This is a genomic window from Amycolatopsis sp. NPDC051371 (genome assembly GCF_040682155.1).
Taxonomy (GTDB): domain Bacteria; phylum Actinomycetota; class Actinomycetes; order Mycobacteriales; family Pseudonocardiaceae; genus Amycolatopsis.
In genome coordinates this window covers 56,678-218,857 of record NZ_JBFBAG010000011.1, presented here as the reverse complement: position 1 = coordinate 218,857, position 162,180 = coordinate 56,678, and the positions used below count along the sequence as shown (strand labels likewise).

165 protein-coding genes and 2 pseudogenes (1 of these 167 running past the window's edge) are annotated in these 162,180 nt (G+C 71.5%); 93 read left to right on the top strand and 74 right to left on the bottom strand.

All coding sequences use genetic code 11. From position 1 onward, the window contains the following. Positions 1-113: 113 nt before the first annotated feature. From AB0M59_RS16890 to AB0M59_RS16880, 3 genes are all read right to left on the bottom strand, one after another. Entirely contained in the window at positions 114-671 is a 558-nt protein-coding gene (locus tag AB0M59_RS16890; protein ID WP_364615474.1) for a TetR family transcriptional regulator, read from the bottom strand. Between the two features lie 2 nt (positions 672-673). After that, entirely contained in the window at positions 674-2,167 is a 1,494-nt protein-coding gene (locus AB0M59_RS16885; protein WP_364615471.1) for an MFS transporter, read from the bottom strand. 70 nt (positions 2,168-2,237) lie between these two features. Further along, positions 2,238-2,519, bottom strand: a complete 282-nt coding sequence (locus AB0M59_RS16880; protein ID WP_364615468.1) for a hypothetical protein — start codon at positions 2,517-2,519, stop codon at positions 2,238-2,240. A gap of 226 nt (positions 2,520-2,745) precedes the next feature. On the opposite strand from AB0M59_RS16880, the gene AB0M59_RS16875 reads away from it, so the two are divergent. Further along, positions 2,746-2,976, top strand: a complete 231-nt coding sequence (locus AB0M59_RS16875) for a hypothetical protein (RefSeq protein WP_364615465.1) — start codon at positions 2,746-2,748, stop codon at positions 2,974-2,976. 265 nt (positions 2,977-3,241) lie between these two features. Here the strand turns inward: AB0M59_RS16875 and AB0M59_RS16870 are convergent. Then, positions 3,242-4,410: pseudogene (locus AB0M59_RS16870) on the bottom strand (ROK family protein). Between the two features lie 207 nt (positions 4,411-4,617). On the opposite strand from AB0M59_RS16870, the gene AB0M59_RS16865 reads away from it, so the two are divergent. The 3 genes from AB0M59_RS16865 to AB0M59_RS16855 are packed head-to-tail and all read left to right on the top strand — an operon-like array spanning position 4,618 to position 9,742. Then, entirely contained in the window at positions 4,618-5,988 is a 1,371-nt protein-coding gene (locus AB0M59_RS16865; RefSeq protein ID WP_364615462.1) for an APC family permease, read from the top strand. Then, entirely contained in the window at positions 5,985-8,855 is a 2,871-nt protein-coding gene (locus AB0M59_RS16860) for a beta-mannosidase (RefSeq protein WP_364615459.1), read from the top strand. Before AB0M59_RS16865 ends, AB0M59_RS16860 begins: the two co-directional genes overlap by 4 nt. Continuing rightward, positions 8,852-9,742, top strand: a complete 891-nt coding sequence (locus tag AB0M59_RS16855; protein WP_364615456.1) for an ROK family protein — start codon at positions 8,852-8,854, stop codon at positions 9,740-9,742. Before AB0M59_RS16860 ends, AB0M59_RS16855 begins: the two co-directional genes overlap by 4 nt. 91 nt (positions 9,743-9,833) lie before the next feature. Here the strand turns inward: AB0M59_RS16855 and AB0M59_RS16850 are convergent, their stop codons facing one another. Both AB0M59_RS16850 and AB0M59_RS16845 read right to left on the bottom strand, forming a co-directional pair. Next, positions 9,834-11,045 (bottom strand): MFS transporter, encoded by a 1,212-nt coding sequence (locus AB0M59_RS16850; protein WP_364615453.1) that lies wholly within the window; start codon positions 11,043-11,045, stop codon positions 9,834-9,836. A gap of 77 nt (positions 11,046-11,122) precedes the next feature. Continuing rightward, positions 11,123-12,118, bottom strand: a complete 996-nt coding sequence (locus AB0M59_RS16845) for a LacI family DNA-binding transcriptional regulator (RefSeq protein WP_364615450.1) — start codon at positions 12,116-12,118, stop codon at positions 11,123-11,125. A gap of 238 nt (positions 12,119-12,356) precedes the next feature. Here AB0M59_RS16845 and AB0M59_RS16840 point away from each other — a divergent pair, with 238 nt between their 5' ends. Both AB0M59_RS16840 and AB0M59_RS16835 read left to right on the top strand, forming a co-directional pair. After that, positions 12,357-14,018 carry a peptide-N4-asparagine amidase gene (locus tag AB0M59_RS16840; RefSeq protein ID WP_364615447.1) on the top strand — a complete coding sequence of 554 codons (1,662 nt, stop codon included), beginning with the start codon at positions 12,357-12,359 and terminating at the stop codon, positions 14,016-14,018. Positions 14,019-14,071: 53 nt separating this feature from the next. After that, complete coding sequence (locus AB0M59_RS16835; protein ID WP_364615444.1) at positions 14,072-15,349, top strand: cytochrome P450; 1,278 nt, start codon at positions 14,072-14,074, stop codon at positions 15,347-15,349. 4 nt (positions 15,350-15,353) lie between these two features. Here the strand turns inward: AB0M59_RS16835 and AB0M59_RS16830 are convergent, their stop codons facing one another. The 3 genes from AB0M59_RS16830 to AB0M59_RS16820 all read right to left on the bottom strand — a co-directional run bounded on the left by AB0M59_RS16830 (position 15,354) and on the right by AB0M59_RS16820 (position 17,815). After that, positions 15,354-16,310 (bottom strand): DUF1152 domain-containing protein, encoded by a 957-nt coding sequence (locus AB0M59_RS16830; protein WP_364615441.1) that lies wholly within the window; start codon positions 16,308-16,310, stop codon positions 15,354-15,356. Between the two features lie 268 nt (positions 16,311-16,578). After that, positions 16,579-17,205 (bottom strand): alpha-ketoglutarate-dependent dioxygenase AlkB, encoded by a 627-nt coding sequence (locus AB0M59_RS16825; protein WP_364615438.1) that lies wholly within the window; start codon positions 17,203-17,205, stop codon positions 16,579-16,581. A 34-nt stretch (positions 17,206-17,239) separates the two neighbouring features. Then, positions 17,240-17,815: a dihydrofolate reductase family protein gene (locus AB0M59_RS16820; RefSeq protein WP_364615435.1), complete on the bottom strand. Its 576-nt coding sequence runs from the start codon at positions 17,813-17,815 to the stop codon at positions 17,240-17,242. A gap of 241 nt (positions 17,816-18,056) precedes the next feature. Here AB0M59_RS16820 and AB0M59_RS16815 point away from each other — a divergent pair, with 241 nt between their 5' ends. After that, a complete protein-coding gene (locus AB0M59_RS16815) occupies positions 18,057-18,635 on the top strand; it encodes a hypothetical protein (RefSeq protein ID WP_364615491.1) in 579 nt (192 codons plus the stop codon). A 17-nt stretch (positions 18,636-18,652) separates the two neighbouring features. Here AB0M59_RS16815 and AB0M59_RS16810 read toward each other — a convergent pair whose 3' ends face one another. Beyond that, positions 18,653-19,588: an RluA family pseudouridine synthase gene (locus tag AB0M59_RS16810; protein WP_364615432.1), complete on the bottom strand. Its 936-nt coding sequence runs from the start codon at positions 19,586-19,588 to the stop codon at positions 18,653-18,655. A gap of 16 nt (positions 19,589-19,604) precedes the next feature. Next, positions 19,605-19,997, bottom strand: coding sequence for a DUF5313 domain-containing protein (locus tag AB0M59_RS16805; protein ID WP_364615429.1), 393 nt, complete (start codon positions 19,995-19,997; stop codon positions 19,605-19,607). A 64-nt stretch (positions 19,998-20,061) separates the two neighbouring features. On the opposite strand from AB0M59_RS16805, the gene AB0M59_RS16800 reads away from it, so the two are divergent. The 3 genes from AB0M59_RS16800 to AB0M59_RS16790 all read left to right on the top strand — a co-directional run bounded on the left by AB0M59_RS16800 (position 20,062) and on the right by AB0M59_RS16790 (position 21,989). After that, complete coding sequence (locus AB0M59_RS16800; RefSeq protein ID WP_364615426.1) at positions 20,062-20,499, top strand: MarR family transcriptional regulator; 438 nt, start codon at positions 20,062-20,064, stop codon at positions 20,497-20,499. A gap of 35 nt (positions 20,500-20,534) precedes the next feature. Beyond that, a complete protein-coding gene (locus AB0M59_RS16795) occupies positions 20,535-21,416 on the top strand; it encodes a TIGR03854 family LLM class F420-dependent oxidoreductase (protein ID WP_364615423.1) in 882 nt (293 codons plus the stop codon). 96 nt (positions 21,417-21,512) lie between these two features. Next, positions 21,513-21,989, top strand: a complete 477-nt coding sequence (locus AB0M59_RS16790; RefSeq protein WP_364615420.1) for a hypothetical protein — start codon at positions 21,513-21,515, stop codon at positions 21,987-21,989. Positions 21,990-21,995: 6 nt separating this feature from the next. Here the strand turns inward: AB0M59_RS16790 and AB0M59_RS16785 are convergent, their stop codons facing one another. Next, on the bottom strand, positions 21,996-23,510 hold the full coding sequence (locus tag AB0M59_RS16785; RefSeq protein ID WP_364615417.1) for an MDR family MFS transporter: 1,515 nt from the start codon (positions 23,508-23,510) through the stop codon (positions 21,996-21,998). Between the two features lie 125 nt (positions 23,511-23,635). Between AB0M59_RS16785 and AB0M59_RS16780 the strand changes: the two genes are divergently transcribed. Further along, positions 23,636-24,817, top strand: coding sequence for a DUF1015 family protein (locus tag AB0M59_RS16780; RefSeq protein WP_364615414.1), 1,182 nt, complete (start codon positions 23,636-23,638; stop codon positions 24,815-24,817). Between the two features lie 21 nt (positions 24,818-24,838). Here AB0M59_RS16780 and AB0M59_RS16775 read toward each other — a convergent pair whose 3' ends face one another. Together AB0M59_RS16775 and AB0M59_RS16770 are read right to left on the bottom strand one after the other, a co-directional pair. Next, entirely contained in the window at positions 24,839-25,765 is a 927-nt protein-coding gene (locus AB0M59_RS16775) for a squalene cyclase (RefSeq protein WP_364615411.1), read from the bottom strand. After that, positions 25,765-26,271, bottom strand: a complete 507-nt coding sequence (locus AB0M59_RS16770; protein ID WP_364615408.1) for a DinB family protein — start codon at positions 26,269-26,271, stop codon at positions 25,765-25,767. Before AB0M59_RS16770 ends, AB0M59_RS16775 begins: the two co-directional genes overlap by 1 nt. 69 nt (positions 26,272-26,340) lie before the next feature. Here AB0M59_RS16770 and AB0M59_RS16765 point away from each other — a divergent pair, with 69 nt between their 5' ends. The 4 genes and pseudogenes from AB0M59_RS16765 to AB0M59_RS16750 all read left to right on the top strand — a co-directional run bounded on the left by AB0M59_RS16765 (position 26,341) and on the right by AB0M59_RS16750 (position 28,892). Next, positions 26,341-27,420, top strand: coding sequence for an ATP-dependent DNA ligase (locus AB0M59_RS16765; RefSeq protein WP_364615405.1), 1,080 nt, complete (start codon positions 26,341-26,343; stop codon positions 27,418-27,420). Then, positions 27,417-28,421 (top strand): non-homologous end-joining DNA ligase, encoded by a 1,005-nt coding sequence (gene ligD, locus AB0M59_RS16760; RefSeq protein WP_364615402.1) that lies wholly within the window; start codon positions 27,417-27,419, stop codon positions 28,419-28,421. The genes AB0M59_RS16765 and ligD (AB0M59_RS16760) overlap by 4 nt, the downstream gene beginning before the upstream one ends. Positions 28,422-28,482: 61 nt before the next feature. After that, positions 28,483-28,680 (top strand): annotated as a pseudogene (locus AB0M59_RS16755) (GNAT family N-acetyltransferase); the annotation flags it as partial. Positions 28,681-28,736: 56 nt separating this feature from the next. Continuing rightward, positions 28,737-28,892 (top strand): hypothetical protein, encoded by a 156-nt coding sequence (locus AB0M59_RS16750; RefSeq protein ID WP_364615494.1) that lies wholly within the window; start codon positions 28,737-28,739, stop codon positions 28,890-28,892. Here the strand turns inward: AB0M59_RS16750 and AB0M59_RS16745 are convergent. Together AB0M59_RS16745 and AB0M59_RS16740 are read right to left on the bottom strand one after the other, a co-directional pair. Continuing rightward, a complete protein-coding gene (locus AB0M59_RS16745; protein WP_364615399.1) occupies positions 28,889-29,170 on the bottom strand; it encodes a hypothetical protein in 282 nt (93 codons plus the stop codon). The genes AB0M59_RS16750 and AB0M59_RS16745 overlap by 4 nt on opposite strands. Positions 29,171-29,240: 70 nt before the next feature. Further along, positions 29,241-30,239: a GTP-binding protein gene (locus AB0M59_RS16740; protein ID WP_364615395.1), complete on the bottom strand. Its 999-nt coding sequence runs from the start codon at positions 30,237-30,239 to the stop codon at positions 29,241-29,243. A 406-nt stretch (positions 30,240-30,645) separates the two neighbouring features. Here AB0M59_RS16740 and AB0M59_RS16735 point away from each other — a divergent pair, with 406 nt between their 5' ends. The 3 genes from AB0M59_RS16735 (at position 30,646) to AB0M59_RS16725 (ending at position 33,787) form a co-directional block, all read left to right on the top strand. Continuing rightward, a complete protein-coding gene (locus tag AB0M59_RS16735; RefSeq protein ID WP_364615392.1) occupies positions 30,646-31,797 on the top strand; it encodes a nitric oxide synthase oxygenase in 1,152 nt (383 codons plus the stop codon). A 110-nt stretch (positions 31,798-31,907) separates the two neighbouring features. Next, the gene (locus AB0M59_RS16730) at positions 31,908-32,414 is read left to right on the top strand and encodes a flavodoxin domain-containing protein (protein WP_364615389.1); all 507 of its coding nucleotides are present in this window, start codon (positions 31,908-31,910) and stop codon (positions 32,412-32,414) included. A 77-nt stretch (positions 32,415-32,491) separates the two neighbouring features. Continuing rightward, entirely contained in the window at positions 32,492-33,787 is a 1,296-nt protein-coding gene (locus AB0M59_RS16725) for an MFS transporter (protein ID WP_364615381.1), read from the top strand. A gap of 1 nt (position 33,788) precedes the next feature. Here the strand turns inward: AB0M59_RS16725 and cpt are convergent, their stop codons facing one another. From cpt to AB0M59_RS16705, 4 genes are read right to left on the bottom strand one after another with little or no spacing between them, the layout of a single operon-like run. Next, on the bottom strand, positions 33,789-34,310 hold the full coding sequence (gene cpt, locus AB0M59_RS16720) for a chloramphenicol phosphotransferase CPT (protein ID WP_364615378.1): 522 nt from the start codon (positions 34,308-34,310) through the stop codon (positions 33,789-33,791). A 4-nt stretch (positions 34,311-34,314) separates the two neighbouring features. Beyond that, positions 34,315-34,827 carry an STAS domain-containing protein gene (locus tag AB0M59_RS16715; protein ID WP_364615375.1) on the bottom strand — a complete coding sequence of 171 codons (513 nt, stop codon included), beginning with the start codon at positions 34,825-34,827 and terminating at the stop codon, positions 34,315-34,317. 45 nt (positions 34,828-34,872) lie between these two features. Next, on the bottom strand, positions 34,873-35,532 hold the full coding sequence (locus AB0M59_RS16710; protein ID WP_364615372.1) for a response regulator transcription factor: 660 nt from the start codon (positions 35,530-35,532) through the stop codon (positions 34,873-34,875). Positions 35,533-35,541: 9 nt separating this feature from the next. Continuing rightward, positions 35,542-36,741, bottom strand: a complete 1,200-nt coding sequence (locus AB0M59_RS16705) for a histidine kinase (RefSeq protein ID WP_364615369.1) — start codon at positions 36,739-36,741, stop codon at positions 35,542-35,544. A gap of 157 nt (positions 36,742-36,898) precedes the next feature. On the opposite strand from AB0M59_RS16705, the gene AB0M59_RS16700 reads away from it, so the two are divergent. Next, entirely contained in the window at positions 36,899-37,507 is a 609-nt protein-coding gene (locus AB0M59_RS16700; RefSeq protein WP_364615366.1) for a DUF4190 domain-containing protein, read from the top strand. A gap of 86 nt (positions 37,508-37,593) precedes the next feature. Here AB0M59_RS16700 and AB0M59_RS16695 read toward each other — a convergent pair whose 3' ends face one another. After that, a complete protein-coding gene (locus AB0M59_RS16695) occupies positions 37,594-39,078 on the bottom strand; it encodes a sialidase family protein (protein ID WP_364615363.1) in 1,485 nt (494 codons plus the stop codon). A 118-nt stretch (positions 39,079-39,196) separates the two neighbouring features. Next, entirely contained in the window at positions 39,197-40,165 is a 969-nt protein-coding gene (locus AB0M59_RS16690) for a putative sulfate exporter family transporter (RefSeq protein WP_364615360.1), read from the bottom strand. 70 nt (positions 40,166-40,235) lie between these two features. On the opposite strand from AB0M59_RS16690, the gene AB0M59_RS16685 reads away from it, so the two are divergent. The 3 genes from AB0M59_RS16685 to AB0M59_RS16675 all read left to right on the top strand — a co-directional run bounded on the left by AB0M59_RS16685 (position 40,236) and on the right by AB0M59_RS16675 (position 43,385). Next, entirely contained in the window at positions 40,236-41,135 is a 900-nt protein-coding gene (locus AB0M59_RS16685; protein WP_364615358.1) for a LysR family transcriptional regulator, read from the top strand. Positions 41,136-41,224: 89 nt separating this feature from the next. Continuing rightward, complete coding sequence (locus AB0M59_RS16680; RefSeq protein ID WP_364615355.1) at positions 41,225-42,277, top strand: PadR family transcriptional regulator; 1,053 nt, start codon at positions 41,225-41,227, stop codon at positions 42,275-42,277. A gap of 70 nt (positions 42,278-42,347) precedes the next feature. Then, positions 42,348-43,385 (top strand): class I SAM-dependent methyltransferase, encoded by a 1,038-nt coding sequence (locus AB0M59_RS16675; RefSeq protein WP_364615352.1) that lies wholly within the window; start codon positions 42,348-42,350, stop codon positions 43,383-43,385. Between the two features lies 1 nt (position 43,386). Here the strand turns inward: AB0M59_RS16675 and AB0M59_RS16670 are convergent, their stop codons facing one another. Further along, positions 43,387-44,709 (bottom strand): M14 family zinc carboxypeptidase, encoded by a 1,323-nt coding sequence (locus AB0M59_RS16670; RefSeq protein ID WP_364615349.1) that lies wholly within the window; start codon positions 44,707-44,709, stop codon positions 43,387-43,389. A gap of 178 nt (positions 44,710-44,887) precedes the next feature. Between AB0M59_RS16670 and AB0M59_RS16665 the strand changes: the two genes are divergently transcribed. Next, on the top strand, positions 44,888-45,382 hold the full coding sequence (locus AB0M59_RS16665; protein ID WP_364615346.1) for a hypothetical protein: 495 nt from the start codon (positions 44,888-44,890) through the stop codon (positions 45,380-45,382). Between the two features lie 24 nt (positions 45,383-45,406). On the opposite strand, the gene AB0M59_RS16660 is transcribed toward AB0M59_RS16665, so the two are convergent. Both AB0M59_RS16660 and AB0M59_RS16655 read right to left on the bottom strand, forming a co-directional pair. Next, a complete protein-coding gene (locus tag AB0M59_RS16660) occupies positions 45,407-51,013 on the bottom strand; it encodes a biotin carboxylase N-terminal domain-containing protein (RefSeq protein WP_364615343.1) in 5,607 nt (1,868 codons plus the stop codon). A 273-nt stretch (positions 51,014-51,286) separates the two neighbouring features. Further along, a complete protein-coding gene (locus AB0M59_RS16655; RefSeq protein WP_364615340.1) occupies positions 51,287-51,526 on the bottom strand; it encodes a hypothetical protein in 240 nt (79 codons plus the stop codon). A gap of 114 nt (positions 51,527-51,640) precedes the next feature. Here AB0M59_RS16655 and AB0M59_RS16650 point away from each other — a divergent pair, with 114 nt between their 5' ends. From AB0M59_RS16650 to AB0M59_RS16640, 3 genes are all read left to right on the top strand, one after another. Continuing rightward, entirely contained in the window at positions 51,641-51,967 is a 327-nt protein-coding gene (locus AB0M59_RS16650) for a hypothetical protein (protein ID WP_364615337.1), read from the top strand. A gap of 85 nt (positions 51,968-52,052) precedes the next feature. Then, positions 52,053-53,588 carry a CehA/McbA family metallohydrolase gene (locus AB0M59_RS16645; RefSeq protein ID WP_364615334.1) on the top strand — a complete coding sequence of 512 codons (1,536 nt, stop codon included), beginning with the start codon at positions 52,053-52,055 and terminating at the stop codon, positions 53,586-53,588. 87 nt (positions 53,589-53,675) lie between these two features. Beyond that, positions 53,676-54,464, top strand: coding sequence for a hypothetical protein (locus AB0M59_RS16640; protein WP_364615331.1), 789 nt, complete (start codon positions 53,676-53,678; stop codon positions 54,462-54,464). A gap of 72 nt (positions 54,465-54,536) precedes the next feature. Here the strand turns inward: AB0M59_RS16640 and AB0M59_RS16635 are convergent, their stop codons facing one another. From AB0M59_RS16635 to AB0M59_RS16625, 3 genes are read right to left on the bottom strand one after another with little or no spacing between them, the layout of a single operon-like run. After that, positions 54,537-55,562, bottom strand: coding sequence for an NAD(P)-dependent alcohol dehydrogenase (locus AB0M59_RS16635; protein WP_364615328.1), 1,026 nt, complete (start codon positions 55,560-55,562; stop codon positions 54,537-54,539). Continuing rightward, the gene (locus AB0M59_RS16630; protein WP_364615325.1) at positions 55,559-56,233 is read right to left on the bottom strand and encodes an iron-sulfur cluster assembly protein; all 675 of its coding nucleotides are present in this window, start codon (positions 56,231-56,233) and stop codon (positions 55,559-55,561) included. The genes AB0M59_RS16635 and AB0M59_RS16630 overlap by 4 nt, the downstream gene beginning before the upstream one ends. Position 56,234: 1 nt before the next feature. After that, positions 56,235-57,248 carry an amidohydrolase family protein gene (locus tag AB0M59_RS16625; protein WP_364615322.1) on the bottom strand — a complete coding sequence of 338 codons (1,014 nt, stop codon included), beginning with the start codon at positions 57,246-57,248 and terminating at the stop codon, positions 56,235-56,237. A 161-nt stretch (positions 57,249-57,409) separates the two neighbouring features. Between AB0M59_RS16625 and AB0M59_RS16620 the strand changes: the two genes are divergently transcribed. Continuing rightward, on the top strand, positions 57,410-58,858 hold the full coding sequence (locus tag AB0M59_RS16620; protein WP_364615319.1) for a helix-turn-helix domain-containing protein: 1,449 nt from the start codon (positions 57,410-57,412) through the stop codon (positions 58,856-58,858). 7 nt (positions 58,859-58,865) lie between these two features. On the opposite strand, the gene AB0M59_RS16615 is transcribed toward AB0M59_RS16620, so the two are convergent. Further along, positions 58,866-60,071, bottom strand: a complete 1,206-nt coding sequence (locus tag AB0M59_RS16615) for an MFS transporter (RefSeq protein WP_364615317.1) — start codon at positions 60,069-60,071, stop codon at positions 58,866-58,868. An 81-nt stretch (positions 60,072-60,152) separates the two neighbouring features. On the opposite strand from AB0M59_RS16615, the gene AB0M59_RS16610 reads away from it, so the two are divergent. After that, positions 60,153-61,562: a PLP-dependent aminotransferase family protein gene (locus AB0M59_RS16610; RefSeq protein WP_364615314.1), complete on the top strand. Its 1,410-nt coding sequence runs from the start codon at positions 60,153-60,155 to the stop codon at positions 61,560-61,562. Here AB0M59_RS16610 and AB0M59_RS16605 read toward each other — a convergent pair. Together AB0M59_RS16605 and AB0M59_RS16600 are read right to left on the bottom strand one after the other, a co-directional pair. Then, positions 61,490-62,923: an MFS transporter gene (locus tag AB0M59_RS16605; RefSeq protein ID WP_364615311.1), complete on the bottom strand. Its 1,434-nt coding sequence runs from the start codon at positions 62,921-62,923 to the stop codon at positions 61,490-61,492. The genes AB0M59_RS16610 and AB0M59_RS16605 overlap by 73 nt on opposite strands. 147 nt (positions 62,924-63,070) lie before the next feature. Beyond that, positions 63,071-63,538, bottom strand: coding sequence for an SRPBCC family protein (locus tag AB0M59_RS16600; protein ID WP_364615308.1), 468 nt, complete (start codon positions 63,536-63,538; stop codon positions 63,071-63,073). A 160-nt stretch (positions 63,539-63,698) separates the two neighbouring features. Between AB0M59_RS16600 and AB0M59_RS16595 the strand changes: the two genes are divergently transcribed. Together AB0M59_RS16595 and AB0M59_RS16590 are read left to right on the top strand one after the other, a co-directional pair. Further along, positions 63,699-64,214 carry a bifunctional nuclease family protein gene (locus AB0M59_RS16595; protein WP_364615305.1) on the top strand — a complete coding sequence of 172 codons (516 nt, stop codon included), beginning with the start codon at positions 63,699-63,701 and terminating at the stop codon, positions 64,212-64,214. A gap of 37 nt (positions 64,215-64,251) precedes the next feature. Continuing rightward, positions 64,252-65,220 carry a sigma-70 family RNA polymerase sigma factor gene (locus tag AB0M59_RS16590; protein ID WP_364615302.1) on the top strand — a complete coding sequence of 323 codons (969 nt, stop codon included), beginning with the start codon at positions 64,252-64,254 and terminating at the stop codon, positions 65,218-65,220. Here AB0M59_RS16590 and AB0M59_RS16585 read toward each other — a convergent pair. Continuing rightward, on the bottom strand, positions 65,184-65,648 hold the full coding sequence (locus AB0M59_RS16585; protein WP_364615299.1) for a DUF2087 domain-containing protein: 465 nt from the start codon (positions 65,646-65,648) through the stop codon (positions 65,184-65,186). The two genes, AB0M59_RS16590 and AB0M59_RS16585, sit on opposite strands and share 37 nt — an antisense overlap. 79 nt (positions 65,649-65,727) lie before the next feature. Here AB0M59_RS16585 and AB0M59_RS16580 point away from each other — a divergent pair, with 79 nt between their 5' ends. Genes AB0M59_RS16580 through AB0M59_RS16545 form a run of 8 tightly spaced genes read left to right on the top strand, consistent with a single transcriptional unit; the run spans position 65,728 to position 73,962 of the window. After that, a complete protein-coding gene (locus AB0M59_RS16580; RefSeq protein ID WP_364615296.1) occupies positions 65,728-66,171 on the top strand; it encodes a MarR family transcriptional regulator in 444 nt (147 codons plus the stop codon). After that, the gene (locus tag AB0M59_RS16575; RefSeq protein WP_364615293.1) at positions 66,168-67,559 is read left to right on the top strand and encodes an MFS transporter; all 1,392 of its coding nucleotides are present in this window, start codon (positions 66,168-66,170) and stop codon (positions 67,557-67,559) included. The genes AB0M59_RS16580 and AB0M59_RS16575 overlap by 4 nt, the downstream gene beginning before the upstream one ends. Further along, a complete protein-coding gene (locus tag AB0M59_RS16570) occupies positions 67,552-68,154 on the top strand; it encodes a cysteine hydrolase (protein WP_364615290.1) in 603 nt (200 codons plus the stop codon). The genes AB0M59_RS16575 and AB0M59_RS16570 overlap by 8 nt, the downstream gene beginning before the upstream one ends. Positions 68,155-68,163: 9 nt before the next feature. Beyond that, positions 68,164-69,807, top strand: coding sequence for a fatty acyl-AMP ligase (locus tag AB0M59_RS16565; protein ID WP_364615287.1), 1,644 nt, complete (start codon positions 68,164-68,166; stop codon positions 69,805-69,807). Further along, positions 69,800-70,057 carry an acyl carrier protein gene (locus AB0M59_RS16560; protein WP_364371650.1) on the top strand — a complete coding sequence of 86 codons (258 nt, stop codon included), beginning with the start codon at positions 69,800-69,802 and terminating at the stop codon, positions 70,055-70,057. Before AB0M59_RS16565 ends, AB0M59_RS16560 begins: the two co-directional genes overlap by 8 nt. A gap of 1 nt (position 70,058) precedes the next feature. Next, positions 70,059-70,376 (top strand): hypothetical protein, encoded by a 318-nt coding sequence (locus tag AB0M59_RS16555; protein ID WP_364615284.1) that lies wholly within the window; start codon positions 70,059-70,061, stop codon positions 70,374-70,376. Further along, a complete protein-coding gene (locus tag AB0M59_RS16550) occupies positions 70,376-73,561 on the top strand; it encodes a WXG100 family type VII secretion target (RefSeq protein ID WP_364615281.1) in 3,186 nt (1,061 codons plus the stop codon). Before AB0M59_RS16555 ends, AB0M59_RS16550 begins: the two co-directional genes overlap by 1 nt. An 8-nt stretch (positions 73,562-73,569) precedes the next feature. After that, the gene (locus tag AB0M59_RS16545) at positions 73,570-73,962 is read left to right on the top strand and encodes a hypothetical protein (RefSeq protein ID WP_364615279.1); all 393 of its coding nucleotides are present in this window, start codon (positions 73,570-73,572) and stop codon (positions 73,960-73,962) included. A gap of 19 nt (positions 73,963-73,981) precedes the next feature. Here the strand turns inward: AB0M59_RS16545 and AB0M59_RS16540 are convergent, their stop codons facing one another. After that, positions 73,982-74,791, bottom strand: coding sequence for a methyltransferase domain-containing protein (locus AB0M59_RS16540; protein ID WP_364615277.1), 810 nt, complete (start codon positions 74,789-74,791; stop codon positions 73,982-73,984). A 26-nt stretch (positions 74,792-74,817) separates the two neighbouring features. Here AB0M59_RS16540 and AB0M59_RS16535 point away from each other — a divergent pair, with 26 nt between their 5' ends. The 6 genes from AB0M59_RS16535 (at position 74,818) to ligD (AB0M59_RS16510) (ending at position 79,213) form a co-directional block, all read left to right on the top strand. Continuing rightward, a complete protein-coding gene (locus AB0M59_RS16535) occupies positions 74,818-76,401 on the top strand; it encodes a glycoside hydrolase family 13 protein (protein ID WP_364615275.1) in 1,584 nt (527 codons plus the stop codon). 102 nt (positions 76,402-76,503) lie between these two features. Next, complete coding sequence (locus AB0M59_RS16530; RefSeq protein ID WP_364615273.1) at positions 76,504-76,692, top strand: hypothetical protein; 189 nt, start codon at positions 76,504-76,506, stop codon at positions 76,690-76,692. Continuing rightward, entirely contained in the window at positions 76,692-76,868 is a 177-nt protein-coding gene (locus AB0M59_RS16525; protein WP_364615272.1) for a hypothetical protein, read from the top strand. Before AB0M59_RS16530 ends, AB0M59_RS16525 begins: the two co-directional genes overlap by 1 nt. A 55-nt stretch (positions 76,869-76,923) precedes the next feature. Then, positions 76,924-77,478, top strand: coding sequence for a hemerythrin domain-containing protein (locus tag AB0M59_RS16520; RefSeq protein WP_364615270.1), 555 nt, complete (start codon positions 76,924-76,926; stop codon positions 77,476-77,478). 5 nt (positions 77,479-77,483) lie between these two features. Next, a complete protein-coding gene (locus AB0M59_RS16515; RefSeq protein WP_364615267.1) occupies positions 77,484-77,618 on the top strand; it encodes a hypothetical protein in 135 nt (44 codons plus the stop codon). Positions 77,619-77,635: 17 nt separating this feature from the next. Beyond that, positions 77,636-79,213 carry a non-homologous end-joining DNA ligase gene (gene ligD / locus AB0M59_RS16510; RefSeq protein ID WP_364615264.1) on the top strand — a complete coding sequence of 526 codons (1,578 nt, stop codon included), beginning with the start codon at positions 77,636-77,638 and terminating at the stop codon, positions 79,211-79,213. A gap of 41 nt (positions 79,214-79,254) precedes the next feature. Here the strand turns inward: ligD (AB0M59_RS16510) and AB0M59_RS16505 are convergent, their stop codons facing one another. Then, entirely contained in the window at positions 79,255-80,190 is a 936-nt protein-coding gene (locus AB0M59_RS16505) for a PfkB family carbohydrate kinase (protein ID WP_364615262.1), read from the bottom strand. 217 nt (positions 80,191-80,407) lie between these two features. On the opposite strand from AB0M59_RS16505, the gene AB0M59_RS16500 reads away from it, so the two are divergent. Together AB0M59_RS16500 and AB0M59_RS16495 are read left to right on the top strand one after the other, a co-directional pair. Beyond that, on the top strand, positions 80,408-81,178 hold the full coding sequence (locus AB0M59_RS16500) for an ANTAR domain-containing protein (protein ID WP_364615259.1): 771 nt from the start codon (positions 80,408-80,410) through the stop codon (positions 81,176-81,178). Positions 81,179-81,276: 98 nt separating this feature from the next. Beyond that, positions 81,277-81,672: an anti-sigma factor antagonist gene (locus AB0M59_RS16495; RefSeq protein WP_364615256.1), complete on the top strand. Its 396-nt coding sequence runs from the start codon at positions 81,277-81,279 to the stop codon at positions 81,670-81,672. A gap of 30 nt (positions 81,673-81,702) precedes the next feature. Here AB0M59_RS16495 and AB0M59_RS16490 read toward each other — a convergent pair whose 3' ends face one another. Both AB0M59_RS16490 and AB0M59_RS16485 read right to left on the bottom strand, forming a co-directional pair. Next, on the bottom strand, positions 81,703-83,112 hold the full coding sequence (locus tag AB0M59_RS16490; RefSeq protein ID WP_364615253.1) for a PP2C family protein-serine/threonine phosphatase: 1,410 nt from the start codon (positions 83,110-83,112) through the stop codon (positions 81,703-81,705). Positions 83,113-83,119: 7 nt separating this feature from the next. Continuing rightward, on the bottom strand, positions 83,120-83,851 hold the full coding sequence (locus tag AB0M59_RS16485; protein WP_364615250.1) for a GAF and ANTAR domain-containing protein: 732 nt from the start codon (positions 83,849-83,851) through the stop codon (positions 83,120-83,122). A gap of 111 nt (positions 83,852-83,962) precedes the next feature. On the opposite strand from AB0M59_RS16485, the gene AB0M59_RS16480 reads away from it, so the two are divergent. Next, a complete protein-coding gene (locus AB0M59_RS16480) occupies positions 83,963-84,706 on the top strand; it encodes a GAF and ANTAR domain-containing protein (RefSeq protein ID WP_364615247.1) in 744 nt (247 codons plus the stop codon). 33 nt (positions 84,707-84,739) lie between these two features. Here the strand turns inward: AB0M59_RS16480 and AB0M59_RS16475 are convergent, their stop codons facing one another. Beyond that, on the bottom strand, positions 84,740-85,735 hold the full coding sequence (locus tag AB0M59_RS16475; RefSeq protein WP_364615244.1) for a LacI family DNA-binding transcriptional regulator: 996 nt from the start codon (positions 85,733-85,735) through the stop codon (positions 84,740-84,742). A 199-nt stretch (positions 85,736-85,934) separates the two neighbouring features. On the opposite strand from AB0M59_RS16475, the gene AB0M59_RS16470 reads away from it, so the two are divergent. From AB0M59_RS16470 to AB0M59_RS16450, 5 genes are all read left to right on the top strand, one after another. Then, complete coding sequence (locus AB0M59_RS16470; RefSeq protein WP_364615241.1) at positions 85,935-86,108, top strand: hypothetical protein; 174 nt, start codon at positions 85,935-85,937, stop codon at positions 86,106-86,108. Between the two features lie 18 nt (positions 86,109-86,126). After that, a complete protein-coding gene (locus tag AB0M59_RS16465) occupies positions 86,127-86,324 on the top strand; it encodes a LuxR C-terminal-related transcriptional regulator (protein ID WP_364615238.1) in 198 nt (65 codons plus the stop codon). A 140-nt stretch (positions 86,325-86,464) separates the two neighbouring features. Continuing rightward, on the top strand, positions 86,465-89,161 hold the full coding sequence (locus AB0M59_RS16460) for a family 78 glycoside hydrolase catalytic domain (protein WP_364615235.1): 2,697 nt from the start codon (positions 86,465-86,467) through the stop codon (positions 89,159-89,161). Between the two features lie 25 nt (positions 89,162-89,186). After that, positions 89,187-90,803 carry a carboxylesterase family protein gene (locus AB0M59_RS16455; RefSeq protein ID WP_364615232.1) on the top strand — a complete coding sequence of 539 codons (1,617 nt, stop codon included), beginning with the start codon at positions 89,187-89,189 and terminating at the stop codon, positions 90,801-90,803. A gap of 24 nt (positions 90,804-90,827) precedes the next feature. Then, complete coding sequence (locus AB0M59_RS16450; protein ID WP_364615230.1) at positions 90,828-93,359, top strand: glycoside hydrolase family 3 C-terminal domain-containing protein; 2,532 nt, start codon at positions 90,828-90,830, stop codon at positions 93,357-93,359. Positions 93,360-93,452: 93 nt separating this feature from the next. Here the strand turns inward: AB0M59_RS16450 and AB0M59_RS16445 are convergent, their stop codons facing one another. Together AB0M59_RS16445 and AB0M59_RS16440 are read right to left on the bottom strand one after the other, a co-directional pair. After that, positions 93,453-96,434 (bottom strand): glycosyl hydrolase, encoded by a 2,982-nt coding sequence (locus AB0M59_RS16445; protein ID WP_364615227.1) that lies wholly within the window; start codon positions 96,432-96,434, stop codon positions 93,453-93,455. A gap of 45 nt (positions 96,435-96,479) precedes the next feature. Beyond that, positions 96,480-98,651 (bottom strand): alpha-L-rhamnosidase C-terminal domain-containing protein, encoded by a 2,172-nt coding sequence (locus AB0M59_RS16440; protein WP_364615224.1) that lies wholly within the window; start codon positions 98,649-98,651, stop codon positions 96,480-96,482. A gap of 273 nt (positions 98,652-98,924) precedes the next feature. Between AB0M59_RS16440 and AB0M59_RS16435 the strand changes: the two genes are divergently transcribed. The 6 genes from AB0M59_RS16435 to AB0M59_RS16410 all read left to right on the top strand — a co-directional run bounded on the left by AB0M59_RS16435 (position 98,925) and on the right by AB0M59_RS16410 (position 106,377). Continuing rightward, positions 98,925-99,962, top strand: a complete 1,038-nt coding sequence (locus AB0M59_RS16435; RefSeq protein ID WP_364615488.1) for a LacI family DNA-binding transcriptional regulator — start codon at positions 98,925-98,927, stop codon at positions 99,960-99,962. A gap of 166 nt (positions 99,963-100,128) precedes the next feature. Beyond that, complete coding sequence (locus AB0M59_RS16430; RefSeq protein ID WP_364615221.1) at positions 100,129-101,424, top strand: MFS transporter; 1,296 nt, start codon at positions 100,129-100,131, stop codon at positions 101,422-101,424. After that, the gene (locus tag AB0M59_RS16425) at positions 101,424-104,204 is read left to right on the top strand and encodes a family 78 glycoside hydrolase catalytic domain (protein WP_364615218.1); all 2,781 of its coding nucleotides are present in this window, start codon (positions 101,424-101,426) and stop codon (positions 104,202-104,204) included. Before AB0M59_RS16430 ends, AB0M59_RS16425 begins: the two co-directional genes overlap by 1 nt. Before the next feature lie 151 nt (positions 104,205-104,355). Continuing rightward, entirely contained in the window at positions 104,356-104,988 is a 633-nt protein-coding gene (locus tag AB0M59_RS16420; protein ID WP_364615216.1) for a histone deacetylase, read from the top strand. Positions 104,989-105,543: 555 nt separating this feature from the next. Further along, complete coding sequence (locus tag AB0M59_RS16415) at positions 105,544-105,903, top strand: AraC family transcriptional regulator (RefSeq protein ID WP_364615486.1); 360 nt, start codon at positions 105,544-105,546, stop codon at positions 105,901-105,903. 57 nt (positions 105,904-105,960) lie between these two features. Then, positions 105,961-106,377, top strand: coding sequence for a VOC family protein (locus tag AB0M59_RS16410; protein WP_364615213.1), 417 nt, complete (start codon positions 105,961-105,963; stop codon positions 106,375-106,377). Positions 106,378-106,392: 15 nt separating this feature from the next. On the opposite strand, the gene AB0M59_RS16405 is transcribed toward AB0M59_RS16410, so the two are convergent. Beyond that, on the bottom strand, positions 106,393-106,746 hold the full coding sequence (locus AB0M59_RS16405) for a hypothetical protein (RefSeq protein ID WP_364615210.1): 354 nt from the start codon (positions 106,744-106,746) through the stop codon (positions 106,393-106,395). Between the two features lie 74 nt (positions 106,747-106,820). Here AB0M59_RS16405 and AB0M59_RS16400 point away from each other — a divergent pair, with 74 nt between their 5' ends. The 7 genes from AB0M59_RS16400 (at position 106,821) to AB0M59_RS16370 (ending at position 111,557) form a co-directional block, all read left to right on the top strand. Next, positions 106,821-107,390: a DinB family protein gene (locus tag AB0M59_RS16400; protein ID WP_364615207.1), complete on the top strand. Its 570-nt coding sequence runs from the start codon at positions 106,821-106,823 to the stop codon at positions 107,388-107,390. Positions 107,391-107,581: 191 nt separating this feature from the next. Then, positions 107,582-108,505, top strand: a complete 924-nt coding sequence (gene ligD, locus AB0M59_RS16395; RefSeq protein WP_364615204.1) for a non-homologous end-joining DNA ligase — start codon at positions 107,582-107,584, stop codon at positions 108,503-108,505. Between the two features lie 248 nt (positions 108,506-108,753). Further along, entirely contained in the window at positions 108,754-109,158 is a 405-nt protein-coding gene (locus tag AB0M59_RS16390; protein ID WP_364615201.1) for an STAS domain-containing protein, read from the top strand. Between the two features lie 57 nt (positions 109,159-109,215). Next, the gene (locus tag AB0M59_RS16385; protein ID WP_364615198.1) at positions 109,216-109,635 is read left to right on the top strand and encodes a DUF6292 family protein; all 420 of its coding nucleotides are present in this window, start codon (positions 109,216-109,218) and stop codon (positions 109,633-109,635) included. A gap of 32 nt (positions 109,636-109,667) precedes the next feature. After that, the gene (gene ligD / locus AB0M59_RS16380) at positions 109,668-110,660 is read left to right on the top strand and encodes a non-homologous end-joining DNA ligase (RefSeq protein WP_364615195.1); all 993 of its coding nucleotides are present in this window, start codon (positions 109,668-109,670) and stop codon (positions 110,658-110,660) included. Continuing rightward, positions 110,657-111,121 carry a GNAT family N-acetyltransferase gene (locus AB0M59_RS16375; protein ID WP_364615192.1) on the top strand — a complete coding sequence of 155 codons (465 nt, stop codon included), beginning with the start codon at positions 110,657-110,659 and terminating at the stop codon, positions 111,119-111,121. Before ligD (AB0M59_RS16380) ends, AB0M59_RS16375 begins: the two co-directional genes overlap by 4 nt. 94 nt (positions 111,122-111,215) lie before the next feature. Then, the gene (locus AB0M59_RS16370) at positions 111,216-111,557 is read left to right on the top strand and encodes a DoxX family protein (protein WP_364615189.1); all 342 of its coding nucleotides are present in this window, start codon (positions 111,216-111,218) and stop codon (positions 111,555-111,557) included. Here AB0M59_RS16370 and AB0M59_RS16365 read toward each other — a convergent pair. Continuing rightward, positions 111,515-112,372, bottom strand: coding sequence for an alpha/beta hydrolase (locus tag AB0M59_RS16365; RefSeq protein ID WP_364615186.1), 858 nt, complete (start codon positions 112,370-112,372; stop codon positions 111,515-111,517). The two genes, AB0M59_RS16370 and AB0M59_RS16365, sit on opposite strands and share 43 nt — an antisense overlap. Beyond that, positions 112,369-113,391: an alpha/beta hydrolase-fold protein gene (locus tag AB0M59_RS16360; RefSeq protein WP_364615183.1), complete on the bottom strand. Its 1,023-nt coding sequence runs from the start codon at positions 113,389-113,391 to the stop codon at positions 112,369-112,371. The genes AB0M59_RS16365 and AB0M59_RS16360 overlap by 4 nt, the downstream gene beginning before the upstream one ends. Before the next feature lie 152 nt (positions 113,392-113,543). On the opposite strand from AB0M59_RS16360, the gene AB0M59_RS16355 reads away from it, so the two are divergent. From AB0M59_RS16355 to AB0M59_RS16345, 3 genes are read left to right on the top strand one after another with little or no spacing between them, the layout of a single operon-like run. Continuing rightward, on the top strand, positions 113,544-114,212 hold the full coding sequence (locus tag AB0M59_RS16355; protein ID WP_364615180.1) for a hypothetical protein: 669 nt from the start codon (positions 113,544-113,546) through the stop codon (positions 114,210-114,212). Continuing rightward, positions 114,212-114,757 carry a DUF6529 family protein gene (locus AB0M59_RS16350; RefSeq protein WP_364615177.1) on the top strand — a complete coding sequence of 182 codons (546 nt, stop codon included), beginning with the start codon at positions 114,212-114,214 and terminating at the stop codon, positions 114,755-114,757. Before AB0M59_RS16355 ends, AB0M59_RS16350 begins: the two co-directional genes overlap by 1 nt. Positions 114,758-114,767: 10 nt before the next feature. Then, the gene (locus AB0M59_RS16345) at positions 114,768-115,196 is read left to right on the top strand and encodes a Rieske (2Fe-2S) protein (protein ID WP_364615174.1); all 429 of its coding nucleotides are present in this window, start codon (positions 114,768-114,770) and stop codon (positions 115,194-115,196) included. A 192-nt stretch (positions 115,197-115,388) separates the two neighbouring features. Here the strand turns inward: AB0M59_RS16345 and AB0M59_RS16340 are convergent, their stop codons facing one another. Continuing rightward, positions 115,389-116,882, bottom strand: a complete 1,494-nt coding sequence (locus AB0M59_RS16340; protein ID WP_364615171.1) for a hypothetical protein — start codon at positions 116,880-116,882, stop codon at positions 115,389-115,391. A gap of 101 nt (positions 116,883-116,983) precedes the next feature. Here AB0M59_RS16340 and AB0M59_RS16335 point away from each other — a divergent pair, with 101 nt between their 5' ends. Further along, complete coding sequence (locus AB0M59_RS16335; RefSeq protein WP_364615168.1) at positions 116,984-117,433, top strand: DUF3291 domain-containing protein; 450 nt, start codon at positions 116,984-116,986, stop codon at positions 117,431-117,433. 40 nt (positions 117,434-117,473) lie between these two features. Beyond that, a complete protein-coding gene (locus tag AB0M59_RS16330) occupies positions 117,474-118,388 on the top strand; it encodes a DUF3800 domain-containing protein (protein WP_364615165.1) in 915 nt (304 codons plus the stop codon). Here AB0M59_RS16330 and AB0M59_RS16325 read toward each other — a convergent pair. Next, positions 118,378-119,814 carry a protein kinase gene (locus AB0M59_RS16325; RefSeq protein WP_364615162.1) on the bottom strand — a complete coding sequence of 479 codons (1,437 nt, stop codon included), beginning with the start codon at positions 119,812-119,814 and terminating at the stop codon, positions 118,378-118,380. The genes AB0M59_RS16330 and AB0M59_RS16325 overlap by 11 nt on opposite strands. Before the next feature lie 80 nt (positions 119,815-119,894). Between AB0M59_RS16325 and AB0M59_RS16320 the strand changes: the two genes are divergently transcribed. Beyond that, positions 119,895-120,797, top strand: coding sequence for a MarR family winged helix-turn-helix transcriptional regulator (locus tag AB0M59_RS16320; protein WP_364615159.1), 903 nt, complete (start codon positions 119,895-119,897; stop codon positions 120,795-120,797). Then, positions 120,797-121,702, top strand: coding sequence for an NAD-dependent protein deacetylase (locus AB0M59_RS16315; RefSeq protein WP_364615156.1), 906 nt, complete (start codon positions 120,797-120,799; stop codon positions 121,700-121,702). Before AB0M59_RS16320 ends, AB0M59_RS16315 begins: the two co-directional genes overlap by 1 nt. Here AB0M59_RS16315 and AB0M59_RS16310 read toward each other — a convergent pair. The 3 genes from AB0M59_RS16310 to AB0M59_RS16300 all read right to left on the bottom strand — a co-directional run bounded on the left by AB0M59_RS16310 (position 121,674) and on the right by AB0M59_RS16300 (position 123,829). Next, positions 121,674-122,240, bottom strand: coding sequence for a TIGR03086 family metal-binding protein (locus AB0M59_RS16310; protein ID WP_364615153.1), 567 nt, complete (start codon positions 122,238-122,240; stop codon positions 121,674-121,676). The two genes, AB0M59_RS16315 and AB0M59_RS16310, sit on opposite strands and share 29 nt — an antisense overlap. Positions 122,241-122,400: 160 nt before the next feature. Then, on the bottom strand, positions 122,401-122,856 hold the full coding sequence (locus AB0M59_RS16305) for a group II truncated hemoglobin (RefSeq protein WP_364615151.1): 456 nt from the start codon (positions 122,854-122,856) through the stop codon (positions 122,401-122,403). 40 nt (positions 122,857-122,896) lie between these two features. Next, positions 122,897-123,829: an NAD(P)/FAD-dependent oxidoreductase gene (locus tag AB0M59_RS16300; protein ID WP_364615148.1), complete on the bottom strand. Its 933-nt coding sequence runs from the start codon at positions 123,827-123,829 to the stop codon at positions 122,897-122,899. A gap of 77 nt (positions 123,830-123,906) precedes the next feature. Here AB0M59_RS16300 and AB0M59_RS16295 point away from each other — a divergent pair, with 77 nt between their 5' ends. After that, a complete protein-coding gene (locus tag AB0M59_RS16295; protein ID WP_364615146.1) occupies positions 123,907-124,491 on the top strand; it encodes an XRE family transcriptional regulator in 585 nt (194 codons plus the stop codon). On the opposite strand, the gene AB0M59_RS16290 is transcribed toward AB0M59_RS16295, so the two are convergent. After that, positions 124,436-125,068, bottom strand: coding sequence for a hypothetical protein (locus tag AB0M59_RS16290; protein ID WP_364615143.1), 633 nt, complete (start codon positions 125,066-125,068; stop codon positions 124,436-124,438). The two genes, AB0M59_RS16295 and AB0M59_RS16290, sit on opposite strands and share 56 nt — an antisense overlap. A gap of 107 nt (positions 125,069-125,175) precedes the next feature. Then, positions 125,176-125,937 (bottom strand): GntR family transcriptional regulator, encoded by a 762-nt coding sequence (locus tag AB0M59_RS16285; RefSeq protein ID WP_364615140.1) that lies wholly within the window; start codon positions 125,935-125,937, stop codon positions 125,176-125,178. 171 nt (positions 125,938-126,108) lie between these two features. Between AB0M59_RS16285 and AB0M59_RS16280 the strand changes: the two genes are divergently transcribed. Together AB0M59_RS16280 and AB0M59_RS16275 are read left to right on the top strand one after the other, a co-directional pair. Then, entirely contained in the window at positions 126,109-126,582 is a 474-nt protein-coding gene (locus AB0M59_RS16280; protein WP_364615137.1) for a hypothetical protein, read from the top strand. Positions 126,583-126,592: 10 nt separating this feature from the next. After that, positions 126,593-127,450 carry a hypothetical protein gene (locus tag AB0M59_RS16275; RefSeq protein ID WP_364615134.1) on the top strand — a complete coding sequence of 286 codons (858 nt, stop codon included), beginning with the start codon at positions 126,593-126,595 and terminating at the stop codon, positions 127,448-127,450. 3 nt (positions 127,451-127,453) lie between these two features. Here AB0M59_RS16275 and AB0M59_RS16270 read toward each other — a convergent pair whose 3' ends face one another. Next, positions 127,454-128,083: an LUD domain-containing protein gene (locus tag AB0M59_RS16270; RefSeq protein WP_364615131.1), complete on the bottom strand. Its 630-nt coding sequence runs from the start codon at positions 128,081-128,083 to the stop codon at positions 127,454-127,456. 115 nt (positions 128,084-128,198) lie between these two features. Between AB0M59_RS16270 and sigJ the strand changes: the two genes are divergently transcribed. Further along, positions 128,199-129,059: an RNA polymerase sigma factor SigJ gene (sigJ, locus tag AB0M59_RS16265; protein ID WP_364615128.1), complete on the top strand. Its 861-nt coding sequence runs from the start codon at positions 128,199-128,201 to the stop codon at positions 129,057-129,059. On the opposite strand, the gene AB0M59_RS16260 is transcribed toward sigJ, so the two are convergent. Both AB0M59_RS16260 and AB0M59_RS16255 read right to left on the bottom strand, forming a co-directional pair. After that, a complete protein-coding gene (locus tag AB0M59_RS16260; RefSeq protein WP_364615125.1) occupies positions 129,056-130,045 on the bottom strand; it encodes a sigma-70 family RNA polymerase sigma factor in 990 nt (329 codons plus the stop codon). The genes sigJ and AB0M59_RS16260 overlap by 4 nt on opposite strands. A gap of 21 nt (positions 130,046-130,066) precedes the next feature. Next, entirely contained in the window at positions 130,067-130,561 is a 495-nt protein-coding gene (locus tag AB0M59_RS16255; protein WP_364615122.1) for an N-acetyltransferase family protein, read from the bottom strand. A gap of 18 nt (positions 130,562-130,579) precedes the next feature. Here AB0M59_RS16255 and AB0M59_RS16250 point away from each other — a divergent pair, with 18 nt between their 5' ends. After that, positions 130,580-131,155, top strand: a complete 576-nt coding sequence (locus AB0M59_RS16250; RefSeq protein ID WP_364615119.1) for an XRE family transcriptional regulator — start codon at positions 130,580-130,582, stop codon at positions 131,153-131,155. On the opposite strand, the gene AB0M59_RS16245 is transcribed toward AB0M59_RS16250, so the two are convergent. Next, on the bottom strand, positions 131,149-131,829 hold the full coding sequence (locus AB0M59_RS16245) for a hypothetical protein (protein WP_364615116.1): 681 nt from the start codon (positions 131,827-131,829) through the stop codon (positions 131,149-131,151). The genes AB0M59_RS16250 and AB0M59_RS16245 overlap by 7 nt on opposite strands. Positions 131,830-132,152: 323 nt before the next feature. Between AB0M59_RS16245 and tuf the strand changes: the two genes are divergently transcribed. Together tuf and AB0M59_RS16235 are read left to right on the top strand one after the other, a co-directional pair. Continuing rightward, positions 132,153-133,340, top strand: coding sequence for an elongation factor Tu (gene tuf / locus AB0M59_RS16240; RefSeq protein WP_364615113.1), 1,188 nt, complete (start codon positions 132,153-132,155; stop codon positions 133,338-133,340). 139 nt (positions 133,341-133,479) lie between these two features. Continuing rightward, positions 133,480-135,024, top strand: a complete 1,545-nt coding sequence (locus AB0M59_RS16235; RefSeq protein WP_364615111.1) for a glycoside hydrolase family 28 protein — start codon at positions 133,480-133,482, stop codon at positions 135,022-135,024. 92 nt (positions 135,025-135,116) lie between these two features. Here the strand turns inward: AB0M59_RS16235 and AB0M59_RS16230 are convergent, their stop codons facing one another. After that, entirely contained in the window at positions 135,117-135,332 is a 216-nt protein-coding gene (locus AB0M59_RS16230; RefSeq protein WP_364615108.1) for a hypothetical protein, read from the bottom strand. A gap of 155 nt (positions 135,333-135,487) precedes the next feature. Here AB0M59_RS16230 and AB0M59_RS16225 point away from each other — a divergent pair, with 155 nt between their 5' ends. Continuing rightward, positions 135,488-136,387, top strand: a complete 900-nt coding sequence (locus tag AB0M59_RS16225; RefSeq protein WP_364615105.1) for an acetaldehyde dehydrogenase (acetylating) — start codon at positions 135,488-135,490, stop codon at positions 136,385-136,387. Further along, on the top strand, positions 136,384-137,409 hold the full coding sequence (gene dmpG / locus AB0M59_RS16220; RefSeq protein ID WP_364615102.1) for a 4-hydroxy-2-oxovalerate aldolase: 1,026 nt from the start codon (positions 136,384-136,386) through the stop codon (positions 137,407-137,409). The genes AB0M59_RS16225 and dmpG overlap by 4 nt, the downstream gene beginning before the upstream one ends. Before the next feature lie 267 nt (positions 137,410-137,676). Here the strand turns inward: dmpG and pip are convergent, their stop codons facing one another. After that, positions 137,677-138,612, bottom strand: coding sequence for a prolyl aminopeptidase (pip, locus tag AB0M59_RS16215; protein WP_364615099.1), 936 nt, complete (start codon positions 138,610-138,612; stop codon positions 137,677-137,679). Between the two features lie 123 nt (positions 138,613-138,735). On the opposite strand from pip, the gene AB0M59_RS16210 reads away from it, so the two are divergent. Continuing rightward, the gene (locus AB0M59_RS16210) at positions 138,736-139,755 is read left to right on the top strand and encodes a hypothetical protein (protein WP_364615097.1); all 1,020 of its coding nucleotides are present in this window, start codon (positions 138,736-138,738) and stop codon (positions 139,753-139,755) included. Between the two features lie 47 nt (positions 139,756-139,802). On the opposite strand, the gene AB0M59_RS16205 is transcribed toward AB0M59_RS16210, so the two are convergent. Then, positions 139,803-141,320, bottom strand: coding sequence for an FAD-dependent monooxygenase (locus AB0M59_RS16205; protein ID WP_364615094.1), 1,518 nt, complete (start codon positions 141,318-141,320; stop codon positions 139,803-139,805). A 65-nt stretch (positions 141,321-141,385) separates the two neighbouring features. Between AB0M59_RS16205 and AB0M59_RS16200 the strand changes: the two genes are divergently transcribed. Beyond that, the gene (locus AB0M59_RS16200; protein ID WP_364615091.1) at positions 141,386-142,018 is read left to right on the top strand and encodes a TetR family transcriptional regulator; all 633 of its coding nucleotides are present in this window, start codon (positions 141,386-141,388) and stop codon (positions 142,016-142,018) included. A 33-nt stretch (positions 142,019-142,051) separates the two neighbouring features. Here AB0M59_RS16200 and AB0M59_RS16195 read toward each other — a convergent pair whose 3' ends face one another. Together AB0M59_RS16195 and AB0M59_RS16190 are read right to left on the bottom strand one after the other, a co-directional pair. Further along, positions 142,052-142,981: a DMT family transporter gene (locus tag AB0M59_RS16195; RefSeq protein WP_364615089.1), complete on the bottom strand. Its 930-nt coding sequence runs from the start codon at positions 142,979-142,981 to the stop codon at positions 142,052-142,054. A 345-nt stretch (positions 142,982-143,326) separates the two neighbouring features. Further along, positions 143,327-144,208, bottom strand: coding sequence for a LysR family transcriptional regulator ArgP (locus AB0M59_RS16190; protein WP_364615086.1), 882 nt, complete (start codon positions 144,206-144,208; stop codon positions 143,327-143,329). A 66-nt stretch (positions 144,209-144,274) separates the two neighbouring features. Between AB0M59_RS16190 and AB0M59_RS16185 the strand changes: the two genes are divergently transcribed. Then, the gene (locus AB0M59_RS16185; protein ID WP_364615084.1) at positions 144,275-144,877 is read left to right on the top strand and encodes a LysE family transporter; all 603 of its coding nucleotides are present in this window, start codon (positions 144,275-144,277) and stop codon (positions 144,875-144,877) included. A 1-nt stretch (position 144,878) separates the two neighbouring features. Here the strand turns inward: AB0M59_RS16185 and AB0M59_RS16180 are convergent, their stop codons facing one another. From AB0M59_RS16180 to AB0M59_RS16140, 9 genes are all read right to left on the bottom strand, one after another. Further along, positions 144,879-145,367, bottom strand: coding sequence for a methylated-DNA--[protein]-cysteine S-methyltransferase (locus tag AB0M59_RS16180; RefSeq protein ID WP_364615081.1), 489 nt, complete (start codon positions 145,365-145,367; stop codon positions 144,879-144,881). Further along, positions 145,367-145,744, bottom strand: a complete 378-nt coding sequence (locus tag AB0M59_RS16175) for a hypothetical protein (RefSeq protein ID WP_364615078.1) — start codon at positions 145,742-145,744, stop codon at positions 145,367-145,369. Before AB0M59_RS16175 ends, AB0M59_RS16180 begins: the two co-directional genes overlap by 1 nt. Continuing rightward, positions 145,741-146,454 (bottom strand): 2OG-Fe(II) oxygenase, encoded by a 714-nt coding sequence (locus AB0M59_RS16170; RefSeq protein WP_364615075.1) that lies wholly within the window; start codon positions 146,452-146,454, stop codon positions 145,741-145,743. The genes AB0M59_RS16175 and AB0M59_RS16170 overlap by 4 nt, the downstream gene beginning before the upstream one ends. 149 nt (positions 146,455-146,603) lie before the next feature. After that, positions 146,604-147,197 carry a methylated-DNA--[protein]-cysteine S-methyltransferase gene (locus AB0M59_RS16165; RefSeq protein WP_364615072.1) on the bottom strand — a complete coding sequence of 198 codons (594 nt, stop codon included), beginning with the start codon at positions 147,195-147,197 and terminating at the stop codon, positions 146,604-146,606. Next, the gene (locus AB0M59_RS16160) at positions 147,194-147,670 is read right to left on the bottom strand and encodes a sigma-70 family RNA polymerase sigma factor (protein WP_364615069.1); all 477 of its coding nucleotides are present in this window, start codon (positions 147,668-147,670) and stop codon (positions 147,194-147,196) included. The genes AB0M59_RS16165 and AB0M59_RS16160 overlap by 4 nt, the downstream gene beginning before the upstream one ends. A 44-nt stretch (positions 147,671-147,714) precedes the next feature. Beyond that, positions 147,715-148,314, bottom strand: coding sequence for a hypothetical protein (locus AB0M59_RS16155; protein WP_364615066.1), 600 nt, complete (start codon positions 148,312-148,314; stop codon positions 147,715-147,717). Next, complete coding sequence (locus AB0M59_RS16150) at positions 148,242-148,682, bottom strand: hypothetical protein (RefSeq protein WP_364615063.1); 441 nt, start codon at positions 148,680-148,682, stop codon at positions 148,242-148,244. Before AB0M59_RS16150 ends, AB0M59_RS16155 begins: the two co-directional genes overlap by 73 nt. A 71-nt stretch (positions 148,683-148,753) precedes the next feature. After that, a complete protein-coding gene (locus AB0M59_RS16145; RefSeq protein ID WP_364615483.1) occupies positions 148,754-149,521 on the bottom strand; it encodes a putative protein N(5)-glutamine methyltransferase in 768 nt (255 codons plus the stop codon). A gap of 13 nt (positions 149,522-149,534) precedes the next feature. Further along, the gene (locus AB0M59_RS16140; RefSeq protein WP_364615060.1) at positions 149,535-150,032 is read right to left on the bottom strand and encodes a L,D-transpeptidase; all 498 of its coding nucleotides are present in this window, start codon (positions 150,030-150,032) and stop codon (positions 149,535-149,537) included. A 138-nt stretch (positions 150,033-150,170) separates the two neighbouring features. Here AB0M59_RS16140 and AB0M59_RS16135 point away from each other — a divergent pair, with 138 nt between their 5' ends. From AB0M59_RS16135 to AB0M59_RS16120, 4 genes are read left to right on the top strand one after another with little or no spacing between them, the layout of a single operon-like run. Further along, on the top strand, positions 150,171-150,887 hold the full coding sequence (locus tag AB0M59_RS16135; RefSeq protein ID WP_364615057.1) for a transglycosylase SLT domain-containing protein: 717 nt from the start codon (positions 150,171-150,173) through the stop codon (positions 150,885-150,887). 1 nt (position 150,888) lies between these two features. Beyond that, entirely contained in the window at positions 150,889-151,902 is a 1,014-nt protein-coding gene (locus AB0M59_RS16130; RefSeq protein ID WP_364615054.1) for a CHAP domain-containing protein, read from the top strand. Next, on the top strand, positions 151,899-152,153 hold the full coding sequence (locus tag AB0M59_RS16125) for a YbaB/EbfC family DNA-binding protein (protein WP_364615051.1): 255 nt from the start codon (positions 151,899-151,901) through the stop codon (positions 152,151-152,153). Before AB0M59_RS16130 ends, AB0M59_RS16125 begins: the two co-directional genes overlap by 4 nt. Beyond that, positions 152,150-152,563 carry a hypothetical protein gene (locus AB0M59_RS16120; RefSeq protein WP_364615048.1) on the top strand — a complete coding sequence of 138 codons (414 nt, stop codon included), beginning with the start codon at positions 152,150-152,152 and terminating at the stop codon, positions 152,561-152,563. The genes AB0M59_RS16125 and AB0M59_RS16120 overlap by 4 nt, the downstream gene beginning before the upstream one ends. 70 nt (positions 152,564-152,633) lie before the next feature. Here AB0M59_RS16120 and AB0M59_RS16115 read toward each other — a convergent pair whose 3' ends face one another. Beyond that, positions 152,634-153,407 (bottom strand): ESX secretion-associated protein EspG, encoded by a 774-nt coding sequence (locus AB0M59_RS16115; RefSeq protein ID WP_364615045.1) that lies wholly within the window; start codon positions 153,405-153,407, stop codon positions 152,634-152,636. Positions 153,408-153,455: 48 nt separating this feature from the next. Between AB0M59_RS16115 and AB0M59_RS16110 the strand changes: the two genes are divergently transcribed. Further along, positions 153,456-154,241 (top strand): helix-turn-helix transcriptional regulator, encoded by a 786-nt coding sequence (locus tag AB0M59_RS16110; protein ID WP_364615042.1) that lies wholly within the window; start codon positions 153,456-153,458, stop codon positions 154,239-154,241. On the opposite strand, the gene AB0M59_RS16105 is transcribed toward AB0M59_RS16110, so the two are convergent. Genes AB0M59_RS16105 through AB0M59_RS16085 form a run of 5 tightly spaced genes read right to left on the bottom strand, consistent with a single transcriptional unit; the run spans position 154,153 to position 157,353 of the window. Continuing rightward, positions 154,153-154,749 (bottom strand): hypothetical protein, encoded by a 597-nt coding sequence (locus AB0M59_RS16105; protein WP_364615039.1) that lies wholly within the window; start codon positions 154,747-154,749, stop codon positions 154,153-154,155. The genes AB0M59_RS16110 and AB0M59_RS16105 overlap by 89 nt on opposite strands. Next, positions 154,746-155,438 (bottom strand): hypothetical protein, encoded by a 693-nt coding sequence (locus tag AB0M59_RS16100; protein WP_364615036.1) that lies wholly within the window; start codon positions 155,436-155,438, stop codon positions 154,746-154,748. Before AB0M59_RS16100 ends, AB0M59_RS16105 begins: the two co-directional genes overlap by 4 nt. Then, positions 155,431-155,724, bottom strand: a complete 294-nt coding sequence (locus AB0M59_RS16095) for a type VII secretion target (RefSeq protein WP_364615033.1) — start codon at positions 155,722-155,724, stop codon at positions 155,431-155,433. The genes AB0M59_RS16100 and AB0M59_RS16095 overlap by 8 nt, the downstream gene beginning before the upstream one ends. Further along, entirely contained in the window at positions 155,721-156,893 is a 1,173-nt protein-coding gene (locus AB0M59_RS16090) for a PPE domain-containing protein (RefSeq protein ID WP_364615030.1), read from the bottom strand. The genes AB0M59_RS16095 and AB0M59_RS16090 overlap by 4 nt, the downstream gene beginning before the upstream one ends. Further along, positions 156,886-157,353 carry a hypothetical protein gene (locus AB0M59_RS16085; protein ID WP_364615027.1) on the bottom strand — a complete coding sequence of 156 codons (468 nt, stop codon included), beginning with the start codon at positions 157,351-157,353 and terminating at the stop codon, positions 156,886-156,888. The genes AB0M59_RS16090 and AB0M59_RS16085 overlap by 8 nt, the downstream gene beginning before the upstream one ends. A 125-nt stretch (positions 157,354-157,478) precedes the next feature. Between AB0M59_RS16085 and AB0M59_RS16080 the strand changes: the two genes are divergently transcribed. Further along, complete coding sequence (locus tag AB0M59_RS16080; protein WP_364615024.1) at positions 157,479-158,033, top strand: copper resistance CopC family protein; 555 nt, start codon at positions 157,479-157,481, stop codon at positions 158,031-158,033. A 1-nt stretch (position 158,034) separates the two neighbouring features. On the opposite strand, the gene AB0M59_RS16075 is transcribed toward AB0M59_RS16080, so the two are convergent. Next, on the bottom strand, positions 158,035-159,411 hold the full coding sequence (locus tag AB0M59_RS16075; protein WP_364615021.1) for an APC family permease: 1,377 nt from the start codon (positions 159,409-159,411) through the stop codon (positions 158,035-158,037). A gap of 171 nt (positions 159,412-159,582) precedes the next feature. Here AB0M59_RS16075 and AB0M59_RS16070 point away from each other — a divergent pair, with 171 nt between their 5' ends. The 3 genes from AB0M59_RS16070 to AB0M59_RS16060 all read left to right on the top strand — a co-directional run. After that, positions 159,583-160,077: an Lrp/AsnC family transcriptional regulator gene (locus AB0M59_RS16070; RefSeq protein WP_364615480.1), complete on the top strand. Its 495-nt coding sequence runs from the start codon at positions 159,583-159,585 to the stop codon at positions 160,075-160,077. Between the two features lie 117 nt (positions 160,078-160,194). Continuing rightward, on the top strand, positions 160,195-161,562 hold the full coding sequence (locus AB0M59_RS16065) for an aspartate aminotransferase family protein (protein ID WP_364615018.1): 1,368 nt from the start codon (positions 160,195-160,197) through the stop codon (positions 161,560-161,562). A gap of 262 nt (positions 161,563-161,824) precedes the next feature. Beyond that, a protein-coding gene (locus AB0M59_RS16060) for a cytochrome P450 (RefSeq protein WP_364615015.1) crosses the window boundary here: on the top strand, positions 161,825-162,180 show its 5' end (the start). It continues 847 nt past the right edge of the window; the window shows 356 of its 1,203 coding nt (coding positions 1-356); its start codon is at positions 161,825-161,827; its stop codon lies off the right edge, out of view.

Below are 162,180 nucleotides of genomic sequence, written 5' to 3'. Positions count from 1 at the left end.
TGGTCATGCTTCCGCCGCCGACGACAACACCAAGCCCGCCTCAGTCACTACAAACGCCGCGGCTACCCACTCACGTAACTGCCGTTGCAGTACTAGCCCGGAGCAGCGCCACATCAGGATTTCAATGTCAGCTCGATGAGCTGCTGTTCCAGCTTCCGCGCGGCCGCCACCTCGATGCCGACGCCCCACAGCGGCGCCGTGCTCGCCCCGTCGGCCGCGGCGACGACCAGGGTGACGACGTGGCCGGGGAGGCCGTCGTCGTGGAGGTCGCGGTCCCAGCGCTCCGCGTCCGCCCGGGCGAGCTCGGCGATCTCGGGGATCGAGATCAGCTGGGCGATCAGGGCGATGTTCTCCCGGATCGCGACCTCGTCCTGAGACGTGTCCAGCGACGCCCGGACGTACGCGCGGGTCAGCCGGCCCGGCGCGTTGTCTTCCGGATCCAGAGCCGCCAGTACCTCGGCGCGGTAGGTGTCCAGGAGGTCCTGCGCGAGGGTGCGGACCAGCGCGTCTTTGGCGGGGAAGTGGTACAGCAGCCCGCCTTTCGACACGCCGGCGGCTTTCGCGATGTCGTCGAGCGAGGCGGAGATCCCGCGGGTGCGGATGACCGTCCCGGCCGCGTCGAGCAGCGCCCGGCGCGTCTCTTCGGGGCTGCGGCCGGCTTTGCGGGGCATGCTCAGTCCTTTCCGGACGGAATCGTACGCCAGGCGATCACCGCGGCGACGGCGGTGATGGCCGCCGCCGCGAGCGACGTCACCTGCATGGCGCCGGTGAACGCTTCGCGCGCGGCGTGAGCGAGATCGGATGCCGGGTCGAGCACGTTCGCTGCCGCGGCGAGGGAGTCGCGCACTTCGCCGGGAACCGGGCCGGCCGGCAGGAAAGCGCGGTAGCCGACGGTGACCAGCGAGCCGAGGATCGCGATGCCCAGCGCCGCGCCGAGTTCGTAGGCGGTCTCGGAGATCGCCGACGCCGAGCCGGCCTTGTCCCGCGGGACGGCGGACAGCACGGAGTCGACGGTGATCGTCAGCGCGAACCCGACGCCGAGCCCGACCGGCACCAGGCTCAAGCCCAGCCACCAGTACTGCGGCGCTCGTTCGGCCACCGCGACCAGGGCGAGTCCCAGCGCGGCGACGGCGAGGGCCACCGCGACGGCCCGGCCCCGGCCGAGCCGGCCGACGACCACCCCGACCGCGGCCACGACGACGATCGAGGCCAGCGTCGCCGGCATCTCCGCGAACCCGGCCTGCAGCGGCGAGAAGCCGCGGACGAGCTGCAGGTACTGGGAGAAGAAGAACAGCAGGCCCATCAACGCGAACACCGCGATGAAGCTGGCGAGGACGGCGCCGCTGAACGCCCCGTTGCGGAACAGCGCGACGTCGATCAGCGGGCTTTCCGCGCGTCGCTGCCGGCGCACGAACCCGACGCCGGACACGACTCCGACGGCGGCCGCGACGGCCACCTGTGCGTCGATCCCCGAGCTGACGGCGTGCTTGACCGCGTAGACCAGCGGGACGATCGCGGCCATCGACAGGCCGGCCGAGAGCAGGTCGAAACGGCCCGGGCGCGGATCGCGCGACTCCGGCAGCAGGATCGCGCCCGCGATCAGGAAGACGACGACGATCGGCACGTTGATCAGGAACACCGAGCCCCACCAGTAGTGCTCCAGCAGCACCCCGCCGACGAGCGGGCCGAGCGCGATCCCGCCGCCGGACCCGGCCGACCAGATCGCGATGGCACGGGTGCGTTCGCGCGGGTCGGCGAACAGGGTGCGGATGAGCGAGAGCGTCGACGGCATGATCGTCGCGCCCGCGATCCCGAGCAGCAGGCGGGCCACGACGAGCGTGCCCGCGGTGGGGGAGAACGCGGCCAAGGCGGACGCCAGCCCGAACGCGGCGGTGCCGATGAGCAGCACCCGCTTGCGGCCGAACCGGTCGGCCAGGTTGCCCGCCGTGACCAGCAGGCCGGCCAGGGCGAGGGAGTAGACGTCGCCGATCCAGAGGATCTCGGTCGCGGTCGGCGCGAGCTCGCGGGTCAGCGACGGCACGGCGAGGTACAGCACGGTGCCGTCGATGGCGAGCAGCAGTACCGCGCCGACCAGCACGCCGAGCGCGGCCCAGCGGCGCCGGTGGCTCAACGGGGTGGGTCCCGAAGTCGGCAGGATGACGGTCATGACGCTTACTATACCGTCTGGACGGTACAGTAAGCGAGGTAGATCAGGTCACAGCGCGGGGCGCGTGTGGTCAGTCGTCGAGGTGCGCGGCGGGTCCCAAGGGTGAGGGGGTCAGCTCTTGCGCGAGGATGAGGTTCACGTGCACCGCGGCGTGCCCCAGTACCCGCCGCGTGGCGGCGAGCGCGGTCAAGGCCACGAGGACGCTCGTCCCGACGAGCAGGCCGCCGACGGTGTCGCCGGGAATCACGGCGGCGACGGAGGCGGCCACGAGAACGGGCGGCCACCAGCGGGCGGGGAGTGCGTGCCGCGGGCGCCGGACCCCGGCTCGCGCGCGTTGCCGATGCAGGGCCATGTCGCCTCCGATCCGCCGCCGGGTGGTCCTGCATCATGACTGACCGGCTCGTCCGGGTTACCGGGTATTCGCGTTCCGTACACGATCGCCCGAAATCTCCGTCGAACGGCCCAATCGTGCCTGCTGTGGGTGTCGGGGACCGGCGTGGACATCACCACATCGGGGCTCGAAGTCTGTTCGATCAAGTGTTAGCCCGAGGTGCTTAGGATGGAGGAAGGAGGTGGACATGACGTCGGAGGAGCTGATGATCGAGTTCGCCTTGACGCGCCTCGACCACCCGGACCTGGACCTCGAAGACCTGGCGGCGCTCGTGGTGCGCCGGGGTGGGCCCGAGCGGGTGCTGGAGTTCGCTTCGGAGAACTTGGCGGAGCGCGGGGAGCTGCGGGGCGCGCTGTTCCCGGCGGCGGTCGAGCACGTGCTGCGGGTGGTGCTCACGTTGCGCGGTCCTTCGGACTAGCTCGGGACCGCGCTGCTGGGGCAGGTGTTGCCTCCGACAGCTCTCTTTGCCGGGCGGGGCCACCGATCGGTCGGTCGCGGGCGGGAGTGACCGGTCGTTCTCCCGGTTGGCCAGCCTGAGCAGCTGTATACACATCGGCGGCAGGGCGACCGGTCGTTCTTCGCCTATCCAGCACGGCGGGAAACTTTCGGTCGGAGTGACCGATCGTTCTGCTAGATCCAGCCGCGCGGCGGCGCCCGCAGCGGGCGGGCGACCGGTCGTTGTCCTAAGTCCCGCCCACCGCGCGACGCAACCCGCGCCGGTCGAACACCAGCTCCCGAGCCGTCCCGAGCGCCGTCGCGATGGCCCCCGCCAGCACCGCATCCTCACCCAGCTGCCCGGCCACGATCTCTGGCACCACCGGCACGGTCGCGGCCAGCGCCTGACGCATCGGCGACGCCAGCAGGTCCGCATTACCCCCGATCCCGCCCCCGAGCACGATCAACCGCGGATCGAGCACCGCAGTGACCGCCGCGACCACGTAAGCCAGCTTCTCCGCTTCCTCCGCAACGACCCGAAGCGCCGCGAGTCCCCACCCCGGGCCAACCGGAACACGTCCTTCGCCGATCGCGCGGCCAATCCCAGTGCATGGGCCGCCTCGACCACCGCCTGGTCCGCGGCCGCCGTCTCCATCGGGCCCGGACGTCGGGCACCCGTCGCCGCCGGGAGTGGGCCGAAAGGCAAGTCCGCGATCTCGCCCGCCGCTCCGTGCGCTCCCCGGAACAGCCGCCCGTCGACCAACAGCCCCATGCCGATCCCCGTACCGACCGTCAGGCACACCAGCACGTCGACGCCCAGCGCCGCCCCGAGCGCGTGCTCGCCCACCGCGCACAGGTTCGCGTCGTTCTCCACCACGACGTCCGAACCCGCGCCGGCCAGCGCCGCGACGAGCTCGTGCAGCAACCCGCGCCGCTCCCAGCCCGGCAGGTTCGGCGCGCGGTGGACCGTCCCCGTCGCCGGGTCGGGGACGCCGGGCGTGCCGACCACCGTCGAGACGACGTCGTGCGGGGCCAGGCCGGCCGAAGCCACCGCCCGTTCGACGGATTCGCTTACGGTACGCACCAAAGCGCTCGCGGAACGGCACCGGTTGGGCTCGTCGAGCCGCGCCACGATGCTGCCTTCCAGGTCGGCCACGGCGAGCCGGATCACCCGCCGGCCGATGTCGACGCCGACGACGTGGCCCGCGTCCGGCGCCGCCCGGTAGACGACCGCCGCGCGGCCCGGGCCGGCCAGGCTGCGTCCAGTGGTCCGGACCAGTCCGTGCTGCTCGAGATCGAGGAGCGCCTGTCCCACCGTGGGTTTGGACAGCCCGGTCGCCGCCGCGATCTGCGGTCGCGTCGCTTCGCCCTGCCCGCGCAGCCGCTCCAGCACCAAGCGCTGGTTCAGCGCCCGCATGCTCGCCGGGGTTCCCACCTGCGGCCCGATTCGCCCCACGACGTCCCCATCTCCGATCCGCGTTGCCGCAAGTTTATCCACGGAACTCTTTCGACCTCGTCCGTTCTATGTTAAGAAACTTTACTAACTACTAGACGGAGGCACGTCGTGAGTTCACCCACTCGCTCAGGGGAGCCGCAACCCGCCCTTGAGCGCAAGATCGGCCCCATGCAGGCCACCGCGATCAACATGACCCAGATGTGCGGTATCGGCCCGTTCGTCACGATTCCCGCCATGGTCGCCACCATGGGCGGCCCGCAGGCGATGTTCGGCTGGATCATCGGGGCGATCGTCGCACTGGCCGACGGGCTCATCTGGGCCGAGCTCGGCGCCGCGATGCCGGGCGCCGGCGGCACCTACCTGTACCTGCGCGAAGCGTTCCAGTACCGCACCGGACGGCTGATGCCGTTCCTGTTCGTCTGGAGCGCGGTGCTGTTCATCCCGCTGATCATGTCCACGGGCATCATCGGCCTCGTCCAGTACCTCGGCTACCTGATCCCCGGCGTCACCGACGACGGCGGCACCACGGCGCTGGGCAAGATCATCGGCGTCGGTGTCACGCTTGTCATCGTGGCCGCGCTGTTTCGCAAGATCGGCCAGATCGGCAAGCTCACGACCGTGCTGTTCGTGGTCATGCTGATCGCGGTGCTCACGACGATCGTCGCGGCGTTCTCGCACTTCAGCGGCGCGCAGGCGTTCGCCTTCACCCCGGGCGCGTTCAGCTCGGCGGGCGAGGGCACGTTCTGGGGCGGCCTCGGCGCCGGCCTGATCATCGCGATCTACGACTACCTCGGCTACAACACGACGGCCTACCTCGGCGGCGAGGTCCGCTCGCCCGGCCGGACGATCCCGCGGTCGATCCTCTTCTCGATCGTCGGCATCATGAGCCTCTACTTCCTGCTGCAGGTCGGCGTGCTCGGCTCGGTTCCCCTGGAGGAGCTGAAGACCGCCACCTCGGTCGCCTCGACCGTGCTCGAGCAGGCGTGGGGCACCGCGACGGCGAAGGTCGTCACCGTCCTCATCGTCGTCGCGGCCATCGGCTCGGTGTTCGCCGGCCTGCTCGGCGGCTCCCGCGTGCCGTTCGAAGCCGCGCGCGACAAGGTGTTCCTGTCGATGTTCGGCAAGCTGCACCCGAAGCTGAACCTGCCGACCGCCGGCGTGCTCACCATGGGCGCGATCACCATCATCGGCTCGTTGTTCACGCTGACCGACGTCATCAACGCGGCCGTCGCCACCCTGGTCATCATCCAGTCGCTGGCCCAGGTCGCGGCGATCGTGACGCTGCGCCGTCGCCAGCCGAACCTGAAGCGGCCCTACCGGCAGTGGCTCTACCCGCTGCCGACGCTGCTCGCGCTGGTCGGCTGGGTCTACATCTACGTCTCCGCGACCTGGCTCTCCATCGGCCTCTCGCTGGGCTGGATCGCCGTCGGCGCGATCGCGTACCTGATCTACGCCAAGGCCGAGAAGACGTGGCCGTTCGGACCCAAGGAGATCAAGGAGGCCTTCGCCTCCACCGAGACCGAAGGGGCTCAGGCATGACGAAGAAGCTCGCGGCGATCGCCGCGCTGATCCTGGTGCCGGGGGTACTGAGCGTGACCGCGCCGGCCTCGGCGCAGGAGCCCGCGCAGCAGGAGATCTCGAAGCCGCACGGCTTGAGCACCATCGGCCTGCAGGGCTGGCAGGTGCTGACCACCGCGAACGTCAAGGACGGCGGCGACAAAGTTTCGACGCCCGGCTACGGCACGCGCGGCTGGCTGCCCGTCGAGCCGGACGACGCGGGCGCGCCCGGCACCGAGATCAACGCCCTGGTGCAGAACGGAAAGTGCCCGGACGTCTTCTACTCCGACAACATGCGCAAGTGCTTCGGGTACGTCGACAAGCTCGGCCCCGTCGTCACGAAGCCGTTCTCCGACCCGTGGTGGTACCGCGCCGACTTCACCCCGGACTTCAAGAACGGCCAGCACGCGAAGCTGACCATCCCGGGCATCGTCGGCGAGGGCGACGTCTGGGTGAACGGCAAGCTCGTCGCGACGAAGGACGTCGTGAGCGGCGCGTTCGCCGGGCACACGTTCGACGTCTCGAAGCTGGTGAAGCCGGGCAAGAACACCCTGGCGATCAAGGTCTACCCCAACGACCCGCTGAAGATGTACACGCTCGACCAAGTCGACTGGGGCCAGATCCCGCCGGACAACAACACCGGCATCCAGTTCCCGCCCACCCTGCAGGTGAGCGACGCGCTGACCGGCGACAACGCGCACGTCGTGCAGGACAACGCCGGCGATCTGTCCAGTTCGAAGCTGACCGTGAAGGTCGACGTCACCAACGACGCGGCGAGCCCGCAGACCGGCGACGTCGCCGCGACGATCACCGCGCCGTCGGGTGCGCCGACCGTCGTCCACCAGCGGGTGACGATCCCGGCGAACACCAAGCAGACCGTGGCGTTCGCGCCGGTGAAGATCAACCACCCGAAGATCTGGTGGCCGTACTCGATGGGTGACCAGCCGCTGTACACGCTGAGCACCGCGGTCTCGCAGGACGGCATGCTGTCGACGTCGTCCAAGAGCACCTTCGGCATCCGCACGGTGACCTCGCGCCTGGTCGGGAAGTCCGCGCCGCTGCCGGAGGGCGCGCGGCAGTTCACGATCAACGGCAAGGACTTCGTGTTCCGCGGCGGCGGCTTCGCGCCGGACCTGTTCCTGCGCTACGACTCCGCCGACACCGCGCACCAGATCGCGCTGATCAAGAACATGGGCCTGTCCGGCGTCCGGCTCGAGGGCCACGACATGCCGCAGGACTTCTACGACCAGGCCGACCGCGCCGGGCTGCTCGTCATCGGCGGGTTCCTGTGCTGTGACGCCTGGCAGCCCGAGGACGCCTCGACGTTGACCGAGCGCGACTACCGGATCATGCACGACTCGGCGTACACCATCGCGCAGATGGAGCGGAGCCACCCGAGCGTCTTCAACTACGGCTGGAGCGACAACGAGCCGGTGCCGCGCCAGGAGTCCGAGACGCTGAAGGCGTTCAAGGAAGCCGACTTCCAGGTGCCGGTGATCGCCTCGGCTGAGTACAAGAGCACGCCGACGCTCGGGCAGTCGGGGGAGAAGGAAGGCCCCTACGACTGGGTCCCGCCGTCCTACTGGTACGACACCTCGCACTTCGACGCGGACGACTCCTCGCGCACCAACGCGGGCGGTTCTTGGGGCTTCGCGAGCGAGCAGAGCGCCGGGCACACCGTGCCGACGCTCGACTCGATCAAGCGGTTCCTTTCGCCCGCCGAGCAGGCGAAGCTGTGGCAGGACCCGGCGTACAACCAGTACCACGCCAACTTCGAGCCGGGACACGGCGGTTACAAGTTCGGCACGCTGTACACGCTGGACCAGTCGATCACCCAGCGGTACGGGAAGTGGAACTCGCTGAAGTCCTATGTGGACCTGGCGAACATCGCGAACTACGAGAACACGCGCTCGCAGTTCGAGGCCTTCCTGCACCACTCGACGGACAAGGACAACCCGTCGACGGGCGTCGTCTACTGGCAGCTGAACAAGGGCTGGCCGACTCTGTTGTGGTCGCTCTACAACGACGACGGTGACCAGGCCGGCGCGTTCTTCGGCGCCAAGAAGGCGAACAAGCCGCTGCACGCGATCTACGGCTACGACAACGGTTCCGTGACCCTGGACAACCTCGGCGCGGGCACGCAGCACGGCCTTTCGGTGCAGGCCCGCGTCCTCGACACCGCGGGCAAGGTCATCGACGACCAGACCGCCGGCGGGATCTCCTTGGGCAGCCAGGGCGTCAAGACCGGCGTGCTCAAGCCGAAGGTGCCGGCCGAGACGAAGGCGCCGGCGCCCGCGCAGGTCTACTTCGTCGAGCTGCAGGTGAAGCAGGGCGGGAAGGTCGTCGACCGCAACGTCTACTGGCTCTCGACGCAGAAGGACGTCGTCGACTGGGGCAAGACGCTCGGCAACCCGCAGGCGACGCTGTCGCAGTACAGCAACCTGCAGGCCCTGCAGAACCTGCCGAAGTCGCAGATCGGCGCGGTCGCTTCGACGCGCTCGACCGGCGGCGACCTCGTCTCCACGGTGACCGTGACCAACACGTCGAAGACGCCGGGGGCGGCGTTCTTCCTGCGGGCCGACGTCCGCCGCGGCACGCCGGACGGGCACGAGGGGCCGGGCGACAACCAGCTCGCGAACGCGACCTGGGACGACAACGACATCACGCTCTGGCCGGGCCAGTCGCAGACGCTGACCGTCACGTACAAGGCGTCCGACCTGCGGGGCGCGGTGCCGGTGATCAGCGTCGACGGGTTCAACACCGGCCGGATCGTGGTGAAGGCGGCCGGCGGGTACGGCCACCACGGGGAAGCGGCCGTGGCGCCGCGGATCGAGGGGACTCGGGAGTGACAGAGGAACGGATTCTCGGCATCGACTTCGGCGGCACGAAGGTGGCGCTGGGGCTCGCCGACCGCGACGGGAACCTGCTGGCCACACGCCGGCTGGACACCGACGCGCAGGCGGGGGCCGATCAGGTGGTGGTGCGGGCGCTCGCCGGGGCCAGGAGCCTGCTGGCCGACACGGGCGCCGTCCCCGCCGCGATCGGTGTCGTCAGCCCGGGAATCGTGCTGCCGGACCGGATCCTGCTCGCGCCGAACGTGCCGGGCTGGGAGGAGCTGCACCTGGCCGAGCTGGTGGCGGCCGAGTTCCCGGCCGTGCCGATCTCGGTGGGGACCGACGCGAAGGCGGCGGCACTGGCGGAGTGGCGGTGGGGCGCGCTGGCCGGGGCCGACCCGGCGGTGTTCCTCTCCTTGGGGACGGGCATCGCGGCGGCGGTGCTGGTCGGCGGCCGGTTGCTGACCGGCGCCAACGGAGCTGCGGGCGAGATCGGGTACAACCTGCTCTCGCCGCAGGACACCGAGGGTTTCGCGAGCGGAGCGGCGCCGCTTGAAGAAGCCGTCGGTGGGCGTGGGCTGGGCGGCCGGGCGAGCAGTCTGCTCGGCCGCCCGGTCACCGCGGGCGAGCTGTTCGCACTGGCCAAGGAGAACGTCGAGGCGAAGGAACTGGTGACGGCGGCGCTCGACGAGCTGTCGATGCACGTGGCGAACCTGGCGATAGCGCTGGACCCGCAACGCATCGCGGTCGGCGGCGGGCTGGTGCGGTCGGCGGACGTGCTGCTGCCGGCGCTGGCGGACCGGCTGGCCCACGCGGTGCCGTTCCCGCCGGAGCTGGTGTCGGCGCGCTTCGACCAGGACGCGGCCCTGTTGGGGGCGGTGGCGCTGGCGCTGGGCGGGTGAGTCCTCCGGGTGGCGTGCCGGTGCCCCGACCCGGTGCGCCACCCGGGTTTCAAGCCGGGCTTCAACGCGTGTGGTGGGACGAAAGTGCCGTTCAGCCCGCGGCTTCGGCCATCGCCAGCTCGGTGCGGCGGAAGGCTTCCGGGGAGAGCTGGATCCACACGAGGATCGCGCTCAGGGCCTGGATCGCCGCGACCACCACCCAGACGCCCCGCAGGCTCCAGTGGGCCGCGACCAGGCCGCCGGTCAGCGCGCCCAGCGGGGTCAGGCCCCAGGCCAGCGCGCGGTGGCTGGTCAGCACCCGGCCGAGGAGCGGAGCCGGGGTGAAGCGCTGGCGGCTGGACTGCGAGCAGACGTTCCAGATCAGCACCATCGAAGTCAGGAAGACCAGCACCACGCCGATCAGCGGCGGCCACGGCGGCAGCACGGCCAGCAGCAGCGGCGCCACCGCGCCGAGGCTCTGCGCGCCCCGCATGGACCACGCGTACCCGAACCGGTCGACGATCTTCTGCACCACGAACGACGACGCCACCCAGCCGACCGCCAGGCAGGCGAGCAGCAGGCCGTAGCCGACCGAGCCGACGTGCAGGACCTGGGTCGCGTACAGCACGAACATCGAGTTGCCGGCGCTGGCGGCGAACGAGCCGAGCGCGACGTTGATCGTGATCGACCGCAGCAGCGGCGTCCGGACCAGGTGCGTGAGCCCGGCCGAGAGGTCCCGCAACGGGTGCGTGCGCGCGATGGTCCTCGACTCGGACGGGATGCGCCGCGCCATGAGGAGTGCGGCCAGCGCGCAGGCGGCCGCCAGCCACGCGGGCGCCCCGGCGCCGACGGCGATCAGGAAGCCGGTCAGCGGCGGCACGACGAACTGCACGACACCCCGGTCGATCACGGTGAGGCGCGCGTTGGCGTGGGCGAGCCGGTCCGGCTCGACGAGCTCGGGCACGAGCGCCCCGCTGGCGCCGTCCCCGAGCACCTGCGCGGAGGTGACGACGAAGGCGACGACGAGCAGCACGGGCAGGCTGAGCAGCCCGGCCGACGCGGCGGCGGCGAGCACGAGCGCGGCGCCGACCTGGACGGCGTAGGCCCAGGCCAGCACGGCGGTCCGCCGCACGCGGTCGATGAGCACGCCGGCGAAGAGGGAAAGCAGCAGCCATGGCGCCTGCCCGGCGATGCCGATCAGCGAGATCTCCCGCGGATCGGTGGTGATGGAGACGGCGAGCAGCGGAAGCGCGGCGAGCATCAGCCCTTCGGCGGAGGAACCGGACACCGCGACGGCCTGCAGCCGCACCCACCTGTTCGTCACGCGCTAAGCCCCATGAGCGGCAGTGTGCCGAAAAGTCGTAAGCAGGCCAAACTATTTTCGTGCGGTGCTGGTCACGCTCAGCGACGCACGCGGGTCGACTCGCGGACGACCAGTTCCGGGGTGAACACCACCGCTTGGTGCTCGACGGTCGTGTCGGCCGTCTCGTTCAGCAGCAGCTCCGCCGCCGTGCGGCCGAGGCGCTGGGCCGGCTGGCGGACCGACGTCAGCGGGACCGCCGCCGCGCCCGCGAACTCGATGTCGTCGTAGCCCACGATCGCCATCTCCTCCGGGATGCGCACGCCCGCGCCGACCATCGCCTGCAGCACCCCCAGGGCCAGCAGGTCGTTCGCGCAGAACACCGCCGTCGGGCGGGGGCTCGTGCCCAACAGGCGAGCGCCCGCGTCGCGCCCCGAGGAGACGTCGAGGCCGATCGCCTCGAGGACAGTCAGTTCGACGCCCGAACCCTCCAGCGCCGTGCGGAGGCCCTGCTCGCGGTCGCGGCACTGGGCGAGGATGGCGGGACCGTTGACGAACGCGATGCGGCGGTGGCCGGTCTCCAGGAGGTGGCGGGCCGCGAGCGCGCCGCCCGCGATGTCGTCCACCGCGACCGAGCTCGCCTCGGACGTCGGTGCCTTGCGGTCGACGAACACGTACGGCGTGCCGCTGCGGCGGAACGCGCGCAGGGCCTCCCCGGAGGTCGCGACCGGGCTCAGCAGCACACCGCGGACCCGCTGCTCGGCGAACATCGCCAGGTAGGACGCCTCGAGGTCGGACCGCTGGCCGCTGTTGCAGGTGATGATGTTGAGGCCCTCGGCGTGCGCGGCCTGTTCGGCGCCGCGGGCGACGTCGACGAAGAACGGGTTGCCGAGGTCGAGCACGAGCAGCCCCATGATCCGGCTGCGGCCGGCGCGCAGCTGGCGCGCCGACTCGTCGCGGACGTAGCCGAGCTCTTCGATCACCGACAGCACCCGGTTCCGGGTGGCCACCGCGACCACGTGCGGCCGGTTGACCACATTGGACACCGTGCCGATCGAGACGCCGGCCCGCTTGGCGACGTCCTTGATGCCGACCAAAGCACCCCCTCGCAGAGAAAGCGTGAGCCTACCACGGGTATGAAACGTTTCATCGCGCCTGGATCCCGCCGGGGCGGCGGTTTCCGCTCCACGAGGCCGCACAGGGTGGCACGTCACTCGGTCAGACCGGCGGCCACGGTGATCCGGGCGGCCCTGTCCGGTCCATGTCCACCCGTTCGTCGGATGATCGCGGCACTAGGCTCCGCAGCGGATGTGCCTGCCGTTGGGAGGAGTCCGGGTGCGGATCTTCACGATCGTCCTGTCCGTGGTGCTGACGTGGGTGCTCTCCGGGGCGATCGCCTCGGCCGCCCCCATTGTCGAGGGCAGCACCGACGATCCCGTGACGGCCGCGCCCGCGGTGACGCGGCCGGACACCCCGCACTGCACTGTCACGCTGGCCGACGCCTTCCGCTCCAACGCCGCCGACGGCACCCCGCAGTTCTACGAGGGCACGCTCACGCCGCCGAAGGCCTGCGCCGGGCCGTGGGCGAAGGTCGTGATGGACCAGACGGTCACCGTCGGCGGCCGCCAGTACGACCGGATCGGCGACCTGCGGATCGGCGAGACCGAGGTCTGGTGGGGGACGACCGAGGAGCCCAGCGGCGAGGGCACCCGCCCGATCACCTACCACTTCGACAAGGACCTGACGCCGTACGCCGCGCTGCTGCGCACGCCGCAGCCGTTCCACGGCGGCATCGAGAACTACAACTCGCCGATCTACACCGGCGTCTACGCGCAGACCGTGACGCTCACCTACTACCAGGCCGACCGGAAGCACCCCGCGCCCGCCACGGCCGACCACGTCGCCGGGTTCGGGCACGTCGACGCGACACCCGCGGCGCCCACCGTGCACTTCACCGCGAAGGACCTGCCGCGCAACATCACCCGCGCCTACCTCGAAGTCACCCTCGAAGGTCACGCCTGCGACGAGCAGTGGTTCGACGACGTCCCGGACGCGGTGTCGGCGAAGTACCCCGCGGCCGGGCTCTGCGGCAAGGGCCCGTACCGCGAAGCGAACTTCGCGCTCGACGGGACACCCGCCGGCAGCGCGTTCACCTTCCCGCACATCTACTCCGGCGGGATCGTGCCGCAGCTGTGGCGCCCGGTCGTCGCGATCGACACCTTCAGCCTGCAGGCCGAAACCTACGACATCACGCCGTTCGCGGGCCGGCTCGTCGACGGCGGGACTCATGACCTCTCCTTCTCCTTCCCGGACATCGGCGGCGAATTCACCGTCGTCCCGACGCTACTGCTCTACACCGACAAAAAAGCTACGCACACCTCCGGCGCCCTGACCCAGCACGACGTCGCGGCGGCGCCGGTGCGGCAGACGGCGGTGAAGGACATCGAGGACGGCGTGAACGTGACGGTGACGGCGAAGCGCCACGACGTCACCGCGGGCTACGTCGACACCTCCGCGGGGCGCGTGTACTCGCGTGTCGAGCGCACCCGCGACTACCGCAACAGCGACGACGTCACCGGCGGCGGCTTCACCCAGCACGTCGTGCAGGGCGACTCGGGGCAGCAGACCTCGACGTCCACTGTGGACGGACGGGTGCGCTCGGCCGCGCGGCACACCTGGTCCTACCCGCTGACCACCGACGCGACCGCGACCATCACCGACGACCAGAACCTGCGGATCTCCGGCTCGGCCGAGATGACGCAGACCCTCGGCGACCTCACCGGCGACGGCCGGCGGTGGTGGCCGGTCCGGGCTTCCACCGAGTGGCTGAGCTCGTCCGGCGTGCTGGCCCGCACGAACGGCGTCAACACCGAGGCCGACGGCCGTTCGCGCACCTCGTTCGCCGGTTCCGACGACCTCGGCCGGCCGTACTTCCACTACGTCGCGAGCGAGCACGGGCTGATCACCGAGAACCGGGAGCTCCCGCCGCGGAGGTGAAACAGCTCTCGCGGTGCCTCACCCGATCGGGCTAGTGCGGTACTGTCGGATCCATGGGGAGTCTCCGCTCACGGGTCCTGGGCTGGGTCGGGCGACGGTATCTCGCGCGCCAGTCCAAAAAGGGCTTCGACCTCGAGAAGATGTCGTCCTTCCTACCCGACGCGGCGCTGCAGCCGCTCAAGCGCGACGGCCTCGACCCGGTCGCCGAGATCGGTGCCATCCGGGCCGAGGCGCCGATCAGCAAGCTCGACCTGCCGTTCGGGATGAATGCCTGGCTCGTCACGGGTTACGACGAAGCGAAGGCCGTGCTCGGCAAGGTGACGGAGTTCTCCACCGACTTCGCCAACCTGGTGGGCAGCGCCGGGGTGACCGAGGACCAGAACCCGGGCGGCCTCGGCTTCGCGGACCCGCCGGTGCACACCCGGCTGCGCAAGCTGCTCACGCCGGAGTTCACCATGCGCCGGCTCAACCGGCTGATCCCGCGCATCGACGAGATCGTCACCGAGCAGCTCGACGCGATGGCCAAGACCGAGGGCCCGGTCGACCTGTGGCAGGCCTTCGCGCTGCCGATCCCGTCGCTGACCATCTGTGAGCTGCTCGGCGTGTCCTACGAGGACCGCGAGGACTTCCAGCGGCTGGGCACCGCGCGCTTCGACCTCTTCGGCGGCGCGAGCGCGTCGCTCGGCGCGATGTCGGAGTCGCTGACCTACCTGCTCGACATCGTGAAGAAGCAGCGCGAGGAGCCCGGCGACGGCCTGCTCGGCATGCTGATCAAGGAGCACGGTGACGAGATCTCCGACCGCGAGCTGGCCGGCCTCGCCGACGGCGTGCTCACCGGCGGCCTGGAGACCACGGCCAGCATGCTGGCGCTCGGCGCGCTGGTGCTGCTGCGCGACGAAAAGGCGTTCGAAGCGGTCCGCGGCGATGAGCAGTCCGTGCACAAGTTCGTCGAGGAACTGCTGCGGTACCTGACGGTGGTGCAGATGGCGTTCCCGCGGTTCGCCAAGGAGGACATGGAGATCGGCGGCGAGCGGATCTCCGAGGGCGACATCGTGCTGGTGTCGCTGTCGGCCGCGGACCGCGACCCGAAGCTGGGCGCGGACATGGAGAAGTTCGACGCCACCCGCGAGCCGACGTCGCACCTGGCTTTCAGCTACGGCATCCACCGCTGCATCGGCGCGGAACTGGCACGGATGGAGCTGCGCACGGCGTACCCGGCGCTGGTCCGCCGGTTCCCGAACCTGCGGCTCGCGGTGCCGGCGGACGAACTTTCGTTCCGCAAGGTGTCCATTGTGTACGGTCTGGACGAGCTGCCGGTGCTGGTGGACTGACGCCTCAGTGCGGGATGGCCCGCCGCGGCCGCCGTCGCACGCGGTCCCGATGGGCTTCGATGGCCAGGGCGACCTCGATGGCGGTGTCCGTGTCAGCCAGTTCGGCGAGGTAGCCGACGTTCGCGGCAAGGGTCGCGAGGTCGGCGGTGAAGTAGACGCCCATCAGCGGGTTCACGAACAGCTCGCTGCCTGCCGTGCGCGTGGTGAACTGCGCGTTCCCGAACTCGCCCCGCAGCGCGGCGGCGATCTGGCCCTGCACGATGCTCGGCCGGTCCGGGGTCGCGCGCTGCGCGTGCGCGACCGCATCCAGGTACGCCCGGGCTTCTGGTGAGGCCGACGGGATCGACAGCGCCCCGAGGTAGCCGCCTTCCCGGTCGAGGGCGGCGAGGTTCTCCAGGACGTGGGCGTGGCAGACGCCGTGGAAGGCGTCGATGCCGAAGCCGAGGCTCACGACGAGCCGGTCCACGCCCTTGAGCGCGGCGACCGCGGCGAGGCTGGCCATGTCCTCTTCGGGCGTGCCGAGGCCCGCTTCGTCGCCGCGCAGGAGGATGTCGGTGCCGCCGTCGACGAGCACGACGGTGTCCACGGCCAGGTGGGTTGTCAGGTAGCGGTATGCCTCGCGCAGCGGCCGGGCACCGGTGCGAGGGAAAGCGTGGACGACGGGTGGCCAGCCCTGGGTATCGAGCCACCGCGCGAGGGTCCGTTCGGGGAAGTAGGCGTCGTCGCCCGCGCTGCCGGGGCGCACGGTGGCGACGTCGGGGGAGAGCCAGTCGTCGAGGTCGAGCCGGTTCAGGTCGCTGAAGGCGAGGTTCGCCAGGTGGACTTCTTTGCCTTGCGCTCGGAGGGCGACGGCGAGGGGAAGTCCGGCGTAGACGTCGAAGCCGCCGCCCGCGCCGGCGATGAGGACCCGGCGGGCGGGCCTGAGCCGGGCGAAGAGGGGCGGTTCGGCGAGAGTGTGCACAGGACCATCCTACGGGGAGTTCGGAACGTCCTATGTGGACTGACCGCGCCGTCCCGTTCGCGAGACCACGCCGGGACTCGCGTGATCAAGGCCGTAACCAGCGTGATCGAGGCCGGAACTCGCGTGACTGAGGCCGGAACTCGCGTGATTGGAGGCGGAACTCGCCGATCCAGCGAGTTCCGCGCTCAATCACGCGAGTTCCGTCCCTGATCACGCGAGTTCCGTGCTCGAGCACGCGAGATCCGGCTCGGATCACGTGAATTCGGAGTCAGTTCACTCCGCGGGGCCGGAACTGGATGCTGATCCGCGGGCCGACCGGCTTGGCTGTCTTCGGGACGGAGTGTTCCCACGTGCGCTGGCAGCTTCCGCCCATCACCAGCAGGTCGCCGTGACCCAACGGGCGCGCCAGAGTCTTGCCTCCGCCGCCGCGGGGGCGCAGGGCCAGGTTGCGCGCCGCGCCGACCGAGAGGATCGCGATCATCGTGTCCTCGCGGGCTCCGCGGCCGATCCGGTCGCCGTGCCAGGCGACGCTGTCGCGGCCGTCGCGGTAGTAGCACAGGCCCGCCGTGCGGAACGGCTCGCGCAGCTCACGCAGGTAGTGCTTGCTCAGCGCGTCCCGCGCCGCGGCCAGCACGGCGTGGGGGAGCGGCACGTTCTCGCGGTAGTAGCTCAGCAGCCGCGGCACGGCGACGACGCGGTCGTACATCTTCCGCTTCTCCGCCTGCCACGGCACGCCCTCGACCAGCGCCGCGAACAGCTCGTCGGCACCTTCTAGCCAGCCCGGCTGGATGTCGACCCACGCGCCCGAGCCGAGATCGGTCCGCTCGGGCGCGAGTGGGCGCAGCGAAATCGAGCCCTGGGTGGCGAACAGTGAAGACTGGAGACCCGGGTTCATGGTCCCCAGCCTACACCAAGATCGAACACCTGTTCTAGTGAATGACGTCGTAGACGAGCTTCTGGATCCCGTTGCCGTAGGACTCGCTGTCGACGAGCTTCAGGGCCTGCTTGTCCTTGTCGGTCTCGCTGAACAGCCGCTTGCCCGCGCCGAGCAGCACCGGGAACACCAGCAGGTGGTAGCGGTCGACCAGGCCGGCGTCGGCGAGCGCGCGGTTCAGCGCCGCGCTGCCGTTGACGATGATCGGGCCGCCCTCGGTCTCCTTGAGCGCGGCGACGTCGTCGAGGGATCGGAGGATGGTCGTCTCGCCCCAGTTCGTCACCAGGTCGGACTCCTGGAGGGTGGTCGACACGACGTACTTCGGCATCGCGTTGTAGCCCGCGAACTCGACCGTCATGCCCGGCCACACCGGCGCGAACGCCTGGTAGCTGACCCGGCCGAGCAGCAGTGCCGTCGCCTCTTCCTGCTCGGCGCCCTTGATGGCGTAGGCGGCGGGGTCGAACTCGATGTCCTTGAAGGTCCAGCCGGAGTTGCGGTAGCCCGGCTCTCCGCCGGGTCCTTCGACGACGCCGTCGAGCGAGACGAACGAGGTGGAGATCAGGGTGCGCATGCGGGTGCTCCTAGGTCGATCTTGCGTGCTTCCACCAGTGTGTCGAACGACGTCGGCCGGATTCGACAGCGCCGCGCGGAAAACTTCCGACGCACTGCCCGGCGCGAAAGTGGGTCTTGCCCGTGGTCGCCCGGACTCGTACAGTCACTCCCACGCCGGACAAAGGTCTGAACCTGTGTCCGGTCACCGCCGCCTCGAGTGACACAGGAGGTTGACGGTGCGCAGACTTCGCGGCGCGGGCGTGCTCGCGGCGGTCGTGACGGGGCTCGCGGTCCTGGTCCCGAACGCGGACGCCCAGGTCGGCGGCGGGTCCTGGATCTCGGACTCGCCCAGCTTCAACACACAGGAAAAAGGGTGCGGCGACGTCTCCGGGCTCACCTTCAAGCTGACCTGCTCGTCGGCCAGCGGTGAGCAGCGGGCGGAACGCCGGTACACCACGTATTCCGGCGGCACCCACCAGTTCGAGGGTTCCTTCAAGATCACCAGCATGTCCGGCTCCCGGATCAGTCTCAAGCAGACGTTCCGGGACGGCTCGAGCGCCGGGCCGTACTTCCTGCTGGCCGTCGAGAAGGGCGGCCGGATGTACGCCGTCGAAGGCGGGGCGACGCTGGGCAGCGGCGCGACCGTCGGGACATCGGTGCGGGTCAACACGATCAACCAGGTCGGCAGCTCGCACAAGGTGTACCTCAACGGCTCGCTGAAGCAGACGATCTCGAGCCCGGGCGGCAGCTACTACGACAAGTTCGGCAGCTACCGCACGTCCAGCGGCGCGGGACCGATCACGGTGACGTGGAGCGGGATCAAATTCTGGCACAAGTAGCGGCCGGCGCCCCCGGTTCACGCCGGGGGCGCCGCCCACGCGTCGAGGCCGTCGTGGGCGGCCAGCCGCAGCCCGCTGGTGAACCGGCGGTGCGTCCCGGTGACCGGGTCGTCGAAGGCGAGGACGCGGGCCAGCAACTGCAGGGGTTTTGTGAAGTCGCCGAGGGGCTTCTCGCGCAGCTCGGGGTAGAAGTCGTCGCCCAGGATCGGGACGCCGAGGCCGCTCAGGTGCACGCGCAGCTGGTGCGTCCGCCCGGTCGAGGGCACCAGCCGGTACCGGCCCAGGCCGTCGCGGTGCCCGGCCAGCTCGACGTAGGTCTCGGCGTTCGGCTCGCCCGGCACCTCTTGCGCGGCCAGTACGCCGCGTTCCTTGACGATCCGGCTGCGCACGGTCCGCGGCAGTTCCAGCGCCGGGTCGTACGGCGCGATCGCCTCGTACTCCTTGTGGATCTTCCGGTCGCGGAAGAGCGTCTGGTACTTCCCGCGCAGCTCCGGCGTGATCACGAACATCACCAGCCCGGCGGTGACCCGGTCGAGGCGGTGCGCGGGGGAGAGGTGCGGCAGGTCGAGGTCGCGGCGCAGCCGCACGAGCGCCGTCTCGAGGATGTGCTGCCCGCGCGGGATGGTCGCCAGGAAGTGCGGCTTGTCGACGACCAGCAGGTGCTCGTCGCGGTGCACGACGCGGATGTCGAACGGCACCGGTACTTCGTCCGGCAGGTCGCGGTGGAACCAGATGAACGACCCGGGCGCGTACGGCTCGTCGACGCCGAGCGGGCCGTCGGCGCCGTGGATGCGTTCTTCGCGCAGCATCTGCTCGATCCGGTCCGGCGTCACCCGCGGGAGGCGGTCGACGAGATGCGCCAGCAGGGTCGGCCACTCGCCGTCGGGCAGTTTCAGCCGGGCGGGCTCCAGCCCGTGGCGGGGCGGAATCGGGGGCCGGAGCTTGCGTCTCATCGTCCCCCGACTGTAGCTAACCCTCCGACGGCGTCCGGTAGCGCGCGATGTAGCGGGCCGTCGCCTCGGCGTTCTTCGCCTCGGCCGCTTCGGCGCGGACGCGGCGGCCGGTGTGGTGCGGGAAGCCCTGCCGGCCGAGCCGGTGCTCGATGCTCTCCTCCATGTAGGCGCAGGAGTAGAAGTACGCGACGAGCGCCGCCATCAGCACCAGCGAGAGGCGCAGCCAGATCGAGCCGGGCAGCAGCAGCCACACCGCGCAGAGCGGCACGATGCCGACCGAGCGCTGGAGCACGTACCGGGCCCGCCAGTGCTTCGACGTCGCGTCGTGCAGGGCCCAGTCCTTGTAGCGGCCGGGCAGCTTGACGCCGATGGCGTAACCGAACCAGCGAAGTACACCAGGTCGTTCCATGAGGTCTAGAGTACACTAATAGTTAGTGTACTAATTGTCTCGTGGGCCACGTTAGGATCGCGCCATGATCGACCTGGGTGAGGACCCCCTGAAGCTCGACCGGCAGGTGTGTTTCGCGCTGTCGGTGGCTTCGCGCAGCGTGATCGCGATCTACCGGCCGCTGCTGGAGCCGTACGGCCTGACCCATCCGCAGTACCTGGTGATGCTGGCGCTGTGGGAGCGGTCGCCGCGGTCGGTGAAGGACCTGGGCGCGTCGCTGAGGCACGAGCCGGCGACGCTGTCCCCGCTGCTCAAGCGGCTGGAAGCGCTCGGCTACGTCACGCGCACCCGGAGCCGGTCCGACGAGCGCCAGCTGATCGTCGAGCTGACGAAATCCGGGCGGGCGTTGCGGGCCGAGGCCGAGAAGATCCCGTATCGCGTCGTCGAGACGCTGGGGATGGAGGTTTCCGAGCTGGAGGCGCTCCACGGCGTGCTGTCGCGGGTCATCGACGCCACGGCCTGAGGAATGCCCCGGTACCGGGCAGGGTTGAGCACGGTGTGCTGAAGATCAGGCTGGGCGTCGCGCCGGCGGCGGGGACCGGGCCGGCGGAGTTCGCCGGGCTCGCGGAACGGCTCGAGAGCGCCGGCGTCGACTCGCTGTGGCTGTCCGAGCTGGTGTACTCGCCCGAGGTCGACCCGATGATCGGCATGACGCACGCGCTGGCGCGGACGTCGAAGCTCAAGGTCGGCACGGGCGTCGCGATCCTGCCGGGGAGGCACCCGGTGCTGGTGGCGAAGCAGCTGCTGACGTTGGCGGGGTTGGCGCCGAAGCGGGTGCTGCCGGTGTTCGGGCTGCGCCCGGCGCGCCCGGCGGAGCACGACCTGTTCCCGGTGCCGGCCGGTCGGCGGGCGGCGGTGTTCGACGAGTCGCTCGTCTTGCTGCGGCGGTTGCTGGAGGAGGACAACGTCTCCTTCGACGGTTCTTTTTTCCAGGTATCCGACGTGTCTTTGGGGCCGCGCCCGGCGAAGCGCTTGGACGTGTGGTTGGGCGGCTCGGCTCCGGCGGCTTTGCGTCGGACGGGCCGGCTGGCTGACGGGTGGCTGGGGAGTTTCCACACGCCGTCGCAGGCGCGGGAGGCCGTTGTCGCGATCCAGGCCGCCGCGGCCGAGGCGGGGCGGGAAATCGAGGAAGACCACTTCGGGCTGAGCCTGGTGGTGGCCGATCGCGGCGTGCCTTCCGAGCTGGCGGCGATGGCGGCTCGGCGTAGTCCCGGGGTGCCGGTTTCGGAGTTGGTGGCGACCAGCTGGGCCGAGGCACGGCGGTTGGTGGAGCAGTACATCGAGGCGGGGCTGTCGAAGTTCGTCATCCGGCCGGGGCACGGGGATTTCGACGAGTTCCTGGAGAAGTTCCAGGCCGAGCTGGTACCGCTGCAGAACTGAGCCGTTCGGGTGAGCCGTGATCCCCGGCCTCAACCAGCGGCTGTACCCGCGCGTGTCCGCCGCGACCCCGATCGGACACCCGGAAGGACTCCCGCGATGCGTCGTTTCGCCCGGCTCGCGACCATCCTCGGCATCTCGGCGACAGTGGTGGCAGCGACCATCGGCACCGCTGATGCCAGGCCGGCCAGGTTCGCCGTCGCGGCTGTCCACTCGGCGGGCACGGGAGCCACGGCCGGGTCGCTGACGGGCACGATGAGCTGGTCGACCTCGCTGAAGTCCGTGACGTTGTCGAATGTCAAGCTGTTCGTCAAGGGCGGCGAATGCGTCAACTTCCAGCTCGACGGACGCCAGGGATCGGTCATCGTCGCCGGCATCAAGCGGTACCCGCCGAACGGCGGCAGCTACTGCCCGAGCGCGGACTACACGTGGTCGTTCGGGACGATCGGCCTCACGGCCGACAGCCCGGGTGGGATCGAGTACGTCGACTTCGACATCACCGACTACTGGCACGGTGTGCACGGCTGGGCCGTCTGCGACCGCGACGCCGCCGCCTGCTCCGGAGCCAACCACTGACGGGAGCTAGAACTCCAGCTGCTCCGCCTTCCGCGGCATGAGCAGCAACGCGACGACCGAGACCGCCGCCACCACCAGCAACCCGATGAACACGTAGTGCGTCGCCTCCGCCAAGGCCCCACGAACGAACGTCGCCACCGGTGAATCCGAGTGTCCGCCCAGCACCAGGCTCGTCGCGTCCACCGACGGTGGGAGCTTGCCCGCCACCTCCGCCGGCGGCGAAGCGAACCGCGAAGCCAGCGTCGCGTTGGCGATCGCGCCGAAGACCGCCGCTCCCACTGCGCTGCCCAGGGACCTGCTGAACAGGTTCGTCGCCGTCACCACACCGCGGCGGTCCCAGCCCACCACCGACTGGACCGCCACCAGCGTCGGGCTCGACGTCAAACCCAGGCCCAACCCCAGGACGAACGCCGCCAGCGCTGCCGCCCAGATCGACGATGACGCGTCCAGCAGGGCCACCAGGACGCCGCCGCCGACCACGAACACCGTGCCGATCAGTGCCGTGTCGCGGAAGCCGATGCGCAGGTAGATCTTGCCCGCCAGGGACGCCGAGAGCGGCCAGCCGACCGTCAGCGCCGCCACCGCGAACCCGGCCACCAGCGCGCCCGCGCCGAGCACGCCCTGTGCGTACGTCGGCAGGTACGACGTCAGGCCCATCAGGACCGCGCCGACCACCACCGCCAGCAGGTTGCCGCCCACCAGGATGCGCCGGGTGAACACCCACAGCGGCAGGACCGGTTCGGCGGCACGCTTCTCCACCAGGACGAACGCCACCAGCACCACCGCGCCCGTGACGAAGATCGCCACGCTCGGCACCGAGCCCCACGCCCACGCGACGCCGCCTTCGAGCAGGCCCAGGATCACCAGCGAGCAGCCGACCGTCAGCAGCGCCGCGCCCGTGTAGTCGACCTTGTGGGGCTTGCGCTCCACCCGCTCGGCGAAGTTGCGGAACAGCATCAGCGCGGCGATCGCACCCAGCGGCAGGTTGATGAAGAAGATCCACCGCCAGTCCAGGTACTCCGCGAACACGCCGCCGAGTGTCGGGCCGACCACCGACGCGATGCCCCAGACGCTCGCGACGTAACCCTGTACGCGGGCGCGTTCCTTCACCGTGTAGAGGTCGCCGATCACCGTCATCGACATCGGCTGGATCGCGCCCGCGCCGATGCCCTGCACCGCGCGCGCCGCGATCAGCACCGGCATGCTCCACGCGGCGCCGCACAGCACCGAGCCGACGAGGAACGCCGCGATCCCGAAGAACATCACCGGGCGGCGGCCGAGCACGTCGGCGAACTTGCCGTAGAGCGGGACGGTGACCGCCTGGGTGAGCAGGTAGACCGAGAACAGCCACGGGAACTGCGAAAACCCGCCGAGGTCGCGCACCACCGACGGGACGGCGGTCGCGATGATCGTGCTGTCCAGCGCGACCAGGGCGGTGCTCAGCATGACCGCGATCAGCACCGGGCCGCGCTCCGACCGGAAACCGACCCCCTTCACGCTGGTGGCGGGGGTGCTCGTCATCGGCGGGCTGCTCCTCGGGGCGGTCATGACCGGGGTCAACTACTTTGCAGTCCTAAGCATTCCATCCGGGGGCGCCGCACCCCAGCGAATTTCCGTCACAGTGCGCATCCCGGAAGATGGGTGGGATGAGCGACTGGATCCGGCCGATCGGCCAGGGGTGGGTGGTCCGCGACGCGGTGCCGGGCCCCGACGTCGACGAGTTCGCCGAGCCCGACCGCGTTGTCGCGGCGCTGGCCGCGCCCGGCGCCGCGGACAGCCTGCTGGCCGTGCAGCACCCGGCCCGCACGCCCGCGGCGCTGGCGAGCGGGCTCGACCTGGCCGCCGCGGTCCCGGTCGCGCGGGCCGTGCTCGAACGGCTCCGCAAGCGGTTCTACCGGCCGGTGCGGGAGTTCGTCGCGCCCTACCGGATCGAAGGGCCGGACGGCGTCGCGCTCGGCCTGCTGTGCCTGGTCGACCCGGCGGCGGTGACCGACGACGGCGCGGCGCGCGTCCGGCACACCGAGGACGTCTACGCCGACGTCGTGGCCGAGCGCGCGGCGGTGCTGGCCGGGCTGGGCTGCGCGACGAGCGCGGCGATGCTCGTCCCGGCGTCCGGCGGCGACGTGCTGACCGAGCAGGTCGAACGGGCCTGCGCCAGTCTCGGTTTGCCCGATCTGTCCACTTCGGACGCGGCCGGTCGGCGGCACGACCTGTGGGTGGTGCCGGCGGGGCCGTTGCAGAACCGGCTGCTGGCCGCGGTTGCCGGGGCCGATCTGCTGGTCGCCGACGGCAACCACCGGGTGGCCGCGGCCGCGGCGGCCGGGCACGGCGCGCTGCTGGCCCTGGTCACGGCGGGGCCGCAGCTGCGGATCGGCGCGATCGACCGGGTCCTGACGGGCACCGGGCTCGGCCCGGAGGACCTGGTGTCACGCTGGTGCGCGGCCGGCCTGGACGTCCGGTACGACGAGCACGCGGTGCCCGTCACGGGCGAGGTGGTGGTCCGCGCGGGTTCGGCGGTGCTGCGTATCCCGCTCCCGGAGCTGCCGGGGCCGGCACCGGTGATCGACCACGAGATCGTCGAACGGGTCCTGTTCGCCGAGGCGCTCGGGGTGGATCCGGACGGGCCGTGCGTGCTGCCGTTGCCCGCGGGCCGGCCGTTGCCCGCCGACGCGGACGCGGTGGTGCTGCTCGCGCCGGTGCGGTATTCGGACGTCCTCGCGGTGCACGCGGCCGGCCGGCGGATGCCGCGGAAGGCCACGTACTTCACGCCGAAGCCGCGGAGCGGGTTGGTGCTGGCGGAGCTCGAGCGGGTGGCGAGACTCGGCTGACCGGCGCGGCCTGAGCGTGAGTCAGCCCCGGGCGTCCCACCAGGTCAGGACCCGGGTCGCGATCAGCGTCAGCCACTTCGACGGCTCGCCCGGCGGGACGTCCACCTCGAACCACACCCGGCCGGTGTGCCGCTCGGTCTGGAGCCACGTCCCGTCCGGCTGCCGGGCCGCGCGGATCAGCTCGATCGCGTCCGCCATCCGCGGGTCGGGCCGGTCCGCGTCGCGGAAGTACGAAGCCGCGTTGAGCACGTCGTAGTACCACCGGATCGGGTACGAGAATTCGCCCACCCACGGCGCGATGGGCTCGCCCGTCGAAAGCCGCCGGAACAACCCGCGCTCCAGCAGGTACTCCTCGCCCGACAGCCGCGCCGCGCGGGTATCGGCCGTGCCTCCCGTGGCGGTTTCGAACGCGAGCAGGCCCTTGAGCGAGTTGAGCGTCGAGTGGACCGACGAGCGCGTCGCCCCCTCGATCCACTCGCAGTTCCAGCCGCCGTCGGGCAGCCGGTGCGAGACGAACCAGTCGGCGATCCCCGCGACGTCCGCGCCGAGCCACACCCCGTTCGCCAGCGTCCAGGCGTTGATGCAGCAGTCGACTTCGCCGTCCCAGTAGGGCAGGTTTTCGTACTCCCACTGGCTGTTTTCGGCCAGCAACGCGGCGGTTCCGCGCAACACCGACGCGTCCAACCCCCACTCGCGCAACGAGTTCAGCGTCCACGTCGTCGCCGTCCACGGCTGGGCTTCGCCGCCGTTGAAGCCCGCCGGGAAGAACGCGCCGCCCGCCCACTGGCCGTCGGGGTCCTGCAGTGCCAGCAGCCGCGCGCCGAAGCCTTGGGAGGCGACGCGCGCCCGCGTCGCCTCCCAAACGGACGGTGGCTCGCCCGCCAGGTCGCGCTCCACCTGCCAGCGCAGTGCCGGGTCGGAGTCGCGCAACCAGGCGAGCACGTCCATCAGGCCCCCGTGACGCCGTCGATGGCTTCGCGCAGGAAGTCGGCGTGGCCGTTGTGCCGCGCGTACTCGTGGATCATGTGCAGCATCACGAGGCGCAGCGAGACGTCCTCGCCCCAGCGCGCCTGGTGCCCGGTGACGTCCAGGGACTCGGCCGCCTCTTCGATCTTGCGCGACTGCTCCACTTCGGTCTGCCACGCTTCGAACGCTTCCGCGCGCGTCGAAGTGCTCGCGTCGTAGGCCGCCTGGAAGTCGCCCTCGGCCGACCACCGCAGCGGAACGTCCTCGGCGTTGATCACCCGCCGGAACCAGGTGCGCTCGACCTCCGCCATGTGCCTGACCAGGCCGAGCAGCGACAGCGTCGACGGCGGGCTCGACGCCCGGCGGAGGTCCTCGTCGGACAGTCCGTCGCACTTCATGGCGAGGGTGGCGCGGTGGAAGTCGAGGAACGTGCGCAGCATTTCGCGCTCGCCCCCGACCAGCGGCGGTTCGGGGCGTTCGGTAGTCACCGACAGTGTGTAACACACCGAGCAGTTTCCATAACAAGAGTGTCGGTGGGGTCAATTAGGATCCCCGGCGTGGACCTGCCCGTGATGCCGCCCGTCCGGCCGATGCTCGCGAAAGCCGTGCACGAGGTGCCCCGCACCCCGGGGCTGTTGTACGAGCCCAAGTGGGACGGCTTCCGCTGCGTCGTCTTCCGCGACGGCGACGAGATCGAGCTCGGCTCCCGCAACGACCGCCCGCTGACCCGGTACTTCCCGGAGCTGGTGGAGCTGCTGGCCGCCGCGCTGCCGCCCCGCTGCGTCGTGGACGGCGAGATCGTGCTGGTCACGCCCCAGGGGCTCGACTTCGAGGTGCTGCAGCTGCGGCTGCACCCGGCGGCGTCGCGCGTGCGCAAGCTCGCCGAGGAGACGCCCGCCAGCTTCATCGCCTTCGACCTGCTCGCCCTCGGCGACACCGACCTCACCGAGGCGCCCTTCCGCGAGCGGCGCAAGCAGCTCGAAAGCATCCTCCGCACCGAGGCCGAAGGCCTGCAGCGCGTCCACCTGACCCCGCTGAGCGAGGACCCCGACCAGGCCGAGGACTGGTTCACCCGGTTCGAGGGCGCGGGCTTCGACGGCGTCATGGCCAAGCCCGCCGACCTGCCGTACGAGCAGGACAAGCGCGTCATGCTGAAGGTCAAGCACGAGCGCACGGCCGACTGCGTCGTCACCGGGTTCCGCTGGCACAAGGACGGCGCCGGCGTCGGTTCCCTGCTGCTCGGCCTGTTCGACGACGAAGGCGTGCTGCACCACGTCGGCGTGGCCAGCAGCTTCACCAAGGCGCGGCGGGCCGAGCTGGTCGAGGAGCTGGCGCCGCTGCGGGAGAACGCGCTCGAGAACCACCCGTGGCGGTCCTGGGCCGAATACGAGCCCGAACCCGGTCGGCAACCCGGCGCGAACAGCCGCTGGGCGCCGCAGAAGGACCTGTCCTGGGAGGCGCTGCGCCCCGAGTGGGTGGCGGAGGTCCGCTACGAGCACCTGCAGGGCGGCCGGTTCCGCCACGGCGGGCGGCTGGTCCGGTTCCGGCCCGACCGCACACCGGAGTCGTGCACGTACGCCCAGCTCGACGAGGCGCCGCCCGCCGAGCTCGCGAAGCTGTTCGGGGAGGCGAGATGAGCGAGGCGATGCTGCTCGACGTCGACGGCGTCGAGGTCAAGATCAGCAGCCCGGACAAGGTCTACTTCCCGGAGCAGGGGCAGACGAAGCTCGAACTGGTCGAGTACTACCGGGCGGTCTCCGGGCCGCTGCTGGCCCGGCTCGGCGGGCGCCCGCTGCTGCTGGAGCGCTACCCGGACGGCGCCGGCGGCAAGAACTGGTTCCAGAAACGCGTGCCCAAGGGCGCGCCGTCGTGGCTGAGCACCACGGTCGTCTCGACGCCGAACGGCACGACGAGCGACGCCCTGGTCGCCAAGGACCTGGCCCACATCCTGTGGGCGGTGAACCTGGGCTGCCTCGGCTTCCACGTCTGGCCGTACCTCGCCGACACTCCGGAGGTCACCGACGAGCTGCGCGTCGACCTCGACCCGTCGCCCGGGATCGGGTTCGACGACCTGCGCGAGGCCGCGCTGCTGACCAGGGATTTCCTGGCCGAGCACGGCATCGAAGGGCACCTGAAGACGTCCGGCTCGCGGGGGCTGCACCTGTACGTGATGCTCGAGCCGCGCTGGGACAGCTTCCAGGTTCGGGCCGCGGCGGTCGCGCTCGCGCGGGCCCTGGAGCGGCGGCACCCGGAGAAGATCACCGCGCAGTGGTGGAAGGAAGAGCGCGGCTCGCGCGTGTTCGTCGACTTCAACCAGAACGCGCCGCACAAGACCGTGTTCGGCACGTGGTGCGTGCGGCCGCGGGTGGGCGGCCAGGTGTCCACGCCGATCGGGTGGGACGAGCTGGACGGCGTCGAGCCCGACGCGTTCACGCTGAGCACGGTGCCGGCCCGGGTCGCCGAGCGTGGCGATCCGTGGGCCGGGGCGGGGGAGCGGCCGCAGTCGATCGCGCCGCTGCTGGAGATGTCCGAAGTGGACATGAAGAACGGGCTGATGGACGCGCCGTGGCCGCCGGTGTACCCGAAGATGCCGAACGAGCCGCCCCGCGTCGCGCCGAGCCGGGCGAAGAAGGCGTGAGGTGGCCGAAGTGTCCACGGTCGCCGAATGCCCGGCCGACGACGGGTTCCTGCTCGCGCTGATGACGGCGATGACGGCCGAGCTGGTCGTGGTCTACGACTTGCCGCCGGACTCCCGCCCGCGCCCGCTGGACCCGGCGACCCGGTACCTGCTGGCCCGTGACGGCCCGCGGGCGATCGGGTGTTGCGCGGTGGAGCCGGTCGGGCCGGGCTTGTACGAGCTGAAACGGATGTTCGTCGCCCCGGACGCGCGCGGCACGGGCGTGTCGACGGCGCTGGTGGCGGAGTCCGAGCGGATCGCGCGGAGCGGGGGAGGGTGCGGCTGCGGCTGGAGACGGGTGTGCGCCAGCCGGCGGCGATGCGGCTGTACGAGCGGGCGGGGTACCGGCGCGTGCCGAACTTCCCGCCGTACGAGGACGATCCCGAGTCGGTTTGCTACGAAAAGCTCCTCGCGACACCCGAGACGAGCTAGAGCTCCAAGTCGAGACTGAGCTGACCGAGGTCGTCGCCGGTCGGGGCGACTCGGACGCCCACCGGCGGGGCGGGCAGCGTCGCGACGCACGCCGGGCAGGGTGCGACCTCGGACGTCGTCAAGTCCACCGGCTTCCAGCTGCGGGACTCCTTCTCGCCGCACGCCGAACGGCGGTAGCGGAGGTCGCCGGAGCGGGTCATCACGTGGGCCAACGGCACTTCTTCGGGCAGCACGCCGACCAGGTACCAGCGTGGTGCGCTCACCTCGGTGGTCGTCATGGCCGCCAGTCTCCGTCGCCGCCTCCGCGACCGGCGGGCATTTGCCGAACGTCGGCGTGGCGACCGGAAGTCAGGCCGGCAGGTACCGGGTGATGTACATCAGCCCGCGCTCGTCGACCGCCGACGGATCCGCAGCGACGCACCGTTCCAGGTCCGCCAGCACCGCGCCGGTGTCCAGACCCGCGCCGATCAGCACCAGCTCCGTGCGCCGGGGCGCGCCGGACAGCCACGCCGACCGCTCGAGCTGCACGAACCCGCCGACGGTGTGCAGGTGGAAGCGCTCATCGGCGGCGAAGTCCGCCTGGCCCTTCATCCGGTAGAGCCCGGCCGGCCGCCGCTCGAGGAACTCGACGAACGCGCGGGGGGCGAGCGGCGTCTCCGCGGTGAAGGTGACCGTCTCGTACCGGGCGTGCAGGTGCTCCGAGTGGTCGTCCTCGCGCAGGTCGTCGAAGGACAGCTGACCCACTCGCTCGCCGCGGGGCTCGGGGTCGAAGAACAGCCGCGGGTCGACGCGCCCGTGCGAGGTGACCAGCAGCGGACGGCCCGGCGCCAGTTCCTCGACGGTCGCGGTGACCTTGGCCAGCGCCTCGGCGGACACCCGGTCGGCCTTGTTCAGCACCACCAGGTCGGCCAGCCGCAGGTGGTCGGCCAGTTCGGGGTGCCGTTCGCGCGCGGCCTCGAACTCGGCGGCGTCCACGACCTCCGCGAGCCCGCCGTAGCGGATGTCCGGGTTCTCGCTGGCGATCATCAGCCGGATCAGGTCGCGTGGCTCGGCGATGCCGCTGGCCTCGACGACGATGACGTCGATCCCCGCCTCCGCGCTCGAGAGCCGGCCGAGCATCGCGTCGAGCCCGCTGCTGTCGACCGCGCAGCACAGACAGCCGTTGCCGAGCGAGACCATGGTGTCGACCTGCCCGGCGACGGCCAGCGCGTCGACGTTCACGCTGCCGAAGTCGTTGACCACGACGCCGACCCGGGCGCCCTCGCGGTTGGCGAGCAGGTGGTTGAGCAGCGTCGTCTTGCCCGCGCCGAGGAACCCGGCGACGAGGACCACGGGGATCTTGCGCACGAAACGACTCTAACGCCGCGCGCGGGCGCGTCGATACACGGGTGACCGCCGGCGGAGTAGGCCGTTCGCCGAATGCCCACGAGAAGACGCAGGCGGCGCGGCGGAAAAGGATCACCCCCTTTTCACTGTCCACAGTGATCGATTGACGGAAAATGCGCTCCGACATGTCCGGATAACGCTTGGTAGTAGCCAATTTCCAGTGTTTTCCCTGGCGAGGGTATTGGGTGGGACGTCGTTCACGTCCGGTGGATTGCGCCGGGGAAAACGTGGGGTACTCTCCCCGGCCTGGCCGGAGGTGCTGCTGCCGCAGTGACTTCCGGCCAGGCCTGTTGTCGGCGACCATCGGAGGAACGGTGAACCTTTCCGTCGGGATGCAGATCACGATTTCGGAGAGTGGGGTGACGTCGTGACGGTTACCCCCGAGCGGGTGACATCCGCGCTGCCGGTCTACCAGCGCGTCTCGGCGGAGCAAGTCGTCAATTCCGCGGAAGCGGAGGAATTCCTGGACCGGATGTTCGCCGAAGGCGCCGCCGAGGAAGGCGATCGCTTCGAGACGCGGCTGGCGGAGGTGCGCGCGGAAATCGCCGAAACGGGCACCTATCGGCACACCGCGGCCGAGCTGGCGTATGGTGCGCGCGTCGCGTGGCGCAACTCCGCCCGCTGCATCGGCCGGCTGTACTGGAACAGCCTCCGGATTCGAGACCGGCGCCGCGTCACCGATCCGGCCGCGATCGCCGGCGAGTGCGTCGCCCACCTCCGCCAGGCCACCCGCGGCGGCCGGATCCGGCCCACGATCACGGTGTTCGCCCCGGACGCGCCCGCCGAGCCCGGGCCGCGGATCCACAACGAGCAGCTGATCCGCTACGCCGGTTACCGCTTGGAAGACGGTTCGGTGCTCGGCGACCCGCGCTACGCGGAGTTCACCGAGCAGGTGCGAAGACTCGGGTGGCGGCCACCGGAGCGAAGAGGTTCCTTCGACGTGCTTCCGCTGATGGTCGAGGCCACTCCCGGCGATCAACGCCTTTACACGCTGCCCGCGGACGCCGTCCTGGAGGTCCCGCTGACCCACCCCGACCACCGCTGGTTCGCCGGGCTCGGGCTGCGCTGGCACGCCGTGCCGGCGATCAGCACCATGCCCTTGGAGATCGGCGGGGTCACCTACCCCGCCGCGCCGTTCAACGGCTGGTACCTCGGCTCCGAGATCGGCGCCCGGAACCTGGCCGACGAGCAGCGCTACGACCTGCTGCCGGTCATCGCCGAGCTGATGGGTCTGGACACCGCGTCCGAACGGACGTTGTGGCGCGACCGGGCGCTGGTCGAGCTGACGCTCGCGGTGCAGCACTCGTTCGACGCGGCCGGCGTGACGATGGCCGACCACCACACCGAGTCGCGGCGGTTCCTGGCCCACCTCGACCGCGAGGAACGGTCCGGCCGCCGGTGCCCGGCCGACTGGAGCTGGATCGTCCCGCCGCTGTCCGGCGGTCAGACCCCGGTCTTCCACCGGTACTACGACCCGCCGGATCCCGCGGAGCGACCGGCGTTCCTCTCACCGGACTGAGTCAGGCCGGGAGGGCCGGTGGCCACGGAGAGCAATGTGGGAGCGCCCGTATGGCGGATCGTGCCCGGCCCGCGGCGCAGTACCGCGCGGCAAGGCCGACAATGGGACGCATGACCGCAGTCCTCGTCGCCTACGCCGGGCGTCACGGCGGAACCCGGCAGATCGCCGAGGTCATCGCCGCCGAGCTCGGCGAAGCCGGCCTGAGCGTGGACGTGCGCGATGCCGCCGACGTCGCCAGCGTCGGCCACTACGCCGCGGTCGTCGTCGGCAGCGCCCTGTACTACCACCGGTGGCGGCCCGAGGCCGTCCGGTTGCTGGAACGCAACGCCCGGGCGCTCGCGGAGCGTCCGGTGTGGCTGTTCCACAGCGGACCGTGCGGCCCGGGCGCGGCCACCCACCAGGTCAGCCTGCCGGCGAACGTGGCGCTGCTCGCCGCGCGCATCGACGCGGAGCGCACCGCCACCTTCGGCGGCCGGCTGGACCCGGCGACCGTGCGCGGCCTGATCCCGCGGCTGATGGCGTCGGGGCAACGCGCGGGCGACTTCCGCGACTGGGACCGGATCAAGGCGTGGGCCCGCGACGTCGGCCGCCGCGTCCGCACGCGCGTCGCGCTCTGACTCTTGCCCGCGGCCGGTGGTGGGTGCTAGACCAGCCCTGAGGTCTTCCGGTGAAGAACCGACGGGACGGGGCAAACGTGACGGATCGGCAGGCGGGGCCCGGAGCAGGCAAGAAAGCGCTTACATCCGATCAGCGCAACGCGTTCCTCGCGGCGCTGCTCGGCTGGAGCATGGACTCGTTCGACTACTTCCTGGTCGTGTTCGTGCTGACGGACATCGCGAAGGACAAGTCGTTCGGCGCGACGGCGACGCAGCTGGCGTTCATCACCACGGCGACCCTGGTGATGCGCCCGGTCGGCGCTCTCCTGTTCGGCCTGTGGGCGGACCGGGTCGGCCGGCGGATCCCGCTGATCGCCGACGTCCTGCTGTATTCACTGGCCGGCCTGCTGTGCGCGTTCGCCCCGAACTTCACCGTGCTGCTGATCCTGCGGTTCGTCTACGGCGTCGGGATGGGCGGCGAATGGGGCCTCGGCGCGGCGCTCGCGATGGAGAAGATCCCGGTCGCCCGGCGCGGGTTCTTCTCCGGCCTGCTGCAGGTCGGCTATTCGATCGGGTACCTGCTCGCCGCGCTCGCGTACCTGCTGTTCCACTCGGCCCTCGGCCTCGAGTGGCGCTGGATCTTCGTGCTGAGCATCTTCCCGGCGCTGATCACGCTGCTGATCCGCGCGCGGGTGCGCGAGTCGGAGGTCTGGGAAGCGACCCGGGAGAAACTGAAGGTGACGCGGACGTCGGTCAAGGACGTCCTGCTCAACGCGAAGGTGATCCGCCGGTTCGGCTACCTCATCCTGCTGATGACGGCGTTCAACTGGATGAGCCACGGCACCCAGGACGTCTACCCGAGCTTCCTCAAGGCCCACGACAACGGCGGCGCCGGCCTCAGCGCGACGACGAGCACGTGGATCGCGGTGCTGTACAACGTCGGCGCGATCATCGGCGGCCTGACGTTCGGCACGCTCTCGGAACGCCTGGGCCGCCGCCGGACCATCGTGACGGCCGCCGTGCTGGGCCTGCCGGTGATCCCGATCTTCGCGTTCGACCACGGCGCGGGAATGCTGGCGCTGGGCTCGTTCCTGATGCAGATCATGGTGCAGGGCGCGTGGGGCGTGATCCCCGCGCACCTCACGGAGATGTCGCCGGACGCGATCCGCGGCTTCTACCCGGGCGTGACCTACCAGCTGGGCAACCTGCTCGCGGCGCTGAACCTCCCGATCCAGCAGGCGATCGCGGAGTCCCACGGGTACACCTCCGCTCTCTTGTGGACGGTGGTGCCCGGCCTGATCGCGGTCGCCGTCCTGACGGCGATCGGCAAGGAGGCCAAGGGGATCCGGTTCGGCGAGTCGGCGGTGGCGACGGCGCCGGCCGGCTCGAATTAGCTCACCGGACGCGGGCGGCGACGGCCTTCGCGCACGTCATCGGTTCGGCGTGCGTCGTGTCCACTTCGAGGTCGTATCGCACGCCCCGGTGGACGAGGCCGGCTTGCCGCGTCGCCAGCCCGATGATCCGGTCGCCGCGCGCGAGCTCCCGCGCCGCGGCCACGGCGACGTCGCACCGGACGCCGACCCAGAGCGCGTCCAGACCGTCGAGCGCGGTGAGCCACCGCCGCTGGGACGCGGCGCCGCCGAGGAAGACCTCGTCCACGACGATCCGCGCGCCCGCGCGGACCATCGCGGCGATCCCCGCTATCCACGCGGCTTCCAGCGCACGGAAGGCGCCACCGATGGTGACCTCGCCGTCCGTGGTGATCTCGATGCCCGCACCGGAGGCGGGCATTCCGGTGAGCAGGGTGTCGACGCCGAACGTGAGCCACGGATCGGGCAGGACCGCCTGCAGAGCGCGGGCGAGCGTGGTCTTCCCGGAGCTGGAGCCGCCGTTGAGGATGATCACCTGGGTCGGCACGAAGTCAGCGTAGTGTCTTCAGCCGTTTCAGGAGGTCGAGCCACTCGACGGCCTCGGCCGGCGTGGGGTGCAGCGGCAGCGCCTCGTCCAGCCCCACCGCGTCGATCGCCCGGCGCACCACCGCGGCGCACCCCGCGATCGCGAACGGGAGGTCGGCGACGCGGGCCTCCCCGGTCGCTTCGAGGAGCACCGCCAAGCCGCGGGCGGAGCAGTGGGCCACGCCGGTGAGGTCCAGGACCAGGCCCCGCGGCGCCAAGCCGATCTCCTCGGCGAGCCCGGAGCGCAGCCGCCGGCTGCCGGCCAGGTCGATGTCGCCTCGGACGGCCAAGACGGTGACCTCGGCGGTCGTCGTGACCACCATCGCCATCTCCGGCTCGCGCAGGCTCTCGTAGTGGCGGGCCATCAGGGCGTCGATGTCCAGGCCGGGGGGATAGGGCACCGCGTCGATTTCCCGGGCCCACGCGTGCAGCGCCGCCAGCACCTCGCGGTGCCGGGCGTCGTCCTCGGGCCAGACCATACCTGTTACATCGCTCGCGGGGCCCCGTCCGCAACACGACGCTGGTCACGGCGTGACGAGACCGGCCTCGTAGGCGAAAATCGTCAGCTGGACCCGGTTGCTCACGTCGAGCTTCGCGAACGTCCGGGTGATGTGCGTCTTCACCGTCGCCTCGCTCAGGAACAGCTCGGCCGCGATGTCCGCGTTCGGCTTGCCCTGCGCCACGGCCGTGACGATCTCGCGTTCCCGGTTGCTGAGCAGCTCCAGCTTCGCCTGGGCCCGGGCTCGCCGCGGGTTGGCCCGCGCCGCCACGAACTGGCCGATCAGCTGCTTCGTCGTCCGCGGCGACAGCATCGCGTCGCCGTTCGCGACCACCCGGACGGCCTCGATGATCTCCTGCGGCGAGCCCTCCTTGAGCAGGAATCCGCTGGCCCCGGCCGCGAGGGCTTCGAAGACGTACTCGTCGAGGTCGAACGTCGTCAGGATCAGCACCTTCGGCGCCCGCGGCTGCGCGAGCACCGCCGCGGTGGCGGTGAGGCCGTTCATCCGGCGCATCCGGATGTCCATGATCACGACGTCCGGCGCGTGCTGGGCGACCTGCTGGACGGCTTCGTCGCCGTCGCCCGCCTGCGCGACCACCTCCAGGTCGGAGGTGCTGCCGAGGATCATGGACAGCCCGGTGCGGACCAGCGGGTCGTCGTCGACGAGCAGTACGCGCACGCTCACCCGCCCAGCCTATTGCGCGGCCGGCACCCACGGCAGCGAGGCCCGAAGCACGAACGTCCGCTCGTCCACCGGGCCGGCGGCGAGGGTGCCGCCGAGCAGTGAGATCCGCTCGTTGACGCCGGTGAGCCCGGTGCCCGAGCCGGGCGACGGCACCGGGTGCGGCGGCAGCGCGTTGACGACCTCGATCAGCAACCCGGCGCCCGGGCCGCCGCGCACCGACACCTCCGCGGGCGTTCCCGGCGCGTGCCGCAGGACGTTGGTGAGCGCCTCCTGGAGGATCCGGTAGGCGGCCGTGCCGAGCGGGGCCGGTGCCGTCGCGGCCTGGTCGAGCAGGACGGTGACGTTGACGGCGAGGCCGGCCTGCCGGGCGCCGGTGACCAGGTCGGGGATGTCGGCGAGCATCGGCTGCGGTGGCTCCGCGGGCCCGCCGCCCGGCCGGTCCGCGAAACCCGATCCGCGCAGCACGCCGATCACCTGGCGCAGGTCGTCGAGTGACTGCCGGGCGGTGGTCCGCACGGTCTTGGCCGCCTCCGCCGTGTCCGGGGCGGTGCCACTGGTGACCTCGAGCGCGCCCGCCTGCAGCGAAAGCAGCGACAGCCGGTGCCCCAGGACGTCGTGCATCTCGCGGGCGATCCGCGCCTGCTCTTCGCGGCGCGCCACCTGGTCTCGCAAGGCTGCTTGCTCGGCGCTGCGCCGCCGCGTCTCGGTCAGGCTGTGCCGGACGATCCCGACGGTCAGCGGGATCGCCGTGTACACCGCCGCGGTGAGGATGATCCCGGTCAGCTCGGCACCGGTCGACCCGGTCGGGATCCAGGCCTCGGAGAGGGACAGCTCCGCGTCCCGGCCGACGTCGCGCCACACCGCCAGCCCGGTCGCGGCGAACACGAGTGTCGCCGCGCTCCAGCGCCACCAGCCGGTGAAGTACGTCGTGAGCGCGGCGAGGGCGATCAGCGCGGCCAGCGAGTCCGCGCGCAGCAGGAGCGGGGGCACGATCGCGATCCCGGTGACGACCAGCGGCCAGCGGTGCCGCCAGACGAGCATGACCGACGCGCCGAGCCCGAGGAACCAGCCGAGGAGCGCCCCCGCCGTCGGGTGGATGTCGTCGCTGCCGGCCACGCTGATCTCCAGCGACACGTTCGCGATCCCGCTCACCAGGCTCGCGGCGACCGCGAACACGGTGCACACCACGCCCAGCACGGACCGTCCCATGGGGGAAAGAGTACGGGCGGCCCCTTCAGCCGTTCCGCTGGTTCGCGCGGGCCGCGGTGACGACTTTCGTCGTACGGGGTCGAGGCCCGCGGACGACGCGCACCGGGCCGCGGCCCTGGTTTCCTGCTCGCCGTCAGCAGAGGCGAAAGGAACCCCGATGACCGATTACACCCCGATCCAGCAGTACCCGGCTCCGCAGGCCGCGCCGCCGCGCAACGGCCTCGGCACGGCCGGCTTCGTGCTCGGCTTGGTCGGGCTGGTGTTCTCGCCGATCCCGTTCGTCGGGGTCGTCGCCTGGCCGCTCGTGGTGCTCGGCCTGATTCTGTCCGCGGTCGGCGTCGCCCGGGTCCGCGCCGGGAAGGCCACCAACAAGGGGCTGTCGATCGCCGGCGTCGTCGTGTCGATCCTCGGTCTCGTGGTGAGCATCCTGTGGGTGCTGGTGATCGGCAAGGCCATCAGCGACGTCAACGACCAGGCCACCCAGCACCACACCGTGACCTACGAGGTGACCGGGGACGCGCCGTCGGTCACCGTCGTCTACAGCACGTTCGACCAGCACAGCATCCTGATCGACACCGAGCCGTCGGCGCCGGTGCCATGGACGAAGACCGTCGAGGCGACCGGGTTCCTCGAAGGCGCCCAGTTCGCCGCGACCACCGGTCCCGAGGGCGGCTCGATCACGTGCAAGGTCGTGGTCGACGGCAAGCAGACGAAGACGGCGACCGCGTCCGGCCCGGCCGCGGTCGCCGGCTGTACCGGCTTCTGAAACCCCCGCGCCGCCCGGACGAGGGGGCCGGACGGCGCGCGCGGAGGGTGGGACCCGGCCAGGGGGCGGGTCCCACCGTCGTGGGGTCAGCTGCAGTGCTCGAAGCCGCTTTCGTAGTTCACGCCGCCGGCGGAACCGCCCCACTTGACGCACTTGTCCGGCGCGGCGGCCGAGACCGGACCGGCGAAGTAGGAGAAGGCACCGGCGTCCGTGATCCGGGACGAGCCCTCTACCTCCAAGAAGGCGGCGGTCTGCGTGGCCGTGCCGGCCGACGCGCTCTTCATCGTGCTGACGCAGTTCTTGCCGTTGGCCGCGTTGTAGGACAGGTACGCCGTGCCCGCGGTGCCCAGCGGCTGCTGGTCGATCACGCTGTAGCCGCCACCGCAGGCCGGCGCGCCGAGCGCGTCGTCGGTGACCGTGGCGTAGCGGATCGTGTCGTTGGCGTGGAACTCCGGGCCGGCCTCGAACAGCACGCCGACCGACGACTGGGACAGCTGCACCATGTCCGAGTAGGCCGCGTCCTGGCCCCACACGAGCACGCTGCCGGCGGTGCCGGTCCAGTTGGCGCCTTCGTCGAACGACGAGTGGACCCGCAGCTCCTTGCGACGGTCGCAAGTGGACGGTGCGGCGAAGACGATCCGGTCGTACTTGCCGCCGGTGTCGGTGGCGCTCATCCGGGCCGTCGACCCCTCCACGGTCGGAGCGACGAGGTCGGTGGCGAAGGTGAACTTCGTGCTGAAGGTCGCAGCCCCGTCCGAGCTGATCGCGTACGCCCGGTTGTGCGTGCCGTCCAGCAGGCACTTGTTGCCGTCGTTCGCCTGGTTGCGCGCGGCCGCGTAGACCCGGCCGTCGGCGAGTTCGGTGACGCTGATCTCCTGCGGGTTCATGGTGCTCGCGGCGGGCTTGTCGGTGGCCCCGAGGTGCCAGGTGGAACCGTTGTCGTCGCTGTAGACCAGCGCCCCGATGTTCGAGTAGCTCATGCCGGCGACGAGCCGGCCCTTGTGCGCGCCGCGGGTGAGCACGATCCCGTGCGACGGCCCGGTCGCCAGCCAGCTCGGCGCCGCGGAGAAGCCGAGTTCGGTGGTCAGCACGCGGGGCGCGCTCCACGTCTTCCCGTTGTCCTCGCTGAGGGACACGCGCGGGACACGGCCGCAGTCGGGGTTCGTGTAGCACTGCATGGTCGAGAGCAGCACGACCCGGTTGCTGCCCGGGATGACGATCGGCGCCGGGTTGCCCTTGGTGTCCCCGTTGGCCTTGATGACGGTCTGCAGCGCGCTCCACGTCTTGCCGCCGTCGGTGGAGCGCTTCATGACGAGGTCGATGGCGCCGAGGTCGTTGCAGACGCTGGCACCGCCGTTGCGGCCTTCGGCGAAGGCGAGCAGCGCGCCGTCGTTCGCCTTGACGACGGTCGGGATGCGGTAGCAGTCGTGGCCCTCGGTGTTCTTGGTGAACACCAGCGTGCTGGCGACATCGGCCTGCGCGGTCGCGGTGCCGACGACCGCGGGTACGGCCAGGGCGGCGCACCCCAGCAGCCCGGCCAGCAAGCCTCCGGCGATCCGGGTGATCTTCACGGGTTTCTCCCTACCGATTCGTCCTACGTCCTACGTCTTGGCGACAGCGTCGACGTGGCCCGTACAAGACCCGTACAACCCGGCGTATAACGACGTACACGTTGCCGGGAGGGAAACGTCAGGTGAACGCGGCCAGGGCGCCGAACCCGGTCCCCAGCACGAGAAGCGTCGACAGGAGTCCCAGCAGCAGGGCCCGGCCGCCGCCGCGCAGCAGCGGTCCGAGCCGCACGGCGCAGCCGAGGCCGAACAGCGCGCCGGCGAGCAGGAGCGTCGAGGCGGTCTTCGCGACGTCGAGCGCGAACGCCGGGACGAGCCCGGTGCTGCGGACGGCGACCATCGCGAGGAACCCGAGGACGAACAGCGGCACGAGCGGCGCGTGGCCGCCGCGGCGGGTGCGTTCGGTGGCGCCGACGATCGCGACGACCGGCGCCAGCAAGACGACCCGGCTCAGCTTGACCACGATCGCGACGGCGACCGCGGCGGCCCCCGCCGGCCCGGCCGCCGCGATGACCTGGGCGACTTCGTGCACCGAGATCCCGGCCCAGGTACCGGTCCTGGTCGCGTCCAACCCGAGGACGTGGGCGAGCAGGGGGAGGACGCCGAGGGCGATGCTGCCGTAGCAGGTGACGAGCGCGACGGCGGTCGCCACGTCTTCGTCGTCGCGCTCGACCACGCCTTCCATCGCCGCGATCGCCGAGGCGCCGCAGATGGAGAAGCCGGTGGCGACGAGCAGGGCGAGGCCGCGCGGCACACGCACCAGCCGGCCGAGGCCGAGCGTGCCGAGGAACGTGACGGTGACCGTGAGGACCACCGCGGCGAGCGTGCCGGGGCCGAGCGCGAGGACGGTGGGGATGGCGAGCTGCAGGCCGAGCAGGACGACGCCCGCGCGCAGCAGGCTTTTCGTGATCCGGGCGACGGACTTCCGGTGCTCTTCGGTGAGGACCGGCGTGCTCCCGGCGACGATGCCCAGCACGACGGCGACGGTCAGGGCGCCCGCCACCGGCCAGACCGAGCTCAGCGCGTATGCCGCGGCGACGCCGAGCCCGGTGATCGCCAAGCCGGATGTCTTCGCCGCCGTCAGTGCCATGTTTGCAGGGTCGTCGCGTTCGCGCCTTCGCGGTAGCCGTCCGTGTGGAGGGAGGTCATAGACTAAAGCTATGACCGGACCGGACTTGGACTCGCTGCGCCTGCTGGTGCTCGTCGACGACCTCGGCAGCATCGGCCAGGCGGCCGGGGCGCTCGGCATCGCCCAGCCGTCGGCGAGCAAGCGGCTGTCCACTTTGGAAAGACAGTTGGGACTGTCCCTGGTGGACCGCACCCGGCGCGGCTCGGCGCTGACCCCGGACGGCCGGGTGATCGCGGGCTGGGCGCACCGCGTCCTGACCGAAGTGGACGGACTGCGCACGGGCGCGGAGGCGCTGCGGACCCAGCGCGGCGCGAAGCTGCGGGTCGCGGCGAGCATGACGCTGGCCGAGCACTTCGTGCCCGCGTGGATCGGCGAGGTGAAGCGGATCGAGCCGGACACCTACGTCGGACTCGAGGTGGTGAACTCCGAGCACGTCGCCGACCTGGTCGCGGGTGGCCGCGTGGACCTCGGGTTCGTCGAGTCGCCGGGCCCGTGGCCGGGCTTGTCCACGCGGCGGGTCGCGACGGACCGGCTCGTCGTGGTCGTTCCGGCCGGGCACCCGTGGGCGCGCCGTCGTCGTGCGCTGACAGCGGTCGAGCTGGCGACGACGCCGCTGGTGGTGCGAGAGCCGGGTTCCGGGACGCGCGAGACGGTCGAGGCGGCGTTGCGCCGGGCCGGCGCGGGGCCGGTGACGCCGTTGCTGGAGCTGGGATCGGCGTCGGCGGTGCGGAACGCGGTGATCGCCGGCGCCGGGCCGGCGGTGATCAGCGAGCTGGACGTGGTGCGCGAGGTGGCGGGCCGCCGGCTGGTGCCGGTCACGGTGGCCGGGGTCGAGCTCGGCCGGGTGCTGCGGGCGGTGTGGCCGGCGGGGCGGCGGTTGACGGGCCCGGCGGCGGAGCTGCTGACGCTGGCGACCAAATCGGGGGTCTGAGAGCTGCTCTCTTGTCCTGTGGGTTGCCGTCGATCGGACGGCGATATATCGTCGTAGTGTCGGCGATACGGCGAGTAGAGGAGACAGTCATGGAGATGAGCGCGGGAGCGGGCCGGATGTTCGGCGGTTTCGGGGGCGGCGTGTTCGGTGGGCACGGTTTCGGCGGTCACCACGCCCAGGGCGGCTTCGGTCGCCAGGGACCCGGTCACGTGGACCACGGGGCGGCGGGTGCAGGTGGTCGCGGGCATCCGGAGCACGGGGAGGGGCGGGGGCGCAGCGGTCCGGGGCAGCCGGATCTCCGGCACGGCGGTCCGGGGCACGGGCCCGGCCACCACGGCCTGCCGGGTCACGCCGACCCCGCGGACCTCGGCGGCTTCGGCCATCCGGAGCACGGCGGCCCTGGCCCGCTCGGCCATTTCGGGCCCCCGGACTTCGGCGGTTTCGGCCACCCCGGCCATGACCACGGCATGCCCGGTCACGAGGACTGGGAAGCCGGCCCCGAGCTGGCGCGCGGCGGGTTCCCGCCCCACCCGCCGCACCCACCCCAGCCGCCGGGCGCGCCGGGTGGGCCCGGTTTTCCCGGCTTCCCCGGTGGTCCCGGCTCGTTCGGCGGCCCCGGTGGCTGGGGTGGCGGGGCCGGGCCGTTCCAGCGGGTGCGGGAGTTCCGTGGCGGCGGACGCGGGCCGAGCCGTCCGGTGCGGCCGGCCGTGCTGGCGCTGCTCGCCGAGGAGCCGATGCACGGCTACCAGCTGATGCAGGAGATCCGCCGCCGCACGCACGACCGGTGGCGGCCGAGCCCGGGCTCGGTCTACCCGATCCTGCAGCAGCTGGAGGACGAAGGCCTGGTCCACACGGCCGAGACCGGCGGCCGCCGGGTCGCCGAGCTGACCGACGCCGGGCGGGAGCACGTCGCCGGGCGGGAAGCCGAGTTCGCCGCTCTCTGGGCCGAGCCCGAGGACGAGCCCGGTGCCGACCGGTTCGCCGCGCTCTGGAACGCGCTCGGGGAACTGTCCGGCGCGGCCGCCCAGGTCGGCTACAGCGGAACGGAAGCGCAGGTCGCCGAGGTCAAGAAGATCCTCGCCGACGCGCGCCGCCGCGTCTACGCGGTCCTGGCCGACGCCGGCCTGGAGGACGAGGACTGACCCGCACCTCACCCGCGCCCGGCGGATCGTCCACATCGGACGGTCCGCCCGGCGGGTAAACTCCGGCCGCATGGAGGAAAAGGACTTCGCGGCGCACCTGACCGCGACCATGACCGGCAGCGCGCTCACCATGCTGATCGGCGTCGGCCACCGCACCGGGCTGTTCGAGGCGGCCGCCCGCGGGCCCGCCACCAGCGCCGGGCTGGCCGAACGCGCCGGGCTGCACGAGCGGTACGTCCGCGAATGGCTCGGCGCGATGGTCACCGGCGGCATCTTCACCCTCGAGGCGGGCCAGTACACGTTCCCGCCCGAGCACGCGAAGTTCCTGCTCGGCGAAACGGCGTCGAACCTCATGCCGTCGCTGCTGACGCTGTCCGCCTTCACCGGCATCCTGCCCGACCTGGAACGCAGCTTCGCCGAGGGCGGCGGCGTCCCGCGGCCGGCGTACGGGCCCTACCTCGAAACTCTCGGCGCGAAGACCGGCGACAGCTGGAAGCACGTCTACCGCGAACAGCTCGTCGACGGCTTCTTCGGCGCGGTCCCCGGCCTGAAGGAGCGCCTCACCGCCGGGGCGCGCGTGCTCGATCTGGGTTGCGGCACCGGGAACGCCGTCGCCGTCGCCGCCCGTGCGTTCCCCGCCTCGCGGTTCACCGGCGTCGACATCAACGCGAGCGTCGTCGAGCAGGCGCGGGAGACCGCGAACGGGCTGCCGAACGCCGAGTTCGCCGTCGGGGACGCCGCGGAGCTGACCGCCGACCCGCCGTACGACGTCATCACCGCCTTCGACGCCGTCCACGACCAGGACCGTCCGGACGTCGTGCTGCGCCGGATCCGCGGCGCGCTGAAGGAAGACGGCCTGTTCTTCATGGTGGACACCAACTTCTCCAGCCACGTGGAGAACAACGTCGGCAACCCGCTGGCGGCGCTCTGCTACTCGATCAGCTTGATGTACTGCACGACGACGTCGCTCGCCGAGGGCGGCGCCGCGCTCGGCGCAATGTGGGGCACCGAGAGGGCGTCGGAAATGCTCGCGGACGCGGGGTTCGGGCACGTCGAGGTGCTCGATTCCCCGCGTCCGCAGAACTGCATCTACGTCTGCCGGCCGTGAGTCACTGCTGGTACGGCGCCGCCGCGGCCTTCGCGGCGGTGATGAGCGCGCCCTTGTTCTTCGGCCAGAACGTGCTGTCGACGCAGGTGTAGCGGGGCAGGAACCCGCCGCAGGTGCCGCTCGAGCCGCCGACCTCGAACGTCACGCTGGCGACGCCGAGTTCGCCGTAGGTGAAGTCGTCGGTGGTGCCGCTCGTGTCGTAGCCGACCGTCTCTTCGTTGGTGCCGACGAGGTAGCCGTTCGACGCCGCGTACTTCGCGCCGAGCTTGCGGTACTGCGCGTCGTTCGGCGAGGTCGACTGGGTGAAGCCCCAGGGGATGATGATGTCGTTGCCGTAGCTGTGCAGCGTGATCATCGTGCCCTTGGCCGTCGTGGGCGCCGGGTCGTTGTTGCCGGTGCCGCGCTGGTCCGGGAAGATCGAGCGGGCCAGCTTCTCCAGCGCCTGCGTCTCGGGCTCGGAGCCGGCGCTCACGCCCTGGTAGGTCTCGGAGCACGCCGAGTTGGAGTCGCCGCCCCACTTGAACGTGGAGTTGCGGTTGAGGTCGATACCGATGTTCGTGCCGGTGCAGCCGCCGCGGGTGTTGTTCGCGTTCTTGCGCTGCAGCTTCGGCGAGTTGCCGCCCGAGGCGACGATGTCGACGCCGTCGGGGTTGGAGATGGGCACCACCCACACCTCGGTGGTGTCCAAAATGGACTTCGCGGTGGCGTCGGTGGCGTAGCCGTCGGCGAGGTAGTCGATCCAGCGCCAGGCCAGCTCGCCGGTCGACAGCTCACGCGCGTGGATCTGGGCCATCAGGAAGAACTTCGGCTTCGTCGACGTCGTGGAGAGCGTGCAGTCGCCGGTCTGCTTCTTGGTGAGGCAGATGGCCTGGACGTCGTGGCCGCCCTGGCCCTTGGTCTTCTTCCACGACTGGCCGATCGTGTACTTCGTGGCCAGGTCGGGATGCGCGGCGGCGACGGCGGTGAGGTGGTTCTCGTGCGCGGTGACGGTGCGGTAACCGCCGTAGAAGGTGTCGGCCGCCAAGGAATTCGCCTGCGCGGGAAGTTCTTTGTAGACGGTGTCGAAGAACGAAGGCCGGTAACCGAGGGCCCGCAACCGGTTCGCGACGGCCTGCCCGCCGACGACGCTGACCGTGCCCGCATCACCTTCTTCGACGTCGAATCCGGCGTTCACGAGGGCTGCGGCCTGGGCGGCGGTCGCGGGGACGCGCCAGAACACGGGGGTGTCGGCGGCGGGCTGCGCGGCCGCGGTGCCGCCGAGCAGCGCGGACAGCACGACACCGGTCGCCGCCAGGGCGAGCCGGGACAGGGACCTTGACGCCATCGGGGGATCTCCTCACGGCCGCACGGATGGAGTTCCGGCCCGGGGCTCTCGGTCACCGGACCGGCACGCACAGTGTGTCGGTCCGGGACAAATCCGCCATACCCCCGAAAGTCGCGACTCTGTCACGGAGCCGGTGATCGAGACGACTCGACGGGTGTACCGGCAGTGAGGAGTGACGATGAGCTGGTCATCGGTGTCCGCCGTCGCGAGCGCCTGCATCGCGTTGGCCGCGGTGGTGTTGAACGCTGTTCTCTTCCGCATGGCCCGGGCGGCGGAGAAGGACCGGGCCCGGCAGCAGCGGATGCCCGTGCTCGTGTCGTTTCGCGATGACGACGGTTCGATCCGGGTGTCCAACGTCGGCTGGGGGCCCGCGACGAACGTGTTCTTCGCCAGCTGGGGCGGGAGCTGCTACTTCAACCCGCTCCACCTGACGCCGATCCCGGCGGGCGGTGCCGAAGTCATTCCCGCCGAATACGGGAACGTGAAGTCGGCCGAGGTGGGCCGCTTCGGGATGTCCTACACCGATCCGCTCGGAACGCCCTACTCGACGAAGATCAGCAACGAGGGATCGGAGGTCGTGCAAGCCCGGATACTCCCGGAGTGGCCGGGCTTGGCGATTCCCTATCCGGGATCGCTGCCCGGGCAAAAGAACTGGGGCCGGCCACCTCGGTGACCGGCCCCAGCTCCGAAAGCGAACCTACTTCTTCAAGCCGTGTTCGATGGCCTCGATGATGCGCGGCCGCAGCTCGGCGGTGCTGATGATCGCGTCCACCGAGCCGACCTCCACCGCTCGCTGGATGCTGTGCACCTTGTCGAACTCCGCCGCGATCTCGCTGACCTTCTCCGCGCGGACCGACGACTGGACCTCGGCCAGCTGGGCGCTCAACGCCGCCCGCGAAGGAGCGTCGGCCGCCGCCACCTGGGCATGCAGCTCCGTCACCCGCGGGTCGTTGGCCGTGCGCTTGGCGACCTCGCCGGCGAACACCACCGCCGCCGCCGGGGCGCCGCCCAGGACCGAGGCGAACGAGCCCTCGAGGGCCAGCACCGTCATGTTCGGGTTGAGAGCTTTGGAGAACACCACGAACGCGCCGCCGTGGTAGCGCGAGATCACGCAGAACACGATCGGGCCCTCGAAGTTGACGATCGCCCGGCCGATCTCCGCGCCGTACTCCAGCTGCAGCTTGCGCAGCGACTCCGGGGAGCCGTCGAATCCGGAGAGGTTCGCCAGCACGACCAGCGGCCGGTTGCCGGACGCCGCGTTGATCGCGCGTGCCGTCTTCTTCGACGACCGCGGGAACAGCGTGCCCGCGGTGTAGGTGTCCGGGCCGTCGGTGGGAGGGAAGCCGCGGCGCGGCACCGAGCGCGACTCGATGCCGACCAGGCAGACCGGGCGGCCGCCGATGTGCACGTCCTGCACCGCGGACGTGTCGGCGTCGGCCATGCCCGCCCAGCGCTCCAGCACCGGGTGGTCCTGGTCCGACAGCGCGCGCATCACCGTGCGGATGTCGAACGGCTTCTTGCGGTCCGGGTTGTGCTCGGCCGAGAAGATCTCGCCGACGGTGGTGAAGTCGCTGTCGACGATCGCGTGCGGGAACGGCGAGACGTCGCGGTCGACCGGGTCGTTCGTGCCCACCTTCCGCGGCCCGGCTTCGCCCGGCACGACGTAGGTGTGGTCGTAGTGCGACATCAGCACCGCGCGGGCGGCGGGCAGGTTCGGTGCCCAGTACTGCGCCTGGCCGTTCGGGCCCATGACGCGGTCGTAGCCGCCGATGCCGAAGTTGTCCTCGGCCGACACGCCGCCGGAGAAGTCCAGCGCTTGCTTGCCGGTGAGCACCATCGCCGAGTCCGGCGTCATGATCAGGACGCCCTTGGTGTGCATGAGCATCGTGGCTTCGGCGTTCCAGTACGGCTGGGCGCCGACGTTGATCCCGTTGACCACGATGTTGATCTCGCCGCCGTCCTGGGTGAACGTGACGATCCGCTTGAGCGCCGCGGCGACCCAGTCCATGTTCTCGGTGCCCGAGGACATCGAGATCCGCGCACCCGACGACAGCGCGAACCACTCCAGCGGCACCTGCATGCGCTCGGCCAGGTCGAGCGCCGCGATGACGCGCGAACACTCCGGCTCCGACAGCGCGCCCAGCGACTTCGTCGGGTCGCCGATCAGCACGACGCGGGTGACGCCCTCGGGGTGCCGCTCGGTCGGCGTCGTGACGACGCCCGCGACGATCGCCGCGCTGTTCTTGCCCTTCGGCCGGTCGACCGGCACCAGCGCGCCACCGCCCGAGGCACTCTTTCCCGCCGAGGGCGCATCGGCACTGTCGAGGTCGTGCTCGGCGAACGTGCCCTCCGGCCCGGAGAGCAGGCCGGTCAGCTCGTACGGGTAAACGGTTCCGCGCCGCGCCGCGCGCAGCACCTTCAGCCGGTAGTCGTCGAGCGGCTGCACCGGTTCCGTCGACGGCGGCCCGACGTGCAGCCGCGCGCCGTGCCCGGGGTCGAAGGCGATCCGGACGGCGAGCTCGGTCAGCTTGCCCGCGTCGGTGCGCCGGCGGGCCAGGAACTGGACCTCCTCCAGCCCGGCGCCGACCGACGTCGGCAGGATGCGCTGGACGAGCGTGTTCAGCTCTTCGGTGGTCAGCTCCGTCTGCGGCCAGACGTACATCATGATCCGGTTGGTGTCGAACCGCTTGTTCTGCGGCCGCTGCGCCTGGATGTTGCGGATCGCGTCGAGGCAGGCGGTGACGGCGTCCTCGAGCGCGGGCAGGGCGACCAGCCGGCCGTCGGCTTCGCGCAGGGGCGTGAGGTCGCGGACCTGGCCCATCGCGATCAGCCGCTCGTCGGCCGGGTTGCTCTTGGCCACGGCCTTGAAGAGGTAGATCTCCTCGTCCGCCGACGGCAGCCGGGTGAGGTCGAACTCGTGCAGGCGCTGCAGCTGCAGGCGCTGCGCGATCTGCGGGTGCAGGCCGCGGATCAGCCGGTCCTCGGTGAATCCCGCGCCGTCGCGGCGGAAGGTGAAGTGGTGGTGCATCACCGCGCCGCCGGTGCCGGCCACGGTCAGCACGACGCGCTGCACGCTCGCCGGCAGCGGGTGCTCGGCCAGCAGCGCGGCGAGCCGCTCCGCGGTCGCGTCCACGTCCGGCTGGTCTTCCCAGCGGACGTACAGGTCGGCGACGACGCCTTCGGTGGCCACCTCGCCGACCGCGCGGACGGCGTCGGGCAGGGCGGCGATGTCGACGGCGGTGGTGACCAGCGGCAGCACGCCGTCCGGCGTGTTCCTGATCCGGCCAGAAGTAGGCCGACCCCCGCTCGGCACGTCATCGTTGCTACGAAGCCATTCGGCCGTGGCTGTGGTCGGATCAGGAACGAGCGGCACAGTCAGCTCGGCGGTCAGCAGCCGGCAGCCGGCGACGTCGCGCACGGCGACGCCTGCCAGCCTGCGGTTGCCGTAGTAGCGGCGGGTCAGCACTTCCAGCAGCGGCGCGTGGTCGCGGCCGGGCCGCCCGATCCGCTGCCCGATCAGCCGGACGAGCGGCTGCGAACCGGTGATCATGGCCTGGATCCGCTCGGCGCGGTCCGCGGCGTCCGGGTGCTGGTCGAGGTAGCTCAGCTCGGTGCGGACGGCGGCGTACACCTCGGCGCGGTGGCGGCGCAGCAGCGGCTGGGCGAACCAGCGGAACACCACGCCGCGGGCGAGGTCGGACACCGCGGGGAAGCGCACCTGCGTGGCTTCGACCAGGTGCTCCAGGGTCAGCCCGGCGCGGTCGCTCAGCGACTCCGCCGGCGGGGCCCCGGCCAGCCACTGCCGCAGCAGCTCGGAGACGACGGCGACGTCGGCCGAAGTCCGTTGCTGCGCCAGGAAAATCCGGAAGACGGCGGACTCCAGCTCCGGTGTGCGCTCCAGGTCGGCGACGCCGTAGTGGGCGAGCACCTTGGCCAGCTTGGCCTGGAAGCCTTCGGTGACGCCCGCGCGCTCGACGTCAAGGCTCTGCAGGTAGCTGTGGAAGAACTCGCGCGGGCTGTGCACCGCGCCGTTCGGCACGGTGTCCTCGCCGCCCGGGGTGTTGCGGCTCAGCTCGGACAGGTCGGCGAAGACGGTGAGCAGCTCCAGCTCGCCTTCGACCGGCCGGCCGCCCAGCTCGGTCCGCGCCGCGACGTAGGCCGACAGGATGCGCTTGCGCTCCGACGGGTCGACGTCGAAACCGAGCAGCAGGCTGCGCAGGTCCTGCAGGCCGCGCTGAACGCGGTCCGCCGCGGAGACGTCGGCCGCCTCGGCCGGCAGCTCGATCTCGACGGTCTCGGTTTCCTCGGCGACCTCGTCCCCGGCGCCGTCGGCCAGTGGCTCCAGGCGCATCAGCGGCGCGCCGGTCTCGACCTGGCTGCCGACCGACACCGGGCATTCGCGGACGCGGGCGCGGAACGGCGCACGCAGCACCGTCTCCATCTTCATGCTCTCCAGCACGAGGATCGGCGCGTTCGCCTCGACCTCGTCGCCGACCGACAGCGGCGTCGCGACCACCAGCGCGGGCGCGGGGGAGCGGACGACGCCGCCTTCGTCGCGGCTGACGCGGTGGGTGACGCCGTCGACCTCGACGAGGTGGATCGGGCCGTGCGTGGCCGCCACCAGGCGGAACCGCTGCCCGTTGACCCGGATCCGGCCGCTGTGGGCGTCGAAGCGATCGATCTCGACGTCGGCGTGGTGCACGTCCGACGTCCCGGCCGAAACGCCGACGCGGAAGCGCTGCCGCCCGATGCGGGCGACGCTGACGCGGTAGCCGACGCCGCGGAGCTTGAGGTCGAGCGGGCGGCCGGTCTCGTGCTGGACCTGCGGGCGGCCGCCGTGCGCGGTGGCCAGCAGGCGCTGGACGGAAACCTCTTCCTCGTCCTCGTAGGCCTCGATGGCGGCCGCGGCGAGCGCGACCGCGGAGTGCCGGTGGGTGACCAGGCGGCCTTCGGCGCGGACGCGGTCGATCCAGCCGGTGTCGGCGCTGGCGTCGATGACCTCGGGCTGGTCGAGCAGGTCGAGTACGAAGCTCTTGTTGGTGGCGCCACCCTCGATGATCACGGTGGTCTCGGCCATCGCGCGGCGCAGGCGGCCGAGCGCCTCGTCGCGGTCGCGGCCGTAGGCGATGATCTTGGCGATCATCGAGTCGAAGTCGGCGGGGATGGTGTCGCCCTCGCTGACGCCGGTGTCGACGCGGATGCCGGGGCCGGCGGGCAGCGCCAGCCGCGCGATGCGGCCGGGGGAGGGAGCGAAGTCGCGATCGGGGTCCTCGGCGTTGAGCCGGGCTTCGACGGCGTGGCCGAGCTCGGCCGGCTGCTCGCCTTCGAGCTTCCCGCCGCCGGCGACGTGCAGCTGCAGCTTGACCAGGTCGGTGCCGGTGGTGATCTCGGTGATCGGGTGCTCGACCTGCAGGCGGGTGTTGACCTCGAGGAAGGCGAACAGCTTCTCGCCGGGGTGGTACAGGAACTCGACGGTGCACGCGCCGCGGTAGCCGACCTTGACCGCGAGCCGCTCGGCCGAGGTCTTCAGCTCGGCGGTCTGCGCCGGGTCGAGGACGGGGGAAGCCGACTCCTCGATGATCTTCTGGTTGCGCCGCTGCACCGAGCAGTCGCGGACGCCGAGCGCCCACGCCGTCGCGCCGTCGGAGATCACCTGGACCTCGACGTGCCGCGCGCCGGTGACCAGGCGCTCGAGGAACACGACGCCGGAGCCGAACGCGCGCAGGGCTTCCTGGCTGGTGCGCTCGTAGGCGTCGGCGAGGTCCTCGCCGGAGGCGACCATGCGGATGCCGCGCCCGCCGCCGCCCGCGGTGGCCTTGAGCATCAGCGGGTAGCCGATCCGGTCGCCGGCCGCCAGCGCGTCTTCGAGGGTGGCGACCTCGCCGCGGCTCCACGGCGCGACCGGGACGCCGACCTCTTCGGCGATCAGCTTCGCGCCGATCTTGTCGCCGAGCTTGCGCATCGCGTCGGCGCTCGGGCCGACGAAGGTGATGCCGATCTTCTCGCACAGCTCGGCGAAGGCCGGGTCCTCGGCGACGAAGCCCCAGCCGACCCACGCGGCGTCGGCCTTCGTCTCGACGAGGGTTTGCTCGAGCTTGGCGAGGTCGAGGTAGGGGCGGGCCGAGGCCGGACCGAGGTCGTAGGCCAGGTCGGCCTCACGGACGAAGGTGGCCGTGCGGTCCGCGTCGGTGTAGAGGGCGACCGTCTCGATCCGCGTCCCGGTTTCCGCCGACAGATCCCGGACGGCGTGGATGAGCCGCATCGCGGCCTCTCCGCGGTTGACGATGGCGACACGATTGAACACCGGCTGAGCCTCCCAAGTACCCACGCGCAGAAGGCGACGCACCTGTCCTGGGGCGTCGCCTGCACCTGTCTACACCTTGCTGGATTACCGCCGGGTAGACCAATGTCCGCCATGACGCATGCCGAGGCGGCTGCTTTGTGGGAACCCCACAAAAAGCGACCCGCGCCACACCGCGGGGGCCGGATTTCTCGCGAGGACTGCCACAAAGCACGGGCGCAGCCTACGGCGGGAACCAGTAGGGGAACATCCGGTGTCGCGGAGATAAGGGGTCGGTTAGGAGGCCAGCAGGACGTCCGCCTCGAGCACGTGGCTCAGCTCCCGTTGCTCCGCTTCCGACAGCGGGACGGCGGCGACGCTGCAGCGGCCGTCCGGGCCCGGGGCCGTCGTGATCGCCAGTACCGGCTGTCCGTCGATCTCGCGCAGGGTCACCCGGCCGCCGCAGGAGAGGTCCACGCTGATCCCGGGACGGTCGCGACGCCTGCCCAGCCACCGGCCGACGAAGTCGAAGGTCATCGCGGTCTCCCCTCGGAACGTGCACTCCCCTTGAAGCAGAGGTGTCCCTGGTTAATGCCCCGGATACATCGTGGTTACACCCGATCGGGGCGGAAAGTCGGCCATGATGGCCGGATGAAACTGGGGCAGCTGGCGTCGACCGCGCGGGACCTGTTCACCGCGAAGCTCGTCTACGGGGATCCGGTCGAGCGGGACGGGGTCGTCGTCATCCCCGCCGCGGCGGTGTTCGGTGGTGGCGGCGGGGGCGCCGGCGACACGGCCGTGGTGCCCGTCCGCGAAGGTGCCGGATTCGGGGTTTTCGCCCGGCCCGCCGGCGCCTTCGTCGTCCGCGAGGACACGGTGACCTGGGTGCCCGCCGTCGATCGCACCCGGCTCGGGCTCGCCGCAGCCGTCACTGTCGTCGCACTCGCCAAGATCCTTTCGCGGCGCGCCAAGTCCTGACCGACGCCGTAAGTTCACCGCCGGTTCTCGACGGCGTTCGCGTTCGCGGCCTAGCGTCGGGGCGTCTTTCGATGCGGAGGTACGCATGAGTTCTGGGGACTTCAGCCGGCGAACGCTGCTGCGCGCGAGCGGCGCGGCGGCGGCCGGCGCGGCTGGGGCGGCTGGGGCGGCCTTGGGGATGCTGCCCGGCGTCGCGTTCGCCGACCAGCCCGGCGACACCGGCAGCCAGACCCGGACCGTCACCGGCACCCTGGAACCGGACGTCCCGGACTGGTACTACCTGCCGGTCGACGTCCCGCGCGGGGTGCGGCAGATCGACGTCGTCTACTCCTACGACAAGCCCAAGGTGCCCGCCGGCACCCGCGGGAACGCCTGTGACATCGGCATGTTCGGCCCGGAAGGCCACGAACTGGGCAACGCCCGCGGCTTCCGCGGCTGGTCCGGCGGCTTCCGCGACCGGTTCTCGATCAGCGCGTCCGAGGCGACGCCCGGCTACCTCGCGGGCCCGATCAAGCCGGGCCGGTGGCACGTCATCCTCGGGCCGTACACCGTCGCGCCGCAGGGCTTGAACTACCGAGTGGACATCACGCTCACCTTCGGGCCGGACGCCGCGCCGTTCCAGCCGGACCCGGCGCCGGAGTCCGCGCCCGCCCGCGAGCGCGGCCGCGCCTGGTACCGCGGCGACGGCCACCTGCACACCGTCCACTCCGACGGCCGCCGCACCCCGGAGCAGCTGGTCGCCGACGCCCGCGCCGCCGGGCTCGACTTCATGATCTCCACCGACCACAACACGTCCAGCTCGCAACTGGTGTGGGGCCGGTACGCGACCGACGACCTGCTGATCCTCAACGGCGAAGAGGTGACGACGCGGTCCGGGCACTGGCCCGCGATCGGCCTGCCCGCCGGCACGTGGATCGACTGGCGCTACCGGGCGGCCGACGCGGCCGACTTCCGCCGCTTCACCGACCAGGTGCACCGCGCGGGCGGCCTGGTCACCGCGGCGCACCCGTTCGCCAACTGCTTCGGCTGCACCTACGAGTTCGCGTACGAGATCGCCGACCTGGTCGAGGTGTGGAACGGCCCGTGGACCCAGGACGACGAGGCGAGCGTCATCCACTGGGACGGCCTGTTGCGCGGCGGCCGGTTCATCCCGGCGATCGGCGACTCGGACGCGCACAACCCGGACCAGCGCGTCGCGCTCCCGCACACCGTCGTCCTCGCCGACCGGCTGCGTCGCAAGGAACTCCTGGCCGGGCTGAAAGCGGGGCAGTCGTGGCTGGCCGAGTCGTCGGCGGTCCAGCTGGACTTCACGGTCTCCGGCGGCGGGCGCACGGCGGGGATCGGCTCGCGGCTGCCGGCCGGCACGGGTACACCGGTGACGGTGCGCGCGGTGGTCGGCGGCGTGCCGGGGACCACCGTGACGTTCCTCGACCAGCTGGGGCCGGAGCACACGGAGACCATCGGTGACTCGGGGGCGGCCACGGTGACGTGGACGACCTACCCGCGTTACTCGCGGTGGGTCCGCGTCGAGGTCCGCCGCCCGTCCGGGGGCCCGAACACCACGCAGCCGAATGCCATGGTGGCGATGTCGAACCCGATCTTCCTCGGCGCCGGCGACTGAACCTCCGCCCGGTGCGCCGCGTCCTGCTTTTGGCAGACTGGTGCGAACGGGTGAAGGCGAGGCAGGGTGCGCGGGTGTGGCCTGAAGGTGGCCCTCTTCTTGGGGGCGGTCGTGGTGCTGACCGCGGGGGTCGTCGTGGCGGTGGTGCTGTCGCGCAGCCCGGTGAAGACGCCGGGCTGCACCGTGGCGGTGGCCGGGCAGAACGGGTACACGTTCACCCCGGAGCAGATGGACAACGCCGCGAGGATCTCGGCCGTCGGCACCAAGCTGGGGCTGCGGCCGCACGCGGCGACGATCGCGCTGGCCACGGCGTTGCAGGAGTCGAAGCTGCAGAACCTCGAGGGCGGTGACCGCGACTCTGTCGGGCTGTTCCAGCAGCGGCCCAGCCAGGGCTGGGGCACGGTGGCGCAGCTGCGCGACCCGGTCTACGCGGCGACGGCGTTCTACGAGAAGCTCGAGAAGCTGCCGGGCTGGGAGACGCTGCCGATCACCGAGGCCGCCCAGGAGATCCAGCGGTCGGGCGTCCCGGACGCGTACGCGCAGTGGGAGCCGCAGTCCCGCGCGATGGCGGCGGCGTTCACCGGCCAGTTCCCGGCCACGCTGACCTGCCGGAACCTCACTCTGGCGGCGCCGGCGGACCTGGCGACGGCCGCGACGGACGAGCTGGGCACGGCCAAGCTGAGCGGCGCCCACCCGGCGGCGCAGGGATGGACGTACGCGAGCTGGCTGGTCGGCCGCGCGGAGGCGCTCGGGGTGGACAAGGTGAGCTTCGCCGGCCAGACGTGGACGGCGGAGTCCGGGTCCTGGGCCCAGGACTCCGCCGCCGGCCCGGATCTCTCGCTGCACCAGGCCCCGGCGCCCCAGCCCAGCGAGTAGCGCCGGTCCCGAGCGACCCAAGGCGGCCTTCGGTGCGTCTGACGCACCGAAGGCCACATTGGGGCGCTTGGGTCAGGGGACGAGGATCGCGCGGCCGCGGATGCGACCCGCGTCGAGGTCGTCGAGCGCGGTCTGGAACTGATCGAGCGGGTACCGGGCCGTGTGCAGCTTCACGCGGCCCTGGGCGGCCAGCACCATCAGCTCGCACAGGTCGTTGTACGAGCCCACCAGGTTGCCGATCAGGTTGATCTCCGTCGAGATGATGTCGATCGTCGGGACGTCGATGTTCTCGCCGTAACCGACGACGTGGTAGTCGCCCGCCCGCCGCAGCATCGCGATCCCGTCCTTCGTCGCGCCGCCTTCGCCGACGAAGTCGATCACTGTCTCGGCGCCGTTTCCGCCGGTCAAGTTGAGTACCCGCGAGACCTGCGAGCCGTCGCCGACCACGCCGTGGTCCGCGCCGATCGACACCGCCAGCTTCACCGCGTCCGGGTTGCGGTCCACGACGATCAGCTCGGCCGCCGAGATCGCCTTGAGCACCTGGATGCCGATGTGCCCGAGCCCGCCCGCGCCGATGACGACGCACCGGTCGCCCGGACGCAGGCGCCGCGCCGCCTTCGCCGCCGCGTGGTACGCCGTCAGCCCGGCGTCCGCCAGCGCCGCGACGTCCGCCGGCTCCAGCGAGTCGTCGATCTTCACGACGCTGCGCGCGGACGTCTTGAGGTACTCCGCGTAGCCGCCCGCGGTGTCGATGCCCGGGAACTGCGACTGCGTGCAGTGGACGTCGTCGCCGAAGCGGCAGGCCCGGCACAGGCCGCACGTGATGAGCGGGTGCACGATCACCTTGTCGCCCTCGGCGACGTTCGTGACCGCGCTGCCGACCGCGTGCACCCAGCCCGCGTTCTCGTGCCCGATCGTGTAGGGCAGCGTGACGCCGGACTTCTCCTTCCACTGCCCTTCCAGGATGTGCAGATCGGTGCGGCAGACGCCGGCGCCGCCGATCCGCACGACGACGTCGTACGGCCCGGTCACCTCCGGCGACGGGACGTCGGTCATCCGCAACGGCTCGTCGTACCCGACGACCTGGACCGCCTTCATGCTGAAACCTCCACAGTGGACTCGGGGTAGCGGGTGCGGAGCAACCCGCGGCAGAAGTGCGAGTTGCCCTCGATGGAGATCCGGACCGAGCGCGCGAACCGCAGCCGCAACGGGATTTCCTCGCGGGGGAACGGTGTCCCGTCGTGGTCGACCAGCACCGGGGACGACGGATCGGTCGGCAGCCCGAGCGCATCGCGACGCCGGAGCAATGCCTGGGACGACAACGCGTCCGGCAGGTCCGCGAGGGTGACGCCGTGCAGGTCGACGTCCTCGTCGGCGCGCAGCAGCACCGTCAGCGCGCGCTCCATCGCCGCCTGGTGCGCCTTGCGGCGGAACGTCAGTCGCAGCTCCTCGAGGTCTTCGTCGGCCTCGTGGCCGAACGTGCCCCGGTAGCCCGCGTCGGCGGCGAGGCCGCGGTTGATGAGGTCGGAGTCGTGGTGGTCGTCGAGCTCCACGACGACTTCCGACGTCCACGGCAGCGCGGTCAGCACATCCTTGGCATCCGACGCCATGAGGTAGGCGAAGTTCGGCGCGCAGAACGACGTCGGCAGTCGCAAGTGGACGGTCACGCGGGTGCCGTCCACGGCGAGCGACTTGACGAAGCCCAGGTCGGTGATGGGCTCGTCGAGCTCCGGGTCGAGAACCGCGTCCAGCGCGGTGTAGGCGTCCACGTCAGGCCACCGACACGGCTTGCGGCTCGATCGGAGCCAGCTGGAGCTCAGCCGGCACCGGGATGTCGTACATGGCCGCCGCGTTGAGCCCGAGGATCTTCTTCTTCTGATCGACCGTCAGCGGCGCGTACTCCGGCAGGTCCTCCGGGATCTGGAAGTCGACGAACCGCTCGATCAGCCACCGCGGCGTCCAGAGCGCGTAGTCGCTTGAGAACTGGATGCGGTCCTCGTCCAGCCAGTACAGCAGCTCGCCGATGATCTGCGCGAAGTAGCGGGGCCGCGTGTGGATGAACGGGATCGCCACCGCCAGCCCCGCGTGGACGTTCGGCTCCTGCGTCGCGATCCAGCAGAAGTCCTCCAGTCGCGGCAGTCCGCAGTGCTCCACGACGAAGTTCAGGTCGGTGAAGTCGGTGGCCGCGTGGTCGACGTCGGCGACGTCGAAGGCGTCGCGGTCCAGCGGCCGGATGGTCGGTCCCTTGTGGACGTGGATGTTCTTGATGCCCAGCTCTTGGCAGGCCTCGAAGTACTTGTACGTCCACTTGTCGTTGAGCTTGTAGCCGCGTGAGTCAGCCTGCCACTCGGCGGTGTAGAGCTTGACGCCCTTGAGGTTGAAGCGTTCCGCGTCACGTCGCAGCTGGTCGATGCCGGCCTGTTCGAACCGCGGGTCGAAGAAGTGGTTGTAGGTCAGCTTGTCCGGGTGCTGCTGCTTCAGCGCGAAGGCTTCCTCGGTCTGCCCGAAGCCGTTGTTGTAGAACGCCCCGAGGTATGCGGGCTGGAAGATCGCGTGGTCGACGTACCCGTTCTGGAACAGGTCGCGCATCAGCCGCTCGCCGCCCTGGTAGAGGTAGTCCTCGTACGGCCAGACCTCGGACTCGGGGCTGAGGTTGCGGTGGTAGTCGTAGAAGCAGTCGATGAACTGCTTGCCGTGGATGTTCCGCTGGTTCTCCGGGCGCGCGTCCCAGAGCGCCACGTGGGCGTCCACGATGAAGTACGTCTCGCCGTCTTTGCTGTACATGCGTTCCTCCACGGTTGGCACAGTGCAGGCGACGCTAGGGACGTCGAGGCTGGTCAGGGACCCGTCGGGTGTCTCGATATGAGACAGCTCGGGCCGCCGTCGCCCGGATGGCGGACGTAGGCTGGCGGAGTCCGACGCAGCGGCGCGTCCCGGGAGGCCAGGTGGAGAACCCGCAGGTGCACGTCACGCGGTCGTTCGACGCGGCCCGGCTGAGGGCGTCCTGGCAGCGCAGCGAGCGGTACGGCGTGCCCGAGGACGAGGTCATGCCGGTGTTCTCCGGTGCGGTCGACACCGGTTCGCTGCTGTACGAATGCGGCACCGAGGTGCTGCGCGGCCTGCAGGCGACGCTGGCCAACGAGCCGATCAGCCTGATGATCACCGACAGCGAAGGCCTGGTGCTGAGCCGGCTGTGCACGGACGCGTCCATCAACCGCTCGCTCGACCGCGTGCACCTGGCGCCGGGGTTCTACTTCGCGGAGAGCAACGCGGGCACCAACGGGCTCGGCCTGGCGCTCGCCGACCGGGCGCCGTCGCTGGTCCGGGCGAGCGAGCACTACTGCACCGACCTGCGCGGGTACACCTGCGCGGCGGTGCCGGTGCTCGACCCGCTGACCGGGGCGCTCGCCGGCAGCGTCAACCTCACGACCTGGTCGGAGCAGTCGTCGGAGCTGCTGCTGGCGCTGGCACAGGCCGCCGCCGGCAACACGGCGGCGCTGATGCTGGCGCGCGCGTCCGGGCGCGTTGCCCGGCCGACGCCGCGGGGCGAGGTCTTCCGGGTCTACGCCGACCGCGTCGACCCGGGCGACGGGCTGCGGCTGTCGGCCGCGTGGACCACCGCGGCCGATGCGGCGCAGACGGCGTTCGGAGCGGGCCGGGTCGTCGCGGTGGTCGGCGAGCCGGGCGCGGGCAAGACGGCGCTGGCGGCGCTGGCGCGGCGGCAGCTGCGGCCACGCGAGCGGGTTTTGAACGCGCGGCCGCCGGCGCCCGACGACGTCGACACGTGGCTGACGCTGTGGACGCCCGAGCTGGCCAAGGACGGCACGTGCGTGATCGTGTCGGGCGTCGAGGCGCTGCCCGGGTGGGCGGCGGAGGAGCTGGCGCGGCGGTTCGCCGACGCCCGGGGCGACGGGCCGCCGCCGTTCGTGCTGACGGCGGCCGACGCGGGTTCGGTGCCGGCGGCGCTGCGACCGCTGGTGGACCGGGTGGTCGAGGTCCCGGCGTTGCGCTTCCGGCCGGACGACGTCCTCCCGCTGGCCCACCACTTCGCCCGGCGGGACCGCGGCCGGGACGTCACGTTCACTTCGGCGGCTTCGCGGGCGTTGACGGCCTTCGATTGGCCGGAGAACGCGAAGCAACTACGGCGGGTGGTGCGCGAAGCGGCTTCGCGGTCTGACGTGATCGATACGGCGCATCTGCCGGCCGAGGTGTTCAGCGGGGTGGGGCACCGGCTGGGCCGGCTGCAAGCGATGGAACGCGACGAGATCGTGCGGTGCCTGTCCGAGCCGGGGGCGACGGTGGTGCAGGCGGCGGAGAAGCTCGGGATGGGCCGGGCGACGCTGTACCGGAAGATGGCGCAGTACGGGCTGAACGCGAGGCAGCTGAAGTCCTAGCCGCGGATCAGCGGGTGGCCTGGGCCCAGCGGACCGCCGGGCCCATCGCGCACCCCGCGGCCAGGAACACCGCGCCCAGCAGCAGCCACCCCGGCAGGCCCCAGCCGATCACCACCGTGCTCAGCAGCACCGGCCCGGCCGCGCGGGCCACCGACACCCCCGTGCCGAAGAACCCCTGGTACTGCCCCTGCTGGTCGGCCGGCGCCAGCGCGAAGCCGATCTCCCACGTGCCCGCCGACTGCAGCATCTCGCCGAACACCTGCACCAGCGCGCCGACGACCAGCATGCCGAACGCGATCCACGGCGATGTCCCGAACGCCGACAGCGCGAAAGCCACGCATGACGCGAGGAGCAGCACCCCGGACCGGCGCACCATCCGCGCCGCCGCGCCGATGCTCGCCAGACGTCCCGCCACGCGGACTTGGAGCAGCACCACCACGACCGTGTTGAGCACGAACAGCGCGGACACCGTCCAGCCCGGCGCGGCGGTCCGTTCGACGATCCACAGCGGGATCGCGACGCTCAGCAGCGGCATCCGCAGCAGCAGGACCGCGTTGAGCAGCGTCACCAGCGCGTACGGCCGGTCGCGCAGCACCGCCAGCTTCGGCTCGCCGGTGCGCGGGGACGACGTCGTCACGGAGGGGAGCGCGAGCATGAGCCCCGCCGTGACCACAAAAGTCAGTGCGTCGAGCACGAAGACCGTCAGGTACGCCGACGCCGTGTCCACCGAGAGCGCGAGCCCGCCCAGCCCGGCGCCGACGGCGAGCCCGGCGTTGCCCGCCGACTGCAGCCGGGCCCGGATGCGCGTCCGCCGTTCCGGGTCGGCCAGCGCGGCCAGCAGCGCCTGGCGGACGGCGGCCAGGCCGGTCTGGCAGCTGCCGTAGAGGCACGCGGCGAGGACGAACAGCAGCGGCGTGCGGACCAGCAGGAACGTCAGGATCGACACGCTCGTCGCCAGGGCCAGCAGCACCGCGGAGCCGCGCGCGCCGTGGCGGTCGGCGAGGTGGCCGAGCGGCACGCCCGCGACCGAGCCGACCGCCCAGCCGAGCGTGAGGCCCAGGCCGACCTGCGCCGGGGTCAGCCCGACGATCCGCGTGAAGAACAGCACCGAGCAGGTGAGGAACGCGCCGTCGCCGAGCGAGCCGGCCAGCTGGGCGGCGGCCAGCAACCGGCCGGGGCGGGCGGGTGCGGGGCGGTCCACGGTCAACGTCATGCGAGCAACGCTAGAGCGGAAGTTGGCCCGATCCCAGATCCAATTCTCACGAACCGAACTGGGCCAATGTAGGGTACTCGGATGGACTTCCACGTCAGCCTGGCCGGGCGCGGCGACCTGTCTGTCCGGATCTACCGGCAGCTGCGCGACGCCGTGCTCGACGGCCGGCTGCGGGCGGGGGAGCGGCTGCCGCCGACGCGGGAACTGGCCCGGCGCCTGGCGGTTTCGCGCAACACCGTCGCGGTGGCCTACGACCGGCTGACCGCCGACGGGTTCCTCACCGGCCGCGTCGGCGCCGGGACGTACGTCAGCGGTTCGCTGCCCGCGCCGAAGCCGCGCAAGGCGCCGTCGGCGCGGGGGCCGCGACCCAAGGCGGTCTGGCGGTCGCTGCCGTCGCCGGTCGAAGCGGTGGCCCGGGTGCCGGACTACGACTTCCGCGTCGGCATCCCCGACGCCGCGTTGTTCCCGCTCGAAACCTGGCGCCGGCTGCTCGCGCGGGAGCTGCGGGAGGCGGCCGGGTTCGTGCACTACGTCGACCCCGGTGGGCGCCCGGGCCTGCGCGCGGCGATCGCCCGGCACGTCGGCGTGTCGCGTTCGGTGCGTGCCGACGCGGACGACGTGCTCGTCACCCAAGGGGCGCAACAGGCCCTCGACCTGCTGTGCCGGGTGCTGATTTCGCCGGGTGACCGCGTGGCCGTCGAAGAGCCCGGCTATCGGCAGGCGAAGCTGCTCTTCGCGTCCCACGGCGCCGAAGTCGTCGGCGTGCCCGTGGACGGCGAAGGTCTCGACGTCGCCGCATTGCCGTCGCGGACGAAGCTGGTGTACGTGACACCGTCGCACCAGTTCCCGCTCGGGACGCCGATGTCGCTGGCCCGCCGCACGGCGCTGCTGGCGTGGGCCGAGCACGCGGACGCGGTCGTCGTCGAGGACGACTACGACAGCGAGTTCCGGTTCTCCGACCGGCCTCTGGAACCGTTGCAGAGCCTGGACCGCGGCGGGCGCGTGGCGTACGTCGGGTCGTTCTCGAAGACGCTGCTTCCCATGCTGCGCCTGGGTTTCCTGGTCGCACCGCCGTCGCTGCAGGATGCGTTGCGGTACGCGCGCCAGCTGTCGGACTGGCACGGCGACGTGCCGGCCCAGGCCGCGCTGGCCCGGTTCATCGACGAAGGGCTGTTCGCCCGTCACATTCGCCGCGCGACGAAGGTGTACGCCGAGCGGCACGAGCGCATCACGTCCACTGTGGACCGGGTCTTCGCCGGCCGTCTCCAGGTGGTTCCTTCTGCGGCGGGCTTGCACTTGTGCGCCCTCGCCGAGGAAGACCTGGAACCCATCGCCGAGCGGGCGGCGCGCGCGGGCGCGGCGGTCCAGACGCTTTCCGACCTGTGCGGCGGTTTTCCGGCCCCGGGGCTGGTCCTCGGCTACGGCTCGATCCCGGTGGAGAGGATCGACGACGGACTCGCGGCGCTGGACGGGGCCTGGGGCTCCACGTAGTGATCCGTGCGGCGGCGCGCGGCGATCAAGAGCCCGCCCGCCGACGTCGCCACCGCGGTGCCCAGGACCAGGAGCCAGCCGTGCCGGAAGTCCGTCAGGTCCGGGGTTCCCGCGAAGACGGCCACCAGCACCGCCGTCCCCAGGACCGTCCCGATCTGCCGCATCGTGTTGACCATCGACGAGCCCGCGCCCCACCGCGCCGGCGGCAGGACCGTGCCCACCACGCCCGACAGGCTCGGCAGGATCAGCCCGACGCCGATGCCCGTCAGGAGCTGGCCGGGCAGCATCGATGTCGCGTAGTCGGGTGTGGAACCCATGCGCAGCACCCAGATCAGCACGCCCGCCCCGAACGAGACGCCGCCGAGCGCGACCACCGGGCCCGGGCCGAAGCGGTGCACGAACCGGCCGCCGAGGATCGACACCGGCACCACCATCAGCGGCCCCGGGGCCAGGGACAGCCCGGCCACCAGGATCGAGTCGTGCCAGACCGAGGTCAGGAACAGCACGTTGCCGAACAGCATCGCGGCGAACCCGGCCGCGAACACGCCGGTCGTGACACACGCGAGCCACAGCGTCGGGACGCGCAGGGCCGGCAGGTCCAGCACGGGCACGGCGTGGCGCGCCGAGCGCAGCGGCACCCACGCCAGCGCGACGGCGGCAATCGCGAACGCCAGCAGCACCGGCCCGGCGGTCCAGCCGTGGTCGGGCGCTTCGACCAGCGCGTAGGCCAGCGCCCCGACACCGACGAGGAGCCCGGCCGCGCCGAGCAGGTCCGGGACGCCGGTGGTGGTGTCCCGCGACTCGCGCAGCACGCGCGGCCCGGCCAGCAGCGTCAGCGCGCAGATCGGCAGGTTCACCAGGAACACCCAGCGCCACGACGCCTCGACGAGCAGACCGCCGACGGGCGGCCCGAGCGCGGCGGCCGCGGCGCCCACGGACGCCCAGACGCCGACCGCCATCGGCCGCCGGTGCGCCGGGAACGCCGTCAGCAGCAGGGCGAGGGACGTCGGCATGACGAGCGCGGCGCCGATCGCCTGCACCGCGCGGAAGGCGACGAGGATCGGGATCGACGGCGCGACGGCGCAGGCGGCCGAGGCGAGCGTGAAGACGGCGACACCGAGGAGGAACAGGCGCTTCCGGCCGTAGCGGTCGGCCAGCCGCCCGGCCGGGGCGAGGCAGGCGGCGAACAGCACGGTGTAGCCGTTGAGCACCCACGACAGCGTGGCGAGGTCGTCGCCGGGGAAGGCGGCCCGGATGCCGGGGAACGCGATCGTGACGATGAAGGTGTCGAGGCTGGCGAGGAACGCCGCGGTCGACACGACCAGCAGCACGAGGCCGGGCTTCGGTGCGGTGTCGGTCATGGCCCTCCTAGGTTTGAAAAAGCAACCTAGCCGGACGGAGTAGGTCTCAACAAGAGACTGACCAGTTCAACGCGAGATAGGTCACGCAAAGGGGCTGAGAGCGCCGCGACGTCGCCGGCGGGCGAGTGGGCCGCAGGTCGGGTCGTCTCACGCGGCAGCGCGCTCCTCCGCGCGCGCCTTCAACGCGGCAAGGGTGTGTTCGATCGACCGCACGTTGTACCCCGGCCGATCGGCCCGCCCGGTCACCCGCGGCCCCATGAACCTGCGCACCACCCAGGTGCCGCTCCGGTACCAGTTCTCGGTCACCCGGCATCCCGCCGGACTCGGTGTCAGCACGTACTCCCACCGCGACACCCGCGACCCCAGCGGCGTCCGCACGTCGAACGCGAACCGGCGGCCCTCCTCGAACGCCACCACCTTCACCCGCGTCCACCACCGCAGCTCGCCGTTGCGGTTACGGCCGCGAAAGCGCGCGCCCAAGGCCGGGGTGTCGAGCCAGCGGCCGCCGATGTTCTCCGGGCTCAGCTCGCCCATCCGGGGCAGGTCGGTGACCCACGACCACACCGCGCCCGGGTCGGCCGGGACGTCGATGCTGCGCGAAATCGTCGGTTCCACGCCCCGACGGTGACAGCGCCGTGACGCGCCCGGCAAGGGCTCGCCGCGTTCTCCGCAGCGGAGGAGAGCCGCCGGTGAAAAAACTGCCCGGCCGAACCGGGTTGTGGCCCGGGTGTTCTGGGTACCTCGCGCGCGGAGGAGTCCCTAAACGGAGGGTGCGGTGGTCAGCGTGATCCCGATCGAGGTCGTGGGCATGGCCGTGCCGGTACCCGGCGAAGCACCCCTGATGCTGCTCCGGGAACCGGAGGGCGCCCGCCGCTGGCTGGCCATCATGATCGGGTACGGCGAGGCCGAGGCCCTCGTGCGGGCGCGCGAGCAGATCGCGCAGCCGCGGCCCGGCACGATCGAGCTGCTCGGCGACGTGCTCGCGGCGTTCGGCCAGGGCGTCGCCGCGGTCGAGCTGACCGAAGTGCGGGACGGGATCTTCTACGCCGACCTCGTGCTCGTCTCCGGCACCCGAGTGTCGGCCCGCCCGAGCGACGCCGTCGCGCTCGGCCTGCGCCAGGGCGCGCCGATCCGCGTCGCCGAAGAGGTGCTCGACGTCGCGTCGGTGCAGCTGGAGGTCGAGCAGGAAACCGAAGGCCCCGCCGCCGACATGCTGGACACCGAGGCCGAGGTCGCCCGCTTCCGCGCCGAGCTCGACGGCCTGCGGCCCGAGGACTTCGACGACCTGTAGGGAATCATCTCTCCCGTACCGGACCGACGGGAGAGCGATGCCGGACTTCGCGACGAGCACCGAACCGCACCGGCGTGAGCTGCTGGTGCACTGCTACCGCATGCTCGGCTCGGTGCACGAGGCCGAGGACCTGGTGCAGGAGACCCTGGTCCGCGCCTGGAAGGCGTGGGACGGCTACGACCCGGCCCGCGCGTCGGTGCGCACCTGGCTGTACCGGATCGCCACCAACGCCTGCCTCACCGCGCTGGAAGGCCGGGCCCGGCGGCCGCTGCCCTCGGGCCTCGGCCGCCCGAGCGAGGACCCGGGCGCGCCGCTGACGCCGTCGTTCGAAATCCCTTGGCTGCACCCGTTCCCGGACGCGCGCCTCGACGACCCCGGCCTGCGCCTGGCCCGCCGGGGCACGCTGCGGCTGGCGCTGCTCGCGGCGATGCAGACGCTGCCGCCCAAGCAGCGCGCGGTGCTGATCCTGCGCGACGTCCTGGAGTTCAGCGCGGCGGAGGTGGCCGGCTTCCTGGAGACGACGCCCGCCGCGGTCAACAGCGCCCTGCAGCGCGCCCGCGCGGGTCTCGGCGACCTGTCCGCGGACGAAGTTCCCGAACCGGACGACTCGGCGATCGAAGCGGTCCTCGACCGCTACGTCCGGGCCTTCGAATCCGCCGACGTCGCGGGCCTGGTCGGACTGCTGACCGACGACGTCGTGATGGAGATGCCGCCGGTGCCGCTGTGGTTCCTCGGCCGCGACGGCTACGGCCGGTTCCTCGAGCGGCTGTTCGCGATGCGCGGCCCGGACTGGCGGATGACGCGCACCTCCGCCAACGGCCAGCCGGCGCTCGTGGCCTACTGCCGCGACGACACCGGGGTGTACCGGCTGCACACCCTGCAGGTGTTCACCGTGACCGAGGGGCGGGTGGCGCACAACGTCGTGTTCGCCGACCCGGCCGTGCTCGCGTTGTTCGACCTTCCCGCGATTCAGCCGGCGGCGCGGGCCTCCGAAGGACGGCCGTAGGCGCCGCCGTCGCTGCTGCGCTGCAGCAGGCCTTCGTCGACGAGGTAGCGGCGCAGGGTCGCGTGGTCGTCGTGGACCATCGACAGCTTCTCGCGAACGTCCTGCTCGGTGTAGAGCCGGCCGGGCTCGAACCGCTCGGCGAGGTGGGCGAGCAGCAGCTGCCGCCGCTTGCCCGAATGCGGGATGGTGACGAGCCTGCCGTGGCGGAACAGCCCGTCGAGCGGATCGGCCGGGGCCTTGGCGAGCGCCTCGCGGAACACCTCGGGCACGACCCGGTAGGTGTCTCCGTCGGCGGTGACGAGTCCCGCGTCGACCAGCCTTTTCACGAGCTTGGCGCCGTCGGCCGGGAGCCCGGCGCAGATGCGGGCGAACAGCTGCAGACGGGCGGGGTCCGCGAGGGCGGAGATCAGCGCTTCCGGGGAGGCCATGGCGGCAGAGCGTACTCGAACTCCTGGCGCCTGCCCCGGAAAACTCGACAGGGTCAACTGATAAGCCTAGGCTGTCGATATGGGTTCGAAGACGGTTCCCGCTCCGGCGGTCGCGGCCGCGCGGACGTTGCGCGTGCTCGTCGGCCGGCTGCGGCGGAAGATGATGGACGCGACGGCGGTCGGCGACCTGACCTCCGCGCAGGCCTCGGCGCTCGCCCGGCTCGTGATCAACGAGCCGACGACGGCGAGCGTGCTGGCAGGCGCGGAGAAGGTGCGTCCGCAATCGATGGCGGCGACCGTGGCCGCACTCGCGAAGCTCGGCCTGGTCCGCCGCGAGGACGACCCCGAAGACGGCCGCCGTCAGCTGCTCTTCCTCACGACCGAGGGGCGCGCGTACGCGCAAGGGGCTCGTGCCTCCCGGCACGAATGGCTGGCCCGAACCCTCGCCGAGGGGCTGTCCGAGGACGAACTGGCCGTGGTCAACGAGGCGCTCGTGCTGCTCGGCCGCGTGGTCGAGTCATGACGACCCGGGAACGGATGCGCGACGGGTTCGACCGGAAGCTGCTCGCCCCGCTGATCTCGGGTGCGGTGCTCAACCCGGTCAACTCGACGATCATCGCGGTCGCGCTGGTGCCGATCGGCGTCGCGTTCGGCGAACCGGCGTCGGCGACCGCGTGGCTGATCTCCGCGCTGTACCTGGCCACCGCGGTCGGGCAGCCGGTGGCCGGGCGGCTGATCGACCGGTACGGCCCGCGACGCGTGTTCCTCCCGGCGACGGCGCTGGTCGGGCTGGCGGGGGTGATCGGCACGCTCGCGCCGAACCTCGTGGTGCTGATCGTCGCGCGGGTCGTCCTCGGCTTCGGCACGTGCGCCGGCTACCCGGCGGCGATGCGCCTCATCCGCGACGAGAGCGACCGGACCGGCCGCGACAGTCCCGCGTCGGTGCTCACGGTGCTGGCGATCTCGACCCAGACGATCTCCGTGGTCGGCCCGGCGCTCGGCGGCCTGCTCATCGGCGTCGGCGGCTGGCGCGCGACCTTCGCCCTCAACATCCCGATCGCGCTGGTCGCCTTCGTCCTCGGCGCGCGCCGGTTCGCGAAGGTGGCCAAGCCCGCGTCGAAGGGCTCGTTCGACCTCGACTTCCCGGGCATGACGCTGTTCGCCGGCACGCTCGTCTCGCTGCTGCTCTTCCTGATGCACCCGGGCGCGGGGGACTGGTACCTGCTCGCGATCGCCGTCGCGGGGGCCGCGGGCTTCGCCGTGCGCGAGCTGACCCACGCCCACCCGTTCATCGACCTGCGGCTGCTCGGGCGCAACGGCCCGCTGCTGCGCACCTACGGCCGTGCGCTGCTGGCCTACGTCGTGGCGTACAGCTTCCTTTACGGCTACGCGCAATGGCTCGAGCACGGCCGCGGCCTGTCGGCGAGCGAAGCCGGCCTGGCCACCCTGCCGCTGTTCGCGACCGGGATCCTCGTGTCGCTCGTCAGCGGCCGCCGCGAGCAGCCGCGTGGCAAGCTGATCGTCGCCGCGATCGGCCAGCTCGCGGGGTGCGCGCTGCTGCTGACCCTGGACTCTTCCGCCGCCGTCTGGCTGCTCGTCCTCGTCGCGCTCGTGGCCGGGGTGCCGCAGGGGCTGAACAGCCTCGCGCTGCAGAACTCCGTGTACCGCCAGGCGAATCCCGCCGACATCGGCGCGTCGGCCGGGCTGCTGCGCACGTTCGGCTACCTCGGCGCGATCGTCTCCTCCGCGCTGCAAGGCGCCCTCTACGGACCGGCCGCCGACACCGGCGGACTGCACGATCTCGCGCTGGTGCTCCTCGGCATCGGCGTGGTCTTCCTGATCGTCACCGTGTTCGACCGTTCCCTGTCCCGCGGCACCACCCGACCCGAGAAAGCCGAGACCGATGCCTGACCGGACCACCACCCTCGACCCGAACCGCACGGCGCTGCTCGTGATGGACTACCAGAACGGGATCGTCGGGCAGCTGCCCGGCAGCGGCGCGCTGCTCGACCGCGTGAGCACCGTCATCGACGACGTCCGCGGGCGCGGCGCCCACGTCGGCTGGGTGCGCGTCGGATTCGAAGACGCCGAGTTCGAAGCGATCCCCGAGACGAGCATGTTCGCCCCGTACGCGGCTTCCGCGGAGCACCGGGCGGTGATGCGCGCAGACGGGCCGGCGACGCAGATCCACCCGAAGCTCGCGCCGCGGCCGGAAGACGTCCAGGTCCGCAAGATCCGCGTCGGCGCCTTCACGACCACCGACCTCGGGCAGCAGCTGGAGAAGCGCGGCATCACGACGCTCGTCCTCGCCGGGATCAGCACCAGCGGCGTCGTGCTGAGCACCGTCCGCGAAGCGATGGACCGCGACTACCGGATCGTCGTCCTGCGCGACGCCTGTGCCGACCGCGACCAGGCGACGCACGACTTCCTGACCGGCACGCTGTTCCCCCGCACCGCCACCGTCGTGGACGTGGCCGAGCTGAGCGGCCACTGGGACGTCCAGTAGGTTGCGTTCGTGCCTCGTCCGCCCGTGACCGTGCCCGGCGACGTGCTGCGCGCTTCGATCGTGGACCGGCTGTTCGCCCGCGCGGACGACGACCGGCCGCTGTTCACCCACCAGGACCACGCGCACGCCGCCGAGCACACGCTGACGTGGGCGGAGTTCGCCGCCCGCGTCCGCGTGGTCGCGGGCGAGCTGCGCCGGCTCGCCGAGCCGGGGGAGCGGGTCGCCGTCCTCGCCGGGCAGGAGCTCGCCTACCCGCTCGCGTTCTTCGGCGCGCTGGCGGCGGGCACGATCGCCGTCCCGCTGATGCCGCCGGGCAACCGCGCGCAGGCCGAGCGGCTCGGCGGGGTCCTGGCCGACTCCGGCGCCCGCGTCTGGCTGACGTCGTCGGCCGCGGCGGCGCGCGTCCGCGAGTTCGGGGCGCCCGACGACCTGCTGGTGGTCGACGAGCTGACCGGGCCGGGCGCCGATCCGGTGCCGGTCGCGCCGGAAAGCCCGGCGTACCTGCAGTACACGTCGGGGTCGACGCGAGAGCCGGCCGGCGCGGTGATCCCGCACCGGGCCATCGTCGCCGCGTGCTGGCAGGGCAGTCGGGCCTACGCCGTCGACGAGGGCACGACCTGCGCCGGGTGGATCCCGTTCTTCCACGACATGGGCCTGATCCAGCTGCTGTGCCTGCCGGTCTTCGCCGGCGGGCGCGGGGTGTTCATGGCCCCGGCCGAGTTCGTGCACCGGCCGCGGCGCTGGCTGCGTCAGATGGCGGACTACCCCGCGGTGTTCACCGCCGCCCCGAACTTCGCCTACGACCTCGCGGCCGACGCCGGCCCCGGGGACGGTCTGGACCTCTCGGACGTCCGGGTCGCGCTCAACGGCGCCGAACCCGTCCGCCCGCGCACGGTGGAGCGCTTTCTCGAGGTCTTCGGCCCGCACGGCTTCCGGCGCGAGGCGTACCGGCCGTCGTACGGACTCGCCGAAGCCACTGTCTACGTCGCGAGCGCGGGAGAAGAAGGGCCGCGCGGCGCGGTGTTCGACCGCGAAGCCCTCGCGCAGGGCCAGGTCGTCGAAACCGTCGACGGGCAGGAACTCGTGTCCGTCGGCCGTCCGGTCGGGCAGCGGGTGCGGATCGTCCACGAGGGACACGAGCAGCCCGGCGGCAGCGTCGGCGAGATCTGGATCCACGGCCCGAACGTCGCGACCGGCTACTGGGGCCGCGGCGACGCGGCCGCGTTCGACGCCACGCTCGACGGCCTCGGCGGCTGGCTGCGCACCGGCGACCTCGGCGTGGTGCACCGCGGCGACCTCTACGTCACCGGCCGGCTCAAGGACCTCATCGTCGTCGACGGCCGCAACTTCCACCCGCAGGACATCGAGGCGGCGGCCGCCGAGGCCCACCCGGCGGTCCGCCGCGACCGCGTCGCCGCGTTCGGCGTCGCCGACGAGGACGGCGAGGGTGCGGTGGTGGTGGCGGAGTGGGCGCGCGACGCTGACGCGGACCTCAAAGAGGTGACTCGCGCGGTGCTGCGCGCGGTGTCACGCGAGCACGATCTCACCCTCCGTGCGGTACATCTGGTCCCTTCCGGCGGACTTCCGCGCACATCGAGTGGCAAGGTCGCCCGGTCGGCCGCCAAGGCACGTTATGGTGACGTCCGTGGGTGATCACCGCGCCGAGGTCACGAAGGTCGTCAGCGACACCTTCCGGCTCGACCCGGCTCTCGTCGAGCCCGACGCGCCGCTGGAGGAGCTGGGCATCGACTCGAAAGGCCGGATCAAGCTCCTGGCGGCGCTGGAGGTCTATTACGGGGTGACGATCGACCTGGACGAGCTCGAGCGGTTCACCGACGTGGGGTCCGTGGCGGACGTGCTCGCGGAAGCTCTGGGAACCGAAGGATCTGAGGAGAGGCGCTGAAATGAGCGGCGGGGGGTACACCGCGACAACGGAAGCGTTGTCGACGGCGTCCAAGACCATCGGGGACCTGGCGGAGCACCTGCTGGACGACAACCCGGACCTGGAAACCCCGGCGGTGACCGCGGAGGGCTTCGGCCGGGCGCACAACGCCCACGCGGCGAAGTACACCGCCGGCGCTCAGGCGCTGTGGGCCGCGGTCTCCGGCTACAGCACCACGTTGGGCTCGTTCGGCACCAACCTCGGCACCGCCGGGTCGAGCTACGGCGCCAACGAGGACAACCAGGCCGGCACGATCACCGACGCCGGGGGCGCGCTCTGATGGCCGACAAGAAGAAGTGGTCCGACGTCAAGGCGCTCCTGGACGACCCGAGCGTCCCGGCCCCGCAGAAGAGCGCGCTGATCAGCAGCTGGCTGCGGGAGAACCCGCCCCCGCCGCCGTTCCTGGCCGACCAGGAACCGGACGACATCAAGCAGAAGCGGCAGGAAGCCGAGAAGTACGCCGGCGCCTACAACGCCAACCCGCTCTTCGCCGGGCAGTCGGTCGACGAGGCCTTCGACAAGGCGAAGTCCAGCGGCGACCAGAACTCCTACAACGAAGACCAGGAGAAGAAGGCCGTCGACGACGGCAAAGCCAAGCTCGACGACACGAAGCCGCCCGCGGCCGGCGAGAGCGGCGGTGACGCCACCGGCACGAAGACGTCCGACGAGATCTTCGACGCCGCCGCACCCGCGCTGAAGCTGTTCGAGACCTTCGGCTCGCTGCTGGCGAAGATCCCGGCCGACTGCCGCGGCAACACCCGCGCGATCGACATCGACAAGGACATCCGCGTCCCGTTCGATGAGCAGCGCGGGATCAGCTTCAAGAACTTCGTCGACGACGCCGCGCACTTCAAGACCGGCTCGGAGACGGTGGACCGGACGGAGCAGGACACCGGCTCCCAGCTGAGCAGCCTCTACAAGACGTGGAGCGGTGCCGGCGCGGACGCGGCGGCCGACACCTACAACGACAAGATCCAGCCGAAGGCGGCGAAGCTGTCGCAGACGCTCGGCGACGTGAGCGAAGCGACGCTGACCACCGCGACCACGGTGTTCCAGCTGTGCAAGGGCAAGGCCGACGCCGTCATCGGCATGTACACCGATCTGGTCGGCAAGGCCGACTACACGATGGCGCAGAAGGTCATCGCGGTCGCCAGCGGCGAGCACGGCAACGAGCAGGACCTCGCCCAGATCGCGGGCTGGATGGACCTCAACTTCGGCACCAACCTGGTCAAGACCCTCAACGACCAGGGTTGCTGTGACGGCGACGAGATCAAGAAGCACGGCCAGGACCTGGCCAAGCAGTGGATCCAGAACCAGTTCAACCCCGACATGTGGGACCGGCTGTACCAGGGCTTCGCGAAGACCTGCAAGGACACCAAGGACCTCGTCGACCAGGCGTACGACGCGCTCGACAAGGTCATGGGCAAGGTCAAGAACGAGTTCGAGGGCGTGAGCATGCCGGGCGGCTCCGGCTCGGGCGCTACCGGCAGCGGTGGTCCCGGCTCCGCCGGCGGCGCGGGCGGTGGCCCGGGTGGTTCGGGCAGCGGGTCGGGTGCGGGCGGCGCGGGTTCGGGTGGCGCCGGTGGCGGTTCCGGCTCGGGTGGTGGGTCCGGCTCGGGCTCGGGTGGTTCGGGAGCCGGCGGCGGCGGCCAGGTGCCCCCGATTCCCGAAGGTGGCTCGGGCTCCGGCTCCGGTGGCAGCGGCCTCGGCGGGGGTGCGGGATCCGGCGGCTCGGGTTCCGACCTGCCCAGCGGTGCGGGCGGTTCGGGCAGTGGTTCCGGTGGCGGTGGTCCGGTGCCGTCGATCCCCGACATCTCCGGCGGCGGGTCCGGTTCCGGTGGCGAGTCCGGCTCGGGCGGCGGCTCCGGTTCGGGTTCGGGAGCCGGTGGTGGGGGCTCGATGCCGCCGATCCCCGACTTGTCCACGCCTTCCGGCGACGGCGGGGGTTCCGGTCTCGGCTCGGGCGGTGGCTCGGGCTCCGGTTCCGGTTCCGGTTCGGATGACACGTCGCCGTCGTCGGTGCCGCCGCCGTCCGACAGTGGCCAGGCGGAGGCGGCCGCAGCCGCCGAAGCGGCCAAGAAGAAGGCCGCGGACGCCCTGAAGGAGTTCAGCGGCCCGGGCATCGAGACCGAATCCGGCGACGGCGCCGGTTCGGGCGCCGGGGGCAGCGGTCTCGGCGGTGGCGAAGGCCTCGGCGGCGGGTCCGGTTCCGGGTCCGGCCTGGGCGGCGGTTCCGGCTCGGGTGGTTCCGACTCCGGTTCGGGTTCGGGCTCCGGTTCCGGTGGTTCCGGCGACGACGGCAAGGCCGCGGCCGAGCAGGCCGCGGAGGAAGCGAAGCAGAAGGCCGCCGACGCGCTGAAGGAGTTCAGCGGCGAAGGGATCAAGACGGACTCCGGCGACGGAGCCGGGCTCGGCGACACCGGGTCCGGCGACGAACCCGGCGCCGACAAGGACGGCGATGGCAAGCCGGACAACCCGCTGGGCGCCGACAAGGACGGCGACGGCAAGCCCGACGGCCTGCTGGGCGCCGACAAGGACGGCGACGGCAAGCCCGACGGCCTGCTCGGCGAGGACAAGGACGGCGACGGCAAGCCCGACAAGCTCGGCGACGACACCCCCGACACCCTGAAGGTCAAGCAGGGCGACAAGACCTTCGAGATGACCGAACCCGACCAAGACGGGAAGATGGACATCAAGGTCGGCGACGGGACCGACGACGCCAAGGACTTCAAGCTCGACTGGTCCAAGGACGCCGACGGTCCACAAGGGACGGACGACGGCACCTACTGCCCCGGTCCCGACGGCAAGATCCACATCGAGGACGGCGGCGTCAAGATCACCGCCGAGCGGCCCGACGGCCCGGACGGCCCGACCGTCGTCACCGTCGACGACGGCAGCGGCACCCCGACGACCTACACGCTCGGCGAGGACGACCAGGCCTCCGGCGCCCTCGGCGACACCCCCGAGAAGAAGCTCGACGACGACCTGCCGACGCACCGCGGCACCCTCGAAGACCTGCCGTCGCATGACGGCGGTGGCGGTGGTGACGGCCACGGCGGCGGTCACGGCGGCGGTTCGGGAGCCGGCATCGGCGGCGGCTCGCACGGGGGCTCCGGCCTTTCGGCGGCCGGCCTCGACCCGGGCGGCGCGGGGAGTGGCTCCGGGCTCGGCGAAACGCCGATGTCCGGCGGCGTCCACAGCGGCGTCGGCGGCACCCAGGCCCAGCCCGCGGCCGCGTTCGCCCCGTCCGGCGCGTCGGCGGGGCACAGCGGGCAGTCGATGTCCGGGATGCCCGGCATGGGGGCCATGGGCGGCGCCCACGGCGGTGGCGGGGGAGGGGACACCGAACGCCGGCCCGCCTACCGGATCGAAGGTGCCGTGTTCGACAACCTCGGTGAGCCCGGCCGCCGGATCATCGGCTCCCTCAACGACGACGAAGATCCGCCGTCCGCCCGGACCTGGTAGGAGGACGCATGAGCGAGATCGACGCGATGAAGGCCGAGCTGGACGGTCTCGTCCGCGAGCAGTCCGAGCGGCGCGTCCTGCGCGAGCAGCGGGGCGAGGAGATCAAGGCCCGGTCGCAGGAGTACATGACCAAGCAGGTTCAGGCGGCCGAGCGGTACGTGCAGCACGTGCGCGAGATGGCGCAGCGCAAGACGAAGTCCGGCTGGAGCACGGACCGGGGCGGCACGGAACCGCCCTCGGCCTTCGACTCGGACGCCTTCGGCGGTGAGCCCGGTTCGGCCTCGCCGTTCGCGCCGGCGCCGGAGTCGCGGCCGTCCGCCCGAGACGATGGGGCCCGCCGCGCACGTCGTTCGCGCGCGGCGGAGGCCGACGACGAGGGCTACGACAACAACCCCTGGTGACGTTCGTCCACAGTGGACGTCACGGCCGCCAGAGGTCGACGGCGATCTCGCGCAGCCCCTCGGTGAACGGCCCGGCCGGGCTCGCCCGCCGCAGCAGCAGCCGGAGCTCGGCCTCGAACTCCGCGCGGCGGTCGCCGAACAGGTGCGGCGCCGAGCTGGACAGCGAGAAGACGCCGGCGACGACCTCGTCGGCGGTGCGCGTGACGACCCGGCCCGGGACCTCGAACCGCCGCGGCCCGCGCAACCCGGCGGCGCGGTAGACCTCCGATTCGCCGCCGGCCGTACCGTCCGGCAGGAAACCCTGCCCGGCGCGCCGCACCGGGCCGAGGTACGCGCGCACCAAGTCCGTGATCTCCGCGTGCGGCACGGTGCTTTCGACGCCCTGGTGCGTCGTCGCGTGCACGTGGGCGCAGGCGCCGCCGGGCGCCAGCATGCCGCGCGCCGCCGCGGCGACCCGCGCGCGGTCGAACCAGTGGAACGACTGCGCGAAGGTGACCAGCCGGAACCGGCCGAGCCCGGCGGGCAGCTCCTCCGCGCGCCGGTGCACCCAGCGGCAGTTCCGGATCTCCGCGTCGGCGGCGAGCCGGGCCGCTTCGCGGAGCATGTCCGCGTCGGCGTCCAGCCCGACCGCTTCCGCGAACCAGCCGGCCAGCGGCAGGGTCAGCGATCCGGGCCCGCAGCCGACGTCGAGCAGGCGTCCCGACCCGTCGAGTTCCAGCTCGCCGGCGAACGCCGCGGCGAGCTCGGGGGGATAGGCGGCGCGGCCTCGCGCGTAGTACCCGGCACTGCCCGAATAGAGGGACGGATCCCACTTCCCCGCGTCGGTCACGGCTCCAGCGTAGATACTCGGGTGTCATGGACTCCGCGAACTGGTGGCGCGACGCCGTCGTCTACGAGGTCTACGTACGCAGCTTCGCCGATGCCGACGGGGACGGCACCGGGGATCTCGCGGGCCTGCGCTCGCGCCTGGGCCACCTGGCCGACCTCGGCGTCGACGCCGTGTGGACGACGCCGTGGTACCGCTCGCCGATGGTCGACGGCGGCTACGACGTCGAGGACCACTGGATCCCCGATCCGCTGTTCGGCACCGACTCCGACGTGCTGGACCTGGTCGCCGAGGTGCACCGGGTGGGGCTGCGGCTGCTGATCGACGTCGTGCCGAACCACACCTCCGACCGCCACCCGTGGTTCCGCGCCGCGCTCGCCGCCGGACCCGGCGCGCCCGAACGCGCGCGGTACCACTTCCGGCCGGGGCGCGGCGCGGACGGCGAGCTGCCGCCCACCGATTGGCGCAGTGTCTTCGGCGGGCCGGCGTGGACGCGGGCGGCCGACGGCGAGTGGTACCTGCACCTGTTCGCCCCGGAGCAGCCCGACCTCGACTGGGACGACGCCGAAGTCCGCGCGGACTTCGAGGACCTGCTGCGGTTCTGGTTCGCCCGCGGGGTCGACGGCGTCCGCATCGACGTCGCCCACGGCCTGTTGAAGGACCCGGCGTTCCCCGACCTCGGCGCCGAGGACGAGGAGATCGCGCAGCCACCGGACCGCAGCGCGCACCCGCACTGGGACCTCGACGGCGTGCACGAGATCTACCGCTCGTGGCGCAAGATCGCGGGCGAGTTCGGCCCGGACCGGGTGTTCGTCGCGGAGGCATGGGTCGACCGGCCGGACCGCCTCGCGCGGTACGTGCGCCCGGACGAGCTGCACACGGCGTTCAACTTCGACTTCCTGCGCTGCGACTGGGACGCGGACGCGCTGCGCGAGGTGATCGACCGGACGCTGGCGGCGCTGGAGGCGGTCGGCGCGCCCGCGACGTGGGTGCTGTCCAACCACGACGTCGTCCGGCACGTGACGCGGTTCGCGGGTTCCGGTGATCTCGCCCTGGGACGGCGGCGGGCCCGGGCGGCGCTGCTGCTGATGCTCGCCCTGCCCGGCGGGGCGTACCTGTACCAGGGCGAGGAGCTGGGGCTGGAGGAGGTCGAAGACCTGCCCGAGGCGGTGCTCGCCGACCCGACGTGGGACCGGTCCGGCCACACCCGCCGCGGGCGCGATGGCTGCCGGGTGCCGCTCCCGTGGTCGGGGACGGCGCCGCCGTTCGGGTTCGCGCCCGACGGGACGAGCACATGGCTGCCCCTGCCACCCCACTGGCGGACGATGACGGCCGAGGCCCAGGCGGCCGACCCGGGTTCGATGCTCAGCCTGTACCGCGCGGCCCTCGCCGCCCGGCGGGCACATCCGGCCCTGGGGGACGGGACGTTGACGTGGTCGCCGGCGTCTCCCGGTGTGCTGTCGTTCGCGCGGGAGCCGGGGTTCCGGTGCGTGGTGAACCTCTCCACCGAGCCGTGCGAGCTGCCGGAGTACGGACGGGTGGTGATGTCGAGCGCGCCGCTGGAGGACGGCCGGCTGCCGGTGGACGCGGCGGTGTGGCTCGACAGGAGTTGAACCGATGTCACCCGGACGGGTTGAGTGAGCCGGTGTGAAACCGGGAGCGGCGGGGTATCCGGTCGCGTTCGTTGCCGCTCAGCCCGAGCCGGAGGTCGTCCGATGCCCGTCCGCACCCCGCGCCCGCCCGCCACCGATGTCGTGGCCATGGCGCTGAAAGTCCTCGTGGCCCAAGGCATGACGGGTGCGGCCGCGCAGTCGGCCTTGATCGCGATGGCGCAGGAGCGCGGCCTGGCGGTGCGGAACTGCGCCGCGCTGATCGTGGCCGCCGTCGACGGGAGGAGGGGCTGATGGCCGTCGCCGGGGGATTCTCGCGGGCCGGGAACGCCGATACCGGCGGGGGAGTGCTGCTCGCCGTCGGGCTGGTCGTCGCGTTCTTCAGCTGGTGGTCGTGGTGGACCGTGGTGGCGATCGCGCTGATCGCCGCCGGCGTGCTGTGGCTCACGATGGCGAACCGGCACGAGTAACCCGTCCGGGACGGGGAAAGCTCCCTCGGACCATCCGACGAGGAGGAGGCTTTCCGTGCCGGACAAGGAAGAGGACGTCATCGAGTTGCTGCAGCGGCAGCACCGGGAGATCCGCGCGATGTTCGCCGAGCTGGAGACTGCCGAGGGCGACCGGCGCCGCGACCTGTTCCGGGACCTCGTGCGGCTGCTGGCGGTGCACGAGACCGCCGAGGAGCTGGTTGTGCACCCGGAGATCCGGGACCTCGAGCCCGCGGCCGGGCCCGTCGTCGACGCGCGGCTGGGCGAGGAGCACCGGGCCAAGGAGCTCCTGACTACCCTGCAGAAGATGGGTCCCGAAGCCGACGGCTTCGACACGCTGCTCGTCCAGTTGCGCGACGACGTGCTCGCGCACGCCGACCACGAGGAGAAGGAAGAGTTCCCGCTGCTGCGCGCCCACCGGCCGCCGGAGCGGCTGCGGGCGATGGCGGCGACCGCCAAGCTGGCCGAAGCCGTGGGGCCGACCCGGCCGCACCCCGGCGTCGAGAGCGCGAAGGCGAACCTGCTGCTGGGGCCGCCGGCGGCGATCATGGACCGCGCACGCGACCTCATCCGCGGCGCGCTCGGGCGTTGAGCGCGATGACGGAACCGGACGACGAGGTGACCGACCCGGAGGAGTTCGCGGAGGCGGCCGGGCTCGACCCGACCCCGCAGGAGGTGGACGAGTACCGGGAGCTGGCGGAGAAGAACCCGCCCTGGTCATCCCCGGAGTGAATGGGTACCCCGTCGGCATGGCAGACGTCCCGGCCCGCAAACTGCGGCGCTACCAGGAGATGCGCGACTTCGGCCGGACCGCCGAGCCGGCCGGCGGGGACCCGGGCGGGCCCGCCGGGCACCGGTTCGTGGTGCAGCGGCACCGCGCGCGGCGGCTGCACTACGACTTCCGGCTCGAGCTCGACGGCGTCCTGGTCAGCTGGGCGGTGCCGAAGGGACCGACGCTGGACCCGAAGGCCCGCCGTTTGGCCGTGCACGTCGAAGACCACCCGATCGAGTACGCCGGGTTCGAAGGTGTGATCCCGCGCGGCGAGTACGGCGGCGGCGACGTCATCGTGTGGGACCGCGGGGTGTGGCGGCCGGTCGACGCCGACCCGGCCCGCGCCATCGAGGACGGCACCCTGCACTTCGACCTCGACGGCGAGAAGCTGGCCGGGCGGTTCGTCCTCGTCCGCACGAACCGCGGGGAGAAGGACCAGTGGTTCCTCCTGCACAAGGAGGACGAGCACGCCGAGGCCGGCTGGGACGCCGAGGACCACCCGCGCTCGGTGAAGAGCGGCCGTACGAACGACGAGGTGGCGGCCGCACCCGACGCGCTGTGGCACGGCGACCGGCCCGCCGCGCACGCCGAGGAGCCGGTGGGGTTCGCGGCCGCCACCGCCGACGAACTGGCGGCCCTCGACGACCTCAAGGCCAAGGGCAAGTGGTCGGTCGCCGGGCGGGAGCTGTCGCTGACCAACCTCGACAAGGTCCTCTTCCCGCCGGCCGGCGGGGGCTCACCGGTGACGAAGCGGGACCTGATCCGGTACTACGCCACCGTCGGGCCGGTGATGCTGCCGTACCTGGCGGGCCGGCCGCTGAACACGAACCGCTTCCCGCAGGGCGTCACCGAACCGGGCTTTTGGCAGAAGGAAGTCCCGAAGCACGCGCCCGAGTGGCTGACGACGTGGCGCAACGAGCGTGCCGAGGCGGGGGAGAGCCAGCGGTACGTCGTGGCCGACAGCGTCGCCACGCTGGCGTGGCTGGCGAACTACGGCGCGCTGGAACTGCACGCCTGGACGTCGCGCGCCGACGACGTCGACCACCCGACGTGGGTGCTCTTCGACATCGACCCGGGCCCGGAGACGTCGTTCGCGGAGGTCCTGGAGCTGGCGCGGCTGCACCGCACGGCGCTCGAGCACCTCGGCCTGACCGGGCGGCCGAAGGTGACCGGGCAGCGCGGGATCCAGGTCTGGGTGCCGATCGCGCCGCACTGCACCTTCGAGCAGACCCGGACGTGGGCGGAGACGGTGTCGAAGACGATCGGGCGTGTCCTGCCGGACCTGGTCAGCTGGGCGTGGGCGAAGGACAGGCGCCGCGGCCGGGCCCGGCTCGACTACACGCAGAACGTGCTCAACAAGACGCTGGTCGCGCCGTACAGCGTGCGGCCGCGCCCGGGGGCGCCGGTGTCGGTGCCGCTGGAGTGGGACGAGCTGGACGACGACGGGCTCACCCCGGACCGGTGGACGATCCGGGACGTTCCCGCCCGGCTGGCCGAGCACGGCGACCCGTTCGCGAAGCTGCTCGGGGTCGAGCAGAAACTACCGGGCCTGTAGCCGGGGCTCGAGCGTGCGGCCTTCAGCCCGGCCGCCGGTCGTCAGGCGTGGACGGTTTCCAGCCGGGGCCGCAGCCGGTCGAGGACGGGATGGGACAGGTGCGGCCGCCCGCCCGCGTGCTCGGTCGTCGCCGCGGCCGCCGCGACCGCCAGACAAGCCGCCGTCTCCAGCGGGCGGCGGCGGGTCAGCGCCGCGGTCAGGGTCGCGACCAGCGCGTCGCCGGCCCCGGTCGGGTCGACCACCTCGGTCTCGACGTGCGGCACGAACCACGACTCCGCCGGCCCGGCGAACAGGTTCCCCTGCCCGGCCACCTCGAGCACGACCAGCGACGGCCCGCGCCGCCGCAGGTCCGCCGCGGCGCGGGCCGCGCCGGCGACGTCCTCCACCGGCTGGCCGGTGAGCAGCTCGGCTTCGTGGCCGTCGGCACGCAGGACATCGGCGAGCGCGAGCAGGTCCGTGGCGAAGGTGCCGTCTTCGGGCGCGCCGTCCAGGACGACCCGCGTGCCCGCCGTGTGCGCGAGCCGGGCCGCCAGCAACGCCGCCGGGGCGGGCTGCTGCAGCTGGACGATGAGGGACCCGGCGGCCGAGATCGGGGCGGACGCGGCGAACACGTCGGTCTCGGTCACCAGCGTCGCGCCCGGGACGTGCTCGAGGTAGCGGCGGCGGCCCTGGTCGTCGACGACGTCGACGATGAGCGCCGTTTCGACGCCCGGCCGGCGGACCACGTGCGTGGTGCCGATCCGGTCGGCCCGGGCGCGGGCGCACAGCGCGTCGCCGACCGCGTCCTGCCCGACGACGCCGACCAGCGACACCGTCACCCCGAGCTGGCTCAGCGCCACGGCCTGGTTGGCGCCCTTCCCGCCGAGCAGCTCCTGCCGCTGCTTCACCGGCACCGACCCGTCCGCGGGTGGCGCGTCCGGGACCTCCACCACCAGGTCACGGGCGATCTGCCCGACCACCACGACTTCGCTGAACATCACCGGTACCGCCGGTCCATGGAGCCTCCTCGGTTGGCGAAGATCGGCTACCCCGGTTCGGGCGCGCCATAAACCGCTCGATCGGGTCGTGCGGACCGTCACCGGCTGATCCCTCGTTGCGCCGGACGGACGCGCCGGTTCGTCCGGCACCGGGATGTGGATCACCGCGACTTCGGGTAAATCAGTAGGACGAAGACCCGGTGGAAGCGAGGTTCGGGTGACCGAGACATTGATGAACGCGGCGGACCGGTGGAGACCGCTGACCGAGCTGCTGCGGGCGCTGCTCGAGCGGATCACCGGCGAGCTGCCGGGGTGCCTCGGCGCGGGCCTCACGATCGGCTACGGCGGCCGGCCGCCGCAGGTGCTGGCCGCCGCGGGCATCGCCGCCGACCTGCTGCCCGTCCAGCTGGCGCACGGCGGCCCGGTCGCCGACGCGGTCGTCACCGGCGAGCCGGTGACGACGGACGACCTCTTCGCCGATGAACGCTGGCCCGGGCTCACCCGCGACGCCGTGTTCGCGGACCGCCCGGAGCTCGCCGGGGCGCTCGGCGCGGCCGCCCTGCCCGGGTTCTGGGACGACACCAGCGCGTTCGTGCTGTCCGCGACGTTCGACCGGCCGCCCGGGGCCGAGATCCTCGCCGTCCTGCGGCGCTACGAGAAGCTCACCGAGATGACCCTGGTGGTCGCCGAGACCGCCACCACGGGCGACCCGGACCAGACGCTGGACCTGCTGGCCTCCCGCGCCGCGATCGAGCAGGCGAAGGGCGCGATCATGGCGGTCCGGCGGTGTTCCCCGGACGAGGCCTGGCAGACGCTGCGCCGCACCAGCCAGGAGTTCAACGTGAAGGTCCGCGAGCTGGCCGTCGCCCTGGTCGAGCACCTCGGGGGCCAGCACGCGCCCGAAGCCGGCGGCGTGCCGGAGATCCGCCCCGGCGCCCCGGCCCGCCGCGCGGCCGAGCGGCTCTGGTCGGCGTTCAGCGCGGAATAGGGCGTTTCCGTTCCGGCGGTTTGGGTATCAAGACCCCGACCTTGATCACCCCGCTGCGACGCCGGCCCCTCGCCGGCGCGGATAGGCCTGCCGAACCCGTGTCCCCCACGTTCCCGGTCCCCACCCGGTCCGCGCCGCTCACGGCGCGCCGGACGGAGTACCGCCCCGGTCTGCTGGTGCTGACCTTCGCCGGCGAGATCGACGCCCTGACCCTGCCGACCCTGAAGCGCGAGCTGGCGGCGTCCCCGCCGGGAACAACGGTGGTGAACCTGTCCCAGGTCGCGTTCCTCGGCCTGGCCGGCGCCCGCGCCCTGGCGGCGGCCGCGGAGCGCGCGGCCGGGGAGGGCGGGCGGCTGGTCGTGGTGGCGAACAGCCGGACCCTGGCGCGGCTGTTCCGGATCACGGGGCTGGCCGCGGTGGTCCCGATGTTCGCTTCGCTGTCGGACGCGCTGCGGGAGCTGTTGTCGGCGGGGGTGCGGGACGCCGCCTGCTGAGCGCGCGATCACCCCACTCGGGCGCCCTGCTCAGCGCGGTACCCAGCGGGCGACCAGCACTCCGGCGTCCGAGCGCAGCTCGCCCGCGCCGTGGCCGAGGACGGCACGGGTCAGCAGGCGCGCGGTCTCCGGCGGCAGCGTCTCCGCCGCCAGGTAGCCGGCCACCCGCTCCCGGCCGAACGGAGTCCCGGACCGGTCGGCCGTCCCGGCCAGGCCGTGGGAGTACAGCGCGAGCACGTCACCGGGCCGCAGCCGCACTTCCGTGGCCTGCGGCAGCCGCTCGCCCGCGAGGAACCGGGCCGGGCCGGGCGCCGTCTCCGGCAAGGCCCGGCCGTCGCGGACGATCAGCGGTGCCGGGTGGCCGGCCTCCAGCCAGCGCAACGCGCCGGTCCGCAGGTCCAGCTCCGCGATGACCCCGGTGACGACCGGCTCCGAGCCGGCCAGCTCCCGGCCGACGGCGGTGTACTGCTCCCCGAGCGAGGCCCCGTCGCGCCGGGCGGCGCGGTAGGCGGCGAGGGCGTGCACCACCGCGTAGCTCGCCCCGCCCGTGCGCGGGCCCGCATCGAACATCGCCAGCCGCGCCCGTCGTTCCGAGAGCGCGTAGTCGAACACCACCCCGCACAGGTCGTACGCCGGCTGGACGCTCGCGCCGACGATCACGCTGTCGGTCGCGCCGGTCAGCGGCGGCAGGCTCTGCCACAGCAGCTCGGCGGGGGAGGCGCGGTGGTGCCGCCGGCGCCGCACGTCGAGACCGTCGCCGTATTGGGTGGTGACCGTCACCAGGTGGCCGAGCAGGCTCGCCAGCCAGTGGCACTGCTCCCGCAGCACCGGGTCGTCCGGGTCGGCGCCGTCGGTCGGCACGATCTCGAGCACCCCGAGTCGCTCGACGCCATCGAGCAGCACCGTCCACAGGGCGGGGTCGGGCCCGTCCCGCGTCACGGTGGTTCCGGCGCGGCGGAAGACGTCCCCGGCGACGGTGGTCTCGATGTCCAGCTCCGCGGCGGACTCCGCGCGCAGTGGCACCAGCGTCCGCTGGTCGTAGTCGGCGAGGTAGATGCCGATCCGGAGGTCGAGCGCGCGGCCGGCTTCGGCGACGACGGCGGGCAGTCGCTCGGGCGGTGCGCGGTGGGCGCCTTCGAGGAGGTCGACGAGCGCCCTCAGCGGGCCGTGCAACGGCTTCCCGTCGCGGGCCGAATGGCTGTAGGGCGCGCGGGGCGGTCCGGCCAGCTCGTCGAGCCGCTCGTTGACGGCGTGGGCGAGCATGTCGCGGTCGACCCGGGGGAGCGTGGTCAGCCCGTTGAGGTAGGCGTCCAGTTCCACGAGGCCCTGGCTGCCACCGAGCGCGAAGTAGCGCATCCAGAGCTGTTCGGGCGTCAGCCGGCTCCGCGCGTAGCAGGCGGCGAGCAGCCGCTGCTGTTCCTCCTCGGGCAGGAAGCGCATCGGCGGCTCACTCTCCCCGTCGTGCGGGGGCGAGCAGGTCCGCGGCGGCCTCGGCCGGGGTGTGGGCACCGGCGCGGGCCAGCGACAGCAGGTGGTCGAACGCGGCGTCCTCGCCGACGCCGTCGCGGCCCATCAGGAACCCCTTCGCCATGGTGACCGCGTCACGCTCGCGGAGGGTGTCCTTGAACCGCTCGCTGAAGCGGCTCGCCCGCTCGTACGCGCTGGCGTTGGCGACGAGGACCGCGGCGCGGCCGGCGAACGTCGCGAGCGTCGCTTCGTCGGCGAGGCCGAACGCGCCGGAAGCCGTCGCGTAGATCTTGATGGCGCCCAGGCAGCCGTCCTCGGTGACGAGCGGCGTGGTCAGCACCGACCGCAGGCCCGCGTCACCGGCCGCGGCACACCACCGCGGCCAGCGCCGCTCGGTGGTGACGTCGTCGATCCGCATCGGCGCGCCCTCCGCGAGCGCGGTCATGCAGGGTCCTTCGCCGAGCTGGTACTGCAGGGTGTCGGCGTCGCGCACCAGCGGGCCGGACGCGCTCGTCGTCGATGGGCGGCCCTCGTCGTCGAGCAGCGTCACCCCGGCACCCGCCGCCGCGGCGATCGTCATCCCCGCGAGCGAGACGATCAGCTCGAGTACCGAGTCGACGCTCTCGCGCGACAGGAGCAGTCCCGACATCCGCGCGGCCACCCCCGCCAGCTCGCCGTCCAGCGGCAGCCCGCCCGCCTTCTCCGTCGCCATGGCCGCTGATTACCAAGCCGGGGCCGTCGTCAAACCTGCTCTGACCCGGGACATGGGCCGGGCGCGGAGTGGGTACCCCAGCCGTTCGGCGTCCCACAGGGAGGAGCGGACATGGAACTGCCGGAGCCCACCACCGTGACGGCTTCGTCGTTGCTCGACGACGTCACCGGGGCCCTCGAAGCCTTGACCGCCGTCCTGCGGCAGGAGGACGACCTGCGGATCCTGCTGCAGCACGTGTGCCGGCAGGTGTGCCACGCCGTCCCAGGCGTGGACGAAGCGTCGATCACGCTGGTGAGCGGAGACGAGCCGCACACGGCGTCCGCGACCGCCGCCGTCGTGGGCGGGCTCGACGGCGACCAGTACCGCCTCGGTGACGGCCCGTGCCTGGAGGCGGTCCGCAGCGGCAAGATCGTCCGCACGTCGGTGAGCGACGCGACCGAGCGCTGGCCCTCGTTCGCGAGCGGCGCCCGGGAAGCGGGCTTCGGGAGCTTCCTCGCCGCGCCGCTGGTGGCGGACGAGCAGTACTCGGGCGCGATCAACTGCTACGGCCGCCAGGACGACGGCTTCGAGGCGATCGAAGCGCAGCTGCTCGAGCTGTACACGGCCGCGGTGGAAGCGGTGTTCCGCGTGTACCACCGCTACGTCCAGGCGCGCGAGACCGCCGAGCACCTGCAGACGGCACTGAGGTCGCGCGCGGTCATCGACCAGGCCAAGGGCATGCTGATGGCGATCCGCCGGATCGGCGCCGACGACGCGTTCGCCCTCCTCGTCGACCAGTCCCAGCGCGAGAACGTGAAATTGCGCGAAGTCGCGGAGCGATTCGTCGAACGGGTGCTTTCCAGTGGCGCGGTGTGAATGCGGGCGGACAACCGATTGACGGCCGAGCTGTCACTGGTAGGTCGATTCGCGGACGACGAGTTCCGGGGTGAAGGTCACCTGCCGGTGTTCGTGCGTGGGGTCCGCGGTCTCCTGCACCAGCAGCTCCGCGGCGGTGCGCCCCAGCCGGCGGCGCGGCTGGCGCACCGACGTGAGCGGGACGGTGGCGGCCGCGGCGAACTCGATGTCGTCGTACCCGACGATGGCGAGGTCGTCCGGGACGCGCATGCGCAGTGCGGCACACGCTTGCAGCAGGCCGAGTGCCAGCAGGTCGTTGGCGCAGAACGCCGCGGTGGGCCGGGTCGCGGACGGCAGACCCGCGAGACGACGACCGGCGTTGCCGCCGTCCGCCACGGCCATCCGCGACGTCGTGAGGTCGACGAGGTGGTCCGGGCCGAGGCCGGCGGCCAGTAGGGCGCGCAACGCACCTTCGCGGCGCTCGCGGACCTGGCCGATGTCGAGCTGACCTCCGACGAAGGCGATCCGTTCGTGGCCCTGCTCCAGGAGGTGACGGACCGCGATCTCGCCGCCCACGACGTCGTCGACGGCGACCGAGCAGTGGCTGTCCGAGTTCCGCGTGCGGTCGACGATCACCAGCGGCATGCCCCGCCGGGCGATCTCGTCGAGCTGCGGGGAGCCGGGGTCGACCGGGGTGATCAGGATGCCCTGCACCCGCTGCTGCTCCAGCCGGGTGAGGTAAGCGGCCTCGCGCGCGGCGAGGTTGGCGCTGTTGCACAGGAAGAGGGAAAGGTCGGCTTCGCCCGCGGTGTCCTCCATGCCGCCGGCCACGTCGGTGAAGAACGGGTTGCGGCCGTCGAGCATCACGTACGCCAGCACTCGGCTGTGCCCGACGCGGAGATGCCGAGCCGTCTCGTTGCGCACGAAGCGCAGCTCGGCTATCACGGCCTCGACCTTCGTCCGGGTCGCGCGGCTGACCAGGCCAGGCCGGTTGAGCACGTTCGACACCGTGCCCACCGACACCCCGGCGGCGGCCGCGACGTCCTTCATCCCGACGGTACGGCTTCCGGCAGAGCCTGTCCCGGCGGTATCCGGCACCGTCATCATGATCCCTCTGTGTGAACGTGAAGGCCGTCGACCCAGACACAAAATCGATTTACCAACGGCCCTCAGCGGCGTTGACTTCGCCTTCAGGACCATAGTAGCGTCACCGCACGAGGTTTTGAAACCTTTTAATCCGGGAGACGCGATGAGGCGTTGGGATCCGGGCCACGGGCCCCTGTCGGCGACCCGCGAAGCCACGAAGCCGCCGTTCGGACCAGTCGCTGCCGCGGGGGCGGCCGATCCCCGCGCGGGCCGGCTGCCCGAGGGGGAAGGCGCGCACGGGCCGAGAATCCCGCTCGCCTTCGTCGTCGCGTGGTGAGCAGAGGACGGTGGGCCGGTGATCGCTGTGCTCGAACGCGAGGAACTCGCTCTGCTGGCGCTCTTCGCGGAAGGCTTGCCCCTGGACATCATCGCGCGGCGGCTGGAGCTGTCCGACCGGACCGTTCGTCGTCGCATGCGCTCGATCTGCGATCGGCTGGGCCTGGCGACCCCCATTCAAGCGGTGGTGTGGGCCGCGCGTCGTGGGCTGGTCTGAACGGTGGCCGGCGGCCGTCCGGTTTCGGACAACGTCTTGTCCGGCAGGAGACGTCCTCGTAGCTTCGAGGATCAGGTAAAACGTTTCATCCCCGTGGGTGACGAGTAGCGAGCCGTTCCACCCGGCCGAAAGGACAGCCGATGAACCGCCGGCGCCCCATCCTCACGCTCCTCACGGCAGCGCTGCTGGCCGTGTCCGGATCGGCGGTGGCCGCCGCGACACCGGGTGGCCGCGCCGCGCCGCCGACTTTTCTGAAGACCGAGAACCTCGTCGACCCGATCGGGATCGACGCTGCCAAGCCGTTGCTCAGCTGGCTCCCGCCCCGGAGCTCGGCAGGTCAGGTCGCCTACGAGATCCGCGCGGACCTCGACACCCCGGCGCGGCCGCGGAACCTGTGGGACAGCGGGAAAGTCCGCTCGGCCGCCACCTCGAACATCGCCTACGGCGGCCCGGCCCTGCGCGCCCGGGACCACGTCCGCTGGCAGGTCCGCACCTGGGACACCGCCGGGCGCGTCTCGCCGTGGAGCGCGGAATCGAGCTGGGAGATGGGCCTGCTGTCCGCCGCCGACTGGTCGGCCCGCTGGATCGAGAACCCGTCCTACGACTACACCCAGCCCGACGGCAAGGAGACACCGCTGCCGGTGTTCGGCAAGGCGTTCGCCGTGCACGGACCGGTCAAGCAGGCTCGCCTCTACACCACCGGTCTCGGCATGTACGCCGCCACGCTCAACGGCCGGGCCGTCGGGGACGCCGTGCTCGAGCCCGGCCAGACCACGTACACCGCCGAGGTCGACTACCGCACCTACGACCTGACGCGCGCCCTGAAGCCGGGCACCAACACGATCGGCTTGCAGACCGGCAGCGGCACCTACCAGCGGGTGAAGACCCCCGGCCGGTACTTCTTCGGCAACACTCTCGAGCAGTACACCGTGTACGGCGAGCCGAAGGTCATCGCCCAGCTCGAAGTCACCTACCAGGACGGGCACCGCGAGGTGGTCTCCAGCGACGGCACCTGGCGCACCGCGCTCGGGGCGACGACGTTCTCGTCGTGGTGGAGCGGCGAGGAGTACGACGCCCGCCGCGGAGACGGTGCGGGGTGGCAGCAGGCGGGCGTCGTCAAGCTGACCCAGACCACCACGCCTCGCGACACGACGCCGTTGCGCGCCAACCCGCGTCCGCCGATCACCGTCGCGGAGACCGTGCGGCCGAGCAACGTCCGCAAGCTCGCCGACGGCTCCTACATCCTCGACTTCGGTGCGAACCGGTCCGGCTGGCCGAGCCTGTCGGTCGCCGGACGCGCCGGCGACACCGTCACCATGATCCCCGCCGAGAAGCTCGCCGCGGACGGCACGCTGGACATCGCCAGCACCGGCGCGAAACCCGGCAACCAGATCGCCTACCGCTACACCCTTTCCGGGCACGGGCTCGAGAAGTGGCATCCGCAGTTCACCTACAGCGGCTACCGCTACCTGCAGGTGAGCGGCCTGCGCACGCCGCCGGCCAAGGACACGGTGACCACGGACGTCGTCTACGCGGCGAACCCGAGCGCGAGCGAGTTCACCTCGTCCAGCGATCTGCTCAACCAGATCCACGCCATCACCGAGCGCTCGATCCAGAGCAACATGACGTCGGTCCTGACGGACTGCCCGGACCGGGAGAAGGGGCCCTACACCGGCGACAACCTGCACAACATCGACGCGTTGCTCACCGACTACGACATGTCGGCCTTCGAACCCCAGCTCGTGCGCAACATGGCGACCGCGCAGCGACAACCCGGCGACGAATCACCCGGCCTGATCGCGAACATCGCGCCCGAGTTCCACCGCGTCGCGCCCGTCAAGCTGCAGTACCCGCAGGGCACCATCGAGTTCCTCGACGAGGTCAACTGGGGCGGCGCGATCATCCGCATCCCGTGGCAGCTCTACCAGACCTACGGCGACACCCGCACGATGGCGACGTTCTACGACAACATGGTCGCCTGGCTCGACTACGAGGCCGCGAACAAGGCTGCCAACAACGGCGACATCCCGGGGCTGGGGGACTGGTCCGCGACGGACAACACGACGCCGATGCAGCTGGCCATCACCGCCGGCTACTACACCGCCGCCCAGGATATGGCGAACATCGCGCAGGCCTTGGGTAAGACCGCCGACCACGCCAAGTACACGGCTCTGGCGGCGCAGCTCGGCGCCGAGTTCACGACCCGCTTCCGCCACGTCGACGCGACTGGCGTCTTCTACGGCAGCGACAGCGAAGCGTCCAACGCCATGGCTCTCGACGCGGGCCTGGTCGCGCCCGCCGACCGCGCCGCGGTGCTCGGCCGGCTCGTCGCGTCGGTGCGCAAGGCCGGCAACCACATCACCACCGGTTCGGTCGGGCTCGGCCCGCTCTTCCGTGCCCTGGAAGCCGGGAACCGCGACGACGTCCTCTACGACATGGTCGTCAACCCGACTTCGCCGGGCTACGGCTACCTGGTGGCCGGCGGCCACACCACGTTGTCCGAAAGTCTCGACGGCGGTGGCTCGCAGAACCACCACTTCCTCGGCGAAGTGGACGCGTGGTTCGTCCGCGGGGTCGCCGGCATCCAGCAAGCTCCGGGCTCGGTCGGTTACCGCACCTTGACGATCGCGCCGGCACCCGTCGGCGACCTGACTCACGCGGCCGGGAGCTACCAGACCCCACTGGGGACGGTCAGCAGCAGCTGGACGAAGTCCGCGCACGGGTTCCGGCTCGACGTCACCGTGCCGCCCGGCGCCACCGCCACCGTGCACGTTCCCGGCAGCCCGGCCACGCAGACCGTCGGCTCCGGCAAGCACACCTTCACGGCTTCGATCTGATCGTCCCTCGACAAGGAGGTCCGTGGTGAGCTCAGGGATGACCCGTAGAGCGATGATCGGCGGGTCGCTGTCCGTCATCGCCGGGATGAGCATGCCGTTCCCGGCACTTGCCCAGGGTGCGGAGAGAACAGCCGAGGCGGCAACCCGCTACGGCAAGGTGCGCGGGAGACGGGAGGACGGCATCGCGAAGTTCCTCGGCGTGCCCTACGCCACGCCGCCACTCGGCGACCTGCGGTTCAAGGCCCCGAAGCCGCCCAAACGCTGGCACGGCGTGCGCGACGCGGTGAGCTTCCCCAACCCGGCGTTCCAGGCGGCGGGCAACGAGATGGGCCCGAACGGCAACGGCCGGATGCCGGCCCCCTCCGAAGACTGCCTCTACCTCAACATCTGGACGCCCGCCGCGGACCGCCGGCGGCGACCGGTGATGTTCTACAACCACGGCGGCGGCTACATGATCGGCTCCGGCTCCGCCACCGGGCAGGACGGCACCCACCTGGCGCAGCTCTACGACGTCGTGGTGGTCGAGTCCAACCATCGGCTCGGCCTGCTGGGCTACCTGTTCCTCGGCGACCTCGCCGGCGGCGACTACGCCGCCAATCAAGGGATGCTGGACATCCTCGCGGCGCTGCGCTGGACCAGGGAGAACATCGAGAACTTCGGGGGCGACCCCGGCAACGTCATGGTGTGGGGTGAGAGCGGTGGCGGCGCCAAGACCGCGGCCGTCTACACGATGCCTGGTGCCGCGCCGCTGTTCCGCAAAGCCTCGATCGAGAGCGCCGCTCCGCTGCGTTTCCCCACCCGCGACGGCGCCACCGCACGAGCCAGGCGCACGCTGGAGCTACTGGGACTGAGTACGGCGGATATCCCCAAGCTGCACGACATTCCGGCCGAGAGGCTGCTCGAGATCCAGCAGTCCGAAGCCGCGAACGGCGTCGCGCCTTGGGGTGATCCCGACCCGCTGCCCGGCTTCGGCGCCTTCGTCGACGGCACTGCCATTCCGCGGCATCCCTTCGCCGACGGCGTGGCGCCCTTCTCGGCCGGCAAGCCGCTGATGTGCGGCACCTGCCGCGACGAAATGGTGTTCTTCAGTCTCTTCGGGCCGCCCGACATCTTCCGCATCGACGAAGCCGGTCTGCGCCGGGAACTGAGCAAGACCTATCAGGGCGTCGAGCTGGACCAGATCATCAAGACTTTCCACGAGTCGAGGCCCGACGCGACGCCGGCGCAGCTCTACTTCGCGATCACCACCTCGCCGATCTGGAGAGACTCGATCAAGATCGCGGAGACCAAGTTCGCGCAGCACGCGGCGCCCGTGTTCATGTACCAGCTCGCTTACAAGAACCCGACTTTGGTGCCCGGCACCGATTTCCCGATCGGCTCGCCGCACGCGTCGGACATCACCCTCAAGTTCGCCAACGTCTCCCGCTCGGCAGATCCACCACCGGGGCAGCTCGCGACTGCGCGGCACATGAGCGCACTGTGGGCGGGCTTCGCGCACCATGACCGTCCCACCGCGACCGGTGTGCCGGCCTGGCCCGCCTATACGCCGAAGACCCGTTCCACGATGTGGCTCGACGCCGACTGCAGGATCGTCAACGACCCGGACAAGGCCGAAAGGCTGTTCTGGCAAAACCACGCCTGATCCACGCTACGAAGGAGTGTGCAGATGGATGTCACGCGTCGGTCGATGTTGAAGTGGTCGGGAGCGGGCGTGGCCGCGGCCGGGGTCGCCGCCGTCGTCCCGCCCGGGGTGGCCGAAGCTGCCGCTCCCGCGCCACCTCCAGAGGTGCAGGCGGCCACCGGCCGGGCCCGGCAGCTCGTGGCTCGCATGACCCTCGACGAGAAGATCGCCTACTGCCACGGGATTCCGGCGACGAAGGGCTTCACCGGCCACATCCCCGCCAACACCAGACTCGGCATCCCGGCGCTGCGGCTGGCCGACGGGCCGAGCGGCGTCGGCAACGGGTCCGTCGGCGTCACCCAGTGGCCGGACTCCAAGGCCCTGGCCGCCACCTGGAACCCGGACACCGCGACGGCATACGGAAACGCCTACGGCGCGGAGCAGGCGGCCAAGGGGCACAACGTCGCGCTGGCGCCCTGTATCAACATCCTGCGTGTGCCGCACTGGGGCCGATCGTTCGAGACCTACACCGAGGATCCCTACCTCAACGGGCAGCTCGCGGCCGCGACGATCCGCGGCATCCAGGCCAACCACGTCATGTCGACGGTGAAGCACTTCGTGGCCAACAACCAGGAGATCCTGCGCAACTCGATCGACGTCGTCGTGTCCGACCGGGCGCTGCAGGAGATCTACTACCCGGGGTTCCGGGCCGCCGTCCAGCAGGGCCGGTCCGGCGCCGTCATGACCTCCTACAACAAGATCAACGGCACCTGGGCCCACGAGAACCGGGTGAACGTCCAGGACGTGCTGCGGGACGCGTGGGGCTACGACGGCTGGGTCATGTCGGACTGGGGCGGCACCCACAGCACGGTCCAGACCGCCAAGGCCGGCTCGGACACCGAGATGCCCGGCGGCACGTACCTGGGCGACGCGCTCAAGGCGGCCGTGCAATCCGGCGCCGTCAGCGAGGCCCAGCTCGACACGATGGTGACCCAGGTCCTGACGCCGATGATCCGCGTCGGGCTGTTCGACCACCCGCTGCCCGATCCGGCCACGGTCGTCGACACGGTGGTCTCGACCCCGGCGCACCTGGACCTGGCGCGCCGGATCGGCGTCGAAGGCAGTGTGCTGCTCAAGAACGACGGCATCCTGCCGTTCGCGCGCCCGCGCAGCATCGCGGTCATCGGGGACGCCGCCGACACGGGCGCCCAGACCCACGGTGGCGGGTCGGGCAGCGTCACCTCCAACGGTCCGGTCGTGACGCCGCTGGCCGGGATCCGCGCCCGGGCCGGGTCGATCCCGGTGACGTATGCGCGCGGCACGCTCGGAATCGCGGCGCTGCCGGTCGTGCCCGCGTCGGCGTTCGGTGCCGGGCTGACGGCCACGTACTACGCCTCCACCGATTTGACCGGCGAGGTGCTGGCCACGGAGACCGTCCCGAACCTGAACGTCACCGCGGCACCGGCAGCCGTCGCGAGCCAGACGGACGGCTGGTCGGCGCGCTACACCGGCACCTTCAACGCCTCTGCGGCCGGGGGTTACCGGTTCAGTCTCACCGCCGGCGGGCTGACGACGTTGAGCATCGACGGCAAGACGGTGCTCACCTACCTGGCCGGCCGTGAGTCCGTCCAGAACGCCTTGGTCACCCTGACCGCTGGAAACCACGCCGTCGAGGTCACGTACGTCTCTGCCGCGCCCGTTCCCGGCGGCCGCGCGCCGCGTACCTCCTTGGTGCTCGGCTTCCAGGCCGGGTATGACCAGCTGCACCAGGAAGCGGCCGCCGCCGCCCGCGCGGCGGACGTGGCGGTCGTGGTCCTCGCCGACGTCACCAGCGAGGGCATGGACCGTTCGACGTTGGCGTTGCCGGCGGACCAGAACGAGCTGGTCGCCGCGGTCGCGCGGGCCAACCCGCGCACGGTGGTCGTGCTGAACACGTCGGGCGCGGTGTTGCTGCCGTGGCTGGACAGCGTCAAGGGCGTCATCGCGAACTGGTACGCGGGGCAGGAGCAGGGCAACGCGGTGGCGGCGATGCTGTTCGGCGACGCCGAGCCGGGCGGCCGGCTGCCGGAGACGTTCCCGGCGTCCGATCAGCAGGGGCCGGCGAAGACGAGCGTCGAGTTCCCCGGTGACGGGGTGCACGTGTTCTACGACGAGGGGCTGGCGATCGGGTACCGCTGGTATCAGCACTCGGGGGAGAAGCCGCTGTTCCCGTTCGGGTTCGGCCTGTCGTACACGAGCTTCCGGCTGGGGGACCTGCGGGTTTCCCGGACGCCGGGCGGACTTCGTGCTTCGGTGTCGGTCACCAACACCGGCCGCCGGGCCGGGTCGGAGGTCGTCCAGCTCTACGTGGCCGCTCCGGATGCGGCCCGGGAGCCGGCTCAGCAGTTGAAGGCGTTCTCGAAGGTGACCCTTCAGCCCGGCCAGCGCACGACGGTGACGCTCGACGTGCCGCGGGACGAACTCGCGGTGTGGCTCAACTCGAGTACCGGGTGGACTGTGGTGCCGGGGAACTACGGCGTCGGGGTGGGCACGTCGTCGGCCGACCTTCCGCTCCGGGGACGCATCTCGCTGTCTTGATCCGCATTCTCGCACCACGGGAGCGGCGCCGAGGAACCTCCTCGGCGCCGCTCCATCGTGTGGACGTGAGATTGCGATCTCAAACGGGCCGGGCTACCTCCCGCCGTACACCACCGCGTCACGCCAAGGCGTCAGCGTGACCGGGCCGCGAAGCCCGTACGGCTGGCTCGCCGTCGACTTCTTGTTGTACTTCGACACCGCGTTGCGCAGCGTTGTCCGCACCGTTATCTGGACCGAGTTCGCGCCCGGGTGCAGCCAGCGCCCGATGTCCCACTGCCGGCCGTCGGTGATCTGGGTGCCGACGACCTGGCCGTTGACCGCGATGTCGGCCGTCCCGTCGACGTGACCGAGGTCCAGGAACACGCCTCCCGAAGCACGCCAGCCGTCCGGCAGGGTGGTGTTCGCCGTGTACGTGCCCACCCCGGACTCGCCGGACAGGTCGGTGATGTCCCGCCAGTCCTTGAGCCGGAACTGCTGGAACTGCGAGTCGCCGAGTCCACTGGGGACCGTCACGGTCGCGCCACCCGAAGGAGTCACCGTCTTGACCGACAGCGACCACGGGCTCCACGGCTCGATCACCGACGGACGAGACGACGGCGGCCCGGACAGCGGCCGGTCGTCATCGGGAACCTCGGCGGTGACGTCGACCGAACGACCGTTGGACAGCTGGAACGTCTGCGTCCCCGACTCGGTGGCCCGGAACACGATCTTTCCGCCGCTGATCGCCAGCTGACCGCCCTCGGGCGCGGAGCCGACGACGTGGACCGCGGGCCGGGCGTCCTTGTTGATCGAGATCACCTTGCCCTCGCGGCCCTGCAGGGTCACCGGCAGCGCGGTGCGCCCGTTGCCGGAGGTGTATTGAGCGAGCGGCGAGATCGAGCCGTCCCAGAGGTTCATCTCGGATGGCACGCCCTGGACACCGAAGGACGGCGTGAACGTCGCCGGGTGGTCACTCGGGTTGTAGAGGTACGCGTACGCCCCACCCTTCACCTCACGCCACTGGGACAAGACCTGCGTCCCGCCGGAAGCGACCCGCGGAGCGAGACCGAGCCGCTTCAGCGCACCGGCGACGTCGTTCTGGGACGCCACCCGAGTCGCCGAAGGCTGTTTCAGCGTCTCGGCGACGCTGTTCTTGACGTCGGCATCACCGCGGCCACCCGAAGCGAAAGTCGTGTCGTGGTCGGGCAAAGCCCCGACGAACACGACACGGACTCCCGCGTGCGCGGCACGCAGGATCGCGGCCGCCGCGTCGTGACCCAGTGAACGCTGATCCACGACCAGAGCGTGGTAGCCGCTGGTGCCCGGGAACAGTTCACCATTGGCCGGCCGGGAATCCCGCGCCAAGCCCTGGGGATCGAGGTACTCCACGGAGAAGCCCTGCTCCTCGAGGCGGTGAGCGTCGAACAGCGACTGGCTTCCTCGCGGAGACAGGAACGAGTCGCTGTAGACCGCGACGTCGGTCTTCGCCGTCCCGGTCTCCAGCACGCTGGTCCCGCGCGCGAAGTAGCTGTTGAGCGCGGCCCAGCTCGACCACTGCGGGAAGTTCTTGTCGTTCCAGCTGTCGGTGACCGTCTCGCCGAAGCGGGTCGTTCCCGGCCACGCCGCACCCGCGGTCTGCAGGGCGAAGCCGTGGATGAACGGCTGCGACACGCCCGCGGCCCACTCCTTGCCCATGAGGTCGCGGTAGTTGTCGAGGTTCATGCTGTACGCGGGCTTGAAGAACGCGCCGAGCTCGACACTCAGCAGGTCTCCACCCGCCTGGTGCACCCCGGACGCGATCGTCTGCTGGAAGGCGAGGGAGTTCCGCCACGCCGGATCATCGGTCGAGATCGGCAGGTTCTCGCCGGCGTCGAGGGATTCGGTTTCCGACCGCCCCCCGAAGCTCTGCAGGGACCGGAAGCTGCGAATCGGCTCCAGGTCCTGCAGGTAGGCGGCCTGCGCCTTGTACTGCATGCCGTACTGCTTCGCCCAGTCCTGGAACACCTGCAGGTGGTTGCCGATGTAGAGATCGGTCAGCGTCTCGTAGTAGTCGTGACGGACCTTGCCCGCCGACCCGTCGGACAGCGCGAAGTCGGGGTTCGGTTCCTTCGGCGGGACGGGAAAGTCCGACTCGCCCTGGACGAACATCAGCGGCAGGAACTTGGCCATGTCGTAGCCGCGGCGGCCGCGGAACTCGGCCTGCATCTTCGGGGTCCAGTAGATGGAGGTGCCGTGCAGCTCCAGGGAATCTTCGAAAAGGTCAGCCCCGGCCTTGCGCAGCTTGGGGGCGTTGTCCTTGCCGATCTGGATCTGGTCGAGGTCCTGGGCGGCCTTGCGTGAGGCGTCGGCGTCGAAGGGGTTCGTGTAGTTCCCCTTGTTCTCCCGGGACCAGAAGGCGAACAGGTCCCAGTTCCCGCCCGCCGGAGCCCGCCAGGTGAGGTTGCCGTTCTTGACCTGGGCGGTCAGGTCGGTCAGCGACGCGGGATCGAGGACGGTCGACTTCGCCGGTGGCTGCCCCGGGGTCGTGACGTCGGGACCGGCGTCGACCACCCGGGCCGCGGTGACCGCGACCAGCTTCCGGGCTTGGGGCAGCTGGGCCGCGTCGATCGGCGGGGTGACGGGACCGGAGAAGCTCTGCGCGGCGGTGAGGTGGACGCGGCCGTACTGCAGTTCCTGGGAGGCGAAGCCCGATCCGGCGCCGGTGCTGGGGGTCTGCACCGGCCAGGCCGCGCCCATGGTCATCGAGATCTTGATGCCGAGCTGCGCGGCCTTGTCCAGGACGTGGCCGAGGATCGTGCGTTGCTCGTCGGTGGCCCATGCGCCGGCGGAGAACGCGATCTCGATCTCGCCGAACCCGGCGTCGGAGATCACTTGCAGTTCGCGCAGGGCTTCGGCGTCGTCCAGCGGCTTCTGCCACCACCAGCGCATGGCCGGCTTGAACCGGGTTTCGGGGTGGGCGAACTGGGCGGGGGAGAGGCCGCCGGCGAGGGGTTGGAGAGAATCGGTGCCGGCGAGCGACGCGCCGGAATCCGGGCCGGCGTTCGCCGCGGGAACCGTGGTCGACGCGGCCAGGACGGCCACGGTCACGAGGGACACGAAGTGTTTTCTCGGTGTTGCGGAAAAGCGCATTTCACACCTCCATCAACGCTGGGACACAGTGATCTGGTAGCTGCCACCCGACACGGCCAAGGTCGCTGAACCGCCGGCCGACTTCGCCGTGGCGCCGTTGACGGTGACCACCGAGCCGCGGCCCACGGGGACCGTGATGGTGCCCGACGTGGCCGGGGGCGCCTGCACGGTGAGCGTGAACCGCCCGGAGTGCGGGTCGTTGGTCCACTGTGTCCTGATGGTCCCGAACGCGGTCGGGACGGCGCCGGCGGCCGAACGGACCGTGCCGGGGTTCGGGGCGATGCTCCAGGTCTGGTAGCCGGCACCGATCGGCTTGACGCCGAGGAGCTGCTCGGTCAGCTGCACGGACGGGGACGCGGCCCAGCCGTGCGCGAGGCTGGCCGTCGCGCGGTTGACGCCGCCGGTGCTGTTCTTGAATTCCCAGAACGCGCCGGTGTAGAGCGGGTTCTGCTTGTCCACCATGGGACCCCAGGTGCGCCGCATGAGGTCGAGCGCGCCGGCGGTGTCGCCGGTCGTGAACCGCCCGGCCGTTTCCATGCCGTTGCCGAACGGCTCGATGGTGTGCCCGGTCGGATCCTGCAGACCCGGGCCCATGATCGCGCCGTACGGCGTCCAGAGCGTCTTCAACGCGGCGAGGACCCTCGTCTCCTGCCCGGCCGGGACGAAGCCGTACTGGAGCGCCAGGGCGTTGGCGTCCTCGACGACGACGTCGGGCTTGGCGCTGCTCTGCCCGTACGCGCCCAGCGTGGGGTTCCACAGCTTGCTCATGACGGCGGTCTTGATGGCGTCGGCCTTGGTGTCGTAGCCATCGGCCAAGGCCGGGGATCCGACCGTGCGCTCGAGCCACGACATCTCGCGCAGGAGGATGTAGTAGTCGATGCTGTACTTGGTGACCTCCCCGGTCTGCGTCGCCTGCCAGTAGTCGCGGTCGTTGGAGACGACGAGGTTGTCCGCGGTCAGGAAGCTGTTGTTGTAGGCGAGTTCCTTGCGCAGCGCGGGAAGTGCGGCGGTGGCGTAGGTCTTGTCGCCGGTGTAGCGGAAGTAGTCGACGAAGGCCCGCGCGCCGTACCCGGAGTAGTTGTTGGAGTAGAACAGCGGCGAACCGGCGGGGTTGGTGCGCTTCGAGAAGTCCGGCGAACCGGGGAACGCGCCGTCGGCCCGCTGGGTCGCCAGCAGCGCGTCGAGCGACGACTTGACGTACGGCGCTCCGGCGTTGCCGAGGCTGGTGAGCAGAGTGGGGATCTGCACCAGCAGGTCACCGGTCCAGATGCTGCGGTCGCGCTTGGCGCCGTCGTAGATCCGCGCGTCCGGGAGCCCGTTGAGGCCGGGCGCCTTGAGGTTCATCTGCAGCGTGTACGCGCCGGAGTACCACATCCGGTTGAGCTGGTCGTCGCTGGAGAGGAACCAGCCCTGGTAGTCCGACGGCGTCGCGCGGAACGCCTGGAAGGTCACGCCCAAGGAGGAGAGGCTGACGCTGGCGGGGGAGGAGAGGGTGAGCAGCGCGAACCGGAAGCCGCCGTGGAAACCGCCGGTCAGCCGTCCCGGTGCGGTGGGCTGGAAGGTGTCCGGGCCGCCGACGCCGGCGAGGCCGCGCGACTCGTCCGAACTGGGCGCGCCCGGCGACGTCGTGACAGCGGTACCTGCCGGGAGGTCAGCGCTCAACGCGGGCTTGACGGTCACGGTCCGGGCCGTGGCGTCGAAAGCCGTGATGGTGCGCGTGACCGGCGCGCCGCCCGCGGCGGTGAACGTGATCGTGTTGCCGGTCTCGAGGTTCGCGGCGGAGGCCAGCGGGATCTGCGTCGACCCGCCGGGCGCTACCGCCGGCACCGTGGTCGAGGCCGGCGTGCGGATGTACTGGCGCGCTTCGGAGGTGACCAGCGTGAGCGTGGGGGAGCCGGTGACCCGGGTGAGGTCGAGGTACGGCGTCCCGCCGACCTCCTTGCCGAAGTCGAGCAGGACCGAAGCCGGCGTGCCGCCCGCCACGGTGGTGAGCGTCGTCGCGGGACCGTGGGAGTTCACGAGCGACTGGGGGTGCTTGACGTCGCCCCGTCCCTCGGCGCGGGCCGGGTGGACGTCCGGTGTGGACGGACCGAGCACGTAGGACTTCCACGCCGACGTGTCCAGGCCGGCTTGACCGGCCTGACCAGGCGTCACGACGAGGACGGGAGTGATCGCGGTGAGCATTCCGATGGTCGCCAGACGGCGAAGCCGGGACGCTCTCGCGGCGGTGAATCGTTTCAATTCGAGGGCCTCTCTCCTCGTTGAGCGAAGGTCTGCGGAGGGGTGGCCGGGAACGCGGGCCACGGGAATCTTGGGGACGCGCCGCCGCGCTGGGCAAGCGTTTGTCCGATACCGGACGCGCACCCGGCGTCCGCCCAGGTCAGCGGGCGGACGGGGATTCACGCGTCTGCACTAACATGAACCGGAGGTCCACGGCGTCGCGAGAGGAACGGTCGGCTGAACAGGGTCACGATTCGCGACGTCGCCGAGCTGGCGAGGGTTTCGCCGGCATCGGTGTCGAACTACTTCCACAAACCGCGGAAGCTGTCCGACGGCACGAGGCAACGGATCCAGCAGGCCGTCGACGCGCTCGGGTTCGTCCCGAACGACGCCGCCCGCACCCTCCGGACCGGGGTGAGCCCGGTCATCGGCTACATCGCCTTCGAGCTCGCCGGCGCCACCACGCCCGAGATCGCCGCGGCGATCGAGCAGCGCGTGTCGGCCGAGGGCATGTACATGCTGATGGCCAACGACACCGGCTCGGAGCAGCGCGAACGCAGCTACCTGCAGCTCTTTGCGAAGCAGCTGGTGAGCGGGGTGATCATCGCCCCGGTCGGCAACGTCGAGGCCGAGCTGGCGCGGATGCGCTCCTTCGGCATCGCGAGCGTGCTCAGCGCCCGCCGCGCCGAGTCGCCCGAGCAGGCGTCGGTGTCGATCGACCACGTCGCCGGCGGCAAACTCGCGGCGGCCCACCTGATCGAGCAGGGCAGCAAGCGCATCGGATTCGTCTCCTCCTCGCTCGAGCTGAAGCAGGTGGCCGACCGGCTCAACGGCGCACTGTCGGCGGTCCACTCGGCTCCCGGCGTCACCCTGGAAGTCATTCCCGTGCCCGAGCGCTCGGTCGAAGCCGGCATCGCCTGCGCGGACGCGATCGCGCGACGGCCGGCCGCGCAGCGTCCCGACGCGCTGTTCTGCGCCAACGACCTGCTCGCCATCGGGGTCGTCCAGGCGTTCGTGTCCTCGAAGGTCGTCAGCGTGCCGGCCGACATCGCCGTGGTCGGCTACGACGACATCGAATTCGCCCGGTCGACGATCGTGCCGCTGACCACCATCCGGACGCCCCATGCCGAGCTGGGCACCGCGGTGGCCGACCTGCTCTTCGCCGAGATCGACGCGCTCGGGTCGGCCGGTGGCCGGGACGGCGTCGTGCTGCCCCGGCCGCAGATCGAGTTCTCTCCCGAGCTGGTCGTCCGGGCCTCGACCGTCCCGCAGTGATCTTGTCTCCACCACCGCGCTGCTCGGTAGCATCATTAAATCGTTTTACCTCAGGTCGCGTTCGGTCTTGACAGTCGTAGGAGGTCATGTGGTGTGATGCCTCCGCCGTCGGAGGTAAAACGTGTTACCAGTGGCGGTGCGCTGCTTCGACGAAGAAGGAGATCTCATGGCCGAGACCACCGCCCGCCCGCCTGCCGGGCTGGACACCAGACACTGGATGCTCGCGATCGCCGCGGGCATGGCCTCGCTGCTGGACTCGGGTGCGATCATCTCCGTCGGGCTGGGCCTCGCGTTGTGGAAGAAGGCGTTCGACCTCGACGTCTGGACCGTCGGTGTGCTGGGCTCGGCGCTGACCCTGTTCATCGCCGTCGGCTCGCTGGCCGGCGGGCGGCTGGCCGACCTGGTCGGCCGCGGCCGGATGTTCTCCCTGACGATCCTGCTCTACGCCGCCGCGGCCACGGCCGTCGCGCTGGCACCGAACGCGTCCGTGCTGGTGGCCGGCGTGATCGTGCTCGGCGTGGCCGCCGGCGCGGACCTGCCCACCTCGCTCGCGGTGCTTTCCGAGCGCGCTCCGGAGGGCACGCAGGGCCGGCTCGTCGCGTTCACCCACGTCATGTGGACGATCGGGGTCGTGGTGGCGACCCTCCTGGGCTTCGCCGTCTCCGGGCTGGGAGTGCCCGGCATCAGCATGATCTTCGGCCTGCTCGCGGTACTGGCGGTCGCGACGTTCGCCTTCCGCGCCTTCTACCCGCCGTTCCACCGGCTCGAGGAGGAGGCCCTCGAACGGCACGCGACGGCGGGCATCGACGCCGGCCGGGCCATGCCGCTGAGCAAGTTGCTCCGCAACCGGACCTCGCTGGTCCTGATCGCCCTCACCGCGCTCTTCTACCTGTTCTTCACCCTCGTGGCGAACACGTTCGGGTCGTTCAAGACCTACTTCCTCGTCACGGTCGGCGGTACGACGCAGACGACGGCCACGGGGCTGTCGTTCGGGACCACCTTGATCGGGCTGGTCGGGACGATCGTGTTCACCCGCATCGCGGACACGAAGTGGCGCAGCCGGTTCTTCGCGGCGGGCGTGGTCGTCTTCGTCGCCTGCCAGCTGCTGATCGCCGTCACCGGCGGGGTCGTGCTGCCGGCGATGATCGCCGCCCTCGTGCTCTACAACGTCGCCTTCCCGTTCATCGGCGAGGCGCTGTACAAGATCTGGACGCAGGAGTCGTTCCCGGTCAACGCCCGCGCGACTGTGCAGGGGTTCACCATCGCGATCGCCCGCTTCCTCGCCGCCGCCTTCGCGCTCGTCACGCCCGCGCTGATCGCGTGGAGCCCACGGGGCCTGTACTTGCTGCTGGCAGCCTTCGCCCTGGTGTCGGGAGGCGTCGGCACGGTCATCCTCCGCCGCCTGCGCGCTACCGCTTCGCCGGTCCCGGCCACCGCCCGCACCACCCAGGAGGTTCTTTGATGACGAGCGGCCCCGCCGTCACCGTCCGAGCTCCCCGCATCGGCTCGGGCGAGCCCTTCTCGCCCACCTCGATGCCGAGGCTGTCGTGGAAGACGTTGTCCCGCGCGCGGAACTGGCGTCAGGCGAGCGCCGAGATCGAGCTGGTCACCGCGGAGGCGCGCGGGACCGCGTCGGTCGACGGGGATGAATCGGTCTTCGTCGAGTGGCCGTTCGCGCCGCTGCGGCCGAGGGAAACGGCCGCCGTCCGCGTGCGGGTCCGAGGCATCGACGGATCGGTTTCACCCTGGAGCGACTTGGCCGAGGTGACGGCGGGCTTCCTCGACCCGGGGGAGTGGTGCGCCGGGTTCATCGGGTCCGGTTCGGACGAACCCCACCTGCTGCGCGCGACGTTCGAGGTGCACGGCGGTGTCCGGCGAGCTTTCCTCTACGCGACCGCGTTCGGCGCCTACGACGTCCGCCTCAATGGCGCTGCGGTCGATGACGCCGTGCTGAAGCCGGGCTGGACGAGCTACCAGTGGCGGCTGCTCTACGACGTCAACGATGTCACCGCGCACCTGTGTCAGGGCACGAACACCATCGGGATCGAGCTGGCGGGCGGCTGGTACACGGAGGACTTCGGCTTCCGTGACGCCGCAAGGAGGTTCTACGAAGGCCACCCGGCCGCGGCCGCACAGCTGGTGATCGAGTACGAGGACGGCACCAGTACCACGATCACCACCGACCAGCATTGGCGATGGTCGCCTGGCCCGGTCGTCTCGGCGAGCATCTACCAAGGCGAGTCCTATGACGCGCGTCGGCACGCCGAGGACTGGAACCCGGTCGCGCTGGTCGACGTGCCGGACGTGCGTCCGGAGCCCCGTGCAAGCCCGCCCGTGCGCGTGATCGAGTACCGCGAAGTGGCGGACGTACTGACGACGCCGTCGGGCCGGACGATCCTCGACTTCGGCCAGAACCTCGTCGGGTGGATCAAGCTGACCGTCACCGGGCCACGCGGGCACACCGTGACACTGCGGCACGCCGAGGTCCTGGAGCACGGCGAACTCGGCACCCGGCCGCTGCGCAACGCGGCAGCCACCGACCACTACACCCTCAGCGGCGACGGCGAGGAGACGTGGGAACCCCGCTGGACGTTCCACGGTTTCCGGTACGTCGAAATCGAGAACTGGCCGGGCGAATTCTCGCCGTCGGCAGTTTCGGCCGCTGTCGTCCACACGGACATGCCGCGCACCGGCGGCTTCTCGACGTCGCACCCGGTGCTGCAGCGCTTCCACGACAACGTGGTCTGGGGGATGCGCGGGAACTTCCTGTCGATCCCGACCGACTGCCCCCAGCGCGACGAGCGTCTCGGGTGGACCGGCGACATCCAGGTCTTCGCCCCGACCGCGTCGTTCCTCTACGACTGCGACGCCTTCCTGCGCTCGTGGCTGGAAGACGTCATGGCCGAACAGCGCGCGGCGCACGGCGTCGTGCCGATGGTGGTGCCCGCGGTCATCCCCCAGGTGCCCGGCCAGCTGCAGCCGGTCGCGGCGTGGGGTGACGCGATCACCGTCGTACCCACGGTCCTGCACGAACGGTTCGGTGATCGGGACGCGCTTCGCTTCGAAGCGATGGCGTCGTGGGTCGACACGGTGACGGACCGGACGGACGGCAAGCTGCTGTGGGAGGAGGGCGTCCAGTTCGGCGACTGGCTCGACCCGGACGCCCCACCCGACCAGCCCGGGCAGGCCAAAACCGACTCCGGGCTCGTCGCGACCGCCTACTACTACCGCTCGGCGAGCCTCACCGCGCAGGCCGCTCGGCTGCTGGGCCGGGACGACGACGCAGGCCGTTACGGCGACCTCGCGGCGAGCATCGCAGACGCGTTCCGAAACGCTTACGTCACGCCGTCCGGCCGGATGATGTCGGACGCGCCGACGGCCTACGCCCTCGCGATCGTCTTCGAACTCGTTGATGGTCAACAGAAGGCGGCGATGGGGGAGCGGCTGCGCCACCTCGTCCGGGCGTACGGCTACCACATCGCGACGGGTTTCGTCGGCACGCCGATCATCTGCGACGCGCTGACGGCGACCGGACACGCCGACGCGGCGTCCCGGCTGCTCGTCCAGACCGAGTGCCCGTCGTGGCTCTACCCGGTGACCATGGGCGCGACGACCATCTGGGAGCGCTGGGACTCGATGCTCGAGGACGGCTCGATCAACCCGGGGCAGATGACGTCGTTCAACCACTACGCGCTGGGCGCGGTCGCCGACTGGCTGCACCGGTGCGTCGCCGGCCTCGCGCCTCTCGAGCCTGGCTACCGGCGCATCCGGATCGCCCCGACCCTGCTCGACGCGCTGGACGACGCCTCGGCGTGGCACGAGACGCCGTACGGGCGGGCGTCAGCCGGGTGGTCTCGCGTGGACGACCTGGTGCGGTTCGAGATCGAGGTGCCGCCCAACACCCGGGCAACGGTCCGGCTTCCGTCCGGTGTGGAGCACGAAGTAGGCAGCGGAACCCACACCTGGGTTGAGAGCCACCCGCGCCCGCGCCGCACGCGCACGGCTCTGGGTCTCGACAGTGATCTCGCGACGATCATCGACGACGTCGAGGCGTACCAGGCGGTTCTGGCGGCGATCGGCTCGATCGACCCGGATCGTGCTGCCGCATTCCGCCGCACGACCCGATGGACGCCGGGACGTCAGCTGCGCGATCCGCTGAGCCACACCCCGCTCGAGATCGTCGAAGCCATCAGCAAGGCACTGGCCGCTCTTCCGACTGGAGATCTCGGGTCCACGGCGTGACCCGGCTTCGAGGGTGGATGGCGTTCGGATCCGCCTGCATCGGCGAGCCTTTTGCTGTGCGCACATCACGGCCTCCAACGATCGCCCTGTCCACCCGTTCTGGCCAGCCTGCGGCTCGGGTTCGTCAGGGCACGCGCGATACGGTGGTGCCATGGGTTCGCCGCCGCTGGTCTGGTACGCCAGCTATGGGTCCAACATGTATTCCGCGCGGTTACGGTGCTACCTCGAAGGAGGAACGCCGCTGGGCGCCCAGCGCAGCTACGTCGGATGTCGCGACCGTGGGCCCGCGCGACGGGTCGCGGCAAGCGAGTTTCCCGGCGGGGTCTACTTCGCGACCGAGTCGCCGGTCTGGCACGGTGGCCGGGCGTTTTTCGACCCGGAGCTGACGGGGCGGGCGGCGATGCGGTCGTACCTGGTGACTGCCGGGCAGTTCTCCGACATCGCGGAGCAGGAAATGTACCGCGAGCCAGGCCCGGACCTGGATTTGAGCACCGTGTTGCGGACAGGCCGCGACAAGCTCGGGCCGGGGCGCTACGAGACCCTGCTGTACCTCGGAGATCTCGGTGGCTATCCCGTCCTGACGTTCACGGCACCTTGGTCGGCGTCGGAAATCGAGAAGAACCCGCCATCGGCTGCCTACCTGGCCATGCTCGTGGGGGGACTGCGGGAAGCACACGGATGGCCTCTGTCGAGGATCGCCGAGTACTTGTCGCCGCTGCCCGGGGTGCAGGGGCATTGGCCGGCGCAGGAGATCGCCGACCTGGCTCCACGCATTGATCCGTAGCGGGCCGGCGGCGATGTGCGCCGCCCGCAGCGGCCAGGCGCACGAAATCACGGCTCGCGCCTTGAGTGTTGCGCCGTCGCCGAGCCGGCCGATCGCAGCCGATGACGCGTCGTGGTGATCGACTTGCGCAGAGCCGGACTCGCAAGCCCTCGGAGTCCGCCCGAGCGGCTACCCGGTCGTCAACAGTTCCGACGCCGCTTTCGTGGACGCGGTCGGAGGTTGGGCGACGCAAGCGTCAATGGGACCGCTCGAGCACCGGCAGCGGGTCGCGCAGGTGGTCTCGGCTGCGCCGTGACAGATACCCGAATAAGTCTCTTACCTGGAGTCGGTCGTCGCCGATGCCGACCAGGCTCGACTCTTTCCGATCTGGCCAGACGGCAGGAGTGGCTGGTGTGGGCGGCGGTTCAGCCCGGTTCCGCCGGCTCTTCGATCGTTCGGCTTCCCCCAGGCCTGCACATCGACGTTGGCGTACTGGTTCGCTGAGCACTACGTGATGGACGAGGCGTGTGGTTTGATCCGGACGTGAGCCGTGCCGGGGAGGAGACCAACCGTCGGATGCTGCGGGCCCGCGACACCATGGACCGCGACTACGCCAAGTCGTTGGACGTGCCCGCCCTGGCCCGGGTCGCGCACGTCTCGGCGCCGCACTTCATCCGGACCTTCCGGGTCACCTTCGGGGAGACGCCGCATCGGTACCTGCAACGGCGGCGGGTGGAGCGCGCCATGTTCCTGCTGCGCTCGTGCGACCGGAGCGTCACCGACATCTGCCTGGAGGTCGGCTTCACCAGCCTCGGGACCTTCAGCCGGACGTTCCGGGACATCGTCGGCGAATCGCCGACGGCCTACCGGCGGCGCGGCCCGCTGGCCGGCGTGCCGACCTGCTTCGCCATGGCGTGGATGCGGCCGCGGAGCTGACCGGGACGATCGTTTCGGATAAGCGTCCCGGCGTGCTCCTGCATTACCGTCGCCGCCATGCTCAACGCAATCACGATCTCTCAGATCTTCGTGCTCGACCAGGACGAGGCACTCGACTTCTACGTCGGCAAGCTCGGCCTGGAGGTCAACACCGACGCCGACCTGGGCTTCATGCGGTGGCTGACGATCAACGTGCCCGGTCAGCCGGACCGCGAGATCCTCTTGGAGAAGCCCGGCCCGCCCCGGATGGACGAGGCGACGGCGGACCAGGTCCGGGACCTCCTGACCAAGGGCGCGATGGGCGGCTCGCTGTTCTTCGCCAGCGACGACTGCCGCAAGACCTACGAGACGCTGCTGGCCAAGGGCGTCGAGTTCACCGACGAGCCGACCGAGCGTCCGTACGGGATCGACTGCGGCCTTCGCGACCCGTTCGGCAACAGCATCCGGTTCAGCCAGCCGTTGTCCGGCTCCTGAGACGCAGGGGGAAGGTCAGCGCAGCCAGCGCAACGCCGCATCGACGCAGTCTTCGGGGCTGCTGTTGAACGCGATGGCCGCGGCGGGTGCGTGCCGGCGGACCAGGTTGACCACTCGCTCGAAGAGCTCGAGCAGGGGCTCGTGGGTGCGGATGCCGCCTCCGATCACGACGCAGGCGTAGGTGTGGCCGGTCAGCGCCTCCGCGACGGCTTGCTCGGGGCGCTCGTCGGGGGAGACCAGGCAGTAGTCGGCCGCGATGGCGTGATCGTCGAACCGGGCCCGGCCGCGGGCGATCGCGGCCTGGACCGGTTCGGGATCCCAGCCCTCCAGCCGGACGGGGTCGAGACCGATGACCAGCACTCGTGTCATCGCCGGGACGATACGCCGGCCACGGCCGGAACCATGGTTGCCGGACGACGCGGCGTCCGGCGACCATGGTGGGCATGTCCGATGAGCCGCCCGCCGGCATCCCGCCGCTGGCCGGGGAAGACCACACCTGTGCCGAGTGCGGACTGTCCTATTCCACGTTCACGCTCGACGCCGCCCGGGCGATCATCGGTTCTCTGCCCGGTTCGGTGGATGCCGTGGCCGGCCCCGCGCCCGGGCCGGCGCTCCGGCGCCGGCCCGCGCCGGAACGCTGGTCGGCGCTGGAGTACCTCGTCCACCTGCGCGATGTCTGCGTGACGTACACGATCCGGTTGCACCGTGCCCGCACCGAGGACCGGCCCGTGCTCGAGCCGATGCTCAACGACCTGCGCGCGCGACGTTTCCGCTACAACGACCGCTCCCTCGACGGCCTGCGTGACGAGCTCGCGGCCTGCGCCGCGGGGCTCGGCGAGGAGATCGAGCGGCTGACCCCGGTGGACTGCGAACGCATCGTGACCCGCCTGCCGGGCGAGCACCGCACGGCCCGCTGGCTGGTCCGCCAGGCAGCCCACGAGGTCACGCACCACCTCGAAGACATCAGGCACTGCTTGACCGAGGTAGCCCCTCGGCCGGATGATCCAGTCTGATTTCGGCAAGTCGGATCGGCCTCGGTCAGGACTTCTGATCCGGCCAACCACATGTCGAGCCGTGTGCGCGCCGATGATGACGGAGTGGTGGGAGGTCGAGGCGAGGCCGGGACCGGCGACTCAGGGCCGGTTCGCGCGGGGTGAAAGTTCGAGCAGGTCCGTGTCACAACGACCGGTGATAGCGTGTCGGCGTGGCGGGGAGCCGGATCACGGTGCAGGTCGGCGAGCGGCAGCTGACGCTCTCGAACCTCGAAAAGGTGCTCTACCCGCGCCACGGCTTCACCAAGGGCGAAGTGCTCGACTACTACACGCGCATCGCGCCGCTGCTGCTGCCGCACATCCGCGACCGCGCCATGACCTTCGTGCGGTTTCCCGATGGCGTCGCCGGCGGCTCCTTCTTCGAGAAGGACGTCTCGCGCCACGCGCCCGACTGGGTCCGCACCGCCCGCCTCACCGTCGGCGGCGGCCGCGGCAAGGACCCCGAAGTCCTGGCCTACCCGCTCATCAACGACCTGCCCGAGCTCGTCTGGGCCGCCAACCTCGCCGCGCTCGAGCTGCACGTCCACCAGTGGACCGTCGACGCCGACGACGAGCGGAGCACACCCGACCGGCTCGTGTTCGACCTCGATCCCGGGCCCGGCGCGACGGTGGTCGACTGCTGCCGCGTCGCCGAGCGCCTGCACGACGTGCTCACCGCCGACGGGCTCACCCCGGTGGCGAAGACCAGTGGCTCCAAGGGCATGCAGCTCTACGCGGGCGTCGTGACGACCGACGGCGGCGAGACGTCGCAGTACGCGAAGGCGCTCGCCGAGCGGCTCGCCGCCGAGACGCCGGACCTCGTCGTCGCGCGGATGACGAAGACGCTGCGGCCGGGCAAGATCTTCATCGACTGGAGCCAGAACAACCCGTTCAAGACGACGGTCGCGCCGTACTCGCTGCGCGGGCGCGACGAGCCGACGGTGTCGACCCCGGTCACCTGGGACGAGGTGCGCGCCTGCCGGCACGTTTCGCACCTCAGGTTCACCGCCGACGAGGTCCTCGAACGCGTCGATGATCTCGGTGACCTCTTCGCCGAACTGGACCGGACGCGCGTTCCGATTCCGGCATTCGGCTGAATTTCGGAATTCGCAATTCCGCGGGGAAACCGCACCGCTTCCGGAGGTGGCGGCCGACGCGGCCGCCCAAATTGCGAAATGGCGGGCTCGACCAGGCGATTCGATCGTCCCCTGTGGACCGCTGCACGTGCAGACGGCCGTGTCGGTGCACGGCCCCGCCGGCCGACCTTGATTCCGTTGTGCACCAAGCTGGACGAACTGGGTACGGTCTACGCGTAAACCACCGTCTTGAGCCGCCGGAGCCGGTCATGAGGATCCAGAAACCGCCGCGGCTTTCGCGAGCCTTCGGCCGTTCTCCGTCGGGTGCGTTGTGCGAGCCGTTCTCGGTCACGACGTCGTTCCCCGGTGCTCGGACCACGCTCGTCGCGGTGGTGGGCGACATTGATCTCGCGACCGTCACCATTCTTGTCGAATGCGCGGAAACCGCGCTGCAGACCGGCGGCCCACTCGTTGTCGACCTCGGCGCGGTGACGTTCTGCTCCGGCGTCGGCCTCCGGGCGCTGCGGCGGGTGCAGCAGCGCGCCGACGACGCGGCCGTCCCGGTCGTGTGGGTGGTGCGGACACCGGCGGTGTGGCGGGTGCTGCGGGGGACCGGCGTCACCGGCTTCTCCTGCTACCGGGATCGGGCCGACGCGCTGGCGGCGGTCGGCTGATCCGCTTCGACCGGCCGGGCAGGGTGCGCGGCCGGGCTCCGGTAAGAAAGGAAACGGGTGTCCGTCCTGATCGACACCGATCTCGAGTTCTGGTTCCAGCGCGGCCTGCGCGCGTACCTCGGCGAGGTGGCCGGGGCGCTCGGCCTCGGCCTCGAGTCCTGCACCGTGGACGTGGACGTCCCGGTGTCGGCCTACGTCGCGGTGGACGGGCGGCTGCGCCGGTTCCCCGACCGCGACGTGGCGCTGCTGTGGGACGAGGTGCACGGCTGGGCCGTCGCGGTCGAGGCGGCGTGCGGGGAGGAGATGATCGTGCTGGCCTACCTCGGCGGGTCCGACATCCTGCCGCCGTCGCGCGCGATAGTGCGCTTCCTGGCCGCGTTGCGCGCGGGGGAGCCGGAGCCGGACGGGCCGGGTACACCCGTGCTGCGCCGCGCCGGGAGTCACCAGGAGCTCCTGCCGTTGCTGCCGGCGGGGTGACGCGGCCCCGGTCGATCCTCCACACTGGAGCGATGGGGACGATGCCGGACGCGGTGGCGCCGATGCTGGCCGTCGACGGGTCCCTCCCGGACGACGACCGCCACGGCTACGAGTGGAAGTGGGACGGCTTCCGGGGCTGCGCCCGGGTCGCGGACTCCGGCGAAGCCCGGATCACCAGCCGCAGCGGCAGCGACCACACCCACCGCTACCCCGAACTGCAGGACGTCTTCGCGCCCGCGCTCGGCGGGCACGCGGCGGTGCTCGACGGTGAGGTCGTCGCGCTGAACGCGGCCGGCCGCCCGGAGTTCGAGCTGATGCAGCGCCGCGCGATGCACGAAGCGACGGCGACGCTGCGGGCCGAGGTCCCGGTCGTCTACTTCGCCTTCGACCTGCTGCGGATCGGGACGGAGTCGCTGCTGGACCGGCCCTACGAGCAGCGGCGCGAGCTGCTCGCGGAGCTGGTCCGGCCCGCCGACGGCCGGCTCGTGGTGCCGCCCTGGTACACCCGCGCCGACATCGCGCCGGACCAGCTGCTGGCGACCGCGGCCCAGCACGGCATCGAGGGCGTCGTCGCGAAGCGGCTGGACGCGCCGTACCTGCCCGGTGCTCGTTCGCCGTCGTGGACGAAGCGCGCGCTGACGCAGACGCGCGAAGTGGTCGTCGGCGGCTGGCGGACCGGTGCCGGCCGCCGCGCGGGCACGCTCGGCGCGCTGCTGCTCGGCGGGTACGACGACGACGGCTCGCTGGTGTACATCGGCGACGTCGGCACCGGGTTCACCGACGAGGCGCTCGACCACCTCCGTGACGTCCTCGGGCCGCTGGCCCGCGCGAAGTCCCCGTTCGCCACGGAAGTGCCGCGCGATCGCGCCCGCGGCGCGCACTGGGTCGAGCCGGACCTGGTCGGCGAGGTCGTCCACCGCCGCGTCACGCCGGATCTGCGGCTGCGCCACACTTCGTGGCGCGGCCTGCGTCCGGATCGGACTCCCGGCGAGGTGCGCGTGCCGAAACCGACAGGAGCGCTGTGACCACATCCGTGCGTCTGGCCGAGATCACCGACGAGAACCGGGACGTGGTGTGCGCCCTGCGCGTGCGGCCGGGCCAGGAGCGGTTCGTCGCGTCGGTGGCGAAGTCACTGGAGGACGCGGCGACGACGCCCGAAGGCGAGCCCTGGTACCGGGCCGTCTACGCGGGCGACGAGCCGGTCGGCTTCGTGATGCTCAGCTGGGACGTCCCGCCCGGCCGGCCCGGCATCCTCGGGCCGTACTACCTGTGGCGGCTGCTCGTCGACGGGCGGCACCAGGGCCGGGGGATCGGCCGCGCGGTGCTGACCGAGGTCGTCTCGCTGGTGCGGGCCGACGGCGCGACCGAGCTGCTCACGAGCCACCAGCCGGGCGACGACGGCCCGGGCGCGTTCTACCGGAAGTTCGGGTTCGCGCCGACCGGGGAGATCGACGACGGCGAGATCGTGGTGCGCCTCGGGTTGTGATCGCCGTCACGGCCGGTCACATCGGTCCGGCGGGCGGAGTCGTGGGGGTGACGGACCCGGAACCCCGGGGCCCGCGATCCCCGGAGGAGTTCCGATGTCCACCGCTTACCTGATCGTCACGCTCTTCGCCGCCGCCTTCGTCGCCTTCTCGGCCGTCTCGGTCTTCACCCGCGCGAAGTGGGTCGTCGAGCCGATCACCTCCTACGGCGTGCCGGAGGCGTGGTGGCCGTGGCTGGGCACGGCGAAGGCAGCGGGCGCGGTGGGCCTGGTCGTCGGCCTGTTCGTGCCGCCGATCGGCATCGCCGCGGCGATCGGGCTGGTGCTGTACTTCCTCGGCGCCGTCGTGACCGTGGCCCGCGCCCGGTCATACGGGCACCTGGCGTTCCCGGTGATCTATCTGGCTCCGGTCGTCGCGTCGCTGGCGCTGCTGTCCTGACCGGCGAGCCAGGTGAGGGCGTCGGCCGCGTGGTCCAGCACGGAGATGTGGCCGTCGCCGGGGGTGAGCCGGAGCTCGGCGCCGGGGATCCGCTTCGCCAGCCATTCGCTGTGCGTGGCGGGGATCATCCGGTCGTCGGCGCCGTGCACGAGCAGGACCGGCGCGGTGATGGCGGCGAGGTCGCAGCCCCAGGGCTTGACGGCGGAGAGGTCGTCGTCGATCAGGCCGACGGCCCCGAGGGCCGGCCGGACGACGTCGTTGAGCCAGGACCACGACCCGTTGAGCGCGGCGAAGTCGGCGTCGGTGAAGACCTCGGGATCGAACTCGGCGGCGGCTTCGTACTTTTCCTTGGCGGCCCGTCCTTCGGCGGCGGCACGCAGGGAAGCGGCACTGGCGGCGGCCATGCCGTCGAACCAGGCATCGGCCTCGAAGGGCGCGACGGCGGCGAGGATCGCGACGGCTCGGACGCGTTCGGGGAGCAAGGCGGCGGTGGCGAGGGCGGGCGAGCATCCCCCGGAGTGGCCCATGACGGCGAAGCGGTCGACCCCGAGCGCATCGGCGACGGCGGCCGCGCACTCGGCGGCGTCCCCGACGGTCCGGTCGGGCAGGGGAGTGGAGGAGCCGTAGCCGGGCCGGTCGTAGGAGATCCACCGGACGCCGAGCGTTTCGGAGAGCGGCCGGAGTGGTCCGGGCGGGGCGCCGAGGTTGGGCGTGCCGTGGTGCCAGAGGACGGTGAGCCGCGCGGGGGCGCCGGTGTCGTAGACGTGCAGGGTGCGCCCGTCGGGCAGGGCGAGGTCGGTCTCGGTGACGTTCACCGGGCCAGCTTTCCGGCCAGCCAGGCCAAGGACAACGGGTACCGGTAGTCGATCGCCCCGTGACCGGCGTCGAACAGCTCGAAGTGGATCCGGTCCTCCGCCAACCCCGCCTTGACCACCTCCGCCCGGAACGCCTCCGCGCCCACGTCGAGGAAGTACTCGTCGCTCGTGCCCGCGTCGATCCACACCGCTCGCCACGAGCTGACCGCCGCGGCGCGCGAAGGGACCATCCGGACCGGGTCCCAGTCCAGCCAGCGCTGCCACACCTCCGGCCGCAGCACGCCCGTCGCCGGGTCGAACGGCAGCTCCGGCGTTCCGTCCGGGCGTGCCGAGAAGCACGCCGATACCCCGAGCAGCTGCAGCAGCGTCGCGTCGACGGCGTCGGAGAAAGCCGGGCGGGACCGGAAGTCCGCCCACCACGCCTGGATGTCCTGGTCGTAGCGGCGCAGGGCGCGGACCGCCTGGCCGAAGTCCGGGACGTAGCACAGCTCGTACAGCGAGTCGCCCGCGTGCGTCGCCAGGGCGCCGAACAGGTCGGGGCGCAGCATCGGCGTGATCATCGCGCCGAACCCGCCGGACGACTTGCCCGCGATCGCGCGGGATTCGCGGTCCGGGATCGTCCGGTAGTGCGCGTCGAGCCACGGCACGATCTCGTCGCACAGGTACGAGTGGTAGCGGCCCGTTCCCGGCGAGTCGACGAACTGCGAGCCGCCGTACGCGGTCCACGCGTCGACGTACACCACGACGCAGGGCGGTGCGCCGCCGGCGAACACCGCGTCGGCCGTCTCGACGAACGGCTGCCGGAACGGCGTCCGGTTGGCCCACATCGACAGGTGCCCGGTGTAGCCCTGGATCACGTACACCACGGGGTATCGCTCGGAGCCGTCGTCGTAGCCCGGCGGGACGTACACCCACAGGGGCCGTTCGTGCGGGTCGCCGAGCGGGTTGTCCCGCAGCAGCGCGGAGTCGACGGTGTGCCGGTCGAGCCGGCCGGCGAGGTCGCCGTCCCAGGGCAGCATGCCGCCAGTCAACCACGGTTCAACCGGTTGCACGGGCTAAGCGATACCTCTTTTCCGCGCGTAGCGTTGAGCCGCTTCGCCCCGACCTCCGTGTTATGGGCACGGTGGTGGGTTAGGGGAATGCGGGGAAGACCATGAAACATCCGGGGCCTTTGTTCACTCTGCTCGCCGGTGTCGTGCTCGCCGGCGGGATCGGAATCGTCAACGTGGCGACGGGAACCGGCGTCGCGCCGGTGGCCGGCGCCGCCAACGCGGCGAACGTCGCGAGTTCGTCCGCGCCGCCTCCGACGACGTCGGCGGCGGCGGCGCCGAAAGCCGAGGCGCCCAAGGCGGATGCGCCCGCGCGGGCGGACTACGCGGGGCGCGTCACCGGCGGCGGCGCGTCCGTGGCGGTGTCGGTACGCGACGGCCACGCGATCGCCTACGTCTGCGACGGCAAGAAGGTCGAGGCCTGGCTGCAAGGCGTGACGGTCGGCGGGAAACTGGACCTCAAAGGGGCGAAGAACGCCAGCTTGACGGGCAGTTTCGACGCCGCGTCGGTCACCGGGACCGTGACGGCGGCCGGCAAGACCTGGCAGTTCAGCGCACCCCCGGCGAAGAAGCCCGCGGGGCTCTACCGCGCGGCGCCGAAGGTGAAGGGCAAGACGGCCAAGGTCGGCTGGATCGTGCAGCCCGACGGCAGCCAGGTCGGCATCCTCACGACGGAAGACGACTCGACCGCCGCTCCGGTGCTCGACGCGGCCGGCGGCACCGCGACCGTCGACGGCGCGCGCGTGACCGCGGAGCCGGTCAGCGGCCTGGCCGGGAACGGTGACTTCTGATGACCACGGCCGGCAACCGCGCCGGGGCCGCGCTCCTCGTGCCGCTCGGCGTCGGCGCCGTCGTCTCGGTGGTGCTCGGCGTCTACGGCAGCCTGCACACGCCGACCGGCGTCGCGGTGAACGTCGCCGGCTTCTCGAGCCCGATGGCGGTGAAGGCGTGGCTCGCGACGGTCGTCGTCGTGCTGGCGATCGTCCAGCTGCTCTCGGCGCTCGCGATGTACGGCAAGCTCGGCCGCACCGCACCCGCGTGGGTCGCGCCGGTGCACCGCTGGTCGGGGCGGCTGGCTTTCCTCGTGTCGATCCCGGTGGCGCTGCACTGCCTCTACGCGCTCGGGTTCCAGTCGTTCGACACCCGCGTGCTGCTGCATTCGCTGCTGGGCTGCTTCTTCTACGGCGCGTTCGTCGCGAAGATGCTGCTGCTGCGCCGGGACGGCGCGCCCGGCTGGTCGCTCCCGGTCCTCGGCGGCGTCGTGTTCACCGCACTCGTCGGGCTCTGGCTGAGCGCGTCGCTGTGGTTCTTCACCCAATCGGGCTTGACGTTCTAGGGGGACGATCGTGCGCAACGAGGACATGGACCCGGTGGTCGCCCGCCGGACGGCGCTCGCGGCGGTGGGCGCCGGGCTGGTGGCGGGCTGCAGCACCTACGGCGGCAATTCGGGCTCGGGGACGTCCGCCGCGGCACCGCCCCCGGCGGCCGGGACCGAGCTGGGCGCGACCGGCGACGTCCCGGTCGGCGGCGGCAAGGTGTTCGCGGACAAGCAGGTGGTGGTGACCCAGCCGGCGGCGGGGACGTTCGCGGCCTTCTCGGCGATCTGCACGCACCAGGGCTGCACGGTCGACGCCGTCGCCGGCGGCACCATCAACTGCCCGTGCCACGGCAGCAAGTTCAAGATCGCCGACGGCTCGGTCGCTAACGGCCCGGCGGCGCAGGCGCTGGAGAAGAAGAACGTGACCGTCGCGAACGGCAAGATCACATTGGCCTAGAGTCGCGCGTGGCAAGTCTGTCGACGTTCGGTCGCTGGAGCCAGGGCGCTCGCCGAGTCGAGCCCGGGCCCGGCTCGGTAGCCCGGACCAAAGGTCTTGAATGAGTCATTCAGGACCTCCGAAGACCTGAATGACTCATTCAAGACGTTCGCACTCGCCGTCGCGCTGTCAACGAACCTCGGACGCGCGACACTAGGTGTAGGCCTTCGCGACGGTCCGTCCCTCTATCGTCCACAGTGGACTCGACGGGTCCGGCTCGCCGCGCAGGACCGTGTCGTCGGTGCAGGCGAACCGGGTACCCGGGCCCGAGTCGTCCGCGACGGCGGCGCACTGCAGGCCGTCGTCCAGTGTGAGCAGGTACGGATCGGCGGTGCCGCCGGATTGCGGCGGGGCCGGCAGCGCGCCGGTGTAGGTGAGCAGCACGGCTTTCGTCGCCGAGGTCGGGCAGACCACCCGCGTTCCCGGCGCGGCGAAGCACGGGTCGTAGGTGGTGGCGCCGGAAGTGCAGCGGTAGGCGTCGTGGCGGCCGGACACCGCGGACACCGAGCCGCAGGCGCCGGTCGCCCGGGCCGTCGTGGCGCCGGTCCGGGGCCGGTACTCCACGGTCTGGGTGAACCGCTGCGCGCGGCTGGTGGTGATCGTGGCCGCGAACGCGGGATTCGCCGTCGCGAGATCACGGGTCACCGGCCCGATCCCGGCGCCGAGGAACCGGCGTACGACGTCGCCGCCGTCGAGGTGGCACGGGCCGAGCGCGGCCCACACGGTGGCCGGCCGGTCCTCGGTGTCCTGCGCGGCGCAGGTCAGCGTGCCGGCGGACGGCTCGGGGGCGCCGGTCAGCCCGAACAGCGAGGCCAGGTGGTGTGCGGCCGCGGCGAGCGCGGTGCCCAGCCCGGGGCCGGGCTCGGCTTGGCCCGTGAGCTTCGCCGGGAGGCGCCCGAACGGGACGTCGTAGGTCACGCCGGAGCCGGGCCACAGCAGGTCGCGCTGGCGAGGGCGGCCGAACAACTGCACGGCGGACGTGCTCGCCGCGGTGGTCCGGGCGGTGGCTTCGGGCCAGCCGGCCGGCAGGACGAGCCGGTAGGGCACGCGGGCGTTCGACGTCAGGGTGACGCTCGCGCGGCCGTTGCCGGCGGTCACGCAGGTGGAGATGGGCGTGGCCGAGCCCGGCTCGCCGAGTCCGACGGTGACGCCGTCGGAGCTGGCCGGGCGCCCGGCGCAGTCCGGCCGCGGCGCCGGCTCCGGCACGACCTCGCGCCCGAGCGCGGCGAAGTCGAGCAGTCCGCCCCAGAACGCGCCGCCGCGGGTCAGCTCCGCGACGATGCTCCGGGTCGAAGCGTCGTAAACCGCCGGGACGAGCTTGGTCCCGGTGATGACGACGGGCGCGAACCCGGCCGGCGGCGGCGCGGGAATCGGGATCCGCACCCGCGCTGACGGGCGGCCGTCGAAACTCAGGTCGGCCCCGCCCCCGATCCGCCGGGTCAGGGGCGCCGCGACGCCGGGTTCGGGCGCCGGCCGCAAGGAAACGCGAGTCCCGGCGGGCGCGTCGGCTTCGATCCCGGCGACGGTGACCGTCCCACCCGGACCGGTCGCAAAACGCTGCTGCACCAGGAATCCCGCGGCACCCAGCAGCAGTACGACGACGGCTGCACCCAGTGCGAGCCGGGCCGGCCGGTCGTTCGTGGCCATCGGCACCTCCCAGAACACTTACTCTTCGCGAGTCAGCGGATCGGCCGTGGTCGTTAGCCGATGTGGCCCAACCGTGACCGCGGCGGGCTTACCCTGACGCGGTGGCCGAGCTCGCCCAGGTGAACGTCGCGATCCCGGGCGCGCCGCTGGACGACCCCGCCAAGGCCGGCTTCGCGAACGCCTTCGAAGCCGTCGCGCGGCTCGCCGAAGGCGCTCCCGGGTTCGTCTGGCGGCTGGGCACCGGCGGGCACGCCGTCATCGCCACCTCCGCCGGCGTCGAGGTGGTCGTCAACGTCTCGGTGTGGCGTGACTACCGCAGCCTCCACGAGTTCGTCTACCGCAGCGCGCACGGGCGGTTCCTCCTGCGCCGCCGGGAGTGGTTCGCGCCGACGCCGCAGCCTTCCACCGCCCTGTGGTGGGTGGCCGACGGCCGCCGCCCCACCGTGGATCAGGCCCTGGCGCGGCTGGGGTTCCTCCGGGACCACGGATCGTCACCCCAAGCCTTCTCGCTGCGTCGCCGGTTCACCGTGGACGGACGCCGCGTCCGGTAATCGGTCGCCGCCCGGCGGCGGGTCTGGCACCATCGGTCCGGTGAGCCCGGTCGAGATCGCCTGCGACGAGTCGGGCTCGGAGGGCGAAAACCTCGTCGGCGGCGAAACCGATGTCTTCGCCCACGCCGGCGTCCGGCTGACGCCCGAGGCCGCGCGGGCCTGCGTCCAGGAGATCCGCGCCCGCATCGGCTCGCCCGCCGAGGAGTACAAGGCCAACCACCTGCTGCGCGGCAAGCACCGGCCGGTGCTCGAATGGCTGCTCGACCCCGCCGGCCCGCTCGCCGGCCACGGGCACGTCCACCTGACCGACAAGACGTTCTTCGCCGTCCGGGCCGCGGTCACGCTGCTGGCCGAGCACGGCAACGACGCCATGGCGCGCACCCTCCACCGCGCCGGCCCGGCCGCCTTCGGCGCCGACCGCTGGGCGTACTTCCTCGCCGCGTTCACCAGCGTCCTGCGCCTGAAGCCCCGGCGCGGCGTGACGTCGTCGCCGGAGGAGTTCTTCGCTCTGGCCCGCGAGCTGTCCGGCGAAGGCGAAGCCGGTGAAATCATGGCCCAGTTGAGCGAAGGCGCCGAACGCGTGGCTGCCTACCGCGCCCGGCTGGCGAGCGATCCCGGCCTGATCCCGGTGCTGGACCCGCTGGTCCCCGCGGTGATCCACACCGTCCGCCACTTCAGCGCGGACGGCGCCCCGGTCGCCCTGGTCCACGACGAACAGCTCGCCCTGACCGGCGAACGCGTGCTCCAGCTCAAGGTCACCCTCGGGAACCGGCTGGCCGGCGTCCGGTTCGTCGACTCGCGGTCCGACGCCCGCGTGCAGGTCGCCGACTTCCTCGCCGGTGTCGCCCGCCGGATCGCCTCCGACGCGCTGAACGGCCGCGGCGACACCGTGCTCACCGGCCTGCTCAGGTCCTTTGTGGACGCCGACTCCGTCTGGAACGGGCTCAGCAGCTGATCACCTGCGCCGGCGACGTCGTGTTGTCGAGCCGCTTGACGTACGCGCTCCCGCTGCGCCGCGCGCACGCGGACTCCTTGGCGGCGAACGGCCCGTCGAACACGGCGTACACGTCGGCGCCGTTCACCTGCTGCCGCAGCGAGCCGCAGCCGGTGGTCGGCGTGTGCAGGTACCGCGCGCCCGGGTGGGTGTCGAGGAACCGCTGGACGTCGGCGCGGTAGCGGGCCGGCGTGATGGCGGACCCGAGCACGACGACGTACGAGCCGTCGCACGCCGGCGTGCTCATCGCGGTCGCCAGGCCGAGGTCCGCGCTGCTCGCGACGCTGGTGGCGACGGACGTCCGGACGCTCACCCGCGTGGTCGTCACCGGCGGTGCGGTGACCGGCGGCGCGGCCGAAGAAGTAGAGGCCGGTGCGGGAGAGGTCGGTGCCGGCTGAGCCCGCGTCGAAGGTTTCAAGACCGTGAACCACCCGACGACGCCGATCAGCGCGAGCAGCGCCACGCCGGCGACCAGCCACGGCGCCTTCGACGCCCGCCGGGGCACCTCGGTGGCGGCCGGGGCGACCCGGGTGGCCTGGCGGGTCGGGGGAGCGGCGGGGTGGACCGGGCTCGTGCCGCCGAGCGCGGCCCGGGCGGCGTCCGTCAGCTCGGTGACGCTGCCGAAGCGCTCCGCGGGGTTCTTCGCCATGCCCCGCGCGATCACGGCGTCGAACGCCGCGGGAAGGCCGGGCCGCAGCGTGCTCGGGCGCGGGGGCGGCTGGTGCAGGTGCGCGCCGATCAGCGACGCGGCCGTCGTCGCCGTGAACGGCTTGCTGCCGGTCAGGCACTGGTGCAGCACGCAGGCCAGCGAGTAGACGTCGATGCGGTGGTCCACCGGCGCGTCGGCGAAGCGCTCGGGCGCCATGTAGTCGAGGGTGCCGACCGCGCCGCCGGTGGCCGTCAGGTCGGTGCCGGGGCCGGCCGCGCGGGCGATGCCGAAGTCCACGAGGTAGGCGAACCCGGTCGCGCCGACCAGCACGTTCGACGGCTTGACGTCCCGGTGCACCAGCCCCTCGGTGTGCGCGGCAGCCAGAGCCTGCGCGACCTGCCCGACGACGTCGACCGCCTCGGCCGGCGTCAGGGCCCCGCCCGCGGCCAGCCGGGTGCCGAGGTCGCCGCCGTCGACCAGGCGCATGTCGAGGTAGAGGTGCCCGTCGATCTCGCCGTACGCGTGGATCGGGATCACGTGCGGCTCGCGCAGCCGCGCCACGGCGTGGGCCTCCCGCCGGAACCGCTCCTGGAACTCGTGGTCGGCGGCGAAGTCCGGCGAGAGCAGCTTCAGCGCCACGACGCGGTCGTGGCGCGTGTCGTAGGCGCGGTGGACCTCACCCATGCCCCCGCGCGCGATCAGTGACTCGATCCGGTACGGCCCGAACTGCCGGCTCACGCTTTTCCCTCCCGCAGACACCGGGAAGTCTGCCGCATGTGGCGTAGCGTTACAGCGGATTCTCTGACTATAGTCAGGTAATGGACTCGAACCTGGTCGGGGGCGTCCGCCGGTTCAACCGGACGGTCACCCAGCGGATCGGCGCGCTCGACGACGCCTTCCTCAGCCGCGCCCGGCCACTGGGCGAAGCGCGGGTGCTGTGGGAGATCGGCGCCGCCGGGCGCGACGTCCGTGCGCTGCGCGAACGGCTCGACCTCGACTCCGGCTACCTGAGCCGGCTGCTGCGCGGACTGGAACGGGACGGCTTGGTGCGCGTCGAGCCGAGTGCTGAGGACGGCCGCGTCCGCACCGCCCGGCTGACCGCGGCCGGGCAGGACGAACGCGCCGCCCTCGACCGGCTCTCCGACGACGCGGCCGCCGCGCTCCTCGCCCCGCTGTCCGGCGGGCAGCGCACGCGGCTCGTCACCGCGATGGCCGAGGTCGAGCGGCTCCTGACGGCCTCGGCGGTCGACGTCGCCCCGTGCCCGCCCGGCCACGCGAACGCCCGGTTCTGCCTGCGCGCCTACTTCAGCGAGCTGGCCCGGCGGTTCGACGACGGGTTCGACCCCGGACTCAGCATCTCCGCGGCGGACGAGGAGATGACCCCACCGGCCGGCGTCCTGCTGGTGGCCACGCTGCACGCCGAGCCGGTCGGCTGCGGCGCGCTGAAGTTCACCGGCGACGCACCGGCCGAGGTCAAGCGGATGTGGGTGGCGCCCTCGGCCCGCGGTCTCGGCCTGGGCCGCCGGCTGCTGGCCGAGCTGGAGGCGCACGCGGCAGGTCTCGGCATCCGCGCGCTGCGGCTCGAGACGAACCGCGCGCTCGGCGAAGCGATCGGCCTCTACCGCGCGGCGGGGTACCGCGAGGTCGCGCCGTTCAACGACGAGCACTACGCCGATCACTGGTTCGAGAAGCACCTTCCAGGCCCACGTACCCTGGCCTAGTGCGGACCCGCCCCACCTTGACCTGGACGTCCCCGGACGCGCCGCTGCCCCGGACCTCGAGCCTCGGCGAACTCGCCGGCGTCGTCGAGCGCGGGCGCGTCGCCGTGCTCAGCGGCGCCGGGCTTTCCACCGAGTCCGGGATCCCCGACTACCGCGGCGAAACCGGCAGCCTGCGCCGGCACACGCCGATGACCTACGACGAGTTCGTCACCAGCGCCGACGGCCGGCAGCGGTACTGGGCGCGCAGCCACCTCGGGTGGCGCACCATCGCCCGCGCCGACCCCAACGACGGCCACCGCGCGGTCGCCGCCCTGCGCGACGGCGGGTACTTCGGCGGCGTCATCACCCAGAACGTCGACGGATTGCACCAGGCGGCCGGCACCGCGGACGCCGTCGAGCTGCACGGCAGCCTGGACCGCGTGCTCTGTCTCGACTGCCGCCGCACCAGCCCGCGAGCCGAGCTGGACCGGCGGTTGCGCGCCGCCAACCCGGACTTCGAGGGCGCGGCCACCCGGATCAACCCGGACGGCGACGTCGAGCTGCCGGAGGCCGTCGTGCGCCGGTTCACCCCGGTGCCCTGCGCGGACTGCGACGGCGTGCTCAAGCCGGACGTGGTGTTCTTCGGCGAGAACGTGCCGCGGCCCCGCGTCGAGCAGTGCTACCGCCTGGTCGACGAGGCCGCCGCGCTGCTGGTGCTGGGGTCCTCCCTCACGGTGATGTCCGGCCTGCGCTTCGTCCGCCACGCGGCGGCCGCGGGCAAGCCGGTGGTGATCGTCAACCACGGCGAGACCCGCGGCGACCGTTACGCCTCGGTGCGCGTCGACCTGCCCCTCGGGCGGGCGCTGACCGAGCTGGCCGGACGGCTCGGCTGCGACCTCAGCGAGGATCGCGGCCGAACCGCGTGAGCAGCCGGTCCTGCCGCGACGCGCCCGGGGCGCCCGCCGGCGGGTCGGCGAAGACCCGCGAGTTCAGCGCCAGCCCCGCGAAGATCTCGTCGTGGCTCTCGTCGATCCACGCGACGAGGCCGGGATCGAGCGTGTCGTCGGCGCCGAGAGCGCGCGCGAGGTCCCAGGTGTGCACGGTGCTGTCGGTGGTGCGGACGGCCAGCGCGCGCCGCCCGGTCAGCTTGCCCAGCGGGTAGTCGACGACGCGGTCGAACGCACCTTCTTCGGCGAACGCTTCGGCGCACGCCCGCACCGACTCGGTGAAGGCGGCGACCGGGTCGTCGCCGAGCGCGTCGGCGTCGCGCTGCGCGAGGAACTCGTCGCGCGTGGCGCCGCGCAGGAGCCCGATGTAGTTGAGGTTGCCCCGCGTCATGTGGTTCACCAGCCGGCGGACGTCCCACTCCGTGCACGGCGTCGGCGCGCCCCAGCCGTCGGGCGGTACCGCGCGGAGGTGGTGTTCGAAACCCTTGCTCGCGAGCAGGAAGCGGTCGAGGAGCATGGCGTCCACTCTGGCCCGGCCGCGGTGGCGACGCTCGCGGGAATCGGACGCAGTGGGCGAGCCGGCCCGGACAGGTTGGGGGGAAACGCGCCCGGACCGGCTCTGCGACGGACCTCCACAGCCGGTCGTTGCTCACAAGACGCGGCGGGCGCCCCGGGCGTTACACCGGCTGCAACCCGTTCCACGACCAGTGCGGCATCGCGAGGTCCGCGGGCACGTCGTCCGCGGGCCCCGGGTAGGTGAGGACCTCGGCGACCGCCCACTCCATGTAGGACCGCAGGGCCGCGCGGAACTCGGGATCGGCGGGCAGGCCGGCGTCGTCCGCGGCCCGCACGAAGCACTCGACGAACCGGCGGCCGAGGTCGCTCATGTCGCCGTTGCCGGCGTGCATTCGCAGCATCGCCGAATGGTCGCTGCACTCCTGCGAGAACCGCGGCGGCCCGCCCATCACCTCGGCCCAGTAGCGGGCCAGCCGGTCGACGTGCTGCGGATGCTGCCCCGGGTGCGAGAACGGGTGGTTCAGCTCGGGGTCGGCCAGGCAGCGCTCGTGGTGGGCGGCGGCCAGCGCGAGGAACGCGGGGTCGCCGCCGGCGAAGTCGTACAGCGTCGGACGCACCCGCCGAGCCTGGCACGGCCGGGCGCCGAACGCCAGGACGTCAGCGCGCCGCCGCGGCCGCGCGTTCGGCTTCCGGGGTGAAGCCACCGAAAGCGTCGACCGCCCGCCGGACGTCCTCGGACACGAGGTCGTGGTTCAGCGCGCCGGCGGCGGCCGCGCCCTGGGCCGCGGCGATGATCACGGTCGCCCGCGCGTCGACGACGTTCCCGGCCGCCCAGATTCCCGGCACGTTCGTCTTGCCCATCGGGTCGGTCTCTTGGTAACCGAGCGCGCGCATCAGCTCGTCGTGCGGGACGGTTTGCGTCCGGATGAACAGCGCCACCCGCGGCACGAACCGCGCGCCGAGCTCGAGCCCGGTGAGGTGGCCGTTTTCCCGTCGCAGGGCGGTAACGGTCCCGTCGACGACGCGGATTCCTCGCGCGTCGAGCCGTTCGCGGTCCTCTTCGGACGGTGGCGCCGTGTGCGCGAAGTACACGACGTCCGGCGACCACTGGCGCACCAGCAGCGCGTGCTCGACGCTCGCGGGTTCGGTGCCGAGCACGCCGAGCGGCTGGTCTCGGACCTCGTAGCCGTGGCAGTAGGGGCAGGTCACCGCGTCGGTGCCCCAGCTCTCGCGCAGGCCGGGGATGTCCGGCAGTTCGTCGTGGACGCCGGTCGCGACCAGGACGCGCCGGGCGGTCAGCTCGCGGCCGCTCGCGAGCCGCGCGGTGAACCCGGGTTCGAGCGCGCTGACCTGGTCTTCGAGGAGCTCGACGCCGTAGCCGGCGAGCTCCTCGCGGCCGATCTTGAGCAGTTCGGACGGCGGCAGGCCGTCGCGGGAGAGGAAGCCGTGCATGTGCTCGGCGGGGGCGTTGCGGGGCGAGCCGCCGTCGACGACCACGACGCGCCGCCGCGCGCGGCCGAGCATCAGGGCGGCGTTCAGGCCCGCGGCCCCGCCACCCACCACCAGGACGTCATAGCTGTTTTCGGTCATGCCGCCACCATGGACCCGGCTTCGCGATTCCGACAACAAATGTTGCCGTTTCCGGGACAAGAGCGTTTCCTGGAGGCATGACGGACGCGATCACCCAGGCCCTGTCCGAGGTCGGCCCCCGGCTCAAGCGGGTCCGCACCCAGCGGCGGGTCACGCTGGCCGACCTCTCGGCCGCGACGGGCATTTCGAAGAGCACGCTGTCGAGGCTGGAGTCCGGCCAGCGCAAGCCGAGCCTCGAGCTGCTGCTGCCGATCGCCCAGGCCCACCAGGTCCCCCTGGACGAGCTGGTCGGCGCGCCCGAGGTCGGCGACCCCCGCGTCCGGCTGACGGCCCGCCGCCTCCCGCGCAGCAACGGCGCGACGATGACGGTCCTGCCGCTGACCCGCCAGCCCGGCGCGCCCCAGGCGTTCAAGATGATCCTGGAACCGGAGACGGGCGAGCCGGATCCCCAGGTCCACGAGGGTTACGAGTGGCTGTACGTCCTGTCGGGCCGGCTGAGGCTGATCCTGGCCGACCGCGACATGACGCTGGGCCCGGGCGAGGCGGCGGAGTTCGACACCAGGCTGCCGCACTGGTTCGGCGCGGTCGGCCGGCCCGCGGAGATCCTCAGCCTGTTCGGGAAGCAGGGGGAGCGGCTCCACCTGCGGGCGAAGTCCCGGTAGGGCTGGGCGGGCGGTCGCGGGCGCCGGTGAAGATCCGGTGCAGGCGCGCGGTGGCCAGCGCGTCCAACAGCCAGCCCAGGCCGAACGCGGTGATCACGTACCAGGCGGGTGACCGGCCGATCCACAGGAAGACCCCGGCGACCAGGGCCCCGGCAAGGCCCAGCGCGGCGACTCCCACGAAGGCGAGCCGGGTCGGGTGCACGGCGTTCCAGCCGGTCGAGGTGAACCACCGCCCGGGAGCCGTTTCGCGGTCCAGTTCGCGGTCCCGCCAGGCTTCCCAACGGAGGTTGCCGGACAACCGTTCGCTCAAGGAGTCCCGGACGTACCGGTGGATCAGCTTGAGGTGGAAGTCGTGCAGGAGGTAGCGGTTGCCCAGCACGTACGAGGTGAGCGGAACCACGAGGAGCAGGGCGGAGTTGGCAGCGGACGCGATCGCCAGGCTGATGATCGCGCCGGCCGAGGCGATCTGCAGGGCGAAGACGTTCCATTGGATCGTCGAGCGGCGTTCGGTCTCGCTGCGGAGCGCCGCGTACTCGGCGAGGAGGATCGCGGTGGAGCTGTCCGGACGGTCGTCCACCGGCTCATCTTCGCGTGCCGCGAACCTCCGCACCACATTCGTCGATCCTCGACCTGCTCCGGAAGCAGGGGAACCGGTTCCCCCTGCGGGCGAAGTTCCGCTGACGGTCAGTCGGCTGCCCACTCGTACGACAGCTGGTAGCGATCGGCCGCGAGCGTCATGTCGTTCATCTCGATCGGCGAGCCGTCTTCACGGTAGGCGACGCGGGTCACGGTGATCACCGGGACGCCGTCGGCCAGCTGCAGCAAGGACGCCTCGTCGGGTGTGGGCATTCGCGCGCCGACGTGCTCGACGAACGATGCCAAGCGGTGTCCGGCCTCCTCCAGCCGGGCATACGTGCCACCGACGCCGGTGTCGACCTGCTCGATCGCGGTGTCGCGGGTGAGCTCGCGAGGGAGCCGCGACACCGCGAGTTGAACCACCAGCCCGTCGGCGCGCATCACCCGGTCTCTCACCGTGACGTCGGAGCCCGGCTCGATCGCGAGGTACCCGGAGACGCGATCGTCGGCTTCCTCGAAGCGGACCTTCACCGATGTCGACGGAGTGAATCCCTGCGCCGCAGCGTCGGCGAGGAACGCGCCACGGTTGCGCTCGCGCGCTTCACGGGAGAGGCGCGAACGAGCGATGCGCCGGATGCTCGCCGGTGGGCGGACGAAGACGCCGCGACCGTGCTCGGAGGTGACGAGGCCCTCGGCGCGAAGCAAGTTGACCGCATCGCGCACGGTCGGCCGCGAGACCCCGTAGCTGTCCACCAGATCGCGTTCACTGGGCAGTTGCTCGCCTGGCGAGAACCGGCCGGACGCGATCTTTTCGCGCAGATCGGCGGCGACCTGCCGAAACGCCGGGACTCCACTTCTGCGGTCAACCATGTGGCCATCCTTCCACTGGGTAACTCGTCTTGACCAGTTGAGCCGACTGTGTCAGATTACTGGTAATGACGTCCTTACCAGTGGAGAGGGCACCGGTATCGGAACTTCGACGGTCGGTGGCACTGCCCGGGTCATCCGGCTGCGGGCGCTGAACAGATCGGGGAGACGGGTATGACCGTGATCGCTGAACAGCTCGACAGCCGGGAACTCGTCGACGAGGACCTGTTCGACCGGTTGGTGGACCGGATCGTCGCGCAGGAGTCCACGACGCGCGAGTTCGCCGAGCGCGTCATGGAACAGGCGCTGGCTTTCCTGTACGCGTGTGCCGGCGACCGTGATGAGCCGTTGTCGCCGTCCGCGACGGTCGATATCGGCTGGCACGTGTTCATCCTCTACACCAAGGAGTACGCGGATTTCTGCCGGCGCGTCGCAGGTCGCTTCATCCACCACGTCCCGAATGACTGTCGTACGGCAGGCGATCCGGGTGATGAGATGTCGCGGACGGTCGCGGCGATCGCCGCCACGGGGCTCACCGTGGACCCGGAGCTGTGGTTGACTCTGACAGCCCAGTGCAACGACGGCGATGACGGCTGCCGAGCTTCGGGCAAGGACGGCAACGAAAACACGGATACCAACGGCAAGTAGAGCAAGGGCGATGCTGCGGTATCACTGGGAGGACCTGCCGGACTCGGTCCGCCGAGAGGTCCAAGACGAGCTCGGAACCATCGTCCGGGCTGTTCCGGTCCCAGAGGGGCAGAGCTGCAGCGCCGCGCTCGCGCTGTACCGCGACGAACTGCCACCGGTGTTCCTCAAGGGTGTGCACGGCGTCTCGCGCGAGATGCGCTGGCTGCGGAACGAGATCTCCAGCGCGAAGAGGGTGCGGGGAATCGCGCCGGCCGTGGCCTTTCACCGCGATATCGACGACTGGCTGATCGCCGCGTTCGAATATGTCGGGGGACGTCCGGTGAGCCTTGCGCCGGGCTCACCGGACCTGCCCGCGGTCGCCTCGGCGCTCGACCGGATCGGAGCCATCCGGGCGCCGGAGCTGAAGTCGTTGGGCGAGCGCTGGAAGACTTCGTGGTGGCAGCGGGTCGCCGAAGAGAAGCCACATGTGCTGAACGGATGGCGACTCGATGAGCTGACAGCGTGGGAACGCCACGTGCCCGAAGTGCTGATCGGCGACCACCTGCTCCACACCGATCTTCACGAGGACCAATTCGTCGTCACTTCGGGCGGCGACATCCGTGTCGTCGACTGGGGGTGGCCGGCATCGGGTGCGCCGTGGGTCGATCCGGCCTTTCTCGTCCTGCGGCTCATCGGCGCAGGACACCCACCGGACGCGGCCGAAGCGTGGGCGCGGGCACACACGCGGTGGGCACTCGCGTCGGTTGAAGAAATCACCACCTTTGCCGTGTATGTGGCCGGTCTCTGGACGTACCGCGCGACCACCGAAAGCCTCGCGCAGCTCGCCCGCAACTACGCGAACTGGCGTCTGGGAGGGACGTCTTCCTGATCCTCAGAAGCCGATGGCTTCCCGCAGCAACAGAACCGTCGCCCGCCCCGGCCGCGGTTCCCCGTTGAGGACCAAGACCCGGTTGACCGCACTCGGCCACCCATGGACCTCCTGCGTACGGACGCTCTCCAGCGGCAGGCAGTGCTCCTCGATACGGCGCAATGCCGTCTCCAAATCGGGCACCACCTTCTGTGCCCCGACCACCCAGATCGCCCGGCCGGCGCCGCCCGCGTAGGCGGGCAGCTGGCTGCCGCTGCCCGAGGCGGCCACGAGTGAGCCGGTCTCGGTGACCGCGGCGACGCTGCCGACGACCACGTCGGGGCTTGCGAGCAGCCGCCGGATCTCGTCGGCGCCGGTCGCGCGGTCGATCGCCAGGACGAGCGGTTTGACGGCCTGGTACCGCCCGCCCGTGTTGATGTCCGCGTCGATCCCGGACAGCCGCAGCGTTTCGCTGGCCCCGGTGAACACACTGGCTCCTTCGGGGATCAGCGAGGCGACGCGGGTCCGCGCGGCCGCGGCGTCGTCGAGGACCTCCACGGCGAACCCGTGGGCGGTCAGCGCGGCGGCCGCCCGCTCCAGGCGCTCGGCGGCCGCCGGGTCGGTGAAGGGGGTGACCGGCAACTGGGTGGTCATGATGGCTCCTGGCGTGGTCGGATCGGTTTCCCGGGTACGACAACGCAGCCACCCGGAATGTGAGGCCTCACATTCGAGGCCGCTGCCTTGTCGTATGGGTGACGAAGGGAGAACCATGGACGCGCTCATGAGCGAGCGGCGCAGGCTGCTCAACCTCGCGTACCGGCTCCTGGGCTCCCTCGCCGAGGCCGAGGACGCCGTCCAGGAGGCCTACGCCCGCTGGTTCGCGTTGCCGAAGGTGCAGCAGGACGCCATCGTGTCCCCGGGCGCCTGGCTGACGACGGTCACCGGCCGCATCTGCCTGAACCTGCTGGGCTCGGCACGGGTCCGCCGCGAAACCTACGTCGGCGAATGGATCCCCGAGCCGGTGCCCGAAGATGCCGGAGACGACCCGGCCGACCGCGTCACCCTGGACGAGTCGGTCAGCATGGCCTTCCTCGTCGTGCTCGAGGCGATGACCCCCGCCGAGCGCGTCGCGTTCATCCTGCACGACGTTTTCTGCCACTCCTTCGCCGAAGTCGCCGAGATCGTCGGACGCACGCCGGCCGCGTGCCGCCAGCTGGCGTCCTCGGCCCGGCGCCGCATCCGCGCGTCGCACGATCCCGCGACTCCGGTGGCCCGGCAGGCGGGGATCGTCCGGGAGTTCAAGCGGGCGTGGGAAGCGAAGGACATCGACGCCCTGATCGGCCTGCTCGACCCCGGCGCCACCGCGACCGCCGACGGCGGCGGCCTCGCCATCGCCTTCCCGCACCCCATCGAGGGCGGCGAGCGGATCGCGCACGCCTGGATCGAGCTGGCCGGCCGGAAGCCCGCCACCATGGAGTTCGCGGAGCGCACGGTCAACGGCCGGCCCGGCCTGGTCGCCCGGCACGACGGCGCGATCGTGACGGTGTTCGCGTTCGAAGTCGCCGACGATCGGATCAAGCACATCTGGGTCGTCCGCAACCCCGAGAAACTCCGTCGCTGGACGGACTAGGGAAGCTCCGCCGGCAGGCCGAAGCCCGCGTACATCGCGGGGTCGAGGAAGCCGATGATCTCCACGATCCGGTCGCCGCGCAGCGTCAGCACGTTCACGCAGCCGATGCGGAACACGCCGTCCGGGTGACGCTGGTAGCACGCGAACGCGACCTGGCCGGCGGCCCGGACCGGCACCAGCCGCCACGGCGTGGCGAACACGCTGCCGGACAGGAAGCGGGCGACGTCGTCGCGGCCGTCGAACCACGCGGGCAGCGGCGGCATCGTGAAGCGGGCGTCCTCGGCGAGCAGGTCGAGCAGCGCCGGGACGTCCGCGCGTTCCCACGCCGCGACGAAGTCCGCCACCAGCGCGCGTTCCGCGTCCTCGCCGAGGGCGCGCAGCGTGGCCTGCTGGCTCTGCGACGGCATCCGCTGGTCGAGGGTCTTGCGCGCCCGTTGCAGCGCGCTGTTCACCGAAGCGACCGACGTGTCGAGCACTTCGGCGACTTCCGCGGCGGAGAACGCGAGCACCTCGCGCAGGATCAGCACGGCCCGCTGGGTGCCGGGCAGGTGCTGCAACGCGGCGATGAACGCCAACTCGACGCTTTCGCGGAGTTCGAAGCGGCGCTGCGGGTCCCAGTCGTCCTCGGGGTAGGGCTCGACGTACGCCTCGCCGTCGACGGGCTCGGCGAGCGCGTCACCGGGGTTCGCCGCCGGGTGGCGATCGCGCGGCATCAGGCGTTGCGGGCGCTGCTTGATCAGCCGCAGGCACGCGTTCGTGGCGATCCGGTAGAGCCACGCGCGCACCGAGCTGCGTCCCTCGAACCCGGCCAGCCCGCGCCACGCGCCGAGCAGCGCCTCCTGCAGCGCGTCTTCCGCGTCGTGCAGGGCGCCGAGCAGCCGGTAGCAGTGGGCGCGCAGCTCGCTCTGGTAGGGCCGCACGAGCCGGTCGAACGCGCCGCGGTCTTCACGCCGGGCCGCTTCGAGGAGGTCGGCTTCGGTGTCCATGCCCCGCATCCTGCCCGACGGTCAGCCGAGTTCGCGCTGCATCAGGAGGGTGTCGAGCCACCGGCCGTGCTTGAACCCGACCCGCCGCAGCACGCCCGCGTCGATGAACCCGGCGGCGCGGTGCAGGTTCCGCGAGGCGGGGCTACCGGAGTCGACGACGACCGCGATCGCCTGCCGGGCACCCGCGTCGGCGCACTGCTTGAGCAGCTCGTCCAGCAGCCGCCGGCCGTGTCCGCGACCGGCGGCTTCGGGCGCGAGGTAGATGGTCGTCTCGACGGTGTGCCGGTAGGCGGGTTTCGGCCGCCACGGCGCGGCGAGCGCGAACCCCCGGACTTTGGTGCCGGCCAGGACGAGGAACGGCAAATCGCTCTCGCGAACCTTTGCGTGCCACTGGTCCGGGGTCGGCGGAGTGGTTTCGAAGGTGACGACCGAGCCGGTGGCGTACGGCGCGAAGACGGCCGCGATGCCGTCGGCGTCGGCCTCGATCGCCGGCCTGATTTCCTCTATAGTGGACACACTGCGTATTATAGTGGAATGATCGATCCGGTGAACCTGGGCCGTCGCCTGCACGCGTTGCGGACGGACCGTGGCCTGGCGTTGAGCGCGCTGGCCCGCGAAGCCGGGGTGAGCGTGAGCATGCTGTCGGCGATCGAGCGCGGCGAGAAGACCCCGACGGTGGTGGTGTTGTCGCGCATCGCCGACGGGCTTCGTCTTTCTCTGTCCCGGTTGCTGGCCGACCTGGAGACGGACCGGGTGATCGTCCGCCGCGCGGAGGAGCAGGACCACGTCGCCGAGCCGGGCGGCTGGCACCGCACGGTCCTGACGCCGGTCGTGCCGGGCGTCAACTTCGAGTGGATCCGCACGACTTTGCCGCCGCGGTGCGACGCCGGGACTTTCCCCGCGTACGCGCCGGGTTCCCACGAGTTCGTCGCGGTGGAGTCGGGCACGTTGTGGCTGGGTGTCGGCTCGGCGGAGTACGTGCTGAAGGCGGGGGATTCGGTCTACTTTCCCGCCGACGCACCGCATTCGTACGCGAATCGGAGTGACGAGCCGTGCGAGTACCACGTCGCCGCGCTCGTGATGCGACCGCGAACGGGCCGTGTTCAGTAACCCCGCGGCCGGCTGAGGACGGCACCGAGTGTCGTTTTAGGGGAAATCCCGCACGCGTAGTCGACCGAGAGCCGCATGAGGGGGTTACCCGCATCCCGGACGTGCAGGTCCAGGCCGACGTGAATGACGGCTTCGGCCCGGTCCTGAGCCGACATCCGCAGGTAGTCCTCGCACGTCGAGTCCGCCGAGATCGGCGCACCCAAGATCTTGACGACGAAGAACACCCCGATGGCCAGGCCGACGACCAGCAGCACGGCCCCGAGCCGGATGAGCGTGCGATCGGTGTCGCGCTCCGGCGCCGGTGTGTAGCGGTGGGTCCAGGCGATCGAAGCGGTGTCCCGCACCGGGACGACGGCGGCCGGGACGTCGGCGGCCGGAGCCTCGGCGGGCTCGCTCAGGCCGAGTGCCTTGACGAGCGCAGGGGCGAGGCGTTCGTCGTCGTCGAGCGTCCGCGTCAGCAGCGCCGTCGCGTGGTGGCGGACGTCGCTGTCGCCCGGATTCCGCCGCAGATCCCCGATGACGGGCGTGTCGATGCCGCACGCCGACCTGACCACCGCGACGATCTCCGCCACCGTCCGCGACGCCTGCTCCGAGACCAGCACTCCTGAGCGGGCCGCGCGGAAGTGGTCGGCGATGGCGACGACGGTCGCCTCCGCGAGTTCGCTGTGGTCCATGACATCGCTCCAAATCGGCCGGTGACAGCGCCCAGAGTCGTCGGCGACGGTCCTGTTGTTACGGCAGTACCGACGGAAAACCGGATGACACCACGACCTTCGCCGTGGCACCCTGCGGATCATGTTCCCCGTGTCCGATAGCGCGACGCTCGCAGGCTCGTCCCTGCCGAGCGCCCTTTCGGCACGGCTGCTTTCGGTCCTGCACAGCGGCGCTCGAAGCTGACCCTTCCCCGATTCCCTGTCACACGCGCGGAACCGCCGGGGGAGGGTCGACGCGCTCTCCGGTTCCGCGCCGTCTTTTTCCGCAAGCACAGGGAAATCCCATGACCAAGCAGCAGTACGTGCGCACCAAGCCGCACCTCAACATCGGCACGATGGGCCACGTCGACCACGGCAAGACCACCCTCACCGCCGCCATCACCAAGGTCCTCGCCGAGCGCGGTGGAGCCAACCGCTACGTCGCCTTCGACCGCATCGACCGCGCGCCGGAGGAGATCGAGCGCGGCATCACCATCAACATCGCGCACGTCGAGTACGAGACGCCGACCCGGCACTACGCGCACGTCGACATGCCGGGCCACGCCGACTACGTCAAGAACATGATCACCGGCGCGGCCCAGCTGGACGGCGCCGTCCTCGTGGTTTCGGCGCAGGACGGTGCGATGCCGCAGACGCGTGAGCACGTCGTGCTGGCACGCCGGATCGGCGTCGAGCACCTCGTGGTCGCGCTCAACAAGGCCGACCTCGCCGACGACGAGGACCTGCTCGACCTGGTCGAGCTCGAGGTCCGCGAGCTGCTGACCCGCTACGGGTTCGACGGCGACACCGTGCCGGTCGTCCGCGTGTCCGGGCTGCGCGCGCTCGACGGCGACCCGCTGTGGACGCAGCGGATCCTCGACCTCCTCGAGGCCGTCGACGAGCACGTGCCGATCCCGCCGCGGCGGCTCGACCTGCCGTTCCTCATGCCGATCGAGAACGTCCTGACCATCACCGGCCGCGGCACCGTCGTGACCGGCGCGGTGGAGCAGGGCACCCTCGCGGTCGGCGACGCGGTCGAGGTGATCGGGCTCGGGCCGGCCGTCGCGAGCGTGGCCACCGGGCTCGAGACGTTCGGCAAGCCGATGGAGCGAGCCGAAGCGGGCGACAACGCCGCGGTGCTGCTGCGCGGGGTGAAGCGCGGCGAGGTCCGGCGCGGGCAGGTCGTCTGCCTGCCGGGCAGCGTCCGGCCGCACACGCGGTTCCGCGCGGACGTCCACGTGCTGTCGGCCGCGGAAGGTGGCAGGCGGACGCCGTTCGCGGCGAACTACCGGCCGCAGTTCCACTTCCGCACCAGCGACGTCGTCGGGGTGGTCGCCCTCGCCGAGGGCGTCGCGGTGGTCCGGCCGGGTGAGGCGGCTTCGCTGACGGTGGAGCTCGGCCAGCCGGTCGCGATGAGCCCGGGTCTCGGGTTCGCCATGCGCGAAGGCCGGCTCACGGTGGCCGCGGGCAGCGTCCGCGAGGTGCTGGACTGAAGATCAAGCTCGCCCCTGCCCCGGTGGGGGCGAGCTTGACTCATCCGATCATTTGCTCCTAGCCTGATGACGCGCATTCCCGATCCGCCGTCGGAAACACCGCGCAGTGTTTCCGCCGTGGCGAGAAAAGGAAGCTTTCATGGGCGAAGCGTTCAGCCGCCGTCGCGCGGTCACCTGGGGAGCAGCGGCGGGCGCCGCGCTCCCATTCATCGGATCTCCGGCCGTCGCGGCGGAGGACGGTGCGGCGGGCCGGTTCTTCGACGTCACGAAGTTCGGCGCGAAGGGTGACGGGCGCACCATCGACACCGCCGCGATCAACCGCGCGATCGACGCGGCCGCGACCCGCGGCGGGACCGTGTACTTCCCGGCCGGGACGTACGCGAGCTATTCGATCCACCTCAAGAGCAACGTGGCGCTGTACCTCGCGGCGAACGCGACGATCCTCGCGGCCGCCCCGGCCGGCGGCAAGGGCTACGACCCGGCCGAGCCGGGCGCGGGCAACCCGTACCAGGACTTCGGGCACAGCCACTGGCACAACAGCCTGATCTGGGGCGAGAACCTGGAGAACGTCACCATCGAGGGGCCGGGCAAGATCGACGGCAAGGGGCTCGTCGCCGGCGGCAGCGCGGAGTCGGCCCCGCTCAACGGCAACAAGGCGATCGCGCTCAAGCTGTGCCGCAACGTCGCGATCCGCGACATCACGATCGTCAACGGCGGGCACTTCGGCATCCTGCCGACCGGCGTCGACAACTTCCGCATCGACGGCCTGGTGATCGACACCAACCGCGACGGCATCAACATCGACTGCTGCAAGAACGTCCGGATCGCCAACACGACGGTGAACTCGCCGAACGACGACGCGATCGTGCTGAAGAGCTCGTACGCGCTGAACCAGGTGCGGGACACGGAAAACGTGACCATCGACAACTGTTTCGTCAGCGGCTACGACCTCGGCACCCTGGTCGACGGGACGTTCAAGACGTCGTCGTACGGGCGCACCGGCCGCGTCAAGTTCGGCACCGAGGCCAACGGCGGGTTCCGCAACATCGCGATCTCCAACGTGGTCTTCGAGTACTGCCGTGGCCTGGCGCTGGAGACGGTCGACGGCGGGTGGCTGGAGGACGTGACGATCAGCAACCTGACGATGCGCAAGGTCCAGATGCCCCTGTTCTTGAGGCTGGGCGCGCGCATGCGAGGTCCGGCGGGCATCCCGGTCGGATTCCTGCGCCGGGTGAGCATCAGCGACGTGACGACGTTCGACGCGGATCCGCGGTATCCGTCGTGCATCGCGGGCATCCCGGGCCACCCGATCGAGGACGTGAAGCTGAGCAACATCCGCCACCACCTGGCGGGCGGCCTCACCCCGGGCGACGCGGTCCAGAACCCACCGGAGCTGGAAACGGCTTACCCGGAGCCGTCGATGTTCGGCACGCTGCCGGCGTACGGGTTCTTCATCCGCCACGCGCAGGGGATCAGCCTGGACAATGTGGACGTCCGATTCGGAGCGCCCGACACGCGCCCGGCGTTCGTGGCCCGGGACGTGGCGGATCTGGACGTGCACCATTGCCGTGCGGAGGCGGGAACCCCGACGTTCGTGTTGGACGGAGTGGACGACTTCCGGGTGAGCGACAGTCGCCCGGTGGGGGAGGCGCGGGTGGAGCACGCGGACCACCAGGAGCTGTAGGACCGGCCGGCCGGGTCCCGCCGCCGCCGCGGGACCCGGCCGGTGTTTTTCGGTTTCGCCAGCTTCTCCCCCCGGCGCCGCCCGTGCCGAACTCAGCGCCCGCGAAGCCGCGGCCGCGCCAACCCGACGGTCGCGAGGACGATCAACGCCACCGCCGCCACGGCCGCGATCACCGAAAACACCGGGACCCGCGCGTCCGTCCTCGTCAACGTGAGGATGCTCGACAACAGCAACACCGCCCCCACTCCCAAGTTCAGCCAGCACAACGGTGCCGTGCTCGGGATGACATGCCAACGCCGCTCGGCCATCGGACCTCCTCCGTCGGGATCTCTTCCCCGATCTGCCCCGAACGGGTGTCGATCAAACCGAGCTGCCGCGAACCTGCGAAGCCGATGAGCCGACGTTCCACTGGCCGGAACACCGGACTGTCCCGGCCACGCGCGGCGGTGCGACTGTCGGAGGCATGGCTCCCGTTATGGCGGCGATCGTCGGCCCCGGCAACATCGGCACCGATCTGCTGGCGAAGCTGCGACACAGTGAAGTTCTCGAAGTCGGTTACGTGGTCGGCGTGGTCGAGTCCGACGGGCTCGAGCGCGCCCGCGCGCAGGGGATCTCGGCGTCCGCCGAGGGCGTCGACTGGCTGCTGCGCCAGGATCCCCTGCCGGAAATCGTGTTCGAGGCGACGTCGGCCAAGGCGCACGCGGCCAACGCCCCGCGGTACGAGGCCGCCGGCATCCAGGCGATCGACCTGACGCCGGCACACCTCGGCCCGATGGTGTGCCCGCCGGTGAACCTCGGCGCGCACCTCGACGCGCCGAACGTCTCGATGATCACCTGCGGTGGCCAGGCCACGATCCCCATGGTGCACGCGGTTTCCCGCGTGACGCCGGTGCCGTACGCGGAGATCGTCGCGTCGGTGGCCTCGCGCGGCGCGGGTCCGGGGACGCGCGCCAACATCGACGAGTTCACGCGCACGACGTCGCAGGCGGTCGCCGAGATCGGCGGCGCCGGGCGCGGCAAGGCGATCATCATCCTCAACCCGGTCGAGCCGCCGATGATCATGCGGGACACCGTGTTCTGCGCGATCGGGCTCGACGCCGACCGCGACGCGATCACCGCGTCCGTCCACGAGATGGTCGACGAGGTCCGGAAGTACGTCCCGGGTTACGCGCTGCGTGCGGACCCGCAGTTCGACGACGCGCGCGAGGAGTGGGACGGCAACGCGCGGGTCGGGATCTTCCTCGAGGTCCGCGGCAACGGCGACTACCTGCCGGAGTACGCCGGAAACCTCGACATCATGACCGCCGCGGCCGCCCGGGTGGGCGAGCTGATGGCGCGCGCGAAGCAGGAGGTGTCCGCATGACTCGCCCGGAACTGAAGCACGACGTCCGGATCGTCGACACGACGCTGCGCGACGGCAGCCACGCGATGGCCCACCGCTTCACGGAGGAGCAGGTGCGCGACACCGTGCGCGCGCTCGACCGCGCCGGCGTCGAGGTGATCGAGGTGACCCACGGCGACGGCCTCGGCGGCTCGTCGTTCACGTACGGGTTCTCGGCCGTCGACGAGCTCAAGCTGATCGCCGCGGCGCGCGAAGAGGCGAAGCAGGCGAAGATCGCCGTGCTGCTCGTACCGGGCATCGGCACGGCGGAGGACCTTCGGCGCGCCTTCGACGCGGGCGCGGAGATGGTGCGGGTGGCGACGCACTGCACCGAGGCCGACGTCTCGCCGCAGCACTTCGGGCTTGCGCGTGAGCTCGGCATGGAGACCGCCGGGTTCCTCATGATGGCGCACCGGACGCCGCCGGAAGACCTCGCCAAGCAGGCGCGGATCATGGTCGACGCGGGCTGCCAGGCGGCGTACGTGACGGACTCGGCCGGCGCGCTGCTGATGCACGAAGCCCGCGCGCGCTTCGAAGCGCTGGTCGCCGAAGTCGGCGACACCGCCTGGGTCGGCTACCACGGTCACCAGAACCTCTCGCTCGGCGTCGCGAACTCCGTCTTGGCGTACGAAGCCGGAGTCCGCTACATCGACGGGTCGCTCTGCGCGCTCGGCGCGGGCGCGGGGAACTCCCCGACGGAAGTCCTCGCGGCGGTGTTCGACCGCCTGGGCATCGCCACCGGCCTCGACGTCGGCGCCCTGCTCGACGGGGCGGAGGAGGTCGTCCGCCCGTACCTGAACCGCTGGCCGAAGATGGACCGCAACGCGATCGTGCAGGGCTGGGCCGGGGTGTACTCGAGCTTCCTGCTGCACGCCGAGCGCGCGGCGGAGCGCTACGGCGTCCCGGCGCAGGCCATCCTGCGCCGCTGCGGGGAGCTCGCGCTGGTGGGTGGCCAGGAGGACATGATCATCGACGTCGCGGTCCAGCTGGCGGCGGAGGGGTAGGCAACCGGCCGCGGGGTTTGTGCGTGGGCAGGGCATGACGACGAGAGCCGACGAGGCCTGGACGGACACGCTGCCGGACAGCGTGTGTCGCCGTGACCTCCGCGCGGCGTCGCCGTTCCCGGAGGTACCCCGGGCGTTCTTCGGCCTACGCTGCGTGGACAGGAGAACCGGCGTGAAAGCGACTTTCGGCGGGCTGCTCAAAGTCTGGCTCGTGGCAGGCTACCTGGTCGTGCTGAGTGGGGTGATTCCCGTGCTCGGCGCGGTCGGCTAGCGCGCGAAGCGATCCAGCGCCGCGAGCTTCCAGTCGCGCTTGACGTCGCTGGCGCGATGCCCGGCGTGGTCGTCGACGAGCAGTTCCGCGCCCGGCCAAGCCTCGGCCAGCTCCCACGCCGTCGTCACCGGGCAGCTCAGGTCGAGCCGGCCGTGGATCAGCACGCCCGGGATGCCGGCGAGCCGTCCGGCGTCCCGGATCACCGCGCCTTCCGCCAGCCAGCCCGCGTTCGCGTAGTAGTGCGTCGTGAGCCGGACGAACGCGAGCGTGGCGGCGTCGACCTGCTCGTCGCGAACCGGGGGAGCGCCGGGCTCGAGGGACAGCACGACGTTCTCCCAGCGCCACCACGCGGCCGCGGCCCGGTCGCGGACCGCCGGGTCGGGATCGCCCATGAGTCCTGCGTACGCGGCGACGTCGTCGGCGGCACCCAGGCTGAACCGAGCCCATTCTTCGGGGAAGAAGCGGCCGACGCCGCGGTAGAGCCAGTCGATCTCCGACCGGCGTGTGGTGCTGATCGCGCTCACCACGATTTCCGTGACCCGTTCGGGGAAGCGTTCGGCGTACACCAGCGCGAGGGTCGTGCCCCACGAGCCGCCGGTCACCAGCCAGCGGTCGATGCCGAGGTGCTCGCGCAGCTTCTCCAGATCGGCCACCAGGTGGTCGGTGGTGTTGTGCCGCAGGTCCGCCGCGGGGTCACTCACGTGCGGCGTGCTCCGGCCGCAGCCGCGCTGGTCGAGCAGCACCACCCGGTAGCGGGCCGGGTCGAACATCCGGCGCATGCCCGGCTTGCTGCCCTGGCCCGGTCCGCCGTGCAGCACGACCGCGGGTTTGCCATCGGGGTTCCCGCTGGTCTCCCAGAAGATCCGCTGTCCGTCGCCGACGTCGAGCAGACCTTGGTCGTAGGGCTCGGTCAACGGGTACATCTCGGGCATCGCGCGTGTCCACCTTCGGTCAATGGCCGGAACAGACCGGTCCGCCGCACGGCGCCGGCCGCCAGAATCGGTTCCGGCCGGTGATCATGCCGGACCGCACCCACATCTTCCGAGGGGATTTCGATGAAACGCAGGATCTTCGCCGCGGCCGTGGCCTGCGCGGCCACGTTCGCGGGGCTGCTCGGCACCGCCGGAGCGGCGCAGGCGGCGACGTCGGTGACGTTCGCCCCGCGCACGGTGACCTCGCCGCACGACCACCAGTACGTCGCGCAGCTCGGTTCGGTGCAGCTGTCGATGACGGCGACCCAGACCGCGTACGTCTACTCGACGCTGCGGGCGAACAACGCGTCGAACACGACGCTGATCGACAACGAGGTCCGCTGCTCGAGCACGAGCGGCTGGACGAAGAACGAGGTGCTCGGGCAGAACGTCCTGATCGCGAGCGCCAACGCGCCGGCGTCGCTGCGGGACATCGGCGTCACGACCCGGTTCCTCGTGCACCCGGGCGCGGCCGGCACCGTCACCTGCACGACGTACCTGCGCAGCGCGAACCTCGGCCTGGGCAACTCGACGGTGAACCTGGCGAGCGGTGAGCTGAAGTTCGCTGACACCAGCGTCGCGAACACGACGGCGGGCACGCCGCCGCAGGCCGACGACGGCGACACGCCGACCGGGCGCGTCATCGCGCTGAACTCGTCGGCGCCGACGGTCCGCGAGCCGGCGACCGAGGTCTTCGAGACAGCGCCCGTGACCGGGCTGAGCGTGTTCGGCGACCAGGAACTCATGGCCTGCTACCCGGAACCGGCGAACTACGACTGCCCGGTGAACAGCATGACGGCGCGGGTGACGCTGTTCGTCAACCAGTGGAAGGCCGACGGCACGCTGTGCAAGTCGGACTCGTCCGCGAGCGTTACGGCGGTCGTCCGCCGCGACGTCCACCACATGGTGGTCCCGCTGAACACGCACTTCGCGGCGGCGACGGGCAACGGCTGCGTGCCGAAGTTCAACTTCTACGTGAAGACGGACTGGCTGAGCGGCTCGACGGGCGCGGTGCAGATGGCGGCGAGCGGCCTGCCGGACGCGGCGGGCTCGCCCTCGACGCACAACGACGCGATGAGCCACGCCTTCGCGGTCGCTTACTGATCCGAAAAAGGGGCGCGCCGGACTTCCCGGCGCGCCCCTTCTCGGTGTCAGGCGGGTTCGCCGAACCACCGGCGCAGCGCGGTTTCCAGGCCGGTCGTCGCGCCGTCTTCCCGGGCCCAGGCGATGTGCCCGTCCGGCCGGATCAGCACGCCGGTGAGCGACGGCTCGCTGTCGCACTTGGCGGTCAGCGTGGTGACGCGGCCGGCCCAGCCACCGGCGGTTTCGCGGAGTCCGGCGTTGTCGGCGAGGTCGAGCAGGAGCGCCCGCCCGTCCTGGAGGTGCTCGCCGAGGCGGGTGCCGTCGGCGAACGCGAAGTCGGGCGCGCCGCGGCCGGTGAGGTCGTGCTCGCCCTCGATCGGGTACCGGTGCAGGACGCCGGAGAGCTTCTTGGCCAGGTACGTCGCGCCGTCGTCGGTGAGCAGCAGATCGGTGACGACCTGGCGCAGCGCCCTGGTCCGGACGTCGCTGCGCATCAGCGCGACCTGCGCCCGGGTCCACTCGAGAACCCACTCGCCGATCGGGTGGCGTTCGGTGGTGTAGGTGTCGAGAAGGCCGTCGGGCGCCCAGCCGTGGATGGTCGCGGCGAGCTTCCAGCCGAGGTTGACGGCGTCGCCGATGCCGAGGTTGAGCCCCTGCCCGCCGAAGGGGGAGTGGACGTGCGCGGCGTCGCCGGCGAGGAGCACGCGGCCCTGGCGGTAGGTGGTCGCCTGCCGCGCGTTGTCGGTGAAGCGCGTCGCGCTGTGGACCTTGGTCACCCGGACGTCGGCACCGGAGACGCGCCGGAAGCTGTCTTCGAGCTCCTGCGCGGTGACCGGGGTGTCGCGGTCCACGGGCGGCCCGTCGAACTCGACGGTGAGGATCCGGCCGGGCATCGGGCCGTGGACGTAGAGTCCGCCGTTGCCGTGCTGCCAGCCGCCGGGCAGCGTGTCGGTGCCGGTGATCTCGGTGAGCGCCTGCCGCCCGGTGACGGCGGGATCGGTCCCGGGAAACTCGAACCCGGCGTGCTTCCGCACGAAGCTGCGGCCCCCGTCCGCCCCGACGAGCCACCCGGCGCTGACCTCGGTCTGGTCGCCGAGCCGCACGGTCACGCCGTCGTCATCGGCGTCGAACCCGATCACTTCGACGCCCCGCCGGACCTCGACGCCCAGCTCGGCGGCCCGTTCGGCAAGGATGGCTTCGACCGCCTGCTGCTGGATCACGACGACGTTGGCGGCGGGCCCGACATCGCGGAAGGCGGGGTCGTCGAAATGGACGCCGTGGGAGGCGACCATGATCCCCGCGAAGTGCCCGACGGGGATCGCGGGCTTCGGCCCACCACCCCCTCTTGATTTCAGGAACTCCTGGATCTTCGCGAAGTTCTGCTGCACGACGGCGTCCACCGCCGGCAGCAGGCCACGGCGGTAGAAGGCCTCGCCGGTGGTCAGGTTGACCGACCCGGCCTTGATCGTCGGATCCGGCTCGGCGAGCCGTTCGACGACGAGCACGTTCACGTCCTTGAGCCGGAGTTCGCAGGCCAGCATCAACCCGACCGGTCCGCCCCCGGAGATCACCACATCCCAGTTCATGCCTCCGATGATGCCCAGAAATTTGTACCGAGTCAAACTTTGGGCTCGGTCTATACTCTCGGCTCATGGCGGATCACGGACTGCGCGAGCGGAAGAAGCGGGCCACGCGCCAGCTGATTTCGAACGTGGCCTCGGGCCTGTTCATCGAGCGAGGCTTCGAGGAGGTGACGGTGGCAGAGATCGCCGAGGCGGCGGGCGTGTCGAAGATGACGGTGTTCAACTACTTCCCGCGGAAGGAGGATCTGTTCCTGGACCGTCATGCGGATCGGTTGGCTGAGTTGGTCGACGTGGTGCGGTCTCGTGCGGGTGGGGTCTCGGCTTGTGCTGCTCTGCGTGCGCACCAGCATTCGCTCTTGGCTGCCGGCCATCCGCTGTCGGGAGCTATCGCTGGGGGGCCTGGGTTTTGGTGGGTGCTGACTTCCAGTCCGGCGCTGATGGCTCGGTGGTATGAGCAGGAGCGGGAGATCGCGGATGCGTTCGCTGAGGTGTTCGCTGCCGAGACCGGGGATGTGTTCCGGTCCCGGATGGTGGCCGGGTTGTTGACCACCGCGATCACGTCGGTGTTTTCCCACGCCATGGGGCGGATCTTGGCCGGGGATGACGTCGAGGTGGTTCGCCGGGAGCAGGTCGGGGTGATCGATCAGGCGTTTGACCTGGCGGAGCACGGAGTGGGCGACTTCCCGGCGGCGACGGGGTGAGTTCTCCGGCCATGCGCCGTCGGCACCCTGGGGTCACCCTGCGCGAACGAGTTCCGGCGCTGGTCGCTTGGTCGAATCGGGGACCGAGTGCGGCTGTACGTTCTCGCCGTGGTGATCGGTGAACCGGGCCAGTGCCAGCACGCCACCGATGGCGAGGAGCGCGCAGAGCAGCCCGGACACAGCGACCCATCCGCTGATCGAGCTCGCTTCGCCGAGCAGCCCGACCCCGATCGCCACGGCGACGATCGGGTCCACCACGGTGATGCACGCCATCACCGTGTGTGGTGGGGCGCTGGCATATGCCTGCTGCACCAGCCAGGCGCCGAGGAGCAGCGCAAGCAGGATGGCGATCGCGGAAACGATCAGCGTGGAGAGCGGACCGCCGTGCTGGGCCTGCTGGAGCACCGCCCTGGTCAGCACCGATACCAGCCCGTAGGCCGTGGCGGCGGCGGTGGCGAACGCAAGGCCGCGTGCCCGTCCCTTTGTCATCATGGCGAGCAGGGACATGCCGACCACGCCGGCGGCGACGAGTTTGCCGGCTTGGAGGCCGGCGGAACCGCTCACCTCGGTCGGTGTGGTGTTGTTCGCCGCGATCGCCACAAAACCGGCCACACCTGCCGCGATCGCGCCGACCGCCAGCCAGCCGCGTCCGGTGAGCTTCGGCCCGCCGGCCCTGGCGGCGAACAGCGCGGTCGCACCGACCGCGAGCACGCCGACCGGCTGCACCACGATGACCGGTGCGAGGCCGAGCGCTACCGCGTGCAGGGTCCCGCCGACGATCATCACGAGCAGGCCGAGCAGCCAGCCCGACTGGCACAGCAACCGGCTGAACGAACGAAGTCGCAGCGTCGGCCCATCGTCGGCGGCTCGCAGCGTCGTGTGCACCGCCCGGTGCTGCATGTGCGCGGCCAGCGCGGCGAACACGGCGCCTGCCATGGCAAACGCGATCCCGATGATGTTCATCCGGAACCCTCCGATACGCGCCGCAACCGAGGCACTGGCATGCCACCGTCCCTGGGGCGGGGTTGAAAGTAAGTCATCTGGGCCACGGCACAAGCCTGCCCGGCTGTAGCGCCGCACGCGATCAAGGTGGCACCCCGACCGATCCTGGGGACGACCTCACCGTGCGCGGTGGAGTTTTCCCTACCGGGAGGCGCTCGGAACAGGCAGGGCCAGGTTCGTGATTCCCTATGCTGGTCAGCCGGTTGCTGTCGCCGGTGTGGTCACCATGGGTGCTGGGGTGGTTACCCGCGTCCGCCGCGTTCGGGTTGTCGTGGTGAGCGGACAAGTTCGGCATCGCTTTGGCGCTCAGCGGAGTGCGGTCTTCGCGCCGTTTGCCACCGCGTCGGCCACGGCGGCGAGGGCTGGGGAATCCAGCTTCCATTGCTGCCAGCACAGCGGAACGTCCAACGGTCGATCAGGGGACAGGTCTACGAGGGCATCGCTCCGGGAAGCTGCTTGGATCTCGGGGACCATCCCCCAGCCCAGGCCGGCTGCCACCGCGTCTACGAATGACTCTGATGCCGGGATGTGGTGGCGGACCTGTGTGAAGGTTCGGCGGCGGGTCAGGGCTCGGAGGAACCGGTCCTGGAGGTCGTCCTTGCGGTCGAACAGGATCACTGGGGCTGTGGGGAGGGAAGTCGATAGGGGAGAAGCCAGCCAGCGGGTGATGAACGCCGGGGATGCCATTGCTCGGTAGCGCATGCGCCCCAGGCGGACTGATGTGCAGCCCTGGACTGGTTGAGGCGATGCCGTTACCGCGGCCATTACCAGGCCTTCGCGGAGGAGCGCTGCGGTGTGGTCCTGGTCTTCTCGTTGGAGGTCGAATGCGATCGAGAGGGATGAGGGCAGGCCGGCCAGGGAGGGGAGGAACCAGGTTGCCAAAGAGTCCGCGTTCACCGCGATGGAGAGCGTGCGGGTCGACGAGTCCAGGCCTAGCTCGGACAGGGCGTCCTGCTCCAGTTGGGTCAGGGAGCGGGCGAAGCGGGCCAGGACCTGGCCGGAGGCGGTCAGGGTGATGGGTTTGGTGCGTAGGAGCAAAACCCGGCCCGTGCGGTGCTCCAGAGCCTTGATGCGCTGGCTGACCGCTGATGGGGTCACGTGCAGGACCGCCGCCGCTGCGTCGAAGCTTTGCTCGTCCACTACGGCTAGCAGCGTCCTGACCTGGTCCAGCGGAAGATCTGACATCACGAGCGCTAATGTTACGTAAGAATCTTTAGCTGGAGTAATCCAGTGGGACGGTCGTACCGTCGAAGGGTGCTTCCACTGCTCCTCGCCGGGTTCGGGACCGGGCTGTCCCTCATCGTTGCCATCGGCTCACAGAACGCCTTCCTCCTGCAGCAAGGACTGCGAGGAGGCGCCGTGACGCCGTTGGTCGTCATCTGCGCCGTGTCGGATCTTGTGTTGATCGGGCTGGGGGTGAGTGGGATCGGGGCCGTCATCGAGCAGTGGCCGACCGCGATCGGGGTCATCGCTGTGGGGGGTGGGCTTTTTCTGCTTGGCTATGGGGCGCTTGCTGCTCGGCGGGCGTTTCGGCCCTCTGTCATGACCGTTGGTGACGGACGGACGCCGTTGCGGAAAGCTGTGCTTGCCTGCGTCGCCTTTACCTGGCTCAATCCGCACGTCTACCTCGACACCGTGCTGCTGCTCGGGTCGGTGGCTGTCGCTCATGGTGATGGGCGGTGGCTTTTCGGGCTTGGCGCTGGGATCGCCAGCGCCGTGTGGTTCAGTGCGCTCGGCTTTGGCGCCAAGAAGCTGGCGGGCGTCTTCGCGAAGCCCGTGGCGTGGCGCGTTCTGGATGTCGTCATCGCCGTGACCATGACCGGGCTTGGTGCCGCCATGCTCCTGAGTCACGTGTGAGTTACCAGAGCTGCCCTCTCTCTGCTGCCGGCGGGCGCTCCAGTTCCAGCAGGAACTGCTTGCGCTTCAGGCCGCCTGCGTAGCCCGTCAGCTTGCCGTCCTTGCCGACCACCCGGTGGCACGCCACCAGGATGCTCAGCGGGTTCCGTCCGACTGCCGCTCCAACTTCGTGCGGCAGCCCTCCGACCGTCTGAGCCAGGTCGCCGTATGTCGCGGTTGAGCCGTAGGGGATCTTGGCGATCTCCGCCCAGACAGCCTGATCGAAGGCTGGGCCGTCCGCTTGCCTGGGCACGTCGAAGTCCTTGCGCTGGCCGGCGAAGTACTCCTTCAGCTGCTCCGCCGCCGCGGGGAACGCCGAGTCGTCGCGGGGGCCGAACGTCGTGCGGTCCGGGCGGGTCCAGTGGTGTGGGAAATACAGGCCGGTCACGATGTCGCCGTTGCCGACCAGGGTGAGTTCGCCGATCGGCGAGTCGATGATCGTGTGCTTCATCAGTTCTCCCAAGTAGTGCCGTCTGCTCGTGCGCCGCGGAGACCGGGCAGGTGGATATCCGCCAGGGCCGCCGTGACGATCGTGCGATGGGGGCTCCACGACGTCGACATCTGCAGTCGGCGCGTCATGCCCGTCCAGCCGGGCGGGGTGGCGCTGACCACCCAGATGTCCGGGTTCGGCGCTGCGAACCGCTGGGCTTGGCGCAACCACGACGCCGCTGTTTCGGGCCAGGTCACCGTCGCCAGGACCAGGGCGCCCCACGTCGTGGCGATTCGCTCGCCGTCGGCTCGTGAGACCGGGTCGGCCGCGGTGCCGATCACGATGTGCCGGGCCTGACCGATCAGCTTCACGAGCGTCTCGAGTTCCGCGTCGGTCATGTTGCGTCGTGGAAGACCAGACCCAGGGTGTGCCGGCGGCCTGAACGCACCGCCGAGACGCCGTGACGCACCGGGGACGCCGACCAGCCCCGGGCGGAGCGGACGGGGCGGTCGCGGGTGGTGAACACCAGGCCGTGGCCCTGCGGGATGAGGGTTGCGGTGCCGCGGGACTGTGCTCGTGGGCGCTGCTCGACCAAGAGGAACTCGCCGCCCGTGTGGTCGGTGCCCGGGTCGTTCAGGTTGATCACGACCTGCAGCGGGAACACCTTGTCGCCGTACAGGTCGCGGTGCAGTGCGTTCCAGCCGCCTGTTTCGTAGCGCAGCAGGATCGGGGTCGGCCGCTTCTGGCCGGCGTCGTGGCAGACCTTCAGCCATTCGTCCAAAGTGGACGGCCACTCCGGCTCGCGGCCGAGGCGGGCGTACCAGTCCTGGGCGATCGGCAGCAGACGAGGGTAGAGCGCTTGCCGCAGTCGCTCCACCGGCTCCGGGAACGGCGCGGCGAAGTAGTGGTAGTCGCCGTTGTCGCCGAAGCGGTGGCGGCGCAGGTTGACCGTCGCGCGGAAGTGTTCCGGCTGGTCCCACAGCGCGACGAGCTTCGCGCACTCGGCGGGGGTGAGCAGGGGCGGAAGGAGCGCGCAGCCGTAGTCGTCGACCTCGGCGGCCACCGCGCCCCAATCGGCCGCGGCGACGCGTTTCTCGTAAGTGCTCATATCCGGTAGACGCTCCGGCGGGGTGAAACGTGAGATCGGCCGGGCGAGAGATTTCCGGCAGGGGAGGGCGATTGCGCACCGGCTGCCGCGGCGAGCAGGACGTGGCTTGCCCTGCTCGCCTGGCCGAGGACGCCCGGGGAACCCGAAGCTCAGGCCGCTTCCATCGTCAGCAGCACCCGCTTGGCTTCCTCGCCACCCGCGTACTGGCCGTACGAGCCGTCCGAGCGGACCACCCGGTGACACGGCACCACCACCGGGAGCGGGTTGAGCGCGCACGCCGTGCCGACCGCTCGGACCGCCCTCGGGCTGCCCGCCGCCGTCGCCACCTCGGCGTAGCTCTCCGTGTGGCCGTACGCGATTTCCGGTAGGTGCTCCAGCACCGACAGCCGGAACCCGCGGGCCAGGCGGAAGTCCAGCGGGACGTCGAACGACTGCCGGCCGCCGGTGAAGTACTCGTCCAGCTGGCGGACCACCGGATCCAGGCGGGCCGGCGACCGGAGGATCCGGGGGCTGATCGCCGAGGCGAGCCCAGCCAGGACCGCGTCGTGGTCCTGGCGGTCGAACGCCACCTTGACCAGGCCCTGAGGCGTCGCGGCCAGCAGGAGGGAGCCGACCGGGGTGTCGAGCGTGCGGTAGGCGACGTCCAGCAGGCCTTCGCTCTCCGCGGCGGCCGTCAGGCGCTCGTGCAGGCGGTCCGGCAGGACTTCGTAGGCCACCGGAAGCGACGGGATGATGTCGATCATGAGTGCGCTCCTTCCAAGGGGTAGGTGGCCCGCAGGGTCTTGACGCCGTCGGCGGCCGCGCGGCGGGCGGCGTCCGCGCTGCCTCCGGTGATCTCCGCGATTTCGCGGTACGGCAGCCCGGCCAGGTAGTGGTAGGCGACCGCGACGCGCTGCTTGTCCGGCAGCTTCGCGAGCGCGTCCCACAGGTCGCCGCTCCACGCGTCGGCGCGGCCGGGGCGGTCCGGGATCTCGCCGACCGGCAGCGGGCGGCGCGCCTGGGCGCGGGTGACGTCGATGGCCTTGCGGTGGGCGATCGTGACGAGCCACGCCTGGACGTTCGCCTCGGCGGGCAGCTCTGGGTACGCCTTCAGCGCGGCCAAGAAGGTCTCCGACCAGGCGTCTTCGGCGTCGGCAGGGCCGAGCACGGCCCGGCAGACCCGGAGGACCATCGGCCCGTGCTCGGCCACGACTTGCTCGAACGGTTTCACGATCACACCCTGTAGACGTCCGCCGACGCCGCAACGTGAGATCGAGTTTGTCACGCGTACGGGTAGACCCAGTATCCGTCCCCGTCGAGGATGTGGTTGTTCACCACGAACTGCCCGATGCTCTCCAGAAGTGCCTGGTAGTCGCCGTCCAGTACCGGCTGCACGGCGTACGACGGACCCCGGTCGACGCCCGGGGTGGGCAGCGTCGCGCCGTCGTAGGTGGTGTCGAACGGGTAGACCGCGCAGCCGTTGACCTGCCCGTCCGGCCGCGTCGCGTAGCCCGGGCCCCAGTGCTGCGTGCACGCCAGCTCCGCGGTGGAGCGGTGGGTCGCCTGCAGCGCGGTGTCGTAGAACAGCCGCGTGATCGGGTACGACCGGCCGGCGCTGCCGCCCTGGTAACCGGGGTTGCCGGGCGCCAAGTGGCCCTGGGACGTTCCGGGGTACGTGCTCGGGAAGTTCACCAGCGCGGCCCGGACCAGCGCGGCCGACGCCGGGAAGCCGGACGTCGCCGAGTTGTCCAGGACGTACAGCGGCTGGAACCCGAACGCGCAGTCGCTGCCCGCCGCGTACGCGGGGTTCAGCAGCCGGGCAATGTCGCAGCGCAGGTAGGCGCTGTGGTGCCGGTGACCGCGCAGCCCGCTTCCGGACACGCGTAGCGCTGGTAGGCCATGTCGGTGATGGTGCAGCCGGCGAACCGGTTCTTGGTCCAATACCCGGCGCGGATGTCCTTGTGGCATTCGCCGAACGTCACCGGCGTCGGGATGTTCTGGTCGAGCGCGGACGTCCGGACCTGCTGGGCCTGGGGCATCGTTGCGGGCAGTTTCCGCAGGTCGAGGGACTTCGTGAGCGGGACGCCAGCGGGGACTTCGCGGAAGACGCCGACCGAGCGGTCCGGCGCGGCGTGCGCGGTGGCCGGCACGACGGTGAAAAGCGTGAGAAGGGTGACGAGGGCGCAGAAGACCGTCTTCGATTCGGCATTGCTCCCCGATTCTGCCGGGAAATCGACAAGAGCTGCCATGCTAGCGCAGCCCGATCCGAGCGGTCACTCCGACGAAGGAGTGAACGAAAGTCGTTGCCCCATCGGGCAAATCACGACGTCGGCGCGGTCCCGGTGACAACGGTGGCGCCCAGCTCTTCGGAATCGTGCACGCGCGGTCTCAACCCGGCGGAGGTGAAGATTTCGCGCAGTATCGGCGCTTGTCGTTCACTCGATTCCGTGAGCAGGGTGCCGCCCGGCGCGAGCCACCGCGACGCCCCCGCGGCGACGCGGCGGGCGAGGTCGAGGCCGTCGGCGCCGCCGTCGAGCGCGACGCGGGGTTCGTGCAGCCGCGCCTCGGGCGGCATGGTCGCGACGGCGTCCGAAGGCACGTACGGCACGTTCGCCATGAGCACGTCGACCCGGCCGCGAAGCGACGACGGCAGCGCGTCGTAAAGGTCGCCTTCATGGACGAACGCGTCCGGAAGGTTCACCCGCGCACAAGTGACGGCCGCGGGCTCGACGTCGGCCGCGTGCAGCTCACGCGGGCGCAGCGCGGCGGTGAACGCGGCGCCCAGCGCGCCCGAGCCACAGCAGAGATCGAGCACCACGGGATTGGCCGGCGCGAGCGAGACGGCGACGTCCACCAGGAACTCGGTCCGGTGCCGCGGCACGAACACCCCGGGCCGCACGGTGATCCGCAGTCCGTGGAACTCGGCCCAGCCGAGCAGGTGCTCCAGCGGCAACCCGGCGACCCGTCGTTCCACCAGGGCGTCGAGTTCGGCGGGTGTCGTGGCGGCGGCGATCAGGAGGTCCGCCTCGTCCTCGGCGAACACACAGCCCGCGGCGCGCAGCCGCGGGACGACAGTCGAAGTGTCCAACAAGGAACCGAGGTTACCGGACCTGCACCGCGTCCCCGACGTTCAGGCCGTCGAAGAACGCCGCCGAATCGGTGTCGGTGAGGTGGACGCAGCCGTGCGACGGCGCGTCGAGGGGCCCGGCGTGGAAGGCGATGCCGCCGGCGGCGAAGAACACCGAATTGGGCATGTCCGTGCCGTACACGCTGCTGGTGTGCTCGCGGTCCTTCCAGACGACGTGGAACGACCCGGCCGGCGTCGCCTGGTCCGGCGGGCCGAAACCGGCCGGGACCGGGCCGCGCACGACCTTGCCGTCGCGCAGCAGCCAGGCCAGGTGCTGCGTCAGGCTCACGCACGCGCCGGTCGTGACGTCGCACGGCGGCGCGGGCGGCGGAGTCGTCGTGGGCACCGGGGTGGTCGTCCGGATGAGCGGCGCCGGCTCGGCGATCGGGCTCGGCGTCGTCGTGCGCGGTGCCGCGCACGACGCCGTGACCAGCGTCAACCCCAGCAGGGTCACCACCCCGGTCCTGCGCATCCGTTCATCCCCTCGCCGAAGGCCTCCCGGGATCAGTACGGGTGAACGGCCCCGAAGGTTGAGCCGGCCGTGCACCCGGGTTGTCCCTGCGTGCACCGCGGCTACCGCCGGGAGTACCCGGGCGGGCAAGGTCGAACCATGACGAAGCTGAGCGCCGAGCAGATCGCCCGGCACGCCTACGAGGCCGGGTTCCGCGGCCAGGGCCTGACCACCGCGGTCGCCGTCGCGCTGGCCGAGTCCGGCGGCCGGACGACCGCGCACAACGCCACGCCGCCGGACGACTCCTACGGCCTCTGGCAGATCAACATGCTGGGCGCGCTCGGCCCGGAACGGCGTCACCAGTACCACCTGAAGTCCGACGACCAGCTGTTCGACCCGGACACCAACGCCCGCGTCGCGAACAGCGTCTCCGGCGACGGCCACGACTTCACGCCCTGGTCGACGTACACGAACGGCGCGTACAAGCACCACCTCACGGCCGCGCGCAAGGCCGCCCAGGACGTCACGAAGCACCACGGGAAGTCCGGCGGCGGCAGCGCGAGCGGGAGCCCGCTCCGAGTCGACGACACGGTGCTGCACTCCTACGTGAGCCGGACCCGGCACGTCGCCGACGCGCTGGGCGGCGCGACCGGGCAGCTGCGCGACGTCCGGGAGATCGGCCACGAAAGCTTCGGCAAGATCGGCAAGGAGTCGGGATTCGCCGACGCGCTCGCCGGGTTCGGGCTGGCCCTGCAGAAGCAGGTCAAGGGCGTCGGCACGCACGCCGACGGGCTGGCGACCGCCGCGCAGAAGGCCGCGAAGTCCTACCGCGACCACGAGACGGCCACCGTTGCCGCGTTGAACGAGATGGGCTGACATGGACACCACTGCGCTCGCGCACTCCTTCGCGAAGGACCTCGTCGCGCACCGCAACAAGCTCGCGGGGAAGGCCGAGGACGCCGTCCGCGCCGAGTACGCCCTGCACCAGGTGGCCGGCGCGCTGGACGCCCAGCACGACGCCTACCACAAGGAAAGCGCCACGGTGCTGGAGCACTGGCACGGCCACGGCGCCGACGGATTCCGGCACAACAGCGCGAAGCTGACGAAGGAGCTTCGGATCACAGGAGCTGCCGGGGCGGCGGCGGAGAAGGTCGTCGCGCACGTGGCGTCCACAGTGGACTCCGGCCACACGGCCGTGCAGCGGCTGGTCGACGAGTACACCGCGAAGGCGAAGCAGGTTCTCGACGCGGGCGTCGCCGCCGGGACGCAGGCCGCGCTGATGCGGGCGGTCGGGCACGCCGCCGACCTGGCGCCGCAGTACACGCGGCAGTCGGCGTCGACGCTGCGGCACGTCGACGCGGAACTCAAGGCGGCGGCGAAGAAACTGCACGACCTGCGGAAGGACCTGTCCCACGACGGTGTCCTGGACAAGGCAGCGTCCGCGAAAGCGACGCAGCCGAGCAAGGCGAGCGGGCGGGGCAAGGACGTCGTCCACGCCGCGCGCACGCAGCTGGGCGTCCGCGAGAACCCGCCGGGCAGCAACCGGAACCCGTACGGGCCGACCGCGGCGTGGTGCTCGTCGTTCGCGACGGCGATGTGGCGCAAGGCCGGCGTGAAGATCCCGGTGCTGCCCTTCAGCGGCGACGTCTTCCACTGGGGCGAGCGCAACGGGCACGCGTACGGCAAGCATTCGCTGCACGAGGCGAAGCCGGGGGATGTGCTGATCTTCGGCACCGGCCCGCAGAGCACGTCGACGAGCACGCACATCGGCATCGTCGAGAAGGTCGAGGGGAACCAGGTCACGATGATCGAGGGCAACTCCGGGGACGCCGTCCGCCGGAACACGCACACGCTCTCGGCGTCGACGTTCTACGGAGGGGTCCACCCGTGATCACCGGAAAAGCCGCCGACCGCACGGTCGCCGTCGAGGTCGCGCCCGGTGGGGCGCTGCAGGAGCTGACGCTGGAGGCGTCGGCGCTGAGGCTGGAGCCGGACGAGCTGGCACGCCGGATCCTGGTGCTGGCCGCGGCCGCCTCGGCGCGGGCCACGGCTTCGCTGTGGCACAACGTGGACGGTCTCGGCCTGCCCTCGGCGGACGAGGCCGCGGAAGAGACCACACCGGACAGCTGGCGGGCCCAGTGAGCGCCGAGCGGACGGCTTCGGAACTGGCCGACGCTGCCTTCGAGGCCCCGGAACCGGCGTATGGGACGCGGCTGGCGGCGATCCGCGCCTCCGCGGCGGATGACGGGGTCTCGGTGCTGGTCGATCTGCATGGGGCGCTCGTGGACCTGCGGTTCGACCGGTGGGCGCTGAACCGGTCGCCGGGCGAGCTGGCCGGGGTGATCCGGCGGCTGGCCTCGGAGGCCGGCGCGGATGCCCTGCGGCAGGGACGCGATTTGCTGGGCGACTTGCTGCCGGAGGAAGCCGCTTCCGAAGGCCCGCGGATCGGGGTGCGGCCCGTGAGCGAACCCGGCGTGGTGGGCGGACCGGCGATCCGGCCGCGGCCGGCCCCCGATCCCGACGAGTTCCTGCCCACGACCTGGGCGACCTGACCCGGCGGTCGTGAGTGAGTAACAGTGTTCTAACACTGTTATTCACTCACGACCTGCCGCGGCAGACTGCTCAGCGGGCGGCTTCGACCAGCCGGGCCAGGCGGTCGGCCAGCCAGGCGCCGTTGGCCGGCGTGATCATCACCCAGGCCTCGCCGGCCACGTTTTCCGGCGTCACCGCGTAGCGCCCGGCCGCCGTGTCGAACCAGGCCAGGACCGGGGTGCGGCCGGCCGGGCCGGTGGCCGCCAGCTGGCCCGCCGCGTACCGCTCCGCCGTCACCAGGGTCGCCAGCGGACGGACCGCGCGGCCGCTGATCCCGGCCGCGCCCAAGGCCCGCTCGAACGCGTCGTACCCGCTGCGCGCGTACGCGTCCATCGCCGCCGAGTACGTCGCGCGGGGGAGCCGGAGCTGGTCGCCCGGACCCGCCTCGACGTCGCCGAGCATCCGGGCCACCGCGGGGACCAGGTCGGCCGGGCGCAGCGGCTCCAGCACCAGGTCGCGCTCGTCCAGCACCGCGAGCACCCCGGCCGCGTCGCGCACCGCCGCGAGCAGCCGCCACGGCGCTTCGCCCAGCACCAGCGCGTCGACGCTCAGCGACGGCGCACCCAGCAGCACGAACAGGTCCGCCAGTCCCGGGTCGACGTCGTCGCCGTCGGTGAGACCCGCTTCCGCCAGACCGGCGAAGACGCGGACGCCCAGGTCGTCGCGTTCGGCGTGGGTGGCGCCGTGCGCCGGCACGTCGAACGGGTACGGCGGCGGCCCGCCCGGCCCCAGATCCGCCCAGAGGAGATCGAATTCCAGATGCGACAGGATCACTCCGGCCGTCGTCGCGGTGCGCCGCGCCATGGTCCCCCTTCCTGTGGTGGGCGGCCGCCATCAGGCACGATGGTGCCGATGGCCGAGCCGCCCCCGATGGACGTCCCCGCGAGCGGGTACCTCGTCGTCCGCGCTTCCGGGGCCGCGGCCGCGCGCGCGGCGATCCTCGGCGGCAGCAGCGACCCCGAGGGCATCCAGCTGCTGCTGCGCTGTCCCGTCCCGCGTGCGGTGGCCGAGTCGGGTGCAAAGCTCACGTACGCCGACGCGACGCTGCACCTCCTGCCGTCCGGCGTGGTGATGCTGACCGTCGCCGCGGCGAAGCTGTCCATTTCGTTCGCCGACCTGCGGCCGCTGATGTTCCGGCCGGTCGAGGTCGACGCGCCGTTGCGGTCGCTGTTCGCCGGCGCGTTGGCGCACGTCCTGGCGGCCGGCCCGCGCCTCGACCCGCACGGGCTGGCCCACCACCTGCTGGGCCTGGCCGAACTGGTGCTGCGCAGCGCTTTGCGGGTCGAGCTCGACCGCGTCGATGCTTTGGCGGCGCGAAGGCGTGAAGCCCTGGAGTACATGCGCGCGCACCTCGGCGAGCAGTCGCTCAGCGCGGACAAGATCGCCGAAGCGCTGTACATCTCGCGCCGGCGGCTGTACCAGCTCTTCGACGACGGCCAGGGTGTCTCCGAACGGCTGAAGGGCCTGCGGGTCGAGCGCGCGAAGGCGTTGCTGGCCGACCCGGCGAAGGCGGCGCGGGGGATCGCGGAGATCGCGCGGGACTGCGGGTTCACCAGCGCCCCGCACTTTTCGCGGACGTTCCGCCGCGCGACGGGCCGGACCCCGCGCGAGTTCCGGGAGCAGGCGCTGCGGGGGTGAGGTCGACGCCGGCGACGAGCGTCCCGGCCAGGCCGGCGACCTCCAGCCAGCCGCGGCCACCGGGGGAGTGCAGGGTGAACACGGCCGCGCGCGGGCGATCCGGATCGAGGACGACGGCCTGCAGCTGCGCGCCGGCCAGGCCGATCCGCTCGACGATCACCACCGGGTAGCCGCGGCCGGTCCGCGCGTGGCTGACCTCGCGGATGCCGGGGGTCGTGTCGGCGACGAAGTGGCCGAGGTCCGCGGCATCCTCGAGGGTGGTCTCCACCGCGACGACCCCGGCGATGAGCAACGCGGGATCGGCGTCGCGGTGCTCGACCAGGGCCAGCAACCCGGCGCGCTGGTCGTGGGCGATCTCCGCGCACTGGACGGCGGCCGCCTCCAGGCCGAGGTCGCGCGCGGCGTCGGGGCCGCGCAGGCGCGCCATCAGCGCGTGCAGCTCGGCCGTGGTGCGCTCGACCGAGTCCAGGCTCACCGGGGTGATCCCCGGAACGGCGGGCAGTTTCACCGGCCACCCAGCGCCGCGGCGAACGCGCCGACCGCGCCCGGCGGCGGCGTCACCGGCACGACGGGGGTCTTCGCGACGGTCACCCCCAGCTCGCGGCCGATGGCCGAGAACGTCTCCAGCTGTGCGGTCACGCCACGAAAATCCGGGGCGCTTGGCAGGGGAGCGCCGTCGCCCAGGGCTCGGAGCCGATCGGCGACGCGGGCTGCTTCCGTTGTGTGGGCGCGTTCCAGCTCGCGGGCTTCAGCGAGGACGCGGTCGAGGTCGTCTTGTTTCGCGGCGAGCCGAGCGCGGGCGGCGGTGAGGTTCGGTTGGGTGGCGGGGGAGAACTGGGCTTCGGTTTCGGCTTGGTCGACGTCGTCCTGGGCGGTGGTCACGGCCTGGCGTGCGGCGGTGGCCTGGCGGTCGAGGTCCTCGGCGCGGCGGTGGTGGGCGACGAGGGTGCCGGCCCAGTCGTCGAGGATCGCGGCGGTCGCGCGCAGGGCCTCCGGGACGGCGGCGAGGCCGGTCGCGGCTCGTCCGGCGCGGTCGGCGAGTGCCTGGGCGGATCGGCCGGCCCACTCTGGGATTTCGCCCGGGGAAGGGACTTCGTCGAGGCTTGCCGCCGCGGCGGCGCATTGCCGAGCCGCTTCGGCCACGGCGTCGGGACGGCCGGGGACCGGGTCGAAGCCGAGGCCGCGGAACTCAGCCATCGGCTCGGCCCAGCTCGTCGGCCGCTGCCGCGTCCGTTGTCCGGTAGGCCTTCGCAGCCGCGCGGACGCTGCCCGCCGCCGTCGCGAAGTCCGTTTCCACCGCCCGTATCCTGCCCGACCACTCGCCGGTCAGCGCGGCGAGCGCACTCGACACCGACAGCGGGCCCAGCTCACCGGAAGCCGCCGACTCGAGCTGGGCCGCCGCCGCGGCGTACTCCTCCGCCGTGTCGTCGAGCCGCAGTGCCAAGGCGTCGAGCGCCGCCGGGTCCGCGTGGAAGCCGGTCATTCGCCGAACACCGGGGGATAGGCCGGGGGCAGGTCGTCGAGCAGGTCGTAGCCGTCGGCGTACTTGTCGCGGTGCTCGGTGTCCTCCTCACGGCGGGTGCCCTGGCCCGGCGGGTACATGCCGTACCCGGTGCCCGTGCCGCGACCGCTCGCCGCTCCCGGTCCGAAACCCGATGCCGCGGCCCCGAAGCGTCCGGCACCGGCCCGTCCGCCTTCGCCCAGCGAACCCGCAGAACCGCCGGAGCCGCCGGGGCCGACAAAGCCGGCGAAACCCGGTCCGGACGCGGTCCCCGGCCCGGCCGCGCCGATCACCCCGTCGACGCCGGGCAGCACGCCGGCTCCCGTGAACGCGGGCGGCAACGCGGACGCGGTCGACGTCGAGTCGTCCGGCACCCGGTCCGGCGCCTCGCCGGGGCCGTGGTCCGGGCGGGCGTCCGGGGCGTGCTCGAGCGGCGGGTCCTGGACCACCGGCGCGTAAGGCACGCGCGGAACGACCACATCCGAACCGGCCGCGCTCACCTGCGGCGCCGTATCGAACGCCGGCGGCAGGCGGTGGCGGACGTCGTGGCTCGCGCTCTCGTACTGCTCCATCACGCGGACGGCCTCGGCCTTGGCGTCGTCCGCCTGCTTCTTCGTCGGCAGCTTGTCGTCGAGCAGCTCGTCCAGCATGTACGTGCCTTCGGGCCCGTCGAGCCGCTTGACCGCGTACCCCTCCTTGAACCAGCGTTCGGCCCAGTAGTGCACCGGTTCCGGCATCTTCCGCCGGGCTTCGCCGATCGCGGAGGTGTAGGTGTCGAGGCCGTCGCCGATGTGCCGGGCGTTCTCGCCCGCCGTGCTCGCCCAGCCGGTCAGGCGCTGGACGGAGTCCGCGGCTTGGGCCGCCGACGGCCCGCGCCACGACAGCAGCAGCTTCTGCACCAGCGTGTGGACGTCGCCGGTGGCCGTGTCGACGCTCCGGGCGAGTTCGGCCCACCGGTGGGCCTGCTCGCCGAGCCGCGGCGGGTCGGCCGACTGGACCATGTCCCACAGCTCGCGGTGGTCGTAGCTGTCCCAGTTGATCTTGCCGAACGCGTCTTCGCGGTCGTTCACGGCTTTCTCGCGCCGCACCCGCCGCGCCTTGGCCTTCTCGCGCGCGGTCGGCTCGTGGTGCGTGGAGTGGAACTCAGGCATCGCGCTCACCCGCCCGCAGCGCCGCGGCGGCCTCCTCGTCGTTGCTCCGGTGCGACGCCGCGACGGCGTCCAGCGCCTGCCGCAGCGAGGCGAGCTCACCGAGGTACGACTCCAGCGCGGCCTGCACGCCGCCGGCCTCGGCGCCGCCGCGCAGCCCGAACGAGCGGCGCATCCAGTGCGAGACCGGCCCGTTGCCGTCGGCCAGCGGCGCGCCCAGCTCGCGGGCGCTTTCGAGGTAACCGGAGAGCTCCTGGTGACGGGCGTCGAGGGCGTTCTTGGCGGCGTCGATCTCGGCGTAGTCCAGCTCGAGGACGTCGGTGCCGTCGGCGACCAGCGCGGCCGCGCCGGTGCCCTGCGGCTTCGCGACACCGGAGGCACGCTCCCTCGGTTCGTCCTTGCCCTGCTGGTGCTCGGCACGCAGCTGCCGCCGCGCGTCGGCCTCGTCGCGCACAGTCGCCATGAAGGTCCTTCCCTCGCCACCCAGGCGTCCATCCTGGCCAATGCCCGCCGCGATGAGAAGAGAACCCCACCCGGGTGCACGGGTGGACACGAAGACTGCACGGGCGGATAGGGCAGGATGCCCGGATGATCCCGCGCCGTGCGTTCGGAGCCGTTCTCGCCGCCCTCACCGGGCTCGTCGTGCTCGCCGGGCCGGCCTCGGCCCACACCGAGCTGGAGTCCAGCTCACCCGCCGAAGGTGCCACGCTCGCGGCCGCGCCGGCGGAGGTCCGGCTGACCTTCGGCGAACCCGTCACGCTGCCGCCGGAGGCCGTGAAGGTCACCGGGCGCGACGGCACCGCCTGGAAGATCGGCACGCCGGCGGTGGCCGGCGCCGTCGTGACCGCGCCGGTGACCCCATCCGGACCGGCCCAGGCCTACACACTGACCTGGAAGGTGATCGCGAAGGACGGCGACAACCTCACCGGCACCGTGCACTTCACCCTCGCGGGCGCGGCTTCCAGCTCGGCGGCGCCGGCGTCGTCCGTGCAAGAGCAGGCCCAGGCGCAGGCGCCCACCGCCCCGACCGCGGTGGACACCAGCGGCATCCCCGGCTGGATCTGGATCGTGGTCGCCGTCGTCGGGCTGCTCGCGGTGATCATCGTCGGCCTGCGCCAGATGAAGGGCCGCGGGAAGGACTGAGCTAGTCGTCCCGCGGGACCGTCACGACCCAGCGTTCGGGACGGCGGCGCAGGTAGCCCCACCAGTACAGCGCCGACACCACCAGGATTCCGGCGGTGATGCCGAGGTCGAGTGCGCTCTGCTCCACCAGGACGTAGGCCAGCGCCGCGACGGCGAGCACCGGCACCACCGGCCAGGCCGGCATGCGCCACACGTGCGGCTTCCGGTGCGCCGCCCGGCGGGCGCGCAACGCGGCGGCCGCGACGCTCAGGTAGAGCGCGACGACGGCGACCCCGGTGACGCCGCTGAGCGTGTCCACCGGCACGAAGCAGAGGACGGCTTCGGACAGCCCGACCACGAGCGTCGCGACCCAGGGTGCGCCGAACCGCTCGCTCACCACGCTCATCGCGCGGTTCACCGGCGCCGGCCAGGCCTGGTCTCGCGCGGAGGCGTAGAGCACGCGCGAGTTCTGGATGACCATGACGATCACCGCGTTCACGATCGCCGCCGCGATGCAGAGGCTGATCGCGGCGCCGACGCCCGCGTTGCTCCAGCCGGTGACCAGCGCGGTGAGGTCGACGCCGGCGAGCGCGGCCGCGTCCGGCACCGCGAGGGTGACCGCGACGACCGGGACGAGGATGACCAGGGCGCTGATGCCGAGTGTCCAGAACACCGTCCGCGCAACGGTCTTGCGCGGCTCGCGCATTTCCTCGGCGAGGTAGACGGCGGTGCTGAAGCCCTGGACGACGAACAGCGCGACGGCGAGCCCGGCGACGACGGCGATCAGGCCGATCCCGCTCGTGCCGAGGCTCGGTGTGACCAGCACGGCCGGACTCTGCGTGGTGTGGGTGAACCCGAGCAGCGACACGACGAAGATCGCGACGATCTCGATGACCAGGAAGATCCCGGTGATCCAGGCGTTGGAGCGCAGGTTCAGCAGGCCCATCACGGTGGACGCGAGCATCACGAGCGCCCCGGCGACCGACGGGTTGATGTCCGCGACCGCGGCGACGTAGTCCGCGACCCCGATCGCGATGATCGGCGGCACCACGAGGATGACGATGAACGACAGCATGAACGTCAGCCAGCCGGCGAAGCGGTTCGCCACCGTCGTCACCATCGCGTACTCGCCGCCGGCGCTCGGCACCAGCGTGCCGAGTTCGGAGTAGCAGAACGCGATCCCGACGCAGAGCAGCACCGCGAGGGCGATGGCGAGCGCGGTGCCGGTGCCGAGGTCGGCGAAGAGCGGGGGCACGAGGACGAACAGCGACGAAGCCGGCGTCACGCAGCTGAGCGTCAACAGGGTGCCGCCGCCGACGCCGATGGACCGCGTCAGCGTGCGGGGTCCGGCGGGCGTGGTGGCGGTGGCGGCTTCGGACGGGGCGGGAGTGCGGGGCATGGGCGTTCCCTCCGGCCGGGGGCAAGGTGCGACGGATGGAACAGCACCGATTCGGTGTTGTCAACGCCCTGAAGACGACCGATTTCGTTGTTCGACTCCCTTTGCGCCTTCGGATTTAGTCACCCACTGTGACTACCTGGTCGCGTTTGCCCTGTGTCGCCCGCGTCGGGGATGATCCGGGGCGTGAGCAGCCAGGACACTCCCAGCCGGCCCGCGCCGCCGGTGCTCGACGACATCTCGCGGCAGATCATCGCGCAGCTGCAGGAGGACGGCCGGCGCGCGTACGCGACGATCGGCAAGGCGGTCGGCCTGTCGGAGGCCGCCGTCCGGCAGCGGGTGCAGCGGCTGTCCGACTCCGGCGTCATCCAGATCGTCGCCGTCTCGGATCCCTTGCAGGTCGGGCTGTTCCGGCAGGCGATGATCGCGATCACCGTCGAGGGACCCCTCGAACCGGTCGGCGACGCACTGGCCGAGATGGACGAAATCGCGTACGTGATCCTCTGCGCCGGGCGCTACGACCTGCTCTGCGAGGCCGTCTGCGCGGACGACGAGGCGTTGCTTCAGCTGATCTCGACGCGGATCCGTGCGCTGCCGGGCGTCCGGCACGCGGAGGTGATGGTCTACCTCAAGCTGCGGAAACAGACCTATCAGTGGGGCTCTCGCTGACGGTGACGACTAAATCCGAAGCTAACACGCCTGAGATGCCCATGAATTAGTCGAGTGGATTCGTCTGGACGACTGAATCGCTTGCTTTGGCGGCTCGGCGCGTGCGATAACCGAGGTATGACCACTACCGCCGACCTTGCCGAGAAGGCCCGCAGCAACCTCTGGATGCACTTCACTCGCCACTCTGCCTTCGACGAGACCGACGTCCCGGTGATCGTGCGCGGCGAGGGTGCCTACATCTGGGACGCCCGCGGGAAGCGCTACCTGGACGGGCTCGCCGGCCTGTTCGCGGTCCAGGTCGGCCACGGCCGCGAGGAGCTCGCCGAGGCCGCCGCGCGGCAGACGAAGCAGCTCGCGTACTTCCCGCTCTGGGGCCACGCGCACCCGACGGCGATCGAGCTGGCCTCCCGGTTGGCCGACGCGGCTCCCGGCGACCTGAACCGCGTGTTCTTCACCGTGAGCGGCGGCGAATCGGTCGAAACGGCGTGGAAACTCGCGAAGCAGTACTTCAAGCTCGTCGGGAAACCCATCAAGCACAAGGTGATCAGCCGCGCGCTGGCCTACCACGGGACGTCGCAGGGGGCGTTGTCGATCACCGGCATCCCCGGCGCGAAAGCCGACTTCGAGCCGCTGGTGCCGAGCACCCTGCGCGTGCCGAACACGAACTTCTACCGCGCGCCCGAGCACGCCGACGACTACGAGGCCTACGGGCGCTGGGCCGCCGACCAAATCGAGCAGGCCATCGAGTTCGAGGGCGCGGACACGGTCGCCGCGGTGTTCCTCGAACCGGTGCAGAACACCGGTGGCTGTTTCGTGCCGCCGCCGGGCTACTTCGCCCGGGTGCGGGAAATCTGCGACAAGCGCGACGTGCTGCTGGTGTCCGACGAGGTGATCTGCGCGTTCGGCCGCGTCGGGTACGACTTCGCCGCCAAGCGCTACGGCTACCAGCCCGACATCATCACGACCGCGAAGGGCCTGACGTCCGGGTACGCGCCGCTGGGTGCCGTGCTGGCTTCCGAGCGATTGATGGAACCGTTCACCCGTGGTGCGACGACGTTCATGCACGGCTCGACCTACGGCGGGCACCCGGTGTCGTGCGCGGTCGCGTTGGCGAACCTCGACCTGATGGCCCGGGAAGGTCTGTACGACCACGTGCTTTCCCGGGAGGACTCCTTCCGGTCCACTTTGGACAAGCTGACCGACCTGCCGATCGTCGGGGACGTCCGGGGGGCCGGGTTCTTCTACGGCATCGAGCTGGTGAAGGACAAGGCGACCAAGGAGACGTTCAGCGCCGCGGAATCCGAGCGGGTGCTGCGCGGGTTCCTGTCCGACGCGTTGTTCGAGGCCGGGCTGTACTGCCGCGCCGATGACCGGGCCGAGCCGGTGGTGCAGCTTTCGCCGCCGTTGATCTGTGACCAGCGGGAGTTCGACGAGATGGAGCAGATCCTGCGGGACACGCTGACCCAGGCGTGGAAAATGCTGTAGGTGCGCCTCCGGCTCCCGGTATCCACGCTAGCGGAGGGCACCGACAGTTCCGGCCCGGCGTGGGAACCGGTGTGGCGGTGGAGCGCGTTCCCCACGGTGCGGCCGGCGCCGGCGTTGGCCCGAAAGGGCGGGGAATCGCGCGTTCCCCGCCCTCGCGCGGGTTTCTGGGTACCGTGGAGCGCAGGGAGGACCGGGGGGAGCGGCCGGTGACCGGGCCGCCCGCGTCCGCGCCGACCGGCCGCGCACCCGGGAGGAGACCCCGATGACCACGGCCACCCCGCGCCTGCCGTTCGAGCGGCCGAACGTCCTGGAGATCGCTCCGCTCTTCGAGGTGCTGCGCCGGCAGGGCCCGGTCGTGCCGGTGACCACCCCGACCGGCGACCCGGCCTGGCTGGTCACCGGGTTCGAGGAGGTCCGCGCGGTGTTCACCGACCCGCGCTTCGGCCGGTCGCACCCCGCGCCGGAAACCGCGTCGGCGCTGTCGGACGCGGCGATCCTCAGCCGGCCGCAGGGCGACCACGAAACCGAGCACGTCGAGCACGCGCGGATGCGGAAAATGCTCGTGCCCGCCTTCTCGGCCAACCGGATCCGGCGGCTCGCCGGTCACGTCCAGGAGCT

What these genes read in the sequence shown, in the direction of transcription:
- AB0M59_RS16890 (WP_364615474.1), bottom strand. Translation starts at nt 671, where the DNA reads ATGCCCCGCAAAGCCGGCCGCAGCCCCGAAGAGACGCGCCGGGCGCTG.
- AB0M59_RS16885 (WP_364615471.1), bottom strand. Translation starts at nt 2,167, where the DNA reads ATGACCGTCATCCTGCCGACTTCGGGACCCACCCCGTTGAGCCACCGG.
- AB0M59_RS16880 (WP_364615468.1), bottom strand. Translation starts at nt 2,519, where the DNA reads ATGGCCCTGCATCGGCAACGCGCGCGAGCCGGGGTCCGGCGCCCGCGG.
- AB0M59_RS16875 (WP_364615465.1), top strand. Translation starts at nt 2,746, where the DNA reads ATGACGTCGGAGGAGCTGATGATCGAGTTCGCCTTGACGCGCCTCGAC.
- AB0M59_RS16865 (WP_364615462.1), top strand. Translation starts at nt 4,618, where the DNA reads ATGCAGGCCACCGCGATCAACATGACCCAGATGTGCGGTATCGGCCCG.
- AB0M59_RS16860 (WP_364615459.1), top strand. Translation starts at nt 5,985, where the DNA reads ATGACGAAGAAGCTCGCGGCGATCGCCGCGCTGATCCTGGTGCCGGGG.
- AB0M59_RS16835 (WP_364615444.1), top strand. Translation starts at nt 14,072, where the DNA reads ATGGGGAGTCTCCGCTCACGGGTCCTGGGCTGGGTCGGGCGACGGTAT.
- AB0M59_RS16825 (WP_364615438.1), bottom strand. Translation starts at nt 17,205, where the DNA reads ATGAACCCGGGTCTCCAGTCTTCACTGTTCGCCACCCAGGGCTCGATT.
- AB0M59_RS16820 (WP_364615435.1), bottom strand. Translation starts at nt 17,815, where the DNA reads ATGCGCACCCTGATCTCCACCTCGTTCGTCTCGCTCGACGGCGTCGTC.
- AB0M59_RS16810 (WP_364615432.1), bottom strand. Translation starts at nt 19,588, where the DNA reads ATGAGACGCAAGCTCCGGCCCCCGATTCCGCCCCGCCACGGGCTGGAG.
- AB0M59_RS16805 (WP_364615429.1), bottom strand. Translation starts at nt 19,997, where the DNA reads ATGGAACGACCTGGTGTACTTCGCTGGTTCGGTTACGCCATCGGCGTC.
- AB0M59_RS16800 (WP_364615426.1), top strand. Translation starts at nt 20,062, where the DNA reads ATGATCGACCTGGGTGAGGACCCCCTGAAGCTCGACCGGCAGGTGTGT.
- AB0M59_RS16790 (WP_364615420.1), top strand. Translation starts at nt 21,513, where the DNA reads ATGCGTCGTTTCGCCCGGCTCGCGACCATCCTCGGCATCTCGGCGACA.
- AB0M59_RS16785 (WP_364615417.1), bottom strand. Translation starts at nt 23,510, where the DNA reads ATGACGAGCACCCCCGCCACCAGCGTGAAGGGGGTCGGTTTCCGGTCG.
- AB0M59_RS16780 (WP_364615414.1), top strand. Translation starts at nt 23,636, where the DNA reads ATGAGCGACTGGATCCGGCCGATCGGCCAGGGGTGGGTGGTCCGCGAC.
- AB0M59_RS16775 (WP_364615411.1), bottom strand. Translation starts at nt 25,765, where the DNA reads ATGGACGTGCTCGCCTGGTTGCGCGACTCCGACCCGGCACTGCGCTGG.
- ligD (WP_364615402.1), top strand. Translation starts at nt 27,417, where the DNA reads ATGAGCGAGGCGATGCTGCTCGACGTCGACGGCGTCGAGGTCAAGATC.
- AB0M59_RS16745 (WP_364615399.1), bottom strand. Translation starts at nt 29,170, where the DNA reads ATGACGACCACCGAGGTGAGCGCACCACGCTGGTACCTGGTCGGCGTG.
- AB0M59_RS16730 (WP_364615389.1), top strand. Translation starts at nt 31,908, where the DNA reads ATGACCGCAGTCCTCGTCGCCTACGCCGGGCGTCACGGCGGAACCCGG.
- AB0M59_RS16715 (WP_364615375.1), bottom strand. Translation starts at nt 34,827, where the DNA reads ATGGTCTGGCCCGAGGACGACGCCCGGCACCGCGAGGTGCTGGCGGCG.
- AB0M59_RS16705 (WP_364615369.1), bottom strand. Translation starts at nt 36,741, where the DNA reads ATGGGACGGTCCGTGCTGGGCGTGGTGTGCACCGTGTTCGCGGTCGCC.
- AB0M59_RS16700 (WP_364615366.1), top strand. Translation starts at nt 36,899, where the DNA reads ATGACCGATTACACCCCGATCCAGCAGTACCCGGCTCCGCAGGCCGCG.
- AB0M59_RS16690 (WP_364615360.1), bottom strand. Translation starts at nt 40,165, where the DNA reads ATGGCACTGACGGCGGCGAAGACATCCGGCTTGGCGATCACCGGGCTC.
- AB0M59_RS16685 (WP_364615358.1), top strand. Translation starts at nt 40,236, where the DNA reads ATGACCGGACCGGACTTGGACTCGCTGCGCCTGCTGGTGCTCGTCGAC.
- AB0M59_RS16680 (WP_364615355.1), top strand. Translation starts at nt 41,225, where the DNA reads ATGGAGATGAGCGCGGGAGCGGGCCGGATGTTCGGCGGTTTCGGGGGC.
- AB0M59_RS16675 (WP_364615352.1), top strand. Translation starts at nt 42,348, where the DNA reads ATGGAGGAAAAGGACTTCGCGGCGCACCTGACCGCGACCATGACCGGC.
- AB0M59_RS16670 (WP_364615349.1), bottom strand. Translation starts at nt 44,709, where the DNA reads ATGGCGTCAAGGTCCCTGTCCCGGCTCGCCCTGGCGGCGACCGGTGTC.
- AB0M59_RS16665 (WP_364615346.1), top strand. Translation starts at nt 44,888, where the DNA reads ATGAGCTGGTCATCGGTGTCCGCCGTCGCGAGCGCCTGCATCGCGTTG.
- AB0M59_RS16655 (WP_364615340.1), bottom strand. Translation starts at nt 51,526, where the DNA reads ATGACCTTCGACTTCGTCGGCCGGTGGCTGGGCAGGCGTCGCGACCGT.
- AB0M59_RS16650 (WP_364615337.1), top strand. Translation starts at nt 51,641, where the DNA reads ATGAAACTGGGGCAGCTGGCGTCGACCGCGCGGGACCTGTTCACCGCG.
- AB0M59_RS16645 (WP_364615334.1), top strand. Translation starts at nt 52,053, where the DNA reads ATGAGTTCTGGGGACTTCAGCCGGCGAACGCTGCTGCGCGCGAGCGGC.
- AB0M59_RS16635 (WP_364615328.1), bottom strand. Translation starts at nt 55,562, where the DNA reads ATGAAGGCGGTCCAGGTCGTCGGGTACGACGAGCCGTTGCGGATGACC.
- AB0M59_RS16625 (WP_364615322.1), bottom strand. Translation starts at nt 57,248, where the DNA reads ATGTACAGCAAAGACGGCGAGACGTACTTCATCGTGGACGCCCACGTG.
- AB0M59_RS16615 (WP_364615317.1), bottom strand. Translation starts at nt 60,071, where the DNA reads ATGACGTTGACCGTGGACCGCCCCGCACCCGCCCGCCCCGGCCGGTTG.
- AB0M59_RS16610 (WP_364615314.1), top strand. Translation starts at nt 60,153, where the DNA reads ATGGACTTCCACGTCAGCCTGGCCGGGCGCGGCGACCTGTCTGTCCGG.
- AB0M59_RS16605 (WP_364615311.1), bottom strand. Translation starts at nt 62,923, where the DNA reads ATGACCGACACCGCACCGAAGCCCGGCCTCGTGCTGCTGGTCGTGTCG.
- AB0M59_RS16590 (WP_364615302.1), top strand. Translation starts at nt 64,252, where the DNA reads ATGCCGGACTTCGCGACGAGCACCGAACCGCACCGGCGTGAGCTGCTG.
- AB0M59_RS16585 (WP_364615299.1), bottom strand. Translation starts at nt 65,648, where the DNA reads ATGGCCTCCCCGGAAGCGCTGATCTCCGCCCTCGCGGACCCCGCCCGT.
- AB0M59_RS16580 (WP_364615296.1), top strand. Translation starts at nt 65,728, where the DNA reads ATGGGTTCGAAGACGGTTCCCGCTCCGGCGGTCGCGGCCGCGCGGACG.
- AB0M59_RS16575 (WP_364615293.1), top strand. Translation starts at nt 66,168, where the DNA reads ATGACGACCCGGGAACGGATGCGCGACGGGTTCGACCGGAAGCTGCTC.
- AB0M59_RS16570 (WP_364615290.1), top strand. Translation starts at nt 67,552, where the DNA reads ATGCCTGACCGGACCACCACCCTCGACCCGAACCGCACGGCGCTGCTC.
- AB0M59_RS16555 (WP_364615284.1), top strand. Translation starts at nt 70,059, where the DNA reads ATGAGCGGCGGGGGGTACACCGCGACAACGGAAGCGTTGTCGACGGCG.
- AB0M59_RS16550 (WP_364615281.1), top strand. Translation starts at nt 70,376, where the DNA reads ATGGCCGACAAGAAGAAGTGGTCCGACGTCAAGGCGCTCCTGGACGAC.
- AB0M59_RS16545 (WP_364615279.1), top strand. Translation starts at nt 73,570, where the DNA reads ATGAGCGAGATCGACGCGATGAAGGCCGAGCTGGACGGTCTCGTCCGC.
- AB0M59_RS16535 (WP_364615275.1), top strand. Translation starts at nt 74,818, where the DNA reads ATGGACTCCGCGAACTGGTGGCGCGACGCCGTCGTCTACGAGGTCTAC.
- AB0M59_RS16530 (WP_364615273.1), top strand. Translation starts at nt 76,504, where the DNA reads ATGCCCGTCCGCACCCCGCGCCCGCCCGCCACCGATGTCGTGGCCATG.
- AB0M59_RS16525 (WP_364615272.1), top strand. Translation starts at nt 76,692, where the DNA reads ATGGCCGTCGCCGGGGGATTCTCGCGGGCCGGGAACGCCGATACCGGC.
- AB0M59_RS16515 (WP_364615267.1), top strand. Translation starts at nt 77,484, where the DNA reads ATGACGGAACCGGACGACGAGGTGACCGACCCGGAGGAGTTCGCGGAG.
- ligD (WP_364615264.1), top strand. Translation starts at nt 77,636, where the DNA reads ATGGCAGACGTCCCGGCCCGCAAACTGCGGCGCTACCAGGAGATGCGC.
- AB0M59_RS16505 (WP_364615262.1), bottom strand. Translation starts at nt 80,190, where the DNA reads ATGTTCAGCGAAGTCGTGGTGGTCGGGCAGATCGCCCGTGACCTGGTG.
- AB0M59_RS16490 (WP_364615253.1), bottom strand. Translation starts at nt 83,112, where the DNA reads ATGCGCTTCCTGCCCGAGGAGGAACAGCAGCGGCTGCTCGCCGCCTGC.
- AB0M59_RS16485 (WP_364615250.1), bottom strand. Translation starts at nt 83,851, where the DNA reads ATGGCGACGGAGAAGGCGGGCGGGCTGCCGCTGGACGGCGAGCTGGCG.
- AB0M59_RS16480 (WP_364615247.1), top strand. Translation starts at nt 83,963, where the DNA reads ATGGAACTGCCGGAGCCCACCACCGTGACGGCTTCGTCGTTGCTCGAC.
- AB0M59_RS16475 (WP_364615244.1), bottom strand. Translation starts at nt 85,735, where the DNA reads ATGAAGGACGTCGCGGCCGCCGCCGGGGTGTCGGTGGGCACGGTGTCG.
- AB0M59_RS16470 (WP_364615241.1), top strand. Translation starts at nt 85,935, where the DNA reads ATGAGGCGTTGGGATCCGGGCCACGGGCCCCTGTCGGCGACCCGCGAA.
- AB0M59_RS16460 (WP_364615235.1), top strand. Translation starts at nt 86,465, where the DNA reads ATGAACCGCCGGCGCCCCATCCTCACGCTCCTCACGGCAGCGCTGCTG.
- AB0M59_RS16450 (WP_364615230.1), top strand. Translation starts at nt 90,828, where the DNA reads ATGGATGTCACGCGTCGGTCGATGTTGAAGTGGTCGGGAGCGGGCGTG.
- AB0M59_RS16440 (WP_364615224.1), bottom strand. Translation starts at nt 98,651, where the DNA reads ATGCTCACCGCGATCACTCCCGTCCTCGTCGTGACGCCTGGTCAGGCC.
- AB0M59_RS16430 (WP_364615221.1), top strand. Translation starts at nt 100,129, where the DNA reads ATGGCCGAGACCACCGCCCGCCCGCCTGCCGGGCTGGACACCAGACAC.
- AB0M59_RS16425 (WP_364615218.1), top strand. Translation starts at nt 101,424, where the DNA reads ATGACGAGCGGCCCCGCCGTCACCGTCCGAGCTCCCCGCATCGGCTCG.
- AB0M59_RS16420 (WP_364615216.1), top strand. Translation starts at nt 104,356, where the DNA reads ATGGGTTCGCCGCCGCTGGTCTGGTACGCCAGCTATGGGTCCAACATG.
- AB0M59_RS16415 (WP_364615486.1), top strand. Translation starts at nt 105,544, where the DNA reads ATGCTGCGGGCCCGCGACACCATGGACCGCGACTACGCCAAGTCGTTG.
- AB0M59_RS16410 (WP_364615213.1), top strand. Translation starts at nt 105,961, where the DNA reads ATGCTCAACGCAATCACGATCTCTCAGATCTTCGTGCTCGACCAGGAC.
- AB0M59_RS16405 (WP_364615210.1), bottom strand. Translation starts at nt 106,746, where the DNA reads ATGACACGAGTGCTGGTCATCGGTCTCGACCCCGTCCGGCTGGAGGGC.
- AB0M59_RS16400 (WP_364615207.1), top strand. Translation starts at nt 106,821, where the DNA reads ATGTCCGATGAGCCGCCCGCCGGCATCCCGCCGCTGGCCGGGGAAGAC.
- AB0M59_RS16390 (WP_364615201.1), top strand. Translation starts at nt 108,754, where the DNA reads ATGAGGATCCAGAAACCGCCGCGGCTTTCGCGAGCCTTCGGCCGTTCT.
- ligD (WP_364615195.1), top strand. Translation starts at nt 109,668, where the DNA reads ATGGGGACGATGCCGGACGCGGTGGCGCCGATGCTGGCCGTCGACGGG.
- AB0M59_RS16370 (WP_364615189.1), top strand. Translation starts at nt 111,216, where the DNA reads ATGTCCACCGCTTACCTGATCGTCACGCTCTTCGCCGCCGCCTTCGTC.
- AB0M59_RS16360 (WP_364615183.1), bottom strand. Translation starts at nt 113,391, where the DNA reads ATGCTGCCCTGGGACGGCGACCTCGCCGGCCGGCTCGACCGGCACACC.
- AB0M59_RS16350 (WP_364615177.1), top strand. Translation starts at nt 114,212, where the DNA reads ATGACCACGGCCGGCAACCGCGCCGGGGCCGCGCTCCTCGTGCCGCTC.
- AB0M59_RS16340 (WP_364615171.1), bottom strand. Translation starts at nt 116,882, where the DNA reads ATGGCCACGAACGACCGGCCGGCCCGGCTCGCACTGGGTGCAGCCGTC.
- AB0M59_RS16320 (WP_364615159.1), top strand. Translation starts at nt 119,895, where the DNA reads ATGGACTCGAACCTGGTCGGGGGCGTCCGCCGGTTCAACCGGACGGTC.
- AB0M59_RS16310 (WP_364615153.1), bottom strand. Translation starts at nt 122,240, where the DNA reads ATGCTCCTCGACCGCTTCCTGCTCGCGAGCAAGGGTTTCGAACACCAC.
- AB0M59_RS16300 (WP_364615148.1), bottom strand. Translation starts at nt 123,829, where the DNA reads ATGACCGAAAACAGCTATGACGTCCTGGTGGTGGGTGGCGGGGCCGCG.
- AB0M59_RS16295 (WP_364615146.1), top strand. Translation starts at nt 123,907, where the DNA reads ATGACGGACGCGATCACCCAGGCCCTGTCCGAGGTCGGCCCCCGGCTC.
- AB0M59_RS16285 (WP_364615140.1), bottom strand. Translation starts at nt 125,937, where the DNA reads ATGGTTGACCGCAGAAGTGGAGTCCCGGCGTTTCGGCAGGTCGCCGCC.
- AB0M59_RS16280 (WP_364615137.1), top strand. Translation starts at nt 126,109, where the DNA reads ATGACCGTGATCGCTGAACAGCTCGACAGCCGGGAACTCGTCGACGAG.
- AB0M59_RS16275 (WP_364615134.1), top strand. Translation starts at nt 126,593, where the DNA reads ATGCTGCGGTATCACTGGGAGGACCTGCCGGACTCGGTCCGCCGAGAG.
- AB0M59_RS16270 (WP_364615131.1), bottom strand. Translation starts at nt 128,083, where the DNA reads ATGACCACCCAGTTGCCGGTCACCCCCTTCACCGACCCGGCGGCCGCC.
- sigJ (WP_364615128.1), top strand. Translation starts at nt 128,199, where the DNA reads ATGGACGCGCTCATGAGCGAGCGGCGCAGGCTGCTCAACCTCGCGTAC.
- AB0M59_RS16260 (WP_364615125.1), bottom strand. Translation starts at nt 130,045, where the DNA reads ATGGACACCGAAGCCGACCTCCTCGAAGCGGCCCGGCGTGAAGACCGC.
- AB0M59_RS16250 (WP_364615119.1), top strand. Translation starts at nt 130,580, where the DNA reads ATGATCGATCCGGTGAACCTGGGCCGTCGCCTGCACGCGTTGCGGACG.
- AB0M59_RS16245 (WP_364615116.1), bottom strand. Translation starts at nt 131,829, where the DNA reads ATGGACCACAGCGAACTCGCGGAGGCGACCGTCGTCGCCATCGCCGAC.
- tuf (WP_364615113.1), top strand. Translation starts at nt 132,153, where the DNA reads ATGACCAAGCAGCAGTACGTGCGCACCAAGCCGCACCTCAACATCGGC.
- AB0M59_RS16235 (WP_364615111.1), top strand. Translation starts at nt 133,480, where the DNA reads ATGGGCGAAGCGTTCAGCCGCCGTCGCGCGGTCACCTGGGGAGCAGCG.
- AB0M59_RS16230 (WP_364615108.1), bottom strand. Translation starts at nt 135,332, where the DNA reads ATGGCCGAGCGGCGTTGGCATGTCATCCCGAGCACGGCACCGTTGTGC.
- AB0M59_RS16225 (WP_364615105.1), top strand. Translation starts at nt 135,488, where the DNA reads ATGGCTCCCGTTATGGCGGCGATCGTCGGCCCCGGCAACATCGGCACC.
- dmpG (WP_364615102.1), top strand. Translation starts at nt 136,384, where the DNA reads ATGACTCGCCCGGAACTGAAGCACGACGTCCGGATCGTCGACACGACG.
- pip (WP_364615099.1), bottom strand. Translation starts at nt 138,612, where the DNA reads ATGCCCGAGATGTACCCGTTGACCGAGCCCTACGACCAAGGTCTGCTC.
- AB0M59_RS16210 (WP_364615097.1), top strand. Translation starts at nt 138,736, where the DNA reads ATGAAACGCAGGATCTTCGCCGCGGCCGTGGCCTGCGCGGCCACGTTC.
- AB0M59_RS16205 (WP_364615094.1), bottom strand. Translation starts at nt 141,320, where the DNA reads ATGAACTGGGATGTGGTGATCTCCGGGGGCGGACCGGTCGGGTTGATG.
- AB0M59_RS16200 (WP_364615091.1), top strand. Translation starts at nt 141,386, where the DNA reads ATGGCGGATCACGGACTGCGCGAGCGGAAGAAGCGGGCCACGCGCCAG.
- AB0M59_RS16195 (WP_364615089.1), bottom strand. Translation starts at nt 142,981, where the DNA reads ATGAACATCATCGGGATCGCGTTTGCCATGGCAGGCGCCGTGTTCGCC.
- AB0M59_RS16180 (WP_364615081.1), bottom strand. Translation starts at nt 145,367, where the DNA reads ATGAAGCACACGATCATCGACTCGCCGATCGGCGAACTCACCCTGGTC.
- AB0M59_RS16175 (WP_364615078.1), bottom strand. Translation starts at nt 145,744, where the DNA reads ATGACCGACGCGGAACTCGAGACGCTCGTGAAGCTGATCGGTCAGGCC.
- AB0M59_RS16170 (WP_364615075.1), bottom strand. Translation starts at nt 146,454, where the DNA reads ATGAGCACTTACGAGAAACGCGTCGCCGCGGCCGATTGGGGCGCGGTG.
- AB0M59_RS16165 (WP_364615072.1), bottom strand. Translation starts at nt 147,197, where the DNA reads ATGATCGACATCATCCCGTCGCTTCCGGTGGCCTACGAAGTCCTGCCG.
- AB0M59_RS16150 (WP_364615063.1), bottom strand. Translation starts at nt 148,682, where the DNA reads ATGGCAGCTCTTGTCGATTTCCCGGCAGAATCGGGGAGCAATGCCGAA.
- AB0M59_RS16140 (WP_364615060.1), bottom strand. Translation starts at nt 150,032, where the DNA reads ATGCGCAGGACCGGGGTGGTGACCCTGCTGGGGTTGACGCTGGTCACG.
- AB0M59_RS16135 (WP_364615057.1), top strand. Translation starts at nt 150,171, where the DNA reads ATGACGAAGCTGAGCGCCGAGCAGATCGCCCGGCACGCCTACGAGGCC.
- AB0M59_RS16130 (WP_364615054.1), top strand. Translation starts at nt 150,889, where the DNA reads ATGGACACCACTGCGCTCGCGCACTCCTTCGCGAAGGACCTCGTCGCG.
- AB0M59_RS16115 (WP_364615045.1), bottom strand. Translation starts at nt 153,407, where the DNA reads ATGGCGCGGCGCACCGCGACGACGGCCGGAGTGATCCTGTCGCATCTG.
- AB0M59_RS16110 (WP_364615042.1), top strand. Translation starts at nt 153,456, where the DNA reads ATGGCCGAGCCGCCCCCGATGGACGTCCCCGCGAGCGGGTACCTCGTC.
- AB0M59_RS16100 (WP_364615036.1), bottom strand. Translation starts at nt 155,438, where the DNA reads ATGGCTGAGTTCCGCGGCCTCGGCTTCGACCCGGTCCCCGGCCGTCCC.
- AB0M59_RS16095 (WP_364615033.1), bottom strand. Translation starts at nt 155,724, where the DNA reads ATGACCGGCTTCCACGCGGACCCGGCGGCGCTCGACGCCTTGGCACTG.
- AB0M59_RS16090 (WP_364615030.1), bottom strand. Translation starts at nt 156,893, where the DNA reads ATGCCTGAGTTCCACTCCACGCACCACGAGCCGACCGCGCGCGAGAAG.
- AB0M59_RS16085 (WP_364615027.1), bottom strand. Translation starts at nt 157,353, where the DNA reads ATGGCGACTGTGCGCGACGAGGCCGACGCGCGGCGGCAGCTGCGTGCC.
- AB0M59_RS16080 (WP_364615024.1), top strand. Translation starts at nt 157,479, where the DNA reads ATGATCCCGCGCCGTGCGTTCGGAGCCGTTCTCGCCGCCCTCACCGGG.
- AB0M59_RS16075 (WP_364615021.1), bottom strand. Translation starts at nt 159,411, where the DNA reads ATGCCCCGCACTCCCGCCCCGTCCGAAGCCGCCACCGCCACCACGCCC.
- AB0M59_RS16070 (WP_364615480.1), top strand. Translation starts at nt 159,583, where the DNA reads ATGATCCGGGGCGTGAGCAGCCAGGACACTCCCAGCCGGCCCGCGCCG.
- AB0M59_RS16065 (WP_364615018.1), top strand. Translation starts at nt 160,195, where the DNA reads ATGACCACTACCGCCGACCTTGCCGAGAAGGCCCGCAGCAACCTCTGG.